Genomic DNA, 230,686 nt, shown 5'->3' with positions numbered 1-230,686 from the left:
GATGGTCGAGAGGTTGTTGACTTCCTCTCCGGTGCAGGAGCACTGAATTACGGCCACAACAATTCCGAGATCAAAGCTGTTGTTACTGAGTACCTACGGTCGGATGCCGTAGTTCACGGACTTGACATGGCGACACCCGCCAAGCGCGAGTTTATGGAGACTTTCAGCTCTGTCATACTGCGAGAGCGGGGTCTGCAATACCGCTTTCAATTCACAGGGCCAACAGGTGCGAATAGCGTCGAGGCAGCCTTAAAGCTGGCGCGCAAAGCGACAGGACGGCAAAATGTCATTTCATTTACGCACGGATTTCATGGTTTGAGTTTGGGGGCGATTGCCGCGACTAGTAAACGCGCCTTTCGTACAGCCAGTGGCATGTCCTTGTCTGGCGTAACATTCATGCCTTACGATGGGTACTTGGAACCAGCTGTTGATACGGCTGACTACATGGGAAAGCTTTTGATGGACGAGAGCAGCGGCATCGATCGTCCGGCCGCCATTCTCGTCGAAACCGTGCAGGGAGAAGGTGGTATCAATGTAGCTCGCAAGGAATGGCTGCAATCAATCCAGGCCATAGCAAAGAATGTTGGCGCGCTTTTCATAGTTGACGACATCCAAATGGGCTGTGGTCGCACGGGCGAATTCTTTAGCTTCGAGTTCGCAGGCTTGTCGCCAGATATTGTAGTATTGTCGAAATCACTGAGTGGGTATGGACTCCCTCTATCAATGTTGTTGCTCAAAGAAAGATACGACGCGTGGCGGCCAGGAGAACATACAGGCACGTTCCGAGGAAACAATCTTGCGCTTGTGGCCGCAACCGCAGCTATAAATATTTATTGGCGGAGCCGATCCTTCTCCCAAGAGGTCCAACGTATGGGAGAGATTATGCGGCTTCGACTTGAAGCGATTGCATCTGAGTACGGAAATAGATTCGCCGTTCGAGGGCGAGGCATGGCATTGGGGTTTGACTGCCAAATGGCCGAAATCGCAGAAGCGACGACGCGCAAGGCATTTGAGAAGGGATTGATCATCGAACGGTGCGGCCCTGTTGGTCAAGTCGTGAAGTTTTTGCCTGCGCTCACGATCGACTTTGAAACACTAGATCGAGGACTTCAGGTCTTCGAGGACTCTTTGGCCGAAACCTTGAAAACACTTAGGTCGTGGTAACCTGATCCAGTTCATCCGGCCATGAAGACGGGCCCTCAGCTACTCTCTGACAACGGAGTGGCGTTGGGTATCGTGGGTCTCGGCCGAACCGAATGTGAGGCGCGGTGATGCGTTAAAGCAGGTGGTGGGGGCGATTAATGAGGGCCGACTGTCCAGATCTCTTATTTGACGCTGGCCATCCTATGCCAAACAATCACAGAGTGTACCAGCCCATGCTTCGTACACGGCTGCCGCACATTGCAAATATCGGGACTCCCGCTTTATCGAGAGTGGATGCCCGGGCCGTCATCGGGGCTGACTTGTCCGCGGCTCGCATCACTGGCCAGATGTGGTGACCGTCGAGATGGATGATGTCGAAGGTCTCGCGTACCTGGCCAACCTGATCAGGTTGAGCAGCGATGTTACCAGGGTAGTTTCCCAGAAACATGATGTTTCGATCAACAAACGAGGCGAGCTACGTCGGCTCTGCGGTCGCTCTCATGCGGAGATTACGCTGCATGCGTCGGGATTTAGATTGCAATCCTGACGAAGACGAGGGCGTCCATATCATATTCCTACGGTGTTGGCCCTGGAACATCATTCGCGGCGCTGGCATGCATCGCCCAAGCGAAAATTATCCTATTGGCGCAGGCTGCCGGTGGTTTTTAAGGCATTGTCTGCAGAGACCTTCATTTGGGCAACCGCATACGGACGGTCAGAGCCTCGCTGGAGGGTGGCTGTCCTCCACGTCTGTGGCGCGGCAGTGATCGCTGTCCGTCAGAACAAGATCGTTGAATTGCAAGTTCACTCGCATTCATCTTCTAAGGTGATCGAGTTTGCCGTGATAACCATCGGCTTTTCGCTCCGCACATTTATCTTCTCGGCATTCCTTGGCGAGATGATCCAATCCTCTCATCAATCAACTTAGGTCTGGAGGGGCGTTGGTTTCAGCGCCCTTCGGACGGTCACAGGTTCTATACGGCTTTTTGCAGCTTCGCTCACCGAGAGAGTGCCCGCGTTTCAACTCACCATTCGCTCATGCGTTCTGCTGTCTGCGCTACGGTCGTGGTTGCACCAGATTCACACTCTCTCTTTGGAGTTGCGGCTTGCGCGGTTTGCTTAGGTTCAGCTCTGGTCTAAACAGTATCTTCCTGGAAAGCAGCCACTATCGAGTTCGGGTCGACGACATTTCGAACTTCGCGAAGTAGCTAAGCCTAATTGCTCGCGCGAGGTGATCCGATAGGACTGCCCAAAGTGCCGCCGCCACCGCCAGTTCAAGGTGTTCGGAAGGAGCGAGGAATAGGCTAACGGAAGGGCCGCGTCTCGGCAGACGTCGCCGGGCGTGAGACCCTCGCGGCGCACGATAATGATAAAGGCGTGGCGTGGCACTGGGCACGATGGCAACTCCTTCAACCGACCGCAGACACGTGGGGAGCAGAGGGTGGCCTCGAATCGGATAGGGGTTGAGGTCACACGCTGCAATGCTCGCCGAGCAATTTGAGATCAATGCCGTAGGCGATGCGGATCCCGGAGGGGCCCCAAAGGACGTGCTCGAGACAGTTGCGACACCAGCGTCCACCAATAACGTCTTCCCGACGTCATCCGCATTGAGCTCACGGCCATTTGGCTTGGCGCGCCGATTCGCGCAGATCGAGATAAAAGTAAAATCCACCGTGGGCGGCAGGCTGGGGGAAGACCAATTATAGCCCTGAGCGGATCGACAACCCCGAGCGCTCGGCTTGGCAACATGGCGCAATCGCAATTGAAAGGGATCAGTCCCCGGCTCTGGGCAATGAAGTAGCACGTGCTGTGCAATTACATTCGGGTCTGATGTTGTATAACTCTGTAGCGCATTGACCGCGCTGATCACCGCATTCGGGACGGCGGCATAGCCAATCCGCTAGCCGGTCAAGGCCAACGACTTCGAAGACGGAATAACGATCAAAGTACGATCGCGTGCTTCTGGTGTTACCCAGACGACCTGATGATCCCGCGGAGTTTGATGATATGAGAAGGTGGTTGCATAGCAGTCCTCCGTCATACGAGAATACTGTTGTATCGCTCGGACGCTATTTCCCCGACGTTTATGGGACTGAAGATATCGCGCCTCTGCACGGGCGAGCTCGTCGTAGTTTAACAGAAGAGCTCGTCGAGGGGCCCGATGCGGGGTTCAATGACGGCAACGCCGTCTTCGGCAATAACACGGCCGCAAACCCTCCGTTGCCGCTATTCAGGCTCATATGGAGTGGTTCGTCCAGATTGCCGTGGAGATGCCGGCACGACGACAAGCGGAAGCTGGTGTACCTCGTTGGAAGGATCACGATAGGAACTCGGTTGCCAGGCAGTAACAAACGAAAAGGATCTCATCCACTGTGCTCTTTCGCGAGTGAATGAGAATCGCCTCTGCTCCCGCATTTGGCATGAGCGTTGGGGTGCAAAATTGCTTCGTCGATTCCATGACCAGGCGATCAGCCTTCGATCTGTGCTACGAGGACCAGGTCTCCCGCGACCGTGTCCTTTGCCTGCGGACGACTGGAGAACTCGTCGATATCAGCAAGCGCGCTCGTCAACAAATGAGTTCATCGTCGGAAAACAACCGTCCTTAAGAGCAACGCCGGCGGCTCCTCGCTGACAGCGCTTTTGTACCAACAGGCGTGCATTGTTGAAGGTCCCGAAGCCGCTACGCCGTCACCAGTGCGGGGAGCTCGGTCGAGTTTACTACGCTCGACCACGTCTACGAGTTGTCCATGACGCCTCGTTGGCATCGCGGTAACCCGGAGAGCAGACAATTGAAAGCCATGAAGATTAGAGACCCTAAGACCAGCGCGCTTGGCAATTACGCCCGAGAGCGCATCATGCGCTTCCATGAAGAAGGAGAGTTCGCGGTTGTAGAAAATCTGAGCGCGAAGCATATCTGCTGGCGAACAGTGCGCCACCTAGGTGCGGTCTCTCACGAGGTTGTCCATCTGGTCTGGTGCCGTCCGGGATGTGGTTGGAATGTGGAAGTGGCGCAGCCTCCGACATCGTGAAGCTATCTGATTACGCGGCGAGGTCAATTGGCTGATCGATGGGCTTTGTGGCGAGTGTTTTCCAGCCATCGACCTTGCGCATGTTGATCTGGCCGGAGGCGAGCAAAGCCCAGAACAACATCGCCGCGGTGTCCGCTGATGGCAGCACAGTCTGCGTCTTTATCCGTCGCTTGAACTCCTCGTGCAGCCGCTCGATGGCATTCGTGGTCCGTGCGCTCTTCCACTGGCTCGGTGGCAGCCGCGTGAAGCTGAAGAGCCGGTCGCCAGCCTCCTGCAGGCTGTCGGCCACCGCACGATGCTTGAGCTGCCATTTGCGGATGAAGGCCTTGCGCCGCGCCTCGATCTCCTCGGGCGTCGCCGCGTAGATCATGTCGTTGTAGTCGGCGGTGATCTCCTCATGCAGCCGCTCGGGCGCATGCGCCAACAGGTTCCTGTGCTTGTGCACGGTGCAGCGCTGCACCGGCACGCCATCCCACACGGCGGCGATCGCGGCCTCAAGCCCGGGCGCGCCGTCGACGATGAGGAATTCGGGCCGCCGCAGCCCACGCCGGATGAGATCGTCGAGCACGGCACGCCAGGCTTCGGTGCTTTCGCTCCCCATCGCCTTGATTGCGAGCAGGATCTTCTGGCCGTCGGCCCGCACACCAATGACGACCAGCAGCGAGATGGCGGTCGCCTTGCGGTCGAGCCGCACGCGCACCACGGTGCCGTCGAGAATCAGCCGCACAATCGGTTCATTGGCCAACGAGCGGGCATTCCAGGCGTCCCAGTCGCTCTTCACCTTGCGCCATACCCGGCTCACCGTGTCCTTGCCGACCGCGCCAGCGAACAGAGCGCTGAGCGCCCGACGCACACGGCGCGTGTTGGTGCCGGCCAGATAACAGCTGGCGATCAGCGCGTCTGCGGCCAGTGTGCGGCGCTGGTAGGCCCGTAGCGACTGGTAGGCCCGTAGCGACTGGCTCTTCCACTCCGTGGTCTTGCCATCGGCCGTGTTGAGCCGCGCCCGCGGGACCGCGATCTCAATCGGCCCGAAGCTGCCGATCAGCGACCGGGGCCGGCTGCCGTGCCGATGCCCCGTCATGCCGGCTTTCCCTCATGGCCGACCTTCCTGCTACGTTCGTAGCGCGGACGGGCAAGGGCCGCATCGAGCTCACCGCGGATCAATTCTTCAATGAATTCCCGCGCTCGTTCCCGCACAGCAGTTTCAATCGGATCGAACCAATCATCGAAAAGCTGGGGAGCCGTCTCTCCTTCACACTGCGGGGCATGCGACTTCGTGATATTGCTGGTCATGGCGTGGTCACCGGTCCGGCGCTCTAACGCCGGATGATTCGAGGTTGATCACCTCGGAGACTACGCCACCTTCAATTCCTACCAACCCTGCTACGGGACCTCTGGTCTGAACCGAGGAAGCTGAGGTTGCGAAGCTTCAGTGTTCCAAGGAGAGACCAGATGAACGTGCACAAGAATGCGCCTATGACGCCCAAAGGTCGAGAGGCGATGGTGCGTAGCGTGGTGGAAGGAGGACTGAGCAGGGCCGACGCGGCCTATCAGTTCAACACGACGCCGAAGACCGTTGCCAAATGGGTCAAGCGGTTCCGCGCAGAAGGTGTGGAGGGGTTTGCGTGACCGCTCCTCCAGGCCCCATTCATCGCCAAGCCAAACCCCGCCAGCCACGTGCACGGTCATCGAAGCCTTGCGCCGGCTGCGCCACACCGGCAAGCAGATCGCAGCCGAGGTCGAGGTGTCACCGGCCACCGTCAGCCGCGTCCTTCGCCGCCTGCGATTGAACCGGATACGCGATCTGGAGCCGGCCGGGCCGGAGCGTCGCTATGAGCGCGAGAGCCCAGGCGAGATCATCCACATCGACATCAAAAAGCTCGGCCGCTTCGAGCGCGTCGGCCATCGCATCACCGGCGATCCGAGCGGCCCGAACAAGAGCCGCGGCGCCGGCTGGGATTTCGTCCACGTCTGCATTGACGACCATTCCCGCGTCGCCTTCACGGAGATCAAGCCTGGCGAGACGGCGGACAGCGCCGTTTCCTTTCTCAAATCGGCTGTGGCTTATTACAAAAGCCTTGGCGTCACCGTCACTCGCGTCATGACCGATAATGGCAGTTGCTATCAGCCCTTCGCCTTCCGCGACGCTTGCTATAGACTCTCAAACGCCGATCAGCAGGCTCGGTTTGACCAAGGACAATCTCTTGAGGCTCCACACCTAGGGGGCCGCTGACGGGAGCAGTTGTGTCTGGCGTTGCATACTGAACCGTTTGCGGGTGCGTTTGAGCAGCCTGATTATTCCGTCATCAGTGGCATGCTCCCCTACCTAGATCAATTACCGGTCTTGGTAGTGGATTCGGAGCGAAAGGTGCTGCATCTCGCTGTAGCAACTCAGCGCGCGTGACGGAGAGCCCACCGGGATCTGAACCGGCGGCTCTGCTGCATTCTGAGTGGCTTCCGGCTATAAGGGCGGCGGGGGCCAACTTGATCGCGCGTTGACTGCGTTGGCCCGCCAATATAAGTGGTTTACGACGAACCGTTCATAGTTCAATTTGAATTCCATCTCGAGTAGCTAGGTGAACCTGTTCGTCCCGATCTCGGGCCTCCTGCAATGGATTGTTGTAGGCGGCGATGGTCACGCTGGCTGACAATTGTGGCTTTGTCAGCTGCATCGACGGTCGATGGCCTATTCGAACGCTACCATCTAATCTGATAGCTGACCTAATCGACGTAGCCATGGTTTACTCGATTTGAACGAGGCAGACCGAACGAGCTGCCTGGAGAAGTTTTACAGAATGCTCCACGTCGGGCCGAAGTCGCCAAGCTGCGCATGGTGCGAACTCATGTAAGCGGTCCACGCACGCTTGGCAGATGAATGGAGAAAGAAATGAAACGGCGGAGCCACCTTGCTAATGATAGTCGGCCGACCGGATATTTTCGGAACACCGCCTATATGATCAACAAGAGCCGGTCGTATTTCGATGCAGCTCACGAGGCTGGTCTCATGGCCGTCCCCGCACGTTCCAAGAGCGGTCGGAGCGTTGCTTTGGGCACTGGTCCACTTGACAGCCGACCGGAGGTAATCGATTTCGTGCGATGCTCTTACCTGGGCCTGGACAATCATCCCTTGATCGTCGCTGGCGCGATCGATGCGATTGAGGCGCATCGCTCATTGCACTGGTCGTGCGCACGAACGCGACTCAATTGCGATCTTCTGCCAAAGCTTGAAGCAACCCTGTCGGAGATGTTCTGTGCACGCGTTATTGCGTTTTCCACTGTCATGCTCGCTAATCTGGGCGCGCTACCTCTCCTTGCTTCCGGTCAATTGACTGGCGAAAGGAAGCCGCTGGTTGTGTTCGATCGCGTTGCGCACATCTCGCTCGCTTATCACAAGCCAGTGATCGCTGACGAGGCGCAGGTAATAACGATCGAGCACAATGACGTGGACGCTCTCGAGAGCTTGTGCCGCGAGCATCCGGTGGTCGCCTATGTGTGCGATGGTGTCTATTCTATGGGCGGGAATGCACCTATAGAGGAATTGCGGCGGCTCCAGGATCGTTATGGGCTCTTTCTCTACATCGACGATGCTCACGGGATATCGGTGTTCGGACGCCAAGGCGAGGGATTTGCCCGCTCGCAGTTTGCACAAACGCTAGGTGATAGAACCGTCATAGCTGCCTCGCTCGCCAAGGGTTTTGGGGCATCGGGCGGCATGTTGATGCTTGGAACGGACCACCAGGAGTCTCTGTTTCGACGCTACTCGATTCCTTATGCGTTTTCGGTGGCGCCCAATCTGGCGGCGGTTGGGGCAGCGCTTGGCTCATGCGAAATTCACCGCTCCGTAGAACTCTGCGAACGGCAGAGGCGTTTGGCGGAGCGGATCGAAGTCTTTGACTGTCGTGTCGCAACCGCCGAGAAAGGCACTTCCCTTCCCATCAGAATGATCCCTTTTGGATCGGAGACCACGGCGATCGCAGTTGCAAGAGAGCTTCTCGATTCTGGATTCTATACGTTGGTGACATTCTTCCCGATCGTCCCGCAAGGAAGGGCAGGGATTCGGGTGTGCATTACGGCCGATCATGAGATCAGCGACATAGAGCGGCTCTGTGACTGCATCCTACAGAGGCTGCCAGACACAACGGCCAAGCCAGATGTGGCATTGGCTATTGATGGCGGCCGTTAATTGGAGGTAATTCATGGAACTAACCAGTAAGAGCAACCTGCGATCAGCTTACGCCGACAAAGTGCATGAAAGCTCGTCAAACCTCCATATGCTGGAACCAGAGAAACTCAATTTGCAAGGCGAGCGGCGCGTTGCCCTCGTTACCGGAGGAGCGCGCGGAATTGGACTTGAAATCGTGCGCCGGTTCTTGGCCGATGGGCATCTGGTCGCTTTTGTGGCGACGAGAGCGGACCATGTAGACCGGGCTCTTGAGGGTCTTAGCTATCTGGAAGAACGACTCTATGCTGAGGCAATCGACGTAACGCGACAATACGACGTGGAAGGGTTTGTTAGCCGCATCCGGGCGCGCTGGGGAAAGATTGCGATTTTGGTGAACAATGCAGGCATTTCGCCCAAGCGCGCGGACCCGGATGCAACCTGGCTTGCGCAGATGTCCGCCGTGGAATGGGCCCGGGTCATCGACGTCAATCTCAACAGCCCGTTCAATCTCATACGAATCTTGGCGCCTGAAATGATTGGGCAAAGCTATGGGCGCATTATCAATGTTGGGTCGCTCGCAGGCCGCGCCATGCCGTTGGTCGCTGGGCCGCACTATGCTGCGTCCAAGGCGGGGCTCGTCGGATTAACCCGCGCTGCGGCGCGGGATCTCGCTCCACACGGTATTACGGTCAATTGTATCGCTCCTGGTCGGATCCTCAGTGATCTGACTGGGGCAGCTGAGGCTCCGGTCAACCAGTCCGCTCTCAGCCGGATTCCGGTTGGCCGTTTTGGCACGGCCGAAGAGGTGGCGCACGTGGCAGCCTTTCTGGCCTCGCCAATGGCAAGCTTTATCACCGGCGCAACCATCGATGTCACCGGCGGCGAGTTCGCGTCCTAAGCCGAGGTTATCGCATTTTGGCACGAAAAGTCTACGTTTCGCTCGAATAGGGTGGCTGGAAAAAGGGCGTCTCGATGGGAGTGTTATCGCATCTGCGGGTGATCGAGATCGGCAGCTCGGCAGCAACGAGCTATTGCGCGCGGTTGTTTGCCGACTTTGGAGCCGATGTTCAGAAGATCGAGTCGCCCGGGGGCGATCCACTTCGCCAGAGCGCGCCACTCACGCCCAGGGGCCAGAGCGCGTGGTTCGCATTCCTGAACTTCAACAAGTCAAGCATCATCATAGATCGCGCCGAACCAGACGCTGTCACACGTCTGACGACGCTGATCGAGAAATGCGACATTTTGATCGATGGTCGCGATGTCGATTCCGCGGATTGCCCGCCCATTGATATTGCCGTGATCCGGCAGCGGCGTCCCGGGTTGGTCTACCTTGAAGCGAGCTGGTTCGGCCAAGATGGCCCCTATGCCGGGTTCGCCGCAACCGACGCCACTATCCGCGCGCTCGCCGGCCTCGTTAAACTAGTCGGACCAGTGGATGGCCCGCCGTTGCACGCACCGGATTTCCAGACGGGTATTCTTGCCGGACTTTGGGGCTTCATCGCTGCAGCGTCCTCAGCTGTTGCGCGAATGCAGGATGGGGCAGGGCGGTCGTGGTCACTGAGCATACTCGAGTCGAGTGTCGCTTTATCCGAATATCTCATGGCGGAGGCATTCGCGCGTGGCGACGTAATGCGGCGCATTGGCGTTAATCGCTTCTGGCCGGGCTTTCCGCTCGGCATTTACGAAACCAAAAACGGTTGGCTGGGGGTTACGACGGTAACGCTGGCTCAATGGCGCGCATTCTGCGATATGCTCGGCCTATCCAGGTTGCGTGATGATCCTGCTCTGGTCCTCGGTGAAGATCGTCTGCAACATGCAGAAGAGATCGAGCGGCAGTTCATGCCAAGGTTGAAGATGCGGACAGCGCAGGAGTGGTTCGCGGAGGGACTGAAGCGAAAAATACCGATCGTACCGGTGCCCGAAATGTCCGATCTGCTTCAGGACGCAGAGAAGAAGGCTCGGGGCGCAATCGTCCCAATCCTGCTTGGCGAAGAAGAAGGCCTGACCGCTGGCTCCATGCAGCGGCTGACGTTGACGCCGCCACGCCGGGGCGGAAAGGTTCCAGCTCCTGGCGAGCAGCAGGCTTTCGCGAATACGCGAAGACATCTGACCGGCACTGCGCTCGCGTCGTCGGCCTGCATCGAGGCCGGCCGGCTCCCATTGCAGGGGACTCGCGTCATCGACTTCTCGATGGGCTGGGCCGGCCCGTTATGTACGCGCACACTCGCTGATCTCGGCGCGGACGTCATCAAGATCGAGGCCATCCAGTATCCGGACTGGTGGCGCGGTGTTGACCGAAGGCAGGCTTACGTCGATGGCCAGATGTATGAAAAAACGGTGCGCTTTTGCATCATGAACCGCAACAAGCGCGGTATCACACTCGACCTGAGGCGACCCGAGGGTCTCGCTGTCGCCAAACGGCTTCTGGCGCACGCTGATATTCTCGTCAACAATTATTCAGTCGACGTACTACCGAAGCTCGGGCTTGGTTACGACGTGCTCAGAACGGTCAATCCTCGGCTTATCATGATATCTATGTCAGCCTTCGGGGCGAACAGCGTCTATCGGAATTGCCGGGCCTACGGCTCGACCCTCGAGCAGGGATCAGGGTTGCCGACCGTGATCGGAAACGCCGACGGTCCACCCGTGATGAGCCACACCGCCTTCGGGGACGCCGTCGGCGGGTTGAACGGCTGCGCCGCTATTCTGGTTGCTCTTATCTACGCGCGCACAACTGGCCAAGGGCAGTTCATCGACCTGGCGCAGATTGAATGCATGATGCCGTTCGCTGCGCCATGGATCACTGCCCACTCGATCGGCGGCATGCCGCCGAAAAGATACGGCAATCGACATCCTCAGTTCGTGCCGCACGGCTCCTTCCGGTGTGCGGGTGAGGACAACTGGATCGTGGTAGCGGTGACTGATGCCAACATGTGGAAGAGGCTTGCGCTGCTGATTGGCCGGCCTGACTGGGCGGAGGACGCATCGCTGAAATCTGCGGAAGCTCGCCGGGTTGTAGAGGATGGCATCGAGACAGGAATCACATCTTGGACGCGGACCCGCGATGCGCAGAAGGCCATGTCCGAGTTGCAAGCCGTAAACGTTGCTGCCGGAGTGGTTCGGTTGCCAATTGACCTTCTCAACGATCGGCATCTCAAGTCGCGCGCATTTCTGCAGGAAGTGGAACGCGCTTTCATAGGCTTGCACCCGCAGCCCTCGATGCCGATGCGCGAAGGTGCAAGACCCTATGCAATTCGCACAGCGGCGCCGACGCTCGGCCAGCATAACCGAGAGATTCTATCGGGACTTCTCCGCCTCTCCGACGCCGAGATCGCACGATTAGAGCGGGAGGGCATCATCGGTACGGTGATGCTCTCCGAAGGGGAGCTCGCAAGAACAAAGAAGGTGTTGTCAGAGTGATAAATCGCCACTACGAGTCAGATTGACTTCCCCTCAGGTTTGGCAGATTGGGGGCTCCCAATTAGAAATTGTGATGGCGCGGGCTCGGTCGGTCCTCGCCGGAGCAAACCGCGCATCACCACTCCGCTGCATAGAGTTAAGCGTGAAGACTGCGAATCACGGGTGTGCAGTCCGCGGCGACGCCGGCGAATTGATAAACTGGAACTGCAAGCAAATGTCCATGCTCCCTAGTGTGCCGTGCTTGTATCGAGAGGAACATCGACTGAGGCGACCCTGGCCGACCGTAGATATAGGATATGCGGCGGACCCCATTTTTGGCTCAATGAGGAAATTGTCGGATCCAAGCGTGCGTGATTACGTTAGATCGCGTAACGGTTCTTAATCGGTGAGGGCAGCGGTACGCGACTGAGATGGGTGTTGTGCCTCGATAAGTATCATACGGCGGACGCTGTCACCATGCACGTACGTTAGCCCATCGATTATTGCCGGACCGCTTTCGCGGCTCTGAGCGATCGCAGATCGCCCTCACATTGGACCCGAAAGTCTCAACTGATTGTGCGTTCAGCAAAATCGATCATTGGGTCCGGTGTCGAGCCATCCCCTCGGAGCCGCCGTCGTTCGCTTGACCAACAGCGTAGCGGGCGAGCGACGGCGGCGGAGAGAAGGCGCGCAGCATGGGCTTGAGCTCAAGCGCGATGTGGATGCCCGGACTTCTCTCTTCTGCCGCCGAGATTCTGCGTGATCACAATACCGTCGGGGCAGCGCCTAGGCAACTTCGAGGCCCTTACCATTAATCACCATGGCGCATCGATACCATCTTAGCGCGAAGCCGCCAGAAACGTCATGGTTTTCGCTAATCGCGATGCAGGCCTTCGTGATCAACCCGTGCCGCGCGGAGCCCATCTCGCGGGGGGGGGGCAGGTGAGATCTAAGAATGTTGTTGAAGTCGGTCAGACGAATGCCTTCCGTCGCCGCATGGGGAAAGATAGGCTCAAACGGTCGCGACGGCTGGCATTTGCCGGCGATCGGCACGCGGAGCGTCAAGGATATCGATCTCGACGGCCGCAAGCTCGGCTATGCCAAGCCTTGGCGGTCGGAACGTGGCCGCTCAAAGATCTCTGCTATGAGGTTTGAGGCGCGAGGGAAAATCGGCAGGGCACGAGCTTGATCCGCCAACTGGGCTTGCACTTGGAGGTGTGCGGCGGCGTCTACAGAAGAACGGAGCCGTGGTACGACGGATGGTTGCTTATCGGCGGTTTGAAGGGCTCGAGGCAGCTGCGTTGCTCGCAGTCTATCGCTCAGTGCGCCTGTTCGTGAACTTCTTCCAGCCTTCGTTCAAGCTGATCGCAAAACAGCGCGATGGCGCACGCGTCCGTAAATCTCATAGTGCGCCGACGACGCCGGATCAGCGGCTGGCAGCCGACCCACATACCTCAGATGCGGTTCGGGCCCGACTGCAGGAAATCTGCGTCAGCTTGGACCCGGTCGCGTTGCTGCGTGACATTCGGTCTGCGCAGCAACGTCTGGCCGACCTTGCCGACGTGAGGTCGGCGGGCGATTCGACTACTGCGGCCCCGCCAATCGACTTGTTCCTCGCCAGCTTGCGAACGGCTTGGAAAGAGGGCGCATCTCGACCGACGGACCGGCCGATCCTCAAAGCGAAGCGAGGTCGTCGTCGCCCTGATCCGCTCGTTCAGGCGACCCCACAGCTGCAGGAGTGGTTCAAGGCCGAGCCGTGGCGAACCGGCGCAGAGCTCCTGACAAGGCTACAAGCGGAATATCCGGGCGCGTACCCGGATAAGCTGCTGCGAACGCTGCAGCGCCGCCTCAAATCCTGGCGCAGCGAGCAGGCAAGCGCGCTGCTGTTTGGATCGGCAGATCATGCGGAGCGGTTCGACGAGACACCGGTTGCGCGGTAACAGCGCCCGCTTCTGGTACGGGGGAGGCCGGTCGTTGCGCAACCCCGGCCAGCTCCACGACCGGCCTCCCCGTACCGACCTTCCGTCTTCTTGGGAGCAAAATAAATGAGGCAATGATCGCGTCTTCGGGAACATTCATCCATGAGGCAATACGGCTCCCCACCCGGATTATCGCGCTATACCGGCACTAGCGTAGGTTGCACTATGGATACAGGAATGCAGTGGAGGGGTATGGGTTGAGGGCTGATGCGATGTCTGATCGATTTCTCGTTGTCAAACGCCATCCGGAACTGCCCCCTTTGCGTCATGAAGAACTGCCCCCACCATCGGGATTATGATCTCGGTTGAAGGTTGTTTCCGCCGGTGACGGGCCGGAGAGAGGCGGAGCCGACCGGAGGGCCGTCACCGGCGGTCGGCGTCTTGATGAGGCCGCTCGTGCGCTTGGCTCGGAGCCGGTAGCTGTCGCCGCGGATCGTCAGCACGTGGCTGTGGTGCAAGAGCCGGTCGAGGATCGCGGTGGCGACCACGGGATCGGCGAACACGGTGCCCCATTCGGCAACGCTGCGGTTCGAGGTGATCAACATGGCGCCAGTTTCATAACGCCGGCTGACCAGTTGGAAGAACAAATGTGCCGCGTCAGGTTCCAGCGGCAGGTAACCGAGCTCGTCGACGATCAACAGCTTCGGCTTCGACAGCGCGAGCAGTTTCTCGTCCAGACGCCGTTCGCCATGCGCCTTGGCAAGGCCCGCGACCAGCGTCGTCGCGGTGGTGAACTGCACCGTGTACCCGGCCAGGATTGCCTCCCGCCCCAGCGCGATCGACAAGTGCGTCTTGCCGACGCCGGGCGGCCCGAGCAGCAGCACATTCTCGCCGTTGGCGATCCAACGTGACGCGGCAAGATCGCGGATCTGCTTTGGATCGATTGACGGCTGCGCCTCGAAGTCGAAGCCAGCAAGCTCCTTCACGGCCGGGAAGTGTGCTAGCTTCAGCGCCATCTCGACGCGGCGATGGTCCTTGCGTGCGATCTCGCGCTCGCACAGCAAGATCAGCGTCTCACGCGCCGACAAGTTCGCGCGCGCCGCCTCGTCGAGCAGGCTGTCGAGCTGATCGCGGATCCCGGAGAGCTGCAATCGAGCCAGCATGGCATCCAACGGGTCGGTCGTTGCTTCCATTACCTTTTTTGCCCTCGTCATCAGAAGCTTCCTCCGACCATGGCTTCGTATTCGGCAAGAGGCCGTAACAACGACGGCGGTGAGGACGGCGCCGGCACCGCGATCTCCGCCCGGCGGACCGCCCCATTGCGACCAGCAACACCATCGAGATGGGCGGAGTCGACGATCCGCCGCCGGCGACCCTCCGATTGCTTGTGGACCGCAACCTGGTGCAATCCATGGCGGATCCGCACTTCGCCGGCCGCGATCGTCACCGCCACGCGCTCGCCAATCAGGCGCCACGGTACCGAGTAGCTGTTCGTGTCGATCTCGACGGCGCAATCATTGCCGACGATGCGGGACAGTTCACGCAAGGATCCGAACGACGGCTGCCCGCCGAGCGGCTTCAACCGATGTATCTCGTCGCGCGCGAAGCGGATGATCGGCGCCTCGCCGGTCGTGCCGTGGATACGAACGTTCGCAACCTCACGCTCCCATCTGTCGAGATGCGCCTCGAACGCTTCCCAACTTGGGAAGGAATGACCGGCGATCGCGTTCTTCTTCACGTAGCCGACGCCGTTCTCCGTCTTGCCCTTCGTGCGCGCCCGATATGGCGCGCAGGCGCGAGGGCGGAAGCCCCAATGTTTTGCGAAGGCTATCAGCTTGTCGTTGAACTGAACCGACCGGCTCACCGCGTCGTGGCGCACGACAAGCGCGCGTGGATTGTCCATCAGCACTTCCTCTGGCACGCCGCCAAAGGTCGTGAATGCGCTCTCGAGCCCGGCGAACCAATGCTCCTGCCTCTCGGCCCGGAACGCACGCACATGGAGCCGTCGCGAGTGTCCAAGCGTTGCCACGAACACGAATGCCTTGACTTTCGCCCCTCCGATCTCGACCAGGCGCTCCCCGAAGTCGATCTGCAGCTGCCGGCCCGGGGGCGTCTCAAACCGCGTCGTCGCCAGCGCCTCCGCCTTCAGCGCCTGGCGATAGGGCTGCACGGCCCGTTGCAGCGTCCGCCGGCTGACGGCCACGCCTTTCTCGGCCAGCAGGTCCTGGCGCACCACGTCGGCATTGCCGCGATGCCGAATGAGCCTCTCGCGCAGCCAACCCTCAAGGCCATCGAGGCGCTTCGGCCGCTCAGGCGACTTGAACGGCTTCACCCCGCCCGCCGCCACGTAGTCCTTCACCGTGTGATGGCTGCAGCCCAGCTGCCGCGCAATCCGCTTCACACCCCACCCGCACGCCCTCAGGCGCATCATCTCTGCCACGTCATCCGGCGTCTTCATCACCTGCCCCCGTGGATCATTCCACGGCGAGCCTTCAGTGATTCGTTCCCACTTCATTCACTCTCTCCTCAGCTATCCGAGGAGGGGGCAATTCCTCGTGACGCTGAGGGGGCAGTTTTCCATGGCGCGCGACATCTCGTCTTCGAGCTTTTCTTCAGTCAGCGCGGGCGAAGGTGGTCGTGGTCGGTCTGCACAAGGGAAGACACGCTGGTAATGACGGGTTCACGAATCAACCGATCCGCTGCCAGCTATGAAGCCAATAGGGCGCTTTTTCTATTGCTGCTGAGCGCGCGCCGTATCGCTCGCGCCTTTCGGCTCGAGAGATCCAAGATAACCAAGGGCTCGCGCGCGGCGCTCGCTTCCGCCAAAACTTTAGAGCTACGTGATGCTTCGATAAACGGCCCGCTTGTAAGCCATTCCCGTCCGGAGACGCTAGATTAGTAGTGGCTAGCGTTCGGTGCTTGCTAAGGCACCCCGATCGATGCCCGGTTTGTTCTCGGTCGAAGCGACGCAGAACCCAGCCACAGGAGAGACAATCGGCACGATTGCGGGCTCCGAAGAAACACTTCGCTTGAGGGAGCCGACGGCTCGAGGCTGCCCATCAAGACTTTCTCGGAACCCACGCGGCCTGCCGGTTGAACCAGTAGCCGCTGACGGAGGCCCACAGTGAGAGGGCTCTAGGGAGGACACGGGCATCCTTTATTTTAGCCGCATTGTGTTTCGAGTCGGAGTTAACGCGACCTAGACAGAGCGCCATTTCTGGGGATTGCGCGTCTTGGCCATCAGAAATCCAGAGCGACTTTCAGCCGAACTTTCTCTAGCCGATGCCTAAGTGCAGTGAGCCTGTTAGCGAACTCGGTCAACTCGCGAACATCGAATTCACCAAAAACGAATTCATCGAGTGCGTCCTGTTGTGCCGCGTGGCTCGCGAGATGCTTGTAAGTCTTGTCCGTTAGCGACATCTGTACGACCCTAGCATCGCTTGCGGAGGGCGTGCGCCGCAGAACACCCTTTTTCTATAGCAGCTTTGATTGGGTCGTGACGAATGAAGGGTCGACGTGCATTATTTTGACACTACGTTGACAGGAACACCGTTTTCTCTTTCCAAGTCTGCCAAGGCCATCAAGATCATCCACTGTGGGCCAGTGATGCCAAGCATATTGGCCTGGAACTGGCGAAGTTCCTCCAGACACACATTGATGGATCTGATCTCCCACATGAATTGCCGGGCCACCTCCTGACTCTCAGCAGAGCGACTACCGACCGTTCTTGCTAGGCTAGGCAAATCCGACGGCATCGTATGTCAGGGTTTCCATCCTTGGCTTGTTTCCGCTTAGCGCAAACTGAAAACAAGGACAATGCCGCCGGAGGAAAACAGATGAAATCGTTGGTACGGTTCGGACAAAAGTGACGCGTCACGAATACAAGCGAGGGAATTAAAGACGCGTTATGTGCGCTACGTACGGACCTGCTGCCTTACGAGATTGAGAATTCTCACGACCCATCGAAAGACGACCTGCTGAACGCGGAGAGAAAAGTCACTCCAGGGTCACGACGCTTCCTTTACGCCGGGTATTTCGGTCTGGCCTTGCCTGCGGTGATCCTGTCCTGGAATAAAGCGCCGGGAGCTCTCCTCGGTGTCGCGACTATCTTAGCCGTCATGGCAACGACCGTTTCCCTTCTCACTTCTGCACTGGCCAGGCGGCACTCTGTGCCGGTATTACTATCCTTGTGGGTTGTGCTGAGCACCTCAATACTCGTTGCGCTTCTATTTCTATCATCTCTTTTCCTAGGGATCCCGGAAAGAGGGGCAGTTTTCGTGGGCAGGCTGCTTGGCCACCCGCGCCTCGCTATTTCTTCAAGCAACGCCTCAGCTGTCGTCATCGAGCCGGAAAAAAGACTCTGCCAGATGTAATCCGGCACCAATGGTGGTCGTTTGATCTTCCAGACCAGTGAGCCATGTCTTTACAGTGCTTTGATTACATTCACCGCAAGGGCACAGCCGGTGGGCGCGCTTGTGGCAAGGGTGGCGTCCGGTTGGCGACGCCGGTCCAGGTGGCGACGGCGGTCTGGGTGGACACAGTGGAGGTTATGGACGGACGCCAGGCTGGTCCGCCGGGACCCGCTGGAAAGGCAGGAATCATGGTCAGGAGGGGATCACCCAGCAAGGAGGGTAGTTTTACGAAACTGCCCTTCTAAGCGTTCCACCATTTTCATCCTGGCACGCGACGGTACCGGCACGAAGCGTGCTCTGCCGCGTGCAAGCGAACTTTGCGGTCGGGTACAGAAATCGGCGCGCATGGCCAGCGAAAGGGCAGCTCAAGCTCGAAAGACAATCACCGGGTCTGCGCGCTTCAAAGGCAACCATGCGGCATTTTAATGGGTGTCTCGCAGGAGGCTTCCGCTGCGAATCCAGTTGCTCGATGGCCGAATAAGTGAATAGGCCAGCGAAATGGCGTTTGGCAAGCGTACGTGGACGTACGGATCGGCCGACCGAGTTGAAGTTTCAAGGTGACTCGATAATGGAGCGAATCGTCAGCCCCCAGCCACCTGCTGCGCTGGCCGGTACATCTGTCGACTTAGCAACAAGGGATTCCGTCGCTTCAAAGCGATGTCGTCGTCGGGAAGAAGCCAGAAATTCCCATTACTCATGGCCATAGCAGCAACGAGAGTGTGAGCCGCCGCATAAGCCTGCACTCCAAGTTTTCCGAACCAACTTGGACTTCGTTGTGTACGGCCGGCAGCTTCATAGAATAGCTCCCAGTCGCTCCTCCGGAAGCCGTGAGATTGCCTGCCGAACCTCTTCCAACGATCATGTCAGCAAGCCGCTATCGATAACATTAGAGGCCGCTCCACGCGATGGAGGCAGTTTCATTTAGCGGATCGATCGCAAAAATGCCTGTGTAATGTAGCGTCACTTTGCCTTGCTGCTGATTCCGATGATCTCGCCCCGGGTGTACCGATATGATCTCGCCCAGGATTCCGAGATGATCTCGCCCACCATTCCGATTTGATGTCGCCCGGGCGCGAGGCGTTCTGGCTGTCAGTTTTCTGGCATCGGGCAAGCCGCGGGGTCAACCTTGAAACGCGGCTTCGGGTCTTCTTCGTCTGCTGTTTCTGTGGGCATGTGGGCAACGCCCTTGCGTTGTCCAAGCGCAGCGGCATGTCCACAGCGCCACTTGCTCAGGCTTTTCGGCCGGGCTTACGGGTTCGCCGCATGCTCTCGCCGTTGAGATCGATCCGGTGGGCGTTATGGACCAGGCGGTCGAGGACGGCGTCGGCGTAGGTGGGGTCGCCAATCAGCGCGTGCCATTGATCAACGGGGAGCTGGCTGGTGACGACGGTGGAGCGGCGGCCGTAGCGGTCCTCAAGGATCTCCAGGAGGTCGTGCCGGGCCGCGGCGTCGAGCGGCTCAAGGCCCCAGTCGTCGAGGATGAGGAGATCGACGCGGCCGAGCGCACGCAGGAGCCGGGGATGGCGGCCGTCGCCGCGTCCCAGGGCGAGATCGGTGAACAGCCGCGGGACACGCTGATAGAGCACGGAGCGGTTGTCGCGGCAGGCCTTGTTGCCGAGCGCCGAGGCGATCCAGCTCTTGCCAACACCGGTCGAGCACGTGGCATACTACCCAAGAACAGCCGTTTGAAGTTGCCATTCGATATCCGCATCATCCGCTCGCCGGCGAGCGCGTCATCGTTCTGCGGCGAGTCAATCATGGCGATCGCTTGCATTTCGTGATTGAGCAGGCAGATGGCACCCGGATCTTGGTGCCGGCCTGGATGACAGAGACGTGGGCAGCGACGCTGCCGATGGTTGAAGTCCCTCGGCTTTCCTTGGATTCACTGCGCGAACTTCGCAGCCTCGCGGCGGCACTGCGCGTACCCTCGTCACCGTCGTCCGAAACGAGTCGGACGGTTGGAGGCGATGATGGAACAACAGTGGCGGCAACTTCTGGAGCTGACAACCACCGCAATCCGCGATCAACGACTCGATCCAAAGGTTCGCTCGGAAGTCACAGGTCTACTCAAGCTTCTTCTCGACGAGTGCAGCGCTGCTCTCGCAAAGACGCGGGAGGCGAACAATGAATAAGATCACACCCGATCACTTGTCACGAAGCGCCTACGTGTACGTGCGACAATCGACGTCCGATCAGCTCCTCAACAATCCCGAAAGCCGCCGCCGTCAATATGCGCTTGCCACCCGCGCTCGAGCGCTTGGCTGGGAGAATGTGATCGTTATCGATGACGATCTTGGTCGTTCGGGCGGTGGCACGGCGCGCCCCGGCTTTGAGCGCTTGTTGACCGCGATCTGTACCGGTAGCGCTGGGGTTGTGCTCGCCATTGAAGCTTCCCGGCTCGCGCGCAATGGCCGCGATTGGCACACACTTTTGGAGTTCTGTACCCTGGTGAGCAGCCTGATCATTGATGAAGACGGTATCTATGACCCAAAGCTCATGAACGACCGGCTGCTGCTTGGAATGAAAGGAACATTCAGCGAGCTCGAACTGTCGATCTTGCGGCAGCGGTCGCAGGAAGCGCTGCGCCTCAAGGCCGCGCGGGGCGACCTCCATACGTCGGTCGCTATTGGTTATGTGCGCAGCGCCGACGATCGTCTGGAGCTGGACCCGGACAAGCGCGTGCGCGAAGCGCTCCATCTGGCATTCTGCAAGTTTGCAGAGTTCGGCAGCGTCCGCCAAGTTGTGATTTGGCTGTGTGACGAAGGCATCAAGATGCCGATTGTCGTGTACGGCGAGCGAGGCCGCGTGGTGGAATGGCGGCTGCCGCGCTACAATACGATCCATCGGCTGTTGAGCAATCCAGTTTACGCCGGCGCCTATGTGTTTGGCAGAACTGGCTCGCAGGTTCGAATCGAAGTCGGCCGAAAGCTGATCGCGCGGGGGGTGCGCCGGCTCCAGAAAGATTGGGAAGTGCTGATTCGCGATCACCACGAGGGCTATATCTCCTGGCAAGACTACGAGAGCAATCAACGAATTATCAACGGGAACGCCAACATGAAGGGCGAAATGGTGCCGGGATCAGTACGCAATGGCGGCGGCTTGCTGATTGGGCTGCTGCGCTGTGGACATTGCGGACGCAAGCTCCGAGTGCTGCATAACGGGATACGGGGAATCGCGCGGTACGTGTGCAACGATGCCAACGTTAATCATGGTCGACGGACCAAGTGTATTGGCTTCGGAAACATGCGGATCGACGCGGCGGTATCCGCGGAGGTATTGTCGGTGATTGCGCCGCTCGGCCTCGACGCTGCCCTGCAGGCGATCGCGGATCGCGAGCGCGCTGGTACCGAGCGACTGCGGCAGATCGAGTTGACACTTGAGCAGGCGCGTTATGAAGCAGCGCGGGCGCACCGACAATACAATGCGGTTGATCCGGAAAACCGTCTGGTCGCCGGAGATCTCGAACGACGATGGAATGAACGGCTCGCGGAAGTGGCGCGGCTTGAAGCCGATCTGGCTGTTGCACGTGACAAGCAACCATCCGCATTGACCGACACGGAGCGCGCCGAGATCTTAGCGTTAGGAGCCGATCTGGAACAGCTGTGGAGGCATCCGGGCGCCTCGGCGGTGATCCGGAAAAGAATTTTGCGAGCGGTGCTCGAAGAGATCATCGTGACCTTAGAACCTGGTTATCTCCATCTCAAGCTGCATTGGAAGGGCGGCGACCATACTCTACTCCACGTCGTGAAGAACCGGACCGGGCAGCATCCGCTGGAAGACTGATGCCGCGACCGAACAGCTGATTTGCCAACTGGCACGCATGCTGTCCGATGGGAACATCGCATCGGTTCTGAATCGGCTGGGAGTACGGACCGCCAAGGGGAATACCTGGACGCAACAACGGGTGCGGACTTTCCGCAATGATCATGGCGTTGCCGCCTACCGAGAAGGCGAACGGGCAGAGCGCGGCGAAGTTATTTTGCACGAAGCAGCGAGCCGTTTGCAGGTTAGCAAGATGACTGTTGTACGTCTCATCAAGGACGGAGTGCTGCCGGCCAAGCAAGCTTGCCTGGGCGCGCCCTATGTTATTCGGGAGATGGACCTCGATTTGCCGGCGGTGCAATCCGCGATCAAAAGCGGGCGTGCAGTCTCACCCGACCCACGGCAGGGACTCTTGGAATATCAATGAAGTAGTGAGGTATCGGATCATGTCGCCAGCCCGGAGGGCCCGCAGATCAGCAGGTTGGCGTGGTCATCGATCCATTGGCCTTCGACCAGCATCGTCAGGAGGCTGCGGTCGAGGCCGCGCGGGGTGCGGTAGTCGATGTCCTCGACGCAGGCCTGCTGGCGAAGCTTGGCATATTGCAGCCGCTTCGACAGCCGCTTGTCGCGTCGCAGGGACGCTTCGCGTTCGAACAGAAGCGCGAGCCATTCGGCGTGGCCGAGGCTCGTGGCGTCGCCGCCGGATTCAATGTCGGCGAAGGCCTTGGCCATGCCGTGAAGGCCGAGGGCGTGGAGCTGATCGAGGGTCGGATGGCTGAGCAAGATGGGATCTCCTAATTGTAGTAGCGCGGCCCGCGGATGTTGGAATGCAGGATCGGCGCGTCATCCGCGGAGCGCCTGGGGGAAGGACGCCGATCGAGATTGTTGGCGAGGATCGATTTGACCGATCCGTAGGTGCGCGCGCCGATGTCGATCGCCCGCATGGCGGCGGCATCGAGCCGCTCTTGCCCGTAGGATCGAGCGAGCCGGATGATGCCGAGACAGGCGCGGAAGCCCTGTTCCGGATGCGCGCGCTCGTCGAGGATCAGATCGCATAACGCCGCGGTGGCCGGCCCGATCGTGGCGGCCTCCTTGCGGATGCGCTCGATGGTCCAGCCGGCATGGCGCCGATGACTGGATGCCATATGCTCCGGTACGGTCGTGTGCTTGTGGTTGCCGCTCATGCGCTGATGCGCGGCGATCCGCTCGCCCTTGTGGAAAATCTGTAAGCGCTAAGCCGATACCCTGGGTTCGCGGGTTAGATTAGATGTGCGAAGAAGCCTCCGGAATGAACGGAGGTTTGGGATGGGATTGGACGGCAAAAAGGACGTCCATTTGGACAGCTCGTCAGTTGGGGCGGTCAGCCGGCTTGAGGTGCTTGAAGGACCCTCCGGGCGTCGTGTGCCTTCGGAGGCCGAGCGGGCCCGGATCGTCGCGGAAAGTCTGCTGCCCGGTGCTCAGGTATCAGAGGTGGCGCGCAGGCACGGGGCGACGCGTTGGCAGATTTACGATTGGCGACGACGCTTTCGCCGGCGAGGCGAATTGCCGTCGTGCGAGGCTCCGCAGCCGCCGCCGTTCGCGCCGCTGGTCGTGGAGGAGCCGTTAGAGCGTCACGTTCCGGCTGTCAAACTCGAGATTGCGATTGGCGACGTCGTCGTGCGGACGGAGGCGGCCATTGACGGCGAGCAACTGTCTCGGTTGATCCGCGCGGTGCGAGCGTCACGATGATCGCGCCCGGTGCTGATCTGAAGATTTACATCGCGACGCAGCCGATTGACTTCCGCTGTGGCCATGATGGGCTGGCTGCGAAGGTACAGCAGATGCTTGGTCTGGACCCGTTTAGCGGCGCAGCCTTCGTGTTCCGATCGAAACGAGCGGACCGGATCAAGATTTTGGCCTGGGATAGAACGGGCCTGGTATTGGTGCACAAGCGCCTTGAAGGCTGCAAGTTCGTTTGGCCAACGATCGCGGACGGTGTGATGCGCGTATCCCCGGCGATGTTCGCGGCCTTGTTCGAGGGTCTGGATTGGAGGTTGGTCCGCCCGGAGGAAGCGCGGCGCCCGCAGGCGGCTGGATAACTGCGGCAGAGTGACTCGGAAGCTATTTTGAACGTGGCGCGTGCGGCGGCGATGTGCTCGAAATAGCGCATGAGCATCGCGGCGCTGCGTGACGAAAACGAACGCCTGAAGGCGCTTTTGGCGCAAACGCAGACGGCCTTGAGCGAGCATCAGGGGGCACTGGCGGCGTCGGAGGAAGCACGGCGTCGACTGGAGGTCATTCTCGGCGAATTGCGACGCGAGAAGTTCGGCGCGAAGTCCGAGAAGCTGCGACCAGATCAGTATCATTTGCCGCTCGAAGACGTGGAGATCGCGCAAGGCGTCCTGGACGCCGCGCAGGAAAAGGCGGCCGCGATCATCCAGGGCCGACCGCGCGGCGGATCGGATCAAGGTTCTCATCGCAATCGGGGCTGCTTGCCTGCTCATTTGCCGCGGGTGGAGCGGATCATCGAGCCTGCGAGCACGCTTTGTCCGTGCGGTTGCGGGGCCATGACGAAGATCGGCGAGGACGTCAGCAAACGGCTCGACGTGATCCCGGCGCAATGGCGCGTGCTGGTCACACGCCGCCCGAAATACATCTGCCGCCGCTGCTCGGGCCCTGTCGTGCAGGCGCACGCACGGGAGCATGTCGTGCCTGGTGGACTACCGACCGAAGCGGCGATTGCGCACGTGATCGTCTCCAAGTTTGGCGACCATACGCCGTTTTACCGTCAGGCCGAGATCTATGCGCCCCAGGGGATCCGGCTCGATCGGGCGACCCTGGGCAATTGGTCCGGCCGCGCCTGCTTCCATCTCCAACCCGTTGCCGACCACATGCGCCGCCATCTGTCAGCGGCCGATCGTCTGTTCATGGACGAAACCACGGCGCCGGTGCTCGATCCCGGGCGTGGTCAAACGAAGAAGGGCTACTTCTGGGCGATCGTCTCCGACGACCGCGGCCACAGCGGCCCAAGTCCGCCGATCGTGCTGTTCCGATATGCCCCCGGTCGCAGCGGCGCCTTCGCTGAGCAGTTCCTGGACGGCTTTAACGGACGCTTCCTGCAATGCGATGCCTATGACGGTTATGACCGGCTGAGCGAAGTCGCTCGACCGCAAGGGCCGTGGACGCTCGTGCATTGCTGGAGCCATTTGCGCCGGCGCTTCGTCAAATTGGCCCGCAACAGCAAATCGCCGATCGCCGAGGCCGCCGTCCGGCAGATCGCACAGCTTTACGCCATCGAAGCCATGGTACGCGGTTCACCGCCGGACATCAGGCTGGCCGCGCGCAAGGAGCACTCGCTGCCCATCGTCGAGGCGTTGAAGCCGTGGTTCGAGAAGCAGCTGTCGATGATCTCCAGCGGCTCAACGCTCTCCGAGGACATCCGTTACGCGCTCAATCATTGGCAAGGGCTGACCCGCTTCCTCGAAGACGGGCGCCTCGAGCTCGACACGAACCCGGTCGAGAACGCCATCCGGCCAGTCTGCCTGACCAGAAAAAATGCGCTCTTCGCCGGCCATGAGGTCGGGGCTGAAAATTGGGCCTTGCTTGCGTCGATCGTCGCCACCTGCAAGCTCAGCGACGTCAACCCCGCCGCCTACATCGCCGAAACACTAGCGGCGATCATCGACTGCCCCATAACAGAATCGAAGACCTCATGCCCTGGCGGTTCCGCAAAACGTCAAGCCAGCGTCAATAGGGTGGCCGCTAAGCGCTTACGAAAATCTCGACGGTGCGGGCGGTGAAGCGCACCTCGACCTCCGCGCGGACGAAGCGATGGGGGACGCTGTAGTAATGCGCCTCGACCTCGACGTGATAGTCGATGCTGACCCGGCAGATCCGCCACTCGGCGAACACATAAGGGCTATCCGGCAAGGCCTGGAGTGCCGGCCGGTCGATCTCTTCCAATAGCTTGCGACGGGTCACGCCGAGCCGCCGGATCGGCCGCTCCTCGTTGAGCCGGGTCAGCAACTCGGCGATCGCCGCGTTGACTTCGGCTAGGCTGTAGAACGTGCGGTGGCGTAGCCGCCCAAGCAGCCAGCGCTCGACCATGAGGACCGCCTGTTCGACCTTCGCTTTGTCCCGTGGCCGTCGCGGCCTCGCCGGCAGAATGGCGGTGCCGTAATGCGCCGCCATGTCGGCGTAGCTGCGGTTGATCCGCGGATCGTAGAGGCAGGCCTTGATCACCGCGACCTTGGTGTTGTCCGGCACCAGCAGCGCCGGCACGCGGCCAATCGCCTCGAAGGCGCCGACGTGGCCGCTGATCCAATCCGCGAGGCCCTGCGTCCAGGTCGCCTGCGCGTAGGGGAAGCTCGATGCGCCGAGCACTGCGACAAAAACCTGCGCGCTGCGTCGCTCGCCGGTGAGCCGGTCGATCACCACCGGCACGCCATCGCCGGCATAATCGACGAACAGCTTGTCGCCGGCCGCATGCGATTGGCGCATCGTCACCGACAGCCGGCCCTCCCAGGCGCGATAGAGTTCGCAGAAGCGGCTGGTATGTTCGCGAGCACATACCAGCCGTTATGTTGTGGCCGGATTTATGTTGCCGCTGCTGGAGTGAGCCAAGGATTTCGCCAATTTCCTTGGCTCGCTCCGCAACATAAGAGTGTGACCTTACGGCCTACAGGGCCTTCAGGAATGCCATCAACGACGGGAGAGCGGGTTGCCGAGGCGGCCGTCTCAGGCTGCTGATATCGACCCTGGCTAACGCTTCTGCTTTCATCTCCAGGTCGACTTCAGCATAGATGTGCGTGGTGTCTAATGACACGTGGCCGAGCCAAGCACGGATCGTGTTGATGTCGACGCCGGCGCGCAGCAGGTGCACGGCCGTTGTGTGCCGAACCGTATGTGGGCTCACGCGCTTCGTCGCCAACGTCGGCACCGTTTCGCCCGCCATAGCGGCATATTGGGTCACGAGACGGTGTATTCCGAAGCGCGTCAAAGGCTGGTTCGTCCTGCCGAGAAAGACCGCTTCACTTTTGTTCCGGTCGGCCACAAGACGAGTCAACGAGGTTGCCGTCGTTGACCACAATGGACAGATTCTAACCTTGTTTCCCTTGCCGTGAAGTCGCACTGACGGGGACGCACCCAGTTGGAGATTGCCGATCGTCAATCTTGCGGCCTCATCGGCGCGAGCACCGCTGTTGTATACGAAAAGCAGCAGAACATAGTCGCGCACCCCAAGACTCGTGCGTCTGTCAGGTTGGTTTAGCAACGCGTCCATCTCGGCCTTTTCGAGGTATCCGATCGCGGTCTTGGCCGTCTTCTTGAACGGCACTGCCTGTATCTCGGAACACCAGGCCAGGTGGACCGGCGAATGCGTGCCGATAAAGCGCGCCAGTGAATGGATGGTCGCCAGCCGTTGGTTGCGGGTAACCTCGCTGCATTGGCGATCGCGCTCCAGGTGGTCCAGAAACTTGCGGACGACTTCCGGCGTCAGCTCTTCCACGGTCATGCGATCGATGGCGCAGCCTCCCTGCTTGCTAGCAAACGGCAGCAACAATGTCAGCGTGTCGCGGTAGCTGGCTTGGGTGTTGTGGGAGAGATTGCGCTCGGCGACCAGATGTTCCAGCAAGAACCGCCGGATCCACGGACCGAGCAGGCTCTTATCCTTCATGGTCGGCCTCCATCGCGTACAGAGCAAAGCGCTCGCTGGCCGCCTGGAGGAGATCCGGCGTCATCTGCAAATAGCGCTGGGTTGAACGGATATCGATGTGGCCAAGGTAGGTTGCGAGTTGCGGAAGCAGTCGCTGCACTTCCTGGCCGGAGCGATACCATGCGATCACCCGGTGCACCGCGGCTGTGTGGCGAATATCGTGCAGCCGTGGAGGTCGAGGCTCGCCGACAGGGCAACTGATTCCGGCTGCTCGGCGGACATGCTGAAACCAGGAGATGACCCGCACATAGTGCCACCGCCGACTGCCGCGCGTAGTGAATTAATGGAGATTCTTGCCCGCGCGGCAGAGGAAGCCGGCGACGGCGCTCGACGTACTCGACCAGTTCCTGGTTGAGCTTTGGTCCGATTGGCACGAGGCGCGTTTTGAAGAACTTCGTGTCACGGACGGTGATGACCTGATCAGTCAGATCCACGTCTTGCAAGACCAAACGAAGCGCCTCGCCAATGCGCATGCCGCTTCCGTACAGCAACAAGAGGAGCGTACGGTACATAGCTGGCACGTGAGGGCAATGCCCAACCTTCAGGATCGAGGTCGCGTCCAACAGGCGGCGGAGCTCTTCCGTGGAATAAACATAAGGCGTTTGCTGCGGCGGCAGCTTTGGCAACATTGTCGGCAGTGGCGAGGATGCCGCGTACCCGCGACTGATGGCGAATCTATAAAGGCCGCTCAAACCCTATATCGCAGCATCCAGGTGCACTGAGCGATCCTTTGCCTTGGAGGAACTCGGCTACCGCCTCTGGGGTGACTTCGTCGACATCTCGATTGCCCATCGCTCGGCAGAACCTGCGGAGCAGAACCTCAGCGGACTCGAAACGCGCCCCCAGTGACCGCTGCTTGGCCAGATAAGCGTCGACAACATGGGTCAGCATCATTGGAGGCCTCCCAGGTCGAACGCTCCGACCTCGCGAAGCGCCTGCATGTTCACCTTGGCGTAGATGCTTGTTGACGCCGCGCGGCGATGTCCCAAATGGTCCCCGATCTCCTTTATCGACAGACCTTCGGCAAGAAGCCGGGAGGCGCAGGCGTGGCGCAACGCATGGCCACCGCGGTGGGCGGCGTCGATTCCAAGTGCAACAAATCTGCGGTTGGCGACATCATAGATGCTCCCTGCCTTCAACGGTCGACGGGGCGCGTGCATGCAGAGGAACACTTCCGGGCACGATGATAGCGGCCGCACCGTGTCGATGTAGCGGGCGAGCGCCTCAGCCGCAGAGGGAACCAGCGGGTAGATCTGCGGCTGGCGGCGCTTCAGGCGGAAAAGCCGTAGCGGCCTGCCGGCCCAGTCAATCTGATCAAGGCGCAATGCCGCCACTTCGCCGCTGCGCATCCCGTAGACCGCGAGCAACAGCAAGATCGCACGATCACGGATGTCCCGGGGGTTGTCAGTCTCGGCGTCGGCCAACATGCGCTGCACGTCGCACCAATCTGGGGCATATGGCAGCGACTCCTGACGATAGAGCCGAGGCCGGCAAATCGAGACCGCTAGATCCGTACACATTCCCCGCTTTGCCACGTAGCTCAGAAATGCCCGCAAGGCCGAGGCTGTGTTGGCCACCGAAACGCGGGACCATCGTCCCGTCGCTTGGGTGACGAAATAGGCGTCAACGTCCTCAGGCTGAAGGTCCCTAAGTTGCCGGTTTATCTGATCACACCAGCGTAGGAACCTCCCGATCATCCGACTCCACTGCTCCACCGTCGATGGCGTGAATCCGCGCTCATTGCGCATCCATGTCACATACTGGTCGCGTTGGCTCTGGTACTGGAACACGACGGTCGGTTCACGCCACCAACCGAGAAATCGAAGCCAAGGTCGTCCGATGTCGACCACTCTTCGTGCTGCGGTGACAGCCCCCGTCAGGCGCAGACGCTCGGCCGCGATCCGTTGCAGCGCCTCGATATCGATGCCCTCCGAAGCATTTGGACCGAGATATGCGGCAATCCGCAACAGCTCGTTCCGTTTGATCCTGAGAGAAGCTGCGGTCGCGCCGGCTTTTGCACAGTGGCGAAGGTACCGGTACCGCTCGTCGGTGAATGGCGCGTCATCACGGTGGGGCACGGTCACGGGGATGGAATAAATCGTCTGATCCATAGCGAGCCTCCATTTGGCAAATGGTTCGCTATCCAGACGTCGAATTATGTTGCGTGAACAATGCCGACAGCGTTCATGCTCCCCGCAATTATAGCTCCGTGCACAACATAAATTTGGCCGCAACATAACGAGAATAGCGATACCCACCAGGTTCGCTTGCGATGTATTCCTCCCACAGGATCGACAGCGTCACGTGCTTGCGCTTGAGCTCGCGGTGCACCGCCGCCCAGTCCGGCTCGGCCTGCCGGCGGTGGCCGCGCCGGGTCCCGGAACCGGCTCCTGCGCTGGCGAACAGCCGGGCCTCCAGCACCGCGTCGGTGACGTCGTCGGGCAAAGGCCAGGTCAGCCCGGCAGCCTCGAACCGGTGGATCGTCAACGCACCGTCGAAGGCGCCGCGCCGACCCGCCGGGCGATCTCGCGGATCGCCATCCCGGCCAACTTCAATCTGATCACATCGCGCACATGGCGCATCGCAAGCCTCTCCGTCGGCATCCAGGTCCCCCCTTCGCAAAGCCGAAAGGCGGGACCGTATCGGAGCCAGAAGAGGCTTCGTCACCCCGGGCGACATCATCCCGGAATAGTGGGCGAGATCATCTCTGAATGGTGGGCGACATCGAGCGGAATCAGCAGCCTTGCCTTGAGCGTCGAACAACTGCAGGTTGGCCGGCTCAACCGAAGGACGCGGGCGCCAAGCCACCTCGGCTTCAACGCGGCCACCCAGATTGCCGACCCCCAATGCCCTGGGCGCCCGAAGAGCACAGCCATCAGCGATGGACAATGCGGGCTTCGCGAGATTCGATCACACGCCGCATGGCCCGGCGATCTGTGCCACTGAGCTCGCCGGAAGTCGCGTCAGGGTGCGTATGCCAATCGCCAATGTAGACATGTGACCGATCGGATTGGCGATAGTGAAACTGGGAAGCCTCCCACACGTGGTCGTGCTGATACGAATAAGATTGATGATCTGAAGCTGGGCCGGGCCCCACGAATTGCGTTACGACCGCCGTAACGGCATCACCGCAGTACCCTATAAGAGCTCCGCCCGTTTCAAGCGGATACCGCCGATCAGCCTCCTCGATCAGCGACGCCAAAGTATGGAACGACATCCATACAATTATTTCTGGCATGAACACTGCGGATGAGGGGGCAATACGTTCTCGCGCCAGTTTGGCACGCGGATTCCATTCTCGCTTTGAAAGGCCAACGTGTACACGAAGGATGACGAGGGAAGACGCTTGCTTGCAAAAAAGCCAGCAACAACACGCATCGCCTGAAGTGAAAGCTCCTGAAGGTCAAAGAAGGTGCCGGAGAACGTGCGCTCAGCACATCCAGGTGGCTGAATTAGTTCGGCTTCGTCGAACATCCCAGGGGGAGCCGTGATGACGTTCGGTTCATCTTGCCACGCCCACTCGAGACACACTGGGCATCCCACACCAGGCGTAAATAAAGAGACCACCCCGCCAGCTACCGAGGGAGAAGCATATAGAACGACGAGAGGCAGCGACCGCGACCGCGCCTGATCATGAATCAGAGATGTTGTGCCGAATGAGGCTGTCGCGTCGACAATGAGATCAACGCCGGCGAGGGTCTCGTCCAAAGCGGAAAGATCTCCCACACCAGTTTGTGGTGCGAACGTACCCAAACAGTGACTCACGAAACTCACCTTTGTTGCGGGATATTCGCGCGCGATGAAATCAGCCAAAGCTTGAGCTTTCAGGCGCCCCCAGGCCGAAGATCCTAGAGACCAACGAATCGTGTTACCTGGTTCGACGACATCAAAGTCCATCAACCTGAGTTCGCGGATACCATTTCGCGCCAATTCGATGGCAAGAGGAGCGCCGATCGCACCGGTACCAACAAGCGCAACTGACCGCGCCGCCAGATGCGAAATCGTAGGGGCTCGATAATTTAGATCGTCCCTTCCGGCTCGCAACGTCCTTATTATGGTAGTCTCGACTTGAGATGCAGACTTCTTTCCTGGATAGAACGCGTCGCGTTTGCCCCAAGCCATAATGAACAGCCAAGACTCGCCTTCTCGTCGAAACTGGGTTTCCGTGGGGTAGAGAAAAGCAAGAAGGTGGCCTCGTTTCGACGAAGAATCGAAATTGAAACCAAAAGCAGGCTTAGCGCGCCCTTTCACGAGCTCACCCCATTGGATACTTTGGTCGCGCATCAGCGGTGTCGGTATAAGTTCTTTGTCCCATCGTTCCCAGGGGATCTCCATCTCCCGGACGTCACCTCCCCGCAGCGCGCTCGGCAGCGGGCCATTCCAAGCCGCAACTTCATTTCCGTCAGCGTCAAACACGCTTTTCACGACAGCACAGAAAACAGGGTGACCGCGATCGCCGGACTTCTTGCCTAACCGAGCGACGTACGCGAGCCTCAACCTTCCTGGAGCCTTCGCCTGCAGAAGCGACCAATCGGAGTCGATGAGGCAATACGAGTCTGGTAGGCTACCAGCATTCCACCAAACCTCTGCCGGCTCACCCTGTGGATCTTCATCGCGGCCATTCTCAAGCGCAGACTGTAGTTGTAGTCGCAAAAGCTCGGGGACAGTCCAGCTCGACAACCATTGGCGGCTGTCCCGTCCAAGAAGGCAAAGATTGCCGTCAATAGGCGAGTGATGCCGCTTCGGAAAAAATCCTGAATCCGTTATGTAGATGAGCGGGCGAAGGTGAGGGTATCCGTCGGGGTAGAGGGCCCGAAGAGGGATGCGCTTGTCGCTCAACGGCCATTCAAAGCTCAACTCGAGCCGACCGTGCGCCAATGCCTTTTGATCGACCTGCGGAGTAACCTCCGCTTCAGCAAAGGCGTCCATCTCCCACTGAAACCGACCCGGAAAACGCCGGTCCCAGTGGGGTTTCAGACTATCCTGCTGCTCTGCCGATACCTCCATCATTTAGCCCACACGGCGCGGCGGCGGTTTCGGAGGTTCTGGCGGCCCCGGAGGCTTCGGCGGTGGCTCGGGAGGGTGCCGATGGTGGTGATGATTATCATGATCGTGATGATGCCGCTCGTGCTCGTGGTGCGGTTCGTCATGATGGTGGTGCTCACGCCCACCGCTTTCCTTCCCGTGGCCCGACATTTTTCCTCCAGTAGTCCTGCCGCTAGCGAACTCGGTCAATTCGCGAACACCGAATTCAACAAAAACGAATTGATTGAATACTTGCTGCTGTGCTGCGAGGCATCGCGAGATGCTTGTAAGTCTTGTCCGTCAGCGACATCTGTACGACCGGGGCATCGCTTATGGAGGGTTTGCGCCGCAGGAAGCCGTTTTCTCCAGTATCTTCGATTGGGTCGTGACCAATGAAGAGTTCGACGCCCATCATTTTTGACACCACGTGGGCCGGGACACCGTTTTCTTTGTCCGTGTGTGCCAAGGCCATCAATATCGTGCACTGTGGCCCCGTGATGCCAAGTACATTGGCCTGGAATTGCCGAAAGCTTCCCATTGATGAATCTGATCTCCCACATGAATCGCTGGAAGCATGACTCTCGGTGGAGCGACTGCTGACCGCTGTTGCTAAGCTAGCCAAATCCGGCGAGCATCGTATGTCAGAGTTTCCATCCTTGTCCTGTTTCCTCTTAGCGCGAATTAAAAATAGGGACAATGCCCTCTGAGGAAGCAGATCAAATCTGTTGGTACGATTCGAACAAAAGCGAAGCATCACGAACACAGTGATGGAAAAAAGACGCATTCTGTACGTTCCGTGCAGACATATTCCTTGGGCTCCAGGCTCTGCTGATATCTTATCGCGGGCTCAAGATTTCGCGCGTCTTGATCAGGTAATGGCCAGTACGTGGCACCCAACGACCTGCAGAGCCGTTCGAATAAATCCATCGCCAAAATCAGAACGGTCCATCACATTAATTGAGGTCTGTCACCGGCCTATTGCTTCCCAACGATACTGGGGCGCCGCATAACGAGTTTCGGCCAAACGATAGGGGTTTGGGCATTTCCAACTAGGTGCGTTGGCGCACGGCAGGGGGTGCGCGTCCTGCTCGGCCGCGCGGCGTCGCGGTCGTGGCTATAGGTCGTAAGGTCGCGCGAGGCCGGACAGGTTGTTCGCGAAATGCGCCGTGAGGTCATTGGGAAGCACGGATATTTGTTCAAGAAGATAGAAATCGAAATGAGCCCGGTCGAAAGCATTTTTCAGGAATTCATCGATGCGATCCAAACCGCAAGCAACTTGACTGAATTCGAGCGTGTCGCAACGCGGTTAACGCAGAGGCTCGGCTTCCAGCGATTTGCTTATCTGCGGCTGACCGGCGACACGCCCACCTTGATCTCGTCCTATCCCAAGTCCTGGACCAGCCGGTACTTCCAGCTTGGATACCAGCAGCTCGATCCTGTGGTGCGCCGCGCACGTGTCGAGCACGCATTGTTCAGCTGGGGAGGCGAGGGCTCAGCCCCGGTTGGAAATCGCGAGCAGCGCCTGTTCTTCGATGAAGCGGCGACCTTCGGCATTAGATCAGGCATCACTGTGCCGATCAGGGGCGGATTTGGACGAATGGCTGCCTTCACGCTGGCGACGGACGACCGCGACGTTCACCCGGAGCGGCTCGTGGCCGACTGGAAGGATCTCGTACAGATCGCCGGGCTGCATTTTCATGTCGCCGTCAGACCTGACGTACCCTCTATCGGTAAACTTGCCGGAAGCGAACTCACTCAGCGCGAGCGTCAATGCCTTTCATGGACCGCGCAGGGAAAAACGGTCGCGGATATCGCGGTGCTGGTCCAGATTGCGCCGCGCACTGTCGTGTTTCATCTTGAGAACGCCCGCCGCAAGCTCGGTGCAGCATCTATTGCCCAGTGCATCGCCGAGGCCTTGCGACGCGGTTTGTTGTCCTAATCACCCAGACCTCCCATTGGCGCGTGATGCGGAAGAGATCTGCCGCTTGTCGCGCCGCTCATTGTGTGTTGTAGTCTGTTCGAAAGGGTCTAGCGTAACCAAGCTGAACGAGACTTACCTGTAAAAAATTGCTACTACTTTTAAGCGAAACTTGTTGTTGGGGCTCTCATCATGAAAAATTTTCTAGGACTTTTCCTGATCGCTTTGTTCTTGTCGCTTTCCGGCGAGGTCTTGGCTCAGGGACTACCCGCTCCATCATATTGGAAGAATGAGCGTGGCTCGGAGTTGTTTATATGGGCCTCCAACAACGGGAGCATAAAAGGCACTTTTACAAATCACGCTCAGGACTTCCAGTGCCAGGGCATTCCATACCCTGCCTCCGGCGCCGTTAAACCAAAAGGGCTATATTTCGTTGTAACGTTTGCTCAATGCAATTCCTTCACGCGCTGGGTTGGAAGGACCAATGGTTCTCAAATGCCAACGTCCTGGACGTTGTTTTATGTCGACGGAAATGGCCGACCGCAAAAACTGAAGGGTGCCGATACCTTTACACGGGTGTGGTAGCCTCACGAGGTTCGTTCTACGTCAGCTTATGCGCGCAACTGAGACCTGGATGGCTGCCAGGCTTCAGGTCTTCGATGCCGACCGTTTCCCGTCCTTGTTCAGCTTCCATGCGTAGTTCTCGCAAATCCGTCCGGCGTAGGCCGCAGGCGGAGCAGTCAACGCCTCAAGCAGTCGGGGGTTTTCCTTGTAGAATCTGAAAAGTCGATCAGGTCTTGGATTCCAAAATTGGTGAAGGCCTTGACGCCGATTCGCGGACACAATGGACGACCGAGATGGCACAGTTTTCGAGCGATCCACGTCATTGGCGACCTGTCGCAGCCAGTTTCATTCTTCGCTAAGGTCGGCGATGCAATTGATGGTGCTGACGTGATGAACCTTGTTGACTGTCACGCAGCTCGAGCGGAAGTGCAAAGGCCAGACGCTGGCGCTGGCTATACCCATCGAGGAAGTGCCGGGGGTATGCCAATCGCAGAGCTCCAGAGCATGAAACGTAGCGCTATCGCTCAGGCGTCTCCGCGCCAAAGATGCGCTTGACCATCATCGCCGACGCGCTGGCGAGGGCCGCGCCAACTAGGCCGACGACAATCCAAACCGTCATGTTGCTGACGCTCGGTTGGACTATTGCTAGCATGCCCAGGAAGCCAAGGGTCAGCCCGATGATTCGGAGGTAGCTTGCCGCTCCTTCAAGACGAATACGGATAATAGCAAGGACCAGATAGGGGGCGTGTAAAAGATCGCGGAAAACAGCAGCCAATGGAAGTTTTGGTACACAAAGAACGAATATTGCAGAATTCGCGTGTCCGCAGAGAGATCTAAACAAATTAGGCCTTGGTCAAGAAGAACCGCAGATTGGATGTGCCGCTTCTCGGCAGAATAAGCAAAAAAATGGAATCGACAGCACGCTACGCAGAACGGAAACCTCCAAGGGGCAGGATGCGACCGCGACGATCTTGATGATCGAAGACATGATAACGAACATCAGGCTCGAGGAGGCAAGATAGGCTATGCTCTAAGCGCCGCATCGCGCATCATCTGCACCGAGCCAGCTCAGGAGGCTAGGAGAGATCGAAAAATAACCTCGCGGAAGAAAAAGTAATGCGTGTTGTTGTTATGGCGTTCGCCGGATCCCAAAGGAATCCGAGCATTGGAACCTCACCAATTCCGCAGCTCATTCGGCACGCCGAAGACTTTCGCCCTTGCGAAGATGCGCTCCGCGATGCGCAGATCTTCGGTGCTGTCGATTTTGTACCACCTGAGTTCGTCGCAACGCGCTGTGGCGAGCTGTAGGCCGCGCCTTTCCACCAGATAGGCGAAGAGCTCCTCGGTGTATGCCTGCATAGCTCCGGAGCCGATGATATCATCAAGAGCTGGAACGATCATTGTCCTGAGGGTGATTGCCGAGAATCGTAGCAAGTTCAGCGTCTTGAACAGTCTTGGGCCGTCCGCGGTAAGCCGTGCTGAGGTGTGCTTCATGCGGAAACCTGAGATGAATCCCCTATCCGACAATAGGACCGCCGACCCTTGCATCAATGCATTAAAGGGGACCACTGCAGCCACATCGGTCGCCTCGCCGAACAGCATGTAGCGCAACGCATCCTCCTCGAAAAAAACGTCGCCCTCGAGAAGAAAGCAGTCTCCGGAAAGAAGCGCGTCGCGAGCCAGCCATAGGGAATAAGCGCTGCCCGTGCGGTCGAAGACGGTCGACTCGACATACTTGATGTCGAGCTCGCCAAAGCGGCTGCCGCAGGCATATTGAATGGCATCTTTCCGGTAGCCGACGACTATCGTTACCTCTTTCACGCCGACGGCTTCTAGATTGCGCAGAGCGTTGTGAAGGATCGGAGTGCCGTTGACCTCGATCAGCGGCTTCGGCCGCTGATCGGTCAGCGGACGCAGGCGGGAACCCAAGCCGGCGGCGAGAATGATAGCTTTCTTGGGAACGTTCGCCATTTCATACGGCTTAATCGCCACGGTATATCGAGCCTTCATTCCCGTGCGTTGACGCCTTAGTCGAGCAGCCCCGTCGTTTATGGTTGTGACGGGCAACCACCTAGTTCAACCAGTACGTGACATGCCCCTATCATCTAGATCAATCACTAGTGTTGGTAGTGGATCTGGCGACAAATTGTTGCTTATCGCTACCAGGAAGCCGCGAAAGTCGGCTAGCCCTGAAAATCATAAAATATCGAAGTTGGTGGCGGAACTTCAAATAGTGTCCCCGCTCGACACTGGAAAAGCGTCGTCGACTCAGCACCTCTTCCTCTGCTCGACATCGAGACGATCCGACATCTCGACTTGCTGAAGGCGATCCGAAATACAGTCTAGGGGCGAGTCGGGTAAGGGGGCGGCCCTCGCGACGCTGTGGCTGCTCACCTTCGTTAGGCGGAGCGCTCTGGTCGCATGAGCGGAGCAAAACGCATCGCGCTTTAGGCCGCACCCTTCTTGATCTACATCAGTTAATGTCGCGTCTGGTGCAAACGGCGGTGTCGTGTTCCTGACGTATGTCGCAATCGCTTCGACCGCTAATGCGATGCAAACGATCGCAACGGTTGTCCTCCCGCCTGATTTTCGCGAGGCCCGAAACTGGTACGAGGCTTGCTGTTCTCATCCTAGGTTCTCTGAACTTGTGGAGTACTGCATGTACGGTATCGTATGCGCCCAGCGGGTATTCGACTTCGCGCTGATCTGCGCGCGTCCCGCGGCTAACAATTACGTGCGCCAGAGGAAGGCGTACCATTTTCAACCTCTACCATCTGTCCACGCGGCGAGCCGTGCCTGTGTTAAGGGACGAGTGCGGCGGCGAGTTCACGGTCCTCGCCATGGGCTGACGGATGCCGCCGAGTCCTTTCACAAGACCGCCCGCGCCAATCGCAGCGCTGATTACCGCGTTTGGTGCGTGCCTGCCCCTGCGTTGTCGGAATCGGGCAGCGAACTGCAGGAGATTGTCGCGATCGATGTAAAACTCGATGGCATCGTGGTCGGCGTCGGATTGGCCGGCAATAGCGCCGAACTAGCTATGGCCGAGTGCGGCATGAATGTGCTGCGGCTAGGGCGGGGCCAGAGTTCGACTAGCACGACCGCGGACGATCCAGAAAAGTGGCCTCCAGTATTTGGAAAGTTAACACCTAAACAGGAAACGAAAGCGTCGAGCTCTGATCGTGCTTACCAGCCGCGAAGGCTGAAACATGAATGTCGAGCCCGTACTGTCTCTCGAGGAGGAGCCGTTCGACAGCCGCTCTCTCGTCGACGTCGATTGTCTCAATATCAGCGTGCATGCGCACAACGCTATCGTCGCAGCTGTTTCTCTCGTGAAGGCCAGCCTCGGGGCTGCTACGAGCCGAAAGACAAGTGCAAGGTGGCGATCACCCTAGACGACTGCATCCGACGCGGCATCTACCGCGCAGTCGGCTAGCCTCCCAACGACAAAAGTGAGCTGTCCGAGCGACGTTTATGGGGTGCTGTTCGAGTGTCGGTGGCCGCTGCACCTTGCGGCTGATCGGCGTACCCGCAGTTTGGGTTCACCTAATCCTCTTGCGCACACGCGAAGGTGGTCCACGAATTCGGGAAATCGCGTTTGTTATTGCACGCGAGTGTTCAGGCTACATGAAGAGCGTAGCCAAAGGCTCAGGTAAGCAGAACGGGACTAGGTTCCGGCTAAGACACGCTCAATTGAATGCAAACGTCGGCCTTTTGGGCCGGTTTCGTGAGGCGCCACATGGACCTTTTCGGCTTCATCGAATGCGCGAAGCGGACGCAATCTATCAAGGCGCTGTTCGATCTTCTTGTGAACTGTGCGAGCGAGGAGGGCTTCAGTGAAGTTGCTTACGGAGCACTCACCTGCGCAGAGCCGCCTCGTCTACCGGAGTATCTGCCGCCCGCAGTGACGGTGAACTTCCCGCCTGACTGGTGCCACCGTTATTTTGAACGCAACTACCATGTCATGGACCCGGTGGTCCGGCGGACACCAATGACGTCGGGGCCGTTTCTGTGGGACGAACTCGCCAAGCAATTTCAACTGCAATCAGGTGAGCAGCGCGTACTGGACGAGGCCAGAGAGGCGGGTCTGAAGCATGCCATGAGCGTGCCGTTATTTGGGCCCTTTGGCCAGGTCTCTGTGGTATCGTTTGCATCCCCCGCCGACGATGCCGATCCTCAGTATCGTATAAGTCATCTCTACATATTGGCTTGGCACTTTCACCTCGCATTTGCGGAGATCGCGCGGCCCTCGGAGAGCGGCTGCAACAGGAAAGTTCCGCTGTCCGATCGCGAAAAAGATTGCCTGCGGTGGGCGGCAGAAGGGAAATCATCATGGGCAATCGGGATGATACTGAAGATCAGCGAGAATACGGTCAATTTTCATTTTAAGAATGCCATGCGAAAGCTCGATACGACGAGCCGGACTCAGGCCATCGTGAAGGCGGTTCGCCTCAACCTTATTGAGTTCTCGGCGTCCCCAGGGCTGCCAACTGAATGCTAACCTAGCAGCGCGTATCTCGTTCGCTCGAACGGCTGGTACGTGGCATAGTGAACGAACCAATGCGATGGGGAGAACCCATGAATGGCACTTGCCTGGCACTTGCGCCAATCATGGCTTGTCGAACGGGCCGCGCTCACGTTCGCTTCACAAAATTCCTACGATAGATATGGATTGTGTAGAGGCCAAGAGTAGATGGCCACCCGCGTCGGCGCCGCTTCGAGTGCTCGGTGAAAGGTGCGGCAGGCGCATCCGAAGCGTACCGGTAGGTGATCAGGCCCTTCGCAGCAAGCATTTCTTTCATCGGCGATGGCGCCGAAATCAATCTGGGTATTCCGAGGGGGGACACGGTTATGACCATCGCTGCAGCCTTCTAAAGATAAAAGTGCGAGCCGGTCCGTGGCCATATTTTCTAAGTTGAGTAAGGCCAACCGCTGGCAGTAGGAGAACCTCTCGATGCCGGTCGTGTTGCGAATAGATCACGTCACGCTTGTCGTGATCCTAACAGTGAAGAACTGTTATATGTCTCTCGTCGCAACCGTCGGGCTCCTCGCATATGCCGCTTTGCATCACCAGGTCATAGGCGTCGATCTGGTCACACGGCAGAAATAGTAGCGCGGTACGGGTAATCCTGTCGTCGTCTACCACGACACGCGGTGCTGGACCACGGCGTTCGACGCTTCTACATCCTTCTGCATTGTCGCTCATCAAATCATGCGCGATAAGGCACTTGATGAGAGCGGGTGAACTTCCATGCCAGCAACTGAAGCGAGAGGCGGTATTAGGAGGTAGTCCTGGTTGCTACTTCTCAGGTATCTGACACCGCACCGCTTGTACCAGGTTCAAGGTCACTCACGTCATTCGCTGGATTGCGATTGTTTGAAGGACCAATCAGCAGCCCACACTGGTGCGGACGCTATTGGCACGGCGGTTGCTATTAAGATGCAGCAACAATGAGTCAAGACTGATTGCCAGCAGATGCACAAGCGGTCGATCCCCGCCCTTTGTTGACCATTGCGCTTTCTGAGGAGGACCGAGTGTGTGCGGATAAAGCATCCTTGCCAATCATCTGATGGAGAAAGCAACATGACCTCATTGGTGGCGGAAGGCCACGAAATCATGATCGTGGGCCGCGAGTCCAAGCGGACACCACTCGCCTGATGTTGCACGCCAAAGCACAGGGCGGCACGATCTTGAGCCTCGCTGTGATCGCTGACAGGGTCGAGAACTTGGAGATCGAAATATATGATGAAGTGTTGCTCCAGAAAATCGGGTGCGTGGAACGCGGCGGTCCAGCAGGCGTCGGCCGCGTTCTTATCGGTGTCCTGAAGCATCAATGAGAACTAGTGCCGATGAGATCTATTCTAAGAAGTCAGCGAGATGGGAGCTCCACTTTGTGCGTAAGTTGTTGATTTCGGCCGTCGCGATTCTAACCTCATCACAAGCGACCGCCGATGATGAGTTGATGAGCGCTACTAGGCAGATTTTCAAAGCGATCCCCTCGGTAATACCTGTGGTGAAGGACAACCCGGTCACTCGCGAGAAGGTCGAAATCGGCAAGATGCAATTCTTTGATCCACGCATTTCGGCCAGCGAGATCATTTTAGTTGCAACAGCTGCCACAATCTTGGGACGGTCGGAGTGATGCGGGTCGGACCTCGGTCGGTCACGGATGGCAGCAGGGGCCACGTCGGGCGCCAACCGTCTATAACGAGAATTTAGCGTAGCGCAGTTCTGGGATGGACGCGCCGTAGATCTCAAGACGCAAGCCAAGGGACCCGTGCAGGCGAGTGTCGAAATGAACGCGGCCGCAGATCATGTGATCAATACGTTGAACTCGATGAACAACTACGTCGTCAAAAGGGGACGAGGCATCGCCGGTCACCTTTGATAATTTCGCAAAGGCGATCGAGGCCTTTGAAGCGACCTTGATTACGCCGGCCGCCCCCTTCGATCAATACCTCGAAGGCAATACGAACGCCCTCGATGATGCAGAAGGCAGGATTGAAGCTATTCATGGAAAAGGGATGCTTCTCTTGTCACAACGGAATCAACGTTGGTGGCCAGGATTATTTCCCGTTCGGCGTGATCGAAAGGGCGGTCGCAAGCGTGCTTCCGACTGCTGACAAGCGCCGGTTCGCGGTCACTAAGGCGGCCAGCGACGAGTACGTTTTTCGCGCCGCGCCGTTGCGCAACGTAGCTTTGCGAGCTCCATACTTCCATTCCGGGGCAGGTTTGGAGCCTTAAGCAAGCGGTCGGCGTGATGGTTAAAATCCAGCTCGGCGCCAGCCTTAGCGACAAGGAAGAGAACAATATTGTGGCGTTTCTGAAGTCGCTGACCGGGCAGCTGCCGAAGATCGTGTATCCAATACTGCCAACGCGTACCGACGGAACGCCGGAACCCTCTTTAGGCAGATAGCACCGCTTTTCATTGTAACGGCCTTGCGCGGTGTTGAATACCGAAAGTCCAGGGAAGCATGAGAGACACAATTGAACCGCGCTGGTGTTCTTGCCGGCTGCGTGCATCACACATTGTGCCGGCGCTGTCCCGCAAGACGCGCTGTTGCCATTTTTGGCCTGTCGCGTTCGGTAGTAGTCATGTCGAACATGGTCAACCGATTGCGACTCGCCGGGCAGAGGTTTGTATAAATTAGAGGCGGTACTCCCGGAAAAGAAGGAAGGCCTGTAGGCGCCCTTGAGCTGGCAGATGAATGGCCGAAAAAAAGCCCCGGCCGATGGCCGGGGCTTTCGATCCGCCGATCTAACGCGAAGGAATCAGGGCAGGACAACCAACGGGCCGCCGAACCGGTAAGTGATCCGGGCGGTCACGACATCGATGTCCTGGCTGATGCGATCAGTCGCCAGCACTCCACCGGCCGTGGTGAAAGTCACTTTGGCAGGCTGCATGAACAGGTGGTCGTACTCGATGCCGAGCGACCAGTTCGGCGCGAAACCGACCTCGGCGCCGGCGCCAACCGCGGCGCCCCAACGGGTGTCGTCGGCGCTAAAAGACTGCCCGCCGGTGGGCTGTGTTGGTTGCCCTCCGGGTGTCGGCGTAGTCGGAGCTGCACGCGAGATTTGATAGGTGTTGCTGGTCACGGCGGCACCACCCTTGGCGTAAAGTAGCACGTTGTTGACCGCATAGCCAATCTGGCCGGCGATCAAGCCGAAGGCGTCGGTCTTGGTGCTGATGGTGTCGGTTGGAAACGCGAGGCTGACATTGGACCCTCTAAAATCAGCCACGTTGCCCTGGCCTTCGACACCAAACACCACCTGGCCCATCTGCCAGCGATAGCCGATCTGGCCACCGAGCGTGACGCCGCTCGCGTCATGGGAGCCCTCGGCCGCAACGCCTGTGGCATCCCAGGAGTTATGGCCCGAGCCCCAGCCGCCATTAAAGCCGACATAGAGACCGCTCCAGTCATAGAGCGCGGCCGCGACCCGTGGCGGTGCCGCCCTGGTGTAGACGGGCTGCTCAGCGAGATCCGCGCCGAATGCGGGCGCCGTCGCGCTAAGCGCGACGAGACTGGCAGTCACAAGCAATAAGTTCTTCATTCCATTCCATTCCGTTTTGTTAGCCCCTAGGCCACCCGCGTCTTAGCAGCGTTATCGCGAATTGCTGTAGTCACAGCGCAACACTCACTTCGACGAAATGGCTTGAATCGCGCGTTACGTCAGGTTCTAGACTCGGAAATCATACCAAACTTACACAACGCAAACATCGGTGGCATATCGGATCTAAGGGCGCGTGTTGAGTGTGCTTCGAAACGACGATCGCTGATAAAGGCGCGCATTGTTGTGAGGTCAACGGTGCAGGGCGTCGGATAGTTTAGCTGACGCATGTTCAATTCTGCGGCTAAGGCGGAGCTCGGACTGCCGCTTGGTCACAGCGGCAACGTCGACCAGTAGCTTGAGCAAGCACGTCTCTTCACAGAATGAGGCGAGCCGAAGCCGCTCTAAGCGGAGCGGGATGAATCTGGCCGAAGCATAGAGATAACTCGCACAGCTCTTTTGGCCAGCTGCTGTCACCGAGAGATCGTGTGCTCGGATAAGACCTTTGGAATTGTAACGAGTTCGTTACGAGGGGCAATAATATTGGGGTGGCGGCAATCTTGGGCACACCCACTCTTGGCCAGATAAGAGCAGAATAGACGACGCGTTTAGAGAGCATGAGATCGACAGCATTGCAGAACTCACTGGTACTCAAGAAGATCAGAACGACCAGTGATTCGCGGATTTCGGCGTTGACGAACACACGCAGGTAGGATCGAACCACGACTGCGCTAAACGGGGTGACGCCCCACCTGACGTGAGAGAATGGTGTAATATGGGCCTGGTAAGGTCTTTGGAAACAGCGGAAGTTGATGCTTTCTATGCGCTCAATGAGGCTCGTCTTGCATCTGTCACGCGCGAATTCACCGAGCATTTCTTAGGGCGCGTGCTGTATGCGGTAAAAGCCAACTCGTTGCCGCAGGTCCTTCGTGCGGTTTTCCGCGCCGGAGTGGGGGGATTCGATGTCGCGTCGCTGGCCGAGGCCCGCCTTGTCCGTTCCACTATTCCCCAGGCCCGCTCATGGTTCATGAATCCTGCGAAATCTCGCCGTGATGTCGAATGGACGTTCCGCGACTTAGGAGTTCGCAACTACGTGATCGATTGCGAAGCCGATCTGCAGAAGCTCCTCGAGGTCTTGCCCTCGCATGATCCGGAACTACGAATCTACGTCCGGTTCAACTGCGGCGCGACGTCCGCTGTCCTTGACCTCGACAGCAAGTGTGGTGCTTCGCCCGCCGAAGCGCGCCATCTGCTGGGTCTTGTCCATGCGCAATCACGCTGGACCAGCTTGTCCTTTCACACAGGTTCTCAAACGATCGTCATTGAGCCGTACCTACATGCCATTCGGGCCGCCATCGGTATTGTAGAAGGCGTTTCTCCGGGGCCCACAGCGCTCGATATCGGCGGCGGCTTTCCCGGCCACTATCTGAATATCCCGTATCACTCTCCATTGAGCATGCTATCCAACATCACTAAACTTATGCGCGGATCAGAAGCGCTAAAGAGTATCGAACTGCTTTGTGAGCCGGGACGAGCACTGGTTTCTGATAGCATGTCGTTGTTTTGCCGCGTGATCTTAAGAAAAGGCGGGGCGCTCTACTGCGGCGCGGGCATCTACAGCGGGCTCACGCCTGCACGCCAATATTTTCAGCTGCCCGCCCGTGCAGGGCGCGGAGGGCGGCCAATTGAGACTGAGGAACGGCAGGACTTCATCATCTTTGGCCCAACATGCGATAGCATGGACCGGCTTGGATTCTCTTATTCACTGCCGCGCGATTTGAGCGAAGGCGATTGGATTGAATTTCAACATGTGGGCGCCTATTCAGAAACGTTGCGATGTTCTTTCAATGGCTTTTCCGTCGACAAGATCGTGACTGTAGAAGAGGATGAACTTACTGAGTCCCGGGGCCATTCTTCTGATTGTTCATGAACGTACTTGCGACGGTGTAGATATCTTGCTGACAGCCGTGCGACTTTGTGCATCTATGCTGCTACTAATCTGTGCTAAATGCTCGTCATCGCACCGGGACGTGTTCTCTTTGGCCAGTCATGGAACCGTCGATACCGCAGCGTTTATTATCTGATTCCAGCGATAAAGAAGCTTACGTTGGAACTCGTGCCGCAACGAACTGACTGGAAGATCGCGCTGCCGATCAAAGATCTCTTGAACACCTGTCAAATGAAGCCAGGATCGAGAGATCGAGGCCACCCTCAAATTGCTGACAAGTACGCGAGGCAGCTGAGAAACGGCGCGGCGATATCTTTCGCCTTGCGCGACTAGCCGTTGGCACGCAATAGTTAGACGCCGCATGCGTATGCCACTCGTTCACTTCTTCGTTAGGGAGCCCGCTTTCAGGTGGTCGCTCGTGTCCTCTCCAACGAGAACAGCGTCGCATCGATGCGCATCTGAGCCTGACACGTGCTGTCGTGCTTCCAATCTGGCGCCAAGCCCGCACGAGCGGTTAGCATCTGTTCAGTCTCGAGCGCTCCATCGTGGTCATCTCGGGCATGTTTCGGCGCAACTCCTAGGGGCTTTCTGTCGGTACCCGCCGATCGTACGCGATATGAAGAAGCGCTGGATAGCAATTTGAATCTCCAAAGTCGGGCCGAATTCATGGTTAGCCAAGTCGAGCAATGATCTCGGATTGAATCGTGGTTGCGGCGTATAGGGAAGCATCCAGCGGCAGATCCCCAAATGCGAGTTGACAAAGGAGATAATTGGCGCCTGCTTCTTCCAGCTGATTGAGAAGAGAGTTTCGTACAGAAGATGGCGTTCCGACTACGCACAATTCACTCGCGAGGGCCGCATCGAAGGTCAGAGGCAGATTTGGTGGTGTCGGAATGGCATTGAGCTCGTAAAGGAATTTGAAGCTCTTGAGCCATCGTTCGTAAGCGGAGGCCGCGAGCGAATAGGCATCTCGCTCAGCGCGCGCAATCACGACCATGCGAAGCAATCCAACGAACGGGGCATGACCATCAGCGTCCTCGTAGCGCTCTCGACGAGCGCGGTAGGCATCAGCAACTTTGCGGACACTAGAGGAGGGACCTACGCACGCGAGATTTGCGCCATTCGCGGCTGCCCAATCTGCGGAGTCGGGTCGATTGGTGGCAATCCACGTCGGCGGCCACGGACGCTGATAAGGCCCTAGCGTCAAAGGAACGTCGCTTAGATCAAAATGGTCACCTTGATACGACAGAGTGCCGCCTTTCATCGCCTTATTAAGGATTTCGCTGGCTTCCTCATAACGGCCTGGCGCTGCGTCCGCGCTGATCCCGAAGTAGCCCCATTCGACCGGGAGAGAGCCGCGTCCGATACCCAGCTCGAGCCTCCCACCGCTCAATTGGTCGAGCATACAGATTTCTTCGAACGCGCGTAGCGGATGATAGAGGTTCAGCAGCATGACCAATGGGCCAAAACGAAGTTGCCGCGTGCGCTGTGCGACGCTCGACAAGAACAGATTCGGTGATGGGCCTCTCCCGTGGGGCGTACAGTGGTGCTCTGCCACATGATATGCATAGAAGCCGAGGCGATCGTACGCTTCCGCTAGTGTGAGGCGGTCTGCGTATTGCCGGGCGATATCACGGCCATCTTCATCCAGGTGATCGAAGATGCCGCAGGTTATTCTTGAAGGAGATACGTTCGTCATTCGATTTTCTCGCAAGTGTAAGTGGGAAGGCGGGAGGTCCGCTCGTTTCCGGACATCCGAGCGGTCAAAGTTCGTCGGCCTTTTGCGGTGGCGCTTGCCGTCTCCTGCGTTGTGGTCGTTCCTACGTTCATGCCGCTGATCACGCGGCGATTGTTCGTTCGCCACGACGTAATTGACAAGCGTCGGTCAGCAAGAGATCGGATCCGTTGCCGCTGCTCGTCGTTCAGCCACAACTGACCTCTGCCATTGGCACAAATCGCACTCATCTTCTGTGTCGTGGTACTATCGCCGACGTAACGCAAATTCAGACATTAAGGCCGCGAACCAAGCGATCGTCCAAGCCTCAAGCTGTCAAAGATGTCGCAGACCGCCGTAAGAAACGCATTCATTTGCGGTCTTGTGCCGATGCTAACGCGGATGCAATGTTCAAGACCTTCATCAGGAAAGAAGGCGACAAGTATCTTTTGCCGCTCCAAAGCTGCCTGCCACCATCTGCCGCCTTGGCCGTCCGGCGTGCGGGCTAGGAAGAAGTTTGCGTGGGAAGGTGTTATGGAGAATCCGAGCTGCGACAGAGCCGTCGTAACTCGCTCTCTTTCATGTTTTATATGTTGATGGTTCTCCTCGTAAGCGGCGCGATTTGCAAGGACGCTGATGCCGATAGCTTGCCCGATCACGTTCATGCTGAAGACGTTCTGGATATTGCGTAGCCGGCCAATGAGCTCGGGATGGCCGAGACCGAAGCCGACGCGAATGCCAGCGGCAGCATAGCTCTTCGAAAATGTCCTTAAGAGGAGAAGGTTCGAATAGCGATTGACGAGGCGCAATCCATTATCAGGTGCAAAGTCGACATAAGCCTCGTCCAAGACGATTAAGCGGTTCGAGTTTGCCAGGAGGCATTCGATATCGGCTACTGGAACGAAGGATCCGGTCGGATTGTTCGGATTAGCTAGCAAAATGAACTTGGCGTCTTTTGCGGGACCAAGAAGCAATTGCTCCATCGGCAGCGAATGAGCATCGTTCGATCTGATGTCGAGCAATTGAGCGCCCTGCAACAGGGCGAGTTTGTGGTTGAACGAAAAGCCGGGCGACAGCATTGCCACGCTGTCGCCCGGGGCTAGAAAAGCTCTGTAGATGAGCCCAAGAATTTCAGACGATCCGTTACCGGCGATCACATGATCTTTGGATAGGCCGTAAGCATCGGCGGCTGCTTTCCTCAAGCCAATATTGTCATTTTCTGGATACAAATATTGCTGCTCAAGGGCCGCAATCGCACTTTGCCATACGATTGTTGGTAGTGGAAATGGATTCTCGTTCGTGTTTAGCTTCACGTAACTAGCATCTGGCGCGGGTCGGCCGGACGGCAGGGCATCTAATTGTCTTGCGGGCTCCAAGAGAGAAGAGAGCACAGCTTGCAATTTTGCATCGGACATATCGTTCTCCTTTTGAGCCGCCGAAGGCAATGGTCAGCATGCCAGCCCGTCGCGCCGCTGAAGGTAGAGGACAGAGTTGAATGCGTGGTTGGGGTAAAGGACGGCGGTCATCCAAATCTCCCTGCGGGCAGCCGGTCGAAGTGCCTAGTTTGTTGAAAGTGGGATGAACCTGCCGCTCCGCGCCAATCCCTGCCAAGCCGAGGGACAAATCGTCGAGCGAATCGCATTTGCGCAAGCAGGCGGCTCGGCGCCGGAGTGGGTTGCCGCCATTATTGAGTTGGCGACAATATCATTCCGCATCGGTCCGGGTGCCAGGCAAAAATAGCGCAGCGGCTTCGGCTACGCCGCATGTTCCTCAGGCGCATCCAGGGCATAGGGCAGGACGGCGAGGAAAGCCGTGATCGCGAAAAACGACGCGAGTAGGATCCATTTGCGCTCTTGAGAGGTCGTTTCATGGTTTCCATCGCTGGTCGAATATGCGGAGCCGTATGGGTGGCGAACCATCAGTTCTGCTCGACGGCTTCGACGTTGCTGTCGTGCCAGCGGTAAACTACGAAGCCGGGAGCCGCGTTGTCGCCTTTAGAGTCAAATCGGACTGTGCCGATTACTGTTTCGATCGGCTGCGAACGGAGCGCGGCTGCCACCCGCAAAGCATTGAAGGAGCCGGCCCGCTTCACCGCGTCTGCCCAAGCTTGGACGGCCGCATAGGCGTAGAGCGTATAGCCGTCTGCAGACCGGTTGGAAGCCTTGAGTCTGGCCACCGCGTCCGCAGCTTGGGGATTCTTTGTGGCATCGGGCATGAAGGTGAACAGGGTGCCGTCTCCAGCCTTGCTCGTGATGGCCCAGAATTCGCGAGTCATCAACGGATCGTTCGCCATGATCGTGAGACCTGCGCCGGCTTCTGCCGCCTGGCGCACAATCAAACCGATCTCGGTGTAATAGCCGCCGATATAGGCGATCTGGATTCCGTCCCTCTTCATCCTTGAGACCAGAGCCATGTAGTCCTTTTCGCCGGCTACATAGCTTTGTCGAACGACGCTTTGGCCTGCTTGCTGGAGACGCGACTCCACGACATCGGCAATACCCTTGCCAGCGGTGCTCTTGTCGTCGAGGACGGCGATCTTGTTGTTCCGGTAGTATCGCAGGATGTATTCGGCCGCCACGGCGCCTTGTTGGTCATCGCGGCCACAGACTCGAAACACCGTCTTGAGGCCACGCTCTGTAAGCTGCGGATTAGTTGAGCCGGGCGAGATTTGAATAAGTTGCGCTTCAGCGTAAACGTCGGAAGCTGGGATCGAGGAAGAAGAACAAAAGTGACCAACGACCAATCTGACCCGATCCGCTGCCAGCCGATTCGCTACTGCGACGGCCTGCTTTGGATCGCATGCGTCGTCGGCGACGTTCAAGATGATCTTCGTATCAGGAAGTAAGCCGGAGGCATTCAAAGCATCAACGGCCGCAGCAGCACCCTCGCGCAGCTGTGCACCAATCGCAGCAGTGCTTCCGGTCATTGGTCCGGCCACTGCAATACTAATGTCCGCAGCGGGTGCAGTCGAAACCAAAGCACAAGCAAGGACGGCTGCACACGCGGCTGAACTGGCACGATAAATTGACATTTGTAGCTCCCGATGTTGGCCGCAAGGTCGCGGTCAGTCGTGCTGTGTCCCTGACCTTCTGAGGCGTCCAGGTAAGCCAACGGGCTCGTGCTGATCAGACTTATGTAACGCCATGGCTTTTATCCATTTCCGCCCTGGATGCCGAGAGCTCTCGCCCAGAATTCGAACGTAGTGCAGGGGCCAGGCGATCCTCCACAGGTTGCCGAAGTGGTCGTCAGTCGTCCTGCCAGAGATCGCTCTCTTATTTAGAGATCGTACAATTTGACGCCACGTGCGATTCAAGCCCTCTCAAGGGCCTCGGATGAAAAATGGCTAAACCCGGCGGGCCCAGAAGCAGATAGTTACGAAGCGTGATAGAATACACCCATGCCTCAAAGCATCTGGGCGCGAACCAGAAACGAGTCGTTCGCTGGCCACAATTGGAGAGTCGGTTGTTATCACGAAGGAAGTATAGGTAAGGAGTTTCCAACTCGGAACATCGACGCGACTCGTTCCGAGCCGCCCAAGTCCGCCGTCAGTTGTCGAAGGTGCTCGGGCTCACCAGTGATCACCACGGTCTCACCCCCCAGCGCCTCTGTACTCCAACTTTTCCTTTGCCATGGTAGTGCTTGGCGATCAGAGTTTTAGCTTTCCGCCTTTGCGTGCTGCGCGGGCCATCAGCAGGGATCGCTTCGGACGGCGGCCCCAAGCATCAGACTTGAGAGGCCAAAGATGCGTGCAAGCCGGCCGGCTGTGCCGCCATAGGGCACGTCCGATTGCTGCGGTAGATCAGACATTGGTCTTCGTAAGGGCCCCTCGTGGGCCCAAGCCGACGACCGGCTAATCGAGATCTAATCAGTTGCTCATGAAGAATCGACAGGCCTGTAGGCAAAAGCATCGTGCACGGATGATCGCCAAAACGTCAGCTTGGCTAATCACTTTAGAGCAGCAAGTGCGAGATCGAGATATTGTACCAGGCATAGATCTCAGCCAGCCAATCTGGGAGGCGCGCTCAATCGCGCAAGAACTTTCAGTATCGTCGAAGCTGTTGAATCCGCTCCTGCGACTTCGGTGATTAGCGAACGCGCCTGAAGCGCCCCGCGGTGACTCGTTCGCAAGGGTGCTCGCCCCGAGTCATACCATCGCGCAACTCCTCGTGGATCCGTCGCCACCGCTCCCCTCGCGTCGGGTCGGACGCGCATCTGCATCGAGGCGCTTGAGCGCGTTTCTCAACCCGCGACATTGCATTCAAAGTGGCAGGTAACTCATCTACACTGACATGTACTTCGCCATCCGTCGTCATGTTGCGTAAACGGTCTCGCAACAGGGTCGTACGTGCGACTTGAATCTCAATCCGCTCCAAATGGTTGCGCAAGAGGTCAGCAAGCGAAGTGCTTCCTGCCATTCCAAGTCCTACCAGGCGCTGAGCCGTTGCGCTTTGGCTTTTGTCTTCCCGCCACTGCGGCTCACCGTCCACTTGCAACATTCGTCCCGATCATCCCGAGTGGCGCCGGCCGTGTTTCTAGACGCTCCGACCAGCCGCGGCGGAGGACGGAGTTAGGTGATACGCGTTTCCGAGGGGATGCGTCATGGTTGATGAAACGGGAGGCATAAGTGAGGAGTTAGAAGATCGATCAAGGCCGTTGGTGAGAAAAGATTGGGATTGATCTTGCATGCCGCCTCCTTGCGGTCGCTTTGACCGGCTGGTCATTTACGGCGTGTGTCGCCCAGGTCTTGATCGAGCAAACCCTTTGGTCAATCCCGTAGTGCAACCGATAGGTGACGTGCGTCCGTCAGCTAGATCAGTTAATTGTGCTGGTAGTGGACCTGGCGACAAATTGTTACTTATCGCTACAGGAAGCCGCAGAAGTCCGGCTAACCCTTGAAAATCAAAAGATGTCGATGTTGGTGGCGTAATTTCAAATAGTGCCCCCGGTCGACAGGCGAAAAGCGTCGTCGACTCAGCACCTCTTGCTCTGCTCGATGTCGAGACGATCCAAGATCTCGACTGCTCATGGCGGTGCGAAATATTGTCCCGAGGCGAATCGGGTCAGGGGTGGCCCTCGCGACGCTTGGGCTGCTCACCTTCGTAGCGCTTTGGCCGCAGATGAGTGAGCAAAACGCATCCGCTTTAGGCCGCGCTCTTCTTGTTCTACATCAACTAATGTCGCGCGCTGCTGCAAACGGCGATATCGTGTTCCCGACGTATGTCGCAATCGCGTCGATCGCTAACGCGATACACACGATCGCAACGTTTGTCCTCCGCCAGAGTTTCGCGAGGCCAGAAACTGGTACGAGGCTTGCTGTTCTCATCCTAGGTTCTCGGAACTTGTGGAGTACTGCATGTACGGTGTCGTCTGGCGCCGAGCAGGTTTTCGACTTCGCGCTGATCTGCGCGCGCCCGGTGGCAACAACTACGTGCGCCAGGGCGAGGCGAGACCATTATGAACCCCTACTATTTGCCCACGCTGCGAGCAGTGCCAAAGCTAAGCGACAGGTTCGCCGTCGAGCTCACTGTCCTCGCCATGGGCCTCCAGATGCCGCCAAATCCTTATGCAATGGACTGACCGTCGGCCGCCCATCGCAGTGCTGACAGTCGCCCTTGGTGCGCGCCTGCCGCTGCATACCCGCGACTAGAGCGCAAGCAAGACTCGACGGCTTCTTGGTCGGCGCAGGGATGGTCGGCAATATCGCCGCAGTAACGATGGCTAAGTGCGGCATGAAGCTGCCGCGGCCGGAGCACGGCCAGTATTCGCCCACGCCTGGTACGACCGCGCACGATCCGGAAAAGTGATCGCCAAGAGTCGGAAAGTGCACACGTCAACAGGAAACTAACGCGTTGAGCTCTGATCGTGGGTCCCAGCTACGAAGACTGAACGACGAATGTCGAGCTTACTGGTCCTTGAGCAGAAGTTGTTCGACAACTGCTATCAATCGCTGTCGGTCATTCCCATCTCAGCGTGCGTGCGCACAACGTCGTCGCCGCAACTGCTTCTCTCGCGAAAGCCGGCCCCGCTCGCAGCTACGAGCCGAAGGACAAGAGCGAGGTTAGGATCACGCGCGACAGCTTCATCGAATGCGACATCTACCGCGTAGTCGGCCAGCCGTCCGAGGGGATGGCTCGGCCGGACCCCACGATCAATTTTGCTGAACTTGACGCACAGAACTAGGCAATTGGCCGGTCGTGCTCAACTTGAATCACCGACCAACGTGTTCTCTGCTTGTGTCCACATGTAAAGCCGAGGCCGATGATGAATGGGATGTTAAACCACGGCTCCAGCGGGCGCGTTCTGGGCGCCGGCGGGGCAGGTTATTCCCGCGGACACCGAGCAGGAGCAGTACCAGACTTTTATCGTCTGACAGTGCGAGTGGATTTGAAGCCCGATCCTTGCTTCGAACCGCCGATGCGCAATTGACTAGTGCGTTACTGCACGAGAAATACCTGGAAATTGAAAGTCCGCGGAACCAAAGGCGCAATTGAACGAGGTGGCGTTCGTGCCGGCTGCGTGCGTCAGCATGTGCGAGCGCAGTCGCCCAGACGCGGCCTTCCCGTTTAGCCCAGTCGTTCTAGGTAGTGGTTACCTCGACCATGGTCAACCGATTTACGGCACCCCGATTGCGGAAATCACAGGCTGCACTTGCCGAAAATACCGAAGGCGAGGCATAGCTGACGAAATAGCCCCGGCCAAAGGCCGGGGCTTCTCGATCCGCCCTTTGAAAGCTAAGAGATCAGTATCTGAGAGCCACCGGGGCGAACCTGTAATTGATCCGCGCGGTCAAGACATCGAAATCCTGGCGGACACGATAGGGCGCGAACGCGTCGGTGAAGCTCACATTGCCGTTCTGCATGAACAGGTGGTCGTACTCGAGTCCGACCGACCAGTTCGGCGTGAGGCCAACTTCCAGGCCGGCGCCAACCGCAGCGCCCCAACGGAGATTGTCGGTATTCACATGCTGGTCGGTCAGCGTCGACTTGACCTGATAGGTGCTGCCGGCCACCGCGACACCACCCTTGGCGTAAAGCAGTACGTTATTGACGGCGTAGCCGATCTGGCCGGTGATCAAGCCGAACGCATCGGTCTTGGTACGGTTGGTTAGGTCCATGAAGACGACTTGGCTGAGATTGGAGCCGCTGAAATCAGCCCAGTTGCCCTGGCCTTCGACGCCGAACACCACCTGGCCCGACTGCCAGCGATGGCCGATCTGGCCACCGACGGTCGCGCCGCTCGCGTCATGGGAGCCGTCTGGCTGGACGCCCGCATAATCCCAGGTGTTACGGCCCGAGCCCCAGCCGCCATTGATACCAAGATAGTACCCGCTCCAGTCGTAGATCGCGGCAACTACCGGCGCCGGCTGCGGCGCTTTCGTGTAGACCGGCGGCGGAGCGAGATCCGCGGCGAATGCGGGCACCGCCGCGCCAAACGCGACAATGCTTGCAGTCACAAGCAACAAGTTCTTCATTTCCAGTGTCATTCCGTTTGTTAGCCCCCAAGCTGTGCGGGTTTTAGCAGCGTCATCGCGAATTGCTATAGCTGCGCCGCAACACTCGCGTCGAACGGATGGCCAGAACCTCACGCCGCGTTAGGTTGTAGGTCTGGAAATCCTCACACGATTGGCACGACGCAAACGTCGATGGCCTATCGGATTGGAAGGAGCGCCGCGTTGAAGGGCTCAAATTGAAGCTCGCTGATAAGGGCGCGTTGAGAGGAGGGCAGCGAGAAAGACATCCATAGTTTAACCGAATCGAATTCAATTCTGCGGCTCGAAGGCGCATCTCGGATTGCCGCTTGATCAAACGGCAGCGACAACAATCAATTTCATCACGCACGCCTCTCGCCGAATGCAAGCGGGCCGAGTCGTGCCCAGGGCGTCGCCGCGCTTTGCAAAGGCGTTGAGATTTGCAACGTTTGATCGCCCCCGAGAGAGCTGGATGATCGTTTACGCGCGGCTAGGTGGACTGAATTGACGGATGTTTCCGCAAGATTGGTGTGACAGCCTGCTGCAAAGCGAGCCACAACGGCCTTCGTAGAGGAAAGCGGTTCAATCGCGAACCGTCAGGTCTTCCCCGGCGGGAGAAGATCTCCGATGACGGCGGCTGCAGCCTGTTAGGCGGAAGCGCTGTTTGCCGCCTTCGATCACCGTCCCAGGTTCGGGAAGGCGCGTGCCTTTATAACTTCCCGCGTTAGCGCAATATCCCGTTTCGGATAGCTTGGCCGGTTCTGAACATAACGTGTTTGCTTTTGGACGATAGCATCTGCGGCGCGCCTGATTTTCGGCTTCTCGGCTAAGTCGCCCGGCTCGCACGCTCTACATATTTGGCCCGGCTCTTGCTCCTTTGCTGCGGAACGGGTTTGGCGTGGCACCAAAAGGCCATGAAATGCGAGCGCTACTGATTGACCATCATGCGGTTACAAACCTCCTGGATGAGCGCTCTTGGAATGTGCAGTTTGGCCGTTTATGGCACGTAGTTTCATATCAAAACGCAGCGCGAGATTTTGCTGTAACAAAGATAAGCCGTAGCTTCGGCACCGCAAAAAAAAGGACCGCTGCTGAGGAGGCATTAGTCTCCTCAACGTCGTAAATCACGCTTTGTCAAAGTGGCTGGGAAGCCTCGCCCCTTTTGGACATGAACAGAGGCAACCCAATAGAACAGTTATGAAATATCTGAACGACGGCAACAACCTACGACAAACCGAGACGCAACGCTGTCATGTCGGTCGAAATCCGAGAAAACATGCCGGATTGGTGAATGTGCCCATCTATCGCGGCTCCACAATCCTTTCGGACACCTTGGAAGAATGGGAGGAGCGGAGACGCAATCCGATAACTAGCTACGGGCGCTTCGGCTCGCCGTTGTCTCGCGCACTTGAGACTGCCGCTTGCGAACTGGAGGGTGGCTACCGTTCCATCCTATTCCCGTCAGGCTTATCTTCTTGCACGCGCTCACTCCTTGGAGTGCTGAAGGCCGGCGATCATTTGTTGATCAGCGATAGCGTCTATCCACCTATGAGAACCTTCGCGGAACAAGTCTTCGCGAGACTTCAGATCGAAGTGCAGTATTTCCGTCCAACGCAAGGCTCTGAACTCTCTGCGAAAATCAAAGCAAATACCCGGGTGATCTATCTGGAGTCACCCGGATCCATGACCTTTGAGGTTCAGGATGTTCCGGCACTCGCTGCTATCGCGCATCAATCTGATGCGCTTGTGATCATGGATAATACGTGGGCGACGCCTCTTTATTTCAAGCCGTTTGAGCATGGTGTCGATATCTCGATCCATTCCGCGACCAAGTATATCGTTGGTCACTCTCCGCCAGATCAGTCGAAAGGACGGCCGCGGCTAGATCCTGCGAGCCAATGCCGCGTTCTATCGCTAGCTGATGTTTCCGACTTGAACTCTGACAGGTTCACTTCGGCAAGACTACGCTCGACCACGTCGCTGCAACGTCCGGCATCAACTTCGATAGCTCCAAACGCAGAAATTCATGGGCTTCTGCTATGCGCGGTCTGCCGAAAATACGAGCGACGCGTTGGTTCGAATCTTGCCCCCCGGGTTGGGACGACATGATCTGGAAGCGTGCAGCGGCCCGGCTTTCCCAATGATTCAAATCTGCTGAAGAGGCAGGTTCAAAGAAATGCAGACGGCACTCAATCCGCTGACCTATCGACATTGTTTGGGTGGAGCAGCGCGGCGCTTCAGCACGGAGGGGCTCAGATATCCGTGTGAGTGCAAGGGAGGACCGTCATGACGACCATCGCAACTGCAATCGCCGCGCGGGCGTGTCGCCCCTGGTACAAGATACTCTATGTTCAGGTGCTGATTGCCATCCTGATTGGCGTCATCGTCGGCTGGCTTTGGCCATCGGTTACGACCAATGACTGGGTCAAAGCGCTGGGCGACGGTTTCATCAGGCTAATCAAAATGTTGATCGCGCCGATCATCTTCTGCACTGTAGTGTCCGGCATTGCCCATATTGAGCATGCGAAGAAAGTCGGCAGGGTCGGCGTCAAGGCGCTTGTCTATTTCGAGATCGTCTCCACTTTCGCCGAGGTGCTTGGCCTAGTCATGGTCAATCTGTTCCAGATCGGCCGTGGCTTTGGTGCCAAGCCGGATGCCGCTGCAGTCGCCATCTATGCGAAGCAGGCGCAGGCCGCGAGAACCGTCGATTTCATCCTCAACATCATTCCCGACACCAGCGTCGGCGCGCTGGCGCGCGGCGACATCCTGCAGGTACTCTTGTTGGCGATCCTGTTCGGCTTCTCGCTGATGGCGCTGGGCGGACGCGGCGAGAAGCTTCGATGCATAATTGACGATGCAGCCCATGCGGTGTTTAGCGTGATGGCCATAGTTATGAAAGCGGCGCCGATCGGCGCGTTCGGCGCCATGGCCTTTACGATCGGCAAGTACGGACCTTCGGCGCTCGGCAATCTGATCGGTCTGATTGCGCTGTTCTATGCTACGGCTGCGCTTTTCATCGTGGTCGTGCTCGGGCTACTCGCGCGCTTTATCGGATTCTCGATCTTCAGAATTCTCACCTATATCAAGGACGAGCTCTTGATCGTGCTCGGCACCTCGTCTTCCGAGAGCGCGCTGCCGCAGTTAATGGAGAAGCTCGAGCGGCTGGGCTGCTCCAAGTCCGTGGTCGCAAGCGCGCCTATCTCACGACTGCCAATACTCCGGATCGGCCCGTTCACTGCTAGCGTCGAGATTGGAACCCATCTGCACGTAGTGTGCCGCCGAATGCGAAACAGGATCACCGCGGAGCTGATGTGATTGAGCGAAGGGCTGCAAGACAAGCCACGGCCCGGCAAGCGGCCGATCTATACGAAGACCACCGACAAGCGGATTTTGAAGCTGCTGGATCAGCCCCCCGCACGGATTTGCACGTTGCACCGGCCCTCTGCTGGCCGAGGCGCTGGGCGATGTCGACTCCAATATGCTGGCGTTTCCTGCGCAGCCACAAGAGTGATCTTACGGCTCGCAAGTCCTGGTGCGAGAGCAATGATCCGAAATTTGCAAGCCGCCGATGTTGTTGGTTCCTACGTCGGCCCGCCCGCAAAGGCCACTATACTCTGCGTCGACAAAAGGCCCTCGATCCAGGGCCTGGAGCGGGCGCATGGTTATCTGAAGCTGCCGGATGGCCACGTCCGGCCAGAGCCAGGATTACAAAGCAGCTTGGCACCACAAGATTATTTGCGGCGGTCGAAGTCGCCACCGGAAGGATCATCGCGGCTCATGCAAAACGCCGTCGCCGGGACGAGTTTCCCGAACTTCATGAAAAGTGTCACAGCGGCCTTTCCGGACCGAAAGCTTCCCGTCACCCTCGACAATCTCAACACCCATAAGAAAAACGAGCATTGGCTCAAGGCTCACCCCAACTTTAATTTTACGCCGACCAGCCAATCCTGGCTCAATCAGGTCGAGATCTGATTCTCGATCTTGCAGGCGCAGTCACTTAGCGGCACCTCCCTTCACAAGCCTCAAGCAGCTTCAGGAACACATCGATGCCTACGTCAAGGCGTACAACGATAAAGCCGAGCCCTTCGTCTGCTAAGAAAGAGGGGTCGTCAACGCCGATTCAAAGGCCGCCGTATCACTCAGCTCTGATATCGGGTACTATGCCGATGGCGCGAGGCAGCGTTCGGAGAAGAAGCTAGCCTCAATGATCCGCGCCACCCCAATGATCGTCGGCATGAACGGCACAACGAGCGAGATGGATCTGTCGATCTTTCGGCAGCGCTCGCTTGAAGCCTTGAAGCAGAAGGCGGGCGGGGGTGAGCTCTTCCTCAACGGTGCCATCGGCTATCTCAAAGTCTCCCAGATCGGATCGAGAGCGACCCTGATCGACGCATTCAGGAGGTGCTCGCACTCGCACCAAGTGTGCCGAGATGCAGCCACTTCGCCAGGCCCACTTGTCGTTACGGCAAGAACGAATCACTCTGCCCGCGTTATCAGTGAGTGAGACTTTTCTTGGAAGGCTTGCGTCGATGGCCGCTTTTGCCATCCGCCGCCGCTACGACCCTCATCCCGGTTGCCTGCATCGAGGCCTGCAAGCTGCTCGCGAAACCCGCAGGGGGTGCCTTCCATGCAAACGGCTGAGCGGGGGATCCGCTTCTTCCTATCCGCGTCCGCTTTGATCAGGCTCGCATCGAGCGAGAACGCCTCGCCGCCCTACCAGGCCGGCCCAGATGCTCGTCGCGACCGCGCTCTCGAATACCCGGTGTAAGGCATTGCTTTCTCGGAAGCGTTCGCGCCGCGCACGGCAATACGGAGTGATTGGGAATCTTGTCTTCGATTGGCGAGCTTGCAGAAACGGCGATAGGCAAGGCTGACCTGAATCTCAGCGCAAATCGGGCGCTCGGAAAGCATTGCAAACACACCTAGCCGTCAACGAGCATCCGGATCATCAGCACCAGGTCAGTCGAGGACTGTCCCCTCTGCAAGTAATAACGCGCCAACTCCCTGTACACCGAATCGAGGTGGGGCAAACCGTCGATTTGCCGAACTAGATGATAGAGTGGAACCACCATCTCGAGATCGAACCAATAGAAAAACTGTACTTAATCCTTCTTCGCGCCGCCCCATCATACGCGTCTCCCGCTGATGCGCTCTCCACCAACGCAATCATGGTTCGTGAATCGTCACGGCGGGTGCTTTGCAAAACAAGCCCAGGTAGATCAAATGTTGATTCTGCATTTGCCGTAACAACCGCTTGTGCCCTAAGCCGGCGATCGGTTATCGAGGTCCAAATAGTCGCTCATAGAGAGCCGACAGGCTCTGAAGGTGAACGGCAACTTGCGCGGTGGTTTCGCGCAAGCGTCAGCACGGCTAATCACTTCAGGGCGGCAAGTGCAAGATCGAGATACCGCACTAAGCTGAGATCCCAGCCAGCGCATTCGAGAGGTGCGCTCAATCGCGTGAGAACTTTCAGTATCGTCGACGCTGTTGGATCCGCGCCTGCGACTTCGGTAATTAGCGAGCGCGCTTGAAGCGCTACAGCAGTTACTCGTTTGCTGCGAGGATGTTCGCCCCGAGCCATACAATCGCGCAACTCCTCCTGGATCCGCCGCCACCGCTCCTCTTGCTCTGGGTCTGAGGCGCAGCTGCATCGGGGCGCTTGAGCACGTTTGTTAACACGCGACATTGCATTTAAAGTTGCAGGTAGCTCATCGACACTGACATGTACTTCGCCGCTCGTCGTCATATCGCGTAAACGATCTCGCAACAGCGTCGTACGTTCGAGTGTGAGCTCCATGCGCTCCAAATGATCACGCAAAAGGTCAGTAAGCGAGGAGCGGCCCTCCATCGCATTGCGAATCTCCTCAAGGGAGAAGCCAAGCTCACGTAGTGCGCGAATTTGGTATACTCGTTGTACACCATCGCTGTCGTATATCCGGTGACCGCCACCGGTACGCTCAGATGCACTTAATAGCCTCATGTGCTCGTAGTGATGCAGAGTGCGTACCGTTACGCCGGTATACTCTGCAAGTTCGCCGATGCGCCATCGGCGCCTTCGTGGTGTAGCTTTGGTCATGTTTCTCAATTTCCAAGCCTACAACCTGCCTTCAGGTGAGATTCAAGCTACTTCAATGATCTAGCCGAACCAGTCTTCCATGCGGGCGCAAGCAAGGTGACTCTCCTCAGATCGCCGCTTGATTAGCGGTGATGCAATGACGTCCCATCAAGTTCATTAGGGACATAAACTCGGCTCTGCTTGCTGCTGCGCGTGATCTCGGCGATTGCCGTGCCCGTGTTTGCTATTTCGCACAGACGCCGGGTAATGCCGCGAATGCTTCATCAGAATCGTTTTCAAGGCCGAGAAGCCCTCCCGCTCGCAACTCCTGCATCGATGCAACGTTCGGCCCCACTCCTGAAGGTAGAAGCCAGGCTTGTACAGCGCTGGAATGTGGTATACCTGTCCTGCGCATTCACCGTAGTGCATGCATGGTCCGCATCGGTGCGCTCCGACGCACTAAATAACACGTATGCTCCGCGATGCAGCGTGCGTACCGCTACGTAGGCAGTTTCTGCAAGTTTGGCGACGCGCCATGGACGCCTTGCTCGTGTAGTGTTGGTCATGTTTACCGATTTACAACCTGACGTCCCGTGAGGTTCAAGCGATTTCATCGGTCCAACTGAACCGACACGGTGCGGCGCAAGCAAGGTGGCTTTCCTCAGATCGCCTTCGGTCAAGCGGCGGCGGCAATGGCGTCGATCAGGCTCGCTAGGGACGCCAACTCGGTTTGGCTTGCCTCCGCACGTGCGAGAACAAGCTTGGCTATTTCCGTTCGGTTTTCCCGAGTTCGCATAGATGCGGGTAAAGCCGCGCATGCTTTGTCAAAAATCTTTCCCAACATCAAAAGGTCTTCGGGATCGTAAACACCACTGTATTGTTGCAACATTCGACTCCGTGTTTTCATCGCGCCAGGCGGGCGCACGTGGTCTGACTTTTGGCCTTGTTTAGTCAAAAGGATACAAGCCGCGGCGTACATCGACGAAATACGGTATCCTTTCAAGTGGTGCAGTTGTGCAACACAGCTCATGCTCGAAACCATGACCTCGATGTGTCGCTTGAGGGCGAGACGAGCGTGAACCATTCCTCGATCAAGGGCTTGTGCCCGGACTTGACTGCAACGTGCCCCATCGAAGCCTATCTCTCGAGTCTAAGCTGAGTTGATAGCTGTTTGTTCGAACAGAGCCGACGCACACGAGTGTCTCCTCGAATATTGTCGCGTAAGATGCGCGTTCCACATGAACAGGTGTGGCAATATAAGGAAAAGGCGTCACGAGGCCGAAGGAACGATCGGGGTCATCCGCGAGTGACAGCACTTCGCAGCTGACGCCGGCGCTTCTCGGGCGAGACGATCCGCAATCTTTCAAAGGAAGGCCGACTGCCATGAAGTCGCGAGGACGATCCTGAAGTTGAATGGGTCGCGTAAAATAATGGCGATGAATATGCACCAGAGCCCCGCGAATGTGGCGCGGCGAGCCCTTAGCACGCGTTGAGAACGTCACGTTCCGTAAACAGAGCATCGTGCAAAAAGGCGCGTAGCCGGGCGAGGGCCGCGCTCATTGCTGGCTAGCTCAGATGAATTCTGCGCGCTGCCGCTGAGGCTTCGCCTGCTATCAGAGCATCGAACGCGACTTAAGCGTTAGACGAGGCCTTTGAAGAGTATGGTGTCGGCTATTCACAGTATGGATGCGTTTTATCGAAACAATCGATTGTACCAATGGCGTGGAATAGCGGATAGCAAACCGCCGGTCGAGAGAAATAGGCACTTCAGCATGGTTATCAATCGTTGCCCTGGCTCCCGAAAACTTGCAGCTCTACGCGAAGCGCAACCGAGGCGCATGTCCACTGCGCCCGTTGTTCTGTGGCCTGCTCGAGGTGTATCACGTCGGAGTTCCGACGGCACGAACATCCTTCAGGGCGCTCAGAGCACTTAGGTACTTACTGGGAAAATCACGGCGCAGCGTTGTCCATTCCCTTTGCTCAGAAGTGAGTTAGGCGCGCCTCGACTAAGCTTCGGCTTGCGAGCGCGGAGCCGATTTAACTGCCAAATGCTTGTGCGCCGGCGAAATCGATCCCGTGTTTGCCGCAACCAAATCTGGGGAAGTGCAGGGGAACATCTCGAATGGCTTTGCGCGGAGGGCACAGGTAATCGAGTCGACTGTCGTTGTTGACGAAAATCGGTCCACGTAAAGCACTAGCTGTGAGCTTTCAGGAGGTTGTCCATTCGGCCCTGACCGAGGAAGCTGAGGTTGCTGAAGCTTCAGATTCCGAGGGGAGAACCGAATGGACACTCATAAGAATGCGCCTCTGACGCCGAAAGGTCGAGAGGCGATGGTGCGGAGCGTGATCGAAGGCGGCCTGACGAAGGCCGCAGCCGCGCTCCGGTTCAACGTTACAGCGAAGACGGTCGCCAAATGGGTCAACCGCTTCGGCGCGGAAGGTGTGGAGGGGTTGCGTGATCGTTCCTCACGGCCGCTTTCATTGCCGAACCAAACCCCGCCTGCCACGTGCGCTGCCGTCGAGGCGTTGCGCCGGCAGCGCCACACCGGCAGGCAGATCGCGGCCGAGGTCAGCGTCTCGCCGGCGACCGTGAGCCGCATCCTGCGGCGGTTGGGATTGAACCGATTGCGCAACTTGGAACCGGCGGAGCCGGTGCGGCGCTATGAGCGTGAACAGCCCGGCGAACTGATCCATATCGACATCAAAAAGCTCGGCAAGTTCAATCGGATCGGCCATCGCATCACCGGTGACCGAACCGGCCAGAGCAGCCAGCGCGCCCGCGGCGAAGGGCCGGGCTGGGAGTACGTCCACGTCTGCATCGACGATGCCTCCCGGATTGCCTTCAGCAAGGTCATGACGAGCGAGCGAAAGGGCTGCGCCGTGGCCTTCCTCAAGGTGGCGATCGCTTACTACGCAAGCCTGGGCGTCAAGGTCGAGCGGGTGATGACCGACAACGGCGCTTGCTACAAATCCGTTGCCTTCCGCAGAGCCTGCAAACGTCTCGGCCTCAAGCACATCCGTACCAAACCCTACACGCCGAAGACCAACGGCAAGGCCGAGCGCTTCATCCAGACCAGCTTGCGCGAGTGGGCCTATGCCCGCGCCTACAGCACCTCAAAAGAACGTGCCGCCGAACTGCCAAGATGGCTTCACCGCTACAATTGGCATCGCCCTCATGGCAGTATCGGCTCTATGCCACCCATCAGCAGACTCGCTCAAACCAGGAACAACCTGTTGAGGCTCCACAACTAGCGAGCATGGGGTTTTCGGGCGGGGCTACATCCAAATTTAGCGCAGATGAATTCGTGGAGGCGAACGGTCTCTTCATCACGTCCTGCTTGATCGCTGATATGCAATTGCCTGCGGGTGACCGGCTTCTATCTTTGGGCTCATCTGCTCGCATCCTTGCATCAGGAAGGGACATTCCCATCTTCCGATCACGAGGCGAGCTGGGGCGAGCGGGCTTCGAACCGGCCTTTCCCACCAGCTCAGTAAGTCAATCAGCGATCGCGAAATGCTCGCATCCATAGAGCCATGCTCAAGAGCCAAATCGTTCGCTGCGGGTACCGACAATCTTGTCGTCTCAAGATATCGTGACGTCGCCATACGCACTCAGATGCGCAGGAGGATTTGCTAGGAAATGAGCTCCTCTCGCCGACCACATCGAACTGTTCGAGTTTTATGGCTTCGGATCGCCTAGCGAGTTCGTCGAAAACTATTCGTGGGCAATCGAAGGGGCGGGTGAGAGACCTGAGTTCTATGCAATCGGCTACAACGCACGCGGCCTGAGGTCACGCCGGCTTACTGCGCCGCTTCATCCAGCGATGCATCTATCGGTAGGCGAATCAGGATTGTCCGCAGTGCGTGCTGATCGTGAGAGGATCACGACTTCTATGCTCATCCTGTGTGCGCTGATCAGCCCGTTCATCTAGCGCACCGAAGTGAGTGTCGAGACGCACATTTACTAAGTCCCAGAGCCAGTTCACGATTGGACGAAGGCCCGGAGCTAATGCAGAGCGCGCTGCGGCGAAGCGTGCTTGCGGGAATTCGAATTCGGCTGGCTGCGTGCATCGAAGCTTTCTGCTTATGTCGGAACTCGCCAAAGCTGTTGCAAACGCGACATTCAGCCCGAAAAACGCAGAGCATTCATCTACATCGTAACTGGCCCAAATACTGCTTTGCGCTCAGGGGTGAGGTAATACAGATGGAGGCGCGTTTGATTCTCGACTTGAGAAACGACGATGCAGTTGCCGGTTCGCCGTCGGCGACGGACGTGCGCTGTCCATTTCAGGACGATAGGGACCGCATTCAGCAGGGAGAGCGGAAGACCATGGTGCAGACCGGCGCGTCGCGCGGCATTGGCCACGCCACCGGAAAGCTGTTTTCGGAAGCGGGCTGGCGCGTCATTACTTGCGCGCGCCAACCGTTCGATTGAACTCAGGCGCAGACGACCATGTCCAGGTTGAACTCAATAACCATCGCCTGCTGCCGCGTGTCATCGCTGAGATCAAGTGGCGCCTCGCAGGCGCGCCGTTGCATGCATTGGTCAACAATGCCAGCATTTCACCGGAGACTTCGAATGGCGAACGAATGACGTTATTGACGCTGTCAGTCAAAACCTGGATTGGCGTGCTCCACCACAAACTGGTCGCGCCGATCCTGCTGCCGCAACGCCTTTTTCACGAGCTGAGAGCTGCGTCAGGTTCGATTGTCAATGTGACATCAATGGCAGGTTCGCCGGTGCACTCGTTTGCCGGTAGCGCCTATGGGACATCAATAGTTGCGCTCGCGTGTCTCGCGCGCGAAATGGCGCACGACTATCGCCGCATGGCCTTCGCGTCAATGCGATCGCGCCGGCGAGATCAAGATGGACATTGTGTCGCCCGACACGGAAGCGTGTCTTGTCGCAAACATCCCGCTGCGCCCGGTGGGCGCGCCCGAAGAAGTCGCAAAGGTCATCCTCTTCCTATGCGCGGCTGCAGCGAGTTATGCCACCGGCACGGATGTGCCATCAATGGTGGCCAGCAGCTGTGATCGGACGTACCCGGCAAATCACAGCGGAGTTGAGTTACATCAAGCAAAATCGCGTTTGCTCCGAAAGTGCGCGCGCCAATCGTTCTGCGGGCAATTACACCGCGTTCGAAAACGGCGTCTATACTGCCTGCGCGCAGTACAAAGACGACCCGAAGAAGTCGCCGATGTGGCAGGAAAGGGTGCGCGCATCATTCACGACCAGACCGACAAAATGCTGCATTTCGAGAACGCGCAGCTCGATTCTTCGGCGTGCCGATGGCGTATCTGCTGTATTTTTCGACGCTTGATCCGACTGTGAAGCGCAAGACGGACTTCCTGATGCCGGCCTACAGCTCCAACTCCTATAGCTGCGCGGTTGAGACCCGGTTCTACTGGGCGATCGCGGCGGCATATGACTCGACCTTCAATCCGTGCTTCACCACCAAGCTGAATACGCTATTCCAGGGCGAGTTCCGCCAGCGGCTGATCAACGGCTCTTACCAGATCCGCGCCTATGGCATTAACCAGCTCGAACTCGGCGCGTTCGCCGGGGAGCCGGCAACCGCGACTTCCACAGCGGCGTATACACCAAGGCCAGTTCGCGCTCGCTATCGGAAGACCGGAGGCGAAGCACTCCTGGGTGGGCGCGGCTCGGTCGGGCAGCCCCAAGAACCAGCGATCGAGCGCGCAATTCATTCCCGTCACAAACTGCTGCCTTGCGCGCTACTCAGCGGTTTCGGCTAGTCGCGGTGTCTCGAGGAAAGAGGGAATCATGAGCGCACATGAAAGCATGAAGCATGCGGAGCATGCCGAGCACGCGGCTGGCGAGAACAAGAAGATCGCACTGCTGATCGCCATGCTGGCGCTGTTCCTTGCAATCTCGGAGACGCTCGGCAAGAGCGCGCACACCGAAGCGAACCGTGAGCACATCAAGGCTGCCAGTGACTGGGCGTTCTTCCAGGCCAAGAAGATGCGCGGCACCGTGGTGCAGACCGCGGCCGAGCTGACCAAGCTCATCCAGCGCTCGGAAACGGATGAGGCGATCAAAGCTGCCATGCAGAAGCAGATCGAGGACTGGGAGAAGAGCGTCGCGCGCTCTGCCTCGGAGCCGGAAACCGGCGAAGGCACCGCGCAGTTCTCCGCAAGAGCCAAACATGCCGAGCACGAGCGCGACAAGGCTGCGGCAAAGTATTACCATTTCGAGCTGGCCTCGGCGGCGTTCCAGATCGGAATCGTGTTGGCGTCGACGACCGTCATAACTGGCATGCTTGCGCTCGCTTATGTGAGCGGCGTGCTAACGCTTGTCGGAATCGGGGTGACGGCGCTCGGCGTTTGGTGGCCGCACATCCTGCATCTGCACTGAGAACGGTCCGCACGTTGGTCCACTGTGGTCCCCACGCAGGCCAGCCTCATAGCGCGGGATACATCGATTGCGGATGGTAGGAGTACCGGCGCGCGAGTATTTGCCAAAACGTTCCCATGAGGGTCAGGTGGGTCTCCGGCCTGCCGGAACGCCAATCGAGGGTCGAACGTGAGCCGGAATCGGCGGCTAAGATTATCGCACGCGCTTTTGCCAAAGAGCTAGATCAGGCGCAGCGTGCGCGGACCAGCTCTCGGCCTTACCGGACCGAGGAGTGACCCGCCAGCACGCGATTATCCTCAACGAGCGCCGCGCAACAGACTGTGCGATGCCCGCGCACTTGCCAACGGTTTTTGATGGCTCTCCAAATCGACGCAGAGTATCATGAAGAACCAATACTGCTAGATTCCATAGCAACGCTGCGAACCGTTACACGCAGGAGATCCTGCACCGCAAATGGTCTCGCTTGAGGGTGGATTGAGAAAGACGATTATCTAAAACGCGTTTTTTGCAGGTGCGTGCTTATGATGAACGAGGGCTGTTCGTACTAAGCATCGAGATCTGGATTGTTGCGAAGAGTAGGCGATGAGACGCTCTGCGCGAATTGAAGTCGCGTGGACCTTCCCGTTCTCTTGTGGGGAGGAGCCATCTGGAAGGCCTCCCGCAATAGTACCTCGCGCATCCAGATGCTTTCAGGATCACTGTTGTGAAAGGCGGGCCATTGGACGGCCTCAGTGAACACTGGAAGTGGCAGCGGAAGTTCGACGATCTGCAGAGGCATCGTTTCTTCGAAATGCTTCACCAACCTTAAGGGCATTGTCGCTATACGGCCGGTGTGTAACAGCATGGGCGGTATCAAGCTAAAGCTCTGGACAACGACCTCGATGCGTCGCTTGAGAGGGGGGTCGAGCAGCAACCATTTGTCCCCCAAGAGCTTGCGCGTACGCCCAAACTTGACTGCAACGTGCCCCATCGACGCGTATCTTTCGAATGTAAGCCGAGCTGGCAGCTGCTTGTTGGAACGGCAGCCCACGCACACGAGTGTCTCCTCGAATAGTGTCGCTTTAGGATGCGCGTTTGACAGGAGCACTTCCGGCAAGATGAGAAAATCGACCTCACCGCGCCGAAGAAGCCCATCGGGGTCATCCACGAGTGGCAGCAGTTCGAAGCTAACGTCGGGAGCGTCCCGGGCGATCCGGTCCATAATCTTTCGAAAGAACACGATTGTCGTGAAGTCGGAAAGGATAATCTTGAAGCGGCGGGTCGACCTTGCCGGGTTGAACGCGTCGCGCGAAATAATGGAGCGCTGGATGTGCACCAGAGCCTCGCGAACCGGCGCGGCAAGCCCCTCCGCGCGCGGTGTTGCGACAAGTTTGCGGCCGCTCATCGTGAATAGTTCATCACGGAAATACGCCCGCAGCCGGGCGAGGGCAGCGCTCATTGCCGGCTGGCTCAGGTTGATGCTGCGTGCCGCCGCCGTGAGATTGCGCTGGGTCATCAGCGCGTCGAGCACAACGAGGAGATTTAGATCGAGGCCCTTGAAACGCAAGTATTTTTACTCCGCATTGAGCAACAACGGCTATTCCCATGGACAATCTCCGTCTCAGCCGAGAGACGATCCTTCTGGCTTCACGCGCAATCGAGAAGAATGCCCTCGTACTCGCCCGAGAGCATGTTGATGCGAACGAGCGGGCAGCCCGGCGTGGAAGACGCCTGCAGCTTGAGGCGGGCCTTGCTCGCTCCGACGATCGCTCATGCCGCTAAATTGATCCATGCGGATCGGTGCCTCGCTAGTGCCCTTACACCGGCAGCGCTGCACGCTAACGCACTATCGACCGGGTGGCGTTGCTTGGGTCGCAATTGAAATCTTACAACCTGACGCAGCGTGCGATTCAAGCGACTTCATTGAACTAGTTGAACATTGGTTTCTATTCTTCAAGATGCTCGTCTTGCAAAATGTTTTAACCAGACCTGCTAAGCCCCCGCCTTGGCGGGGCGAAACCCCGCAGTTCTACAGCTGCGGGAATGAAGTCCCTTGGGGAACCGCCAAGAACCCTCAAGGAGACCATGATGGAAGCAGAGTACAACCATCCTTATCCCGCGACTTGGGAGTGCAAGTACCACGTCGTGGTCACGCCGAATTACCGCAAGAAATTGCTGTTCGGAACATCAAGCGACACTTGGGCCAAGCATTTTACGATCTGGCGCGACGAAGGAGTGCCGGATCGAGCAGAGGCACTTGATGCCTGATCACGTTAATGAGCTGATATCGATACCTCCGAAGTATTCGGTAGTGCAGATCATCGGATGTATGAAGGGGAAGAGCTCGATATGGATCGCGCAGAATGTCGAGCGCAAGATGCGAAATTTCCTGGGCCACAAATTCTGGGTTTGCGGATATTTTGTCACGACCGTAGGCGGGATGAGGAAATGATCCGCGCCTACATCAGAAATCTGGAATTGGCTGACCAGCAGCTGGTTGAGCTAAAGATCTCAGCCGTCCCAAAATCCCAACATTCGTCCTACGTCCCTTAAAACCGCCTTTGGCGGGTTCCTCATCAAACCTCCGCTCTGCTAGAGGTTATTGGCTCGCCTCGTGGAGACGGGCTGCCGTATGTTGGCCACCGCAATCGTCGAAAACATTCCGTTGCGACGTCTGGCTAATTCTTAGAACGCGGCGGCTCTTGCCAGACGACGCGCTCAAGAGTCTATCCGCGGCTCGGAGAAGAAAGAATGGATCGCTTGATTAAACGATAGAGTAGATGGCGAGCATCAGAGTTATCTGAACGCGAAGTCGCCCCGGCTGTGGCCTCGAAATGCAGCGTTTGTTTTGCATGAAGATGGCGTATATGCCTCTCGCAGAGCATTTCGCGATACAAGTTGCAGGATAGAAAGGTCCGAGGAGACCTTTGAAGCATCTCAAGGATATATCTGGATTGACGAAGAGCAGGTGCACGCTTGAGGGTAAAGTTACGAGCGGGAGGGTCTTCGAATGGTCTCATGTAGAGAAGGCATACGGGAGGCCTCCTGGATTAATATCTCCCGCATCCAGATGCTTGCCGGATCGGTATTGTGAAGGGCGGGCCATTGGACGACCTCAGTGAATGTTGGAAGTGGCAGCGGAAGTTCGACGATCCGTAGCGGCATCGTGTTTTCCAAATGCTTAACCAGCCTTTGTGGCATCGTTCCTATACGCTTAGTGCCTACTAGCATTGGTGGGATCATGCTAAAGTTTTGCACAACCACCTCAATGCGTCTCTTTTGACGGGGTTCGAGCAGGAACCGTTCTTCGATCAAGGGCTTGCGCGTACGCCCGAACCTGACTGCAACGTGCCCCATCGACGCGTATCTTTCGAATGTAAGCTGAGCTGGCAGCTGCTTGTTGGAACGGCAGCCCACGCACACGAGTGTCTCCTCGAATAGTGTCGCTTTAGGATGCGCGTTCGACAGGAACACTTCCGGCAAGATGAGAAAATCCACCTCACCGCGCCGAAGAAGCCTGTCGGGGTCATCCGCGACTGGCAGCAGTTCGAAAGTGACGCCGGGAGCGTCCCGGGCGATCCGGTCCACAACTTTTCGAAAGAACACGACTGTCGTGAAGTCCGAAAGGATAATCTTGAAGCGGCGGGTCGACCTTGCCGGGTTGAACGCGTCGCGCGAAATAATGGAGCGCTGGATGTGCACCAGAGCCTCGCGAACCGGCGCGGCGAGCCCCTCCGCGCGCGGTGTTGCGACAAGTTCGCGGCCGCTCATCGTGAATAGTTCATCGCGGAAATACGCCCGCAGCCGGGCGAGGGCAGCGCTCATTGCCGGCTGGCTCAGGTTGATGCTGCGTGCCGCCGCCGTGAGATTGCGCTGGGTCATCAGCGCGTCGAGCACAACGAGGAGATTTAGATCGAGGCCTTTGAAACGCATGATCTTGAGTTATCCATGGTGTAGATGATTTACATCAAAACAATCGATTGTACCAATCTTACGGAATGACGGATAGCAAAACGTCGGAGAAATCGAAGTCAGGCAGGCAGGATGAATAACGATCTTTGCCCCGGCTCTGAGAGACATTCTCAAATGTATGATGAGCGTCAATCCACCGGTGTGTCCATTGCGGCGACTTTCGGCGGCTTGCGCAATCTGCATTGGCTGGAGTCGGTACGACAAGCGTCGCGTGGACGCCGACTGCTGATAAACCTTCGTATAGTATTCCCAAGCCTTCGTATATTGGCCGTTCGCGTCCGTACGGCTGAACCGGCGCTCGACTTCGGCTTAGCTGCACGAGCTGCTCGCAGTCATCAACTCCACTCACCTATGCTGGACACTGCGCGGGGGCAGCCATGAATATAATCGTCTCCAGTTCGGCGGGAGGTCTCTCCATGCGCTCTCAGGTGCAGTGGAGGGTGTGCTGGGAGAATGAATTGCAACTCGCCGACCACATCGGATTGTCCGAGTTCTTCCGAAAGACCTACGGACCGACTGGCGAGTTTAATGCAAATCCATTCGAAGGCGGTCGAAGTTGGGCCGGCGCGAGGCCAGAGCTCCGTATCATCGGCTATGACACTGGCGGCGTCGCTGCTCACATCGGCATACTGCGCCGTTTCATCAAGGTCGGAGAAGTCGACCTATTGGTGGCCGAGCTCGGATTGTACGGTGTACGCCCGGATCTTGAGGGACTCGGAATCACCCACTCAATGCGCGTGATGTATCCAGTACTCCAGCAGCTTGGCGTTCCATTCGGCTTTGGCGCTGTTAGGTACGCGCTGAAGGGACATTTTGCAAGGCTGCTCGAACGGCCGGGTCTTGCCACCGTTCTGTCGGGGGTTCGCGTGCGGTCAACCCTCCCAGATGTGTATCTCAACCTGTCGCCCACGCGCACCGAAGATGTGCTCGTTGTGGTTCTACCACTTGGAAGGCCGATCAGCGAGTGGCCGACCGGTACGATGATTGATCGGAACGGGCCAGAGCTGTGACATATCTCAACTGCTCGACCGCAATGCGTAGCGAGTGCGCTGAGGCCAACGGACATCGCAACGTCTATTTAACGTTCGACGACGGTCCTAATCCGCTTTGCACACCGGATGTCCTCGATGTGCTGGCGGAACATAGGGTCCCTGCGACGTTCTTCGTCATCGGCGCGTACGCCGTGGACCAGCCGAAGCTAATCCGACGGATGATCGCAGAAGGGCACGAAGTCGCAAATCATACGATGAATCATCCGGACCTATCCAGATGCGAATCCGCCGAAGTGCAGCATGAAATACTAACGGCGAGCAGCGCGATCAGCATGGCATGCCCCCAGGCCTCGGTGCGGCACATGCGTGCACCGTATGGTGTGTGGACCGAAGAAGCGCTCGCTATATCAGCGAAGGCTGGACTGGCGGCCCTTCACTGGTCGGTCGACCCGCGAGACTGGTCTCGTCCTGGCGTCGACGCGATCATCGACACGGTGCTAGCCTCTCTTCGGCCGGGTGCAATTGTGCTCCTGCACGACGGATGTCCTCCCGACGAGGCCGGACGAGGCACTCATGCTGGCCTGCGCGACCAGACTCTCAAGGCGCTCTCCCGCCTGATTCCAGCAATCCATGACCGTGGATTTGCAATCCGCTCGCTTCCACAATCTCACTGAACACACAGGCCCCTATGAACCTGCTTGCTACAACCAGCACTGCCGCTGTCTTGTCTTATGCGCTGCTCTCGACTGTTTATAAGAGCGTGCAGACGCTTTATGCTCTGCCGACAGACGTTTCGTTGCTGTCGGAGAACGGAGTTGATGCCGGCGCTTTGCCGAGCGTGGATGTCATCGTGCCCTGCTTCAACGAGGACCCACGCACGCTATCGGCATGCCTTGAGTCCCTCGCAAATCAAGACTACGCAGGAACTCTGCAAGTCTATGTGGTTGATGACGGTTCGGGAAATATCAACGCTGTGGCGCCCGTCCACGACACCTACGCAGACGATCAAAGGTTCAGCTTCGTTCTGCTGCCAAAGAATGTTGGAAAGCGCAAGGCGCAGATCGCCGCGATACGGCGCTCATCCGGAGAGTTGGTGCTCAATGTCGACTCGGACACGATTCTCACCCGCGATGTGATCACAAAGCTTGCGCGGAAGATGCAGAATCCAGCGATCGGCGCGGCCATGGGTCAGTTGACAGCCAGCAACCGAAGCGACACCTGGCTGACCAGGTTAATTGATATGGAATACTGGCTGGCTTGCAACGAAGAGCGCGCGGCACAGGCTCGCTTCGGTGCCGTTATGTGTTGCTGCGGCCCCTGTGCTATGTACCGCCGGACCGCGCTTCTTTTGCTGCTTGATCAGTACGAGACCCAGCTTTTTCGGGGAAAGCCAAGCGACTTCGGTGAGGATCGGCATCTTACCATCCTCATGCTGAAAGCAGGGTTTCGGACCGAGTACGTTCCGGACGCCATCGCCGCAACAGTGGTCCCGGATAGCTTAAGGCCTTATCTGCGCCAACAACTCCGCTGGGCGCGGAGCACTTTCCGGGACACGCTGCTTGCGCTGCGCCTGCTGTCAGGTCTCGATCGCTATCTCACGCTAGACGTTGTCGGGCAGAATCTCGGGCCGCTATTGCTCGCCCTTTCATTATTAACAGGGATCGCGCAGCTCGCATTTACAGCCACAGTGCCCTGGGGGACATGTCTACTGATCGCATTAATGACCATCGTCCGCTGCAGCGTGGCAGCTTTTCGTGCTCGCCAACTTCGATTTCTAGGCTTTTCTCTGCACACACTCATCAACCTCTTTCTGTTGCTACCCGTGAAAGCCTACGCGTTGTGTACATTGAGCAACAGCGATTGGCTGTCACGCAAGGCTGCCAACGCACCTAACGGGGGTGAAAAGCATGTCGTCATCCGAAGTCCGATCGCTGTACCAAGCACTACAGGAGCTTCGGAATTCTGTGGGTCGATTGGCAGGGCGGATCTTTCGCGCGACCCTTCGAGGTTGGTGACGTCTGACAGTGCTTGCAGTGGCAAGTGATCGTGCGCTTTTATCGAGGTAAACGAACGGTGAAGTTGAATAAGAACTATGAGTTGTTAGAGCGGGAGTTGACTTCCGACGATCCGTGGCGGCTCGATGGGAGCCGGTTCGAACGGGAGCGTCATACGCAAATGCTCCGGCTATCGCTGTCCCAGGGGTTCATCGCAAATGCCCTCGAGATCGGATGCGCGGCCGGCTCATTCACGGAAAAGCTAGCACCGCACTGCGAACGACTCACCGTGATCGATGTGGTGCCGCGGGCGATTGGCCGGGCGTGCCAACGAACAAAGAGATGGTCGCACATTAAATGGATAACCTCCGACATTCAGCAGTTCTCGACCGCGGAGCGATTCGATCTAATTGTTGTGGCGGAAGTTCTCTATTACGTCGATGACGTGGCCGGGATGCGAGCGGCGATCAGCAACCTCGTGGCTATGCTTGCGCCAGATGGGCTTCTGGTTTTCGGATCGGCGCGTGATGCCCTTTGCCATCGCTGGGGGCACGGTGCTGGTGCCGAGACGGTCATCAGTATGTTGAACGAAAGGTTGATCGAGATCGAGCGCCTGCAGTGCCGGGGTGAGTCGGATAACGAAGACTGCTTGCTCGCATGCTTTCGGAAGCCGAAACCCCGTTTGTGACAATTACATGGAGGCAATATGCGCATCTGCGGTATCAAGCTCACGCATGATGGGACGATAGCCCTTGTCGATAATGGGCGGCTGGTCTTTTGCGTCGAACAGGAAAAACGGGGCAACAATCCGCGTTATCAAACCATTGACAATCTAGACGCAGTTGTTGTCGCTTTGGCGGAGCACGGTCTGGATCCGCAGGATATTGATCAGTTCGTCATCGACGGGTGGGACGGGGAGGTCGAATCGCAATTCCAGATCCTCAGTGGGGCCGTGCCCATCACGCTCAAAGGAGCGCCGTATGTGGAGCGCGAACCCAAGGGTCTCCTCGCCAGGCACGAGGGCGGTAACCTCATGCTGGACGGCAGAGACTTCCCTTACAGGAGCTATCCGCACGTCACAGGACATGTCGCATCCGCATACTGCACAAGTCCTTTTGCCAAAGCCGGGCAACCCGCCTTCTGCCTGGTGTGGGACGGCGCAATCTTTCCACGCCTGTACTATGTGAAACGCCGCGGCGCCCGGTTCATCGAATATCTGTTTCCGATCATAGGCCATGCCTATGCTGCCGCTGGCCATCACTTCGGACCCTACAAGCAGCCGACCCGGACCAACTGGGACCTAGGCGTTGCCGGCAAGCTGATGGCCTACATAGGGCTTGGATCTGTTGATGAAGGCATCGTGGCGGTATTTCACGAGCTCTATGACGAGCACTTTGCGGGCTATACGGAGCTTGCCCGCCGGTATCGTGCGGACGTTAACAACACGCAGTCGTCACTTGCGGCCATGCACGACTTCTTCGAAGCTAGCGCGCTTCGGTTGCAGGACGAGGCACCCCAAGATGTGCTTGCATCATTTCATTCTTTCCTCGAGCGTCTCCTACTCTGCCAGATGGAGGCTGCTTTGCAGCGGCATCGGCGTGCTCCGGGACCGCGCAATTTGTGCATAGCCGGGGGATGCGGATTGAATATCAAATGGAACAGTGCACTACGTGCCAGCGGCCTGTTCGATGCTGTCTGGGTGCCACCGTTTCCAAATGACAGCGGCTCGGCAATCGGTGCCGCTTGCGCCGCGATGGCGGCGCAGGATGGCTTCCTGCCACTGGAATGGTCAGTCTATAGTGGTCCACGCCTACAAGGTAGCGATGTGCCGCCCGAATGGGAGGCTGCGCCTTGCAGCATGCGTGAACTCGCTACCATCCTTGCGAGTAACCAGCCTGTAATCTTCCTTGCCGGGCACGCTGAGCTTGGACCGCGGTCGTTGGGTGGCAGAGGCATTCTCGCAGCCGCGACTACGGCGCGAATGAAGGATCATCTCAACCACATCAAACGTCGGGAACAGTTCCGGCCCGTCGCGCCGATATGCCTGGAGGACCGTGCACCTGATATTTTCGACCCAGGAACACCAGATCCTTACATGCTTTTCGATCACCAGACCCGGGCTGAATGGCGGGATAAAGTCCCCGCCGTTGTGCATCTCGACGGTTCGGCGAGATTGCAAACGATTTCCAGAACCTCAAAGCACAAGGTCGCCGAGCTTCTCGTCGAATATGAAAAACTCACGGGCATTCCGCTGCTTTGCAATACGAGTGCCAACCACCATGGACGTGGGTTCTTCCCGGATGTCGCAGCGGCCTGCCAGTGGGGACGCGTTAAGCACGTGTGGTGCGACGGCTTGCTCTGGACGAAAACGGCCGCAACCGAGCCGGCTCCGGCCGAGCAGCTTCTTGCAAGCTAAGATGAACGTATGTCCACCGTAGCAATCGACCTTAACGGCGTAAAGAAGTCATATGGCGCCAAGTTCGTCGTCAACGGACTGTCGTTCGTCGTTGCGAAGGGCGAGTGCTTCGGCCTGCTGGGACCGAACGGAGCGGGCAAGAGTACGATTGCGCGTATGGTCCTCGGCATGGTACGGCCTGACGCCGGCAAGATCACGGTGCTTGGCGAGCCAATGCCGGCACGCGCTCGCTTGGCACGCATGCGCATCGGAGTGGTGCCGCAGTTCGACAACCTTGAACTCGCATTCACCGTACGCGAGAACCTACTAGTATTCGGGCGCTACTTCAGCATGAGCGCACGCGAAGTCGAAGCGATCGTGCCATCACTGCTGGAGTTCGCTCGCCTCGAGAGCAAGGCCGATGCACGCGTCGCGGAACTGTCCGGCGGCATGAAGCGGCGGCTGACGCTGGCGCGTGCGCTCATCAACGACCCGCATTTGCTGATAATGGACGAGCCGACCACCGGCCTTGATCCACACGGACGCCATCTTATCTGGGAACGCTTACGATTGCTTCTAGCCCGCGGCAAGACGATTCTTTTAACCACCCACTTCATGGAAGAGGCCGAGCGGCTGTGCGATCGGCTGTGTGTACTTGAGGATGGACGAAAGATCACCGAAGGCAAGCCTCATACGCTGATCGATGAGCAGATCGGCTGCGACGTTATCGAGATCTATGGCGGCAATCCGCATGAGTTGTCTGCGCTGATCAAACCATACGCGCGGCGCATCGAGGTGAGTGGCGAGACACTCTTTTGCTATGCGCCAGACCCAGAGCCGGTTCGCGTGCGGCTGCGTGGGCATGCCGGTCTACGCCTTCTGCAGCGCCCTGCGAACCTTGAGGATGTCTTTTTGCGACTAACAGGGCGCGAGATGGAGAAATGAATGATGGGGGAAGGCTATGTGGCGGTCATGCCCGCGAACGCATACAACTGGATAGCGGTATGGCGTCGCAATTGTCTGGCATGGAGGAAAGTCGCGCCTGCATCGCTTCTAGGTAATCTTGCGGATCCCATGACGAATCTTTTTGGTCTTGGCTTTGGACTCGGAATAATCGTGGGACGCGTTGACGGCGCTTCATATATTGCGTTTCTTGCGGCCGGCATGGTCGCAACCAGCGCGATGACGTCCGCGACCTTTGAAGCGATGTATGCAGCCTTCGCTCGCATGGAGGCTAACCGCACCTGGGAAGCAATCCTATGCACACAGCTCACGCTAGGCGACATCGTTCTCGGTGAATTGGCGTGGGCAGCCACCAAGGCCGTTCTGGCCGGAACGACAATAGCGATTGTTGCGGCCACGCTGGGCTATGCGAGGTGGCCCTCCATTCTTTATGCGATGCCAGTAATTGCCCTCACTGGCGTTGTCTTCGCGAGCCTTGCGATGGTCGTCATATCGCTTGCGCCCACTTACGACTACTTCGTGTTTTACCAGACGCTTGTCATCACGCCGATGGTCTTCCTCTGCGGCGCAGTGTTCCCAGTAACCCAGTTGCCCAGCGCATTTCAGCACGTCACCGGCCTGTTACCTCTGGCACATTCGGTTGAACTCCTTCGCCCAGTGATGCTTGAGCGCCCGGCAGACGGCGTCGCCCTGCATATCGGTGCGCTTTGCATGTACGCGGTCCTGCCGTTCTTCCTGTCGATGGCGCTGTTTCGTCGGCGCCTGATGCGTTGACGCGACGTTCCCGAGAAAAACGGAGATACACGATGCAATATCGCGAAGTGGGCCGCAGCGGCTTAAGACGGCGCAGCATGCAACAGTCGCACCTAGGGCGCTTTATTCGAAAGATGACCCCTTTAGCGCAGGGGGCGCGATCTTTCATCAACAGTTGGCGATTCGTTGCAAGTACCCATGCCGCGTCTGGACTGCGACTGAAGCACGATACCGCAAGCAGGGAAGCCAGTCTGTCGCGAAAGGGAGTCCAGTCAATCTATAAGCACTACGGAGCGCCGGCACTACGATCGGATGAGCTCATGTCGTTGAGCCGCGCGGACCTTGCGCAAGGTTTCCTGGAGGCTGGTGACGTCTGACTGGCGTTCGCAGCGGCGGGCGACAGTTCCGCCGAATTAGCTGGAATCTTCTGAAATCAGGCCAATAGGGCCACCTTGTCACGAGTTATGGAGGGTTAAGATGCTGTGTTTGGGAGTAAGCGGGGGGCTAGACAAAGTTTATGAAAATCCACTCGAACTTGCGAACACATTTCTGCATGATGGCGCTGCGGTGCTCGTCCGGGACGGACGCGTGATTGCGGCGGTTGAAGAAGAGCGCCTCAATCGAATCAAGCACTCCAACAAGTTCCCGGTGAGTTCGATTCAATACTGCCTTTCGGCAGCGGGAGTGCAGCTCAGCGACATCGACCGTATCGCGTTCTACGCTACCGAGGCCTATTCCAATGCCATGCTCGAACGCCTGTCGGTTTCCCAACCGGACATCTCCACTCCGTTGGACGCCAAACTGTTGCTGCGGATGTTACTAGCGCAGGAGTTCGGTACTGAGGTTGATGCATCGCGTGTCTCATTCGTAGCTCATCACATGGCGCATGCCGTCAGCGCGTTTGCAATGTCGGGACTCGAGGAAAGTTTGATCTTCGCCATCGATGGCGGTGGTGATTTCCTCTCAGGTCTCTTGGCGCGAGGTTCTGGAACCGATGTGACGCAACTCGAAACGTTTACGGAGAATAATTCTCTAGGGCTGTTTTATCTCGAGACGATTCGATATCTCGGTTATGGATTATTCGACGAATATAAGGTCATGGGGCTTGCCCCTTACGGGGATCCCGCTCCGCATCGGGAGCTCTTCAAACAGTTCTACGAACTCACCGATAATGGTGGCTATCGCGTCTACCTGGATCGCATCGGTCCGACGTTACTCCGCAACATCCAGGTTCGGCGAAAGGGAATGCCATTCACGCAGCAACATCGAGACGTGAGTGCCTCATTGCAGGAAGCGCTGGAGCAAATTGTGTTTCACATCCTCAGGCATCATCGCGACGCCACCGGTATGAAGCGGTTGTGCCTAGCAGGAGGGGTAGCCCACAACTGCACCATGAATGGTAAGCTGCTGTATTCAGGGCTCTTCGAAGACATCTTTGTGCAACCCGCGGCGCACGACGCTGGCTGCGCGTTAGGAGCTGCACTGATGATGTCTAACGAGCTCGGACGGCCCGCGCCGCGTGAGCGATTGCAGGAGGTCTATTGGGGTCCTGATCTCGGGAGCGACCGCGTCGTAGAGCAGGAGCTGAATGCATGGGTCGGGCATCTCGACGTTGAACGGAGCGACGACGTGGCAAGGAGTGCAGCCGACTGGATGGCTAGTGGCGCGGTGATCGGCTGGGTGCAAGGTCGTTCCGAGTTCGGGCCACGCGCGCTTGGCAACCGCAGCATTCTTGCCGACCCTCGGCCTGCCGCAAACAAGGACCGGATCAATGCAATGGTCAAGAAGCGCGAGGGCTATCGACCGTTCGCGCCATCAGTGCTTGAGGAGGATGCGCGCGAATTTTTCGACCTCCCGGATGGCAAGCGCGAATTCCCTTTTATGAACTTCGTAGTTCGCGTGCGCGACGCCAAGCGCGACTTGCTAGGCGCCATTACGCACGTTGACGGTACGGCGCGGCTTCAAACAGTATCGCGCAAGACAAATCCTGCCTACTGGGAGCTTATTAACGAGTTCAAGAAGCGGACGGGCATACCAGTTCTGTTAAATACCTCGTTTAACAACAATGCCGAGCCGATCGTGGATTCGGTTGCAGATGCGATTGCCACATTTCTGACAACAGAGCTGGATGGACTTGTGGTCGGGTCTTTCCTTGTCAAAAAGCGGGCTGCAACGACAGCGGACTGGACCGCGCTCGCGGTTTCGTTGCCGGCTTATACATCCCTTTATCGATTCCGCGCTTACACCGGCAGAGATCGCCAGGAGACAGTCTCCGAGATTCGTACCAGCTTCTCCAGCCGTGCCAGTATGCGCATTTCCCATGATTTGTTCGATCTGCTGATGCGGATAGAGGGTGAAGCCGTGCTCGGGGATCTGCTCGATGCAATTACGTTCGATCAGGCTAGGCGTGAAGCTCTCGTCAAGGAACTCCGGGGGGTGTGGGAGCAGCGCCGGGTCCGACTACATCCCGCACACTCCTCGCGGGTGCATCAAGACATGCAATCAAATGCCGAACGAAGCATAAGAGGCACGCATGAATATGGCCGTGTCCAAATCTCAGTATGAGGGGAGCCGTGAGACGGGTATTCGGCGGCTGAGCTCTTGGTTGTAGCTTCGAGCCCAGCAGGAGCTCGGCAGAGCCAAGGCCCTTACACCGCTTCTGTGCGACGTGGTCCATGCGTAAAAAAAAGGTCGAAAGGCCGCTAAGGAGCGGAGTGCCATCCCGCTGTAGTCAAGTACGTCAACAGCAACATTTCTGCTGGGCAAAGTAAGGCCGGAAAGCATCCAGCCCATCGTCTCCACGGGAGCTGTGCTGCGAACGAACTCCCAGCCCGATTAGCTAGCATCTTTATCGCTGACAACAGCGAAGCCACAACTAGAGTTTCGATAATGTCCCTATCCATGCGGTATCCCTGAGCGGTGCAACGCAAATGCTTGTTGGAGGCTCGATGAAGGATCGGTTCGTTATTTCTCGACGACGCACTGGTTTCGGTGATTGCCTGTGGTCGCTTGCAGCAGCTTGGCGTTATGCGCAGCGGACGGGGCGGACCCTAGCCATCGATTGGCGCGGCTCCTGTTATCTTGATGAACCATTCACGAACGCCTTTCCGGTGTTTTTCGAACCAGTTCAAGACATTGGCGGCGTACGCACTATCTGCGATGACCAGATCAATCAGTTCTCATTCCCGAGTCCATTTTTCCCAGGCTGGTGGAATAGGTCGCCGATCGACTGCGTTTACCGGCCAGATGAACAAATTTTCCGAGAACGTGACGAGCTTAGTCATCTATTCGAAACCCAACAGGATACTGCAGCTAACACCGTGGTTTGTGATGCTTGTTTGATGTGGCGCTGCGATGAAAACGCGGAACGACAGATATTTCAGAGCATCAAACCGCGGTCTGACATCCAAGCTCGAATTGATTCGGTTTATCAGGAACACTTCAAGGGACACTCCATTGTTGGAGTTCATGTTCGACACGGCAACGGCGAAGATATTATGGGGCATACGCCCTACTGGGCCGATCCGGAGCTCGCTTTACAGCAGGTATGTACTGCCATTCATAAGGCCAAAGCGCTACCGCATCCAAGACCTGTAAGGGTGTTCTTGTGTACGGACAGCGCGCAGGTTCTTGATCGGCTATCGGGTGTGTTTCCCGATCTTTTCACTATCCCAAAACGTTTCCTAGCGCCTCAGGCCGGGCCATTACATAGCGCAGACCTCGGGGCCGATGGCGGCTTTTCCGCTCTCATCGAGATGTATCTTCTTGGGCGATGCGATACCGTGATTCGTTTTCCGCCGACTAGCGCCTTCACGCGCTATGCGCGCCTTTTCGTGCCCCAAGTCATTGAGTTCGACTTGAATGACCCCAATCGTTTGATCTTGATTGAAGAATCGTCCGCAGATCTGTCGGCTGTATGAGTGCCATAACGAGCAGTCCTCGTTGATGTATCGCCCGTTTCCATTGCGCGGCAAAGCCATTAGTCCTCTCGGCGATGCTGTTTCATCTCTTTCTCGAGAGCTCGCAAAACTGGGTCAGGAGGGTCGACGACGTTTCCACGCCCGTCGTACCCCTTCGCACCGACCAACAGGCTTGTGATCGAGAGTACGTGGGACGTGCTGGGAGGTCCGGCGTTTTCAGCTTCTCGTCCCGCCAGCATTCAGATGGGAGAAGCTGGGACCGTTGACCAGGCGGTGTAGGGAGTCTGATGAAAGTGGTGCCGCTTTGCAGACGAACCTCACGTAGGGCGTAGGTCACGTCAGTTTTCTAGCCCGAGCCATGTAAGCAGCACGGCAGCTGTCGTACTTTGCGACTGGATTCTTGATCTGGGAAGAGGCGCCCCACTTGTTCATCGGCTCGCTTCATGAGACAAACAGACCCCAGTCGATCGAGAGAGGATGAATTGAAATGGCATCGACGGCAGGCTGGTTCTCAAGACGCGCTGAGCGCCAAAGCAACAGCGCGTCCTCCTTCGCGCATCGAATGGATGAGATCGTACCAAGTAACTTGCTAGCGGTTCGGTCTTGGCTCAACCTAGATCGCGGACCTCACGTGACTGCATCAGCAGCACACAACCAGCGACAACCGCCAACGCCGGACTGTGCCCGCTTGGTGAATAAGCCGGGTCTATGGAAAGCGCCGTGGGCCGGGATGCTTGCGGGCACTCGAATTCGACTTGGTGCGCGCAAGGCGTTGCTGCTGTCCGAAAGCAAACGTGCCTGTATGTCGAACGCGCCAAGCTGTTGTGGACACGACATTCGGTCGCAAACCGCTGAGCGTAAGTCCGCATTGGAACTGGCTCGAATCCTGCAGGGTGCATATGGGCGAGGTAAGAGAATTGGAGGCGCGTTTGAGTCTCGAGCTAAGAAACGACGATGCCGTTGCTGTTCCGTCGTCGGCGACAAAGGCGTGCTGTCCATCTCACGCCGATAGAGTCCGCATCCAGCACGCAGAGCAGAAGACCGTGCTGCTGACTGGGGCGTCGCGCGGAATTGGTCACGCTACCGGAAAGCTGTTTGCGGAAGCAGGCTGGCGCATCATTTCTTGCGCGCGCCAGACGTTCGATGGCGGGCGGTGCCCATGGAAGTCCGGCGCAGCCGACCATGTCCAGGTCGACCTTAGCAACCATCGGATGCTGCCGCGTACCATTGCCGAGATCAAGGAGCGCCTCGCAGGCGCACCGTTGCACGCATTGATCAACAATGCTGGCGTTTCACCGAAGACGTCGAACGGCAAACGACTGACGTCGTTGGCGACGTCACTCGAAACCTGGATGAGCGTGTTCCACGTCAATTTGGTGGCGCCGATTCTGTTCGCGCAAGGCCTATTTCACGAACTCAGCGCTGCGTCGGGATCGATTGTCAACGTGACTTCAATCGCGGGTTCTCGGGTGCACCCGTTTGCCGGCAGCGCCTATGCAACATCAAAAGCTGCACTCGCGTGTCTCACGCGCGAAATGGCGTACGACTATGCGCCGCATGGCATTCGCGTGAATGCGATCGCACCCGGCGAGATCAAGACGGACATTCTGTCGCCTGACACGGAATCGCGGCTTGTGCCAAACATCCCGCTGCGTCGGGTGGGAACACCCGACGAGGTCGCAAAGGTCATTTTCTTCCTATGCTCCGATGCGGCGAGTTATGTGACGGGCACCGAGGTGCCAATCAATGGTGGCCAACACCTGTGATCGACTGCACCGGAATGGTCAGATCGCAGCTGATCAGATCTGGTCAATGGAACTCGCGTCCGCCGGGAAAATTCGCGCAGCGATCTCAAGAACAGAGCAAATCAAGGCGCTATAATGTTACTATCGTATTTATTGTCGTGCCATGAAGTTGCGTTATCTCTTGCGGTCATCCTGTGAAATGTGGCGCGAGATCGAGGATGACAGTGCAATACGATACCCGCAAATCCGAACAAGGTGAAAGGGAAGACGGCAATCACAACGGAGACGTCGTCATGCTGCATATCGCTTCCGTACGCGAAATGCCTAACTCAAGGGCCGAAACCGACCTCGAGGTCACGATTGTGCCATCGCACGAGGAGGCGCTAACCGGAATCTTCGAAATATCAAAGGTTCTTACAGCTCCGTGCCGCCTCGAAGTCACGCTGGCCAATGTCGTCGATCTTCTACAAAAGTTTGTGCAGGTGCGGCATGGCATCATCTCGCTGTTCGAGGATGACGGCGTACCGGACATTACCGTTGGCGCCGGTTTAGGGGAACATAGCGACGAGCGCTACCGGATGCGTCCGCCGCAGAAAGCAATCGACCAGATCGTGGCGACGGAGAGTCCACTTGTCGCCGAGAACGTCACGGTGCATTCGGCCTTCAATGCGTCCGACCTAGACGCGCTCGGGGCCTCTGACAACATTCCGGTGTCGTTCATCGGCGTTCCTATTCGTATCGATGCGAAAGTCGTAGGTACGCTGACTATCGACCGCATCTTGGATAGCAGATCGAGTGCGCGGCTGGATTGCGACGTCCGGCTGCTTACTATGATCGCCGACCTAGTGGGCCAGACGGTGAAGCTGCATCGTTTGTTCGCGTGTGACCGCGAGCGACTTATGGCGGAGAAAGATCGGCTGGCGAAGCAGGTCTCCGAGATCAAGCCCCCGGCGCGGGAAGGGAAGAAGGTTAACGTCGAGGGGATCATTGGCGAAAGTCCGGCGCTGCGCGCGATGCTTGAGAAGATCGCGGTGATAGCCAGATCGAACAGCACCGTTTTGCTACGCGGGGAATCCGGTACCGGGAAGGAACTGGTCGCCAAGGCCATTCACGAGCGGTCAGCGCGTGCCAAGCGGCCGTTCATCAAAGTCAATTGCGCAGCGCTCCCTGAGACGGTACTCGAATCCGAATTGTTCGGTCACGAGAAGGGTGCGTTTACCAGCGCGTTCAATGCGCGTAAAGGTCGATTCGAGCTCGCCGATAAGGGGACGCTGTTTCTAGACGAGATTGGGGAGATCTCGGCCTCGTTTCAGGCAAAGCTGCTGCGCGTGCTGCAAGAGCAGGAGTTCGAGCGCGTCGGCGGCAACCAGACCATTAAAGTCGATGTTCGCGTGATTGCCGCCACCAATAAGAACCTGGAAGACGCTGTGGCAAAGAATGAGTTTCGTGCCGACCTCTATTATCGCATTAACGTGGTTCCCTTGCTGCTGCCGCCCTTGCGCGAAAGGCGTAGTGATATTCCGCTCCTTGCCGCTCAGTTTCTCAAAAAGTTCAACAGCGAAAATGGCCGTACGCTGACCTTCGATGCGAGTGCAATTGAAGTACTGATGAACTGCGGCTTTCCCGGCAATGTTCGCGAGCTCGAAAATTGCGTGCAGCGGACAGCCACGCTCGCCCCTGGACCATCGATTGTCAGAGACGACTTTGCCTGCTGCCACGGCCAGTGCCTTTCCGCGAGTCTAAGGAAGGGCGCATCGGATGAGATGGCGCTGCACCCAGGCCCGATTTTACCTGCACCCACGAAGCCGGCCATACTCCAGGCTGGTCCGTCGGCCGCAGTTGCGGTATCGCCCATCGGCAGAGAGCAGGCTCCTCTAGCGCCTGCCGGCGCACCTCTCGTCAGCGGTGCGAACATGGTCGATCGCGAGCGTGTTATCGCAGCCATGGAGAGGTCCGGCTGGGTGCAGGCAAAGGCGGCTCGCCTGCTTGGAGTGACGCCGCGCCAGATTGGCTACGCCCTGAGGAAATACGGTATCGAGATCAAGCGGTTCTGAAAATTCTGTCGGACCGGATATAAAAGCCACGCGCGATCTGAACAACGGTCTGCTATGACTACGAACTAGCACGAGCTCATGGAGAGCCGACTTCGAAAGAGACGTTCACCCGGTGCGGACGGAGGGGGCAGTTTGCTCGTGTTGTTGAGAAGCATCGTCGAGTACCGGTCGGCCAGGCGATCACAGTCTTTAGTGTGCGCTGCGAGCTCTGCCATAGGGCGCGGGCATCCACGTGTGCATTGAGACGAATAAAAACACATCCAGTGTCAGGTGCAGCTCTTGCTCATCAACTAAGCGGCGTTAACGCGCTGTCGCATTCGCGACGAATGTCGCAAGCCTGGCGCGGGCGAACGCTAGCTGACAGTGTCGTGACACTCGCATAAAGCTTTGTGTTGCTGCCTATTTCCGAGATCGCTGCAATGGTACGACCCTTGCTGTTCGCTTGGTCGGCCCACGCAACGTCTGGAGAATCACATGCACAATGTCGTCTGCATCAAGCAGGTCCCCGACTCAGCCCAGATCCGTGTGCACCCCGTGACCAACACAATCATGCGCCAAGGGGTGCCGACCATCGTCAATCCTTACGATCTGTTTGCCTTGGAAGCTGCGCTGGAGCTGCGCGACAAACTTGGCGGCGAGGTAACCGTCCTTACAATGGGGCCGCCCTCGGCCGAGGACTCCTTACGCAAGGCACTGACCTTTGGCGCCGATCGCGCCATTCTGCTCACCGACCGCTGCTTCGCAGGCGCCGATACCTTGGCAACGACTTATGCACTGGCGACTGCTATCCGCAAAATCGGCAAGGAATACGGCCAGCCCGATCTTATCTTTACCGGCAAGCAGACTATCGATGGCGATACCGCGCAGGTAGGCCCCGGCATCGCGAAGCGGCTTCAAGTGCTACCGCTTACCTACGTCTCCAAGATCAGAGCCATCGATCTCACCGAACGCACCATCGAAGCGGAGCGGCGCTCCGAAGGAGGCGTCCAGGTGCTGCGCACGAAACTGCCCTGTCTCATCACCATGCTAGAGGCGACTAACCAGATGCGCCGCGGCGCCATGGCGGATGCGTTGCGTGCCGCCCGAGCTCCGATCGTGAAATGGAGCGCGCAAAGCGCGGACGTCGAAGACATCTCGAAATGCGGTCTCAAAGGCTCACCGACCATCGTCAAGCGCGTCTTCGCGCCATCTGCGCGCGCTGAGAAAGCTGTATTGGTAGAGCATGCCGAGCAGCCGGCGGAAGCGTTGATTGACGCTATCTTCAAGCGCCAACCAAGACTTGAAGCCGACCTAGCAGCCTTGGCCGGCGATCTCTGATCTGAAGCAGTCTTACCGATGAGCACTGCAACAAAAGCGCCCACGTTGACTAGCCAAGGGCGCGCCGCCGCCAAGAAGAAGCTGGCGAAGCATTTCAAGGCCGCCAACCATGCTGTCTTCAACGAGGAGGTGCCTGGCGGGGTGCATCTCGTGTCCTTCAAGCTAATGGGCGACGACGGCAAACTCGCGGACAAGCTGAAGGTCGTTGGCGCCATCGTCGTGTTCGGCCCCGAGGACGAGGCGATGCGCGATGCCGCGCTCGCATTCTCTTACGGCGAGGACGCGGTCAATAGTGTACTGCCGGAGCATCGCAGTGAGTTCTACATTAAGGCGCGGACCGAGGCCGTCAACTCCCACAGGTCGAAGATCCTACTGTTGCGGGCGAGGATGTCCGGTTGTGATCTGACCGGCTCCGTGGCGACCACCTTGCTTACCGGCGGCGGCTCGTCGCTCTGCACGATCTACCAAATGAACTACGGATCACACATGGGCGCAGCAAGCCCGCGCGTGATGGCAATGTCCGAGCGCGTCACCCGGGATTCTGGCTCTGTTATCGTCCAGTCGCTGGGTTTGCTCAACGCCGGCTTCGTCGCCAAGGTGCTATCATCTGTGCGGGACCGCGAATCCGCTAGGTCCACTCTCGCCTACGCCGACGTCTTCGTTCTCGTCGGTTTGGGGTTAGGGCATTCGGAGAATTTTCAACCGGGTCGGCAGCTCGGCGCCGAATGCCGCGCTCGCGTCCGTCAGTACAAAAGTGCCGCCGCACATCCGACCAGCAGATGGGGCAGACCATCAAGACCATCCAGCCGATGCTGTATATCGCCATCGGCGTTTTCACACGTGACCCAGCATTCGGTCGACTGCCACCGACTTGTTCATCGGCAATAATGCGCCGACCTTCGAATTCGCGCGGTATCGGTATCATCACCGAGGCTATCCGGTAGCGGGCGATCATCGCCTCATTACGTACGCCATTGCCTCATTGACGGGATCGGATCGCAAAAAGGCAACTTTCATAGGTGCGCCACAAAGGAGGAGGTCCATGATCGACGAGAGGTTCGATGCCATCGTGGTCGGCGCCGGAATGGCGGGTAACGCGGCGGCGCTGACCATGGCCAAGCGCGGCATGAAGGTGCTGCAGCTAGAGCGCGGCGAATATTCCGGATCGAAGAACGTCCAGAGTGCAATTCTGCATGCCAACATGCTGGCCGAGCTGATCCCGGATTTCCGCAAGGACGCGCCGCTCGAGCGTCATCTAGCCGAGCAGCAGTTCTGGATGCTGGATGACTGCTCGCGTCTGGGGCTGCGCTATCGCCTCGACGATTTCAACCACGAGCGTTCGAACCGCTACACCATTATCCGTCCCCACTTCGACAAATGGTTCTCCTCCAAGATAAGGGAGGCGGGTGCTACCGTACTGTGCCAAACCACCGTTACGGAGCTAGCAAAGAATCGCCGTGGCCGCGTCATTGGTGTACGTACCGACCGTCAGGATGGCATAATTCACGCCGATGTGGTCGTGCTTGCGGAGGGCGTCAATGGTTTACTTGGCACGCGTTCCGGCTTGCGCGAGAGGCCCGAACCCAACCACGTTGCGCTGAGGGTAGAGGAAATGCACTGCTTACCTCGCGAGGCCATCGAAGCCCGTTTCAATCTCAAGGACGATAAAGGCGTCGTGATCGACGCCGCCGGCAATATCTCGCGCGGCATGACAGCCATCGGTTTCATCTACGCGAACAGGGAGAGCGTCTCGCTCGGCATCGGCTGCCTCGTCTCCGAGTTCCAGCGCACCGGCCAAACACCTTACGAGCTACTCGATCGCTTCAAGCGTCACCCGTCGGTTGGACGGCTAATTGATGGCTCGGAGTTTAGGGAATATTCCGCACATCTTATTCCCAAAGGCGGCTACAACACCATACCGAGGCTCTATGGCAAGGGCTGGGTGGTTGTCGGGGATGCCGCCCAGCTCAATAACACCATCGATCACGAAGGCGCGAACGCTTCGATGACCTCAGGGAGAATTGCGGCGGAAGCGATCTTCCGGGTGAAGTCGCGTGGCGATCTCATGAGGTCCGATAGCCTTTCATTATACAAGAGGATGCTGGATGGGTCCTTCAAACATTCGAGGAAATATGACATGCTGGCGCTGCTGCATACCCAGCCTCAAAACTTTTGTCTCACTTATCAGCAGCTCGTATCGAAGGCGGTTCAGAACTTCGTTCGCGTCAACAGCGCGCCGGAGGCGGAGAAGTCGACTTCAGCGCGGCGGCCATGGTGGACATCAGGATAGACGCGAGGCGCTAAGTGTTGCGAGGCAGATCGCCTCGCTGGTCGAGAGACCATCGTTGCGTTCGGCATAAGCTCGAAGTCAATCATCTTCATCGCGTTCCGACGATGCCAATCGATAAGGAAAGAGCAGGTCGTGTCCGCCGGCATCAGCTCCGCAGTGCGCCGATACTGGCCTAGGGCGGAATGAAGACAATGGTGATCGGGTGGGTGAATGCCATAGAGTACCTAAGCACCGTGACTCGATCGCTGGGCGCGTTCGAGCACCCATTCATGAGCCCGTAGAGCGTGAACATGGGCGCCGGCGGTGGATTGGCAGCTGCGTGACGTGGCTTGCCAGCTTTAAGGTTTGTTAAGTCGCTCGCGCCGCGGCAGGCTTGGCAACTTTCGATGGCTTGGCGGTCCCGGGATAGACGGTGAGTGCCGCGATGATGCCGAGCACTGCTGCGAACATCAGCCAGAAGCCGGGGGAAGCCCTGTCATCGGTCCGGTTGATCAGCCAAGTCGACGCCAATGGCGTAAAGGTGCCAAACAAGGCGGCCGCCAGTGAGAAGGCCAGAGAGAAGCAGGTGGTGCGCACATGTTTCGGCACGATCTCGACAAGGGCGCCCAGCATGGCACCGCTATAGGTGCCGAAGTAGAACGAGAACATCATCGCCACCGCCAGCATCTTGCCGACAGTAGGGGCGCTTACTAACCAGTACAATGCCGGATAGGTGGTCACTAACGCAAGCCCGGCAATGGTTAGCAGGACCGGTTTGCGCCCGATCCGATCAGAGACGGCGCCGCCGATAGGATTCCAGATGAAGTTGGTCACGGCGACCAAAAGCGTCACCAAGAGCGCGTCCTGGGTGGACAGCCCCAGCACGTTCTTGCCGAACGTGGGCGTGTAAACGGTGACGAAATAGAAGGTCGTTGTTGTCAGGATCGCGATTATCATGCCGAGGCTGACGATGCGCCAGTTGGCGAGTGCCGAGGCAAAGACCTCACGGGCCGTGGGATGTTCCTTCATGGCCAGAAATTCTGGCGTTTCCTCCAGCGTCCGGCGCAGGAAGAAGATAAGCGGTATGATGAGGCAGCCCAGAAAGAACGGGATCCGCCAGCCCCAGGCGTCTACCGTTTCGACCGGCATCGCTTCGTTCATCACATAGCCCACGACCGCCGCGACAAAGATTGCGACCTGCTGGCTGGAGGACTGGAACGAGGTGTAGAAACCGCGCTTGCCCGGGGTGGCGATCTCCGACAGGTACACCGAGACGCCGCCGACTTCTACCCCGGCGGAAAAGCCCTGCAGCAACCGTCCGAACAGCACGATGATCGGTGCGGCAATTCCGATCGTCGCATGACTGGGGCAGAAGGCGATGATCACGGTACCCATCGCCATGATCCACAGTGTCACGATCAAGCCTCGCCGACGGCCGATTTTGTCGATATAGGCGCCGAGCACGATCGCGCCGACCGGGCGCATCAAGGCGCCCAGCCAGAACACTCCGAAGGTGTTGAGCAGCGAAGCGGTTTCGCTGTCGGACGGGAAGAACGCCTTCCCAATCGCGCTGGCGTAAAAGCCGAATAGGAAAAAGTCGAACTGCTCGAGGAAATTGCCGCTAGTTGCACACAAAATCGCGCGGATGCGCGATTTAACCGTTGGAGCGTAGGGAATGGACGTCTGTGACACCGCGAGTTTTCCTCTTCGTGTAAAATGGCCGGTTGCGGAGAAACCTCACGACAGCCCAACTGCAGCTACGGCCGGAAAAATCTCCATCATAGAGACTACCGATCGGCGCGAAAGCGCCTCATCTTTTAGGCATAGTTTTGGCGCATGCCGCGGGTTGCACATATTTTTTGGAATTTGTTCTGCACCTTTTTTCGAAGAATTCCGCAACCTCTGCCGCGGCATCGGCTGGCTTACATCTTTTCGCCTGAGTGATGCCGGTGTCGAGCTGCATTTAGGACAAACGTGTGCTTGAATGCGGACCATCAGCCTTACGGGCGTGACGCTGAGCTAGGACGAGGAGTTTTTGGAAAACCCATGATTCTGAACGCGCCGTAGGCGAGGAGAACGCCCTCGCGACGCGCCAATTACGGGGCGCAGCATAGTTGACCGCCGCGAAAGGATCGCCATAGCCAAATTCGAAGTGTATTCCTTCCACTACTCGGTGGCCGAGCGACCGACGCGCCAGGCTGGGCAGGTTGCTGACGGTGGTCAGTTCTCCCGCAAGCGACGGGTCCGTAAGAACAACAGTTCAACTCTGAGGGAAGACTGCGCCTCTGCGAAGTGTCCCCGCATTGGGATCATGCTCGGCCGATTGTGCGGTTTGAAATGATTTTTATGGAAAATGCGCGACAGGATCATTCGAGCAAGCACGTCCACGCGTCCGTAACTGGGAGGCGAACAAAACGGCATGCAAGAAAGCTACCCCGAAGCCGCAGATACTAAATGCATCGACAATATCGAGAGCCGTCGCTACCGCCTCATGTCTCTTGCATGGAAAGGATCCTTCGTGTGCTCTCGTCTCCTCTTGATCTTAAATGATCGGCACTTTCTCAGGTCGCAATGGCATCGATCGGTGTTAGATCGGACCACTTTCTACGTGCGCGTTTCATTTCTGACTAATGCGTATAAGATTTGACTAAAGGGGACTTCTTGGCGTTGAGACACAAGATCGCGCGCTAGTGGCAAAGGGACTGCTGCCAGCACCCCAATTTCGCTCAGTCGCTGCCTTCTTGTTGGCTTGATCGCGTATCGAGGTCTTTGAGCAGGAAATGCTGGATCTTGCCCAAGGCCGTTCGCGGCAATTCTTCTGTAAAAATGATTTCGCGTGGCGTTTTGAAGCGGGCAAGCTGCGACTGCACATACGCCGTCAGCGCCTCCGCTTCAATTCTAGCCTCCGATCGCCTTACCACGTAGGCGACCGGCACTTCATCCCAGCGCGGATCGGGCCGACCGACGACGGCGCATTCCGCGACATCGGGGTGCTCCATAAGTACACGTTCGACTTCCGCCGGATAGATGTTTTCTCCGCCGGAAATGATCAGGTTCTTCTTGCGATCATGGACCCAAAAATATCCATCGGTATCGCGGCGGCCGATGTCACCAGTATGATACCAGCCGTAATGCAGCGCCTCGCGTGTTGCTTCTTGATTGCCCCAATATTCGGAGAAGATACTGGGACCACGCACTACGATCTCGCCTGGGATGCCTGGCGCCACCTTCTTGCCGTTATCATCGATGATTGCCGCTTCGCAGAACAGGCCGGGCAGGCCGGTCGAACCCTGACGCGAGACATCGCCACCAAGCCTTGTATAAATGGCAATGGGGCAGGTCTCCGTCGAACCATAAACCTGCAGTACCGGTACCCCGCGTGCGATAAAGCGTTCGATCAAGCATTGAGGCACCATAGTGGAGCCAGTGGAAATAGCCTTCACCGAAGATAAGTCCGTCGTCGGCCACCCAGGATGCTCGGTCAGGGCTTGTATCGTGGCAGGCACCAAAACGACTAGCGTAGGGCGGTCTCGCTCGAACGCAGCAAGGGTCGCCTCTGGCGTAAAACGCCTGTGCATGGTAATCGTCGCACCGTGATGCAACGCCGGCGTGGTCTGGATATTGAGGCCACCGACGTGGAAGAGCGGCAACACTGCCAAGACATGATCGGCCGAGGTGAGGCCATGCATGTGCTGACTCATAACTCCATTCCATACCAAGGCTTCCTGGCGCAGCACAGCGCCTTTCGGCCGCCCTGTGGTGCCCGAAGTATAGACGATCAGAAGCGGGCAGGACAGGTCCGTGTCCGGATTGCGTCCATCGCTGCGGGCTTGGTCTAACAGGCCATCCCACTTGCTTCCGCTGAGGGGAACAAAATCGAAACCGACGACGAAGGTATCGGGCAATTGCTCCGCCAACGCGGGCAGGAGAGCCTCGAAGGCGTGTTCAAGCACCAGCACCTTGGCAGCGGCGTCGGACAGGATGAAAAGCTGCTCGGCAACCGCAAGCCGCCAGTTCAATGGCACGAGCAGTGCGCCGAGCCGCGCGCAGGCATAGAGCAACACCAGATAGTCAGGTCGATTGAGGCTAAGGATCGCGACGCGATCGCCTCTTTCGACACCGAGCTGACTTTTTAGGGCGCTCGCGACCTGCTCGATCCGTTGATTGAAGCGGGCGTAGCTTAAAGTCTCACCTTCGAAATGAATCGCGGCCTTGTCGGGAGCAAACGCCGCGTTGCGCTCAATCAGCGTGCTGAGGTCCACCATCAATCGTCCATTTCGTCTTGTACAGTACCTCTCTGCCAACGCCGTCAAGGCAGAGCGCCCCAATTCTTTTGGAAGATCTGGACTAGGGTATTACTGCGTCGATTCGTTTGCAGGTTCGGGCGATTACTAGGCCGCCACTATCGATCACACCGAAGACTCCGCTCGCCGCTTTGGGTGCTCGCCGCCGAACACGCCAGCTGGGAGGGCGCTAGTAATAATTGTGTGCGCTCGCTCGCGTTCTGCGGAGTGGCGATCGGCATATTCGCCGTACAGAGTTCAGGCGAGCGTCGGCGGAGGGGTACAGGGATGACGCGATGCCGTTTGGCGGTCGGCATTGACGTCGCATTTTTGAGGCTTGCATGGGCGGGGTCCTATTATGTCAGGGGGGAAGGGCGGTCGAAGACATGCTGCGCTCGCCAGGTGCTGGCGCCGCCTGTTCGATAGCACCGTGCTCGTCACTTTGCCTTGTTCTTTATCCACGAGCGACGCGTCCAATAACCTTGTAGTACCGGCCAGAAGCATCGCAGCTTGCGCGGTCTCCCAAACAGCGTGAGAAGCTGACGGGCCACGCGCGATGGAGGCCTGCGACGCAATTGTCTTTACGTCAATGGTCGACCCAAGTTCACTCCAGGCGGCTCAAGCGCGTTGGCTGGGCACCCAGCGATTTGACCTCAGCGCGTTCCGCTTGCTCGGGAAGACGAATCGGGAATGGGATCTTGCTCACGTACTGCTCGACAGGAGATGCGTGCATCTGACCATGGTGATAAGGGCACCACGACGACATTTTCGAGCGCTGCCTTCGCAATACTGGCTCGCCGCACATATAGGGGACTGTGGGATCACCATTCTCGAAGCCAACAATGGCCCGACATTGGCCTTCAGTGTGATTGACTAGCAAGATCTTCTTGGAGCCGTCGGGTTTTTTCACGTTGCCGCTCCGAGGTACCGGGCATCTCTTCTCGCGCCGATCGTGGCGAGTGACATCTGTCGCCAAGGCTCGTTGAGTACTTCTGCGGCCCGAACGATCGTTGTGCGTTGACGTGATTTGCCGCCATAAGAGCTTCCAGTGATCGTGCGGGCAGAACTTCTTTAGGACCTCTCACACAAGAAAACCGGCACGACCTACTTCCGCACCATGCAATTTGACGCTACGTACGATTCAAGCCCTTTTCGGGTTCCTCGTGTGAATATGTCCAAATTCGTCGGCTCCCAGGAACAGCGACCATACGAAAATTGAAAAGCAACGGCATTCCTCAAAGCATATGGCCGAGCCGGATCTTGGCGCCCGTGCAAAAGACACGAACTCGCGGAATGCGACCTGCCTCATAGTGAGATCGGCTTTTCTGGTAAGAACTTTCTCTTGATGTGTGCGCGAATCGCATTTGCTTTGGCGTCAATCCAGCCGCACTTGCGGGCGCTTGCGATCATCTTCGTGTTAGGCTGCGTCGCAAGTGTGGGCGTCCTTGGGGCGGCGAGGCAAGGTCGGTACTAGATCAATAAGGACAATGTTCAAGAAGAGTGATCCATCTCAACGTTGGAAAATTAGCGGTAACGGCGCATTTCAAGAAGAGGTTGATCATATAAGAATCGAGAGCTCCGCAAGGTGAACGCCGCTTCCTGGCGAGTTATATGATCATTACAAACACCAAATTCGTGGCCTGGAAGATGAGGCGAGCCGCAGTTCGTTCCAAATTACTGCATGGCGAGGAAACGACATTCAGCTGTGCGGGTACGTTCGAAGCTCGCCCCGGAAGTTAATGATTGACCTGGTCGCGTCGCGGCAACGCAACCGATAAAGATTCCGTGGGTGCCGACGACCTGGTAGCGATACAAGACGCATTCGAGAACGCAGACTGCACTTTGCAGAACCGGCAGATCAGGACGCCCTGATCCCACGGCGCTGTATCAAAGCGGTGGACACCCTTGGCACCATCCCGGCCAGCGAAACGCAGCGCGAGGTCCCGCTGATCTCCGCCGAAAAGACTGACGCCAAAGTGGCCGCAGCCGAGTATCGCATCGTGGGTCTCAGAACAAGCATTAATACCGACCAGCAAGCAGGGCGGCTCCATGCAGATTGAGGTAACAGAGTTTGCCGTCCCAGCCACGCCGTCCCGGGCCGTTTCCGGCCGCTACAATAGCGACACCACTCGCCAGAATCCCCATGGCCTGGCGAAACTCGATCGGATCGATGGACTGAATTGTGTTCATGTTGCGAGGCGAATGGTAGCTTGTAGCCCACTTACGGACTGGTTTTGATTTCAAGCGCTTGCCGCTATGAGGACGTTGCGCGGCTGGCGATCGGCGTTGCCGTTATTGCTCGCCGACAGTCTTTAGAAGGCGCTCTTTCGCGGAGAGAAGATGCTCATCAACCGTCGTATGCAGCTCACCCCGCAGCTCGGGCGGAATCGAATTGTCTGTATCGATCACCTCCCGAAGCTTCCCAAGCATGCGCTCGATGCTTTGGAGCGATCCGAGTACTGAGATCATTCGCCAGGACATCAATGCTTGTCTCCTTTGCTGCGGCAGCGCGCAAGTGATCCCAGCTGGCACGTCGACGATCTCGGGCGGACGTGTCGCGCCGGCTCCCGCGGCCCGAGCAGCGATCTGCTGTCGCGTGGCGCTCTGGCCGCAATCAGCTCGGCAAGCGTGCTGCTCCGAGGCCCGTACCGCCTCGCTCTGACAAAGCTCCGCGTCGATCTGTGAATCATCTTCATGATGTGACTTTGCCGTCTCAGGTTGATGAACGGTCACTCCGTGGAAACTATTCATGCCGCACACCGCCGCCGGACCGTGCTTCTCACCAGTAGCTTGCCGAGTGAAATGCAAAATCGCGTTCCTCGGTGCGGATGTGAGTCTCGCGGTTCCCTGAATGCCGATGTAAGTCGTCGCCGAGGTCCGCCCACCTGAGAGGTTCTAGCTTTGCCGGACATGACTTTTCCTCGCGGGCCAGCCTGGCGCCAGCGGTGAACCCTGCCAATGATCAATTTGATGTCCTTCATCCCGTTCTTTCGAACAGTGCTCAGTTACTGCTTGCTGGAGCTGATGCTGGTTGGCGCGGGGCGAAGGCGGCTTTGTTGTACGATGAGACAATATCCCTTTCAGCATAATGATGGAAACCGCGAGTAGTTGTCGCTCACGCCGTGTTGCGGGCTCTCGTGCAGCTTCGTCGTATCGTCGGATGCGAAGTTGACCGGCAGCACGGTGATGCCGCGTACGGCCCACGTAATGACGTTGCTTTCCGCGTGTCCGATACCATCCTTGCGATGCGGCAGACCACTGCGATCCCGGCAGCGGGGCAGGTCGAGGTCGTCGGCCGAGAGTAAATTTCCTCATTGTTCCGCTTCAGTCGTGCGCCGCAAAACATGCGCGGTGCCTATTAAGTCCTACAAGTGCTCGCGTCCTTTCGCCTTCATCAGCGATGAGGTCGAGTCGAACAGCTTTCAAATGCATCAGCATTCGTGCGCAGGGCACCTGGTTTGCGCTGTAGCCGATACTCCATTTTGAGGAGAGCGTCGCAGAGCTTCGAGCTTTGTCGATTTCTAAGCCTGCAAACTAACGGTTGCCTACGGAGGCAAGCAGCTCTCGCTAAATCTTGTGTCTTGCGTCAGAAAGTCGCATTCAGAGACCAGTTTAGGCACAAAGAGAAGCTGCCACTCTATGTACCAAGCCGCGACTATAACCACCACGAGGACAGAGATCATGATAAGAGTTTCCCAATTTACGAAGAAGCCAAAAGAACAGGACTGCGATCGTGGCGGCGGGTTGTCATTCGTGGGCACGGGAACCCGATTACCGCCACAGCCTACGCTCCATCGTGGGTTGTTTGCTGCAGACTCGGTCATTGTCGGGCAAGCCTACAACCTGACGCCAGGTAAGATTCAAGTCATTTTGAATGGTCTTGCTGAACCTTATTTCACTGGGGCGTATCTCGATTGTCGAAATCGTCATCGCGGCTTGCAGGCACCACCGTCACGCGCTGCAGGAGTTGCGGCGTGGGATGACGCGACTCGCGCGGCGCCGGACGCTCAGACGGATCTCGGACTATTTTCGACTGCAGCTCGACGAGATCGGTGAAAGCGTCGGCCTGCCGGCGTAGTTCGTCGGCGATCAGCGGCGACTCGGTTGAGATGGTCGAGATTACCGTGACTCGCACACCGCGGCGCTGCACCGCCGCTACGAGGGAGCGGAAGTCGCCGTCGCCGGACAACAGCACCATCTGGTCGATATGCTCCGCGAGCTCCATGGCATCGACCGCGAGCTCGACATCCATGTTGCCCTTGAGCTTGCGGCGGCCGGAGGAGTCGATGAACTCTTTGGTCGGCTTGGTAACCACGGTGTAGCCGTTGTAATCGAGCCAGTCGATCAAGGGGCGAATCGACGAGTATTCCTGATCCTCATGCATCGCGGTGTAGTAGAAGGCGCGCAGCAGCGTGCCACGGCTCTGGAACTCGTTGAGTAGGCGCTTGTAATCAATATCGAAGCCGAGCGTCTTAGCGGTCGCGTAAAGATTGGCGCCATCGATAAAGAGCGCGATCTTGTTTGAGGAGGATGACATCATTGGTTACTCGCTTGAGTTGGTATGCGTGTTTAGCGCGGCGGCAACGAACGCATTTTCAAAATGCACTTTCTCGCGTCCTGAGATCATCTTACGCAGGAGGACACAAGCTACCAAATGCAGGTTGCCATTGACGAACCATCTGCTGTCTCGCGCGGGCAATTGAGAACAGGGCGAGGGGAGGAAAGGTGGATCGGAAAACGTGCAGCGACCTTCGCCGGCTAGAGGACACGAAGCAACCATGGCTTATCGGGAGTTTATCTCAATATTTGGGCGGGCCACTTGAAGCGTCGCGATGAACAAGGCGGAGAGGACGAGCGCGACGTTCCGATGACGCGGTGAGCAGGAACCTGTTGCTACTCCGTAAATGATCGGGGATGTGCAGTTACCCCGCTCCGTTTCTGGCTCTGCTGGTCGCCTCAATGAGACACTTTCGCGCTTCCCCTCTTCATCGCCGCGCCCCGGTTCGCGGTGATCACTCCTTTCTTCGACCCGTCCAAGGGCGTACGCAGTGCTCGGATCGCACCGCCGTCGCCGTGAAGGGGGCCGACGTGTGACGGCGCGCCCTGGTTGGACATTTGTTTGGGCTGCGGCGCCTGATTTGTGCGGGCGGATGCGGTGCATGATGACGTTGATCGAGCGGATACCGGCAAGGAAGTTGGCGGTGGCTTCGGGGTCGGGGCGGGCGTGAGCCGCGCTCGTGACCACGAACAGCGCTGCGGCAAAGGTACTGCGTCTCACTTATCTTTCCTATCCGACGGTTTGGAGGTAGTAGACCCAGCCGCTGAAAGCCAGCCAGACCAAAGGATTTGCATGATCAGCACGGCGCGCTATGCGCCTGCTCCGGGTCGCTACATTCTGAAAACGCCGTAATGTGGCGCCTCGATGGGAGTATTGAGTGAAGCGCTCAGGACGATTGCGAGCGCGTTTCTGGTGTCGACGGGATCAAGAATACCGTCGTCCCAGATTTCGGAGGTTGCATAATAGGCGCTCGATCGTTCCTGATACTCTTCGACAATCGGCTTTCGAATCTCTACCAACTCCTGCTCCGGCAGGCGCCCACCCTCGCGGGCCAACTGTCTTGCCTTGATATGAGTGAGCACGCCGGCCGCTTGCTCCGCACCCAGCGCAGAAATCTGGGATTGCGGCCACGTGAACATAAAGCGCGAATCGAAAGCCCGTCCCGCCATCGCGTACGTTCCCGCTCCGTGGGAACCGTTGCAGACGACGGTGAATTTGGGCACCGATGCCCCAGAGACAGCCATGATCAGCTTGGCGCCATCTTTCGTGATGCCACGCCGTTCGTATTCGCGGCCGACCATGAAGCCGGTGATATTCTGCAGGAAGAGCAAGGGAGTCCGGCTCTTGTCGCACAATTGGATAAAGTGAGCGCCTTTAAGAGCACTTTCGTTGACCAGCACACCATTGTTTGCAAGAATCCCGATCTGATATCCATGAAGCCACGCGAAGCCGCACACCAGAGATTGGCCATAGCGGGGCTGGTATTCGTGAAATCGGCTGCCATCGACTAGACGGGCGATGATTTCCCGTATGTCGAACTGCACTCGAGGATCCTTTGGAATGATGCCGTACAGTTCGGACGCATCGTAGGCGGGCGGCTCCGGAGCGGTTCGATCGATAGACATTTTCGCGGGACGATGGAAGCGAGCGACGATGTCACGGGCAATCGCAATCGCATGCATTTCAGAGCTTGCAAAATAATCGCTCGTCCCCGACACGGTGGTATGCATGTGCGCGCCGCCGAGTTCTTCGACAGAGACGCTCTCGCCCGTAGCAGCTTTCACCACTGGAGGGCCGCCGAGAAAAATCGCTCCCGTGCCCTCAACGATAATGTTGTAGTCGCTAAGCGCCGGGACGTAAGCTCCTCCTGCGGTGCAATGGCCCATAGCGATGGCGACCTGCGGCACCCCCATTTTCGAGAGTATTGATTGATTGCGGAAGATGCGACCCGCGTGGTAGCGATCAGCGAAGAACTCGGCCTGTAAGGGCAGGAATCCGCCGGCACAGTCGCACAGATGAACCACAGGTAGACGATTCTCGATCGCTATGTCCAACGCACGCACGATCTTCTTGACAGAGAGTGGATACCATGCCCCGCCCTTCACGCTGGCATCATCCGCGTGAATAATCACCTCGCGACCCGCTACGATGCCGATACCGACGACCTGCGCCGCGCCAGGCACTTCGCCGTCGTAAGCCTTGTTCGCGGCCAGCGTCGAGAGCTCGAGGAACGGTGTGTCTGGATCGAGCAAGGCCTCGATCCGATCACGAACAAACAGCTTGTTTTGTCGCCGCAGCCGCTCAAGATCCCGTTCGGGACGGTTGAATCTGGCGGCACGCTGCCGTTCCTTCAATTCGGCAGCAAGTCGCCTGTTGTGGAGTTCGTTGAGCCGAAACTCTGGCGATTTCACATCCGCCAAGGAAGTAATCCGTTGCATTTCAGCACCCTTCCTCGCAGAGCGTAACCAGTACTGCGTCTCGCTCGAAACTGTCGCCTTCCTTAAAGTGAATTAGCTGGACTACGCCGTCCCGTGGAGAGCGGATGATGGTCTCCAACTTCATGCTCTCAATTGTCATCAGCGCCAGGCCTGCTGAAACCGTTTGACCAGGCGAGACCTTGGTCGTAACGACGACGCCCGGCATCGGCGCCCGGGCTGCAAGCTGACCCGCCTCATGGTTTGTGGAAGCGAGCGTCCGCAATGGGTCGCAGTAGCGCAGAATGTGCGTGCTGCCACGGATATACACGTGAAGCATCTCGCCATCGATTGCATACCTGACCGGTTCGCAATCGCCCGCAATGGTAAGTACGCCGCAACCATCGGCGTGATGTGTGAACGCAATTGGAGCGATCACCTTATCATGCAAATGAAGACGATAACCCTGCTCGCAGGGTGAAAGCCATAATTGAAAATCGACGCCATCAACTTCGAAGGAGTGATACACGTCAGTTCCTCCAGCTACCCAGCGTCGAGTGAAGTGCGGGTATAGCGTCTGCAGAGTTGCGGATTGGTCTCGTCAAGAGAGCGGCTGTTGCCAGGAACGCCGACAAGTCGGACGCAGAACTGCCGGCGGCAATGTGCGGATTCTCGTCGAGATACCCGGTATGGATCTGTCCACTCAGAAATGCATCGTCCGCAAGGATACGCGAGAGAAAGCTCGCGTTTGTCTCGCAGCCGAGAAGCACTAGTTCCCTAACCGCGCGCTCGGCCTTCAGCGCAGCCTCGATGCGCGTGGGCGAGTGCACAATAATCTTTGCTAGCGTGGGATCGAACGCTGCGGTGATCTGCTGACCTTGCAAGATGCCACTGTCGATCCGCAGGCCGTCGCCGCGCGGGTACTCCAGCACAAGTATCTTGCCGGTCGTCGGAGCGTATCCACGTTCCGGGGCTTCTGCACAAATCCTGAGCTCGATCGCGTGTCCTTTCGACATGATATCGGACTGCGAAAATCCAAGTTCGCGGCCCGCGGCGAGATAGAGCTGTTCGGCAACAAGATCGATACCGGTGATCATCTCGGTCACGGAATGCTCGACCTGCAGGCGCGTATTCATCTCCAGGAAATAGAACTCTCCACCGCCAAAGATGAATTCGACGGTGCCAGCGTTTCGATAGTTGGCGACACGGGTGATGGCGGCAGCAGTTTCGCAGATATGTTTCCGCAATCCGGGCGACAGCGCAGGCGAGGGCGTCTCCTCAATGATCTTCTGAAATCGACGCTGCACCGAGCACTCCCGCTCGAAAACGTGGACAACGTTTCCGAATGCGTCGCCGAGCACCTGCACTTCGATATGCCGCGGATTCTCAATATATCGTTCGACGTAAAGCCTGCCATCGCCAAAGTACCGCAGGCCCTCACTGCGCGCCTGCGTAATCGCGTCATCTAGGGTATCAACATCCCGCACAATCCGCATGCCCTTGCCGCCACCGCCGGCCGAAGGTTTCACCAGCAAAGGGGCTCCGATGGCCCGCGCTCTGCAAACGAACGTAGCTGGATCATCCTCTTCAATCGCCGACGGCGCGACCGGGAAGCCGTGCCGTTTGACAAAGTTGCGGGCCCGGATCTTGTCGCCCATCAGTTCAATGCTTTCCGGAGCAGGCCCGATGAACGTAATGCCAGCCTTCATCACGGCCCTAGCGAACTCCGCATTCTCCGATAGAAATCCATAACCCGGATGGAGCGCGCCGGCGCTCGCGTTGCGGGCGGCGGCGATGATTTGCGCGCTATCGAGATAGGCCGCTATTGGCGTGCGACCGCTGATGGCGATCGCCGTGTCCGCCATGGAGACGGCCGGCGTCCGTGCATCGACATCGTGGTAGACAATTGCGGAGCGAAGTCCCAGCTTGCGCAATGTCTTGATGATACGGACGGCGATCTCGCCCCTATTAGCGATCAGGACAGTGTCAAAGGCTAATTTGCGCATTCGCACCTATTCGTCCAAACATTGCATGAGGTCGTGAGTCCCGTCATTTATAATCGCTTGAGGCCTGAATCTGCGCGCGCCCGTTCACGTGTCCCTACGCGATATGCGGCCCTATCGCAGGGCAGATGGGGCCGGAGATGAGTCCGGACAGTGGCCGATCGAAGCTACCGGCCTGTTGGCGGTGCCTCATTTTGCGCTTGCCTTTCCTTTGGCAGCATCTCGAACTGACATCACGTAGCGACATCGGTCACTTAAGCTCGAGGACCTGGCTTTCAGACAGGCCGTGATGGCGTCCGCATCCGGTATGTGGCTGCTGCAAAGGCGAAATACGTCCGGAGTGCAAGCCTGGCGCTCCTCCGCTGTCGCCGACCGATCTTGCGCACCCGCCCGTTCGGCGCATAGAGCTGTTGTCGTCACGAGAACAACAATGAGGACTGCTACATATTGGTGTGCTCTGTGGATCCAAGACCCACGCGTGCGCTGCATTTTATTCACCATCTCCTCGCTCTTGGTGGAACATCTTGCGGTACTGCCTTTTCCGTGTGCTGCAAAATATGACCTGCCCATCAAGAACAGACCGAAACCGGTCAAAGCATCGATGATCGAGCAGCGCTGTTGCCGGTCGACGCATCCATCGCCGCGCTGGTTGCGGCGCTCGGTCCACCACCGCAATATCAGCGTCGGCAACGCTCGCAACCGAAACCAAGGGCCAAAAGAAGGTCGGCTCGGTTGCAGCCGAACGGTTAGATAAATTGACATTTTGAGCTTCCGAGTTGCCTGAAGTCCACAATCAGTTTTGATGACTGACAGAGGGCCGATGAGACCCCAAGCCATGAACGCGGGGGGGGGAGAACCGTTGCGGCGCGGCTTAGAGACCTGCGTTGAGATTGCCCGTATGAGACACGCCGACCCCGATCAACAAAGGGGCCCTACGCTGCGACCCATCTGGCAAGAGAAACCGTCGGCAGGTCCGTTTCGCACTGGCGCTTCGTAGTGTTTGAGACATTCGAATTTCTTATTACCTGTCAGGACGATTTTGGACGATCAGGCGCCGTCGCCACTTAGTTATAGATCGTACAATCTGACGCTACGTGCGATTCAAGTCCCCTCGAGAAAATATGTCCAGACGCGTACAGTTCCAGAAGCTTGTGGGACAAACCAGACAGAGGCTGAACTGGCGCTGCAATCGCAACTCACCTCACGTTAGCGGAGGGCGTGACAGGCGCATTCATCCGTGCACAGGCGGTCATTCGGGGAGGAGGACGCTGCACCAATCACAGCAGCTTGCGTCGGCAGACGGTTAGGACGTTTATTTAGGGCGAAGGCATTGCCGTGAGCGTTGGCTGCCGGAAGGCGGATATCCGACCCATTGAAATGGGTGCCGCTTTCTTCTGCTCTATCGAAAATAGGATTGGAGAAAGTCGGCCCATCGCTCCTGAGCAACAAAACCGATAACATCAGTGGTTCGCTTTAAGTATCCTTGTTTGTAAAAATCAGTGTCGAAGTCGTATTTGCTTGCGGGAAAATATATGGCCACTCCCTTCGAGCCGGTGTTCAATGAACTATATCTAGAAGCGTAGTTAGTCAGCACCATTCGTTTTGTGGCATCGAGTGCGGTTTTCGCGTAGGTGCGCGTCGTTCGGTTCGATGTGGCTTCAATATAGCGTTCCAGGAAGGACGGCAGATCAATCGAAATGAGAGGTCCCATTCCTGCGGCATAGGGAACTAAGTTCGATCGGGCTGTCTCTATGCTGATGCGCTCCGATGTTAGTACGTTGCTGATCACGTCTGCGAAGGCGCTCAAAGCCGTTGCAGCGGTCTGGACTTTGGACAAGTCAATCACAGAAAGCGTTGTCATCTGAAGATCGCCGTACCGGTTCTTGTACGCGGCCACGAGTTGGTTCGAGAGCTCAAGAGGTGACATCGCTGGGTTAGCGGTCAATAGTGTGAACGGCCGAGTATAGTCCCAGCCCTCGGCCGGCTCCAATTCCTCACTTCCGATCATAAGCGTCGAGCAATCGCGGAAAGCGTAGGCGGTTTCGATCATCGACGTAAGGCCCGCATCGAAGCCAACTACGTCGAGTTTTCTGTTCAATTTTTGAGAGGCCGCCTCGACGGTCTGCTGTACGTCGCTGATGCACAACAAAGAATTCGTATCTTCGTCAAAGGATATGGCAAAATATCCTCCGACTTGCGGGACCGCCTCTGCAGCAGCTGCTAGAGCATCGATGCTCGATCGATTAAGTGGGCGGGTTGTGGCGATCTGCCTGATCGAGGCGTCAGCCGCCATCTGGAAGCGCCAGCCCCGACCATGATTCCAGATTACTAACATGTATCTTGTTGCCGGATATCGATCGATAGACCAGTTGACGAAATCATTGAGTGCCACGAGCGACCCCAAGTCCGACACATCCGGGGCGTTCCGCAAGTCCGCAACTGCAGCCGAAGGAACTGGTGTCTGTCCCTTCTTCACGAGAAATCTCAGAACTCCAGACCATCCTTCGGCCTCGCTCGTGTAGTGGTGCCTGGGTCTGCCCATCTCGACAACTAAGTTTACCCTCGATGTGGTGCCGACGTTTGCGATCTCCCGGAAATTGGCGATAGCGTCAGCCTCGAGATTATTCTTTGCATTCATGAAGACCATGATCGTCCAGTCAGCCGTATGGCCGCTGGTTGTGGCAGCCTCAGCAGGGCAGGCCAGTAGGAAGCCGGCCAGCAGTAACAGAGCGGAGAAGCATTCTTTTGGGATCTTGGACTTAAGCATATGCGGTATGTTAATTGGGGTTTTTGCGTAATGGCTATCACCCAGGAGTTTGCAACGATCGTGCCAGCGTTACGGCCCAGACGGATTCACGTTTGAAGTGCAACGTTTTGGTTTGAGTAGAGAGAATGCCTCGGCTGGGCTTTTGAAGTCGAGGCATTTTCGCGGCGCATCATTGTAAGTGTGGATGATGCTGACGATTTGGCGTCTGGAGAGGCTTGGGAGGTTGGTCCTTTCGAGGCAACCGTCGACTAAGGCGGCCGATGGCCTTTTCGACGCCGCCCTTCTGCCAGGGCGAGTGGGGATCGCAGAAGTAGGTCTGCAAGGCAAGTTGTTCGGTCAGCCGATAGTGGAGCGCAAACTCCGTTCCATTGTCGACGGCAAGAGTTTTGCGCAGCGGCGGCTGGATCGGTTCGAGCAGCTTGGCAAGATGCTTGGCGGTGCGCTCGGCTTTACGATCGGGTGGATTGTCGAGGATGGTGTAGCGCGACTGCCGCTCATGGGCGATGAGCAAACCTCTGGCGTACCTGGCGAACAGCATGAGTCGGCTTCCCGATGGCCTGGTGTAGCACGATCGGCAACATCGACGGCTCGTTCGCTGATGGAGCGGCGGAACTTGATGGCGCTGGCAGCGCTGCCGCCGCGTTTGCCAAGGCGTCCGCGCCGGTATTTGCCGTAAGGCACCAGGCGATGCCAACAGCCCTTTTGCGCCGAGCGATGATAGGCGAAACGATAGATTGACTCGTGGCTGATCACAGTGTGACCGGGCTCGAGCGTCAGCCGGCCAGCGATCTGCTCGGGAAAGTGTCCCATCGCAAAGCGGTCTTTCACCAGATTTTGCAGGTCCGGCTGGCGCGCCAACTTGAACCGACTATCCCAGCGCCTCCGGCGCTCAGCCAGTTTTTGGGCCGCCCGGCCACACTTTGGTGGCCAAGCCGTTCCGCGCGAGCTCCCGGCTGATTGCCGACACATCCCGTTTGAGGCGCGAGCAATCAATCGCATCGATTCACCGGCTGCACGTAGACGATAAATCTCGATCCGATCTTCAAGGTAGAGCTGGTCATAACAATGTCCCATCGCAACAACACCATTGCGGGTGTTGCACTTGTTCTGTGAACCGACGAAATAACAAATGGTCGCACGTGGAGGTAGATCGGCTGCATGCAAGGCGTCAGAGCGCTGCCGCCAACCCAGCATCATTGTTGCGGTTCAATCAACTCCCCCAGGATGACAAGTATCGCATTCGGTTGACCACCTTCTTATTTTGAAAGCTGATCGGCCATAAAAAACGGATACCATAATGGCTGGCGGCCGAGGAAACCTAGGCCGGCGGAGGCCGAACGAAGACGTGCAGAGCAAGGTGTTTGACGCCAGCAACCTGTTGGCGGTCGACAAGTTCTCCGGCTACGACCGTGAAGGCGGCGGCCGCACCAATGTCGGCATCCAGGGGGCCAAACGCGGCTCGGTGGCAGCTGCGTAAACGTACTGTTCGGCCAGTGTTCGGGTGAAACCGCTCGCGGGGCGGACGCGACTAATACCGCGTTCAATTCCGGCCTGCAGAATACCCCCCTTCGGCTATGTCGCTCGCGCCAGGGATTCGCTGAACCCGCCTATACGTTCAGCGTGCGCTCGCGCATTGATGAGCGGGCCTTGAGCGGCAATCGATTCGTAGTCGACGGACGCGCCCCGTTCGAGACCGCTGGTCGGTCAGCATGTTGTTCGGCAACTATCGTCCAGCCGGAATTCGGCAGCCTAGCCCGGCGCAAAAACCTGCTCGACATCGCATCGATCAAGCTGGCCTCGAACTGGCTGGTGTCACCGCGTTGCGATCTTTAAGCCAAGAAGCTGAACCAGTACATCATCGGCGCCGGATATGTGGACTATTGCTTCGTGATGGCCGCAAATTACGTCACGTTCTACGGCGACCAGGCCGGGACGACGCCGCTGGTGCGCCGTCACGCTTTCATGCTGCAGAACGACCTGCCGACGATTGGCCGTTATTCGTACGGTACTTCGCATACGTAGACTGTCTTTCTCTCTGCAGATGCCGCGCTGTTCGGAACGCGATCCTGCTTTCTTGGCCTAGCGATTGCATGTCCATCTATATGAAGCCGAAAACCCCATTGTACGGTTCGAAGCATTGGCGTCAGCGGGCGGAAGCAACGCGGACCAAAGCGGTGTCGCTCGACTGTCTCAAATCCAGAGACAGGCTACTTAAGATCGCCTGGGAATATGAGCGGCTAGCCCGGCGCGCAGAAGATTGGCAGACGTTAAGAGAGTATCGGGATGCTGACTCCAATCGATCTTAATGCTTCGGTACTTCTCGACCACTCCCAGGTGGCTCAGGCTCGGAGCGGCCGGCGGGTTTTATCAGCCAATCTGCCCGCATGTCGCGCGCCGCTAGCAGAAAGGAATTTGTCCTCGAAGTCAAAGTCCCAGATATTCTAAGGGACCGACTTCAAACCGTCCTGTGGAAAAGCGGCCCACAGTGTCAGGAGAGGATAGTCTAGAGAATCCCTGTTAGGACACTTGGACCCGGAGCGGGGAGGGAGACAGATAGAGAAACTATACCCGGAGCAGATCGCCCGTATGCAAGCGCGCCTTCAAATAAACGCCCGCGCCTTGAGGAGCTAAACGTTTGTTCATCGCTAGCTTCTAGGCGGCACGTCATTTGCTAGCCGTGATTTTGGGGGACCCGGTATTGAGCCTTGCCGATGCCCTCCGGCCCGACGCACCTCGTACCCGGCAGGCGTGCGTCGGGCTTTTGCTTTTCAGCATAGGATATGGACGCTCAGTTCCCATCACCGAGTCTGATCCTCTATAGCCGTATGTTGGATGACCGACACAGCGGCGCGATCTCTACTTGCATTGCGAGATTTGGGACACTGTCGCACGGAAAGCCAGTTTTTGTGGTTCTGGAATACGAAGGTGGCGGTAAAACTCCCGGCGTATAGAACATTGCAGTCGGGTGCCAACTTCATCCGAAAATCCCGGGAAAGATTCCGATCCAGACTTGAGTGGGTGCGCAGCGCCTGCCGCCGACGGAACTCCTGATGACTCATGCAATGCGTGGCGGAAATTCTCAGTGCATCGGAACGCTGTCGTGGTGCTACATGCGGAGCAGGGGCATCCAATTGCGCCAATTTTTGATCACGGAAGGCTTTGTGCGCGGCAAGCTACGAAGCTCGTCCACGTCTGCATGCGTCGCGACGAGCGCCAGTGGCGATCCAGTCCCCGCAAGTGGATCGAGTCCGCCGACGCGCCGGAGAAGGGATTGGGGGCCGGCAGCGAGCTAACCGGCGCTCTTGATCGTCCTTTAGCTCTCCGCGCCTTTGACGATGCACGAGCTGTGAAACTGAATGCTTGCGCCGGCGCGCCAGTACGTCCCACAGCGTGTCAGGATCCCTGGGCCCTCAGCGGATCCGTGCCCTTAATCTTCCGGCGTGTGGGGATCAGCATGTTGGCCTATTCGGTTGATAAACGTGAATAGAGCCGCGCACTACGGACTGATCAAGATGGGAAGTCCCACCGGCCTCGGGGTGACGCGTGTCCACCCTCGAGCACGTGTCAGTGTTTCTCCGAATAATCGACCGTTCTCGCAGCGGGCCCGCCGACCTGGCGCGGAAAACGACGGCGCTCTCGATTTTTGGCGACTGCGAGCGCGCGAATGCCTGGCGGTTTCGAGCGTCGAGCCGCATGATACGCGAGAGGCTGAAAATAGACGGATCTGGCTCGTCCGTTCGACGACATGTTTGTTCGATGCCCGACAGGTCTGTTGGTGGCCGCGAGTCCCTTGGTAATGTGCAAAAGGGGCGCACTATTCTCAATTGTGCAATATCGGTCGGCGGCTGGCGGCCTGGACGCATACTATCGCCAGCTTTGAAGCGGCACATCATTTGCAGTGATCATCTTGGGCATGTGATCCCCCCCATGCCCCAACCAACCCGGGTTGTGGCCCGACGCATCTTTCATCTCCTGCAGGTGCGTCGGGCTATTTCCTGCTGTTTTGGCAGCTCACAAATTGATGGTCAAATCGCACTAGAGGCTCAAGTCACTGTCCTACGCACGGCGTGCCATTGCGAAATCTCGCATACGAAAGCGGCGGGAGCCGAGAGGTAATCCGGGTGCTCCATCGCAAAGAGTCATCGGGGACACACGCTTGAGTGAAGGCGGTGTTAAAAGCGCGAGTCTGCTGTCATGGTTGAGTCATTATCGCGTTGCTCGGGCCGTGCTGTGGGTCTAGACTACGTGGCTCAGTCAATCGAGCTCCCGGTCCAGATGGAGCAATGCAAGAGGCACGCGGACCCCACCGCCACGCACTCGCGCAATGCTAGCGCCGATTGAACGATCCGCATCAGAACGCGTTCTCGCCAGCATCAATGTTCTTGGTATCAACACCCTGGAAGGTTTCTCCAGTTGGGAATTCGGGGATACGTGTCGGCTAAGACAAGCCGCTGGCGCTCAGATGCCCGAGTCTTGAGCCAAGCGGAGCTATGTGGCGGCGGTGACACCGCCAGTTTCCACCAGCAGCACGCTGCGGTTCGATGCCATCCAAACACAACGGCCGGACCAGCGGGCTGAAGGAACGATATTGTTCGATGAAGGGCACACAACTCGCCGCAGGCATCTTCGTGAGCGCGGCAAGTTCACGAGCTTTGTGCAGCACGTTCAGAACTGCTGGCCAGCGCCATCTCGCTCATAAGAACGCCCGGACCAGCTTGAAGATGCCGACCCAGAGCAGCGCATTGAGGAGGATCGCCACAATAGGCCAAAAATTCCATTTTTGCGGTGGCGAATCATCAGGACGCGATGTGCTATCGGCTCTACCGCCTTCGATCACGTGCAGTCTTTGTTTGCGGCAGTTCGTCATTCGTACCATATTGCATTGGACCTCGTTGATCAGGGCCACGGCTCGTATCACAGCAAAGAGAGCCACCGATCGAAGCGAATAGCTCCCGAAGCCGGTCGAGACACGATTCTGAGGCTGCTAAGTGTGATTGTGGCGCGCCTGGCGAGATGCGGCTGTTGTGCGCATCCGCGCCAAACCTCAAGGCTGTCGCATGACCGCGGTCGCCCGCCTGATGATCGCGGCGATCTCCTTAGTCGATTCGGTGAAGTTGGTGACGACCGCTACATCGATATCTGCCGGTTGTGCAATTACGACAAGCTTCAATGCCGACTAGGGTCGATAGACCAAATCTCATGATTTACTCCTAGGACGGGGGCCAGTGCGCGCCCTTTTGGCTGCAGCGATTGTCATCTCAGCAATCGGCGTGCCGAACGACAAAGTGCTGTGAGCATCGTTGAAGAGAGAAGAACAACGTGTTTGCCGCGGCACCGGCGAAGTGATTTAGCTGCCGTAGGCGGGTTCCCTACACCGACGTCGTCAATCGGACACGCCTCCGTACAACCAAGATAGAGGCAAATGCTGCTGATCACCTCTCGTGCTGCCAAGCGGTCAGCACCTCGGGCGGCTTGCAGTGTTTGCTTTGCGTATTGGGCGCATCGTGGCCGGCTCTATTGAGGCTGACCTCTTGGCCGACTCGTCGAGAGCGCTCGCTAAGGGGGGCGGGCCAGAGGGCGAATCTCGCTGCTCCTGTCCACGCGTTAGCGAACCGTTGATATTATACCCGGTTTATCCGGCGTGCGAATGATCTCTGAGGGCGCTCACGACTTGGTCTAACCGTAAAACCGCGAAGCTCCGCCACTCGGAAAAACGAATGAGTCGGCCCTTTAGCATCAAGCGTCCTCACGGATGTTATTCGAAATTGCGGCCGACCCTCCCACTCGGAAGGCACCTCCGCATCCGAAACTCTCTTTCCGCCCGGTACAACGGCCTGGTGCCCGCATCCGCGTGGTGCAGCGTCGAGTGCGATCTATTCGGGCTCTCGACGCAAATTTGAAGTCTCGCCACATAGATGACGCATTGGCACTGTTTCAGGCTCGGCGAGCAGCGAAACGCTAAGAATGAGCAGTACTACATCAAGATGCAGCATCAGATCGGCATAATCGGGGCCTTCGCGCCTATGACTTGCGAGCTCCCAAGCACTCCGTCAGCCATGACGAAGAGCAGGGATCGAAGATCCTCAACCCGATTACATTGAAGATAGCGAGTCCAGAGCAACCTTTGACGATGTCAAATGGCGTAAGCTCAATGCATCATTTACCCTTCGAACCGGCCCGCCTCGCGCGGAATCCCGGCATCTCGCACCAGAGATGCTGCATCCCCGAAGACCATGGCTATCGATGAACGACATGACGGTAACATAGGCAGCGCCCTGGAAGACCTGCGCCGTGATCGAGGTGATATGGCTCACTCAAATTGAGGCTCGGAGCCCTGCTCTTGAACTAGTTGGGGTCTTTGCCGTCGCCAGGCAGAACGCAACCGCATTGTGGCAACGTCGCCGCGCGTAACCGGAAAAGAAGTTGATGCTGAAACCAAAGGCCTGCCTGAGAGAACCCTTCGTGACCAGATCGAACAGATACGTGAGGAAGCTGACGGTGCCGTCATTGAGACAAAGCTGAGGGGACGGGCTGTCGCGTATCGGCGATATGCGGGGAGCTGGCTCATCGAAAACAGGCGCTTGGGCGCGTGTGCTTACAGGCGGTTGGTAGGAGAAAGCGAAATGATCTACATCTACGGTTTGCTCAAAATGTTGCTCGAGCTCGATAAGGTGACGCTAGCGAAAGGACGGTGCGGGGACATTGCGCAGCAGCGCTTGCTGGAGGCGATAAAGGTGTCGGATGGAAACGTGGTCTACGTCAATTTCAAAGGAATCCGCCAGGCGGAGGAGGGCGCGTGAGAGCCCAAGTGCGGGAAAAACTTGAGGCTGGCCGCGTGCGATATGGCCAGTTCGCCAGCGCGCCGGGTTCAGGTCCTGGTGGTTACTTCTTTGTGCAAGGGCCTTGCGGCTGCAAACTCAAGATCATCGGGATTGTCCGCCCCGGGTGGGAGCATGTCTCCGTCTCGACACCGCGGCGTTGTCCGAATTGGGAAGAAATGTGCTTCGTCAAAGACCTGTTTTGGGATGAAGAGGAATGTGTGATGCAACTCCATCCGCCTCAGTCGCAATACGTGAATAACAGCAGGTATTGCCTCCATCTCTGGAAACCGACTAACCAGGACATTCCAACACCGCCGGCAAGCTTCGTAGGCGTTGTTGCGCTTGGACCATCCGAAGCCGCGACATTGTTTACGCGGATCGGAGCGCTATCGTGACGGACTGATCAGCGACATTGACCTCGTCCAATCACGCTGAGAGCCGTGGAAGCATGACGGACTTGCTCCATCGCCGCCACGTGAGTTGCACCGCGACTTGACGACTAAGAAGATGATGACGACGCCGTTAAGCAATGGGACTCAAAGCGCGGCAGACGGGGGCAGCACCTATCGCCGCGCGGCTGACCTGTTCGATTTACCATCCTCGAGATCGCAAGGTCAGGTGGCCAGGTACCCCAGTCTGTTTCGTCGTCGTCGCGGAAATATCTTGACGAGCGGGCGCCGCAGGCAGGCATATGGCTGCAAGCCATCGTAAGTCCTCAAGAAGCACTCGTGCTAAGGGCTAATCCACACATTCCGGCTGCTCAAGCCGACCGCTGCAGGATCGAGCTCGACTCGAGATCCCGGAAGATGGTGTAGTTCCAACAGATCCACTGATACAGCGATACAGCTCGCTGAAAGAACCCTTCTCGTGACGCAGATAGCCGGCGAAAGAAAAAATCGCTCGGCTAATATAGATCTTCAGAAACATAGGCGGTGCGGTGAACCGGACGCGGAGCCCCGACGATGAATCGGATGACCGGGACGGCGCGCCGCCTCCTTCATAAAACCGATCTCTTCGCACATCTTGAAGAACTCGAAGGCGTGGAATTCGAGATCGATCACCTCGGCGAGCCCATCATTTAGGATCACTCGGTCCATCAGCGGCATCTTGCCATAGGTGTCGATCACGTCTCGGTCACTATTAGTGTTCCTCCACGTCAGGGTTGCAAAAACCGGAAGAGAAGTGCGGCGACGGCGCTCGGTGATGATCACTGCGATCACCATCGGCGGCACATTTCCGTTGTGGTTGTGGATTAAGTAGCTTTGATCTCACGTAGCGTCAGGTTGTAGCTTGGAAGCTCGAAGACCAAAGCTAGGCGACTCAAGTGTCTATCTCATTGGCAAATCAGTGTCGAACGGCATGATTGACAGATTATCAAGCTTCTCACTTGCGGGTGATGTCCGATCATCGACAGCGGCGAGTTTACGCTCGTGGGCCGTGAAGACGTTGCTTTTAGAACTTATGCCACTCGGGAATATAGCCTTCATTCTGCATCTCGAACGATCTCAGTTCTGTATGCCTTCACTTGTGAGGTAGGTGCGGTTATAGTGGTGGTCGTGACGTCGCGGCCGATCCAGCGCTCCAACGCCAAGTCATTCGAGGGTGATCACCGTACGCTGCCTTAATCAACCAATCCTGCGACGGGAACCTTTGGGAGGACTTTGGCGATGTCGCCATCGCGGTCTGCAAGTGCTGAGCCATCCTCGGCCTTCGGCGATCACGAGCGACCTGCGCCTCCCGGGTTAAGCGCCGCTTCGAGCCTCTTGCCATCCCAGTTGTCAAACCCCGCAGTTGACATGCAGGCCGTCGTGCCGGCGGAAGACTTCACACATGCGGAGGATTTCACGCATAGTGTCGGCTTGGGATGGGAGCATGGTTGCCAATCGGCGCCTGATGCTCTGATCGGTTTACTGGACAGAAAGGGCGTCCTGCCGGCGACACCGCTCCAATCTCAGACACATTATTACGTCCATGGTCGGCCTTACACAACGAAGGCTCGGGCAAGGGACAAAACAGGCTACCCTGAACAATCCGCGAGGACTTGGCGTTGCGCTGATTCCTGGACATGGACCTCAATCTCACGAGCCCGTAGGAGCGCGCATCGAAGGCTTTCCGAAATATGTGGGAGGGACATCGTCAACGGACGGCAAATGCTGTGGACTGTGGTCGTGTTTTAAGTCAGGGCTTGGCAAAGCCCTCGAGGGGAGTGGTCGCGAAAAGTCGTCCGGCCGTCTGGATCAACCGGTTGGACAGGCCTCCGGATCGGGCACCCCATTGCAGCGTGCGCTGGTGCTCGGCGACAGGGAATGGTGGGTGACGAGCATATCACGGCGGATTACACGCTTCTCGAGCGGGAGTTGCACAGGGACAATCCTGATCTGGCCGCGCGGATGCGGTTTGCGCGGCCTGCTGTAGCCCAGCTGCTGCGCTCGACCGAGTGCGAGACCGATTTTACGACAGCGTTCCTGACAATGGTCGATGACCAGCACAAGAACGATACCGCCTACTTTCTGTTCGTGCCAGTAAACGATGGCCATGGCGAGTGGCGGCGGTAGGCATTGGTCGCTACAGCTTGTTGATCGCTCACGCCCGAACGAATCGCATATCACTACGACCCCGCCCGGGGATTTAACCGCGCCATCGCAGAACGGTTCGCAGAAAGGTTGGGTGCCAGCCTACAGCAAGCCCACATGGCTCAGCAGCGGAATCGTTATGATTGCGGCGTCTTTGTGCTGGAGGCCACGCGGGCGCTGGTTGGACGATTGGCGCAAGCAGAGCGGACCGATGACGAACTGCTGCACGTCGACAATCTCGTCGCCGATCGGAAGGCACTCCGGGACCGACTCAGGGCTCATGCGGCTTTGCAGCCCCGAACTCTGTGACAACTCGGGCTTGTGGAGCTGACTGGAGCGGTTCTTGCCGGCACCAAAGTCGGCCAGAATAGCCGCCAGCCGCTGATCGTGCAGCTTCACCAACTCGCACTCGGACGACTGGCCGGGTACGAGGATATGAACGTGTCGGATTAGCAACATGCTGTCGGGGCCACGACACGTCTGATTGAGCAAACAGCTTTTACAATCAAGCTATTGCAATTGGCATAAAGCTTGAAAGAGAGCTGTCATCAGCAGTGCTTGCTCAAGGAGTGGCAGTGGTGGCTTACAAGATTGTCGCCTCTCAGTTTATTTTGTGCGACGGGCACGAAGTCGACTGTTCCAATGCAGCGATCCGTCGCAATGCGCGTTCCGCTATGGCTTTGTCATCGTGATCGACTACTGGATCGCGGCTCGCGCCAAAATCGATGCGCGCTCGCACCAGGGCGCGGCGCCTGTGCCTGGCTCCGTACCTGCCGGCACCAATATTCGTGAGGCGGCAGAATTCGAACGGCTCGAAGCCGAGGTGCGACGCATGGATGCTCATGGGCCAGTTGCGGTTGATTGGCGGAAAGTCAACGCGCTGTCGCTCAACATCCTGTCGAACCAGTCAAAAGACATTCTTGTCGCCTGTTGGGCGACATACGGCCTGTTTCGCACCGAAGGATATCAGGGTCTTGCCGTCGGGTTGGGAATTTTGCGCGGCATGGTGGACGCGCATTGGGACGGGCTCTTTCCGCCGATCAAGCGGGAACGCGCGCGGGTCGGCGCGGTCGATTGGCTCGTTGATCGCGTTGGGGTGGCGGTGGCCGAGAATGCGCCGACCGAAGCCGATTATCCGGCAGTGCTTGCCGCCTACGATGCGCTTGATGATCTTGCTCGCCAGCTCAGCCAAAAGCTGGTCGACGAGCAGGCCGCTTTGGAGAATTTGTTCAGGGCATTGAAATCGTATTACGAACAGGCCAAGCGCGCGCTCGCCGCGGCGGCCGAACATGCTGCTGAGGCGGCCCGAGCTGCCGAGCAGGTCGCCGCCGCACCGGCGGAATCCACTCCGCCGGCTGAGGCTTCTCAACTGGCAACACCGGATATAATAGTCTCATCCGGCACCGATGGCGACTGGGTCGGCTTTATGGACCGCTTGCCTGATCTGCTGCGGCAAGCTGCGGCCAGCCGGCGCGTCACCTCGCCCGCAGACCCGAAGGTCTATCTGCTCAATCGCCTTGGCTCGTGGATGCGCTTTGACGCGCTGCCGCCCGACGCAGATGGCCGCACGACGATATTTCCGCCCGCCGATAACATCTCTGCGTTAGAAGCAAAGGTGGCGGCTGGTCAGCACGCCGATGTCGTGAATTTGGCCGAAGAGATCGTCTGGACGGGGCCGTTCTGGCTCGACGCTCACCGGCATGCCGCAAACGCGCTGGAGCAAATTGGGCCGTTATTTGAGCCGGCGGCCGCGGTGGTGCGTGCGGCGATAGCCCTGCTGGTCAGACGCTACCCGCGGATCTTGGAGTTTCAGTTCAACGACGGTCGGCCGTTCGCTGACGAGGAAACGCGTGCTTGGGCCGCCGTGGGTGGAGCAGACGTGTCGATGGCCCGTGATCCTGTCGACGAAACGGTTGCTGAGGCGCACACGCTCATCGGCGGTGGGCAGCAGCAGGCCGCACTCGAGAAGCTGTCGCGTGCGCTGGATGGGGCGACCTGCGAACGTGGGCGTTTCGTCGGCCATCTTGCGCAAGCACGTTTCTGCATCGAGACCGGCTTCGTCACCACCGCCGTTCCGCTGCTGGAGCACATGGATGAGGTTGTCGCCGAGCGCAACCTCGAAAGCTGGGAGCCCGCGCTTGCGCTCGATGCTGCCGAACTGCGCTATCGCGCGATGACCCATTCCGATGCGCAACAGATCTTTGACGAGCCTCGTCGTCGCGCCGCGCTTGAGCAGATCCGAACGCGGGTCGCACGCATCAATATCGCTCGCGCGACCCAACTCGGTCGCAGCTGATTTTATCGGGAACAAGTCGGGCAAGCTCATATGGTAAAGGAAAGCTCAGTTGCTCCAAAGGAGCGCATCAATATCCGCTTCAAGCCCGCAACCGGCAACCTCAAGGAGGATGTCGAGTTGCCGCTCAAGTTGTTGGTTTTGGGGGACTTCACCGGGCGAGCCGATGACCGGCCGATTGAGCAGCGGGAGCTCGTCAATATCGACAAGGACAACTTTGAAGAGGTTGTGAAAAGCCAGGAACTGAGCCTGGATATCTCCGCTGAGAACACGCTCGACGAATCGCCAGAGGCCGGCAAGCTGTCTGTGTCGCTGAAGTTTGAGAGTTTGAAGGACTTCGATCCCGAGCGTGTCGCACAACAAATCCCGCAAGTGCGTAAGTTGACTGAATTGCGATTAGCCCTGATCGCTCTGAAGAGCCCGCTCGGAAACGTGCCTAGTTTCCGCAAAGCGATCCAGAGTTTGCTCGAAAACCACGGCGCGCGGCCGCGGCTCTTGAACGAGCTTACCAGCGAGCCCGAGTGAGCGGATCAACGAGCTTTTGCAGGAGCCAGAGCGCTATGAACGATACAAGCGCGCAGCCATCGGCCGAAGTCGTCACCACGACTACGGACATTTCGCTGCTGGACCAGATCCTCGTCGAAACGAAGATCACCCCGCGCGATGAGGGCTACGACTTGGCCCGCCGCGGCGTCGCAGCTTTCGTCGCCGAGCTGATCAAGCCGTGCCGGGCCGACGAGCAGGTCAACAACGCACTCGTCGATCGGATAATCGCGGAGATCGATCGCAAGATCTCGGCTCAACTCGACGCCGTGCTCCACACGGACGAGTTCCAACAGCTCGAATCGGCCTGGCGCGGGCTTAAGTTCATGATCGACCGCACCGATTTCCGTCAGAATATTAAGGTGGAAATTCTCAGCGTCAGAAAGGACGAGCTGCTCACCGATTTCGAGGATAGCCCGGAGATCGTCAAGTCCGGCCTATACAAACACGTCTACACCGCAGAGTACGGCCAGTTCGGCGGCGAGCCCGTCGCAGCCATGATATCGGCCTACGAATTTGGCAGTGGCAGTCAGGACGTTAAGCTCATGCGGTACATGAGCGCGATAGCCGCCATGGCGCATGCGCCAGTCATTTCCTCCGCCGCGCCGGAAATGTTCGGCGTCGAACGCCATCAGGAGATCGCGGGCCTCAAGGACCTGCAATCGATTTTCGAGGGGCCAAAATACGCCAAATGGAATTCGTTTCGGGAAAGCGAGGACGCTCGCTACTTCGGCCTCACGTTACCGCGTTTCCTGCTGCGCTTGCCCTATGGGCCGGAGACGGTTCCGGTCAAGTCTTTCAATTACCAGGAAGCCTCGGATGGTGAAACCGACAACTATCTGTGGGGCAACGCCGCCCTTGCCTTCGCGACGCGCTTAACCGAAAGCTTCGCCAAATATCGCTGGTGCCCGAACATCGTCGGCCCGCAGTCCGGCGGGGCGGTTGAGAACCTCAATCTGCACACCTATGAGGCGATGGGGCAGTTGCAAAGCAAGGTCCCGACGGAGGTTCTCATCTCGGACCGGCGCGAATTCGAGCTTGCCGAACAGGGCTTCATTGCTCTGACCATGCGCAAGGGCTCTGACAACGCCGCTTTCTTCTCGGCAAATTCTGTTCAGAAACCGAAGTATTTCGGAAACACCCAAGAAGGAAAGATGGCCGAGCTCAACTACAAGCTCGGCACCCAGCTGCCTTACATGTTCATGATCAATCGGTTCGCGCACTATATCAAGGTGCTGCAGCGCGAGAATATCGGCTCGTGGAAGAGCAGGGAAGAGCTGCAGAGCGAACTCAACGACTGGATCCGCCAGTATGTCGCCGATCAGGAGAATCCATCGGCGGAAGTGCGCTCCCGGCGGCCCTTGCGCAAGGCGGAGATCACCGTCGAGGACGTCGAAGGTGAACCTGGCTGGTATCGCGTCAGTCTGTCCCTCGTTCCACACTTGAAGTACATGGGCGCGGACTTCGCCTTATCGTTGAAGGGTAAACTCGACAAGCAATAATGGGTAAGCGATGTTTGACCGCAGTCTTATGGAGCGCTTGGAAGAAGCAACGGCGACCATGGTACCGTCGCAGAACTCGTTCGATCGCTTCCGGGCGAGCGTCCTGGAAAACCTGCGCCGGGTTCTGAACTCGCGCCAGGGCTGCTGCGAAATACGGCCGGATTTTGGTATGCCCGATCTCAACGATGCGATCGGGCAGGGGGCCGACGCGGTGCGCGCCGTCGCACGTTCGCTCAAGCAGCAGATCGAGATGTTTGAGCCGCGCTTGGGGAATGTTTCGATCCGCTTTCATGCCGACCGCCACGTCCCGCTGCAGCTGACGTTTCACGTCAACGCGACGCTCAACCATAACGACCGGGTGGAGCCCGTGTCTTTCGACGCGATCTTCGACCAGCGCGTTCGGGTGAAGGGCTGAGGCGGTGGCCCTTAATCCCTATTACGAGGATGAGCTGTCCTATTTGCGCGAGCTCGGCCGTGACTTCGCTTTAGCTAATCCGAAGCTTGCGCCCTTTCTCGGGCGTGATGCCACTGATCCCGACGTGGAGCGGTTGTTGGAAGGTTTCGCCTTCCTTGTAGCGCGCCTGCGCCAGAAGCTCGACGACGAGTTTCCCGAGTTTGTCCATGGCTTGTTACGGATGGTATGGCCGCACTATCTTCAACCCGTGCCGCCAATCACAACATTGGCCTTTGCTCTGAGTCAATCGGCAAGCGCGGTGAGCCTGAGCGTGCCGGCCGGCACAAGCGTCCGCTCGCGTCCGATTGAGGGAACGAACTGCACGTTCGTCACCTGCTATTCAGTTGATGTGCTGCCGCTGGAGATCAATGACGTTCAGCTCGAGAACCGGACGAGTTCGGCTCGCCTGACCTTGGGTATTAAGGCAACCGGCCAGCAAAGCCTCTCATGTCTTCAGAACGGCCGACTCCGCCTCTTTTTTTCGACGGAACGAGAGCCACAGATCGGGCGCTATCTGTTGACTTGGCTGTGCCGTCACGTCAGGCAGGCGACCGTCACAGTGGCAGATCGACAGGTCGCAGCAATCGGGTCAGCACAGATCGCGCCAATCGGATTGAGGGATGACGAGGCGGTTTTGCCCTGGCCGCATAATGGGTTCGCTGGATTCCGGATCATTCAGGAGTATCTGAGTTATCCGTCGAAATTTCTCTACGTGGAACTGTCTGGTCTCGAGCCGGTCGGGACCCACACGGAGACGGAGTGCAGGCTCAGCCTCGAGTTTCAGCGTCCGTTCCCCGCGCAATTGCGGGTGAGCAAAGGCCAAATTCGCTTGAACTGCACGCCAGCCATCAATGTCTTCAGCCACGATGCCTCACCGATCCGTCTAGAGCGGACAAAGACCGAATACCGCGTGCTTGCCTCCGGAGGGCCGAACTTCAGCATCCGTTCTGTCGACGGTGTCACCGGCTATGTCCAAGGGCGTCCCGAACGCATCGAGTTCGAACCATTCGACCTGTTACGCCACGATCTGCCCGGCGCCGAGCGCAACCGCGCCTACTTTCGCGAGCGCATCCGGCCGGCTGTAGTCAGTCGGGGCGTCGACCACTATGTGAGTTTCGTCGACCGGCTCGACATCGGCCAGCATCCGCCGATCGATGTCGCATCCCTGCAATTGTCCTGCTCCAACGGACCCATCGCCGACCGGTTGCCAATCGGTGCAGTCGATCTGCCGACCTCCGACACGCCTCGCTCGGTCACCTTCTCCAACATCACGGCGGTCGTTGCAGAGGTGCCGCCTCCGATCAATGATGGCCTGTTGCGGCGGCTGACGGCCAATCTGGCGCGCAATTATGGCGGCATAGTCAACATAGACACGCTGCGGACCGTTGTTGCCAGCTACGATTTCCGCGCCGTCTACGACGTTCAAGCGCGCCGCCGCCTAGAGTTGTTGCTCGAAGGCCTCGAACAGTTCGTGACCACCGACACCGATCATGTGGTGCGCGGCGCCCCGATCCGGATGCGCAACATCGAATTGGCCGTGGTCGATAGCAAGATCGGCGGGGAGGGCGAATTGTTCCTGTTGGGCTCGGTGTTCGACGCCTTCTTTGCGACCTTCGCAGGGATTAATATGCTGCATCGGTTTTCCGTTCGCGGCACGGAAAGTAACGCGCACTACGCATGGCCAGCGAGAGCCGGATCGATCACTCCGTTCTGACCGCGCCCGAGAATCTCAAAGAGCTAGCAACCTACGGGTTCTTCTCACTCGCCGCGCTCCTCGAACGGCATTTCAGCAACGCTCCCCCAATCGGATCCACCGACGATCCCGAGCGCGAGGCAGTTCGCTTCCGCGCGGCACCGATGCTTGGCTTTCCTGCCGAGGAGATCGCGGAAATCAGACAGGTCAAGGCCGCACGCGAGCGGATGGAGGTATACGTCAATTTCCTCGGGCTGCACGGCCCCTCCTCGCCGCTGCCGCCCTTCTACACCGAATGTGTCATGCACGCGGACGGCACCGGATCGCTCGGCGATTTTTTCGATTTTTTCAATCACCGGCTGATCAGCCTGCTGCTGCAAATTTGGCGGTACTATCGCCACCATTTACGGTTTGAGGAGGGCACAACCGACGCGATTTCAGTGCTGGTCGGTGCTCTCTTTGGGCTCACACCCGGCGAAAATACAGCCGACGAACGGGAATGGCGGGCGTGGCTGCTACCTCATGCCGGTGTCCTTGCATTGTGCAGCCGGTCGGCGCGGCTCGTGGCCGGCGTGATTTCCAGCCATCTTAATATTCCGGCCCGGGTCGAGGAATTCATCTGGCGCGAGATCAATATTCCACCCGAAGCTCAGTGGCGCCTGGGCTTTGACCTTCAGCTTGGCATTGACACCTTTGCTGGCGAAATCATGCCGGATGTGGTGGGCAAATTCCGCCTTTGCCTTGGCCCCGTCAACCAGCAGCAGTTTCGGTCGCTGCTGCCCGGTCGCGAGGCCCACGCCATCCTTTGCCGTCTTATTAATGTTATTTTGCGGGAGCCTTTGGCATGGGATCTCCAGCTAGAACTGGCGCCCGGGGAGACACCGGAATGGACTCTGGGCGAAGGAGAATTGGGCTGGACCACATCGATCGAGCCGCCCGAGGGAACCGGGAGCTCAGTTCTATTGTGATTGTCATCGAGTTGTTCGCGTACGGCCCGATGTTGAGGGCACTCGATCTAGTCGGGCACCCCATCGGCGGGCGAGCCAAATGACGACGTTTCGTGAGTCCGCTCCAATCCTTGGCCCGCTCATGTCCTTCATTTTCAGCAAGGAGAAGTTTGCACCCTGGGCAGAAACCGCGTTGCCACAGCGCAGGTCGAAGCAAGACTTACGTCGACCTGCAGCTTTTCGCCTGTCGCTATGAAGGGGACCTCCCGTCGTGCGTCTAGGTGTTTAGTCCCGCGCTTTGATGGTGCATTCTTATCGCCACGTTTTGAAGGATGAGCTATGGATAAGTTTTGCACGGCTGCGCCACTCCGACAGAGGCGGTCCGTCGAGCAATACAAAAAGTCGGCCGTTAAGAAGCCGAGTTGAGCGTGGGAAGGGCGGAGATCGCGCGCCAAGACCAAGATGACGCGCAGCGGAGGCTTGATCCAGGCGAGGAGAGGCGGAGATTGTAGCCGACCGCGGTGAGGATGGCGTTGGCGGCGTCGCCTGCGCACCCCTTCAGGTAGCCGCGATCGAGGTGGCCATCGGCTTTCGTGTGGCCGATGACGGCCGCGATGGCGGAAGCGTCTGAACTCACGTTTGATCGCACCGAGGACACCGCGTTTCTGGCCGGAGATGAAGACGCGGCGCGCGTTTGTCGTCTGGTGGCCGCGATAGCCCTTGTCGACATAAGCGCGTTCGATCGAACAGCCGGTGAGCTTCTCAAGTGGCACCGATGACGTCGCAAACCGTATGGCCGTCATAGGGATTACAGCGTTTTGGCCTGCAGCACGACCGCCCCGGAGCGCGGGCATTGGTGGGTGATGATCAAGGCCTTGACGCCAATCTACGGACCACGCCTGCGTTGCAAGAGGAAACGATAAAGGTCCGCGCCAATCTATCCGACTTCGATTTGAGGCTGTCGCCTCGAGCCATTATAGATATCCGCTCACTTCCATCCTTAATAACTCTCCGACCTCAACAGGGGCCCGTCGGGCTTCAGAGGTGTCGGTGCAACCGTTCCTCCATTCCGTCCTTGCGTCTCGCAAAACCTCGGCGGAATATTGTGCCCCTTCGGATACGATCGTGGTTCCTTCCTTCGGTCGCGTAGTTATGCAGTGTGGCCCAAGAAATTGGCATCGTAGTCACGGTTCTTTGCGAGCACGATCCAGGCCATGCGCGCGATTGTTGCGGCAGGGGCAACAACCAGTACATTCGAGCGGAGCCGCTTCGACGCTGCTTCCAACCAGGCTCCGAAGCCGTGCCTGGGCCAGGTTTGGCGTCTCAGAAGTACAGCCCTGGCTCCTTGAATGAACAGGGTTCTCAGGTAACGGTTGCCGCGCCTCGATATGCGGCCGACATTGGTTCGATCGCTCGTCGGAGAGATTTGTTTCGGCAGTAGCAGTCGACTACTCAGTCCCTAGATCTGCAAGCGCGCAATTCAGCCGCCTTTAAGTCGGGGGATCAGAATAATGCTCATGCCTAGCAGATTGTTTGGGGGCCCTTCGGCTATCCCTGTCTGCAACTGGGCTGTGTAGGGCTGACCGTGGATGTACAAGTTTATCCCCGGCTGGAGCAGTGTCGGCAAAACGCGTCTTTTGTTGAGTGCAGCGATGAGGAGGGCTGGGGCCAGTTGGGGCCCGTGTTTCCAATCCAGGCCAACGATATGTCCGAAATCCTCTGGAACCTCAGCCCATGCCTGGTGCATTTTGGGCGATGTGACTTCATTAAAATCCGAGCTGCCGCCGCGCAACCGTTTACACGACCGTGGTATTTCTGATGGCGGCGATTCATCATCCAACTGCTGCTCTGGGTTCGCCGCGAACTTCTGCAGCTCCTCGGCCGGTGGCGGCGATTCCCCGAATAGTTCCGTGAAGAGCGACTGTAGCGAGCTGTTCTGGTGAGTGTTTTCGCTGGCGGCGGCCGCTGGCTCATCATCCAGCTGCTGCTCCAGTTCCCTCGCGAACTCCTGCAGCTCGATCTCGTGCTCCCGAAGCATCCGGACGCCGGAGTCGACGCTGTACGAACGATAAAAATGATAGAAATTCTGGATATCTTCTGTCAGCGAGTCGTCGTTGAGGCGGTCGGCTATGGGGCTTTTTCCCTCCCTTCGGAGCCACTCGCTAAACATTCTAAGATGCCTAGTTGCTTGATCGACCCTTTTCCGGCGGCCGAGGAAGAGCGAAGGCCTTCCCGCCGCAATGGCCTCGTTAGCCGTGTTGGCGGCCGCCTCGATCATCGCGGCGTCTTCGGGATAAGGAACCAGCTGAGATGTTCGCCGGTGTGCTTGATTGCCGCGGTCGGGCACGTCAAGATGCCTCCGAAGCAGTTTCAAATCTCCCGCGACTGCCAAGGGCCTTTCGCAGGAAAGTTTGAACCTCCGGATATCTTCATGGAGCGAGGCGTCAGCGAGGCGGCCGGCTATCGCGCCTCTATGCTCTGTTCGGAGCCATTCGCTAAACTTCCGGAGGCGATAGGTCGCATTCGACACCCGTTGCCGGCTCTCAAAGTCCTCCCAAGGGCGCCCCTGCGCAAAGGCCGTCTTGGCCGCGTTGGCCGCCGCCGCGATCAGCGCCTCGTCTTCGAGATAAGGCACCAGCATAGTCCATCTCCGATTTTGACTCAGTCCTAATGTCTCGTTAGCAAAAGCCGCGCCAACAGCGTCCGCCAACTAGATCGTGAGTGTCGGCGTTAGCGTCCCATTTCGGAAGATTGATTCATCGGTAAAAGCAGATGACTGCTCAGCATCAGATCCTTCGATTGATCGGACTTCATTGCATAGAACAGAGTCCCATCCGTTCGAATCGACGATGGATCTGCTCACGGCGGCTTAGACGTCATGGTGTTGCCCGCATCGCCACCACCTCGCGCGACCGGCTGTTCAGTGCGTTGCTCATCAAACCTCCACGGCACCGACTATTACGCGGCTCTCGCCGGACGGTTGCCCTTATTAGGTGGTCCCATCTTGATCCAAGCCAATGTGTTGCTCGACGCGATCACGCGGTTGGCTGATGTGGATTTTTCGCCATCCACCACGTGCCGGTGTCTGAGGCCAAGTCAGCGCCCCTAGCTTGACCTTCGGAGGGGACAATGGTGCCGCGCTGGCATGGCAAAACGGCGACGGCACAAAAGTAACAGCGGAGTCACCATTTATCCTCACCGCTGGTACTGCCAGGAATGTGCTCCCATTTCACTTCTTTGTAGGTGAACGCCCACTCTTCCATGTTCTGGAAGAAGTTGTTCTCCGGATTAATCGTCAGCGGCACATAGGCCTTACCTTCGATTAGCGTCGCGTTCTTCCAGGTCATTTTGAAGAAGTTCTGTGGCTGCGGCATGCCCCCCGGATCCGTGCGATAGAACTCGCAGACCACCTGTTCGAGCACTTCGTTGGTGGCCAGTGCCTGCCATAGCAGCGGCGAAGCGCGATCGAAGAACTTGGTGAAGAGCACTGGCTTGTGGTTACGAGCGCCCGTGGCGACGCCGCTCGTCATGTCGCGCGGAACGACAATGCCGGTTTCGAAGGCGGTGACCGTGATCTTCGCTTGGTTACCCGAGTCACCCTTGGCGACCTGCCCGATGCTGTCCGGCTTGGAGGCATCTTTGGAGATTTCGCCCTGCTTCTTCCCCTTGATTGTCATGTAGGCTTCAAGTGACACTTTTCGTCTCCCAGTTTCCGGCATACGCCGGCACAAACCGGCACGATCTATATCGCAATAGTCGTGCCAAACAGCCGGTGCAGCCGATGCTGATTTGCGGGACCTTCCGGATCTTATGGTCGTCAACAGCGCGCAGATTTTGCCGCCCCGATAACATCAAGCGACGACGTCGTCACGGTCGCAGCGATCTGTCAGGGCATTACAGGACCGACTGACTCCAATCGAAACTCGACATCGAGAAAGGCACGCGAGGCAACGTCGAGCAAAGCCTGCCCCGTCACACTGTAACCCATGCAGTTGTCGACAATGGCATTGCCCTGCAGTGCGTAGACGAGCACCGTGCAAAACCCTCGTTGTCCTCGCTCCAAGTACTGCGTGGATAATTTGAGGCGCAATTCTCGTCCGTCACGAAGCCGTTGCGAACGAATGCCGTCGGCCGAGGGCAATGGTATGTTGATTGACGCTGACGGAAGGATGGTCGCCCGCGCGGCATTGGCGACCGCCTCCAGTAGCGGGTCGATCTCGTGAGTCGCGGGCCTCCAGATAGTCATGAGGCGTCATGAGAGAAGGAAGTCACGCCGGCCCATCGTAAATCTCGATGAAGGCGCCAGATTGCGCTTTGATGCGATTGAACAAGCGCGTGTCCGAGGTCACTCCTCCCTTCATCTCAGGATTGTGGACCGCTCCAATCACCACGGGCCGGTCAATGTCGCCGTTCATGTAGCCGACCAGAACTTCCGTTCCGGGAACTAACGGGCAATGCAAACCGGTTTGATTCGGCCCTACGTAAGGCTCGAGCTTCCGCACGTAGTCGCTGCCACGGCCCTTCGCCAGTTCGTCGGCGAATGAAAACTGCAGCTTATAGCGGCCCTGGTCGTCGATTTCGGCTCGCCCGTTCCACGCTTCTCCATCGACCTTGGCGGTGTGGAGGCCGACGCCCAGAGGCACAGGCGTCATAGCGACCGGACGGTAAGGCACGTCCGACCGGATGCAGTGGACCATATTTTGGTAGGCTCGCCCATTCTGCGCAAACGCGCGGAACCCGGTCGGTGCGGGGCGGTAAGCCGAGTGATCCGCGGCGACGACGAGATATTCACCATTAAAACGCGGATGGCCCTGCAACTTGAAAATGACGCCAGCGCGAAGCTCCGGCGCGTCGCTGTGGGCGATGTACATCGTCTGGCCGGCGCAGACCTGCTCGGCACGGATCCGGGCCAGCGTAGTCGCTTCTGCTTCACTAGCAAAATGCCCGCCAAATCGCGAGGCCTTGCCCAGGAAGCCGCTGCCTTGTCCAACCTGTTTATCGACGGATATGACGCAAGGCACCATTTCGTTGTAATCGCGGAGCGCAATTGTCTTTGTCGAGAGAACCCGCCGCTGCCGGAATGACAGAACGGCGCTTTCGTGGACGCCCCGCGGTACGTTGCGGTCGCGCTGGTGCGCGTAAAGAATAACCGGGTTGGCGCCGAACTCGACCTTAGGAAAGGCCAGATTCTTGTCTCCAAACACGACGGTCTCCCCGCCGTCTTCTTGCTTGAAGAAATAGAAAATTCCGTTCCCTTCGCAAAGGCGCGAAATGAAGGTCAAATCACTTTCATTGTATTGCACGACATAGTTTCGTTTGGGATAGCGATCAAGATTGTATTCGGTGGGAATGCTGATGCTCGCCTTGTTCAGCTGCTGCTTAATGATGTCATCGATGCCCATCGGTTGGCTAGGGCCATAAATGCGGCTCGCGACGGAGAGCTCGGTGACTGCAAAGCGCGGGCGCAGAACGAACTGAAGCACCCGCAGTTCAGTTACCGTTGGGTCCAGTTCCTCGAGCTGGACACAGAGGCCCGAGGTCATCCATCGCCCGCATGCGGTTGTGACAGTCAGCTTGGCCCGCTCGCCTATCAAAGAGCCGGTATCGACATCGCTCGATGTCGTGGCGTAAATCAAATAACTGAACGGTAGCGAAATGCACTCTGTGCCCTCGAACCCTTGCACGTCGAGCTCAACGTTGGGCTTGCTGGGAATTTCCAGGGTAATCTTGAGATTGGAGTCATCGGTCATCGGTGCACCAAGTCAACTTTGGCAGTGCTAACAGCATTTGCCACAAGTGCGGCCGAAAGAGGGGTAACCGCGAACCGGCCGGTACCGAAGCACTGAATGCTCACACGATATCTTACCTCCTTACTCGTTTTACGACAGCAGCATGCGCTGGCCGCAGAACCGGTAAAACCAGGACGGGCGAGGGAGGCGCTGGCCGAACCCACCGACAGTCTCGAAGCGGTCGCGGCGATTGAGGGCGAGGCCTGAAGCGAGCACCCGTCATTATGCTGGTGAAATGGTCGGGGGCGGCGTCGGTGCCAGATTCCCGTTCTTATGTATGGTGTATCGTCATCGGCTAATGGCGGCCTGGATGCCGCGTCCCAACGGCGCGTCCATAGTGTTGATGTAGACGCCATTGGTGTCGGTGGTCGTGAAACCGACACTGTTGAATGCGACGAGAGCGTGGCGCGCCGGTGGCGTATTGGTTTGGTCTGGAAGCTGCGACTGGCAACTAAGCCCGCGGCCCAGGGAGACACCTTTCCGCAGCGAACGCCCGTCTTGTGGTGCAGCCCGAGGGTCTTCAGCGTTCTCTCCGACGACTCCGAGTATGAGATGCATCTCGCAAGTTCAGCCTTGCTCACCAGCACGGGTCGATATCCGAGCATCGCATTAGAGTTGGGTGCAGCGGTAGCATTGCTGTCAGTCCTGCACCATTGTTGTGAAGCCGACCGACTGGCTCGCGCGCCTGTTGCGCAGGAAGAAGAGAAAGCGTTTCGTGCGCTCTCAGGTTCGCTGGGTTTCTCTCCCAAAATCGAGGTACGCGGGTTCACGAAGGACTTCTACGTGCACTCGGCCAATTAGTGTTGCTGCATCTCAGTAGCAATGGTCGTGCCAATGGCGTCTCCTCATCTAAGTTATTAATTTGACTTTGAAAAAGTCAGGCTCGGCAAATGACGGCAGGTGTTCTCAACCTGACAGAGACGGTGCGGCTGTCAAACACCAGACAAGCGTCAAGCCAGTCGACCCAAGACAGCAGGTGTTTTCGTTTCATCACTGATCGACCATCCTTGCTGAGTCCAATAACCACCGCCACTTGACGACCGCTGGATTCTACCGCTTGCCAAAGGGAGCTGACCCGAAATATTGCGATCGATCTTTGCGATCATCTAATGCGCAATTGTTGATCTGAAGGCCCTCGGCTTGGTGAGCTCGATGAAGAGAGCTGCGACGCCCCGGCGGGCGAGATGTTAGCTCTCGTCGCGCGGGGTGATCTTCGAAGACGATCTGATCGAACAGCGAAATTTAACTGGCCGCTGGCGAGTTCGGCCGACCAGGTGCCCCCTTTTACTAGGGGCAGTTTGCTTGAAGCATTGCCAAGTTCATGTCGCCAGCAGGTTAGCCATTTGAGCCTACCATCAGAACGATCGCCCAAGATGATCAGCAAGTGCCTGCAGCGCAGTGGCTTCCGAAGATAGGCTTTCGACGGCTGATTGCGTTCCGTCGGATCGCTGCAGCATTGGAAATAGTGTCCCGATTCCCAGACCGCCCAGCCAACAAGACATGTCGACTATCGGACAAAAGTGTTTGTGACAAAACAAACGGGCCAGGTTCGTCTATTTCATTTTTGGCATCGTGCTCAAATTGAACGCGATCTATTCTCCTAACCACCTAAGGATCTCAGAGAAGCCCGACGCACCTTGCTTGGTCAGAGGGGGCGCGTTATGACCACTTCAGGCCAGACTGCGGCACCGAAGACTTTGGCTTCTGTTTCCGAACCTTCTTGGATCCGATGCAGAGGCCTCCGGAAGGCGCAGATGAGCCGGCGATTTGGACTCTAACAGCCCCCATCCAGGATCATACGGCCGACGTCTACTAGTTGTCCCTGCAGTGGAGTTGCCTTATGAGCAAACGCGAGAACGTCTCTCGACGAGCTAAGATGGTCAACGTCATCACGTTCCTCATGGTCATCGCAGCAGGCGCTGCCGACTTACGAACTCTGGGCTGTTGGAGGATTGATCGCGAACCGGCTGGAGCAGAGGCGGATCGAGCGGCCGGATTTCAATCGAAACGTACTGGCCGCAAGCGAGCTCTCGCGACCTGCGCGCTGCAGATCAAGCGAGCGCGCCTTAACCCTGCAATTGGATTTCTCAGCGGAGGTTCGCGTGAGTGATAGCAGCAGCGGCTCCAATCCGGGGCCCGGCCCCTATGAGGTGGATAGGCAGCTTTATGAGGACTTCTGGAATTTTCTTAGTGAGAAGCTCCCGCACCGCCGCTCCGGCGGCGCCGATAATGCCGCAGGCGATATGTACGATTTCCTCGAGTGGCTCCGCGAGACCCAGAGGCTCCCAATGGCCGGCAGGATTGCGCTGCTGTCGTTGGATATCGATGTGCAAGCCTATGCAGCCGACTATATTGGGCGCGACGTACCCGCGATTGGTGGGTTTCGTAGCCGTCTCCTGAACTTGCGACACATGCTTCGGGATCTCCATTTCGAGTACGTGGCCCGACAGGCGCGTGTGGTGCTTCAGCGCTTCGATGAAGCCGGGCCATCGTCGTTACCACTGGATTGGAGGGGCGGCAGCAGCGGCAGCAGTAGCAGCAGCGGCCGCTCCAATCAGGGGCCCGGCCCCTATGGGGTGGATAGGCAGCTTTATGAGGACTTCTCGAATTGGCTTAGTGAGAAGCTCTCGGACCGCCGCTCCCGCGGCGCCGAGATTGCCGCAGGGGATATGTACGATTTCCTCGAGTGGATCCGCGAGACCAACAGGCCCCCAATGGTCGACCGGATTGCGCGGCCATCCTTGGATACCGATGTGCAAGCCTATGCAGCCGAATATATAGGGCGCCACGTACTCGCCATTGACGGGTTTCGTAACCGTCTCCTGAACTTACGAGATATGCTTCGGGATTTCCACCATGGCGAGTTCAAGAACTGGGCCCGCGCGAGCGGTGCGATGTTTCAGGGCTTCGAAGAAGCCCGGCCATCGTTACTACCACTCGCGCCCACAATGCCGTCGGATCGCGGGACCTCTGCAGCCGGCGCAGAGGCTGTGCTGGCAGAGCGTGATTTCGGAGCGTACGTCCCGTCAGATTGGAGGGGCGGCCCGGCCCCGGACACACTGATTGCTGAATTGCGCAAAAGCGGCCTCCTGCCGGCGCCATTGCGGCCGCGAAATGTGCTTGTCAATGGTATGCGCTATGCCGCGGTATTTTGGCCAGGGCGAGGGCCCGCGACCCCGAACAATCCGGAAGGTGAAAATTTTATCCTAACCCCTGCATACAGGGAGTTAGGGGTGCAGCCGCAGCTTCGAGTTGAGCAAATGAATGAAGTGAGGCCATCGTCGTCTGCCAGGCCTGGGGAAATACTACCCGCGGTAAGCGGTTCAGGGACACATTACCAGCTTCAGGATTTGGCCGATATCGGAGCGAGAGTCGGCGTTGGCTGGATCCATGGCCCCCGAGTGGCCGACCCCGCGCTGATCGGCATACTGCGAGAGTTCGGGCTTCTGCCGACCCAGGAGGTCCCAATGCCATGCTTTTACATACATGGTGAACCCTACACGGCCGAATGGGGACCAGGAGGGATCGTTCTTTTGAGGCATCGACCTCAAGCTCGCTGAACAACCCGTTGGGCTGCAGCCTCCTCGAGTCGAGCAGATGGATGAAGCCGGCTCACCATCGCATGCTAACGCGTGAAGATTAAATGCGTGGCACACATCCTCGGATGTGAGAGGTTGTCGGTGTGCAAACCCGACGCGGCGAGACCATATTGGCCCGGATAACCATGCCGACGCATGCACGGATCGACCTGGCCACGGCTGACGCCGTGCCTGCGCTCGCAGCGCGGCATGGACCGGCGGGCAGCCATAGCGCCGGCCACTGTCCTGACGAATTGGCGGATCGCCGCCAGAAGCCGTGTATTGGCGCTCGTGCGTGCTCTCACTGGGCGCCATCGCCAGGCCTGGTAGCCGGCCGGCGAGATCTCGAGAACGGCACACATCAGGCGCACCGGAGAGACGTCACGATGATCCTCGATGAAGCGAAAGCTCATATCCGAGATCCGGCGAAGATCGCGACTTTTTTAGAATGTCGCGTTTAGAATGTCCCGTCCATGAGCGGCCGCTCATTCTCCTGCCGCAGCGGTGCGATATCGAAGGCCCGGTCCGCCGATGTCGGCATCGCCTGCATGTTGGCACACTACGCCAGCGTCGCAGCTTACCGTCGATGTCGAACTCGGCGCCCCGGAAACCTGTTCTCAATTCGGGGATATATCCCTATCACTCAATCCAAATCATCCCTCTCAAATCGCCCAGCAGCCGGGAAGGGGACACAAAAGCTCTGATCCGGGCATGGCCGAGCTACTGTGCGAACGTCGTTACCGAAACAACGACCTGATGCCTGCAAACAGTAGGATGGTCGCAAGGACATACCGGGCAGCCCAATCCGACATCTAGCGCAGCCCAATGAAGGTCCCTCGCATAGCTCCAAAAAACTGCAGTTGATTAGCGCATACGCGGCGGAAAGACCCACGCAACTCGAAGCGTAGTCGAGCACGCTGCGATGCGGCTAGTTGCTTTACGACAGCAGCATGCGCTAGCCCAACAACCGGTAGAACCAGGGCGGGCGGCCAAGGCGCTGGACGAACTCACCGACGGTCTCGATACGGTCGTGGCGGTTGAGGGCAAGGCCTGAAGCGAGCACTCGCCATTGCGCTGGCGAAATAGTCGGCGGCCGTGCCGGTGTGAGATTTGCCTTACGTGCCTCGTCGGCTGACCACTGCGCATATGGGTGCGTGCCAGTGAGGGCCAGATAGGCCACCACCGCGAGAGAATAGACGTCGTCGGTTTCCGCCCGTGGCTCACCCATCAGCATCTCTGGCGAAGCATAAGCGGGTGTCAGCAAGCCGATCTCATCGAGCAGGGTCGTGGCCGTGTCGTGTTGCGGCGGAACATCGAGCATCAGAACTGTCCCAAAGTCCAGAACTTTGATTTCGCCCGTCGAGGTCATGAAGATGTTTCCCGGTTTGACGTCGCCATGGACGACACCTAGGCTGTGCATGTGCGCGAGCCCCTGGCCGGCCGCGCGGACGATATGAAAGGAAACAGAGGGTGACAGCGGCTGTCCCTGACGATCAGCTAGGATCTGCGCTAGCGAGCGGCCCCTTAAGAGCTCCATGACCAGGTAATGGTACTTGCCGTCGTAATCGGAGTCGTAGATCCGCACCAAATTTCCGTGTACGAGGTCACGCAAAAGGCGCGCTTCGTGGTGCAGCAACTGGACTAATTTCTTGCGCATCGTCGAACGTGGTTGAATAATCTTCACTGCCACTTCTGGATTTTGTTCATGCGCCCATAAGCCGATTCGATCGATCGCACGATAGACCGTACTGGTGCCACCCTCGCGGATTACCTCTACCAGGTCGAAACGACCGCCGACCACGTACCCCAAGGGCGCGATACACGTTTTGAAAGATGCACTCACAGGGTGGCCTCGCCTAAGCGCTCGACGATCGCGCTGATATCGTCGTTTGCCCCTTGCGCGAGAGAAGGCAGAACCCAGGGCGTCAGAGCGTTGACGTGCTCGGCCAGCAATCCATTGAGCTTTGGATACGAGATCACCTTTTCGACGCCGTTCAGCACATCAGAAACGCGTCGCACAGCTCGAACGCCGTCACTAGCCGATGGAGTGCCAAGGTCACGGACGAAACGACCTCTCGGCTCTGGATGCAGCCGACAGCATTCTTCGGCTTCCTCCAGAAACCACAAAAGGAACTTTAACGACCCCTATCATAGGTTATCCGGGCATCGGAACGAACGAAGGACACTCAAGCTGAACGGATTGCTCACACTTTGCGCACGCAGTTCGTAGATCACGTTGGGCCGGTCCGGTCTGCCGATCGTGAGGGTGAAGCGATCGGAACTGCCCCGCGAGGACAGCCGCGAAGTATCGACGAGTCGGAACAGTGCCCAAGGGCCAGAGCGCTCAATCTTGTCCTCAGTTCCATCCACGGCGGCCAGGGTGACGGAGACCGAGCTTGCATCGGTTCGAGCCGGCCATTCGAGGTCATGGGCGCGCGGCGCTTCGTGACGATAGACGATCTCTGTCCCATCCATCACAAACGTCGCGCGCAGCAGTTTGGAGGCGAGATACACAGGTTTAATGCTGAACTTCACGGCGGGTGCTGAGCCCGAGCCGCTGAAGAAAGCCTTGCGGACTTCCTGCGCGCGACGAAACTGAGCTAGGACATTCGCAGCGATCGGTGCAGCCGCACCATCGATGGTCGCCAGCGCAAGGCCGGTCCGGCCCTCGACGACCAGCGGCGACAGGTACTTCTGAAAGAAGTCGTCGAGAATGCCGCGGGGTCGGAAGAAATCACTGAAGTCCTTCAGTGTTATGTCCTCGGTCGCTGCCGCGAACAATGGATAGCGCTGGAAGATGACAGCCTCGCAGACCGGGACCACTTCGCGCATCCAAACTGCATTGACATGGTCGTGCGCCTGTTTGAGTAGAACGCTCCATGTCGAGTGCGCGATGTCGTTCATGATGGTGCGGACCAGCTCCGGCCGGAGGGCCGAGTCGGCGCGCAAGGCGCCGAAGGCATCGTTGTTTGGATCTTTGACGCGCCGCTGAACGAGCTGAAAGGCGGCCTGGCCAGGATCCGGCGCTGTTGCGATGTTGGCCATCGTTGCGTAGAGGCCGCCGAAAAGATCGCGGATGCGATCCATGCTGGCCGGCTGTCCCGACGCGCCGCCCACAGCCAGTTGGGCCAGAGGCCGGAACGCTTCAGTGATACGCGCTCCCGGCCACGGCGTGTCGCCAAATGCCGCCGAGAACACGGCGACCGCGGCCCCCCCGGCCTTCGCTGCGGCCTGCTCTCCGGGCCGCGGCAGGTTAGTATTGTCGTGCACCAAGGAGATGATCTGCTGCAGCGTGCTTTCCGAGCCGGCGAGCCCGCGCAGGATCGCTGATCCGCGCTGCATATCGTCGAACTCGACAACGCGGATGCTCTTCAGGGCGCCTGTCCAAACGCGAATGTAGTCGGTAACATACCGGTCCATGACCTTGAGCGCGACTTGCTGCGTATCCGCTGCGTCGAACGAGCGACCGCCAAGGATCCAGTCGCCGCTTTGCTCTTCTCGAACGATGAGTGGCAGGCGCGGCAGCAGGAAATCAAGGAAGCCATCGCGCGTGAAGATGCCCGGGATCATCGCAGTCGAATTAGGTGACTCTTGCTGGCCGATGGTAGGGAAGGCCATCTGGGAGCTACGCATCACAAGCTGGCCGGACCCCAGCAGACTAACCAGGTCAATTGGCCGCAGCCGCGTGTTCTCAGCTCCTTCCCGTAAGAGGCGCACGTACACCTGCTCGACCAGCGGGCGTTCCATCAGCCGCGAGCCCACCGCAAGCACGAATTTCTGGTCGCCCGTGATGGGCTTCGGCAGCAACTCGATGAGGCGCGAAAAATGCTCCTTCAGTTCGCCCGCTGATGTCGTATCGAGTGCGAACGCGAGCGCCACTTCAGTGCGCGCGGCCTGCTCGACGCTGCCGCGATCGAAATGCCTCGGATCGCTTAGCATCAAATACGTGCGGAACACTTCCTTGGCCTGATCCAGGAAAGTGTCGTTGCCAGCACGCAATAGGGCATCGATGCGGTTGGCAAGTTTGCTGGTGAAAGCAGGCAGCAGCAGGTCGAGCAGAATGTGATCGTAAACATCTTGCGCAGCCGGCGCGAGCATCGGGGTCGCCGACATGCCGAGCCCTTCAAGCCACGCATGCCAACTGTCCTGGCCGGCAGCTAGACGGAGCCGGCGCGCGGCATTCAGGGTCGGCAAGAGCTTCTTCAGGTCCAGCGGTTCGCGTGTTTCCTGGAGGCGCGCCTGCATTGTCTGTGCAGCCATTCTGGTTTCAGCGATGCGTACCTCGCTTCGGGTAAACGCGCCATACCACTGCGTCAATGCGGCTACCGCCAGTGTGACGGCTGCAATATAGCCGCCGCCGTGCAACAGCGCGAGTTTGCGCTCGAGTTTGGAATTGCGACCGACCAGTCCCTGCTCGGTGAAGATCACGCCGGTCAGAAACTGCTTAATGAAGAATGGCTTCCCCGGCCCGATTGAGGATGTGGGCAGGGCCGAGTGCAGACCGAAATTCCGGCCGATCGCGCCGCTCACCCGGCCGACCGGCGTCCCTTCCTGCGTACCGCTGGTAAAGTAGACTCCTCGCAGCATCGGCCGCACCTCGAAGCGGCTCGTCCGGAACACCTCGCTAACGAATCCGGTGATTGCTGTCCGAATGTTCCAGAATTCCTTGGGAAATGCATACATGATTGCACGGCGGCTGAGATTGCGTTCCTCCTGCATGCGAAATGCCAGTTTGGTCTCGAGCCGCTTGGCAAGCTCCTGGATCTCAAGGGTTACCATCTCACCAACGTGATCGCCCGCCCCCTCAAGGGGAAAGGTCTTGCCCCAAACCTGTGTACGGCCTTCTTGATCGAGATTGTCGAAGTATTCAGTGAAGCCAGACAGCAGATCGCATTTGGTCACCAAAACATAGATCGGAATGCGCATGCCAAACTTCTTCAGTAGCTCCTGTATCCGCGAACGAATTGAGCCGACGAGCCGCCGCCGGTCGTTATCGCACAGCAGGAGATCGGACACGCTGATCGCGACCACGACGCCGTTGATCGGCCGCTGGCACCGATGCGTCGCGAGAAGATCGAGAAAGCCGTGCCAAGCCGCGCGATCGACCTCGGCATCCGTGTCCTGCGTCGTATAACGGCTTGCCGTGTCGATAAAGACCGCTTCGTCGGTGAACCACCAGTCGCAGTTTCGCGTGCCGCCGACGCCAGCGACCGCGTCGACACCGAGCCGTTCGGCCAGCGGAAACTCTAGGCCCGAATTGCGCAGAATCGTCGTCTTGCCGGCGCCCGGTGGACCAATGATGATGTACCAGGGCAGCTCGAACAGATAGCTTGGTCGGCGCTTGCCGGCGAACACCGTATCGCGCAGGACCTTCAGCGCGTCCTCGAAGCGCCTACGGATCAGTTCGACCTCCTCGCGCCTGCGATCGTTGGAGGCCGTGACGAAGCCTTCGCTCTCCATCAGCGACTTGATCACTCGCCGATTGGCGCGGCGCGCCAGCCAGTATCGGACAAAGATGACGAGCACAACCGCCAAGAAGAGGCCAGCGATGGTGCCGGCGCGAATAGTCACCGAATGAAGCGGATATCGACCGAACAGGTCGAGATAAGGACCGCCGAACCAGATGAGCACGCCGATCGCCAACAAGCCGACCAGCGTAATGATGCCTCGAGCCGAGAAGAGTGCCGCGAATTGAGCGCCGAACACCTGCACCTCCCGTTTAGTGCGGCCTAGAGCGGCCAATCAAATCGAGCAACTGCTCGATGGGTGCTAGTTCGACCGAAAGCCGCCACCGAAAGAAACCGTAGCCGACGAGCACCATAACGGCGGCGGCGACGAAGACGATCCACAACGGCATGTAACTACGCACGCCCATGCGCACGCTGATGCCGCGCCATTGGCTCGATAGTTCGGTGGGCGGTGCGGTCGTCTGTTCTCGCAACAGACGGTGAATCTCGGAGCGCAGATCTTCAAGCTGCCCGCGGCCGCCTTCCAACACGCGATATTTGCCTTCGAAGCCCAGCAGCAAGCAGATATTGATGAGCTTAAGCAACGCGAGGTATTTGGCTGGCTCCGCCTGGATGCGCTCGAGTATTTGAAAGACCTTCTCGCCGCCCCATGTTTCGTTATGGAACTGGTTGAGCAGGCTATTGTCACTCCAGGCGCTCTCACTGCCCCAGCGCGTGGTCATCACTGCCTCGTCGATTAGCGCGCACATCACGTAACGGGCGGCTAACACATCGCCCACCTGATCTTTAACAGCACGTTCCTCGAAGCGACGGAGTTGCTCAACAATCCCTCGATGTAGCGCGCCTATATCGGCGTTGTTGGCAAAGCGAAGCTGCGCGACGACCAAAAGGAGCGGTGCCGCGGCCGCGACCAAGCTGTCCTCCACTGCCTTTGGCTCGAAAAGTCCGTGCGCCACGATTTCGGTATGGTTGACGGCTAGAACTTCGCCGCGTTCAGATGCAGGCGATGGCGCATAAGGGACCGTCGGGGCAGCGAGCTTCGGTGGAACGCGAGCGGTAGATTGCCCGCCTTGAGTGTTACGGGTTGGACCGACTGGTCTGCGTCCAATGAGTGTCGGCTCCTCCATCTGTTTCGACCCCGTCACGTACGTTTCCCGCGGATGGCCCAGAATTCGAGATGCAGATCCGAGTAGTCACCGCTGACGTGGAAAGCAAAGGCTGCCGCGCGCGGCAGGATGCGCCACAGCTCAACCGCCTGGTCCAGCTCGAAATAGACGGCATTCTGAATGTAGGGCAACTCGCGAGGTGCCACGGCCAGGGCGCGAATAGGGACCCCCGGAAGCTGAAGATTGACGAGATCGCGAATCTGCTCGACCGAGCCTACTTTTATCTGCGCCGGAAGCTGTTTTCGTAACGTCTCAGTCGGTACGCTTGCCACGGCAACGAGAACGAATCGAGAGTCCTGAAATAAAGTGCGATCGGTAATCACGCCGATCCTGATGCCGTACCCTCGATCCTGCAACGGGAGCGATACTGCGGCGCTCTGCATCACGACGGACAACATCGTGCGCAGGATATCGGCCAGCGGCGTGAAGCTGCTCTCAAGATCCTCATGCCGATAAGGGGGCGTATCTTGCGGTTTGCGGCGATCGCCGACGAAGCTCGACAGCCGTCCTGCGAGGCCAAGCAGTGCGCGGAAGAGCGTTTCAGGATGATGTCCATGTGTTGTTGCGAAGTGGTCAAAAACAGCTTCGGCGCTGTTCACGATTGACAACGTGACAAGATCAACCAGTCCCGCTCCGTCTGCCAGCGAGCGCGACGGATCCGCGCGCGCGGCAAGCGCCTCAGCGCGCGTCCGCAACAGCGATCTGACCTCGTTCAACAGCGCGATTAGCGCTTGGATCGCGTGGATGTCGATGACCGGTGGGATGTAGGTCTCGGACAATTTGATAGCGCCGGCCGAATCGACGTTTTGGATGCGGCCAATAGGTAGCGTGATTAGATCGCTCTGCTCCTCGCCGTCGAAAACGAGATGTGGTGCCAGCGCCGCAACACTAATATCGACGGGAGATTTCTCCGGCGCGGTCGCATTCCGAACCTGCAGGGCTTCCTGAGCGTAGCGTCGCACAGGTGCATCCCCGGAACAGAGGTCGCTACCGGTATGCCGGCGTGTGCCCACGGCGATCTTGACCAGTAGGTTCTTCGCCGCCGGCGGTGGGATTCGTCCGACCGGGAGCCGGGCATATTCCGGCAAGCGAAGCGCCGTGCCGTCGGGCAGAATGGCCTCAAGTTCGGTAACGACGAGTTGTCCAAGCGCCAGAAGATCACGATCAAAGGCACATTTTCGAACGCCCCAGCCGTAGCCGATCAAGCCGGCAACGCGGTTCTCGACCAATTGCTCGATCCAGCGGTCGTGTTGCTGCAAGTGCTGCGGCCGCACCAACATGCCTTCCGACCAGATCGGTTTGCTTGCAACGGACATTGTTTCGGTCGCCTGTTCGTTGATTTCCAAGGATGCATCTGCCCCGACGGGCCGCCACGATCGCAACAGCCGTCGTCAGAAGATCTTCCACCAGTTACGGCTGGTCTCCTTCTCAATGTTGATCGCCTGCTCCGTAAGTGTCACCAGAACTGTGTTGTCGCGGTCGGGTTTGATTTCGGCAATCGAGCGCCATTGCGCATTGTCGCCCAAGCGGAAACCAGCGATCACGCCGATATTTCGAGTCTCGACCGGCGTGTTGCGCTCGAAATCGACTTTCTCGCCAGGCGTCAGCTCGATCTCGCGCTTAGCCACCAGGTCAGGGCCGAGGCGTGTGGCGTCATTGTCAAACAGTTCGAACAACTGCGCCTGGGTGAAATTGGTCGTCGACTTCAGCTCATAGATACGAACGACAACCGGCGACGGCTTGCCGCGCGCATTTGGATTGACCAGGTGATCGGCCTGGATCACCAATCTGATTGGCGTCGTCTTTAGGCTCTTATCAGTCGAACAACTTACCGCGGCGGTGACCACCAGAAGCGCGCCGCTAACGACGGACAACCGATGACGTTTGTTCGGCGGCACCATCAGTCGTCTTTCCTTCATCCTGGTCAATCGCCGAGAGCTGCGACACGTAGCTTCGGGTAAATTCTTCTGCGATATAGGTCCGTGCTGTCCGATCGATGTCATTGACCATCGATGCGTGCAGTTCGACAAATCGGTCCCATAGCGTGGCCTTGTCGACGCGGGCGCCGAAACGCCGGCTATTTACGCCGTCGCTCTCGATCCGCTGGGGACTCATATGCGTTAGCACATTGCTGACCGCCCCGCGCATCGCCGCTATGGCCGCGACCTCATGCGCCTTGATGTCATTAAAGCCTTCGCGCACCGACCGGGAAAGCAGAAGGAATCCGTGATCCTTCGCGAGCGCTTCGCGCAGTGCGTCATGATTGCCCTTCGTGAACTTGAATGCATTATCGTTGTCAGCGCGTAGCAGCGTCGACCCGATGTGGCATTCATTCTTGACCATGGTCCACGCCGCCAGTATCGAATGCAGGCCGTTCGCCATTTCGGCGAGCGCGCGACCGAGTTCGGCAAAGAACTCCCGGCGCTGCGCTGGTGGCACAAGGTCCGCATTGAACCCGAGCGCGTTCCAGAACTCCTGCAGTTCGTCTGCGTCGGACGGAGAGGCCGCCGGCAAAGGCGGAGCCGTGATGGCTGTCGTATTGCGAAGCTCCGGAGAGCCGACCGGTCGCCGCGCAACCTCCTTTGGGCTCGCCGACCGATCAAGCTCGCGCTCATCGCGCCGGGGCGACGATGTGCCGGCACCGCGCAGTCTCCCAAGATCATTCGTCAGAGGAGGACCGAGCGGCTTGCGCGCGACCTGGAGCGCTTCGTTCGGCGCATCGAGGCGCGCATTCGTTCGCTGCGCTGGCACAGGTGGCATCCCGCGCGAAGGCGCTCCCGGCAGCAGATCGCTAAGGTCGAGGTCCTCAAGAATGATTGGCGCAGGATGGCCGTTCGACGAGGCACCACCGCCATCCGAGAGTGCCAACGGAGGCGGCTGCGATGGCTCGAGAAGTGGGGCTTCCACCGACGACAACGGAATTGATCGGCTTTTTTCCAGCAGTGCATGTGAGAACTGCATCTCCGTCCCGGCCGCGCTCGATAGTCGCTGAGGAAGATCCGCCAGCAGATCCGGATCGACAGAGCCCATGTCGGTGCTGGGCGCCTGGTCCGCAAGCATCCGCAACGGATGGGTTGCCTGCGGCTCCCTCTGTGCAGCTGAATAGGAGGACCGGCGCTGGCCAATCACCATTAACGGATCTAGTGAGAGACTCGCGCCGCTGCCCAACAACCCGGCAGTCGGAAGAGGTGCACTCGGGGACCCTTGGGCAAATGACGGCGACGGCAACGTCCGGGGTGTACCGCTGAGGCGCGCCGCGTTCGAGCCCGTCAACTCGAGCCGATGACGTTCTTCGGCAGGACCGTTCTCGATCATGACTGAGATGATGTAACTCGCCATGTAGAGTGTATCGCCATCGGTTAACGGCGCTGTATTGCCGCGCCCAAGCGGCGCGTCCACGGTGTTGATGTAGACCCCATTGGTGCTGGTATCGGTGATCGTGAAGCCGATGCCATTGAATGCGATCAGCGCGTGGCGCCCTGACAGCGTATTAGTCGGATCTGGAAGCCGCCAGTTGCAGCCGCCCCCGCGTCCCAGGGAGCCCCCTTCCGGTCCAAACGCCTGCCTTGCGTTGCGGCCTAAGGGTCCCGCGTTCTCTCCGATGACTCCGAGTATGAGATGCATCCCACCTTCAGGCTTGCTCACCAGCACGGGTCGATATCCGAGCGTCGCATTAGAATTTTCTGCAGCACCAGCATTGCTGCCGTCCGCAGCACTGTTGTGAAACCGATCGACTGGTTCATGCGCCTGGTGTGCAGGAAGAAAAAGAACGTCTCTTCCTGCGCTCTCAGGTACATCGGAGAATGCGCTGGCTCTCTCATGAACAAGGCATGCGAGCTCAAGCAGAGGAGAGCATTGCTCGTCTTACGCATTTACGTGCACTCAGCCAATCAGTGTTGCTGCATCTCAATAGCAACTGTCGTGCCAATGGTGTCTCTTGATTTAAGCCATTGATTAGGTTCGAAAAAGTGAGGTTCGGCAAATGACGGCAGATGTTCTCAACCTGACAGAGGCGGTGCAGCTGTCAGACACAGGACAGGTGTCGACTTGGTTCATATGATTGGCTACATCCATTGTCTGTCCTGTTCTTGACGTAACTGACAAGCGCCACTTCCACCGCTGGGTGAGCGCGGTCCGGCAATGGACGCACCGAGTCCGGCGCGATCGCCGGCACGCTCGCCCCTGGTGCAAACGCTTCTAACACATCCGGCGTACTAAGCCGACGCCACGCTACGCAGACCGTGGCTTCCAGATTTGGCCCTGGGAGGGCAGCGCTCAATCTGGTGCACGCAGCAGTGTCTCGAGCCGGCGCCGACCCTCGTCGATCGCGCCGGACCAATCGCCGAGCCGTTCCTGCACGACGACTTCGAATGACGGGTACCACAGGGGCTGTCCGTCGGGCTGGGCCCAGTACCAAGGATAGCCGCGCGGCACGAAGACCACGCCGGGAACGCCGAGCGCCCCGGCGATATGGATGGCGAAGCTGTCCGGCCCAACAACCGCATCGAGATTGGCGATCGCTGCGATCAATTCCGCTGGGCACTTGATATGCACTCCAGCATCGATCGGGCGACACCATCGCTTCATGTCATGCCGTTGCGCGTCGGCCATCAAACTGACCGGCGTCACGGAGTGAGGAACCACGGCGGCGATCTGCTCCATCGATATACCGAGAGCGCCGCCCTCCCACACGATGCCCACCAGAGGCCTTGCTAAGGCGGCCAGGGCATCCCGCCATTTGGCGAAGAGCTCGCCCTCGGGGCGCAGGTAGGGAATGCCATCGGCAATGTTCCTGGCGTCGGTCGACAGAATGCGCAATAAAGATTGCAACGGCGTGGCTGAGAGCGCGGGCCTCGGCTCATCAGGAATGACCCGTTCGGTTAGGCTGGTAAGAAGAGCCTGATAACGTGGCTCCGCGATTACGTGCACATCTTGCTGGCTCGTCAGCCGACGCAAGAGACGGACGAGCGCTACGAATTCGAGGGCGCCCGTCGTCGGTGGCACAACTATCCGCGTCACAAGCGCCAAGTCGACCGGCTCCGGCGTCGGGAAACGACCGAGCGTCAGTTCAAGTGTGGTCTCCAGAGTTTTGGCCGATTCGTCATCAGGCCGCGTGTGCACGACATGGCTGGCAAGCGTGAGGGCCTCATCAAAGCGGCCGACGAATTGCAGAATGCTTGCCAGAGCAAGCGCAGCAGAAGGGTGCGAGTTGCGCGCGCGTACGAAACGTGTGAGCTCCGCAATTCCCCGATCCTCCTCGCCATTGGCAATCATGACGCGGGCCAGGATTTCGCGCGCGCCGAGATGGATCGGTGCATAGGCGAGCAACCTCCTGCAGGTGGTCTCCGCTTCCGCCCAAAGTCCCGTCGCGGCACGGCAATAAGCCAGATGCCAGAGGCCGGCTATGTCGAGCGGCGAACGCAGATGCGCGCGTTCCGCAACGTTGAGCGCCTCGTCGAAGCGGCCGCACTCAAGCAAGAGCACGGATAAGTTGCGCAGCGTATCTGGATCGTCCGGAGCAAGCTCGAGGGCACGAAGCAGGGCGCTCTCGGCCGACGAGTAATCCTGTAAGGCGAGATCGATGGTGCCGAGTTGAAGGAGGGCGCGGGCATTTCCTGCCTCCCCTTGGACAATCGCCTCTGTAATCGCGCGAGCTTCCGCAACATCGCCACGGCTCTCCAGGGCATGAGCCAGCGCGAGTTTGATGTCTTGGTTGCGTGGGGCGAGCGCCGCTGCGCGTTTGAGGCAAATAACCGCCTCGTCAAAGCGGCCGAGCATTTCGTGGGCGATACCGAGGTTAGTAGCAAGGCCTGCGTGATCGGGGTGGTTGGTCGCCCCTTCCGCCAGCTGCTCGAACGCTAATTCAGTGCGCTGCCGCGCGAGCGCTAGTGTCGCCTTTGCATTAAGCGTATCGGGATCCGTTGTGGCGACGAGCTCCTCCAGCAGCGCCTCCGCTTCCTCGAGACGGCCGGCCGCAATAAACTCCTGCGCCGCTCTAAGCCGGTCTAGCCGGGTCGGAGCCGGCATACCAGTGGTCAACATGCGCGTTATGCAACCGTCACGCGTTTGCCGTCGAGGCGAAGATCCTCGCTCACCGCAATGACTTTGCTGTGGGCCATCTCGGAGGCGATGCCGGTGACTTTAATGGCTTGGGTTTCGGTCTGCAACGAGTCGATGCGTTCGATCACTGCGATACGCTCGACCGCCTTTACTGTAAGCGAATCAGCGCTCGATTCCTGAATGCGCGCCGAGCACCGGAAGCGATCCGCGATCAAAGTGTAGAGCTTGCCGATCCAAGTGCTCTTGTTCGCGAGCACGGCGAACAGCTTAGCTTGTAGATCGATACTATCGGCGCGCAGGGATATGCGCTGGCGCGCGGCGATAGTGATGATCTCGCCCTCGATCGACATCTTGCGATCCCCGGGGAGGCCAACCATGCCCCAACTCGAAGCCGTCCGCTCGAGCACGGTCACGACGAAGGTTTGCTCCGCCTCACTGAAGAGCAGCACCACGTCCTGTTGAATAGGCCGGACCAGGCAGCCGACAGCCACCCTCGCCGTGTGACGAGCGCCAGCGTCTTCGACTTCCACCAGCGTGCCATCGTCGCTGACTGACGCGACACGGGCGGTGTGATGTCCGGGTTCAAGCAAGCGCTCGGATATCGCCAACACGTCGTTTGTGGCGCGGAACGTCATCGTCATTTTTGCTCTCCAGCCGGCTACATGAAAATTATTGAGTTCTTTTGTATGACTTCCCTATTGCCGGTGCTGGACATTATCTCCGCTACTCGGCTCACAAGGTCCTGCTGTTCGGTGCTCGACTTTGCCTTTCTCAAATCTTCTTGTGCTACGGACACGCTGGTCTTGCAGATCTTACTTTCGCGGCCGACCGACTTGAGATCGTCAACGGGGGCGAGCTTAAAATCGCTTCTCCTGAGAATCTTGGTATCGCTATCAGCGGACTTGTAGTCGGGTCCAAAGACAGACTTAGCCGAATTTCCGATCACTTGCTTGATGTCGTTTCCTTTGACAACATCGAGTTTGTTGCCGAATGTTACTGAGTGCATATCACTGAGATTGATTGAACGTTCGCCGGAGACCTTGAACGTGAACGATTCTCCGAAGAACATGCGTACGTTGCGGGCCATGGTCAGCGTGGTTGCCGCGCCTCTCATGCAGGTGAATTTGGTCCCTTGGAAGAACTCCTTGGTGTTTCCCATCGTCTGCTTTTCCGAGTCGCCACCGTTGGTTTCCGACTTGTGGCCTTTGCTGATTAAATTGACGCGGTTCGAAGCCGTCAGGGTGATATCGGCGAACGTCCCGTTGGCGCCAGCAATGATTGATAGGCCACTCTCGGCGCAGATCTCATAGGTGCCTTTCGAGACGATATGTTGGGAGTTGCCGTTCGTGACCTCCATGGTCTGACCACGACCGATTTTCATCAGTGCAGCGCCTTCGATATTTGCCTGAAAGTCTTTATTGGTGAAGGCAAGTATGCCGTCGTTGTCGCTTACATGCTTACTGGTGACGGCCGGGGTTTCATCAACAGTCGTCGTGAGTCCAGTGACAATGTGTGCCTCTTCGCCCGAATAAGAGCCGAGGCGCAGATAGGTAGACCTCGTCAGCGGAGAGGCCAGTGTTTCTGGAACGACTAGTCGCGTATAGGCGTTTGGCATAGTAGGCTCCCTACGTATGATTCTGTAGGCGCCCTAGCGTAGCGCCATCAAGCGGGTTTGAGAGGGCGATATCGAAACTCCGAACGCGTTCGGGCTGGCACCGTTTTGCTTGGTCGGCATCCCCATTTTGGTCGCCGGGGATCCGCCGATGAACAAATTGTCCGATCCGGCCTTGGCGCGCCCCGGACCCATGACAAGGCCAGACATGACGCCGAGGGCCACACCCGCGTTGTCACCCATCGATATCGCGCGCTCGGTCGTCATGTTGTGTGCAGGCATACACATGATAAGGCAACGATATTGCGTCGGAATAGCCGTCGTGTTCATTGCGGTGTTAGGATAGGGGGCTGGCACGATGGCGGGACCGGATGGTGTTTTGCAGACGTCGGGAAAGCCGTGATCCTCCGCCAGCATCGGGCCATTTGCATTGACAAAAGGCATCGTTCAGCACGCTCCGTTGAACGGGATGACGCGACTTACATCGTAGAGTTCGGCGATGGCGCGTTCAGGTACAGTTTGCAGGGCGCTACCATGCTGGGCCACGAACAGACTGCCTTCGGTCGACGCGCAATGAAAGTCAGTGCGCAAAAAGCGCGAGCCGGAAAAGTCGCTGCCATTGGTATTGGCATGGTGCATCAGCGCATAGGACATGTCGGCACCGGCAAACGAGGCGGACCTGGCCGATGCACGGGTGAAGACGGCCATCTCCAGGTTTGTGCCCGAAAAATCGCAGCCGTCGAGGCGCGCCTCTACGAAGACGCACTGCGTCAAATTGGCATTGCGCAGCCTTGCGGCTCGCAGGTCAGCCCTCACAAACAGTGTGTTCGGGGCGGTCGCGCTCGAGAGGTCGGCCCCCGTGAGGCTCGCGTCCGTCAAAACCGAGCCAGATAGATCGACGCCGGACAGGTTTGTGCGGTTCAGTTTGGCACCGGTCAGGTTCGCTCGGGCAAGCCTCAGGCCCGTGAGGTCGCGCTCCGACAGATCGCATTCCGAGAGAAGGATTGTCTCGCAGCGCATTCCCGCGAACTGCGCACTACGCAAATCGGCCTGCGTGATGGCGGCGTTCGTAAGCGTGGCGCCATCGAGCACGATATCGGCAAGCTCGCAATCCATAATGGCGCTTTGAGATAGGGTGGCGCCGCGCAGGATGGCGTGGGCCAAGACGCAGCGCATCGCTGTCGTCTGGACGAACCGCGTCTCGCTGAAGTCGCTATGGCCAAAATCCGTTGACATGAACGTCGACTGCACGAAGCGTGCCCGTCGCCAGTCGGATGCGCCAGCGCGGCAACTGACGAACATGCATTTTTCAAAGCGAGCGTCGGTGAAGGAAGCGCTGCTGAAGTCGCAGTCCTGAAACATCATGCCGGTTAGGAAGGCACGAGTGAAGTTGCTGTTGCGAAAAGAAGAGGTCAGCACAACACCATCGTTCAGGCGAAGTCCAGATAGCATCTGGCCATCGAGGTTGGCTTCGCGTACCGGAAAACTATGGGCGATCGACTGTAATAGCTGATCAATTGACATGGCGCGTGACCATCAGGACCGTGCGGTCGATATTGGCGTTGCTCAAATCGGCGGCGACCAAGGCAGAATCCATCAGGTCGGCACCATAGAGATTTGCATGGCGCAGACTGGCGCCGGTCAGGTCGGTCTGATTGAGATGTGCCTCGAGCAGATTGGCGGCATAGAAGTCGGTGCCGCGCAGATCGTTGCCAGTGAAGACCGCACGTTTCAGCGATGTCATTCGAAAGGTAGCGTGCGACAAAGCCGATTTGCCGAAATAGACGCCGTCGAGCCGTGCCATGGAGAAATCGGCGTCGCTGAGGTCGGCCGCCTGAAAGGAGAGGGCCTCGGCGCTGCTTCGGCAAAAGCGGGCTTCGCGCAGATCGATGTCGCCGATGAAGCCGACTTGGTCGAATTGCGAGCTGCTGAGGTCGAGTTGCGGCGCTGCCACCTTGAGAAAGCAGGTTTGCTCCAGTCGCGCGCCGGCAAAGCCCGCGCCGGACAGCGATAGATCCATGAATTGCGTCCGCTGGACAATGGCGTTCTCCCAAACGCTATTATCAAGGGCGCTTTGGATGAAACAGCATTGATGTAGCTGTGCAGAGCGGAAGGTTGCCCCGATCATCGGCACCTGCAAAACTTGCAGCTCGATAAGGCGCGCTTGGTCGAAGGATGTGCCCGCCATGCGCGCGCCGAGAAGATTGTTACGCACGAGCAGGCTGCCGGAGAAACGCGTTCCACGGCAGTCGGCTTCACCTAGATTGGCTTCGGTGAGGTCGGTCGCGCTTAAATCAGCGTTGACGAGCGCCGCGCCGGTCAGTGCGGCTTTCATTAGCTTTGCGCCGGCCAGATTAGTCCCATTCAACTTTGCGCGTTCAAGAAAGACGCCGGAGAAGTCCGCGTTCGCAAATCGCCGCCCGGAGAGATCGGCGCCGGCCAGATCGCGACCCGCAACCGTGCCGCCGCGCCGGAATTCTTCTTCCATCACATCCCCCAGTGCGCGCGCGACAGCTGGCGCCAGCATTGTTTCAGGTCTGAGCGGCTTGGGTGAGGCGAGCCTTGCCGCGGCCATGCCGGCTGCCAACTGCCCTTCCGCTTTGCCGATCTCGGTCTGCAAGATAGTCAATGCTTCCTGAGATTCGCTTTTGGCAGTGGCCATCACTGCTTCAGGCTCTCCAGTGATCGCAGTTTGATGAGGTGCGCTCAAGGCCTCGAACGGCGCGCCGTCATCGCTGGTTAGCGAGGGGTAGGTCTTGCTGAGCGCCGCTTCAGCTTCGGCGAAGACCGTACGTAGACGTTCTGCGGCGTCAGGCGCTGTACCGGGGCTCTCGATCTGCGCCAATAGCTCGTCCATGGTCAGGCGCGGGGGTGCTTCTGGCGCGACGCTCTGCGCTTCTTCCGGCAGTACAAGCGCCGGAATGTCGGGATGTGAAAAGGCGTCGTCCGATATCGCCTTGCGTATCGGCTCGAGCGGTCGTCCAGCCGCCAGGTTGAAGAATCGAGCATGTGCAAGTTCGAATTGCTTTTGCTCGTCGAGCGATTGCGCTGCCGTGCGAGGGATTTCGGCACGCCAGTTCTTCGCCTGCGCCAGCCTGTCTTCAAAATCGCGCATGAGGGCCGGATCAGTGTCCGGCGGCAGCGCAGAGAATGGCGGAGCTTGCTCAAAGCTTGCATCGATCGACTGCGCCGCGTCCATGTTGCCGATCGCGGCGAGCAAGGCATCGATATCGCTCGAGGCTGCGTTTCCGCGGGCGATCTTTTCATAGGCTGCGCATACGGGTTCGTATTGAGTAGCGAGTTTGACGACGTCGGATTCCGCCTTGGCCTGGGCCGTCTCTAGGGCATCGAGAATCTCGGCCAAGTCGATCTCGCCGCTCTCAAGTTCCTCCGGCAATAGTTCCGGAATGCTTGACGATTCGATCGACGGTATCTCGATTGTGGGGCGCAGCGAAGGCGGAAGGTCAATGCGCGCGAATTCCTGATCGAGCGCCCAGCGCATGGAGGCCAGTTGCCGTGCTGCGCGCTCATCGGCCAATTCGCGTCGCCGCGCTGTACGACGCTCGCGTTCAGCGGCCGAGAGCTCAGGGGCAAGTTGATATTCCGAAAAGGCATTGCGTGCGGCCGTCGTCGGGTCGAGCCGCAGTTGCCGGACGTTGAGGTAATGATCTAACGGTCGCGCTGGCTCGCTCTGTCGCTCGTAAGCGACCATAATGTCGCTGACGTCGCTGCCATCCAATTCCTGCACGGCGATCGCGGTACGATAGATCATGACGCCGCGGCGGGCGCCGGCAAAAAGCCACAGCGTATCGATGCGCGTCTGCAGTTCTGTGACTCCACGCGACTCATCGCTCCAGCCGATGAAGCAGCGCACTCGAAAAGCCGGCAGGCGACCTTTGATTAATGGATGCTCCGCGGAGAAATTCTGGAGCGCGTAGTGTTCTCCGCCAGAGAGAAAGCCGGCCATGCGCTGGTCCGGCGGCGCAAACATGAAAAGCCGGGGATCGGCATCGGTCGCCAGAGCGGGGGCGAGCGATTTCAGCCACGCGGTGTCATACGTTCCCGCGTATTGCAGGCGCTTCCTGTCATCGAGCGCTATTGGTCCGAAACTTGCTGGCGGCGCGATTTCGTCGATGAACTGAATCGCGTGCTCGGGGCTTTCCACGTTGGGCAGGGCCACCAGCTCGCCGGCCATGGTGCGGTGAAGGGCCCCGTAGCCAGCGCCGACGGGGTTCGCGGCGTAGCCGGGCCCGCCGAACGCGCGTTGCCGAGTTAGCGGCATTTGCCGGAAAGGTTGAACGGCTGTCGGTCGCCAGCCGGAGGCTGTCATCTGCCAATAACGGTCGCCCGTCACTAGAAGGTGCTTCTGCATCGGTCCGAGCGTCCAGCCCAACACCATGCGCTCGGTTGGCCGCCCCTGAGGCGCCGCGGCATGTCCACCGATGAGCACTTCCGCTTGCGGCTTGGGCATTCCGATGTCGAGAGGGTTGCCAGGCGGAAGCTCCTTCGCGGCCATAACCCAAAGGTCCTGCTCGCCTTCCAGACGGTCCGCGGCCGGGTTGGCGAGGTCGAACATCGCGAAAGCGGAAATGATGAGGCTCGCCCCAGGAGGACAACGCTCGCATTTGGACAACAGACCCAGTGTGCGTGGCTTTACAAGAGTTGGCATGGGACCCGCTGAGAAAATTTTCGTTTCTTAGCCATATGTCTCGAGCGTGACGGCCTTGCGACCGCCTAGGCGGACGTGTCGTTGTGTCACATACCAGATTAGGTGGGTATGAAGATCAGTCAGCGGGCGTACATGGTCGATTTGAGCTGGAAGACTTAGTTGACCGTATCGTCGAGAATCGCGACTTACGGCGCTTTATCAGAGTCCACTGCAGCGACCGAAAAGAAAGGGTAGGGTGCTTGTGGGCGCTTGCCGAAAAATACAAGCCGTTCCAAAACCGATGCTTCGGTGTTCTTCCGCAGGCTGGCGTTGGGAATATGGATATGCCGAGCTCTCTCTACGCAGGCTTCGGAGTGACCATATTCAGCTTTGGAGGTCAGCGAGGACGTGTGAGCCGGGCCGCCATTCAAATCGATGGTAGCAGCCGATGAAACTTATGCATGAAATTGCTTATCCCATTCGAGCACGAGTCGAAGATCACCGGTCGCTAGATCAAGCGTTCTAGCCTGGCCACCACGCGAGTGAGCTAGGTCTGAAAAGGTCCGCGTTACGAAAGCATCCGTGCAAGAATTCGTTCAAGCGAGAGAACTGAGTTCCGCTGCGCGCATCCGATTTTGGTTCGCTTCGTTGGCATGAAACAATCATCATTGATGCAAGGAAGCGCGCGGAGAGGGTGATCTGTGAACCTCGTCGTTGTTTCGAACCGTGTTGCCCGCGGCAAACCCAATGAACCAATGACAGGTGGCCTTGCTGCGGCCCTTCTCCCCGTAGTGGAGCAGTCTGGAGCAATCTGGGTAGGATCCTCGGGCCAACTGAGGCACGGCGCTCAAAAGGAGCCTTCGGTCGAGACGCTTGGCAGCGGCAAGCTTGTCATGTTGGATCTGCCGGCCGAGTATTATAGCGGCTACTACAATGGCTTTGCTAATTCAGCACTGTGGCCGACCTTACATTCGCGCACTGACTTGATCGACATCTCGGACCTCGACTATTTCAGCTATTGTCAGATCAACGCGATTATGGCTGGAGTGCTGCTCCAATTCAGGAAGCAAGCCGCGTTCTGGGTGCATGATTATCATTTCCTTACGCTCGGCGCGGAGCTGCGCAAGCTCGAAATCGAGCAGAAGGTCGATATCAAGCACACCGTCGGCTTTTTCCTGCACACGCCATGGCCAGAGCCCGCGACGATCCGCTGTCTGCCATATCATCGCGAACTGATCAGCGCGATGCTCGCTTATGACCTGATCGGCTTCCAGACTGATGAGGATCGACAAAATTTCCTCGACTATGTCGGCCCTTATCTTAGAGTGGTGATCGAGAACACTGACGTAATTTCGGGCTACGGAAGGACGCGATGCCGGGTATTTCCGATCAGCATCGATGCGGATAAGTTCGCGCAGTATAGCGAGCAGGCGGTCTCTCATCCCGTTGTCTCGTCGCTACGGCGCAGCCTCAATGGCGGGGCACTTGCGATCGGCGTCGATCGGATCGACTACTCCAAGGGCCTCGACAAGCGTGTCGAGGCCTTCGATCATTTGTGGACTGAAAAGCCACGCAGCATTTCGCTTCTGCAGATCGCGAACCCGTCGCGCAGCAGCATCAAAGCCTATCACCATCTGCAGAAATTCGTCGCCGGGCGTGTTCGCGAAGTTAACCGGTGCCGTGGCACCGACAACTGGAAGCCGATTCGCTACCTCAACGCAAGCTTCAGCCAATCCGTGCTCGCGGGGCTCTACCGCACCGCGCAGGTTGGCGTGGTGACGCCGTTGCGTGATGGCATGAATCTCGTGGCGAAAGAATACGTCGCCGCGCAAGATCCGAAGAATCCAGGCGTGCTGATTTTATCGAAATTTGCAGGCGCTGCAAAACAGCTAGACGGGGCCCTTTTTGTCGATCCGTATGATATCGAGGATATGGCGGGTGTGATTTCGAAGGCAGTATCGATGCCGCTCGACGAGCGCTGCCGCCGCTGGGAAGCAATGATGCAAAGACTTCGCGGCTACACCATCCAGCAATGGTTCACAGAATTCGTTGCGGAGCTGAAGAACATCCAGGCCGAGAAAGCCGCTCGGAAGTCCATTCCGCGAGACATCAGGGCGTCGAGTGGATCAAAACGGAAATTCGAGGACGACTCAGCCGGGACTTCGAGCCACTCGCACCTGCCGCGGCAGTTGTCATATCCGATAAGCGACGTGCGGGCTGGGATGCCAATCGAAGATTTGACGTCTATCGCAGGCCCTGGTTGGATTCACGGTCCACAACCGGCTCCGCAGGTCCTGGTCGATGCACTGAAGCGAATCGATGCCCTCCCGAGGCCATTCCAACGGACGCCACATTTCTACATCCACGGTTATCCTTACACGGCTGGTTATGGCGGGACAACGAAGCCGATTCCAAACAATCCGCTAGGCATTGTGGTTTATATCACCCCTCGGCTTAACGGTGGCTGAACGAGAGCCTTGGATGGCGACCCGACCCAAAAAGATCGCTAGGATTCGGAAATCCGGCCAGGCGACCAGTAAGGCAAGAGCAAGAGCTGTCTCCCTCGTGGACCAAACTCTTCGCGCAACGGGAAATTATCACAAGCCTTCAGTGATGGGTATCGTCGCGCTCGCCTTCGATAAAGAATGGTAGTGATATCGGCCGCCTGGGTAGCAGGATAGCAGAGCAATCCAGTAGGGATATCCCGCAGAAGGCCGCGAGCGCAAGCTATACATCGGCCTATGTGCGGCAAGCACAACAGGAAATCCAGCGGCTGCTAATACGCGGCTTAAATTGAGACGATGCGCGTTCGCATGCCTGAAGTCGCAACGCGACCAATTAATGTAAGCTTGGTACGTCCCCCCATACGAGATGACGGTAGCCACGCTCGCTCAGCCACATGGCAGGGTCAAGATGACTTTCATAAGCCATTCTCGCGCGATCCGGTTCGCCCTCGGGATCGATGTGTAGGACAATCTGCGCGACTTGATCTCGGTGATATTGTCGCGGGTATTATCGGTTTCTTGCAGTGCTATTTTCGCAACTGGCGATTGCGCTATTTCTGCTTGTCGCTTACCGCTAAGACGCAACCGCAATTAAGACAATCACCCAGTGGCCGCGTGCGCCGGCCAGGCGCTGCCTGAGAAAGACGAATCGTCGGCTTCTCGCGATTGACGCTGTCGACGACCAGCTTGACGCGGCTGGCAAGGCCGCGCGTATTTCCGGTGTCGATCCGATGACGCGGAAAATGGCCGTCGAAATCGAACCCACCTGATGTAAGAAGCGGGCAGATGCTGGAAACACGTCGAACTCAATCCTTGTGTTTTGGCTTCCGATGGGTTTTAAGCCCGTCACTTCATGATCTCGGCGTGAACGAGAAGCGATTCGTGCGGTTTTGCCGTGCTCGGACAAGAGTAACGGAGCCGGCGTAGTTCACGCATTTGAATCGCACTGCGCCGCTAAAAGGAACCCATCATGGCCAAGATGACCAAGAACCAGCTAATTGATGCAATTGCTGAAGGAACGCAGATTTCCAAGGCTGACGTAAAGGCCGTCATCGAGCAGATGGCGACTGTAGGCTACAAGGAGTTGAACGAGGCCGGCGAGTTCGTCATTCCCGGATTTGTCAAAATGTCGGTCGTGAACAAACCCGCTACTGAAGCTCGCAGCGGAGTTAATCCATTTACGAAGGAGCCGATGCAATTCGCGGCCAAGCCGGCCAGCAAATCGGTTAAAGCGTCACCGCTCAAGGTTGCCAAAGACGCAGTCGCTACGATGTGTCCGTTCTCTGTGGATACATTGCAACCGGGCTAGACGGCGTGGGTGGTCGGCACACCATCGCAAACTGCTGCTCCAAACTTATCATCGGCGTGCGAACGCACCTCCATCGCCATGTCTTTCGCTCTTCTCCGGCCCGAGGCGGTCAGCCTACCAGTGCATCAGGCGCGCGGCGGGCCGGATGCTCGGCACCCTCCTGATCGCGCTCAGGCTCTAGCTGCCTTCGATGCGTGCAAAATTGGACTACCGGCTGCGCGTTGCGCTGTCGGGGTACGCCAACTCCTGATCGGACGTTCGCGGTGCTGTACGTGCTGGTCATCGATCGGCCGCTGACCGGAAGCGCTCGATCAAGCTTGAAGCGTCATCGCGAGTGCCGACCCAAAGATCGTGCAGGCCTTCGTCGAGCAGGTGAAGCAGTCGGTATGGCGCCGAGAAAGCCGCGCCAATGACGACTTCGTCCGTTGGCGATTCGGCTGCTCCACCGCCAGGTTGGCGCGAAAGCAATTTATTGCAAGCCTTGCGGATCGAGGCCGGCCTAAATAGCGCGGCAACGACGAAGCGGGACGAACATGCAACCCATTCAGGTTGAACTGGTCGAGTGGGATCGTAGGTCTTTCCCAGTGGTTCGTTTCGCGTGCTTCCGTCTCGGCATCGCCCCTCTCAAACTTAGCTTGAGAAGGAACATTGCCCGAACGGCGCTCCCGAAAACCAACCCGCACAACTGTCCGCGATTTAGCGGAATGCTGTCCCGGAATTACTGAAATTGCTGTCCGGGAATTACCGAAATCGGTGTCCGGAATTGCAGAAACACGCAGCGTACTGGTCAATGGCGGCGACGATGATGGCTTGAACGTGCTGATAGCACCCACCGCTGAAGAGCGGCGTGACGGCGGGTCTCTCGCCAGCGATTTTATCCAGGGACTGTTTCTGCCTTGTCGTCATCATAGTTCGGCTCGTCTACCATTTGCGGCCTCCGAGAACCCTGGGCTTGGGCTTCGGGCTGCTCAGCCTTGAACCGGTCCCGCTCGGCACAAAGTCCATCGATCCCTTGGGCCGAAGAGTAGAGAGTATCCGCCAAACCAGCGTGTCGGGCGTAGAAGTCGTACAGATGCTTACGCAAAGCGCCGGCGAGGATGTGCCCTATATCGACATTTAGGAGTTTCGGAAGCAAATCGGAAGAAAGGCCATCTTAGGCCAAGGGCGAAATGACACCCCGGGCCTAAGACTCATTGACTATGCGTGTCCTTAGAACTTCACATTGAAGTTGGCGTTGAGGCCGTTCTTTGTGACGCCTGAGCCGAACTGGCCCTGATAAGCGATGCCAAGGGCGGTGTTGCTGGAGAGCTGGAAGTCTAGACCCGCTTCAATGAGCGCCAGGTCCTTGCCAATGGATGCGCCCGAAGCTGCAAAGGCGCTGGAGCCGGCAGCAAAGCTGGCTGTCGACAGCGGCATGCAGTCACCAAAGGCACGACGCCAGCCAAGATCGGTTCGTGCTGTCGTGGCTACGTGGCCAACCTCAAGAAGGGTGGTGGCGCGGATGCCGAGCGTGGAGAGCGTCGTGTCCATCGTACCGGAGTGAATATCAAGTGTCGCTCCGTTCAATCCCTTCTCGCTCAAACCATCCGTCTTGATACGAACATAGGCGAGATTGGCATAGGGCTCGATCAAAGAATGGTCGCTGATGTGAGCCCTGTAGCCCAGTTCTCCGAAGATCTGGAAGGTGCCCGCATCGTAATCCGAGGTCAGCTTGTCGCTGAAGCCCGGGAACGCAACGCTGCGGCTCATCTCCAGATCGTGCCAAGTGTAGGCAAGGCCTGAGCGGAAAGCGATAGCCCCTTTTGGCATAGCCCACTCAGTGCCGGCGTAGGTACCGAAAGTGTAGTTGTCGCTGCTGCCTGATGACGAAAGGGCATTAACCTTGAAAGTGGAGCGGCTATAACCTGCCAGAACACCAGCACGCCAGTCGTCATAGACGGTCGCATCGATACCGGTCATCAAGCCGCCAATGGTGGATTTGGTCTTTGCGGCATTGCTCTCACTTGATTGCGTCATCCAGCCGCCAAAACCGGAGTCCCATGCTGCGTAACGCTGCAAGTCGTCGGACGGGACACCAGTGGACGCTGGGGCGACCGTACCGATGGCAGAGGCGGATTTGCCGCTTGCCTTCTCAGAACCATAAGCTATCACCGCGATCGGTGAGGACGGAGTGCCGCCAAAGGCCTGTTCCAAGCGGTTGTGGACTGCCGAACGGGCATAGAAGCTGTCATTGACCAAATTGCCTTTGGCGGATGCATAGGCGGACGGCGAAAGCTGACGCAGCGCAGATGTGACCTCTGTACCGTCCGACGCGGAGAAATCGAGTGCTCCGATGAGGGAGTGCAACCCCACAGCAGCGTTCCCAGCTATTTGATCGAGGGCCGCGCCCACCTGGCGGCTGTTGGCATCGGCTCCATAACGTGAGTAGGCATCGGTTGCGCGGGAGAATGTAACTGCGTACGTGTTGTTGCCCTGAGCGGTAGCGCTTGTCATCAGGGTAGGCGATTCCAGAGACGTCGTCACCTTCGTGAAGGAACCTGTGAGAACTGTGGTGTTCAACCACTGATTGGACGTGACGCTGAAGCCGCTGCCATACCAGCCACGCTGCGGCGCAATCGTGAGCGCACCGTTAAGCGCCGCATTGCCGTTCACCACGAGCCGGCTGATCGCACCATTATTGTTCAGCGCGACTTGCAAGCGACCTGTAGGAGTCTGTAGATAGTCGCCATCCACCGTTATACTGTTGTTATGATGATCGAGTAGCGGCGCCAGAGTGCCGCTATTGGTGAAACGGCCATCGGTATTGAGCAGGTAACTGCCGTTACCCGTCAGCGTTGCGCCTTGCGCGACATTCACGTCGTGCACTTCATGAGCGCCGGTAAACAATGAGGTGCCACCAACCAATTGCAGTGACAAGTTGTTGCGTCCGACGATGTTGCCATCGTAGCGCTGTGCAAAACTTGCGTCGGGCTGTCCTGTTGAGTGACCATTCGCGTCGGGTGCCATGCCGAACGTCAATTTGGTTAGGCGCGACGCGCCGTTCTCGTCAACCTGGGCGTAATCGGACCGGATGTCCCCTGACAGCACCGCCCCACGCATCACGTTGATCTGGCTCACATAACCATTTTCTGACATGTGCATCGCGGCATAACTGCCAGCTAGACGCCCGGTCAAGTCGAACGTGCTGACGAGGGGACCGTCGATTTCGTCGAGCATCGGGGCCGGTTCGTCGGCCATCGTGCGGATATACGAGCCACGATATTCCCTGCTATTGCCCAACATGTTATTGCCGAAGTCGAAGCTTGCGGCAATGCCATGCTCGCCGAGAGCCTGGACGTCGCCTCGCTGGGTGAATGTGTGATCCTTCCCGTAGGCGAACATGACGCCGCGCGCATAGGTGCCATCCGCATAGACGCGGGTCCCGGGCAGAATTGTTATCGAATTGTTTTCCCCATCGACACGGATGCCGGCGCCTCCGGCTCCGCCCGAAAGCAGGTCGGCGCGCTGAACCACGGTGTTGCTGCTGCCATAGACGTGCAATCCCAGTCCGAGCGGAGCCACGTTGTAGGAATTCGGCAAATAGGCCGTGCCTTCGGCGTTGCGGGCGAAGAAGGCGTTATTGTTGACCAGAGTCTGACCGTCGCCGTAGATGGAGTAACCGAAGAGATTGCGTCGATCGATGGTGTAGCCAAGATCCTGCAGCGCGGCGAACTCCGCCTCCATCAGATTGACGTAATTCCTGTATGCCTGATGGCTCATCAAACTGTTCTTGAGCTCGATATGCGACAGGAACGGCTTATCCGGAAAATAGTTGGTCATCATTCGCACCGGAATACCGGGCATGGCACCGGCCAGCACCTCGCTCACATGCTTGCCACTGAAATAGCCTTGATCGCGTCGCAGGTCAAAAACATCGTCAGCTGGCGCGTTCACGCAGGCGGAACAATAAATCGCCTGTCCCGGCTTAGCCTGTTTGCCATTGGCATCGTACAAATGGGTCGTCCAGGCATTTAGCGTTTGAGGAAAATACGGCGAGTCTAGTGAGTTTTGCGAATAGCCGGAAATAGTACTCCCGATGCCCAACGCATGTGCGACCTCGTGTATCACAACGGATGTCAGATTGACCTGCGGTGTCATCGACAATTGCGACGGGATATATGCCTGGGATGAAAAATCCATCCGGCCGATTCCGATCACACCGTGCGCCCCGCGGAGAAGTTCTCCCGGATCCTGGCCTGTGAGTGCGGCCTGCACCTTGGTGCCGGCACCCTGCATAACGCTGGAGAGAGGGCTAAACGCCCATGCGTTGTTAACGAGAACCCCGCCAATATTGACAATGGCTGGCGATTGACCAGGTATGACCTTGATGATTTTAGCCCAATGCTGAATTGCTGCCAGTGATTGATCTACTTCCCATCGCGAGAGATTCCTCTCTGAGAACTGCGGCTTATTTTCAGCGTCCTCGTCATCGAAGTAAGGGCCGTCATCGGTGTTGAATATCTGCGCCCGCATGAACGGCATACCGTTCGAATCCCTGATATCATGAGTTTCAATCGCCTGGCCGGGCGTGGCGAGCAGGGCGTGAGCAGCCGCAACAGCTGCAGCCGTCGTTGAAAGTTTCTTCGTTCTCATTCCTATAACCTCCAGTTTGGGGGACTAATGGATGCGCGAAGCTGATGCGTTCAGGATTCGGAGTTGCGCTTCGATCTCGTCACGCACCCCAGATTGAGCTTGCGCCCGGCGCGGCCGCTACACCGCAGGCGGTGCAGAGGATTACGGCAGGCTGCCGCCATCGGCGGCCTTCTCCATCAGCAAAGCCGACACATCGTTGTGGGCGCGCGCCACGGATGTTGGAGCCGAGCCAAATGTCACAGAACGGCGAGATTGACTGTTTGGCCTTGACGACCAGGACACCGTTCGGCTGCATCTCGGACAACCAATTCAGACCACCGCTCCACGATTCAGCATGCGTGCGCGTTTCTTTTCTCGAATCGAGTCCTCGAGCGCGGAGCGGTTAGCATGGAGCTGGGTTCAGTCGAGCTTGTCGACGTCGATACCCTTGATGGTGTTGTGCTCGTCAATATCAAGTGCGGGAGCCTGCTCCGCCTCGGCAGTTGGCCCGGGCGGAATGACCTGCACAGGCGCCGCCATTGTGGACGCAAAAATGGACACGACCGCCGAGAGCGTCAGCTTGGCCCAGCCAAACACTTCATGATCACACTCCTGCCGACGCCGCCGGATTTTACAAAATACGTAGCAAGGAACGTTTTGCATTTTGAATGCTCTCCTAACTGGTGTCGTGCGTCCTACAACCTGACGTAGCGGTCGAATCAAGCCTTTCAGTGTGGCGCTTTCCATTGTTCACGGACGCAACGATCAACGCCCGAGCAACGTTAGCCGAGGCTGGATATGTTCATCGCCGGAAACACGTGGTCTGCTGGGCAAATGTCCAGTGTAGAAGCTCATGACCAAATCAATGGCTCTCCGCCGCCATCGTTATAGCCATTGTCATCGCCTTTGCCGGTGCATTGGCGCTGTTGCGCATTCAAATAGCGGATTGCCGTTTTCGGCGTGTGCATCGCCACTTTGGCGCTGGTGCTGCTCGCGGCCAAAGCACCCTTCGAAGTAGTGGAAGCAATAGGTCGCACTAGCAGGCGTCGGTGCCGCGACATAGAAGCGTCGTTTGAGCCCACGGCTTTAAGGGATTGAGTGCAGTAGGCCCAGGGCAGTAGCTGGTCGATGTCGCGATTTGGATGTCCGCTGACGATCTTGGTCATTACGTGAGTGAGATAGGCAAGCGGTCACACGGGCGCCACCGTTGTAGAGGAACAGCAGGAGTGTGCAGTCGCGCCATACATCGCCAGTCGCCGGTGCCGCTTGGCATATCGCGCGCGACATCGTCGGCTTCGAGGTAGGTTGCCGGTCGCTGCTGGGCCTTCTTCGACGGGATCGACAGCACCTTCGTGTACTGCATCGAGCAGGCTAAGTCGTTGCGCACCAGATGCTTGACGAAGCTGGCGATTGCGGCGCTGCGGCAGTTGCGAGGTGGCGGCCGAGCTTGGATTCGATGTGATCAAGGAAGCACGCGACGGCCTTGGCATCCAGGTTGCAAAACTCCAGCACGGCAACGCCGCGTCCCTGACGCTGCGCGACGAACTCGAACAGAAGTTTCAGCGTATCCCGGTAGGCGTCGATGCCGGAAGCGAGTAGAGGCGATCTCCACAGGAACAAGGCCGGCACGGCATCCCCGCTCAATCGGCCTTAGCGCGCCAACCGGCGCCACGTGAACAATTGGCTCGCGGACACCAAGCATGGCCCGCCACAGCTATCTGCAACGATCTGCTGCTTTTCTTCCAATGTCCAACGGCGTCGAGCGCCCGTCGAGACGACTTCCAGTCGGGAAATCGGGTACGGCATGCCCGACGTGCTCGGCAGGGACCGCGAGCGGTATGCCGGCAAGACCGTCGCCGTGCTCGGGGGCGGGCACTCGGCCATCGGCACCCTGACCGACCTGGTCACCCTCGCGCAGCAGGAACCGGGCACGCAGCCGATTTGGCTGCTCCGCAGCGGCAATCCCGAAAAGAGCTTCGGCGGCGGGGCAAACGACAAGTTGTCGGCTCGAGGCGAGCTTGGTGCACGCTTCGCGTCGCTCGTCGCGTCTGGACAGGTCCAGGTCGAAGCCTGCCGCCATCACGCAAGCGGATGGCCGTCTTAGGGTCGCGACTTCGTCCGCCTACTGCGGACGCAGCATCGTCGTCGACGAGCTGGTCGTCGCGACCGGATTCCGCCCCGGCTTCAGCTTCTTGAGCGAGATCCGGCTGCGGCTCGATCCTGCGATCGACGCGCCCGTCGCGCTGGCTCCCCTGATCGACCCCAACGAGCATAGCTGCGGCATCGTGCGGCCCCACGGGGCCCGTGAACTGGAGCAGGACGACCGCGGCTTCTACCTTGCCGGCATGAAAGCCTACGGGCGCGCGCCGACCTTCCTGATGCTGACGGGTTACGAACAGGTCCGCTCCATCGCGGCCGACATCGCCGGCGACAGAGAGGCCGCCGAGCGCGTCGAGCTCGAGTTGCCGGAGACCGGCGTCTGCACGCGCGGAGGGGTCGAGGCCGGCGCCGGCGCATCCGGATGCTGCGGCGGTCCGCCCAAGCAGGACGCATCCGCCTGCTGCGCGGCTGATGAGAGCGCGAAGAAGGCCGGCGCCGCCGGATGCGGATCTTCGTAGTCGGCGGGGCGGGAAGATGAGTGGCCGAAGCGGCGGCCTGGAAGGCCGATCCCTGATCGTCGCAATGTGCCTCGGTCAGATCGGGAATCTGCTGCCGCACGTCGCTCTCTCCGCCAATCTCGCCCAGCACCTCATGCCAGCGTGGGGACTGAGCGGGCGGAGGGCGGCCTCATGGCGAGCGGCTATGCGTTCGGTTACATGCTCGCCGTGCCGGTGCTGACGACGCTCACCGATAGGATCGATGCGCGATTGGTGCTGCTGTGTGGCTCGATCGTCAGCGGCCTCGCAACCATCGTTTTCGGCCTCTTCGCGCAAGGCTTCTGAACCGCGACCGTCATCTGGGCTCTGGCGGGGCTTGGCTTTGCCGGCGCCTACATGCCGGTCTGAAGGCGCTCACCGACCGGTTGCTGGCCGGCGACACGTCGCGCGCGGTCACGCTGTACACCTCCAGCTTTTCGCTTGGAGTGGGCCTCTCCTTCCTGATTGCACAGATCATCGCAGACGCGTGGGGCTGGCGCTGGGCCTTCGTTCTGACGGGCTCGGGCCCCGTGGCGATGGTCATCGCGTGCCTCTGATGGACGCCCGCCAGCCTGGGCCTAAGCAGGGGCGCCTCCTGGATTTCAAGCCGGTTTTCGCGAACCGGGAGGCGCTCGGTTACATTCTCGGATACGGCGCCCATTGCTTCGAACTCTACGGCATCCGGACCTGGCTCGTCGGATTCTGGACCTTCGTGATCGGGCATCAGGGTGCCCCGACATGGCTATCGCCGGTCGCGGTCAGCTTCGTCTTCGCCATTCTCTCCATGCCCGCCAGCATTTTGGGCAATGAGACGGCGCTGAAGTTCGGCCGCCACCGCGCCATCACGATCGTGATGATCGCGTCGGCGGCGGAAGCTCTCATCCTCGGTGCGAGCGTGAGCGCGCCGGCTTGGGCTCTCGCGCTCCTGCTCCTCGCCTACGGACTGACAGTGCCTGCGGATTCAGGCGCACTGACCGCCGGAATGTCGGCGGCCGCCGCGCGCGATCATCGCGGCGCCACGCTTGCGCTTCATCATTCCACCGTCGGCTTCGGACTATCGGCCGCGGGGGCTTGGGGAACAGGCTTGGCGCTCGATCACGCCGGTGGGCCGCAAAGCGCGACCAGGTGGCTGCTAGTCTTCATGGTGCTCGCCGTCGGGATTTCCATCGGACCGCTTGCACTCCTCTGGGCTCGCGCAGGTGAACGCAACGCAGGCGCGCTCGCCAGGTAGCGCTCGCGGAAAGAGGGAATGCACGGGGATCGCGGCCGACTAGGTGTCATCGTATCGCTGGGCACAGTCCAGACGCTCGCTTGGGGATCGAGCTACTACCTGCCTGCCATCCTCGCCGACCCTATCGCTCGCGATCTCGGATCTCCAGCAACTGGTTCTTCGCGGCGTTCTCGGCGTCGATGGGCATCTCCGGACTGCTCGGGCCTCGCGTGGGTCGCCAGATCGACCGGGTCGGGGGCCCCAGGTGCTCTGTGCGTCGAACGTCGTTCTCGCCGCAGGGCTCGCTCTTCTCGGCGCGTCGAATTCAGTCTGGACCATGTCGATGGCCTGGCTGCTGCTCGCGTCGGCATGGGGCTCGGCCTCTACGACGCCGCGTTTGGCACGCTCGGACGCATCTACGGCAGCGACGCGCGCAGTTCGATCACCGGTCTCACTCTGATCGCCGGATTCGCCAGCACGGTCGGGTGGCCGCTCAGTTCTCTAGGTCTCGAGACCATCGGCTGGCGGGAGACCTGCTTCGCGTGGGCCGTGGCGCACATCGTGCTCGGGTTGCCCTTGAACCTGATTGTACCCATTCCGCAAACCCGTCATTTGTGGTACAGCATGGACCTTCTCGGTACAGCATTGCTGTACCGAGGGCCTAAAAACAAGCGAAAAACAGCAAAAATGGGACCTGATCAGTACAGCAGGAAATCAACGAAAGTGACTGAAAAAAATAATAAAACTAGTAAAATCAGTAGTTTCATATTTTCTGTTGCCCCTATGATGGATTGGACGAACTGAACGAGAAAAGCGAAGCGTGATCAGCAGTTAAGTGTAGTCGCTCTTAGGCATGCTGGACGAAATGCTGTACCGCCACTCTCGCAAGCCTTGATGAAGAGTCGGTTTCGCGTTCGTGCGTTCGTATGGCGGCAGGAGCGCAACGCAGCGTAAGATTCAGCCCCCCGTGAAAGGCTGCTTAGTCGCCGATTGCAAGGTAAAGTCTCCCCTTGGCGCCGAAGAGGATCGGTTGCACGAGGATCGAAGCTCACGGGCAATGTGGCTCGGACACGAGGTCCGTCGGCGTCGCCACGCACCACCCCAACTAACTTCGCGCACCTGCCGCGATAGTTCCCGTTGCGCTGCACATGGCTAAGAATTCGGAATAGCTTTGCGCGACCTTTGGCATTTTGAACTCGATCGGATCTTTGCCCGTCGGAACGATTGTTGTGTCGTTGTTCATCATGAACATCTGACCGCTCCGGCAGACTAAGATGTGGACGTGTGGGCTTATGCCCCCCACTGGATCATCGCTAACCACTTGGCGGATGCCGCGCGCGAGCATCTTTGGCCACATGCCAAAAGCAGCCGTTTCGGCTTGCAGTGTGCCGGACATTGGATCGAAGTAGTGTTTCATCAGATCGACGTATTTGTCGACGAATGCGCCGCTGCCGATATGCTCGACGGATAAGGGCCTGTTCGTGACGAGGGGCTTAAATTCGGGTGACATCATGCGGATGATCACGGCGCGCGGCCGTTGGATAACGTTCGGCGCTTTGACCGCATCAGGAGTGAGGTCTTCGTGACTGATGCCGACCATAAGGATGTGCGACTGCAAGGCTTGCTCGCCTGGTTCAGCGTTGGCGAATATAGCTTTGGCAATTGGCTGCCATTCATGTGCGACGCCAACCGGCTCCCACGTCCAAATCGAAACCGGCGGCCCTGCGGAAGCGGGAGGCGCCATGCCGTATTGGAGCGAGTGCAGAAGTTCGAAACCGATCTTCACCGAGCCTGCAAAACCGCCGATGATGTAGGGGCCGAGCGGATAGGCCTTTTGCAGCATGTCTCGTTCGTCGCCGTTCGAAAACGTGATGCGGACGTCGGCCATGATCGCGCCGTAGCCGAAGATTGAGGAGGCGCCGATAACCCAGGTCATTTGTTTCCTTCTAGAATCCCCGCATGACCTCGGCAAGCCGAGTATCAGTGAGTGGCTCTTGCAACAATGCGGCCGCCTCACGCATCCAGATGTTTACGTTCGTCGGGCGTCGTCAGGATCACGGACATCGCCTTGGCGTGGACGGGGGCGCGACGAGGACGTTCGCGGGCAACGCCTGACAAGGTCGTGCTTGCCGGTGATTGGCTGCAGATCGTTGATGTCGGCGCGAGCGCATCGAGCATGGCTGCGCACAAGGCGTAAGCGCGGCCGCGACGTTCGCCATCACAAGAGCAGGGAAGGCAAGATGCAAGACTCACTATTCCGGTTCATCTTCGTTCTGGACGCGCACAGGAATCTCGACTGGCGGGACGAGAGCTTCGAGCTGCCCACGGTAGCGCCGAACTATGCGTTCGTAGAGATCCGTCACGCGCCGCGCCGTCACGGACACGACAAGCGCATATTTCAGCTCCCGCGACTGGCGGATGCCATGCCCCTCGGCGCGCGCGTTGTAATGAATGTCGAAGAGGGGGGCGATCGGCCCCGGAAATTACCTTCGCCATGCAGGCAGTTCTCCCATTTCCACGCGTCACGGCGCAACTCTTCTTCGGTGACTTGCGGTCGGCTTTTGCCGAAGAACGGCTTGCTGGCAGCGTGCGCGGCATCGTCGTCCTTGAACACGGTCTTGTTCGGTCGGAAGACGACGTCGAGTCCGGCGCGCGTGTAGTTGCTTGGGTGATGTGGATCAACTTCCGTCGTGTAACAGAGCGTCGCCTTGACCTTAACCATGCCCTTCAGCTCTTCGTCTGGCATCGGGATCGCCGCGCGAATGTACTTTGAGGCAGTGACGGTGCCCTGGTAGACGACGCGCACGGTGTCATCGTTGCAGATCACGATGTCGTCGAGATGGTTGGGGAGGCGGCCCCAGCCGATCTCGGCGTGCGGAATATCTGCAGTCTCAACGCAGTGGACCAGGAGCGCGCGGATGGCGAGCGGGTTGAGAAGCGGACCGAGATGCGCGCGAACGCCCGAGCCCATGCGCAGCACGGAGGGGGCCGCAAAGCTAGTGCCGCCCGTCGGCTCGATCTTCGGCGCATCCTTGGTGCGCAAGACCAGAAACGGTCGCGCCGTCGATCCACCGAATGCCACAAGATCGGGCTTGATGAGGCCTGGACTGCGCCCGGGGCCAACGGAACTATAGCCAGCACGAACCATCCTGCATCGGGGCGATCCGCCGCGCCGACGGCCAACGCGTTGACGCAATCGGCAGGGACCTGAACCCGGTTGGCGCCGATTATTTCATCCCCTTCGCCGCCATTGCCAGCCGCCACCACCGCGAGGCACTCGCCCTTAGACAGGAAGTCATCAAACACCGCCGTCCAGGCGTGGACTTCGTTGTCGTCGATGGGGAGCTCGGGCCCGAGGCTGAGGTTGATAAAGTCGTACTTGGTGCTCGCCAACACGTTCTTGATCCGGTCAAGCACCTCATAGAGCTCGTACGGGTTCTGGCCAGGCGTCGTATCGACGACCCGGTAGTGATGCACAGGTGCGAACGGCCGCGGCGCCGGCTTGTTGGGCTGAAGGTGGCCGAATAGGAACGCGGAGGTGACCCCGACGCCGTGGCGAAGAAGACTATCCTCTGGTGCGCCAACGCCCGGCGCATCAATGGGCGTAGCCCATTTCGTCAAGGGGTGTTTCGCCGGCAGCCCGCCATCGAAGATCGCGGCGCGTATCTTTGGATCGACCGGGCCTTCCTTCGGCAAGATAACAGAATCGGATCCTACGCCGGCGGTGCGGATGGTCGGCCGCAACATCCGCAGTGGCGGCATCGGGCGGACGGCGCGCACAAGGCGGAACGCGGCAACGTCCTTCATCTTGTTGCGCGGCGCCTCGAGTCTTCGTGGCGGTCGCAGACTCGGGCGCGTTTGCCCGTGCAGCTGAAGCGCTCAACATCGACCAGTCGGCACTGAGCCACCATGATTCGGAAATCGAGACTGAACTTGGCGCCAGTCTGCTGGATCGGCGACCGCGAGGAACTGTGCTGACCTCGGCAGGGCGCAGGCTCTACGAACATGCCGGCGCCATCCTTTCTGCCATGACCAAGGCAGAAATCGACGTCAAGATGTTCACGGAGGTCGCTACCGGACCGGTTGCGATCGATTTCAGCCATACCGCAGGCGCCGTCAGCGCCTTGCCTATCATGCGCAGTGTGGGAGAGGGCCTGTCCCAACGTGCATTTGACATAAGCGAGGGGCTCAGCCCGCATTTGACCGGTTAGGTGCTGTCCGGAGTACTCGATTTCGCTCTTGTGTTCAATCATCGAATGATACGCGAAAGCAGCGCGAATCCCTCTTGAGAAAGGTACTCTTTCTGATCGGCATATCCGAGATCATCGGGCGCTCGAATTCGCCCATCGCATTTGCCGACATACCGCAGGGCGCCGTGCTCGGGCTCACGTCGCCGACCTCGCGTGCAATTATCCAGGCGCAGATTCTCCGCAACCAGATCAAGCCCAGTCCAAAGCTGGAAATCGATTCGCTGAACATCATGCGCACGGCGCTCGGAGCGGGCTTGGGATGCGGTATCCTGCCCAGGTCAACCGTGGGAAGCGAATTGTTGAAGAGCGAGATTCATGCGCGCCGCATCGTCGAGCCCAACCTGACGCGTGAATTCAGTCTCGTTTCGCTCGCCGAGCACCGCCTCGAGCTGCTCCAGCACCTTGAGCGTCGCCTTGGCACCCATGTTGACGTGATTGACCGCAGCCTGCCACGCCGCCTGCGGCTTCCTGGCAATGATGGCGTCGATGATCGCCTTGATCTCGATCGCATTCTCCTTCAGCCGTTCGGGTTGCGACAGCACGATCGGATGGAGATAGCTGAGCCACGCCCGGGTTACGGTCACGAAGCCCTTGACGACGCTGTTGCCCGCCGCACCCTTGGTCTCGGCGTCGGAAATCTTCTCCGCGACGATCCTGGCGGTGAGGCCCTCCGGCGTCAACCTGAGGTCGTAGTGCTGGCGCGCCTCGTCCGGGTACGAGCTACGACCGGCCCCTGGTTGGGAATGTTGTCGACGATGCCTTCCGCCTCGAGCTGCCGCAGAGCCTCGCGTCGAAGCGCCGCGCGCTTTGCGGATTGATAGCGCAACGAGCCTTGGTCTAGCAGTCTCTGCCCCGCTAACTTCGCCGAGGTCCGGCTCCCGCCGCACCTGTATTCGGAACCGTCAATCGCGTCTCTTGAAACAGCGGTTTGGAGCGGCCGCCCATCGCGGGCCTCAAAGTGGATGCGAGTTGAATGGCACCTGTCTCGCAGACCCGCCTCGCCCCCCGGGGGAGGGGGGCGAATAAGCCCTTGGGATACTTTCGAAACTTCGCCGGAGCGTGCCGGACGGGGCCTGGCTTCATTGAGGTTCGAGACCTGCGAGAACGTTCGAGCAGGCCAACATGGAGCCGTTAAAGCTGAATTGCCCAAACAGTAATTCGACCGTCACCGCATTGTCGCTAATCCTACGAAATCCTGAATGTGGAGGAGCGGATGCGTTTAGGCGCCGATATTGGGGGGACATTCACAGATATCGTCCTCGTCGACGATACGACCGGATTGTTTCGCCTTGGCAAGGTCTTAACGACGCCTCGTCAGCCCGACAACGGCGTCATCAATGGCATCAAGCAGGTGATCAACGGCGACGCGGGATCAGTGTCGCATGTTGTCCACGGCACTACGCTGTTTACTAATGCGCTGATCGAGCGGAAGGGCGCTCTCACCGCGCTCGTCACGACCCGCGGATTCCGCGACGCTGTCGAGATTGCCCGCGAACACCGCTACGACATGTATGACCTCCGGCTTCGCCGCCCTGCACCAATTGCGCGTCGCCGCCACCGCTTCGAGGTCTCCGAGCGAATTCTGTCCGATGGCACAATCCGCCAGGCACCGAACGAGGAGGAGATAGCCAAGATCGCCGAGGAAATGCGCAGCATCGGCATTGAGGCGGTTGCGGTCAGCCTCATCAACTCCTACGTCCGTCCTGATCATGAACGCATTGTTGGCCGCATCCTGCAGGGAAAGCTGCCTGGCGTCGCGATCACACTGTCCAGCGATATTTCGCCGGAGATCAGGGAGTTCGAGCGCTCGACGACGGCGCTCTGCAACGTCTACGTCAAAAGCATTGCCGAGAAGTACCTGACGCGGCTTGAAAAGCGCACGCGGGACGAGCTGAGCGAGGCGGCAGGTCTCTACGTCATGCAGTCAAACGGCGGTCTTCTGACCGCCAGCCAAGCCATCGAGGCGCCCATCCGGCTCGTTGAATCAGGCCCGGCTGCCGGGGCTCTTGCCGCCGCGCATTATGCAAACTCGCTCGGCCTCTCCGATGTTCTGTCCTTTGATATGGGCGGCACCACCGCCAAGGCCTGCCTCATCGTCGATGGCGAGCCTCTCCTGGCCCCCGAATTCGAGGTCGATCGCCAGTATCAGTTCAAGAAAGGCAGCGGCCTTCCGGTGAAGGTGCCCGTGATCGAAATGATCGAGATTGGCACTGGGGGCGGTTCGATTGCCCAGATCGACGCACTCGGCCGTCTCAAGGTCGGGCCCCATAGCGCAGGCTCGGTGCCAGGGCCCGCTTGCTATGGAGCAGGCGGAGAACTGCCAACGGTTACGGATGCAGATCTCCTCCTTGGTTACCTCAATGCGGGCTTCTTCCTCGGCGGAGATATGAAGCTCGACAAGGCCGCCGCTGAACGTGCAATTATCCAAGAAGTCGGCGAGCCCCTTGAGCTCGACGCCATCCAGGCGGCCTGGGGCATCCATCAGCTCGCAAACGAAGCGATGGCCTCGGCTGCCCGCATCCACGCCATCGAGCGTGGCCGCATGATCTCCCAGTTTCCGATGTTCGCCTTCGGTGGGGCAGGTCCAGTGCACGCCTATGGCGTCGCTCGCGTCCTGAAGCTGCCGAAGATCATCTATCCCTTCGGCGCGGGCGTCATGTCGGCAGTCGGCTTCCTGACGGCCCCGCTCGCCTTCGACTTCGTTAGATCGAGCCCGGCAAAGCTCGAGCAAATGGAGTGGCAAGAGGTCAATCGCGCTCTCAAGGAGATGGAGGACGAGGGACGCACGCGTCTCGCCCTATCAATGAGCGATGAGGACGTTTCATTCCGCCGCTGGGCCGATATGCGGTACCGCAAGCAGGGGTTCGACATTCGCGTTCCGATCCCGGCTGGCGAATTGGGGGCGCACAGTATCGCTGAGATTGTGGCCTCGTTTGAGCGCGTCTACACCGAGCTCTACGGGCACACCGTGCCTAATACGCCGATCGACGTGATGTCCTGGCGCGTCGTAGCCGCAGGTCCGAAGCCCGATTTCAAGCTGCCGATTACCACCTCCAAGTCCGACAATCCCCGCAAGGGATTCCGGAAGATCTACGTCCCCGACGCAGGCCTGATCGATGTCCCGGTTTACGATCGTTACCGGCTCGGAGCCGGCGACCACCTGCAGGGCCCTGCCATCATCGAAGAGCGTGAATCGACCGTGGTGATCAACGGCCCCGGCGAAATCAGCGTCGATCAGAACCGCAATCTCATTGTCGATATCGAGGTAGCCTAATGAGCGCCAAGGAACTTGACCCCATCACGCTCGATATCATGTGGGGGCGGCTGATTGCTGCTGTGAACGAGCAGGCGGCAGCACTGATGCGCTCGTCATTCACCTCCATTGTGCGCGACGCGGAAGACCTGTCTGCCTGCGTGTTCGATCGGCGCGGCCGCATGGTGGCCCAATCGGTCACCGGCTCACCGGGCCACATCAATTCCATGGCCACCGGGATGGAGCACATCCTGAAGACGTTCCCGATCGATAGGCTTCAGCCCGGCGACGTCATCATCACCAATGATCCATGGATCACTGTCTCCCAGCTTCACGACATAACAATTGCCACCCCCGTGTTCTATAACGGACGGGTTGTGGCACTCTTTGCGAACTGCTGCCATGCGCTCGATATCGGAGGCAGAGGCCTGTCCTGCGATGCCCGATCCGTCTTTGAAGAAGGTCTCTTCATTCCGATCATGAAGCTGCATTCGCAAGGCGAGCCGGTCGACGCCGTCTATCGGCTGATCGCTGCCAATGTGCGGACGCCCGACGAGGTGATCGGCGACATCCACGCGCAGATCACCGCGAATGAAGTCGGCGCGAAACAGCTCAAGTCCTTCCTTCACGAGTTCGGTCTCGCAGACATCGAAGAGGTCGCCGATGCCATTATCTTGCGGACCGAGAGGGCGATGAGAGCGGCTATCGCCGCCCTGCCCAATGGCTCTCATCCCTTCGAGATCACGATCGATGGGTTCGATACGCCGATCGAGCTCCATACCAGGGTCACCATCAAGGACGATGAGGTGATTGTGGACTATGAAGGGTCCTCGTCAACGGTTGATCTCGGCATCAACGTCGGCTTCAACTATACGGTCGCTTACACCACGTATGGCGTGAAATGTGCAATCGCGCCGGATGTGCCCAACAACGCCGGCTCGTTCATCCCCATACGCACCATCGCCGCCAAGGGATCGATCCTCAACGCCCAGCACCCCGCGCCCGTTGCTGGTCGTCATACGGTCGGGCACTTCCTGCCGTCGGCCATCATGGGCGCGTTGTCGGGAATCCTGCCCGACAAGGTAATGGCGCCCGGGGCTGACAGCCTCTGGAATACGCATATCAGCGGCTTCGATAAACGTGACGGTCGCTTCTTCTCATACACGTGGTTCTCGACGGGCGGTACCGGCGCGCTCAAAGGGCTCGACGGACTTTCGGCGACGTCCTATCCAAGCGGCGTCGCAGGTGTCCCGGTCGAAATTATCGAGGCGCTGACGCCTCTGGTCGTCCATCAAAGAGCACTTCGCCCTGACTCCGGTGGCGCCGGCGAACACCGTGGCGGCCTCGGCCAGATTATGGAAATCGAGGTGCTGACCGAGAAGCCCTATTTGTTCTCGGGTATGTACGATCGTTGCAAGCATCCGGCACCCGGACTTTACGAAGGAAAGGCCGGCGCGACGGGTGCCATCACGAGCTCAAACGGTGAGGACGTCCAACCAAAGCTCAGCCGCATGTTGCCGCCCGATACGATCGTAACCATCTCGCTGCCGGGCGGCGGTGGCTTCGGTCCCGTCACACGCCGTAGCCGTGACGCCATTCTCGATGACGTTCTGGACGGATATGTCACGCCTGAAGCGGCGGAACGCGACTACGGCCTCCAATTCAATCTCCCACAAAAGCAGCGTCGGAGTGCCTGATGCCGATCGATTCCCGATTTGTCCTGATCGCTTCAATGGACGTTGATCCTGCCCATGAAACCCTGTTCAACGAAGTGTACGATGGCGAACACGTGCCGCATCTTCTGACGGTGCCAGGCGTTCGCAGCGTCACGCGTGTGAAGGGCGTTCCCTTCGCGTTCGCCATCGCGGACGGCATCAAGAATATGCCGCCACCGGAGCCTGTTTATACGGCCATCTATGAGATCGATCATCCTGACGTCCTGAAGAGCGACGAATGGGCGAGGGCTGTTGAAGCAGGACGATGGGCAAGCGAGGTGCGTCCGCACACGCGCAATAGGCACCACGCGGTCTATGAGAGACAATCGACCAGCCCGTAACGCTCACCAAAGTCAACAAACGTCGTGATGCTTGCCGGGGTGTCAACGACGACGATCACATCAATGATAACCCGCAGGAGATGAGGATGACGACAAGCGTAGAGACGACGATGACGCCACAGCTTGAGGCTGTTGGTCCGAGCAAAGCAGGAAAGATGGGCCGCCTCGCACTCGCCAGCATGGTCGGCACGTCGCTGGAGTGGTACGAGTTCGTTATTTACAATTCGATGGCGGCGCTAGTCTTCAACAAGCTGTTTTTCCCTTCGTTTGATCCGATTGTCGGCACCATTCTTGCCTTCTCGACTTATGCAGTCGGCTACGTGTCGCGACCGATCGGCGGCATCATTTTTGGCCGTCTCGGCGACAAAGTCGGTCGGCGCGCCGTTCTCGTCTATACACTTGCACTCATGGGCTTCACGACGCTCGCAATGGGTCTGATCCCGACCTATGCCAGTATCGGAATAGCCGCTCCGCTGCTCCTTGTCTCGCTTCGGACCCTTCAAGGCATCGCACTTGGCGGCGAATGGGCTGGAGCGATCCTGCTTTCGGTCGAGCACGGCAATCCGAAGAATCGCGGCCTCAACGCGTCCTGGACGCAAATGGGTCCCTCGGCAGGAACGCTTTTGGCTGCTGGCGCCATCGCTATCACCACCACCGTCCTGAACGATGCGGATTTCCTGCTCTGGGGTTGGCGGCTTCCGTTCTTCGCAAGCGCGATCCTCGTGATTTTCGGCTTCTGGATCCGCTGGAGCGTCGAGGAAAGCCCCCATTTCAGCCAGCTTCAGGCCGGCCATGCGACGACGAAGGCGCCGATCGCGGAAGTTCTGGGCTCGTATTGGCGCAACCTCCTGATAGCCGGCAGCGTCCGCATCGGCTCCGACGTAGTGTACGGGTTGCTCGCGGTTTTCACGCTGACCTATGTGACCCAGAAACTCGGCCTTTCGCGGACATTGGCCCTGACTGCCGTCTTGCTCGGAGCCGGAGTGCATGCAATCTCAATCCCGTTGCTTGCAGCGCTCTCGGATCGCATCGGACGACGCGTGGTCTACGGAGCCGGTGCTCTCGGCTCGATTGTCGGCAGCTTCCTCCTGTTCGGGCTCCTCGACACGAAGTCACCAGCCATCATCATCGTCTCGATCTGCATCGGCATGATCTTCCAGGCCGCGATGTTCGGGCCCCAGGGTGCATTTGTGACCGAGCAGTTTCCCACGCGGGTCCGCTATACTGGTTCCTCGTTGGCTTACACCTTTGCCGGTGTTCTCGGCGGCGGCTTCGCGCCCTTGATCTTCGCGACGCTATTGCGCGAATATCCCAACACATACGCGATCCCCGCTTACGTGACCGGCGCGCTTGCCATCACCCTCGTCGCATTATTCGCGGCAACGGAAAAGGCCGGCCGCGACATCGATTAAGCTTTGCGTGAGACTTCGTGCCGCGTATCGCCAATGCGCGGCACAAGATCTTTGAATTCGAAGAGTTTGACAACCCATGACCATCACGACTGCGCTCGCGAGCGTCCCCAAGCCGACGGCCGCTCTCATCGAAGCTTTCAGGTCTGCACCGACCTCGGTGATCAGCGACAATCTCGACCGGCTGGCAGGCGCTGTGGGATTGCGGCCGTTCCATCGTTCTGGGCGAATGGTCGGGACCGCGTTCACGGTGCGGACACGACCGGGAGACAATCTCGCCATCCATAGAGCGCTCGAACTGATCGGCCCCGGCGACGTCATCGTCGTGGACGGAGGTGGTGATGAGACGCGGGCGCTGGTTGGCGAGATCATGAAGAATATCGCAGAGAAAAGGGGGGCGGCGGGTTACGTCATCGACGGAGCGATCCGTGACGTCGTGGCCTTCGCCGGCGCGGATTTCCCCTGTTTTGCCCGCGCTGTGATCCATCGCGGTCCCTATAAGAGCGGCCCAGGCACGATCAATGTCCCCGTGTCGATTGGCGGGTCGGTGATCGCACCAGGCGACATCGTCGTCGGCGACGAGGATGGCGTCGTGTCCTTTCCAGCTGCGATCGCAGACTCACTTATCAAGGCAGTCCAGACCCAGATCGCCCGTGAAGACGAGACGCTCAAGGCGATCCGCGAGGGCCGGTACGAGGGATCCTATGGACGGCATTAACCTGTAATGGAGGATCACATGACGAACCAAAAGCGCGAATTTCACAATCTGGATGCTCCCGATGACGGCTTGCTTCGCGAGCTGGCGTCCGGACTGACCACGCGCATCTTTTCGGGCGAGCAGGCGATGCTCTCGGTTGTCCACTTCGAGCCGCACGCCGAAGGAACGCTGCACCACCATCCAGAGGAGCAGTGGGGAGTACTCCTGGATGGCTCTGCGATCAGAGTGCAAGGCGGAGAAGAGATTCCCGTCAAGAAGGGCGACTTCTGGCGCACGCCGGGCAACGTCCCTCACACGATGCGAGCCGGTCCCGACGGAGCGCGCGTACTCGATATCTTCAGCCCGCCACGGCCGGAGTACAAGAAGCCGGGTTCGGGGTTCGGCCAGTCTTAGCCGATCCTTGTGCGTCTTGCTCGGACGCGAGAACAGCACTCTGGCAGACGCCTTAGGGGAACAGTCGTGCAGGAATCTCGTGAATTGGCCCTGACTCGCCTGCCGCTGCGAGTAGATGGGGTCGAGTTGAACGTGTCGGCAATTCATCGCAACGAAACGCTGGCGCCGATTGTTTTCCTGCACGGCTTTGGGTCTACCAAGGAAGATTACGCCGACATCGTCCGGCATGAGGCACTCGCGGCCCATTCGTTCCTGGCGTATGACGCTCCCGGCTGCGGCGAGACACATTGCGCAGATCTGTCAGCGGTCTCGATACCCTTCCTTTTGAAGACCGCACGAACCGTTATCGAGCACTTCAAGCTCGATCGGTTTCATCTGGTCGGCCATTCGATGGGAGGCCTTACGGCGCTGCTATTGGCGCACCAGTATCCTGAACAAGTGCTCAGTTTCGTCGACATTGAGGGAAACCTCGCACCGGAAGATTGCTTTCTCAGCCGGCAGATCGTGCAATACCCGGAGCAGAATGCAGAGCGATTTTTCGCGGCGTTCATCGAACGTACCAGGCATATGCCGGCCTATGCCAGTGCTCTCTACGCCTCTGCTCTTCACTACAAGGTGCGGGCCGGAGCGGTGCCAGGGATATTTCGTTCCATGGTCGAGATGTCGGACAGTGACGAACTGATAGAGAAGTTCAACAGCCTGAGCTGCCCGAGGATGTTCATGTACGGCGAGCAAAACGCAACCCTGTCATATCTCAATCTCATCCGTGCGAAGGGCGCGCGACTGGCAGAGATACCTGCGTGCGGTCATTTCCCAATGTATTCCAACCCGATCGCAATGTGGACGCAGATTGCGCAGTTTGTGAATGACACGGACAGCAATCGCTGAACTATGCTCAGGGAAGTCGTCACTTCCGCAACTTGCGTATGACGCATTAGGGGCGCTTGCTAGCCGGGCTCAGCCGCCAGCAGGAGGGCTAACAGGATCGGCAGCGTGATCGCTGACAGGAGCGTCCCCAAAGTCACCGCAGCCGACGTCGAGTTTACCAGCAGCCTGTACTGTGTGGCGAACAGGTACGCGTTCGCACCTGCTGGCATGGCCGCAAACAGAACTACAACATTTCCGGCCAAGGGCGGCAGATGAAAAAGCGGGAAAGCCAGCATCCAGGCCAAAAGGGGCATGATAACCAACTTGAGAACGCACATGATGACGAGGCTTGGCACTTCTTCTCCGCGAAGCCCGAACCGTACTAGACCTAGACCGAGGGCGATTAGGGCTGCCGGAGAACCAGCCTGAGCGAGTTGCTCGCAGATGCGATCAAGCAGCGGGTGCAGGCCCAGTCCGATCAAACGCACGAGAAAGCCGGCCGCGATCGCAGCGATCATGGGGTTGCGCACGAGGTCGAGCGTAAGGCGAAGCAAGAGCGCTGACGTCGAGGCGCTGTCTTTTCTCTCGATCCAGGCGATCTGAACCGTTCCGCTGAGCCATAGCAAGGGTGTGTTAACCGCAAGGATCAGGGCCATCGGCCCCGCCGCGTTCGGGCCGAATACTGTCAGCACGAGAGGAATGCCAAGCATCGCAATGTTGCCATACACCGCGGCAGTGGCTGCGACGACCCCGGCCGTAGGCGGCAACCGAAGCAGGCGCGCCGACACAGCGACAGTGACAATCCAGACAAAAACAACAGCCCCATAATATGTGCCCCAAACCAGCAGGGGACTTACGGCCGGGAATTGGGAGATGACGACGGTCCGGAAAAGCAAAATCGGTATCGCAATCGAGAAGGCAAACTCGGAAACGCCCTTCTGTGCTGCTTCGGAAATCAGTCCTGTGACGCCTGCCAAGTATCCGACAGTGATCAGTCCGAAAGTGGGGGTAACAATTTCAAGTACATTCATGGCTGAGTTAGAGACGAAATCAATCAGTGACGCCGACAGTTAGTCCAGGCGAATGCCGTAGTCCACTTGAAAAATTAAGTTGGGCGTATCGCGTAGAACCCGGACGAATGGTTCGGAGAAAGCTCCTGATCGCGCGTTGTCAGGTGGAAGGCATCGTGGATTAAATCCGGTGCCGCATTGGACGATTCACAGGCTTGGCGATGCTGCGCTGATGGTGGTGAGCGCTATGGCACCGAGTGTCGGCGGGTGGCCTTCAAGTAGCCGCAGGACAAGCCGTGTGGTGTCCAAAGCACTTCTATCCGGTCATCATCGGCGTCCTGATAATCCGGCGCCTGACATGGCAAGAGGCGTGCTCCCTTCCATGTGGGAGAAACTTAGAAAGGTGCAGGCAGAGCAAACCGCAAGGTGGGAGAATAAAACGTGCGGCCCCGCACCGGTATTATGGATAGACTCGGCCCCCGGAATGTATAAACTTAGTTTTTAAGGACGATCGAGGATGTAGGGGGGTACCCATATAGGGGGCCTGTCGATGGTGATCCGTCGCAAGATGCGAGTTGAGCGCGAACGAGGGCCCGGCAGCGAACATCGGCTTATTGGCCCCTGCTCCTGCCGTGGATCGCTCCGCTTCTAACGTCATGGATTTGCGTCAGCTCCGGTATTACGTATTCGTCGCGGATTTGAAGAGCATCGCGCGCGCGTCGGCTCATCTTGGTGTTGCGGGCCCTGCCATTAGCAGATCAATCGCCGCTCTCGAAGACGAACTGCAGACCCCGCTGTTCGAGAGAGACGGGCGAGGGATGCAAATGACAGACGCGGGCATCATGCTCTACGGCAGTGCATCGAAGATCCTTCGCGATGTGGAGCTTGTTCGTCAGCAAGTCATGGCGGAAGGCAAACATCTGGTAGGAGACGTGATCGTTGGGGCCACGCCATCAGTCATTGCGATGGCTGGGGCCGGTCTGATTAAAACCTGCCGTGAGCGTATACCTCGCGTTCGCCCGCGCTTATTGGAGGGATATAGCGCTTACTTGCAAAATTGGGTGCTGACTGGCTCTCTCGACGTGGCTCTGGTAAACGGACTGCGGCCTGATAGTCCGAGGTTGATTAGCGAATGCCTCGCGGTGGAACGCCTGTTCGCAATCGGACCGCCGGGAATGTTCGATGGCGGTCCTGTCGGCCTTGCAGACTTGCTCCAAAAAGCTCTTCTTCTTCCCTCACTGCAAAATCCGATCAGGAGCTTGCTCGATGCAGGGGCGGCGAGCCTCAATTTGTCAGTTTCGGCTGAGCTGGAAATTGATTCCGTCACACTTCTGAAGGACCTTGTGCGACACGGGATGGCGCCAGCCGTGCTTCCATTTGGGGCCGTCAAGTACGAGCTGGAGACGGGAGCGTTGAGTGCCGGCCCGATCGTCGATCCGGAAATCACAAGTGATCTGTACTTGATCTACCTTGCCGACCGGCCGCCGTCGCGCGTTGCCTCTGAAGTCATCCAGTTGCTTCTCGAAGTGCTGCGCCAAGTCGTTGCGGGAAAGGAGAAGCATGGATTCGTCGAAATTCGGCAGCGGTCAGCTGGCCGCCGAAGATGAGAAGCGTAAAGCTGCATGCCCGAGCGGGTGATCCGTTGTGCTCGAATGGCGCGCTCGCGACCTAGCGCATTGCGGATTGAGGTCGCAGATGTATTGGGACTGACCTGCGGGGACGGTGGCCTGTCTGCCTGGCACCGATGGAGGCCCACCACCGAAAGTGCGGCCTTGCGCAACGCGGTGTCGCTTTCAGCGCACGGACGGCTGTACGATCTGCACCACTTCAGCCAGTGCATGCCCAGGACCGAGGTCGAGCACGCGGATGACGCCCAACTCTGCGATCGCGCCCAGCGTTGCTAGGCAGTCGATTCGATTGGCGACCTGATCTGCCAGCTTCGTCGTGGCGCCAGCGACTGAAAAGATGCGCTCGCCGCTGCCGCCGGCAAGGAGAACGCGCTGGCCCAGCCAGAAAGAACGTCTCGCTCAAATGGGGGCTACCGCTGAGTGGACATGACCTGCCGAATTCACAAAGCTTCTGCAAACAGAGGTGGCGAACGGTAAGCTAACCGTGCGTGAATCTGGTGCAAAGCTCCAGTGACATTGACGCATTAGCCGCTCGATCCGGTGCAGGCCGCTAGATGAGAGGAGGGTAGCGCTTGGACAACAGCTGAAGAAAAGTTTCCAGCGCCGGATTTTCGTTGTCATTCAGCCAATAGGCAGAATAACCCAACACGCTCGGCCCTCCTCCGTCGCGGAGTCCTCGGTAAACCAAGCCGGAAAAATTTGCTCCAACGTCGGGCTCGAGAACAAGACTGACGCCAATGTTCATTGTAACCAAGCTCTTTACCACCCCCCGGCTGACGTCGTGCCGTTCGATCCTAGGACGGGCGTCCGCCAAAACTAGCTTCGAAATCAGCAGATCTTCAATCTCTCGCTCAGGATCATACTAACTTAAGATCAAAGTTTGACCCTGCAAATCGGTCCAATAGACGACTTCTCTTGTCACCAGAGGGTGTTCTTCCGACATAACCACCAACACACGTTCACTCCAAAGAAGCTTTGTGTTGCTGTTGGACGATGGCACGTTTCCAGTTACGACTAAAATGTCTACCGTGCCGTTACGGAGCGCAGTCTCAAGATGAGCGCGAGGTCGCTCCACCGTGGCGAGTTCGACGTGCGGGAATTTCTGCCGAAATTCCATGAGCGAAGCTCTCAAATTGCCGGCGGTAAGAGATGTACAAAAGCCCACGGCCAGCCGACCTGCCTCACCAGGGCCACTTGCACTTGTAATGCTGGCAAGGCCGTTTAGCTGCTCCACTATCGAGCGGGCGTCCGCAAGAATGTCCGGCCAGTCGGTGTTGCCCGTACTCCGCCGGCCGATCGCTCGAATATGACAGTTCCGAAACTGTCTTCGAGCAACCGAATTGAACGGCTGAGAGTTGATTGCTTAATTGATAGGACTACGGCGGCCTGTCGAAAGCTGCCGTAGTCTGCCGCTGCTATGGCGTGCTGAAGTTGATTAAACGCAAAATTGCGGCTTTGAGAACGTCCAACTTTCATGACTCTAACACCCGTGACCAACCAGTGATAGGCACAGCGGCGCCCAACGCGAAGGCATCACTCAGCTCCTTCACTTCATCCTGCGTTAGCTTAACATCGAGAGCAAAAACGTTTTCCTCCAACCATTTGATCCGCCGTGTACCCGGGATAGGAACAGTGAAGTCGCCCTGCGCTAAAATCCACGCGATTGCGATTTGCGATGCTGTACCGCCCCTGCGGGCTGCGACATCCGCGATTTTGGCAACCAGCGCTCGGTTCATTCTATAGTTTTCTCCAGTGAACCGCGGCATATTGCGACGACTGTCGCCTTGCTTCAGCTCCTCCGGTTTGATCGTGCCGGTAAGGAAACCTCGTCCCAGCGCAGCATATGATACGAGCCCAATGCCAAGCGCGCGTAGCGTTGGCAATATTTCCGCCTCGATATCACGGCTCCACAGCGAATATTCGGTTTGAAGCGCCGTGATCGGATGTATCTTTTGTGCTCGGCGAACGGTCGCAGCGGCGGCCTCCGACAGGCCGATAAACCGCGCCTTGCCTTCTTTTACCAATCCACCCATCGCCCCGACAGTTTCTTCGATTGGGGTATTTGGGTCGACCCGGTGCTGATAGTAAAGGTCGATGGTGTCGATCTTCAGCCGCCGCAAGCTTGCCTCGCAAGCGGACCGGACATACTCTGGTCGTCCGCTAACGCCGATCCGCTCGCCAGTCGGAGCGCGCACGATACCGAATTTCGTCGCGATGATCAGTGTGTCACGCCGGCCGACGGCGGCGCGGCCGAGGAGCTCCTCGTTCTTGAACGGACCATATGCATCCGATGTATCGAACAGGGTACTACCCAATTCGATGGCTCGATGAATGACTCTAATCGACTCGTTCTCGTCAGCCCCGCCATAAAAATCGGACATTCGCATGCACCCGAAACCCAGCGAAGAGACCACCAATTGTTGACGACCGAGCACTCGTGACAGCATGAGAATGGACCTACTTTTTGCCTATAAAGCCGTAGACACGATCAATGACGAGGAGGCTTGTTCTCCGAACGAGCTACGGTGCTACGGAAAGCTCATGGGCTTTTCGAGAACTTGGTCGATTGCATCAGAGAATGGTGATAGATGCCAACAGCGGACCGTCTCGTTCTGTTTCGGCCTGCACTTCCGCCCACTCTTTGTCTGCTTGGAAAGCGCTCCACTTTTGTTCTCGGTCAGCGAGCGACTACCAACGCAGCATGTAGCTCAGATCGCTGCTGGATGGGCCGACCAGATTCGTCCAGAACCCCACATAATCGATGCCATGGCGCTTCCATATGTTGATTGTCCACATTTCGAAGCGAGCCATCACAAGAGGAAGCTTACCTGGCAAGCAGTGATACACGCGCAACTCGTAGAGCATTTGGGTGTGTCCTTGAGGCAAGACGACCCTTCAGTCTTGCGGATCTGGCGCATCACTTCACTTGAGGCCGATGCCGAAAATCGTATACAGATACATCAGTATCGGATAAACTACCAGCAATTGTAAGCTGGAAGGTTCAACCCGGGAATGCAACCTGACTGTGGTCAGCCTTGGTCAAAGAAGTGATCCATATGGGCAATGTTGCGCCTCGAGCTCTTCCTGAGTTGATGAGCCAGCAGGAACTTTCTGCGTCTGCATCCGATGCGATTGGCCGCGCTGGCGGTACACTGATGTAGAGCAGTTCACTCCACTGCCTTTCGTGGCCTGCTTCTGGATTTTCTCCACATGACGCGGTTCGCTGAGGGACTCGAGCCTCGGCTCAATGCACCTCGGCAAAAAGTTGCATGAGGCGGACAACCGTTCACATGGCTGATCTAAAGGACGAAGAACATGGAATCGAAGGTAAGCCGTCGTCTCTCTGAAGCAATCGGGGATGAGATCTGCAAGCACCTATACGGTCCCAGACTTGAGCGCGACTTCAAGAGTCCGTTCACGTACATGACAGATTTGAATCAGGCTCACGTTCTGATGCTCAAGCAGACGGGTCTAGTGTCGGCAGACGCGGCGCGAGAGATTGCCGAGGGACTCATCCGCATGGAAGAGCAGGGGCCTGAGGCGGTTTGTCTGGATCCGAGACGAGAGGATGCGTACTTCAACTACGAGGCTCGTCTCATTGAAATTGCTGGCCTAGAGGCGGGAGGCCGACTTCATATCGCTCGGAGCAGAAACGATCTGTCCGCCGCAATCGATCGCCTTAAGACGCGCGATCTGCTGCTGGATCTAATGTTTTTGATCGTCCCCATCCAGAAGAATGCTCTAGAGAATGCACATAACGACGTTCTTGTAGGCAAGTGACGGCACAAACTAGTTTGTATCCAAAAGCAGTCAAGTGTATATTCAACAAGATCAGCCGCGACGACCTGCCATCTCTCCGAGATTGGTGAGGCTTGCCGCTTCGTGCGTCGGGCCGCGGTGACCGCCGCCGATTCGGTTAGTTCTTGGGAAACGAGTTATGACTGTTTACGTGAGCGCAGAATTGGTTGCTGAAACCGAAGTCAAAATTCGATTGTTGGTCGAGGCTTTGACCGGCGATTCGCTCTCCGAGACCGCAGTCCTAGGCGGGAGGCTGGATAGGCGCCGGTGCGTCGGCGCTCTCGGCGGGCAGCTGAGCATCACTGAGTCCTCCCATGGGACCGACCGTCAGTCGATTGCGCTAGATCTATCTTGAGGTCTTGCGAACGGCGACTTGTGGTGGCCGGCGCGCAAGATAGTCGCCAAAAGATCGAGACATTTGCTCCAGATCGAGCCGAAACCACACGGAAGCGTTAGATCAAAGCAACAACTTGGATAGTGATGAGGACCATGCCAATCACCCGTATTTCCTTTGCTAATCTCGTAGATCTCATTGCGCACGTGTTTGCCGCACATGGAATGACCTCATCAAATGCTGCCATTGTGGCGCAGGTCGTGGCGGGTGCGGAGCGGGACGGAACGTTAAGCCACGGTCTTTTGAGAGTCCCAGGTTACGTTTCGACCCTGAAGAGCGGATGGGTCGACGGCCGCGCCGTTCCACGAGTAGTGGGCTCGCAGCCGGGCATGGTTGTCGTGGACGCCTGCAATGGCTTTGCCCAGGTGGCGCTCGTGGCCGGCCGCAACGAGCTGATCTCGAAGTCACGCATTTGCGGTGTGGCTGCTCTTGCAATTCGAAACTCCCATCACTTTGCCTCCGTATATCCAGATGTGGAGCCTTTGGCTGAGCAGGGTTTAGTTGCTCTGGCGTTCCTCAATTCGCGTAGCCGCCTCGTTCCGAGTGGTGGTACCTCAAAGCTCTTCGGCAGCAATCCAATGGCATTCGCTTGTCCGCGCGCGGATGGACCCGCGCTGGTGTTTGATCAAGCCTCGAGCATTATGGCTCAGGGCGAAGTCCTGTTGGCAGCGCAGCACGAGCGAACCCTGCCCGAGGGCGTAGGTGTTGATTCTGCCGGCCGAGCGACGACAGATCCGAAAGCAATATTGGAAGGGGGCGCCCTTCTGCCGTTCGGGGGGCACAAGGGCTCCAGCATAGCGCTTATGGTCGAGCTTCTCGCCGCCGCTGTCACCGGAGGGGAGTTCGGCTTCGAAGATGCGTCCGGCGCTTTCCCTGGTGCCCAAAGCTCTCGCGCCGGTCAACTGATCATCGCCATCGATCCAGATAAGGGCGCGGGCGCAAGGTTTCGCCATCGGGTTGAGGAGTTGCTCATTCGCATTTGTGGAAACGGGAGCGCACGTCTTCCGGGAGAACGACGTCTGAAGGCCCGAGAAGAAGCGAATCGCCTCGGCGTTCCAGTGGAGCAAGATGCCTTAGACCGGGTTCGTGCCCTGCTTCCGGCTGCTTAGAAGCTCCGTCGAGCAAGGAAGTTTACTCTGGGCCATTAACAACCTGGCTCGAATTGAATAAAAGTTACACAATATTGTAGCCAAGTATATACAGATAGGATAATAAACTCTTCGAGTTTCAGGCTGGCAGGAATGACGAGTAGCAAACACCCGAAAGATCGTGTTCTGGGCACCGCCACGCGAGACGAGTTGCGCAGGGGTAACCCCGCCGACAATTCTCCAGGCGCCCCGTCGCACCAGGATGAACTAATCGCGCCCCGCGGCATAGGCATATCCCGGTGTTAGTTCAGGACCGTGGGTCAACTGGAGGCCGATGAAGCCTTCAGGCATTCTCGCAACACGGCAAAATCATCCTGAGTTGATCGCTCTATGAAAGGATCGAACTGTTGGTCACCGTTGCGCGGGGAGTCTGTGAAGTCAAATCGAAGAGAAGGATTCTTCGAGACCGTACAAGCTCGGCAATGAGTTCCCTTCAGGTTCAGAGGCTTCACAGGAGTAATAGTTAGCCATGAAGACCGACGTACTCATAATCGGCGGCGGAGCAATTGGGTCGGCCGTCGCTTATTTCCTCAAGGCGGCGCAGCCGGCATGTCGAGTAATCGTGACCGAGCGCGACCCAACATACGGTAAGGCCTCTACTCCACGCGCCTCCGGCGGGGTCCGCAGGCTCTTCTCGCTCCCGGAAAACATTGAGCTTTCGAACTTCAGTATACCGTTCTTCGAATCGTTCCCGGAAAGAATGGCCGTAGACGGGGAAAGAGCCGAGATAGGCTTTAAGAAGGGCGGCTACCTATTCATCGTGCCGCCGTCGGCCTGCGACATGCTGAAAATGAATTTCGAGACGGAGCAGGAGCTGGGCGTCAACGTCGCGTGGCTTGAGCCAGACGCTCTGAAAGAGCGATTCCCATCGATGAACGTCTCTGATCTCGGCGCCGCGGTTCATTCTCCGGACGACGGCTGGCTCGACCCCTACAGCGTGCTTCAGGGTTTTCGCAAGAAGGCCAAATCGCTGGGAGTTGAGTATGTGGCGGACGAAGTCATCGGTTTCGAGCGTACGGCGACGAGCGTGAGCAAGGTGCGGCTAGCTTCCGGCAGCGAAGTTCAAGCGGAATGGTTCGTCAATTCAGCAGGAGCATGGGCAAAGGAAATTTGTGCGATGCTCGACATTGTTGTTCCGATCGAACCGCTGCGTCGTTACGAACATTACTTCGAATGCGAGAGCAAGATCGAACCGCTCCCATACATCAAGGACGTCGCGCGGCTGGCATTTCGACCCGAAGGAAGAGGCTATTCGGGCGGGGTGCCTACACTTGATGAACCGAGGGGATATAACTTCGACGCCGATCACGATTATTTCGAAAACGTAGTCTGGCCAGCCCTTGCCCACCGGTTTCCGGCTTTTGAAAGGACTAAGGTCAAAAATACGCTCCCCGGCCTCTATGATCAAAATGACTTCGACGGAAATCTCATCATAGGGCCTGGAGCCGGCGGACTGGAAAATTTTCACATGCTCGCAGGGTTTTCAGGTCACGGCCTCATGCACGCGCCGGGATGTGGGCGTGCGATGTCGGAACTTATCCTGACTGGCCGCTATCAAACGATCGACCTGACACGACTTGGATGGCAGCGCATCCGGGATGGCAAGCCGCTCCCGGAGCGTGGAATCATTTGATCTCGCTCGGCCGACGAGCAACCAAACAATCGCAAATCTCGGCGAGTACTCGCCAAGTACGTAATCTCCTCAACTACTGAAATGCTCGGAATCGTTGGTGTTTGCTCCACGCGAACTCCGTCCGTCATCATCCAATTCAAGAAGAGACAGCACATGAGCATCTACACCGGCCTAGTATTTGGAATGGCTCGAGAACAGTTCCTTCTTGTGGCAGATCATCTTGAGATCGAAGACCAGGATCGAGATCGTCTTCTTTATCCCAAACGAGCCATTGTAGTCTCGATACCCCTCCACACGGATGACGGACAGACACAGGTCTTCCAGGGCTATCGTGTTCAGCATCATCTGACGCTCGGGCCAACCAAGGGAGGAACCCGGTTTGCCCCGCAGCTTGACGTCGGTGAAGTCGCAGCTCTCGCGATTTGGATGAGCTGGAAATGCGCGTTAGCCGGACTGCCTTACGGCGGTGCGAAAGGAGGAGTTGCCTGCGATCCGCAAAAGCTTTCTCCGCGTGAGCTGGAGGCGGTTAGTCGCCGGTATATGCAGGAGATGATTCCATTCGTAGGCCCAAACACCGACATCATGGCTCCTGATATGGGAACGAATGAGCAGGTCATGGCCTGGTTCATGGATACCTATTCCATGTATAAGGGACATGCCATCTCGGAGGTGGTCACCGGAAAGCCAGTCTCGATCGGCGGGACAGCGGGAAGACGAGAGGCGACCGGGCGCGGTGTTGCGCACCTTATCAAGCTTGCTCTCGAAGCGTTGAAACTGCGGCCCTCGGCTTGCACAGCAATCGTTCAGGGCTTCGGAAATGTGGGCAGCGTTTCAGCGTATATTCTCGCACGAGAGATGGGCGTAAAGATCGTCGGCTTAAGCGACCACACTGCAGCATATTACGACCGGGCAGGCCTTCCGCTGGACTCGATCGAACAGCATGTGAAAGGAAAGGGGCACCTGGCAGGATGGTCGAGCGAATCTAGCGTGGATCCGGCCCATCTGTTGACTTTGAAGTGCGACATTCTCGTGCCTGCAGCGACCGAACGGGTCATTACAGCAGCGAATGCTCCTCATCTCGCATGCCGCATTCTTGCGGAGGGAGCGAACGGTCCGACAACGCCAGATGCCGATCAAATTATCGAGGAGCGGGGGGATATCTTCGTCCTGCCTGACATTCTCTGTAACTCAGGAGGAGTGATTGTCTCATACTTCGAATGGGTTCAGGACCTCCAACGCCTCTTTTGGACAGAAAGGGAGGTAAACGAGCGCCTAAAAGACATTCTGGATGTGACCTTTGGACGAGTCGTTCAGCGCGCAGAAAAGGATCGAATTTCTCATCGCTTGGCCGCGATGACGATCGGCGTCGAGAAAGTACGCGAGGGTAAGAAGCTCCGCGGATTGTTTCCGTGATTCTTCGGGGCTAATCGAAGGAGCTCTAGCACCACGTCAGCAAGGAGCGGAGATGTCGGTGGCCGCTTTAACTTAGCCAGAAAGCTGGACGAGCCACATGGAGTGCTCGGCGACGGGCACCAGCGCAGAAATGGTTGGAAAAGCCAAATCGCGAGGTTAGTGTCGAATCAACTTCAAGCGATCTTCCTGCCGGTAAATCGATTGGCGGCTATTACAGTCTTTTGCGTGTGAAGCAGGTGATTTCTCAAGAGGGCCACGCCACTGTCGACGTCGCCTCTTCGGCAGGCCTCAAGGATGGCGTAGTGCTCCTTTTGAGGCCTCTCTTTGCCAGTGGTTGAGGACACCTGGGTTCGGGTATATTGACCTATGTGGTCAAAGTTATTCTGAATCAGCTCGAGAAGTCTGGGTTTGTTGCATGGGGCATACAGCGCGAGATGAAACGACCGATTCATCTCTCCCCAGTCCGATGCCTTCGGTTTCTTGTCGTATGCGGCAAGTAACTTCGCGCAGGCTTCGAAGTCCGCTTCAACCATATTGGATACCGCAAGTTCCAGCGCCCTGCATTCGAGCCCGATGCGGATGTCGAGCATTTCAAGGACGTCGCTGAGTTTGAGAGTTGTTACCGTCGCTCCGACATTTGCCTCAATCGCGACCAGACCCTCCGCCGCCAATTGCCGGAGAGCTTCCCGAACAGGAATTCGGCTGGTACCGAAGCGCTCGGCCAGTTCTTCCTGCCGAAGTTGGAATCCCGGAGGAAACTCGCCAGTCAGTATCGCCTTTCTTAAGCCGTTGCGAACTACGTCTGGTGCAGAAGTCGCTTTAGCCATTCTTCCTGCCTTTTATCCAATTGCCGGTATTATAATACACGAACTTTCACGCAAACGCCATATCAGTCGTCGCGGCTGACGCCGCCCGGCAGCCTCAACAAGCTCACGCCCCCATGTTGGCAACTAAATTGCTAAACTACACGATTCTCGTAGAGGTCCATATCGCAGGCGCTTCGCCTGACAAATTCTTTCTGCTGGCCATCGAACCGGGTCTAAGCAGCGTCCGCCAAGGCGCCGGAAATGACACTACGCTGTCTCACGAGGGGGAAATTGAAGCCCATTTGCTGCGCGAGGCAACGAGTCAACGGCTTCACAGTGCAAAAAGTCCGCCTCTGGAGCGCGCGGGTTGTCGACAATCCCCCAGCCGGACAGGAAAAATGCCGAAGGGTCTGCGCATTAGAGGCCTTTGTTGACGGGCTGCCGAAACCTATGATGGGACGCGAACTTAGGGGGTTAACCAAAGCTCGAGATCTGTAGGGGGCTGCCAATAAGAGTACGAAAAGCGCTCGGTTGGCTTCATACCTCCCAGGCCAGCGGCTCCTTTCCGCCGACCGTGACAGTCTCTCCTTCCGCGGTGGAGACGCGCCATTCCCATTTGCGGCCGCGTCTACTTCAAACACGGCAGATCGATCCGTAGACATCATTTGCGACTTTCTTGGACGGCCCACGACCCAAGTACCCCTTACATTATCCATTTGACCGAGGTATGTATCCATGAAATTTGAGTCCTCAATGCTGAGGATTCAGCATAGCCACCAGCGAGGCGATCAGTTGGTACTAGCCACAGATCCGCGTCGGATGAGATTGATTGATGTCGCCGTTCCATGAGCTCTTTCGATGCCCGTCCGCTGGCGCGAATTACGCGTCGGACTTCGGCTCTCGGGGCCAGCAAACCGAGCCGGGATGCCATTTGAGGCCCGGCGCCGCAGAATTCTCATCTAAGTTGAAGCCATGGATATAGGTCGCATCAAGTCGCTAATGGATCTTCTGGCAGGCTGCTCGCTCAGCGAGATTGAGATCGAGGAGGGCGGCGTGCGGGTGCGAATCGTTAAACAACGGGCGGCGCCGAACTCCAGGAGCCATGATCTGCCGCTCGCAAATTTGTCCGCCGAAAGGACCGCTGAGGAAGATTCGGAGAGCACGACCGATGAGACAACGATCGTTTCTCCGATGTACGCAACTTTCTATCGCGCTTCCTCTCCCGCCGATGCGCCATTCGTCCAGATTGGCGACGCCGTCACGGCAGGACAAACTCTTGCAATGCTTGAAGCGATGAAGACCTTGACACCGTTGTTGTGCGAGCTTGAGGGCGTAGTGACGGCCATAAGGGCCCAGGACGGCCATCTTGTCGATGAGGGGCAGCCCCTTTTTGACTTGAGACGGCTCGATCATGTTTGACAAGCTGCTAATCGCGAACCGAGGTGAGATTGCGCTACGCATCCAAAGAGCTTGCAAAGCGTTAGGTATCGGCTGCGTACAGGCGTATTCAGAAGCTGATACCGGAGCGGACTACGTTCGAACTGCCGAACAGGCCATCTGCGTGGGTGCAGCTCCTTCCTCGAGGAGTTATCTCGACAAGGCCGCTATGTTACTTGCTGCGGAAGTGACCGGAGCGCAAGCTATTCACCCTGGCTACGGCTTCCTATCTGAGAATGCTGAATTTGCGCGATGGGTCGAAGAAGCAGGTTTGATTTTTGTTGGACCACTGTCTGGCGTGATCCGCCGCATGGGAGACAAGATCTGCGCCAAACGCGCGATGATCGAAGCCGGCGTGCCTTGCGTTCCCGGCTTCGTGGGCGAGTTAACTGCCACACGAGATGCGCTCGAAATCATTCGGTCAATAGGCTTTCCCGTCATCATCAAGGCTGCGGGTGGTGGCGGCGGCCGAGGTATGCGCGTGGTGCGAGAGGAGAAAGATCTCATGGCCGCAATCGCGGCCACTCAGCAGGAAGCCGAAAAGGCGTTTGCAAATGGGACGGTCTACGTCGAGCGATATCTCGACAATCCCAGGCATGTGGAAATCCAGATCCTCGCAGATAAGTACGGCAACTGCGTGTGGCTTGGGGCTCGTGATTGTTCGGTTCAACGACGGCACCAAAAGGTGATTGAGGAGGCGCCACCAGTTGACGTGCCGCAGCGATTGTTGGCGGACGTCGGCTCTCGATGCGTCGCTGCCTGCAAAGCGCTAGGCTACGTAGGCTTGGGCACCTTCGAATTTCTGTTCGAAGACAACCAACTATTTTTTATAGAAATGAATACGCGTCTGCAGGTTGAGCATACAGTGACCGAAATGATCACCGGGCTGGACTTGGTCCAATATCAGTTGCGCGTGGCCCGAGGCGAGAGGCTCGATATCGAACAGAAAGATATCTCATTCGTTGGACACTCGATTGAGTGCCGCATCAATGCTGAGGATCCGCTCGATTTCCGTCCGTCTCCGGGTCGTGTCGACTTCTGGCAGCCGCCTGGCGGGCCTGGGTTGCGGGTCGATACGCATGTGAGCTCTGGTTACGTCGTGCCCGCCTTCTACGATTCAATGATCGCGAAGCTGATTTCGTTCGGGCGTACGCGTGAGGAGGCGATCGCGCGCATGCAAGGCGGATTGCGTCAGTTCGTGGTCGAGGGCATCAAAACCAATATCCCACTGCATCTGTCGATTCTCGAACAGGACAAATTCCGAAAGGGTGCCGTGAGCATTCATTTCCTCGAGAAATGGTTGGCGTCCAAATGAACTCGTTAGTCAGCGACTGTGCCGATCTCAATTTCAGCCGAATGGGCGAGTCGGCCATACTCTGCCAAGTTTCCTCACCCTTAAGTGAGTCTACGCAACGTCGAATTTGGCAGCTTACGCGCCTGGCTTCTGAATGGCCGTTCGTTCAAGAAGCTATAAGCGGCATGAACAACCTCATGGTTATTTATGACGCTGCCCGAATCAGACATGAGCATCTCGAGCTACAGCTGAAGGAGCTTTGGCCGGAAGTCGCTAACGCTACGTTCGATGGAAAAGACTTCGAAATTCCAGTGGTCTACGGAGGAGAATTTGGCCCGGACTTGCCTCAGGTAGCATTGCGTTGTGGGCTGAAAATCCAAGAGGTGATCGAACGTCACAGCAGGGCCCATTATACAGTATTCGCGATTGGAGCTGATCCGGGATTTGCATATCTTGCAGGTCTTGACCCCGGATTGTACTTGCCCCGCCTCGATACGCCGAGGCTGCAGATACCTGCCGGGTCCATCATCATTGCGGGCCAGCAGGCAGGAATTCAACCGATCTCGGCGCCTTGCGGGTGGCATGTGATCGGTAGGACCGATGCCAAGGTTTTTGACATTGCGCGCGAAAGACCAGCGCTGCTGCGGGCAGGCGACCACGTCGTCTTTTCCATCAAGGATATCGCTCGATGATCGAAGTGCTCAAGTCGAGCCCCTTCGTAACGCTTCAGGATCTCGGTCGCGTTGGATGGCGCAACATCGGGATCGGTACGGCCGGCGCAATGGATTGGTTCGCGCTGCGCACGGGGAACGCTATCCTGGGGAATAGTCCAAACGCTGCTGGGATTGAGATCACGGCCTCAAGATTTCACCTAAGGTTCGAGCGGGATACAGCGATTGCTGTCACCGGTGCCGATGGTAGGGCAAAACTGTCGGGATTGGATTTGCCGCCATTATGGGCGACCAATGTCAAGGCGGGTGATGAACTCGTTACTCATCCCCCTCGTACCGGTGGCATGCGCACTTATCTTTGTATTGCAGGCGGCATCGATACTCCGTCGGTTCTTGGCTCACGTAGCACGGATATCAAGTCAGGCTTTGGTGGCTACCACGGCCGCAGTCTACTCGCCGGCGACAGGCTCCCATTAGGGGAGGGTAATCCTGTTCGCCTGCCGGATGGCGGGTTTGGAGCAAAGCCGTTTCTTTCGACAGAGACCGCGGAGGGCGTCACGATCTTCAACGTTATTCCTGCAGCCGAAGCCGGTTTGCTGACCAAGCAGGCGATACAGACGTTTTGGAGCACCGACTGGACGGTCAGTCCTGATAATAATCGAATGGGGCTACGGTTGACCGGACCACAACTGGCATTTTCCGAGAAGCTCGAGCTCCTATCGCACCCCATACTGCCAGGGGTCATTCAGGTTCCTCCATCCGGTCAGCCAATCATCCAAGCTGCGGACGCGAACACCTGTGGAGGCTATCCCAAAGCCGGCGTTATCGTTGGAGCGCACGTTTGGCAACTAGGTCAACTCCGGACGGGCGCCAGGCTGCGTTTCCGTCAGACAACGCAAGAGGCCGCCGTTGCGTTGACACGCGAGATAGAGAGATATCTGGAGCGACTGGCGCGATATGCTGCCATGGTTTGCGGCAAGCTCCCGGCAAATTCTACCCGGAGTGACTCATGAACTTTTCTCCAGCTGATCTTGAGATTCTTGCCGCCCACATGCAGGCGACGCAAATCGACGTTGTCGAAATTGCCTCGGGCGGGCGAACGCTGAAGTTGACCGGCATGGGCGTTTCATCGCGCGGCCACCCTGAACCAAGTTCGCCTACAATTTCTCCAGCCCAGGTCAGCGCGGAGCGCCCCGGAGTTTTCCTGCGCCGTCATCCCGTGCGTCCCGCCTCGGAAATATGTGCTGGAGCCGATGTGAAGGCGGGAGAGGTGCTCGGTTATATTGCAGCGGCCGCTTTGCTTTTTGTCGTACGAGCTCCCAAGTGCGGCTTGATCGGCCGGATTCTTGCAAATGACGGCGACATCGTGGGGTACGGGAACTTGCTTTTCGAAATTGTTTGATCGATTCAAAACGTCGAACTGCGTCGGTCCTTCGTAGGCGGTCGATCTTTCGCAGATGAGCGACGAAAGCTATCGGGCAGGCCTCTTGGTTTGCCGCCCCTCAAAGCGCAGGGAAGATATCCTGTAAGAGCGACGCCGAGAATTAAAGAGCTCGGACACGGCTGATGTCGCCGACCTTCGAAGCTGAAGAATACGAAAACTGCGCCAGCGAGGCCCGCGCGAACCGCGGATCACCCCGGAGCATTCGTAAGCCCCCGGTGAGGGCCGCCTTCCCGGATTGTGCTCGGGCGTGAGATGATTTGCTCATTAATTTGCAAACAAATGAGCAAACGTGACGAGGGTTACGGTTCTGTCCGGTCCAGAGCGGCGACGGCGGTGGACCACTGCCGAGAAGCTTCGGATCGTGGAGGAGAGTCTGGCGCCTGGGGCCAGTGTTGTCGAGGTTGCTCGACGACATGATGTTCACCGCAATCTGGTCACGGCTTGGCGGCGGCAGGCGCGCACTGGCGTGCTCGCTTTCGAGCCCGGGCCGATGCAGCGTCAAGCTGACGAAGTCCGTTTTGCGGCAGTCTCCATTGCGCCAGAACGGCAACCGTTGACGGCACCCTCTGGGACCTGCGGTGCGATCGAGATCGAGTTCGCGGCCGGGGCTCGGATGCGGATCACGGGCGCGGTTGACGCGGCGACGCTGAGCGCAGTCGTGGCGGCGCTGACTGACGGACGGCCACGATGATCCCGTTGCCGGCCGGCGTGCGGGTATGGCTCGCGACCGGCTATACCGATATGCGGAAGGGCTTTCCGTCGCTGGCCTTGCAGGTTCAGGAGATCTTGCATCGCGACCCGTTGGGTGGCCACCTGTTTTGCTTCCGCGGTCGTCGCGGCAATCTCTTGAAGGTGATCTGGCATGACGGCCAGGGCGCCTGCCTGTTCACGAAGCGCCTGGAGCGGGGCCGCTTCATCTGGCCGAGCCCGGCCGAGGGCGTGGTGACGATCTCATCGGCGCAGCTCGGTTATCTCTTGTCCGGGATCGACTGGAGGCACCCACAAGAGACCTGGCGGCCGACCTCGGTCGGATGAGGCTTTGCGCTTCCCGGATCGTGATGGATGTGATTCCATCGCTTCGTGACCACATCTGAATCGCTTCCCACCGATCTTGCCGCCGCGCATGCGATGATCCGCGCGGAGCGCGCCGCGCGCCTTCAGGCGGAAGCGGTCGCGGCGAGCGCCAAAGCGGAAGCTGCCAACGCGAAGGCGACCGAGGCCCTGATCGGTTACCTCAAGCTCGAGATCGAGAAGCTGCGTCGCCAGATTTACGGCAGCCGCTCGGAGCGCAAGGCACGGCTCCTGGAGCAGATGGAGCTTCAGCTTGAAGAGCTGGAAGCAACCGCAACCGAAGCCGAGCTGGCGGCTGAGAGGGCGGCGGCTCGGACGCAGACCGTCAAGTCCTTCCAGCGCAAGCGCCCGTCGCGCAAACCGTTCCCCGATCATCTGCCGCGCGAGCGGGTCGTCGTCGCCGCACCGGAGAGCTGTCCCTGCTGCGGCTCATCGAAGCTATCAAAGCTGGGCGAAGATATTACCGAGACGCTGGAGGTCGTTCCCCGGCGGTGGAAGGTGATCCAGACGGTGCGCGAGAAGTTCTCGTGCCGGGACTGCGAGACGATCACCCAGCCGCCGGCGCCCTTCCACGTGACTCCACGCGGCTTCGCCGGCCCCAACCTCCTGGCCATGATCCTGTTCGAGAAGTTCGGCCAACATCAGCCCCTGAACCGGCAGAGCGAGCGCTACGCCCGGGAAGGCATCGATCTGAGCCTGTCGACACTGGCCGACCAGGTCGGCGCCTGTGCGACCGTCCTGCAGCCGCTTTATCGGCTCATCGAGCGCCATGTCCTCGCCGCCGAGCGGCTGCACGGCGATGACACCACGGTGCCGATCCTGGCCAAGAGCCAGACGGTCAAGGGACATATCTGGACCTACGTTCGCGACGACCGGCCGTTTGCTGGCCGGGCGCCGCCGGCCGCGCTCTATTACGCCTCGCGCGATCGACGGCAGGAGCATCCCACGCGGCATCTCCAAAGCTTCACCGGCATCCTGCAGGCCGACGCCTATAGCGGCTATAACGAGCTGTATGACGCCTCGCGCGCGCAGGGACCGGTCACGCCCGCACTCTGTTGGGCGCATGCCAGGCGGCAGTTCTTTGAGCTGGCGGACATCGCCGCCAATGCGAGACGCGGCAAGAACGCCACGGCGATCTCGCCGATCGCGCTGGAGGCGGTCAAGCGCATCGACGTGCTGTTCGATATTGAGCGCGGCATCAACGGCCAAAGCGTCGAAGAGCGGCTGCGGGTGCGCAAAGAACGAAGTGCCCTGCTTTTAACGGCATTGGAAGCGTGGCTGCGCGAGCAACGCGCTCGGCTGTCGAACTCGTCCGCGGTCGCCAAGCCGATCGACTACATGCTGCGCCGCTGGGACCGGTTCGCTCGCTTTATCGATGACGGGAGGATCTGCCTGACAAACAATGCGGCGGAGCGCGCGCTCCGCGGCTTTGCCCTCGGCCGCAAGTCCTGGCTCTTCGCCGGCTCCGAACGTGGTGCCGACCGCGCCGCTATCATGGCGACGCTAATCATGACGGCAAAGCTCAACGACATCGACCCGCAGGCCTGGTTGGCGGACATCTTGGCCCGCATCGCCAGCACCCCGCAAGGTCGGCTCGATGAACTGCTGCCTTGGGAATGGAAGAATACCCCTGTTCAGTCCGCTGCTTGATCGGACCATCGCGCCACGCGACTACCCGTGCGGCCCTCACCGGACGGTTACGAGCATTCTTCGGCCGCGGCCCATGCGGTCATCTTGGCCAACGTCGGCCCATTGCTGTCGAGCGCATTTCAGGGAGTTCCTCGACGCAGTTTTTGCAGCCTAAGCTTTGATGCGAACGATCGACATTTACATTTAGTCCAACTATCTGCGATCAGCGCTGCCTCGGCCGTGAAAGAGGGAACGCGAAATCATTGAAGCGCGTTCGCGCTCGATCAATGACGCTTGCTTCGCTGCCCATTGAAGAGCGCGACAAGCGTCGGCTCCGTGCCTCAGCCAGCCAATTTCCAAAATTTCCATGATCGCAAGGGTCCGCCAGTAAGTGGCCGAACGGCTCGTCTGCCGCCCCTGCAAGTGGTGCAAATTGGCAACAAATTGGATGCAATAAGCTCAGATTACATAAGATGTGTCGATATTGGCTTGTATCGCCCATGCTATTATGCAATCTTACGGTTATGGATAATTCGATGCAAATCGATGTGAATGGCGAGACCGTGATCATGTTCGCTTCTGGCAGGGGCCTTTCCCCGATGACGTTTTGCTCGGCTGGGCGCTCTGCTGACCGCGCCGAAAGCGGCCGCCACTTCGGAAAATCGACTGTGCTGAACAATCGGGGGGCGCTGCCAACGAGCCTCGAGGAACTCTCAACCGAAATCTCGAGTTCGCGAGTTGGTTTTCCGATTGCGCTTCGTGCTGTCGATGCTCTGTGCGCCGAACAAGATCGGCAACTGCGCTTCGCAAAAACGTCTGTCGACAATCTAGGAGATGTCGATTCTTCGCAGCGTCGGTCTGTCCAGAGTGGGGACACCAGGACCGCAGCATTTCATCTGAATCAAACTTGGAGGGGTTATATGAGGAGAATTAAGGCTATAGGGCTCGGCACGGCGGCGAGCTTCATGACGTTCGCTACGGCACAAGCGGCCGATCTTCCGGTCAAGGCAAAGCCGGTGGAATATGTGAAGGTCTGCTCGCTTTATGGCGCGGGTTTCTGGTACATCCCGGGCACCGACACCTGCATCCAGCTCAGCGGCTATCTGCGTGTCGACACCACGTTCAATGGCGGGCTTCATGGCAACCCATATTGGACCGGCAACGGCGGCCAAGGGAACCGCTATGCTGACTACTTCCAGTCTCGCTCCCGCTTCGGTCTCAACGTCGACCTTCGCACCGCGACGGAATACGGCGTGGTTCGCACCTTCGCTCAGCAATACTTCCAGTTGCAATCGCCTGATGGCACGTCGCCTTTCAGCGGCTTCCCGTCACCAACTGGTTCGCAAATCGGCGTCAACTACCTTTTCATCCAGTTCGCCGGGTTCACCTTCGGTCATTCGTCTTCCGTTTATGACACGCCGTGGAATGCTTACCCGAACAACCTCACCACGTACCTGTATGGTGGCCCGGATTCGTGTTGCGGCGTGAACAACATCCAGTACACAGCGGAATTTGGCGGTGGTTTCAGCGCCTCGATTGGTCTCGAGGACCCACTGCACAACAATCGTACCAACGTCTTCAACACGGGGTCTGCCGGCATTGGTGTGCTAGGCGTTAGCCCTAGCGCCTACGCCAACGCGCACGCGCCTGATATCGCCGCGCGCTTCCGCGTTGACCAGGCCTGGGGCCTATTCCAGATTTCAGCGATGGCGCATGAAGTCTCAGGTTCCTACAATACCCTGACCGCGGGAACGGCTGCGCCAACCGCCTTGTCGGAAATTTCCGGTCACCCTGATAGCAAGTGGGGCGGTTCAGGAACGGTTGGATTGCAGATCAAGAATCTCCCGACCGGTCCGGGCGACGACATCAAGCTCGATGCGACTTACGCAGTCGGCATCACGAAAAACGTAATCTCCGGTGGTTTTGCTTCTTCGCCAAACCTTGCCATGTTCGGTGGGACAAATGTACCTGGCGCGTACCAGAGCATCGGCCTCGGCGCGACATCCGATGCGGTGTACCTGCCAACGGCGTTTGCCGCAGCTAGTGACGGCCAGCTCAAGTTGACAAAAGCTTGGGGCTTCCGCGGCGCCTATGGCCACAATTGGGATCCCTACTGGTCGACCGCTCTTTTCGGGGCCTATTCCTCCGTCCGCTACGACGGCGCGGTAGGCGACCTGAACAGCGCCAAAGGCGCGTACTGCTCGGCGTTTGCTGCCAGCCATCCCGGTCAGGGCGTAACCTACACCTGTGATCCGAACTGGAATCTTGCTCAGATCGGTCTGGTCACGCGCTGGACTCCGGTCAAGGGCCTCACGTTCGCGGCCGAAGTGATGTACAGCCGGCTTGATCAGAAGATGTCTGGCACCTCCGCGTTCTCGCCAGGCGCTCCAAAGCCTGCTGCTACCTACGCCTTCAAGGACCAAGATACGGTTGAGCTCGAGCTTCGCGTTCAACGCAATTTTTAAGAGCCAATACATGACCTAGATCAGCTAGAGGAGACAACACCCACTTCATTCGTGAACCTCCAGAGAGCCTTCGGCGATGCCCCGCCGGGGGCTCTTTCACGTCTAGCGAGTGTCAGAGCAATCCATTCTATGCGTCGGAGTCCAACGTGCCAGTTCGCTGTAGGAATACGTTCTAGTGCGACGAGCAATGTGTGAATCTTGCCCTAGAATTGCTCATGCTTCGGCCGATGGTGGATTGGCAGCTGCGGCAATCTCAACACGATTGACAACTCCTCCTTGGAGTTTAGTTCGCTGTCCGTCGACCACATCCTCGCGCAATCAGCCATGAGTCCATCTCGCATTTTCGCTCGGTTTTGCCTCAGCCATCGGGCTTCACGATGAGAAGCTCACAACACTTGCACTCAAGATCAGAAGAATGTGAACGCTCACGCTTTATGCTGAGTGGTTCACAATTGGAACGTCCTATAATGTGAGTAGCTGCGCTTGATCGGCGATCAAAACGATGACTCTGATATGGAGAAAATCGCCGGAGAAGCTAGGTTCTAGGCTCAATCCAGGGGTAGCGTTTTTTCATGGCTCGCGTTTTGCGCGATTCCTCGAATCTGCTTATAAAAGCTCCATACCTCGCACATCGATTCGTCATCTGCGCGTGCGAATAGCTTGTCCGGTCCAAACCTTCTATCGAGGCCAATCATGAACGTCGTGAAGAGAAGATCGGCACCGGACGAAGTGCGCGAGCGGCTTCGGAATGCAATTCTGAGCGGAGAATTTTCGGCTGGCGAACAGTTGCGCCAGACGGAGTTGGCGGAGCGATTTGGAACGAGTCGAATTCCGGTCCGAGAAGCGTTGCGTCAGTTAGAGGCCGAAGGCTTGATTTCGCTTCTACCAAACAAAGGTGCAATGGTTTCCTCTCCTTCACTACCAGATATCAACGAACTGCTCGAGGTGCGTATCGCACTTGAATGTCACGCCCTAAGACTGGCAATCCCCAATATGTTCGCCGATGATTTCGATCAGGCTGAAGCCATTCTTCGCGCCTGCGATGCGCATGACTACCAGCAGGCCTGGAGCGAATTGAACTGGCAGTTCCATGAAGCGCTCTATGCTCCATGCAATCTGGGGAGGCTGCTCGCCATGATCGAGGCTAATTATGAGCACGTGCGCCTCTTCATGGCTCAAGTGTCGATCACTTCCGCGATAACTGAGCTGCAGAAAGAGCATTATGCGATTTTGAATGCGTGCAAGACACGCGACACAGTGCAGGCCGTGCGGATCCTTGAAGGACATATTGTCCATACACAGAAATTGTTGCTGGCGGCCTCGCGTCGGGTGCGGCTGGTCCGCAGCAGCGACAGCACGTCTGCCACGTCCACTGCAGTCGAAAGCTCCAGAATGTAAGCCGACTGGCGCCGATCGGTACTCGGCTAGACCCAATCGAGTTCACAATCGCGCTACTAGGTCGTCTCGTGGGGACTTTGCCCGCGAGCGCGGATCTGCTTTGCTTTCGCGAACGACGTTTCGCGAAAGACAAAACGTTTCATCCGCACATTGGCTCAGGCATTCTCGCTATTTAAGCATCTCGAGGCCGCTTTCTATCTAACTCTGAGCGTCGCCCGCGCTATCGGCCACGGTTCTGGCTTTCGAAGTCTCCCCTGCAAAACCGAGTTCCTGTCCGGAAGGTGTGCCAGGAGCAATCTCGTATTGCATGCGAAAAGGCGAGATAGTATCCATTTGTCGTGCCCTCTCTTAGGCAGATCCGGGGCAGCCGCTTCTGTGCTGCCAACGTGCGCGATGGGAGAAGATCATGTTGACCGATCGAAGGACGCTCCTGAGAGCAGGGTTGGCTGCCGGCGGGATTGTCATGGCTACCCGTTCCTTAGCGCAGGGTCAGAACGCCACTTTGCGCGTTGGCGTTGACAAGTTTCCGGCGACGCTCGTGCCGAGCAGGGCCACCGACCAGACGGGCAGTTCGATGATGCTGCAGATGCATAGTCGCCTGCTGAAACTATCAGTTAAAGGAGAGCTCGTCCCAGGCTTGGCCGAATCGTGGAAACCAGATGGCGACACGGCGTGGCTGTTTGCCTTGCGCGACGCTAAATTCAGTGACGGCTCGCGAGTCACGGCAGAGGATGTGAGATGGAGCTTCGAGCGGCTCGCCAACGCCAGTGTGGGGTCAAATCTGCGTCCGTTCTTCCAGCAGATCGAGGCAGTCGAACCGATCGATGCCAGGACCGTCAGGGTGAAGACCAACGGCACAGATGCTAGCCTTCCCTATCTCGCGGCGACGCAGGGCGCGCTCATTCTGAAGAGAAGTGATGATCCGGCTCAGGAGATCGGAATCGGAGCCGGACCGTTCATTCTGAAAAGCCAGGAGCAGGGTGTCGCGCTGAATTTCGTAAGGAACCCTCACTACTACGAAGCAGGGTTTCCGAAGTTTGAGAACCTGCGGATTACCGTAGTCAACGATGAAAATCTGAGAGTGACCGCGCTGCTTAGCGGTGACGTTGATTTCATAAACTTTATCCCGTGGCAGTCGATGAGCGAGATAGAGAGAAATCCCCGCGTCACGCTTCTCGAAAGTCCGACGGGGGCCTTCAATTATCTGACGTTCAGCGGAAAGGGCCCGTTTGCCGACGTGCGTCTTAGAAAGGCGGTGGCATTCGGGCTCCGCCGCGAGGAGTTTGTCAAAGCGGTATTCTATGGCCGCGGCAAACCGTTGGAAGGACCGCCCCGGGTGATAGGGTCGCCATACTATCACGAAGATGCGGCCAATCACTTTCGCTACAATCCGGGGCTGTCAAAATCTTTGATGCGTGAGGCAGGTGTTGCCGACGGTTTTAACTGCACGCTGCTAGCTGCCTCCGACTACGCCATGCACAGAGACTCCGGAGTGCTGGTGAAGACCCAACTTGCCGAACTGGGCATCAGGGTAAATTTGGTTCTGAACGATTTCACCACGCGCCAGGCGATGGGCAATAAGGGTGTTGGGGACATGGGTATCAACGGCACGGGAATCGAAACACCGGATCCCGGCGGCATTCAGCGCGTAGTCGATCCATCGCTCGGCGTTGCCACAATGCGTAGCCATAGCTTCGAAGTTCCTGGACTCGCCGAACTCTATGCGCGCGCAAAGGCTGAGCTGGATCCGGCCATCGCTGTAGAAATTTACCGAAAAGCCGACGGGCTCACCAACGAATATGCCTCGTTCTGCGGCCTGTGCTATCGTTCGAACGGCTTCGCATTTCGGAATGAGCTCAAGGGATTTGAACTTCTTCCAGCGGGTGCATCGGTAACCTCCATGTGCAATCTCTACAAGGTGAGCATGTAGGTGAGCTCACCGCCGATTGGCTCTCTATGCGCTCGATGGCAGTTGCATTCTACGCCGTGCTGGTCGGACTGGAGGCAACCATGTGGTTGTGGCCAGCTGTTGCTATCAGGAAAAGGTAGGACGGCGGCCGGAGCGATGGCTCTAGAGAGATGAGCAAGCTAGCACTGACTGACGTGGGTCCAACTACAACGTTTGCACCGCTCAAAAATGCAACGTTTCGATCCATTTGGTTGGCCAACCAGGTTTCCAGCCTCGGCACCCTGATGCAGAGCGTTGCCGTGGGCTGGCTCATGGCTACGATCGCAACATCTGATCTTATGGTTGCGTTGGTGCAGGCAGCGTCTGCGCTACCTGCGGCCATTCTTTCCGTTATCGCAGGCGCTGTAGCAGATAATTTCAATCGCCGGAGAGTCATGCTTGCCGCGCAGTGGCTGATGATGATTGCGTCTGCGCTCCTGACGGGCTTGACCGCGCTTGGCATCATCCATCCCTGGCTTATTCTCGGCTTCAGTTTCCTGATCGGTTGCGGCTCCGCCTTGAACAATCCTGCTTGGCAAGCCTCAGTCGGAGACATCGTGAGCAGACGTAATCTTCCGTCCGCCGTCACTCTGATCTCGGTAGGGTTCAATACGGTGCGCAGCGTTGGCCCAGCGCTGGGTGGCATTGTCGTTGCTTCATTCGGACCACTTATCGCCTTTGTACTAAATACGGTTAGCTACCTGGTCCCGCTATGGGTCATATCCTGTCGTGGGTGGAAGATCCGGTCATCGTCTCTTCCCCGCGAGTCGATGCTCACTGCGGTCTATGATGGCATCCGTTTCACCGCGATCTCGTCAGACATCAAGACAGTGCTTGCTCGCGGATGTCTGTTCGGTCTGACGAGTACCTCGATCCTTTCATTGCTCCCGCTGTTTGTCCGCGACCAGCTTGGGGCAGGGCCCCTTGCATACGGCACCTTGATGGCTGGTTTTGGGACGGGAGCATTCATCGGAGGTATATCGAACGGTGTTCTTAGGCGGCTAATATCCCAGAATGGGCTCATACAGCTCGCCTGCATCGCCTGTGCCGTGTGTACCTCCTCACTCGCTATGAGCCCACCGCTCGCATTCGCGGCTGTCGCGCTGGCTCTTGGAGGCAGCGGTTGGGTCGTCGCTTGGTCAGGGCTCAATGTGAGCGTGCAACTGGCGAGTCCACGCTGGATCGTTGGACGCACCATCTCGATCTATCACGCCTTCACTTTCGGGGGCATTGCAGCGGGGAGTTGGTTGTGGGGCTCTATAGCTCAACATTACTCCCTTACTTGGTCATTGGGGATTGCCGGGAGCGCCCTACTTTTGGCCGCGGCAGCCGGGTACATTCTGCCGATCAAGCAACAAAGAATGACGAATCTGGATCCACTGGATCAGTTCGAAGCACCCGCGCTTGCTCTCGATTTGAAGCCGAGAAGTGGTCCCATCGTCGTGAAAGTCGAATACATCATCGCAGATGAAAACGTTAACACGTTCCTGAAGCTTATGAGCGAGCGCCGGCGCGTGCAAAGCCGTGCCGGAGCTCGACATTGGACCCTCCTGCGCAACATTCAACGACCGTCGCAATGGACGGAGACGTATCGTACTCCGACCTGGACGGACTATCTTCGTCAGAATCATCGGCTCACGGCTGCCGATAAGGATTTGGAGGAGCGGATACGAGCGCTGCATGCTGGAGGGGTGCCACCGCGGTTCGAGCTTCTAATAGAACGATCCGCAGGTGCGGCTCACAAGTCAGATCCTTCGACCTCGACCCTGTCCCCGCACTAATGCAGTGCTGGTGCGCATGCATGTAAATACAAAAACTAATGATAATATCCACTAGACGATAGATTGTATCCCAGATATAACTTTGGCCGCTATTGGCATTCGCTATGGTCACAAGAGGAGAATGGCAGGATGGGTTGGCGGATCGGCGTCGATTCAGGGGGCACCTTCACGGATGTCTGCTTGTTCGAAGAAAGCAGCGGGAGGTTGGACGTTTGGAAGGTGCCCTCGACACCGGCCGATCCTTCGATTGCGATCGTGCAGGGACTTCAGGAAGGTGTGGCGGAAGTCGGCGCAAAGCTCTCGGACGTGGCCTATTTCGGCCACGGCACCACGGTCTCGACGAACGCTCTGATTCAGGGCCGGGGAGTAAAAACCGGCCTGATCACTACCGACGGATTCCGTGATCTCCTTGAAATCGCCCGCCAGAGGCGGCCCGACCTGTATGATCTGCAAGCTGACAAGCCAGAAGCGCTGGTTTCTCGCGATCTTCGCATCGAAGTTCCGGAACGTGTCCTCCACACCGGGAGCGTTGAGACGCCTCTTGACGAGGCGGCGCTGCGGGCGGCGGTGCGCAAGCTGAAGGAAGCAAAGGTCGAGGCGGTCGCTGTGTGCTTCCTGTACAGCTTTATTGAATCGCGCCACGAGGAAATCGCTGCGCGCGTCCTCAAGGAAGAGTTTCCGGAAGCCTTTTCCTCAGTCTCGCACAAGGTCGCGCCGGAGTTCCGTGAGTACGAACGGATGTCGACAGCCGTGGTCAATGGTTATCTCGGCCCGGTAATGCAGGGCTATGTCAAAAGACTCGTTTCGCGGCTCGACGATCTGAAGGTCCCTGCCAGCCCCCACCTGACGCAGTCGAATGGCGGCGTCATTGGACCGGACACCGCCGCCGAGCTGCCAGTCCGTACCGTGCTGTCTGGCCCAAGCACCGGTGTCGTTGCGGCACAAGCTCTCGGAGAGATGACCGGAATCAAGAATCTGATTACTTTCGACATGGGCGGCACCAGCACCGACGTCGCCTTGCTCACCAACGGCCTATGCCGGTTGGTGAACGAAGCCGTCGTTCATGGCTATCCGATCAAGGCTCCAATGTTGGATATTCACACGGTCGGTGCCGGTGGCGGTTCGATTGCGTATGTCGATACGGGCGGGTTGCTGAAGGTTGGCCCGCGAAGTGCCGGCGCATTCCCGGGGCCATCTTGCTACGGCAACGGCAATCAGGAGCCTGCGGTGACCGACGCAAACGTCCTGCTGCAGACCCTTAATCCGACGCATCTCCTCAATGGTCGTATGAAGATCGATCAGGAGCTGTCTCGGAAGGCGATCCAGGCGATTGCCGACAAGCTCGGACTCGACGTGCTCGAGACCGCGAATGGCATCTTGCAGATCGTCACGGCCAACATGTCCAAGGCCATTCGCGTCATCAGTGTCCAGCGCGGCTATGATCCTCGTGACTACACCATGGTCGCTTTCGGTGGCGCTGGACCGGTTCATGCCGCTCGGCTTGCCGAGGAACTGGGGATCGGCCGCATCCTGGTCCCCCTGACACCCGGCATTCTCTGCGCCATGGGACTCTTAATGACAGACCTTCGCACTGACTTTGCGATCACGAAACTGCGGGTTCTGGATACCGTGTCCACTGACGAGATCCAGGATATCTATGACACTCTCGAATCCCGCGCCAAGCAGTGGTTCGATGCCGAGCACATTCGACCCGAACGTCGCTCGGTCCACCGCACCGTCGACGTCCGCTATCTTGGCCAGAACTACGAAATCGCGGTGCCGGTTTCGCTCGGCGAGATCACCAAAGATACGTTCGATAAAGTTCGCGAAAGCTTCCTTGCCCAGCACAAGCAGTTCTACGGCTTTGTGGCTGAAGGAGAGCCGGTGCAACTCGTCACGTTCCGGTTGGAAGCCATTGGTGTCGTCGATAAAGCTCAGCTGAAAGGCTACAAGCCGGCCGGCGAGGACTCTTCGAAGGCCGTCGCTGGCGCTCGGAAGGTGTGGGATTTCAAGACCCAGCGTTTCCTAGAAACGAAACTCTACGACCGTGGTCGCCTGCAGGCTGGAAACATCATCAAAGGCCCCGCGATCATCGACCAGATGGACTCTACCACTGTGGTCCCTTCGCACATGCTGGCGCGGGTCGACAACCACCTGAACTTGATCCTGGAGGCACAATGAGCTCGATCGCGACATCGGCCATTCCCGACTTCATCAGTAACACGGGCCTCAATCCCATCACCGTCGAGGTCATCGGCAGTGCTCTGTTTTCCATCGTTGAAGAGATGGGGGAAAATCTCGTTCGTTCCGCATATTCCACGAACATCAAGGAGCGCAGAGACTGCTCCACGGCCATGTTTGACGCTGAAGGCAATACGCTCTGCCAAGCATCGCACATTCCTGGTCACCTTGGCAGCTTCATCGATTTTGTTCCGCTCGTTCTCGAGCGCAATCCGCTCAAGACGATTAAGCCTGGTGACGTCTTTATCGGAAACGATGCGTACGAAGGCGGTGTGACTCACCTCCCGGACATCGTGCTTTGCGAACCAGTCTTTAACCAGGACCAGCTTGTGGCATGGGCCATCAATACAGCTCACCATACGGACTTCATCGACCGGGGTAGTGCCCATATTTTCCAAGAAGGCCTGCGAATCCCGCCCATCAAGCTGTATCAGGCCGGAGTACTTCAAAAGGACATCCAGGACCTGATCCTGCTCAACTGTCAGGTCCCGCGCGAGCGTCTCTCTGACCTTAGAGCGCAGATGGCCGCCAACCGGCTTGGGGTTACCCGCATGCAGGCGCTCTGCGAGAAATATGGCATTGAGACAGTCCGCAGGGCAGGTGTTGAATTGATGGATTACAGCGAACGCCGCACCCGGGCTGGCATCGCGGAGATCCCGAATGGCACCTACGAATTCAAGGACATCTTTGATACCCACGCCTACCGTGAGGACATGGATTTCAGTGTGAAAATCACCGTCCGCGGTGACGAGATGGATGTGGAGTTCCAAAGCCCGCCGCAGGTGCGCGCTGCAATTAACGTGATCTACTCGGCACTTCGAGCGACGGTTTACCACGCCATCAAGAGCCTCGTTGATCCGACGGTGCCGCCCAATGCCGGCCTTACCCGGCCGATCCATGTCATCGCGAAAGAAGGCACAGTGCTCCGTTGTTCGGCACCCGCTGCAGTCTATGGACGTACTTCGGCCATGCAGCGCGTTGTGGACATGATTTTTGGCGCAATGGCACAAATTGTACCTGAGCGCGTAATTGCAGCCGGCAACGGCGCCTGTACGAGCATTTATTTCGTGGGCGTCAAGCCGGACAACTCACCCTGGACGTATCTTGAAACAATCGGCGGTGGTAGCGGTGCCCGTTTCACCAAAGACGGCCTCGACGGTGTTCACGTGCATATGACGAATACCTCGAACCTGCCGGTTGAGGCAGCTGAGGGCGAATATCCGCTTACCATTTTGCGCTATGAGCTCGTCGACGAGTCCGGTGGTCCGGGTAAGTTCCGAGGGGGCATGGGCGTGCGTCGTGTCTATCGTTTCGAAGACACCTGCCGCATTGGTGTGAACAGCGCCCGTGTTCGCAGTCATCCATGGGGACTCCACGGCGGACAGCCGGGCGCTGTCGCGTATTTCTCCAGTTCCGCCGGAGAGGTGCCCGCCGGCGTCAGCGCCGAGTACAGGAAGGGTGATCGGATCGAGATTGTAACGGCCGGGGCAGGTGGCTCCGGAAATCCCGCCGAACGCTCCAGCGCGGACGTCGAACGCGATCTTCGCGAAGGGCGCATCCAGCGCGAAACAGCCAGGAGATTCTACCCGCAGGTCCAAACGTCGACTCTCTCTCATGTTGGCTGACGCAAGCCGTCGTGAGCAACCAATTGGGGACGAAATTGATGCAAATTGAACGCTTTGATTCAACGCCGCGGCGGAGCCGATTTACGGTTGTCGGGAATCTGATTTACCTGGCCGGCAACACCGCCTCCAAGCGGCCAGCTGCCATTGATCACCAAACGCGGGAGGTACTGGCCAAAATCGATACGGAGCTCGCGCAGGCAGGTTCAGACAAGCGGCGCATCCTATTTGTCCAGATCTTCCTGGCGAATATTGAGCGCGACTTCGACGCGATGAATTCAGTTTGGGATGCGTGGACTGATCCCGCAGCTGCGCCTCCCCGTGCGTGCGTGGAAGCAAAGATGGCAAAGCCGGATATTTTGGTGGAAATGGTCGTTACGGCCACGAGGTGAGGGGAGGGAGCTACCCGTTCGGAAACTACCTGGTCTTGAGAGCTTGCATTCAGGCGACTCTCGAGCCGCAGAGTTCGCATCTCAGAGCGGCATGCGCACCTCTGGCCGACCGAATTGGGTCACTGCGCGGTGCTCTTTTCGGGCCATCGAGGCAAAGAAGCCGAACCCTTACGAAAATATAGTCGCACCGCAATGCAGCCCTATCTGAACACAAATATCGCTTCCGCCCCGCCGTCGGCCACCTTTCGAGTGATGGACAAGGTCGCGGCCCGGATTGCAGCAGGACAAGAGGTCATTGATCTCGGTTCAGGCGAATCAGACTTCGACACACCCGAGCACGTACGAGCGGCCGCTATTGCCGCGATCGAGGCAGGACATACGCGCTATACGCAAGTAGCCGGATTGCGGAAGCTGCGTCAGGCGATCGTGGAAAAGTTCAATCGCGAGAACGGTCTTTCCGTTACGCCTGATGACGTCATCGTGGGCAATGGAGGCAAGCAGATTATTTTTAATGCGCTTGCCGTCACTCTCAACAAGGGCGACGAAGTGATCATACCGGCACCTTACTGGGTGAGCTATCCCGGCATGGTGCAGTTGTGCGGGGGAAAGGCCATCGAGGTCCAATGCGGCGCGAATACACGCTATAAGCTTACATCCGCTGCGCTCGAACAAGCAATCACACCCAACACGCGTTGGCTGATCATCAATTCCCCGTCAAACCCGAGCGGAGCCGTCTATTCGAGAGAAGAACTACGCTGCTTGGCCGAGGTCCTTCTGCGGCATCCGAACGTTATGGTGCTTTCTGACGACATATACGAGCACCTGTTGTACGACGATGCTGCATTTGCGACGATCGCTGCCGTGGAACCCAGGCTCGCCGCACGTACCCTGACAATGAATGGTGTTTCAAAATCCTACGCCATGACCGGGTGGCGCATCGGCTACGGTGTCGGTCCGTCCTGGCTGATCTCGGCAATGTCGAAACTGCAGGGACAGCAGACTTCTGGCGCCTGTACTATCTCGCAACATGCTGCAATCGCGGCCCTGGCCGGGCCTCAGGAATTTGTCGCCCATTGCCGCAGCGTTTTTCAGCAGCGACGCGACCGCATGGTGCGTTTCATCAACAATACTCCCGGCCTATCCTGTATCGCTCCGGACGGAGCCTTCTACGTCTTCGCATCTTGCGCTGGGCTGCTCGGACGCGTTAGCCGCGCGGGAACCCAGCTGTCCACCGACGAAGATGTGGCAGCTGCGCTGCTGGACGAGGCCGGTGTGGCCACCGTGCATGGTAGCGCCTTTGGGCTGCCAAGCCATATCCGCTTCGGTTTCTCATACGGAGACGAGACGCTTGCTCGCGCGTGCTCATCAATCGAAAAATTCTGCCACTCTGTACGTTGAAAACGGATTCATGAGGAAAAAGGGTACGCAGATGGTCCAACCGACGAACGACAGCCGGTCGCTTAGCAACGAACCCGTCCTCGCCTACGCGCCTGGGTCGCCGGAGCGCGCGGAGCTTGAGGCTGAGCTCGTAAGGCAGTCGCAAGTCCCTATCGAAGTCCCGCTAGTCATAGGTGGCTCGGAGAAGTCCACAGAACGGCGGGTCTCGATCACTGCGCCACATGCGCATGAGAGGATACTAGGGAAGGTCTCCATGGCGGGAGAGGCCGACGTGGTATCGGCCATCAACGCAGCGATGGCGGCAAGACATCGATGGGCGGCAACCCCTCTGGCCGAACGCGCGCGTGTTTTTCTTCGCGCTGCGGACCTTCTCGCCGGGCCCTGGCGCCAGCGGCTCAACGCCGCGACCATGCTTGGGCAGAGCAAGACGGTCCATCAAGCCGAAATCGATTCCGCTTGCGAGCTGATCGACTTCTTACGATTCAACGTGAAATTTGCATTGGATCTGGAAGCGCAACAGCCGCTTAGCGTCGACGGCGTCAGCAATTCGCTGGACTACCGCTCTCTTGACGGCTTCGTGTACGCCGTCACGCCATTCAATTTCACCGCAATCGGCGGCAACCTCGCTACGGCTCCAGCGATCATGGGAAACGTCGTCGTATGGAAGCCTGCTTCGACGGCGGTCATCAGCAACTACCTGTTTATGCGCCTCCTCAAGGAGGCAGGTCTGCCTGACGGGGTCATAAACTTCGTTCCCGGCGACGCTGCCCTCATAAGCGAGACCCTTCTGAGCCATCCGGATCTTGCGGGCGTACACTTCACTGGATCGACCAGCGTTTTCGACGCGCTATGGCAGACGGTTGCCCGGAATCTTTCGAGGTACCGGTCCTATCCTCGCTTGGTTGGTGAAACCGGTGGCAAGGATTTCGTTGTCGCTCATGCATCTGCCAACGTCCATGAACTGCTGGTGGGACTCATTCGGGGCGCTTTCGAGTATCAGGGCCAGAAGTGTAGCGCGGCTTCGCGCGCATACATTCCTCAGTCGATCTGGCCAGACTTGCGCGATAAGCTCGTGTCGGCCACCGACCTTCTGACCTACGGTGATATTGCCGATTTGAAGAATTTCATGGGCGCGGTCATAGACCGCAAGGCCTACGCGAAGCTTGCTCAGGTCATAGCCGACGCAGAATCCGATTCTTCCGTATCGATCCTTACCAAGAGGCGCCCGGACGATTCGGCGGGCTATTTCATCCCGCCAACCCTTGCCGAGGTCCGGGATCCAAATCACCGGCTGATGTCAGAAGAACTATTCGGCCCGATTCTGGCAATGCACATCTATCCCGATGCGCAGTGGCCGAACATCCTCAAGACTATTGATAGCACGAGCCCCTACGCTCTGACTGGGGCCGTTTTCGCCAAAGATGAGAACGCAATAGCGCAGGCAGAGTCCGCTCTTCGATTTTCCGCCGGCAACTTCTACATCAATGACAAGCCCACAGGGGCCGTCGTGGGCCAACAACCCTTTGGTGGCTCGCGTCGCAGCGGAACCAATGACAAAGCTGGCTCGCCGATCAACCTGCTGCGTTGGGTATCCGCACGCACATTGAAGCGAACATCAAATCCGCCGACAGACTACCGCTACCCTCATATGGCCTAGCTGGTTGTCGATCCAGTGTGGTCTTCGCCAAACAGTCAGTTAGATCATCTGGCAGGGCCTACTCCTACTTGCCCGAAATAATAAGTACCCGGTGATGAGCGACTCGTAGAATTTACTAATGTCCGCATTCAGGAAAAGGCGTCTGCTAGCACCCATTTGGTAGTGGCACAGCTGTTCATTGCATTGGACACAGATCGCTGGCCAAAACGTACGATTCAAGCGGGAAGGTGAGTACTATGAATTTGCAGGAGCTTTTGGGTTCGCGTGTAGCTTTGCCTGCCGAACAGCAGCTGATCCCAGTCGCCAGACTAATCGTCAACAGCGGTGAGATTCAGCGGGCCGACATATTTGTTTGCACGCGCGATCTCGATAATGCAACGATGATAGACATCAATCGCGCCGCCGCATCAGGAGCGGCGGCGATCCTGGCTGACTGCACCTGGTCAACTTCAATTCCCGTTGTTGTGCTTCCCGACCGCGAAACGTTGAATCGGGCGGCGGCCCGCGTTCAACCCGGCCAGCCCGAGACTGTGGCCGTAGTGACGGCACGAGCGGAAAGACCTCGGTGGCGGTCATTGCGCGTCAAATTCTAGCGCGCCAGGGCCGGGCTGCGGCGAGCAACGGGACTGTCGGTCTCGTAACGCCGGAAGGTGCTTCCTATGGCGGGGTCTCGGTCACGACACCCAATCCACTCGCGCTTCATGAATTGATGGCGCGGCTGAAGGCCCAGGGCATCACGCATTTGATGATGGAGGCGTCATCTCACGACTTGACCGGCGCAGTCTGGTTGCAACGAGAATTGAAATCGGTGCCTTCACGAACCTATCCCACGATCACATGAACTACCATCCAACCTTTGAACATTATCGCGACACCAAGTTGCGGCTGTTTCGCGAGCTCGTGACGGAGAGGGGAGTCAGTAATAGGCGCCGACAGTTCTTATTCCGAATTGATGATTGATGCCGCGCGAGAACGAAATCTGAGGATCTATCCGATCGGCCGCCAAGCAGACGGGAAGAGTGATGGGGTCCGCCTTCTCGACGTTAAGATCGATTGCAACGGTCTTTCCTCGAGTACCGATAGCGCCAAGAGCACCGGTGTGGATGCCTAGCTGTGGAGCCTCAACAGGTTGTTCCTGGTTTGAGCGAGTCTGCTGATGGGTGGCATAGAGCCGATACTGCCATGAGGGCGATGCCAATTGTAGCGGTGAAGCCATCTTGGCAGTTCGGCGGCACGTTCTTTTGAGGTGCTGTAGGCGCGGGCATAGGCCCACTCGCGCAAGCTGGTCTGGATGAAGCGCTCGGCCTTGCCGTTGGTCTTCGGCGTGTAGGGTTTGGTACGGATGTGCTTGAGGCCGAGACGTTTGCAGGCTCTGCGGAAGGCAACGGATTTGTAGCAAGCGCCGTTGTCGGTCATCACCCGCTCGACCTTGACGCCCAGGCTTGCGTAGTAAGCGATCGCCACCTTGAGGAAGGCCACGGCGCAGCCCTTTCGCTCGCTCGTCATGACCTTGCTGAAGGCAATCCGGGAGGCATCGTCGATGCAGACGTGGACGTACTCCCAGCCCGGCCCTTCGCCGCGGGCGCGCTGGCTGCTCTGGCCGGTTCGGTCACCGGTGATGCGATGGCCGATCCGATTGAACTTGCCGAGCTTTTTGATGTCGATATGGATCAGTTCGCCGGGCTGTTCACGCTCATAGCGCCGCACCGGCTCCGCCGGTTCCAAGTTGCGCAATCGGTTCAATCCCAACCGCCGCAGGATGCGGCTCACGGTCGCCGGCGAGACGCTGACCTCGGCCGCGATCTGCCTGCCGGTGTGGCGCTGCCGGCGCAACGCCTCGACGGCAGCGCACGTGGCAGGCGGGGTTTGGTTCGGCAATGAAAGCGGCCGTGAGGAACGATCACGCAACCCCTCCACACCTTCCGCGCCGAAGCGGTTGACCCATTTGGCGACCGTCTTCGCTGTAACGTTGAACCGGAGCGCGGCTGCGGCCTTCGTCAGGCCGCCTTCGATCACGCTCCGCACCATCGCCTCTCGACCTTTCGGCGTCAGAGGCGCATTCTTATGAGTGTCCATTCGGTTCTCCCCTCGGAATCTGAAGCTTCAGCAACCTCAGCTTCCTCGGTCAGGGCCGAATGGACAACCTCCTGAAAGCTCACACCTAGCTCATGATCACCGAGGCTGCTCCGTCGGACCATGAAATATTGTGTCGACTAAGGCTTCCTGGTCCAACGGCAGTGCCACCACTTGTGCGTCAGGCTATGGCCAGCCCCATGATTGCGCACCGGGGACCGGACTTCAGGCTCCTCATGAAGCGAGCTCAGTCGCTGCTGCAGCCGATTATCGGTACCCGAAACGACATCTTTTTTTGCAGGTTCGGGAACGGGAGTCATGGAGGCGTCAGTCGTCAACACTATCGTCCCGGGAGACCGTGTTCTCGCCGCCGACAATGGCCTTTGGGGACGACGCTTCGCTGCGATCGCCCGCGCATTTGCTGCAACAGTCGACATGGTGGAGTTTCCCCCCGGAGAAGCCGTGGATCCCGATGTTATTGCATCCAAACTGAGGGGAGCCGCCTGTACCTATAAGGCCGTTTTCGTTACGCACAATGAAAGCTCCACGGGTCGGTAGCGGACCTTTCCGCGATCGGTTCGGTCGTGAAAGAGACCGACGCGCTCCTCGTTGTGGACTCCGTCAGTGGTGTCGGCGGACTTGAAATGGGGCAGGATGAATGGGGCGTAGATGTTGTCGTGACGGCGAGCCAAAAGGCCCTGATGTGTCCACCTGGATTGGGCATTGTGAGCGTCAGCGAAAAGGCTTTCTCCGTGATCCGCCGAAACTCATCATCCCAGCGCTTCTATTGGGACTTTGATCGTGCGAGCAACATGATGAAAGAAGGCGAGACACCGTTTACCACCCCAGTGCCCTTGGTGAAGGCTCTTGTGATGGCTCTGCAATTGATGCACGCCGAAGACCTGCAGCTTGTGTTGAAGCGCCATCGTGTGCTGTTTGATGCCCTGCGGGTGGGCTGCGCGGCACTCGGTCTTGGGGATGCTACCCAAGCTTCACAAAAGTCTCCTACAGTGGTCGTTTCCGAACTTCCCGCGTCGTTACTCGGCGCGCAATTCGTGAAGTCCCTCTATGAGAATTTCGGCACTGTCATCGCGGCATCGGTCGGTGAGGCCAACGCCCACAAGATCAGGATCAAAACCATGGGGGCGATAACGTACGACGACATAGCCTTGGATCTCAATCAGATCGAAGCCGTTCTTAACACTAACGGTCGCAACATTGAGGCAGGGATGGGCGAAAAGGCGGCTCGCGCATACGTGCGTCGCTGCGGTATGTTCGACACCCTTGGACTATCTTCTGGAGGTCGCCAATAGCGAACCGTTTCTGCATGGGTTGTTGGCCGCGCTCAAGGGGCGAATGCTTCAACGACAAAGCCCTTTGCGAGCAAGCCATCCTTAAGCGCGCGCGCCATGGCGACGGCGTGAGGTGTGTCCCCGTGTACGCAGATCGTGTCGATCGGTGTTGTTAGCAGGTTCTGTTTCTGGGTGATGATCCCACCCGCTTCGAGCATATGGAGAGTTCGTGCAAGTGCCAGCTCGGGGTCGGTGACAATGGAACCCGGCAGCGAGCGGGGGAGTAGCTGTCCATCCTCGGCGTAGGTGCGATCCGCAAAGATCTCGTGAACGACCCGTAGCGAGTGATCCTCGCCGGCCTTGACCAGGCATCCAAGTGCAGTCGCGACGAGGATGAGATGTGGATTAACGGCCCGGATCGCACGCGCCACCACCGTGGCAACTTCAGGGTTGCCATCTGCCAGATTGCCCAATGCTCCGTGAGGCTTCACAAACGTAATCCGGTGACCTGAGAGGTTCGCCAGCGCGAGCGCGGCACCAATCTGATAAGCGGTGATCTGTTCCACTTCCGCCAAGGTATGAGGCAATACCCTCCGGCCAAACCCCCACAGATCTCGATACCCCGGATGCGCACCAATGGCGACGCTCTTGGCTTTCGCAAGGGCGAAGATATTGGCCATGATGTGTGGATCGCCAGCATGAAAGCCACAGGCAACGTTCGCCGAACTGACGATGTCCAGCATGGCCTCGTCGTCCGCAGAGGTATAAGTGCCGAAGCCCTCGCCCAAGTCTGAATTAAGATCAACTGCGGGCATGGTAGGCGTCACAGCCAAGCTCGAGGACCCTTATCCCAACGTTACCCAGCCGCGGTGCACCGGATGGCGCTTGCGACCGTAGCAGGGCAACAAACTCTATACCATCCGCCAATGGATGCAACTCTTGAGTTTTGTATAAAAACTCCAACCATGACGACAGCGCAAACTGAACATTGCCCATGGGGCAAAATGTCCTGTGGAGGAGGTAAGAATATTCGATATCTAAGGATTGAATACGATTCGATAGTAGTTTATACATCGAAGTGAAGCGAGAACCGCCATGATTATGAAACGACGTTCCCTCCTCAAGGGTCTGACCGCGTTCGGCATTACTTTTCCCATGCTGGGCCGAAGAGCCTTTGCACAAGATGCAGGCACGCTGCGTTTGGGCTTGCTGGACTATCCGTTATCGCTGATCCCTGGAAAGAATAACCACATCTCTACCCAGGGCGTGATACTGCTCATGCACCGGGGCCTGCTCACTTACAACTTCGAGGGTAAAATCGAGGGCGATTTGGCCGAAAGTGTTGAGCGAGACGGTGAAGCCTCTTGGCTTGTTAAGCTTCGGCCTGACGTCCTTTTCAGCGATGGTACGCCCGTTACCGCTGCGGACGTCAAATACAGCATTGAGCGCATGGCGAGCAAAGAACTCGGGTCGGTGCTGCGCGCGAACTTTGCTACCATCGCGCCCGAAGTGGTCGACGGTACGTCGGTCCGCCTCGTAACGAAGACGCCAGATGCGACAATTCCCTCCCTGCTGGCGAACCAGCAGACGCTCATCATCAAGGCAAACTCAGACCATGGTAGCGAGCTCGGCATCGGTGCCGGTCCGTTTGTGCTTCACCGTTTCGAGCAGGGATCCTACGTCGAGCTGGTGCGGTCCAAGCACTATTTCAGGACCGATCTTCCCCATGTCAGCCGCGTTCGCGTTGTTGGATATATCGATGAGGCGTCCCGGGTAAGCGCGCTCACTGCAGGTGACGTCGATTTCATCGACTACGTGCCTTACAACTCAATGGACAAGCTGGAGGCCACAGCTGGCGTCAAGCTCAGGTTTGAGCAGCATGGCGGTCTTCTCTTTCTTGTGTTTAGCGGGAAGGGCATTTTTGCGGACCCTCGTCTGCGCAAGGCCGCCGCGTTCGCGATACGACGCGAGGAGATCGTCAAGGGCGCGCTCTATGGGCGGGGAGCTCCGCTCAACGGTACGCCGAGACCCGACGGGACCCCTTACTTTCTTAAGGAGAATGTGGAGTATTGGCGTTACGATCCAGGATATGCTCGTTCGCTTCTCGCTGAAGCGGGCCATCGCGACGGGTTCAAATGCAAGATGCTTGCAGCATCTGATCTTGCCCAGCACCGAGATGCTGCAATTTTAGTACAAACTCATCTCGCGGAAATCGGCATCAAGGTCGATCTGCTGTTCGCCGACTATGCCACAAGGCAAGCCGCCTGGAATCGCGGCGAAGGCGATTTTGGCGTAAATGGCACTGGCATGGACAGCTTGGACCCGTCTGCGTTCGACCGAATACAGGATCCGAGCCAGCCGATTGCTGCCGTGCGCAGCCACGACATTGCCGCTCCTGGATTGACTGAACTTCTCGCCAAAGGAAAGCAAGAGTTCGACGCTGCCAAGCGAGCTCAGATCTATCGTCAAGCCGATGCCATCTCGCTTGAACATACGACGCTCTGCGGCTTGGCTTATCGCGGCACCGGTTTCGCACATGCAGAGCGGCTAAAAGGTTTTCAGGTGTACCCAGGACTCCTGTCCCCATACTCGATGCGGAGCTTGAATGGGGTATCCGTCTCCAAGTAGCTGTCGCGAAGCCTGCTGAAGGATCCCGACTCTGCGCGCTTCACTTCGTGGCGCTGTTGTTCTCGCTATCAAAAGGGTGCTGTACCAATGGTCTGGTTCGTGAGACGCGTGGGCATTAGTCTGATGCTCCTGCTGGTGGTCACGAGCCTGGTGTTCATGTCCATAAGGATGGTACCAGGCGATCCAGTTGAGCTGCTGCTGTCTTCGGAAGGCAATGCGCCCGACCCTGAGTCGGTGGCAGCAATGCGCGAGCGTCTTGGGTTGGATCGTCCAATCTACGAGCAATATGCCGATACGATGCTGAGATTCGTCCGCTTTGATTTCGGCAAATCGCTCATCAGCGGATCCCCGATCGGGAGGGATATCGCGCTGAGGTTTCCACGCACGCTCGAGCTCGTCGCTCTCGGCTCCCTCGTCAGTCTCCTTATTGGTGTGCCGGCCGGCGTAGCGGCAGCGCTGCGCCGTGGGGGGATATTTGATCGAGTGGCCTTTGCGATCACGGCATTCGTGCAGTCCATTCCGGTCTTTGTCAAAGGTACGATATTCGTGTTGGTGTTCTCACAGATTTTGCGCCTGGTTCCGGCTGGGGGTTACGTGGAGTTTTCCAACGATCCCATAAGACACTTGATGCTGGTGTTGATGCCGTCGTTGACTATTGGCATCGGTTTTGCCGGCACTCTGTTTCGGATAACGCGCGCATCTACACTTGAAGTCATACCGCTGGACTACGTTAGAACTGCCCGTGCGAAAGGGGTGACCCAGCAACGAATCATAGTCCGGCACATTCTCCGCAACTCGCTAATGCCTGTTATCACGGTATTCGCGCTTCATGTCGGCTCGCTGCTGAGCGGCACAGTCTTAACGGAGGCAGTGTTCAATTATCCTGGTCTTTCCGGTATGCTCGTTACAGCCGTGAACTCGCGCGACTATCCGGCTGTCACCGCCATTCTCGCGGTAACTTCCGCCAGCTTCATATTGATCAACCTCGTTGTTGATATGCTCTATGGGCTGCTTGATCCCAGAGTGCGTCGATGAAGCGGAAAAAGGCGGGACTGTTGCCGTTTGTTATGCTGGGGATAATTGCGGTCTTGTGCCTGCTCGCTCCCCTCCTGCCGCTTCCAAATCCGGAGGCGATGAACATCACGAAGCGTTTTGCTTTACCCACGCTTCAGGAACCGTTTGGAATGGACGAGTTTGGCCGCAGTGTGATGTCGCGACTCATCTGGGGAACACGAATCTCGCTTGTGATAGCGGTGACCTCCGCTCTTGCGGCTGCGGCCATCGGCACAGCCTTTGGAGTGCTTGCCGGCTATTTGAGGGGGCTTACTGAAACTCTCGTCATGCGGTCGGTGGACGTGCTGCTCTGTCTCCCCACTCTTCTTATGGCGATGCTGTTCGTCACGCTTTATGGTCCGGGTACCGCGACGGTGATCCCCGTTCTTGCCGTGGTTTACGCGCCGACCTTCACAAGGGTCGCCTACGCATGTGTACTGTCGGTCCGATCGATGGAGTATGTCGAGGCGACCGAGACACTGGGTGCTTCAAGATTGCGGATCATGGTGAGGACAATCCTTCCAAATATCAGTGGGCCGATGCTAGTCCAACTCAGTCTCGCGGCCGCATCCGCGGTGGTTCTGGAATCCGGACTGTCATTCTTGGGGCTTGGGGTCGTTCCTCCGAGTCCGTCACTGGGCGGAATGATAGGTGCTGCGCGTTCCACGATGGCTCACTCGGTCGGACTCCTGGTCTGGCCTTGCATTGTGCTTAGCATCGTTACGTTGACCATGTACGGCACGTGCGACGTGCTTCGGGACTGGCTGGATCCGCGGGGCGGCAGGGCAACTGAGGTCTTGCGTTAATGCAAAGGTTACACCTTAAACGTGGGCGAGTGAGAAGTTGAGCAACCCAATTCTTTCTGTTCGAAATCTAACGACGTCATTCAACCGTGACGGAGTGTGGGTGCCGGTTGTGAAAGATGTCTCCTTTGAGGTCGGATCAGGCGAAACCGTAGCAATCGTCGGAGAGTCAGGCTCGGGTAAGAGCGTCACGTCGCTCTCCGTCATGCGTCTCATTTCTAGCGACCGCGGACGTATCAGCGGCAACATCCAGCTGGCCGGACGCGAGATTCTGTCCCTCTCGGAAGAAGAGATGAGAAAGATCCGAGGCCAATACGCCTCCATGATCTTTCAAGAGCCAATGACCAGTTTGAACCCGGTCATGCGCGTCGGTGACCAGATCGCTGAGGCGCTCATATCGCACGCAAGAATCGGCAGCGCTGAAGCTCGAGCCGAGGCCGTTCGGCTGATCGACCGGGTCCGGATTCCTGGTGCGAAAGCACGATACAGCTATTTTCCACACGAATTTTCAGGCGGCATGAGACAACGCGCGATGATTGCGATGGCTATCGCGTGCAAACCAAGCTTGTTGATAGCCGATGAGCCGACCACCGCTTTGGACGTCACGATTCAGGGCCAGATATTGGAGCTCATCAGAGAGCTGCAGGACGAGGAGGATATGGCAGTTCTCTTCATTACGCATGACCTCGGCGTTGTGGCCGAGATCGCCAATCGCACTCTCGTAATGAACAACGGTGTCATTGTCGAGCAGCGACCAACGTCCGCCATCTTCGAAGGTGCCGAGCATCCTTATACAAGGGCACTGCTTGCTGCAGTCCCGCGATTGGGCTCAATGTCCGGATGCGACAATCCAACGAAATTTGACACCGTGGATACCAAGACCGGCGCCGTTACTCGGTCGTTTCCGGGGCGAAATTCGGTCCGGGCCGAAAGGATTGTGCTTGAGGTTAAGAATCTTACGAAGCATTTCCCGATCACCGGCGGTCTGCTCGGTCGGCCCAAGGCTACGGTTCATGCGCTCGAAGGCGTTTCGTTCGAGGTCCGTGAGGGCGAGACCTTGTCTCTAGTTGGCGAGTCTGGATGCGGAAAGTCCACTGTTGCGCGGTCCATTCTTGGTCTCAATCGTCCGACGGCCGGCGAAATTCGTGCTGAAGGCAAGGATGTCACCGGTTTGCACGGGAGTCGATTGCGCGAGTATCGGCAGCGCGTTCAGATGATTTTTCAGGATCCGTTCGCGAGTCTGAATCCTCGACTTCGCGTGGGGGATGCCATCGCGGAACCGCTAGTTATTCATCGCAGAGCCTCTGGTAGCGAAGCCCAGAAAATTGTTTATGACTTGCTTCAACAGGTCGGACTCGATCCTTCAGTTGCCAACCGTTTCCCGCATGAGTTCTCCGGAGGACAGCGCCAGCGAATCTGTATCGCCAGAGCGTTGACGCTGCAGCCCAAGATGATTGTCGCTGATGAGGCCGTTTCCGCGTTGGATGTGACCGTCAAGGCTCAAGTCATTAATCTGATGCTCGATCTCCAGACGAGCCTCGGACTGTCGTATCTATTCATCTCCCACGATATGGCGGTGGTCGAGCGCGTGAGTCATCGAGTGGCGGTCATGTACCTGGGCGAGATCGTTGAGATTGGCTCACGCAAAGCGATCTTCGGGAATCCGCAGCATCCGTATACCCGAAAACTCATCGAGGCCGTTCCCATACCTGATCCAAAGGTGAGGCGTCAGCGTACGCGCGGACCCGTCCAGGATCTGCCTTCTCCCGTTAGGTCATTGGATTTCAAGCCACCGAAACGCACTTACCGTACTGTGTCTGAGGGACATCTCGTGGTGGCCACGTAGACCGAAGCACCTTCAAATCTAAAATCGCAAGGTACTGCGCGATCCGTGCTTCTAGATGGTCGAGGCACGCTGCGCTAGGGTAGGGAGAAAGCGATGCGACTTAGTAGGTCTGGAGAATTTTTTAGCTGATTTGGGACAGAATCGTACAAGTTGAAACGAGCAAAGCTGAGAACAGCGGAACATGCGCGCTTTGCCGGGCGCGAGAGGAGTTTGGTGTGACAGATTCCGTCTCCAGAACGTTGGATGATTTGCCAGTCTCCTTGGGGTTTTCGGCTGCCAGTGACCATCCTCAGCAGGTGCGCTCGTTTTGGGCAGAGGCGCTGGGGGTCTGCGGGCCACGCTGGATGATCTTGGTGGCGTTGGCTGACCTCGATCGAGGCGATGGCGTTCCGGTTAATGTGGTGTCCGAGAAGCTCCAGGTTGATCCTTCCTTTGTCACAGCGCAATCGAGGCTTCTCGAGAGCAGGGGCTTCCTCCGGAGGAAGCCCCTGAATGGAAAGCCTTGGATTTTGGAGTTGTCGCTAACCGAGAAAACCTACAAGCACCTTACCGCTTTTGAGGTCCTCAAGGACCTCTCCTTCGGGAAGCCGAGCGATTAAGCAGCTTGAGGAGCAAAACCGCCGGTTGCCGGCCCAACTGGGCGGACGTCGACTATGGGGTGCCTTTGGCCTCCACGCGCGCCGGAGCAAATCGGCTCGTGGCGGTCAAGAGCCGGTAGTCGAGTGGCTGACCGGCGATGGCGACGTCGAATGAGGCCATGTCGGTGAAGTCCGACAGACCGAGCCTGCCGGGTTCGTGCGCCTGGCGGAAGATGATCTCCTGCTCCTCACCGTGGATGGCACGCCAGCCTCGGATGCGCCGCTCCAGCGTCCGGCGCACGCCCTCGCCCAACCCGGGATGACGCCGCCTCATCTCCTCGAAAATGGCCACGGGCCGGATGCGGGGCGCTGCCCGCAGCAGCGGCACGACTTCAGCGTCGAAAATGTCGGCGAGTGGATCGGGACGCCGTCGTCCGCGCGGCTCCTTCTTCTGCGAGGGTAGGATTGGATCCTTCTCTATCCTCTGCGAGGGTAGGATTGGATCCTTCTCTATCCGGTAGGCCGCTGACAAGTGATCGACGCCTTCGCCGCGGCGACAGGTGTCGGATGGGTCTTCCTGAGCTTCACGTAGAGCCTCAATTGATGGTCGGTTATGTGGCGGCCGGGCACAAAAGTGATTCCTCCGAATCGGAAAAACCACCGGAATACCGGCCGACCGCGACCACCAGAGAACGGCCTCGAAAAGGCCGCCGCCGCTGGACGGAAACTCCGGTCGGGCTACGCCCTCCCTACGTTCCCGTCCAGCGGCGGCATTCTCATCTTGATTGACGCTGCACTCTCACTTTGATCGCCGCGCCGCAGGAGCCACTGTCCGATGACATTTGGCGCGAGATCGGCTGGGATCGGCGTGAGCTCTTGGGCGCTGCCGCTCACATGTATTCTTATTCCCAGCGCACAAGAGAAGGGCGCATCGCGTTTGACGACCGGGGCGTTCCCTATTGGTGTGGATCACGAACCGATAACAATGGACGGACGCAGAGGGTAACGATCCGCGAACTTCAAGCCACGCTCGTCAATCTGCTGCCGCAGGTGGCGAATGCCAATTCGATCATGCATGGTGTGGCGTGCTCGGTGTCCCGCGGCATTGGTGTGCGAACGTCGGCTTCGATCGCCGTAATGGTCATGCGTGGCAGGCGGCTATGTCGGCTCGGGCGTTGCCACGTCGAATCTGGCGGGCCGTACACTGGCCGATCTGATTACAGGACACATATGAACCTCGCTCATCTTTCCTGGGTCAATCGGCAGGTTGCGCGGTGGGAGTCCGAGCCTCTGCGCTGGCTCGGAATGCGCACGATGTATCATCGTTATCGCCTCGCGGATCGCTACGAAAAACGTGGGCTGCCAACGACGGCTCCCGCGGCGAAATTGGCGGATGCGATTGTCGAGCCCGATTAGTTCAGGCGAAGCAAAAATCCAGCGTTCCGCAAGATCTGATCCGCGATCTCCTGACACATCGATTAGTTCAGCCGAAGTCGATCGAACGCTGTTAGAGGAGTTCAGTCAGATACGTTATCTGGCGTGTGCCCGCTGCGGGTCCAGCTAGGAGAGCCCAGACAGCAAGGCAAGGCTAGCTTTGGCGATCTAACGGTTGGTCACTGACGTGGTTCTGCGGTTGAACGTGTTTCTGACAAAATCGATGAAGCCCCGGGTCTTTACGGCCATATGCCGGTCTCTTTGGAAGAGAGCGTAAATCCCGCTGGCGGACCTTGATCGAGGCGGCGGCGTCTTGACTAACATGATCTGCGAGACACTCCACGTTGATTCTACGTTTTGTAACGATCCAATCGAGGCGTCTCGAAAGGAAAGGCTTCTTGCGACGGATGGTCTCTGAGTCAGACAGTTCAGCCGTGAGGTTGCGCGCAACTAACAAAACCTACGAACCCCTCTCTATGCTTCGTACACTGCCGTGAGCAAGGTGAAATGTAGTCATAACGATAGCGAACTCCGTTCGTTGTTAGGCATGCGATCGTGGAAGCGGGGCTGTCGTCTTGGAAATGGCAGAAGGGGATGCTGGCGCAGAGTCGTTCCAATTTGGTCGATCGCAGCATACTTCAGCGAAGTTGAACCTGCGACACCTCCGGATAGCTGACCTTGTTGCTCAAGGAAGCAGCGTGCAACAAGCCGAGTTCCAGATAGGCGTATCACAATCTGCGGCTACTCAGGCGATATAGCGCTTGGAAATGTCTTTTGGGGATCGACCTCATCCGCGGCCTGCAGCCGAAAGTAATTGACTTGCACTCATGACGACCTCAAGAGTCGCATTCGAAAAACGGAGCGGGGTGCTAACAGAACTGAACGCCTCGGTGCCTGGTGAGCTATCCAAGATGTCTCTCGTCATCCGAAATGATTGACGGCCCACTCTAGCGCAGCAGCAATTCGTCCAGGCCGCTAGGAAGACATGCGCAGCTTTTATGGTTTCGCCACGAAAACCGGCTCACTCGGCTTAACGCAAGCGCATGACCGGCTGGATCAATGAAGAGTCAGTCGTGACCCATCCACGCAAGTAGTTTCAGGAACGCATCTGTACAGTCGGCTCATCCGGGAGCGACTTCATCAAGTGCTCGCATAGAGAAAGCCGATAGGAGTCCGGGATACGTCCAGAATCCCTTGATGCTTTTACGTAGCCCAAATCCCGCGCCGCGATAGGCGATCCCACAGAACGTGGTATAGTCAAGGCAAACCTTGTCCGCCTGCCAATAGAGTTTCGTGCGCTTCTCGGGGGCAAATTCCCGTTTCCCTTTTGCAAGCAACTCGCTGAGCTGCGGAACCTCAATGTTGCTGCTGCGAGTGACGGAGGGTGGAAGGGAGGGGTTCGGATCTTGGATACTCGAAAAGGCGTCTGGGTCAGAGCTGAGCAAGCTGGCGCCATTGATGCCCATGTCACCCTCTCCGCGAAGGCCGGCCGCCAGTCGTGACGAGTAGTCGCTAAGCTGGAAATTCACCTTTATACCGACCTCTGCTAGTTGGCTTTGTATGAAAACAGCGGAATCCCGATGCTGCGCAAGATCGGAAGCAGCCAGCATCGTGCACTTGAATCCCTTTGGTTTTCCTGCTTCGGCGAGAAGGGATCGGACAAGCTCCGGGTCGTAGCGCCAGTAGTTTGCAGTCTCGTCAGAGTAATAGGGGCTGCCTTTGGTGCGTGGTACACCATTGAGGGGTGCCCCTCTGCCGTACAGGACGCCAGTGACGATCTCTTCCCGGCGAAGCGCAAAGGCAACAGCTTTGCGGAGCCGCGCGTCGGCAAAGATGCCCTTGCCGTTAAACGTCAGAAGGAGCAGGCCCCCCTGCGGGTCGTAGTTCAGGGCGAGGTTTGGGTTCTTTTCGACCCCGTCCATCGCGTTGTAGGGAACATAGTCAATGAAATTGACGTCGCCGGCAACCAAGGCGCTGACGCGGGCCGCCTCATCTTGGAAACTGACGATCCGAACACGATCGTATTTGGGTAGACCAGGCTTGAAGTAGTGCTCCGAGCGGACCATTTCGACAAAGGCTCCATCTTCGTGCCGGTCCAGCACGTAAGGCCCAGCACCAATCCCGAACGCTCCGTTTTTGTCGGAGTCCTTTGCAATGATCATGACCTGCTGATTGGCGAGCAGGGCGGGAATAGTCACAACCGGCTCCGGTGTGGTGATCCTGATCGTGCTCTTGTCCACCGTACTGACGCTTAAGCCGGCGAAGTATGGCCTTAACGACGATCCGACCTGATCGCTGGCCATACGCTCGATGCTATATTTCGCATCGTCTGCGGTAATTGCCTTGCCGTTGGAGAACGATGCCTCACGCAGTCTGACCAGCCAGCCTTTTTCGCCATCCTGGCTCCAGCTCTCCGCGAGTTCACCCCGCAGTTCACCTCGGTGGTCATAGGTCAAAAGCCCGCGATGCATGAGAAGAATAGTTCCCATGGTGGTAATGCCGTCGCTTCGTCCCGGCACGAATGTTGCTGGGAACCACTGCAAGCCCAACCGGAGCGTGTTGTCGGCTTGCTGGGCGCTGGCGATACTGCGAAGCATTGGCAGAGAGGCACCTGCCGCAACCAACGATTTCAAGAAATGACGGCGGTTTGCTTCCATTCTTCTCTCCCAAGGCCGGAACGCGAAAATACCTTTGATGCTAGGTAATGTATACATTGTAACTAAATTGCATGCAATAGGCAGGGCGGATATGTTAAAATGGTCAGCAGAAGGTAAAGGCCTCGAAGCCTCCACAGATCCTCGTCCAAGACATCATCCGTTTCGCCGCGGTTGTCCCCATGAGCATGCCGCGGCAACGGTTGGATCGAGGGTAGGGAGATCAAGCCGGGTACCGAGGTGCGCGCGTTCGTCAAGGACGCCGAAATCACCGCGGATCTCAAGCGCCTCGGCATTGACCCGGTCAATCCGGCCATCGTTCACGCCCGCCGCTTTGACGGCTATGACAACCTCGCCAGCGCCAGGCTCCGAAATGGGGAGCTCCTCCACGCGAAGGACGTCCGGACCGCCAAAGGCGTGAATGCGGCAGGTTCTGTTTGTCGTGCTGTTCTACTCGCGTTGCTATTCTGGAGAATGACGGGCGCCGCGCCGGCGCCCGCTCAGGCTTTGGCGTCGATCGGCCTGAAGAAGTTGATCGGGTTGCCGTCGGGATCGCGGAACAGCATCGAGCGATTGCCCCAAGGCATATCCTTTGGCTGTTGCAGCCAATCGGTCACGAAGGCGTCGATGCGGTCACGCTCGACGTCGACATCGTCTACCTCGAACTCAGGGATCGCGGAACGATTGGCACTGGCGACCAACTCCCGCCGTGCATGAACTCGGTCGCCTTCCGCGTGACGATGGCGAGACTGGCACCTTTCCGGGTGCAGCTCGACATAGGGCTTGCTTTTCAAGCAGGAAAGGTGGCTATGGGCAGAGCCCACTCAGATCGCGGAGAAGAGGGTCGAGCGCTCGAAGGCGAAGGTGCTCGCGAAACCTACCGGCAGTTGGCGCAAAGCGGCATCAACGGGGTGAGCATCGTCGAGGTCTCCCGCACCTCCGGTATCTCGAACACGACGATCTCCGGCACCGGGCCGTCGCGTTCGCCGCTACTGATCGATGCGTGTTCCCGCCTCGGAAGCGTGCCAGAAGCGCCCGACACCGGAAGCATCCAGGCAGATCTGTCGGCTCTGTTGGAGAGACTTTCTGACCAGTTGCAGACAGTGAATTGGAGCTCTGTCTATCACTCGATCATCGATGCGGCGGAGCGCGATCCTGAGATCGAGGCCATGCAGGCGAACCTGCACAAAAGTTTCATGGCGCCCTTCGAAGCTGTCATAGAACGCGCCAAGTCCAAGGGCGAGATTTCGTCCGACCGAATCACAAGCGATCTCGTCGCTGCCTTGATCGGGCCAATGTTTTTTCGCCGCTGGTTTTCCAAGGAGACGATAGGCAAGCTCTTCATTCGGACCATCATCGAGAACTCGATCCGCTAGCGCTCGGGGCGCCGCCGGCTGGGCTTCCCGCCCCAGCACGCTGCAACCGCCCCCACGCCTTCTGCCAAGCTGCTTACACAGTGCTTACGTTTTTTTGGGATTTGAAATGTAAGCGCGAAAAGTAAAGGACCGACTTGCGACGCCCCATCATAATGCGCCGATTTCCTTGAACTCAGGTTGAGCGTGGCTCCCATCGTGCCCGCAATCGAGTCAAGCGTTCTTCACGCAAATGTCGTCGAGTGGGGACGCGTTATGACAGGCTTGCCGGCAACTACCCCGTGTCCGTCCAACCCGCTTGATTTAGGTTAGGTGGCGTCGACGCCGGCAAGCCTTGTGCGGACCGTATAAATCAGCTTGTACCCTATCGCGCGAATGGGCTCGGACGGCATCTTGTTGGCGCAGCCGTAGACCTTCTCAACTTCCTGCCAGTTGCCATGGTTCAAGATCCTCTCGGCAAGGCGCTTACCTAAAATCGTGCCCTTGGTGATACCAAGCCCGTTATACCCCACAGACGCGAACAATCCGTCGTCGAGCTGCCCCCAATAAGGATTGCCGTTACGCGTCATATCGGTCATGCAACCCCAGAAATGCTCAACTTTCACATGCGACAGCTTGGGAAACCGACGGTGAAACTTCTCAGTTATGCCCTGGCGGACCTTGGCAGGATCCATCTCCCTTTCATAGGAATACAAGCTCCGTACCATGAAACGGTTCTCGCCCACGCGCCGCAGAGTGGAACCGCCGGCGCGGACCGCTGCCGTCAGACCCCAAACAGGCTCGCTTCCAAGCTTCTTTGCGTCCTCGGCCGACATTGCTTCGGTGATGCCGGCGTAAGTATAGAGTGACATGATCTTGTCGCCGAGCCAGCCAAGAGTTTTGACAAACGCATTGTTGGCTAGAACGACCACATCGGCAGTAACTTCGGCTTCAGCGGTTTTTAATACCCATTTTCCAGCCCTCCTCAGCTCGGATACCAGTGAACGTTCGAACAATTGAACATTCGATGGCAGTGTATCCGCAAGCCCTCGAATGAGCTTCGCCGGATCCAACAGAAAATTTGTGTCGTAGACGAGCGCACGGCAATAATGCGTCATGCCAGTACGTGCCTCGAGTTCGTCGCGCCCGATCAATGGATAATCATTACCCGCTTTGAGAGCGACCGCTTGCTGTTGCAGAAGGAGCTTTTCGCCTTCGGCGGTAGCCGTGGCACGAAAGGTCACCGACTTCTTCAGATCACATTCGAAATTGTGCTGCGCCATCAGCTCGTGAAGCCAACTCAGGCCGTGGCCATTGTACTCTGAGACTGACTGGCTAACCCCAATGGAATCAACGTTCATATCTTTCGGGCCCGTAAACAACTTCGCAAGGTTGGCGCCGCCTGTAAATCCCGAATTGCGCGCAGATGATCCCTCTCCGACAACGCTGCTTTCGAGCACGATGATATCGGCCGACGGATCGAGTTCAGCGAGCCGTCGTGCCGCTGCGAGCCCGGTATAGCCTGCTCCAACAACAGCGTATTTTGCGGCGATTTTGCCTTTTGCCGAGGAGGCGGGGGGCCTCTCTGGAAGCAGCTTATTCCAACCGCTTGGAAAATTATACGAACGGTATTTGTTACGCACGAATATATTCCCTTCTTGATGTAGGCCAGACCAGCTCCCGCGTGCTCGCGGCTCGATAGCGGAAGATCACACGCCGGCTGCCTGGCTTGATCGCTGCCGCCTACCTCGGATAATTGTAAATCTGTTTGGCGTCGGCCGCCGAAATGACGCCTTCCCGGATGTCGCGAGCGATTGCCGCGGCCTCGCGCTCGTTAGGTGGCCCATAGCCGCCCGCGCCCGCGGTCACGAGCTCAAGCACATCGCCTTTGTGATATTCAGCAGGGTTTGGAGCGTTGTGAGTAACCTCGCTCTGTTGCCCATCCTTCTTTACTGAGAAACTGCCGGCTGCGCCGTTCCTGCCCCCTTGGAAACCCCAAGGTTGAGTGCGCATCCGTGAACCGCCGACGTTCGCCCTGCAGGTGTCTTCCACGCGGTAGACGCGGCGCAGTGCCATCCCCCCGCGATGGCGGCCGGGACCCGCCGAGCCGTCAACCAACTCGTAGCGCAGCACGCTGATTGGATATTCGGTCTCAAGCGCCTCGATCGGAAGATTCGACGTGTTGGTCAGATGCACGTGCACACCATCCAACCCGTCTTTGGTCGCGCGGGCGCCCGAACCACCGCCCACGGTCTCGGCGTAGGCCCACATCTTGTTGTGCTTCACGCCACTAAAACTGAAGAAACCCGCCCCATTGCTTCCTGCAATGATGCGCTCGGGCACGGCCTCCGCGAAGGCCCCGAACACCAGCTCGACAACGCGCTGCGATGCGGCCATACGCCCGCTAACTGCAGCAGGCAGTTCGCAATTCAGTACAGTTCCCTTCGCGGCCGTGACATTGATCGCCCGATCCATGCCCGAGTTCGGAGGAATGCCAGCATCGATCATTGCTCTCACGGCAAAATAGACCGCACCCAACAGTGCTGTATAGACTACATTTATTCCCGCCCGTACCTGCGGCGGGCTGTCAAAATGGAAGTCCAGACTATCGTCGTGGACGGTCATGGTCAGGCTGAAGTCCATAAATTCCGGATAATTGCTGCGCTCAAAATTATCGCCGAAATGGTAAACTCCATTCGGAATGTTTCGGATGCCGGCGCGAACTCGACGCTCGGCATAGTCTTGAAGCTCGTTTGACACCGAACGCACGATCTCCACGCCGTATTTCTCGCAAAGAGAACGAAGCCGAGCTTCGCCGAGCCTGTTTGCGGCGATCTGGGCGCGAAAATCAGCGGCCCGTTCTTCGGGAACTTGGCAATTCAGCAAGATCAGTGATTGCACATCCTCTTGAAGCGCGCCTTCGCGATAGAATCGCACCGGCGGAATACGCAAGCCCTCTTGAAAGATATGAGCTCCGCCGCGATCGGCGAAGTCGCAATGATGACCGCAGTTCATGACCCATGCAAAGAGGGTCTCGCCAATGAAAACAGGGGAAGCAAAGGTGATGTCGTTAAGATGAGTGACGCCGCCCTCGTAGGCATCATTCCCGACAAAGACGTCGCCTGGTCGAATTTTGTTTCTTGGGAAGAATTTGTAAATCGCGGGAATGAACTCGAGAAAGCAGCCAAAGTGACCGGGAATATGTGCTGCCTGGCACATCGCGTTACCGTCTGCATCGAAAATGACCGTGGAGCAGTCGCGCCGCTCTTTGATGTTTGGCGAATAGCTGGATCGAACCAGCATCTCGCCCATTTCCTCAACAATGGAGGTCAATGCGCTTCCGATGACCTCGACATCGATGGGGTTTAAGAGAGGGAGGGAAGCAAGGGATGTGGATCGGAACAAAGCTTCAGGGCGCATGTGTGCGAGATCCGTAGTGACGGGTGGGTAGCCGCTATGAGACTTGAGCTGCGTATGGATTAAGCACCCCGAGCTTTGTCTCAATGCAGCATCTAATGGTGCGCAGCATGGAGTTGAGCTTTGTCGGGGGAAGCTCAGCGCGCCGAATCGGCTTGAGTTGGCCAAGGGCGCGCACAGCCAATGGCTGACAGCGACCTTCAGATCCCAGCGCGCCTCCCATTTCTTTGTTCTCCGATTTGGCTCGATCGCAGTCTACAATAGGATACAATATGCCGTCTAGTGGATAAATTTATGTGATTTGGTATTTCGGATCGGCGCTGCGTCGAAGATCACATATTGGTGCACCACACATCCTCGTGGCAGCCAAAGGTAGCTCTGGAACTTTCTCCATCACGGGCTGTCAGGCTGGACGCTGATGAGCCTTTGTTGCATACATTGCTTGTATACATTACAGCAGCTTTTTATCCGAACTGCGAGCCGCTGGGGGCTGGGAATGGTCGATGGCGAGGCGGACTCCAAGAAGGTGCTGGTCGCCGACCAGATTCGCGAGCAACTCCGACGTGAGATTTTGGATGGCCAATACGAGGCTGGAGAGCAGCTTCGGCAGGAAGAGCTGGCCGACAAATTTGGAACTAGCAGGATACCGGTTCGTGAGGCGCTTCGGCAACTTGAGGCGGAGGGGCTTATCGCGCTGCACCCCAATCGCGGTGCGGTTGTAGCTTCGCTGTCGTGGGAAGACATCAATGAACTAATGGAAATAAGGATTGCGCTGGAGTGTCGAGCGCTGCGGCTTGCAGTCCCCAACATGATCGAAAACGACTTCGAGGTCGCCGAACGGCTTCTGCGCTCCTATGACGAGCAGAAAGATCCTAAGAAATGGGGGCTGATGAATTGGCAGTTCCATGAGAGTCTTTATGCTCCATGCAATTTCCCAAAGCTGCTCTCTATGGTTGAGCTAAATTACGGACATGTGTCTCTGTTTGTGCGAACGCAGGTTTCGCTCGCCACTGGCAAGGAGCAACCCCAGAAGGAGCACTATGCGATACTGGAAGCCTGCCGTAATGACGACGTCGATCGCGCTGTGAAGCTTCTGGAAGACCATATTGTGCGCACCAAAAGGACGCTTTCAGCTGCGGCCCGCCGTACTCGGCTCTACTTTCAGAATAAGTAGATCCCAGCTTCAGGCTGATGCAGCTGGGCTTCAGAGGCGCTTTCGCTCGCAAGCTGCCGCTGGGCGGCTGCAATCGATACGGCCTTCCACCGTCCCCCGCGCGGGAATGCTGGGAGTCCTCGTGCCTTGACGCACTGCTTTTCGGCTTCGTTCGAGCACAACCATATTGATATGGTATCCAAAAAGATATATATTGGATAATAAGCTGCCGTGGCGAGGGTGCCCAAGTGCAGTATGGCTTCCGCACGGATTCCGTGCGGTCCTTTTGGGACTCGACGTGATTGTCGAAATCACAATCTCCTTGACGCTTTACCTCGCGGATGGCCTCGCGCCTGGCGCGTGGGAGTGCCTGCAGTGAGTACCATCTCAGTCTTGGCTCGCCTTGGCTTTGGCGTGGCTCTCATTCATCAGAAAGATTCCGTGTGACAGATAGGCGGATTCGTGAGGATCGGCACGGTATCGTCCCAGAACATTCGATTGCTCGGGCGGAATTTGCTGAGTTTGATGCGAGCGAGCGTCCGCAGGACAAGCTGCGCGCAGAGATTACCCGCGCCTATCGCCTAGCCGAACCCGATTGCGTCGCGCGTCTCATAGATCTTGCGAAGCTTCCCGACGAGGCATCGAAGCAAGCCAGCGCGTTGACACGATATCTCGTCGTGCAACTCCGCCGTAAAACGCGCTCGAGTGGCATCGAAGGCCTGATGCATGAGTATTCACTTTCGAGTCAGGA

Annotated in this window: 162 protein-coding genes and 25 pseudogenes (2 of these 187 only partly in view); 103 read left to right on the top strand and 84 right to left on the bottom strand. The window is 58.1% G+C overall.

Annotation, left to right across the window (positions count from 1 at the left end; genetic code table 11):
- A protein-coding gene (ectB, locus tag RX331_RS24730) for a diaminobutyrate--2-oxoglutarate transaminase (protein WP_317258235.1) crosses the window boundary here: on the top strand, positions 1-1,164 show its 3' portion. The gene continues 99 nt to the left of window position 1, outside the view; only the last 1,164 of its 1,263 coding nucleotides appear in the window; the start codon falls outside the window, past its left edge; the stop codon is at positions 1,162-1,164.
- Positions 1,165-4,182: 3,018 nt separating this feature from the next.
- Here the strand turns inward: ectB and RX331_RS24725 are convergent.
- Positions 4,183-5,465: pseudogene (locus RX331_RS24725) on the bottom strand (IS256 family transposase).
- 159 nt (positions 5,466-5,624) lie between these two features.
- Between RX331_RS24725 and RX331_RS24715 the strand changes: the two are divergent.
- The 4 genes and pseudogenes from RX331_RS24715 to RX331_RS24700 all read left to right on the top strand — a co-directional run.
- Positions 5,625-6,324, top strand: a pseudogene (locus RX331_RS24715) (helix-turn-helix domain-containing protein); the annotation flags it as partial.
- Positions 6,325-7,059: 735 nt separating this feature from the next.
- Positions 7,060-8,355, top strand: coding sequence for an aminotransferase class I/II-fold pyridoxal phosphate-dependent enzyme (locus tag RX331_RS24710; RefSeq protein ID WP_317252466.1), 1,296 nt, complete (start codon positions 7,060-7,062; stop codon positions 8,353-8,355).
- 13 nt (positions 8,356-8,368) lie between these two features.
- On the top strand, positions 8,369-9,232 hold the full coding sequence (locus RX331_RS24705) for an SDR family NAD(P)-dependent oxidoreductase (RefSeq protein WP_317252465.1): 864 nt from the start codon (positions 8,369-8,371) through the stop codon (positions 9,230-9,232).
- Positions 9,233-9,306: 74 nt separating this feature from the next.
- The gene (locus RX331_RS24700) at positions 9,307-11,754 is read left to right on the top strand and encodes a CoA transferase (RefSeq protein ID WP_317252464.1); all 2,448 of its coding nucleotides are present in this window, start codon (positions 9,307-9,309) and stop codon (positions 11,752-11,754) included.
- Between the two features lie 765 nt (positions 11,755-12,519).
- Here RX331_RS24700 and RX331_RS24695 read toward each other — a convergent pair.
- Positions 12,520-12,798, bottom strand: coding sequence for a hypothetical protein (locus tag RX331_RS24695; protein ID WP_317252463.1), 279 nt, complete (start codon positions 12,796-12,798; stop codon positions 12,520-12,522).
- A gap of 167 nt (positions 12,799-12,965) precedes the next feature.
- On the opposite strand from RX331_RS24695, the pseudogene RX331_RS24690 reads away from it, so the two are divergent.
- Positions 12,966-13,673 (top strand): annotated as a pseudogene (locus tag RX331_RS24690) (ISNCY family transposase); the annotation flags it as partial.
- A gap of 332 nt (positions 13,674-14,005) precedes the next feature.
- Here RX331_RS24690 and istB read toward each other — a convergent pair.
- The 3 genes and pseudogenes from istB to RX331_RS24670 form a co-directional block, all read right to left on the bottom strand.
- The gene (gene istB, locus RX331_RS24685; RefSeq protein ID WP_317252462.1) at positions 14,006-14,866 is read right to left on the bottom strand and encodes an IS21-like element helper ATPase IstB; all 861 of its coding nucleotides are present in this window, start codon (positions 14,864-14,866) and stop codon (positions 14,006-14,008) included.
- On the bottom strand, positions 14,866-16,167 hold the full coding sequence (gene istA, locus RX331_RS24680; RefSeq protein WP_317252461.1) for an IS21 family transposase: 1,302 nt from the start codon (positions 16,165-16,167) through the stop codon (positions 14,866-14,868). The genes istB and istA (RX331_RS24680) overlap by 1 nt, the downstream gene beginning before the upstream one ends.
- 3,126 nt (positions 16,168-19,293) lie before the next feature.
- Positions 19,294-19,716: pseudogene (locus tag RX331_RS24670) on the bottom strand (ATP-binding protein); the annotation flags it as partial.
- 472 nt (positions 19,717-20,188) lie between these two features.
- On the opposite strand from RX331_RS24670, the gene RX331_RS24665 reads away from it, so the two are divergent.
- Positions 20,189-21,847 (top strand): recombinase family protein, encoded by a 1,659-nt coding sequence (locus RX331_RS24665; RefSeq protein ID WP_317252460.1) that lies wholly within the window; start codon positions 20,189-20,191, stop codon positions 21,845-21,847.
- Positions 21,848-21,884: 37 nt separating this feature from the next.
- A complete protein-coding gene (locus tag RX331_RS24660) occupies positions 21,885-22,253 on the top strand; it encodes a helix-turn-helix domain-containing protein (protein WP_317252459.1) in 369 nt (122 codons plus the stop codon).
- A gap of 17 nt (positions 22,254-22,270) precedes the next feature.
- Here RX331_RS24660 and RX331_RS24655 read toward each other — a convergent pair whose 3' ends face one another.
- A complete protein-coding gene (locus tag RX331_RS24655) occupies positions 22,271-22,609 on the bottom strand; it encodes an ATP-binding protein (protein ID WP_317252458.1) in 339 nt (112 codons plus the stop codon).
- 11 nt (positions 22,610-22,620) lie between these two features.
- Positions 22,621-23,055 (bottom strand): annotated as a pseudogene (locus tag RX331_RS24650) (IS21 family transposase); the annotation flags it as partial.
- 76 nt (positions 23,056-23,131) lie between these two features.
- Between RX331_RS24650 and tnpA (RX331_RS24645) the strand changes: the two are divergent.
- The 3 genes and pseudogenes from tnpA (RX331_RS24645) to tnpC (RX331_RS24635) all read left to right on the top strand — a co-directional run bounded on the left by tnpA (RX331_RS24645) (position 23,132) and on the right by tnpC (RX331_RS24635) (position 25,559).
- Positions 23,132-23,554, top strand: a complete 423-nt coding sequence (tnpA, locus tag RX331_RS24645) for an IS66-like element accessory protein TnpA (RefSeq protein WP_317252457.1) — start codon at positions 23,132-23,134, stop codon at positions 23,552-23,554.
- Positions 23,551-23,904 (top strand): IS66 family insertion sequence element accessory protein TnpB, encoded by a 354-nt coding sequence (gene tnpB / locus RX331_RS24640; RefSeq protein ID WP_317252456.1) that lies wholly within the window; start codon positions 23,551-23,553, stop codon positions 23,902-23,904. Before tnpA (RX331_RS24645) ends, tnpB (RX331_RS24640) begins: the two co-directional genes overlap by 4 nt.
- 69 nt (positions 23,905-23,973) lie before the next feature.
- A pseudogene (gene tnpC / locus RX331_RS24635) lies at positions 23,974-25,559 on the top strand (IS66 family transposase).
- A gap of 20 nt (positions 25,560-25,579) precedes the next feature.
- Here the strand turns inward: tnpC (RX331_RS24635) and istA (RX331_RS24630) are convergent.
- From istA (RX331_RS24630) to RX331_RS24595, 10 genes and pseudogenes are all read right to left on the bottom strand, one after another.
- Positions 25,580-26,356, bottom strand: a pseudogene (gene istA / locus RX331_RS24630) (IS21 family transposase); the annotation flags it as partial.
- 127 nt (positions 26,357-26,483) lie between these two features.
- Entirely contained in the window at positions 26,484-27,479 is a 996-nt protein-coding gene (locus RX331_RS24625) for a tyrosine-type recombinase/integrase (RefSeq protein WP_317252455.1), read from the bottom strand.
- Entirely contained in the window at positions 27,469-27,765 is a 297-nt protein-coding gene (locus RX331_RS24620; protein WP_317252454.1) for a hypothetical protein, read from the bottom strand. The genes RX331_RS24625 and RX331_RS24620 overlap by 11 nt, the downstream gene beginning before the upstream one ends.
- 133 nt (positions 27,766-27,898) lie before the next feature.
- A pseudogene (locus RX331_RS38960) lies at positions 27,899-28,147 on the bottom strand (tyrosine-type recombinase/integrase); the annotation flags it as partial.
- A 261-nt stretch (positions 28,148-28,408) separates the two neighbouring features.
- Positions 28,409-29,629 carry a tyrosine-type recombinase/integrase gene (locus RX331_RS24615; protein ID WP_317252453.1) on the bottom strand — a complete coding sequence of 407 codons (1,221 nt, stop codon included), beginning with the start codon at positions 29,627-29,629 and terminating at the stop codon, positions 28,409-28,411.
- Between the two features lie 124 nt (positions 29,630-29,753).
- Positions 29,754-30,100 (bottom strand): annotated as a pseudogene (locus RX331_RS24610) (helix-turn-helix domain-containing protein); the annotation flags it as partial.
- 293 nt (positions 30,101-30,393) lie between these two features.
- Positions 30,394-30,735 (bottom strand): Mov34/MPN/PAD-1 family protein, encoded by a 342-nt coding sequence (locus RX331_RS38955; RefSeq protein ID WP_410708008.1) that lies wholly within the window; start codon positions 30,733-30,735, stop codon positions 30,394-30,396.
- 8 nt (positions 30,736-30,743) lie between these two features.
- The gene (locus RX331_RS24605; protein ID WP_317252452.1) at positions 30,744-32,528 is read right to left on the bottom strand and encodes a ThiF family adenylyltransferase; all 1,785 of its coding nucleotides are present in this window, start codon (positions 32,526-32,528) and stop codon (positions 30,744-30,746) included.
- Positions 32,525-32,683, bottom strand: a complete 159-nt coding sequence (locus RX331_RS24600) for a hypothetical protein (RefSeq protein WP_317252451.1) — start codon at positions 32,681-32,683, stop codon at positions 32,525-32,527. The genes RX331_RS24605 and RX331_RS24600 overlap by 4 nt, the downstream gene beginning before the upstream one ends.
- An 86-nt stretch (positions 32,684-32,769) precedes the next feature.
- Positions 32,770-33,081 carry a hypothetical protein gene (locus tag RX331_RS24595; protein WP_317252450.1) on the bottom strand — a complete coding sequence of 104 codons (312 nt, stop codon included), beginning with the start codon at positions 33,079-33,081 and terminating at the stop codon, positions 32,770-32,772.
- Positions 33,082-33,702: 621 nt separating this feature from the next.
- Here RX331_RS24595 and RX331_RS24590 point away from each other — a divergent pair.
- Together RX331_RS24590 and RX331_RS24585 are read left to right on the top strand one after the other, a co-directional pair.
- Positions 33,703-34,482 carry an autoinducer binding domain-containing protein gene (locus RX331_RS24590; RefSeq protein ID WP_317252449.1) on the top strand — a complete coding sequence of 260 codons (780 nt, stop codon included), beginning with the start codon at positions 33,703-33,705 and terminating at the stop codon, positions 34,480-34,482.
- A gap of 171 nt (positions 34,483-34,653) precedes the next feature.
- The gene (locus RX331_RS24585; RefSeq protein WP_317252448.1) at positions 34,654-35,046 is read left to right on the top strand and encodes an avidin/streptavidin family protein; all 393 of its coding nucleotides are present in this window, start codon (positions 34,654-34,656) and stop codon (positions 35,044-35,046) included.
- A gap of 496 nt (positions 35,047-35,542) precedes the next feature.
- Here the strand turns inward: RX331_RS24585 and RX331_RS24580 are convergent, their stop codons facing one another.
- Both RX331_RS24580 and RX331_RS24575 read right to left on the bottom strand, forming a co-directional pair.
- Entirely contained in the window at positions 35,543-35,800 is a 258-nt protein-coding gene (locus RX331_RS24580; protein ID WP_317252447.1) for a hypothetical protein, read from the bottom strand.
- Between the two features lie 398 nt (positions 35,801-36,198).
- Positions 36,199-36,996 carry a phosphocholine cytidylyltransferase family protein gene (locus RX331_RS24575; protein WP_317258234.1) on the bottom strand — a complete coding sequence of 266 codons (798 nt, stop codon included), beginning with the start codon at positions 36,994-36,996 and terminating at the stop codon, positions 36,199-36,201.
- Positions 36,997-38,761: 1,765 nt separating this feature from the next.
- Between RX331_RS24575 and RX331_RS24570 the strand changes: the two genes are divergently transcribed.
- The 3 genes and pseudogenes from RX331_RS24570 (at position 38,762) to RX331_RS24565 (ending at position 41,939) form a co-directional block, all read left to right on the top strand.
- Positions 38,762-39,523 (top strand): LuxR family transcriptional regulator, encoded by a 762-nt coding sequence (locus RX331_RS24570; protein ID WP_317252446.1) that lies wholly within the window; start codon positions 38,762-38,764, stop codon positions 39,521-39,523.
- A 1,157-nt stretch (positions 39,524-40,680) separates the two neighbouring features.
- Complete coding sequence (locus RX331_RS38950; protein ID WP_410708007.1) at positions 40,681-40,860, top strand: hypothetical protein; 180 nt, start codon at positions 40,681-40,683, stop codon at positions 40,858-40,860.
- A pseudogene (locus tag RX331_RS24565) lies at positions 40,857-41,939 on the top strand (cytochrome-c peroxidase). The gene RX331_RS38950 and the pseudogene RX331_RS24565 overlap by 4 nt, the downstream one beginning before the upstream one ends.
- A 356-nt stretch (positions 41,940-42,295) precedes the next feature.
- Here the strand turns inward: RX331_RS24565 and RX331_RS24560 are convergent.
- The gene (locus RX331_RS24560; protein WP_317252445.1) at positions 42,296-43,075 is read right to left on the bottom strand and encodes an outer membrane protein; all 780 of its coding nucleotides are present in this window, start codon (positions 43,073-43,075) and stop codon (positions 42,296-42,298) included.
- 790 nt (positions 43,076-43,865) lie between these two features.
- Here RX331_RS24560 and RX331_RS24555 point away from each other — a divergent pair.
- Positions 43,866-45,002, top strand: a complete 1,137-nt coding sequence (locus RX331_RS24555; RefSeq protein ID WP_317252444.1) for an alanine racemase — start codon at positions 43,866-43,868, stop codon at positions 45,000-45,002.
- 688 nt (positions 45,003-45,690) lie between these two features.
- Here RX331_RS24555 and RX331_RS24550 read toward each other — a convergent pair.
- From RX331_RS24550 to RX331_RS24535, 4 genes are all read right to left on the bottom strand, one after another.
- Complete coding sequence (locus RX331_RS24550; RefSeq protein WP_317252443.1) at positions 45,691-46,719, bottom strand: LLM class flavin-dependent oxidoreductase; 1,029 nt, start codon at positions 46,717-46,719, stop codon at positions 45,691-45,693.
- Positions 46,720-47,030: 311 nt separating this feature from the next.
- Positions 47,031-48,149 carry a histidinol-phosphate transaminase gene (hisC, locus tag RX331_RS24545; RefSeq protein ID WP_317252442.1) on the bottom strand — a complete coding sequence of 373 codons (1,119 nt, stop codon included), beginning with the start codon at positions 48,147-48,149 and terminating at the stop codon, positions 47,031-47,033.
- 503 nt (positions 48,150-48,652) lie between these two features.
- Positions 48,653-49,765: a branched-chain amino acid ABC transporter substrate-binding protein gene (locus tag RX331_RS24540; protein WP_317252441.1), complete on the bottom strand. Its 1,113-nt coding sequence runs from the start codon at positions 49,763-49,765 to the stop codon at positions 48,653-48,655.
- 3,708 nt (positions 49,766-53,473) lie between these two features.
- Entirely contained in the window at positions 53,474-54,205 is a 732-nt protein-coding gene (locus RX331_RS24535) for an outer membrane protein (RefSeq protein ID WP_317252440.1), read from the bottom strand.
- Positions 54,206-55,399: 1,194 nt separating this feature from the next.
- Between RX331_RS24535 and RX331_RS24530 the strand changes: the two genes are divergently transcribed.
- From RX331_RS24530 to RX331_RS24515, 4 genes and pseudogenes are all read left to right on the top strand, one after another.
- On the top strand, positions 55,400-56,311 hold the full coding sequence (locus RX331_RS24530) for a trans-sulfuration enzyme family protein (RefSeq protein ID WP_317252439.1): 912 nt from the start codon (positions 55,400-55,402) through the stop codon (positions 56,309-56,311).
- A gap of 177 nt (positions 56,312-56,488) precedes the next feature.
- Positions 56,489-57,388, top strand: a pseudogene (locus tag RX331_RS24525) (cation:dicarboxylate symporter family transporter); the annotation flags it as partial.
- Positions 57,389-57,523: 135 nt separating this feature from the next.
- Positions 57,524-58,351, top strand: a pseudogene (locus tag RX331_RS24520) (IS630 family transposase); the annotation flags it as partial.
- Between the two features lie 55 nt (positions 58,352-58,406).
- Positions 58,407-58,706: a hypothetical protein gene (locus RX331_RS24515; protein WP_317252438.1), complete on the top strand. Its 300-nt coding sequence runs from the start codon at positions 58,407-58,409 to the stop codon at positions 58,704-58,706.
- 870 nt (positions 58,707-59,576) lie between these two features.
- Here RX331_RS24515 and RX331_RS24510 read toward each other — a convergent pair.
- Both RX331_RS24510 and RX331_RS24505 read right to left on the bottom strand, forming a co-directional pair.
- Positions 59,577-60,278 carry a MerR family transcriptional regulator gene (locus RX331_RS24510; protein ID WP_317252437.1) on the bottom strand — a complete coding sequence of 234 codons (702 nt, stop codon included), beginning with the start codon at positions 60,276-60,278 and terminating at the stop codon, positions 59,577-59,579.
- Positions 60,279-60,933: 655 nt separating this feature from the next.
- Entirely contained in the window at positions 60,934-61,341 is a 408-nt protein-coding gene (locus tag RX331_RS24505) for a hypothetical protein (RefSeq protein ID WP_317252436.1), read from the bottom strand.
- Between the two features lie 1,199 nt (positions 61,342-62,540).
- Between RX331_RS24505 and RX331_RS24500 the strand changes: the two genes are divergently transcribed.
- The 5 genes and pseudogenes from RX331_RS24500 (at position 62,541) to RX331_RS24485 (ending at position 66,633) form a co-directional block, all read left to right on the top strand.
- Entirely contained in the window at positions 62,541-63,509 is a 969-nt protein-coding gene (locus tag RX331_RS24500; protein WP_317252435.1) for an IS481 family transposase, read from the top strand.
- A 410-nt stretch (positions 63,510-63,919) separates the two neighbouring features.
- Positions 63,920-64,189, top strand: a complete 270-nt coding sequence (locus tag RX331_RS38945; protein ID WP_410708316.1) for a hypothetical protein — start codon at positions 63,920-63,922, stop codon at positions 64,187-64,189.
- Between the two features lie 272 nt (positions 64,190-64,461).
- A pseudogene (locus RX331_RS24495) lies at positions 64,462-65,291 on the top strand (SDR family oxidoreductase).
- A 65-nt stretch (positions 65,292-65,356) separates the two neighbouring features.
- Positions 65,357-65,828: pseudogene (locus RX331_RS24490) on the top strand (LPS-assembly protein LptD); the annotation flags it as partial.
- A 214-nt stretch (positions 65,829-66,042) separates the two neighbouring features.
- The gene (locus RX331_RS24485; protein WP_317252434.1) at positions 66,043-66,633 is read left to right on the top strand and encodes a DUF4337 domain-containing protein; all 591 of its coding nucleotides are present in this window, start codon (positions 66,043-66,045) and stop codon (positions 66,631-66,633) included.
- A 544-nt stretch (positions 66,634-67,177) separates the two neighbouring features.
- Here RX331_RS24485 and RX331_RS24480 read toward each other — a convergent pair.
- Positions 67,178-68,179, bottom strand: a complete 1,002-nt coding sequence (locus RX331_RS24480) for a LysR family transcriptional regulator (protein ID WP_317252433.1) — start codon at positions 68,177-68,179, stop codon at positions 67,178-67,180.
- Positions 68,180-68,700: 521 nt separating this feature from the next.
- Between RX331_RS24480 and tnpA (RX331_RS24475) the strand changes: the two are divergent.
- Positions 68,701-69,165: pseudogene (tnpA, locus tag RX331_RS24475) on the top strand (IS200/IS605 family transposase).
- A gap of 435 nt (positions 69,166-69,600) precedes the next feature.
- Here the strand turns inward: tnpA (RX331_RS24475) and RX331_RS24470 are convergent.
- A complete protein-coding gene (locus RX331_RS24470) occupies positions 69,601-70,545 on the bottom strand; it encodes a LysR family transcriptional regulator (RefSeq protein ID WP_317252432.1) in 945 nt (314 codons plus the stop codon).
- 416 nt (positions 70,546-70,961) lie between these two features.
- On the opposite strand from RX331_RS24470, the gene RX331_RS24465 reads away from it, so the two are divergent.
- The 14 genes and pseudogenes from RX331_RS24465 to RX331_RS24400 all read left to right on the top strand — a co-directional run.
- Complete coding sequence (locus tag RX331_RS24465; RefSeq protein WP_317252431.1) at positions 70,962-71,594, top strand: NodA family N-acyltransferase; 633 nt, start codon at positions 70,962-70,964, stop codon at positions 71,592-71,594.
- A gap of 23 nt (positions 71,595-71,617) precedes the next feature.
- Entirely contained in the window at positions 71,618-72,250 is a 633-nt protein-coding gene (nodB, locus tag RX331_RS24460) for a chitooligosaccharide deacetylase NodB (protein ID WP_317258233.1), read from the top strand.
- A 14-nt stretch (positions 72,251-72,264) separates the two neighbouring features.
- A complete protein-coding gene (gene nodC / locus RX331_RS24455) occupies positions 72,265-73,620 on the top strand; it encodes a chitooligosaccharide synthase NodC (protein WP_317252430.1) in 1,356 nt (451 codons plus the stop codon).
- Between the two features lie 29 nt (positions 73,621-73,649).
- Positions 73,650-74,258, top strand: a complete 609-nt coding sequence (gene nodS, locus RX331_RS24450; RefSeq protein ID WP_317258232.1) for a nodulation methyltransferase NodS — start codon at positions 73,650-73,652, stop codon at positions 74,256-74,258.
- 18 nt (positions 74,259-74,276) lie between these two features.
- The gene (gene nodU / locus RX331_RS24445) at positions 74,277-75,986 is read left to right on the top strand and encodes a nodulation protein NodU (protein ID WP_317252429.1); all 1,710 of its coding nucleotides are present in this window, start codon (positions 74,277-74,279) and stop codon (positions 75,984-75,986) included.
- Positions 75,987-75,995: 9 nt separating this feature from the next.
- Entirely contained in the window at positions 75,996-76,910 is a 915-nt protein-coding gene (gene nodI, locus RX331_RS24440) for a nodulation factor ABC transporter ATP-binding protein NodI (RefSeq protein WP_317252428.1), read from the top strand.
- A gap of 3 nt (positions 76,911-76,913) precedes the next feature.
- Positions 76,914-77,702: an ABC transporter permease gene (locus RX331_RS24435; protein ID WP_317258231.1), complete on the top strand. Its 789-nt coding sequence runs from the start codon at positions 76,914-76,916 to the stop codon at positions 77,700-77,702.
- Between the two features lie 456 nt (positions 77,703-78,158).
- A complete protein-coding gene (locus RX331_RS24430; protein ID WP_317252427.1) occupies positions 78,159-80,246 on the top strand; it encodes a carbamoyltransferase in 2,088 nt (695 codons plus the stop codon).
- Positions 80,247-80,611: 365 nt separating this feature from the next.
- A complete protein-coding gene (locus RX331_RS24425) occupies positions 80,612-81,601 on the top strand; it encodes a nodulation protein NodZ (protein ID WP_317252426.1) in 990 nt (329 codons plus the stop codon).
- 929 nt (positions 81,602-82,530) lie between these two features.
- Positions 82,531-83,367: an SDR family oxidoreductase gene (locus RX331_RS24420; RefSeq protein WP_317252425.1), complete on the top strand. Its 837-nt coding sequence runs from the start codon at positions 82,531-82,533 to the stop codon at positions 83,365-83,367.
- A gap of 272 nt (positions 83,368-83,639) precedes the next feature.
- Entirely contained in the window at positions 83,640-85,400 is a 1,761-nt protein-coding gene (gene nifA, locus RX331_RS24415) for a nif-specific transcriptional activator NifA (protein WP_317258230.1), read from the top strand.
- A 474-nt stretch (positions 85,401-85,874) separates the two neighbouring features.
- Complete coding sequence (locus RX331_RS24410) at positions 85,875-86,717, top strand: electron transfer flavoprotein subunit beta/FixA family protein (protein ID WP_317252424.1); 843 nt, start codon at positions 85,875-85,877, stop codon at positions 86,715-86,717.
- Positions 86,718-86,735: 18 nt separating this feature from the next.
- Positions 86,736-87,605 (top strand): electron transfer flavoprotein subunit alpha, encoded by an 870-nt coding sequence (locus RX331_RS24405; RefSeq protein WP_317252423.1) that lies wholly within the window; start codon positions 86,736-86,738, stop codon positions 87,603-87,605.
- Positions 87,606-87,759: 154 nt separating this feature from the next.
- Positions 87,760-88,980, top strand: a pseudogene (locus RX331_RS24400) (FAD-dependent oxidoreductase); the annotation flags it as partial.
- 375 nt (positions 88,981-89,355) lie between these two features.
- On the opposite strand, the gene RX331_RS24395 reads toward RX331_RS24400, so the two are convergent.
- Positions 89,356-90,678 (bottom strand): MFS transporter, encoded by a 1,323-nt coding sequence (locus RX331_RS24395; RefSeq protein WP_317252422.1) that lies wholly within the window; start codon positions 90,676-90,678, stop codon positions 89,356-89,358.
- Between RX331_RS24395 and RX331_RS24390 the strand changes: the two genes are divergently transcribed.
- The gene (locus RX331_RS24390) at positions 90,662-90,970 is read left to right on the top strand and encodes a hypothetical protein (protein ID WP_317252421.1); all 309 of its coding nucleotides are present in this window, start codon (positions 90,662-90,664) and stop codon (positions 90,968-90,970) included. The two genes, RX331_RS24395 and RX331_RS24390, sit on opposite strands and share 17 nt — an antisense overlap.
- 742 nt (positions 90,971-91,712) lie before the next feature.
- On the opposite strand, the gene RX331_RS24385 is transcribed toward RX331_RS24390, so the two are convergent.
- From RX331_RS24385 to RX331_RS24340, 10 genes are all read right to left on the bottom strand, one after another.
- A complete protein-coding gene (locus RX331_RS24385) occupies positions 91,713-93,248 on the bottom strand; it encodes a long-chain fatty acid--CoA ligase (protein WP_317258229.1) in 1,536 nt (511 codons plus the stop codon).
- Positions 93,249-93,873: 625 nt separating this feature from the next.
- On the bottom strand, positions 93,874-94,179 hold the full coding sequence (locus tag RX331_RS24380; RefSeq protein ID WP_317252420.1) for a hypothetical protein: 306 nt from the start codon (positions 94,177-94,179) through the stop codon (positions 93,874-93,876).
- Positions 94,180-95,005: 826 nt separating this feature from the next.
- Entirely contained in the window at positions 95,006-95,320 is a 315-nt protein-coding gene (locus tag RX331_RS24375) for a flavin reductase family protein (RefSeq protein ID WP_317258228.1), read from the bottom strand.
- A 241-nt stretch (positions 95,321-95,561) separates the two neighbouring features.
- Positions 95,562-96,020 carry a hypothetical protein gene (locus RX331_RS24370; RefSeq protein WP_317252419.1) on the bottom strand — a complete coding sequence of 153 codons (459 nt, stop codon included), beginning with the start codon at positions 96,018-96,020 and terminating at the stop codon, positions 95,562-95,564.
- Between the two features lie 1,144 nt (positions 96,021-97,164).
- Positions 97,165-97,809: an NYN domain-containing protein gene (locus RX331_RS24365; RefSeq protein ID WP_317252418.1), complete on the bottom strand. Its 645-nt coding sequence runs from the start codon at positions 97,807-97,809 to the stop codon at positions 97,165-97,167.
- An 848-nt stretch (positions 97,810-98,657) separates the two neighbouring features.
- Positions 98,658-100,265, bottom strand: a complete 1,608-nt coding sequence (locus tag RX331_RS24360; RefSeq protein ID WP_317252417.1) for an acyl-CoA carboxylase subunit beta — start codon at positions 100,263-100,265, stop codon at positions 98,658-98,660.
- 1 nt (position 100,266) lies between these two features.
- Positions 100,267-100,770 carry an acetyl-CoA carboxylase biotin carboxyl carrier protein subunit gene (locus RX331_RS24355; RefSeq protein WP_317252416.1) on the bottom strand — a complete coding sequence of 168 codons (504 nt, stop codon included), beginning with the start codon at positions 100,768-100,770 and terminating at the stop codon, positions 100,267-100,269.
- 1 nt (position 100,771) lies between these two features.
- Positions 100,772-102,247: an acetyl/propionyl/methylcrotonyl-CoA carboxylase subunit alpha gene (locus RX331_RS24350; RefSeq protein ID WP_317252415.1), complete on the bottom strand. Its 1,476-nt coding sequence runs from the start codon at positions 102,245-102,247 to the stop codon at positions 100,772-100,774.
- 1,396 nt (positions 102,248-103,643) lie between these two features.
- Positions 103,644-105,011, bottom strand: coding sequence for a clostripain-related cysteine peptidase (locus RX331_RS24345; RefSeq protein WP_317252414.1), 1,368 nt, complete (start codon positions 105,009-105,011; stop codon positions 103,644-103,646).
- Between the two features lie 169 nt (positions 105,012-105,180).
- Positions 105,181-105,549 carry an IS30 family transposase gene (locus tag RX331_RS24340; RefSeq protein WP_317252413.1) on the bottom strand — a complete coding sequence of 123 codons (369 nt, stop codon included), beginning with the start codon at positions 105,547-105,549 and terminating at the stop codon, positions 105,181-105,183.
- A 759-nt stretch (positions 105,550-106,308) separates the two neighbouring features.
- On the opposite strand from RX331_RS24340, the gene lptD reads away from it, so the two are divergent.
- Positions 106,309-106,488 (top strand): LPS assembly protein LptD, encoded by a 180-nt coding sequence (gene lptD / locus RX331_RS24335; protein ID WP_317252412.1) that lies wholly within the window; start codon positions 106,309-106,311, stop codon positions 106,486-106,488.
- A 410-nt stretch (positions 106,489-106,898) separates the two neighbouring features.
- The gene (locus RX331_RS24330) at positions 106,899-107,033 is read left to right on the top strand and encodes a hypothetical protein (protein ID WP_317252411.1); all 135 of its coding nucleotides are present in this window, start codon (positions 106,899-106,901) and stop codon (positions 107,031-107,033) included.
- 2,671 nt (positions 107,034-109,704) lie between these two features.
- On the opposite strand, the gene RX331_RS24325 is transcribed toward RX331_RS24330, so the two are convergent.
- Positions 109,705-109,917, bottom strand: a complete 213-nt coding sequence (locus tag RX331_RS24325) for a hypothetical protein (RefSeq protein ID WP_317252410.1) — start codon at positions 109,915-109,917, stop codon at positions 109,705-109,707.
- A 1,717-nt stretch (positions 109,918-111,634) separates the two neighbouring features.
- Here RX331_RS24325 and RX331_RS24320 point away from each other — a divergent pair.
- Entirely contained in the window at positions 111,635-111,811 is a 177-nt protein-coding gene (locus RX331_RS24320; protein WP_317252409.1) for a hypothetical protein, read from the top strand.
- Positions 111,812-112,749: 938 nt separating this feature from the next.
- Here the strand turns inward: RX331_RS24320 and RX331_RS24315 are convergent.
- Positions 112,750-113,055 carry a hypothetical protein gene (locus tag RX331_RS24315; RefSeq protein ID WP_317252408.1) on the bottom strand — a complete coding sequence of 102 codons (306 nt, stop codon included), beginning with the start codon at positions 113,053-113,055 and terminating at the stop codon, positions 112,750-112,752.
- A 1,083-nt stretch (positions 113,056-114,138) separates the two neighbouring features.
- Between RX331_RS24315 and RX331_RS24310 the strand changes: the two genes are divergently transcribed.
- A complete protein-coding gene (locus tag RX331_RS24310) occupies positions 114,139-114,387 on the top strand; it encodes a hypothetical protein (RefSeq protein ID WP_317252407.1) in 249 nt (82 codons plus the stop codon).
- A 120-nt stretch (positions 114,388-114,507) separates the two neighbouring features.
- On the opposite strand, the gene RX331_RS24305 is transcribed toward RX331_RS24310, so the two are convergent.
- Positions 114,508-114,804 (bottom strand): hypothetical protein, encoded by a 297-nt coding sequence (locus RX331_RS24305; protein WP_317252406.1) that lies wholly within the window; start codon positions 114,802-114,804, stop codon positions 114,508-114,510.
- Between the two features lie 289 nt (positions 114,805-115,093).
- On the opposite strand from RX331_RS24305, the gene tssA reads away from it, so the two are divergent.
- From tssA to tssG, 6 genes are read left to right on the top strand one after another with little or no spacing between them, the layout of a single operon-like run.
- Positions 115,094-116,701, top strand: coding sequence for a type VI secretion system protein TssA (gene tssA, locus RX331_RS24300; RefSeq protein WP_317252405.1), 1,608 nt, complete (start codon positions 115,094-115,096; stop codon positions 116,699-116,701).
- A 30-nt stretch (positions 116,702-116,731) separates the two neighbouring features.
- Positions 116,732-117,223 carry a type VI secretion system contractile sheath small subunit gene (gene tssB / locus RX331_RS24295; RefSeq protein ID WP_317252404.1) on the top strand — a complete coding sequence of 164 codons (492 nt, stop codon included), beginning with the start codon at positions 116,732-116,734 and terminating at the stop codon, positions 117,221-117,223.
- Positions 117,224-117,258: 35 nt separating this feature from the next.
- A complete protein-coding gene (tssC, locus tag RX331_RS24290; protein ID WP_410708006.1) occupies positions 117,259-118,743 on the top strand; it encodes a type VI secretion system contractile sheath large subunit in 1,485 nt (494 codons plus the stop codon).
- A gap of 10 nt (positions 118,744-118,753) precedes the next feature.
- Positions 118,754-119,158 carry a type VI secretion system baseplate subunit TssE gene (gene tssE, locus RX331_RS24285; protein ID WP_317252402.1) on the top strand — a complete coding sequence of 135 codons (405 nt, stop codon included), beginning with the start codon at positions 118,754-118,756 and terminating at the stop codon, positions 119,156-119,158.
- Between the two features lie 4 nt (positions 119,159-119,162).
- A complete protein-coding gene (gene tssF / locus RX331_RS24280; RefSeq protein WP_317252401.1) occupies positions 119,163-120,911 on the top strand; it encodes a type VI secretion system baseplate subunit TssF in 1,749 nt (582 codons plus the stop codon).
- Complete coding sequence (gene tssG / locus RX331_RS24275) at positions 120,875-121,858, top strand: type VI secretion system baseplate subunit TssG (RefSeq protein ID WP_317252400.1); 984 nt, start codon at positions 120,875-120,877, stop codon at positions 121,856-121,858. The genes tssF and tssG overlap by 37 nt, the downstream gene beginning before the upstream one ends.
- A 434-nt stretch (positions 121,859-122,292) precedes the next feature.
- Here the strand turns inward: tssG and RX331_RS24270 are convergent.
- From RX331_RS24270 to RX331_RS24245, 6 genes and pseudogenes are all read right to left on the bottom strand, one after another.
- A pseudogene (locus tag RX331_RS24270) lies at positions 122,293-122,717 on the bottom strand (IS5/IS1182 family transposase); the annotation flags it as partial.
- Between the two features lie 270 nt (positions 122,718-122,987).
- Positions 122,988-123,203, bottom strand: coding sequence for a hypothetical protein (locus RX331_RS24265; protein ID WP_317258227.1), 216 nt, complete (start codon positions 123,201-123,203; stop codon positions 122,988-122,990).
- Positions 123,204-123,317: 114 nt separating this feature from the next.
- Positions 123,318-124,478: a hypothetical protein gene (locus RX331_RS24260; protein WP_317252399.1), complete on the bottom strand. Its 1,161-nt coding sequence runs from the start codon at positions 124,476-124,478 to the stop codon at positions 123,318-123,320.
- 541 nt (positions 124,479-125,019) lie between these two features.
- Positions 125,020-125,532, bottom strand: coding sequence for an Hcp family type VI secretion system effector (locus RX331_RS24255; RefSeq protein ID WP_317252398.1), 513 nt, complete (start codon positions 125,530-125,532; stop codon positions 125,020-125,022).
- Positions 125,533-125,723: 191 nt separating this feature from the next.
- Positions 125,724-126,083, bottom strand: coding sequence for a hypothetical protein (locus tag RX331_RS24250; RefSeq protein WP_317252397.1), 360 nt, complete (start codon positions 126,081-126,083; stop codon positions 125,724-125,726).
- A 22-nt stretch (positions 126,084-126,105) separates the two neighbouring features.
- Complete coding sequence (locus tag RX331_RS24245) at positions 126,106-127,587, bottom strand: type VI secretion system Vgr family protein (RefSeq protein WP_317252396.1); 1,482 nt, start codon at positions 127,585-127,587, stop codon at positions 126,106-126,108.
- A 2,141-nt stretch (positions 127,588-129,728) separates the two neighbouring features.
- Here RX331_RS24245 and RX331_RS24240 point away from each other — a divergent pair.
- Positions 129,729-131,186 carry a hypothetical protein gene (locus RX331_RS24240; protein ID WP_317252395.1) on the top strand — a complete coding sequence of 486 codons (1,458 nt, stop codon included), beginning with the start codon at positions 129,729-129,731 and terminating at the stop codon, positions 131,184-131,186.
- A 65-nt stretch (positions 131,187-131,251) separates the two neighbouring features.
- Here RX331_RS24240 and RX331_RS24235 read toward each other — a convergent pair whose 3' ends face one another.
- From RX331_RS24235 to RX331_RS24165, 15 genes are all read right to left on the bottom strand, one after another.
- The gene (locus RX331_RS24235) at positions 131,252-131,617 is read right to left on the bottom strand and encodes a hypothetical protein (RefSeq protein ID WP_317252394.1); all 366 of its coding nucleotides are present in this window, start codon (positions 131,615-131,617) and stop codon (positions 131,252-131,254) included.
- A 542-nt stretch (positions 131,618-132,159) separates the two neighbouring features.
- Positions 132,160-133,047, bottom strand: a complete 888-nt coding sequence (locus RX331_RS24230) for a serine/threonine-protein kinase (RefSeq protein ID WP_317252393.1) — start codon at positions 133,045-133,047, stop codon at positions 132,160-132,162.
- The gene (locus RX331_RS24225) at positions 133,044-133,223 is read right to left on the bottom strand and encodes a hypothetical protein (protein ID WP_317252392.1); all 180 of its coding nucleotides are present in this window, start codon (positions 133,221-133,223) and stop codon (positions 133,044-133,046) included. The genes RX331_RS24230 and RX331_RS24225 overlap by 4 nt, the downstream gene beginning before the upstream one ends.
- A 129-nt stretch (positions 133,224-133,352) precedes the next feature.
- Complete coding sequence (gene tssM / locus RX331_RS24220; protein ID WP_317252391.1) at positions 133,353-136,910, bottom strand: type VI secretion system membrane subunit TssM; 3,558 nt, start codon at positions 136,908-136,910, stop codon at positions 133,353-133,355.
- A 13-nt stretch (positions 136,911-136,923) separates the two neighbouring features.
- Positions 136,924-137,799, bottom strand: coding sequence for a type IVB secretion system protein IcmH/DotU (icmH, locus tag RX331_RS24215; RefSeq protein WP_317258226.1), 876 nt, complete (start codon positions 137,797-137,799; stop codon positions 136,924-136,926).
- A gap of 14 nt (positions 137,800-137,813) precedes the next feature.
- The gene (tssK, locus tag RX331_RS24210; protein ID WP_317252390.1) at positions 137,814-139,184 is read right to left on the bottom strand and encodes a type VI secretion system baseplate subunit TssK; all 1,371 of its coding nucleotides are present in this window, start codon (positions 139,182-139,184) and stop codon (positions 137,814-137,816) included.
- Between the two features lie 45 nt (positions 139,185-139,229).
- Positions 139,230-139,739, bottom strand: a complete 510-nt coding sequence (gene tssJ / locus RX331_RS24205; RefSeq protein ID WP_317252389.1) for a type VI secretion system lipoprotein TssJ — start codon at positions 139,737-139,739, stop codon at positions 139,230-139,232.
- Positions 139,699-141,489, bottom strand: coding sequence for a type VI secretion system-associated FHA domain protein TagH (tagH, locus tag RX331_RS24200; protein WP_317252388.1), 1,791 nt, complete (start codon positions 141,487-141,489; stop codon positions 139,699-139,701). The genes tssJ and tagH overlap by 41 nt, the downstream gene beginning before the upstream one ends.
- Positions 141,480-141,710, bottom strand: a complete 231-nt coding sequence (locus RX331_RS24195; RefSeq protein ID WP_317252387.1) for a hypothetical protein — start codon at positions 141,708-141,710, stop codon at positions 141,480-141,482. Before RX331_RS24195 ends, tagH begins: the two co-directional genes overlap by 10 nt.
- 403 nt (positions 141,711-142,113) lie before the next feature.
- Positions 142,114-143,880 (bottom strand): tetratricopeptide repeat protein, encoded by a 1,767-nt coding sequence (locus RX331_RS24190; RefSeq protein ID WP_317252386.1) that lies wholly within the window; start codon positions 143,878-143,880, stop codon positions 142,114-142,116.
- Positions 143,881-143,885: 5 nt separating this feature from the next.
- A complete protein-coding gene (locus RX331_RS24185; RefSeq protein ID WP_317252385.1) occupies positions 143,886-144,539 on the bottom strand; it encodes a DUF3540 domain-containing protein in 654 nt (217 codons plus the stop codon).
- A 17-nt stretch (positions 144,540-144,556) separates the two neighbouring features.
- Positions 144,557-145,513: a hypothetical protein gene (locus RX331_RS24180; RefSeq protein WP_317252384.1), complete on the bottom strand. Its 957-nt coding sequence runs from the start codon at positions 145,511-145,513 to the stop codon at positions 144,557-144,559.
- 33 nt (positions 145,514-145,546) lie between these two features.
- On the bottom strand, positions 145,547-145,954 hold the full coding sequence (locus RX331_RS24175) for a DUF4150 domain-containing protein (RefSeq protein WP_317252383.1): 408 nt from the start codon (positions 145,952-145,954) through the stop codon (positions 145,547-145,549).
- 3 nt (positions 145,955-145,957) lie between these two features.
- Positions 145,958-147,034, bottom strand: a complete 1,077-nt coding sequence (locus RX331_RS24170; protein WP_317252382.1) for a pentapeptide repeat-containing protein — start codon at positions 147,032-147,034, stop codon at positions 145,958-145,960.
- Positions 147,024-150,086 (bottom strand): DUF2169 domain-containing protein, encoded by a 3,063-nt coding sequence (locus RX331_RS24165; RefSeq protein WP_317252381.1) that lies wholly within the window; start codon positions 150,084-150,086, stop codon positions 147,024-147,026. The genes RX331_RS24170 and RX331_RS24165 overlap by 11 nt, the downstream gene beginning before the upstream one ends.
- A 773-nt stretch (positions 150,087-150,859) precedes the next feature.
- Here RX331_RS24165 and RX331_RS24160 point away from each other — a divergent pair.
- Together RX331_RS24160 and RX331_RS24150 are read left to right on the top strand one after the other, a co-directional pair.
- Positions 150,860-152,245, top strand: a pseudogene (locus RX331_RS24160) (trehalose-6-phosphate synthase); the annotation flags it as partial.
- Positions 152,246-153,632: 1,387 nt separating this feature from the next.
- Positions 153,633-153,971 (top strand): HU family DNA-binding protein, encoded by a 339-nt coding sequence (locus RX331_RS24150; protein WP_317252380.1) that lies wholly within the window; start codon positions 153,633-153,635, stop codon positions 153,969-153,971.
- Positions 153,972-155,180: 1,209 nt separating this feature from the next.
- On the opposite strand, the gene RX331_RS24145 is transcribed toward RX331_RS24150, so the two are convergent.
- From RX331_RS24145 to RX331_RS38940, 3 genes are all read right to left on the bottom strand, one after another.
- Positions 155,181-158,603, bottom strand: a complete 3,423-nt coding sequence (locus tag RX331_RS24145; protein WP_317252379.1) for an autotransporter domain-containing protein — start codon at positions 158,601-158,603, stop codon at positions 155,181-155,183.
- A gap of 399 nt (positions 158,604-159,002) precedes the next feature.
- Positions 159,003-159,245, bottom strand: a complete 243-nt coding sequence (locus RX331_RS24140; RefSeq protein WP_317252378.1) for a hypothetical protein — start codon at positions 159,243-159,245, stop codon at positions 159,003-159,005.
- Positions 159,246-159,433: 188 nt separating this feature from the next.
- The gene (locus tag RX331_RS38940) at positions 159,434-159,748 is read right to left on the bottom strand and encodes a hypothetical protein (protein WP_410708005.1); all 315 of its coding nucleotides are present in this window, start codon (positions 159,746-159,748) and stop codon (positions 159,434-159,436) included.
- Between the two features lie 268 nt (positions 159,749-160,016).
- On the opposite strand from RX331_RS38940, the gene RX331_RS24130 reads away from it, so the two are divergent.
- From RX331_RS24130 to RX331_RS24110, 4 genes and pseudogenes are all read left to right on the top strand, one after another.
- Positions 160,017-160,181, top strand: a complete 165-nt coding sequence (locus tag RX331_RS24130) for a hypothetical protein (protein ID WP_317252377.1) — start codon at positions 160,017-160,019, stop codon at positions 160,179-160,181.
- Between the two features lie 193 nt (positions 160,182-160,374).
- Positions 160,375-161,200, top strand: a pseudogene (locus RX331_RS24125) (FAD-dependent oxidoreductase); the annotation flags it as partial.
- A 64-nt stretch (positions 161,201-161,264) separates the two neighbouring features.
- Positions 161,265-162,449: pseudogene (locus RX331_RS38935) on the top strand (MFS transporter).
- A gap of 18 nt (positions 162,450-162,467) precedes the next feature.
- A pseudogene (locus RX331_RS24110) lies at positions 162,468-163,022 on the top strand (MFS transporter); the annotation flags it as partial.
- Between the two features lie 511 nt (positions 163,023-163,533).
- On the opposite strand, the gene RX331_RS24105 reads toward RX331_RS24110, so the two are convergent.
- From RX331_RS24105 to RX331_RS38930, 4 genes and pseudogenes are all read right to left on the bottom strand, one after another.
- A complete protein-coding gene (locus RX331_RS24105; protein ID WP_317252374.1) occupies positions 163,534-164,364 on the bottom strand; it encodes a hypothetical protein in 831 nt (276 codons plus the stop codon).
- Between the two features lie 77 nt (positions 164,365-164,441).
- Positions 164,442-164,606, bottom strand: a complete 165-nt coding sequence (locus tag RX331_RS24100) for a hypothetical protein (protein WP_317252373.1) — start codon at positions 164,604-164,606, stop codon at positions 164,442-164,444.
- A gap of 220 nt (positions 164,607-164,826) precedes the next feature.
- Positions 164,827-165,576 carry a S8 family serine peptidase gene (locus RX331_RS24095; protein WP_410708004.1) on the bottom strand — a complete coding sequence of 250 codons (750 nt, stop codon included), beginning with the start codon at positions 165,574-165,576 and terminating at the stop codon, positions 164,827-164,829.
- A gap of 51 nt (positions 165,577-165,627) precedes the next feature.
- Positions 165,628-166,175, bottom strand: a pseudogene (locus tag RX331_RS38930) (S8 family serine peptidase); the annotation flags it as partial.
- Positions 166,176-166,261: 86 nt separating this feature from the next.
- Between RX331_RS38930 and RX331_RS24090 the strand changes: the two are divergent.
- Positions 166,262-166,639, top strand: a complete 378-nt coding sequence (locus tag RX331_RS24090) for a LysR family transcriptional regulator (protein ID WP_317252371.1) — start codon at positions 166,262-166,264, stop codon at positions 166,637-166,639.
- A gap of 34 nt (positions 166,640-166,673) precedes the next feature.
- On the opposite strand, the gene RX331_RS24085 is transcribed toward RX331_RS24090, so the two are convergent.
- A complete protein-coding gene (locus RX331_RS24085) occupies positions 166,674-166,910 on the bottom strand; it encodes a hypothetical protein (RefSeq protein WP_317252370.1) in 237 nt (78 codons plus the stop codon).
- Here RX331_RS24085 and RX331_RS38925 point away from each other — a divergent pair.
- The 8 genes from RX331_RS38925 to RX331_RS24045 all read left to right on the top strand — a co-directional run bounded on the left by RX331_RS38925 (position 166,804) and on the right by RX331_RS24045 (position 175,395).
- The gene (locus RX331_RS38925) at positions 166,804-167,496 is read left to right on the top strand and encodes a LysR substrate-binding domain-containing protein (protein ID WP_410708315.1); all 693 of its coding nucleotides are present in this window, start codon (positions 166,804-166,806) and stop codon (positions 167,494-167,496) included. The two genes, RX331_RS24085 and RX331_RS38925, sit on opposite strands and share 107 nt — an antisense overlap.
- Before the next feature lie 383 nt (positions 167,497-167,879).
- Positions 167,880-169,952: a hydantoinase/oxoprolinase family protein gene (locus tag RX331_RS24075; RefSeq protein WP_317252368.1), complete on the top strand. Its 2,073-nt coding sequence runs from the start codon at positions 167,880-167,882 to the stop codon at positions 169,950-169,952.
- Positions 169,952-171,628 (top strand): hydantoinase B/oxoprolinase family protein, encoded by a 1,677-nt coding sequence (locus tag RX331_RS24070; protein ID WP_317252367.1) that lies wholly within the window; start codon positions 169,952-169,954, stop codon positions 171,626-171,628. The genes RX331_RS24075 and RX331_RS24070 overlap by 1 nt, the downstream gene beginning before the upstream one ends.
- Positions 171,628-171,987 carry a hypothetical protein gene (locus tag RX331_RS24065; RefSeq protein WP_317252366.1) on the top strand — a complete coding sequence of 120 codons (360 nt, stop codon included), beginning with the start codon at positions 171,628-171,630 and terminating at the stop codon, positions 171,985-171,987. Before RX331_RS24070 ends, RX331_RS24065 begins: the two co-directional genes overlap by 1 nt.
- Positions 171,988-172,073: 86 nt before the next feature.
- Positions 172,074-173,399 carry an MFS transporter gene (locus RX331_RS24060; RefSeq protein ID WP_317252365.1) on the top strand — a complete coding sequence of 442 codons (1,326 nt, stop codon included), beginning with the start codon at positions 172,074-172,076 and terminating at the stop codon, positions 173,397-173,399.
- A gap of 76 nt (positions 173,400-173,475) precedes the next feature.
- Complete coding sequence (locus RX331_RS24055) at positions 173,476-174,114, top strand: RraA family protein (protein WP_317252364.1); 639 nt, start codon at positions 173,476-173,478, stop codon at positions 174,112-174,114.
- 18 nt (positions 174,115-174,132) lie between these two features.
- The gene (locus RX331_RS24050; protein ID WP_317252363.1) at positions 174,133-174,507 is read left to right on the top strand and encodes a cupin domain-containing protein; all 375 of its coding nucleotides are present in this window, start codon (positions 174,133-174,135) and stop codon (positions 174,505-174,507) included.
- A gap of 66 nt (positions 174,508-174,573) precedes the next feature.
- On the top strand, positions 174,574-175,395 hold the full coding sequence (locus RX331_RS24045; protein WP_317252362.1) for an alpha/beta hydrolase: 822 nt from the start codon (positions 174,574-174,576) through the stop codon (positions 175,393-175,395).
- 59 nt (positions 175,396-175,454) lie between these two features.
- Here the strand turns inward: RX331_RS24045 and RX331_RS24040 are convergent, their stop codons facing one another.
- Entirely contained in the window at positions 175,455-176,405 is a 951-nt protein-coding gene (locus RX331_RS24040) for an AEC family transporter (protein ID WP_317252361.1), read from the bottom strand.
- 554 nt (positions 176,406-176,959) lie between these two features.
- Between RX331_RS24040 and RX331_RS24035 the strand changes: the two genes are divergently transcribed.
- Complete coding sequence (locus RX331_RS24035) at positions 176,960-177,991, top strand: LysR family transcriptional regulator (RefSeq protein ID WP_317252360.1); 1,032 nt, start codon at positions 176,960-176,962, stop codon at positions 177,989-177,991.
- Between the two features lie 883 nt (positions 177,992-178,874).
- Here RX331_RS24035 and RX331_RS24030 read toward each other — a convergent pair.
- From RX331_RS24030 to RX331_RS24015, 4 genes are all read right to left on the bottom strand, one after another.
- Positions 178,875-179,177: a LysR substrate-binding domain-containing protein gene (locus RX331_RS24030; RefSeq protein WP_317258225.1), complete on the bottom strand. Its 303-nt coding sequence runs from the start codon at positions 179,175-179,177 to the stop codon at positions 178,875-178,877.
- 68 nt (positions 179,178-179,245) lie between these two features.
- A complete protein-coding gene (locus RX331_RS24025) occupies positions 179,246-179,488 on the bottom strand; it encodes a LysR family transcriptional regulator (RefSeq protein WP_317252359.1) in 243 nt (80 codons plus the stop codon).
- Complete coding sequence (locus RX331_RS24020; RefSeq protein WP_317252358.1) at positions 179,485-180,459, bottom strand: aldo/keto reductase; 975 nt, start codon at positions 180,457-180,459, stop codon at positions 179,485-179,487. The genes RX331_RS24025 and RX331_RS24020 overlap by 4 nt, the downstream gene beginning before the upstream one ends.
- A gap of 241 nt (positions 180,460-180,700) precedes the next feature.
- On the bottom strand, positions 180,701-180,877 hold the full coding sequence (locus RX331_RS24015) for an NIPSNAP family protein (RefSeq protein ID WP_317252357.1): 177 nt from the start codon (positions 180,875-180,877) through the stop codon (positions 180,701-180,703).
- Positions 180,878-181,327: 450 nt separating this feature from the next.
- On the opposite strand from RX331_RS24015, the gene RX331_RS24010 reads away from it, so the two are divergent.
- From RX331_RS24010 to RX331_RS23995, 4 genes are all read left to right on the top strand, one after another.
- Positions 181,328-181,792 (top strand): hypothetical protein, encoded by a 465-nt coding sequence (locus RX331_RS24010; protein ID WP_317252356.1) that lies wholly within the window; start codon positions 181,328-181,330, stop codon positions 181,790-181,792.
- 507 nt (positions 181,793-182,299) lie between these two features.
- Positions 182,300-183,313, top strand: coding sequence for an Ldh family oxidoreductase (locus RX331_RS24005; protein WP_317252355.1), 1,014 nt, complete (start codon positions 182,300-182,302; stop codon positions 183,311-183,313).
- 508 nt (positions 183,314-183,821) lie between these two features.
- A complete protein-coding gene (locus RX331_RS24000; protein ID WP_317252354.1) occupies positions 183,822-184,985 on the top strand; it encodes an FAD-dependent oxidoreductase in 1,164 nt (387 codons plus the stop codon).
- A gap of 153 nt (positions 184,986-185,138) precedes the next feature.
- Complete coding sequence (locus RX331_RS23995) at positions 185,139-186,398, top strand: Glu/Leu/Phe/Val dehydrogenase (protein ID WP_317252353.1); 1,260 nt, start codon at positions 185,139-185,141, stop codon at positions 186,396-186,398.
- A 173-nt stretch (positions 186,399-186,571) separates the two neighbouring features.
- Here the strand turns inward: RX331_RS23995 and RX331_RS23990 are convergent, their stop codons facing one another.
- Positions 186,572-187,225, bottom strand: coding sequence for a GntR family transcriptional regulator (locus RX331_RS23990; protein WP_317252352.1), 654 nt, complete (start codon positions 187,223-187,225; stop codon positions 186,572-186,574).
- A gap of 978 nt (positions 187,226-188,203) precedes the next feature.
- On the opposite strand from RX331_RS23990, the gene RX331_RS23985 reads away from it, so the two are divergent.
- From RX331_RS23985 to RX331_RS23895, 19 genes and pseudogenes are all read left to right on the top strand, one after another.
- On the top strand, positions 188,204-188,623 hold the full coding sequence (locus tag RX331_RS23985) for an acetyl-CoA carboxylase biotin carboxyl carrier protein subunit (RefSeq protein ID WP_317252351.1): 420 nt from the start codon (positions 188,204-188,206) through the stop codon (positions 188,621-188,623).
- Positions 188,616-189,956: an acetyl-CoA carboxylase biotin carboxylase subunit gene (gene accC, locus RX331_RS23980; RefSeq protein WP_317252350.1), complete on the top strand. Its 1,341-nt coding sequence runs from the start codon at positions 188,616-188,618 to the stop codon at positions 189,954-189,956. Before RX331_RS23985 ends, accC begins: the two co-directional genes overlap by 8 nt.
- Complete coding sequence (gene pxpB / locus RX331_RS23975) at positions 189,938-190,627, top strand: 5-oxoprolinase subunit PxpB (RefSeq protein ID WP_317252349.1); 690 nt, start codon at positions 189,938-189,940, stop codon at positions 190,625-190,627. The genes accC and pxpB overlap by 19 nt, the downstream gene beginning before the upstream one ends.
- Complete coding sequence (locus RX331_RS23970; protein WP_317252348.1) at positions 190,624-191,619, top strand: biotin-dependent carboxyltransferase family protein; 996 nt, start codon at positions 190,624-190,626, stop codon at positions 191,617-191,619. The genes pxpB and RX331_RS23970 overlap by 4 nt, the downstream gene beginning before the upstream one ends.
- The gene (locus RX331_RS23965; RefSeq protein WP_317252347.1) at positions 191,616-192,008 is read left to right on the top strand and encodes a biotin/lipoyl-containing protein; all 393 of its coding nucleotides are present in this window, start codon (positions 191,616-191,618) and stop codon (positions 192,006-192,008) included. The genes RX331_RS23970 and RX331_RS23965 overlap by 4 nt, the downstream gene beginning before the upstream one ends.
- A gap of 331 nt (positions 192,009-192,339) precedes the next feature.
- Positions 192,340-192,741: an IS66-like element accessory protein TnpA gene (tnpA, locus tag RX331_RS23960; protein ID WP_317252346.1), complete on the top strand. Its 402-nt coding sequence runs from the start codon at positions 192,340-192,342 to the stop codon at positions 192,739-192,741.
- Entirely contained in the window at positions 192,738-193,085 is a 348-nt protein-coding gene (gene tnpB / locus RX331_RS23955; RefSeq protein WP_135176416.1) for an IS66 family insertion sequence element accessory protein TnpB, read from the top strand. Before tnpA (RX331_RS23960) ends, tnpB (RX331_RS23955) begins: the two co-directional genes overlap by 4 nt.
- A 93-nt stretch (positions 193,086-193,178) precedes the next feature.
- Entirely contained in the window at positions 193,179-194,771 is a 1,593-nt protein-coding gene (gene tnpC / locus RX331_RS23950; protein WP_317258116.1) for an IS66 family transposase, read from the top strand.
- A gap of 515 nt (positions 194,772-195,286) precedes the next feature.
- Positions 195,287-197,215: a porin gene (locus RX331_RS23945; RefSeq protein WP_317252345.1), complete on the top strand. Its 1,929-nt coding sequence runs from the start codon at positions 195,287-195,289 to the stop codon at positions 197,213-197,215.
- Positions 197,216-197,908: 693 nt separating this feature from the next.
- Entirely contained in the window at positions 197,909-198,613 is a 705-nt protein-coding gene (locus RX331_RS23940; RefSeq protein WP_317252344.1) for a GntR family transcriptional regulator, read from the top strand.
- Between the two features lie 406 nt (positions 198,614-199,019).
- The gene (locus RX331_RS23935) at positions 199,020-200,543 is read left to right on the top strand and encodes an ABC transporter substrate-binding protein (protein WP_317252343.1); all 1,524 of its coding nucleotides are present in this window, start codon (positions 199,020-199,022) and stop codon (positions 200,541-200,543) included.
- 149 nt (positions 200,544-200,692) lie between these two features.
- Positions 200,693-202,342, top strand: coding sequence for an MFS transporter (locus RX331_RS23930; RefSeq protein WP_317252342.1), 1,650 nt, complete (start codon positions 200,693-200,695; stop codon positions 202,340-202,342).
- A 129-nt stretch (positions 202,343-202,471) separates the two neighbouring features.
- A complete protein-coding gene (locus RX331_RS23925) occupies positions 202,472-204,523 on the top strand; it encodes a hydantoinase/oxoprolinase family protein (protein ID WP_317252341.1) in 2,052 nt (683 codons plus the stop codon).
- The gene (locus tag RX331_RS23920; protein ID WP_317252340.1) at positions 204,520-206,208 is read left to right on the top strand and encodes a hydantoinase B/oxoprolinase family protein; all 1,689 of its coding nucleotides are present in this window, start codon (positions 204,520-204,522) and stop codon (positions 206,206-206,208) included. The genes RX331_RS23925 and RX331_RS23920 overlap by 4 nt, the downstream gene beginning before the upstream one ends.
- 38 nt (positions 206,209-206,246) lie before the next feature.
- On the top strand, positions 206,247-206,597 hold the full coding sequence (locus tag RX331_RS23915) for a RidA family protein (protein ID WP_317252339.1): 351 nt from the start codon (positions 206,247-206,249) through the stop codon (positions 206,595-206,597).
- A 192-nt stretch (positions 206,598-206,789) separates the two neighbouring features.
- Complete coding sequence (locus RX331_RS23910) at positions 206,790-207,995, top strand: pyridoxal phosphate-dependent aminotransferase (protein ID WP_317252338.1); 1,206 nt, start codon at positions 206,790-206,792, stop codon at positions 207,993-207,995.
- 10 nt (positions 207,996-208,005) lie between these two features.
- Entirely contained in the window at positions 208,006-209,652 is a 1,647-nt protein-coding gene (gene pruA, locus RX331_RS23905) for an L-glutamate gamma-semialdehyde dehydrogenase (RefSeq protein WP_410708314.1), read from the top strand.
- 236 nt (positions 209,653-209,888) lie between these two features.
- Positions 209,889-210,245, top strand: coding sequence for a hypothetical protein (locus RX331_RS23900; protein WP_317252336.1), 357 nt, complete (start codon positions 209,889-209,891; stop codon positions 210,243-210,245).
- Positions 210,218-210,612 (top strand): annotated as a pseudogene (locus RX331_RS23895) (Mur ligase family protein). Before RX331_RS23900 ends, RX331_RS23895 begins: the two are co-directional and overlap by 28 nt.
- 147 nt (positions 210,613-210,759) lie before the next feature.
- Here RX331_RS23895 and RX331_RS23890 read toward each other — a convergent pair.
- Positions 210,760-211,728, bottom strand: a complete 969-nt coding sequence (locus tag RX331_RS23890) for an IS481 family transposase (RefSeq protein WP_317252334.1) — start codon at positions 211,726-211,728, stop codon at positions 210,760-210,762.
- A gap of 581 nt (positions 211,729-212,309) precedes the next feature.
- Here RX331_RS23890 and RX331_RS23885 point away from each other — a divergent pair.
- Positions 212,310-213,038 (top strand): pyridoxal-phosphate-dependent aminotransferase family protein, encoded by a 729-nt coding sequence (locus tag RX331_RS23885; protein ID WP_317252333.1) that lies wholly within the window; start codon positions 212,310-212,312, stop codon positions 213,036-213,038.
- Between the two features lie 32 nt (positions 213,039-213,070).
- Here the strand turns inward: RX331_RS23885 and RX331_RS23880 are convergent, their stop codons facing one another.
- Positions 213,071-213,832 (bottom strand): 5-oxoprolinase subunit PxpA, encoded by a 762-nt coding sequence (locus tag RX331_RS23880; protein WP_317252332.1) that lies wholly within the window; start codon positions 213,830-213,832, stop codon positions 213,071-213,073.
- A 280-nt stretch (positions 213,833-214,112) separates the two neighbouring features.
- On the opposite strand from RX331_RS23880, the gene RX331_RS23875 reads away from it, so the two are divergent.
- The 5 genes from RX331_RS23875 to RX331_RS23855 all read left to right on the top strand — a co-directional run bounded on the left by RX331_RS23875 (position 214,113) and on the right by RX331_RS23855 (position 219,946).
- The gene (locus tag RX331_RS23875; RefSeq protein WP_317252331.1) at positions 214,113-215,645 is read left to right on the top strand and encodes an ABC transporter substrate-binding protein; all 1,533 of its coding nucleotides are present in this window, start codon (positions 214,113-214,115) and stop codon (positions 215,643-215,645) included.
- An 87-nt stretch (positions 215,646-215,732) separates the two neighbouring features.
- Positions 215,733-216,680, top strand: coding sequence for an ABC transporter permease (locus tag RX331_RS23870; protein WP_317252330.1), 948 nt, complete (start codon positions 215,733-215,735; stop codon positions 216,678-216,680).
- The gene (locus tag RX331_RS23865) at positions 216,677-217,504 is read left to right on the top strand and encodes an ABC transporter permease (RefSeq protein WP_317252329.1); all 828 of its coding nucleotides are present in this window, start codon (positions 216,677-216,679) and stop codon (positions 217,502-217,504) included. The genes RX331_RS23870 and RX331_RS23865 overlap by 4 nt, the downstream gene beginning before the upstream one ends.
- 37 nt (positions 217,505-217,541) lie before the next feature.
- Positions 217,542-219,347 (top strand): ABC transporter ATP-binding protein, encoded by a 1,806-nt coding sequence (locus RX331_RS23860; protein WP_317252328.1) that lies wholly within the window; start codon positions 217,542-217,544, stop codon positions 219,345-219,347.
- A 215-nt stretch (positions 219,348-219,562) separates the two neighbouring features.
- Entirely contained in the window at positions 219,563-219,946 is a 384-nt protein-coding gene (locus tag RX331_RS23855; protein WP_317252327.1) for a hypothetical protein, read from the top strand.
- A 109-nt stretch (positions 219,947-220,055) separates the two neighbouring features.
- On the opposite strand, the pseudogene RX331_RS23850 reads toward RX331_RS23855, so the two are convergent.
- Positions 220,056-220,525, bottom strand: a pseudogene (locus RX331_RS23850) (IS21 family transposase); the annotation flags it as partial.
- Positions 220,526-220,729: 204 nt separating this feature from the next.
- Between RX331_RS23850 and RX331_RS23845 the strand changes: the two are divergent.
- Positions 220,730-221,341 carry a hypothetical protein gene (locus tag RX331_RS23845; protein ID WP_317252326.1) on the top strand — a complete coding sequence of 204 codons (612 nt, stop codon included), beginning with the start codon at positions 220,730-220,732 and terminating at the stop codon, positions 221,339-221,341.
- 1,139 nt (positions 221,342-222,480) lie between these two features.
- Here RX331_RS23845 and RX331_RS23840 read toward each other — a convergent pair.
- Positions 222,481-224,016: an ABC transporter substrate-binding protein gene (locus RX331_RS23840; protein ID WP_317252325.1), complete on the bottom strand. Its 1,536-nt coding sequence runs from the start codon at positions 224,014-224,016 to the stop codon at positions 222,481-222,483.
- 497 nt (positions 224,017-224,513) lie between these two features.
- Positions 224,514-224,630, bottom strand: coding sequence for a VOC family protein (locus RX331_RS38920; protein WP_410708313.1), 117 nt, complete (start codon positions 224,628-224,630; stop codon positions 224,514-224,516).
- 96 nt (positions 224,631-224,726) lie between these two features.
- On the opposite strand from RX331_RS38920, the gene RX331_RS23830 reads away from it, so the two are divergent.
- Together RX331_RS23830 and RX331_RS23825 are read left to right on the top strand one after the other, a co-directional pair.
- Positions 224,727-225,389: a TetR-like C-terminal domain-containing protein gene (locus RX331_RS23830; RefSeq protein ID WP_317252323.1), complete on the top strand. Its 663-nt coding sequence runs from the start codon at positions 224,727-224,729 to the stop codon at positions 225,387-225,389.
- Positions 225,390-225,580: 191 nt separating this feature from the next.
- Positions 225,581-225,688: pseudogene (locus RX331_RS23825) on the top strand (IS5/IS1182 family transposase); the annotation flags it as partial.
- 6 nt (positions 225,689-225,694) lie between these two features.
- On the opposite strand, the gene RX331_RS23820 reads toward RX331_RS23825, so the two are convergent.
- Both RX331_RS23820 and RX331_RS23815 read right to left on the bottom strand, forming a co-directional pair.
- Entirely contained in the window at positions 225,695-227,008 is a 1,314-nt protein-coding gene (locus RX331_RS23820; protein WP_317252322.1) for an FAD-binding oxidoreductase, read from the bottom strand.
- 100 nt (positions 227,009-227,108) lie between these two features.
- Positions 227,109-228,698 (bottom strand): hydantoinase B/oxoprolinase family protein, encoded by a 1,590-nt coding sequence (locus tag RX331_RS23815; RefSeq protein ID WP_317252321.1) that lies wholly within the window; start codon positions 228,696-228,698, stop codon positions 227,109-227,111.
- Between the two features lie 580 nt (positions 228,699-229,278).
- Between RX331_RS23815 and RX331_RS23810 the strand changes: the two genes are divergently transcribed.
- Complete coding sequence (locus RX331_RS23810) at positions 229,279-229,956, top strand: GntR family transcriptional regulator (RefSeq protein WP_317252320.1); 678 nt, start codon at positions 229,279-229,281, stop codon at positions 229,954-229,956.
- A gap of 458 nt (positions 229,957-230,414) precedes the next feature.
- Positions 230,415-230,686 carry the start of a trifunctional transcriptional regulator/proline dehydrogenase/L-glutamate gamma-semialdehyde dehydrogenase gene (putA, locus tag RX331_RS23805; RefSeq protein WP_410708312.1) on the top strand. The gene runs 3,400 nt beyond the window's last position, so the window shows 272 of its 3,672 coding nt (coding positions 1-272); its start codon is at positions 230,415-230,417; its stop codon lies beyond the right edge, outside the window.

The sequence above is a fragment of the Bradyrhizobium sp. BWA-3-5 genome (assembly GCF_032917985.1).
In the GTDB taxonomy this organism is placed as follows: Bacteria; Pseudomonadota; Alphaproteobacteria; order Rhizobiales; family Xanthobacteraceae; genus Bradyrhizobium.
The sequence above is the reverse complement of the archived record's forward strand: the minus strand, read 5'-3'. Positions and strand labels throughout refer to the sequence as shown.

Excerpts from the sequence above, each read along its gene's own strand:
- RX331_RS24710 (WP_317252466.1), top strand. The coding sequence starts at position 7,060 with ATGAAACGGCGGAGCCACCTTGCTAATGATAGTCGGCCGACCGGATAT.
- RX331_RS24705 (WP_317252465.1), top strand. The coding sequence starts at position 8,369 with ATGGAACTAACCAGTAAGAGCAACCTGCGATCAGCTTACGCCGACAAA.
- RX331_RS24700 (WP_317252464.1), top strand. The coding sequence starts at position 9,307 with ATGGGAGTGTTATCGCATCTGCGGGTGATCGAGATCGGCAGCTCGGCA.
- istB (WP_317252462.1), bottom strand. The coding sequence starts at position 14,866 with ATGACGAGGGCAAAAAAGGTAATGGAAGCAACGACCGACCCGTTGGAT.
- istA (WP_317252461.1), bottom strand. The coding sequence starts at position 16,167 with ATGAAGTGGGAACGAATCACTGAAGGCTCGCCGTGGAATGATCCACGG.
- RX331_RS24665 (WP_317252460.1), top strand. The coding sequence starts at position 20,189 with ATGAATAAGATCACACCCGATCACTTGTCACGAAGCGCCTACGTGTAC.
- RX331_RS24660 (WP_317252459.1), top strand. The coding sequence starts at position 21,885 with ATGCTGTCCGATGGGAACATCGCATCGGTTCTGAATCGGCTGGGAGTA.
- tnpA (WP_317252457.1), top strand. The coding sequence starts at position 23,132 with ATGGGATTGGACGGCAAAAAGGACGTCCATTTGGACAGCTCGTCAGTT.
- tnpB (WP_317252456.1), top strand. The coding sequence starts at position 23,551 with ATGATCGCGCCCGGTGCTGATCTGAAGATTTACATCGCGACGCAGCCG.
- RX331_RS24625 (WP_317252455.1), bottom strand. The coding sequence starts at position 27,479 with ATGAAGGATAAGAGCCTGCTCGGTCCGTGGATCCGGCGGTTCTTGCTG.
- RX331_RS24615 (WP_317252453.1), bottom strand. The coding sequence starts at position 29,629 with ATGGATCAGACGATTTATTCCATCCCCGTGACCGTGCCCCACCGTGAT.
- RX331_RS38955 (WP_410708008.1), bottom strand. The coding sequence starts at position 30,735 with ATGTCGTTCCATACTTTGGCGTCGCTGATCGAGGAGGCTGATCGGCGG.
- RX331_RS24605 (WP_317252452.1), bottom strand. The coding sequence starts at position 32,528 with ATGATGGAGGTATCGGCAGAGCAGCAGGATAGTCTGAAACCCCACTGG.
- RX331_RS24595 (WP_317252450.1), bottom strand. The coding sequence starts at position 33,081 with ATGGGAAGCTTTCGGCAATTCCAGGCCAATGTACTTGGCATCACGGGG.
- RX331_RS24590 (WP_317252449.1), top strand. The coding sequence starts at position 33,703 with ATGCGCCGTGAGGTCATTGGGAAGCACGGATATTTGTTCAAGAAGATA.
- RX331_RS24585 (WP_317252448.1), top strand. The coding sequence starts at position 34,654 with ATGAAAAATTTTCTAGGACTTTTCCTGATCGCTTTGTTCTTGTCGCTT.
- RX331_RS24575 (WP_317258234.1), bottom strand. The coding sequence starts at position 36,996 with ATGGCGAACGTTCCCAAGAAAGCTATCATTCTCGCCGCCGGCTTGGGT.
- RX331_RS24570 (WP_317252446.1), top strand. The coding sequence starts at position 38,762 with ATGGACCTTTTCGGCTTCATCGAATGCGCGAAGCGGACGCAATCTATC.
- RX331_RS38950 (WP_410708007.1), top strand. The coding sequence starts at position 40,681 with ATGTTGCACGCCAAAGCACAGGGCGGCACGATCTTGAGCCTCGCTGTG.
- RX331_RS24560 (WP_317252445.1), bottom strand. The coding sequence starts at position 43,075 with ATGAAGAACTTATTGCTTGTGACTGCCAGTCTCGTCGCGCTTAGCGCG.
- RX331_RS24550 (WP_317252443.1), bottom strand. The coding sequence starts at position 46,719 with ATGACGAACGTATCTCCTTCAAGAATAACCTGCGGCATCTTCGATCAC.
- hisC (WP_317252442.1), bottom strand. The coding sequence starts at position 48,149 with ATGTCCGATGCAAAATTGCAAGCTGTGCTCTCTTCTCTCTTGGAGCCC.
- RX331_RS24540 (WP_317252441.1), bottom strand. The coding sequence starts at position 49,765 with ATGTCAATTTATCGTGCCAGTTCAGCCGCGTGTGCAGCCGTCCTTGCT.
- RX331_RS24535 (WP_317252440.1), bottom strand. The coding sequence starts at position 54,205 with ATGAAGAACTTGTTGCTTGTGACTGCAAGCATTGTCGCGTTTGGCGCG.
- RX331_RS24530 (WP_317252439.1), top strand. The coding sequence starts at position 55,400 with ATGAAATATCTGAACGACGGCAACAACCTACGACAAACCGAGACGCAA.
- RX331_RS24515 (WP_317252438.1), top strand. The coding sequence starts at position 58,407 with ATGATCCGCGCCACCCCAATGATCGTCGGCATGAACGGCACAACGAGC.
- RX331_RS24510 (WP_317252437.1), bottom strand. The coding sequence starts at position 60,278 with ATGACCAAAGCTACACCACGAAGGCGCCGATGGCGCATCGGCGAACTT.
- RX331_RS24505 (WP_317252436.1), bottom strand. The coding sequence starts at position 61,341 with ATGGTTCACGCTCGTCTCGCCCTCAAGCGACACATCGAGGTCATGGTT.
- RX331_RS24500 (WP_317252435.1), top strand. The coding sequence starts at position 62,541 with ATGGACACTCATAAGAATGCGCCTCTGACGCCGAAAGGTCGAGAGGCG.
- RX331_RS24485 (WP_317252434.1), top strand. The coding sequence starts at position 66,043 with ATGAGCGCACATGAAAGCATGAAGCATGCGGAGCATGCCGAGCACGCG.
- RX331_RS24470 (WP_317252432.1), bottom strand. The coding sequence starts at position 70,545 with ATGCGTTTCAAAGGCCTCGATCTAAATCTCCTCGTTGTGCTCGACGCG.
- RX331_RS24465 (WP_317252431.1), top strand. The coding sequence starts at position 70,962 with ATGAATATAATCGTCTCCAGTTCGGCGGGAGGTCTCTCCATGCGCTCT.
- nodB (WP_317258233.1), top strand. The coding sequence starts at position 71,618 with ATGCGTAGCGAGTGCGCTGAGGCCAACGGACATCGCAACGTCTATTTA.
- nodC (WP_317252430.1), top strand. The coding sequence starts at position 72,265 with ATGAACCTGCTTGCTACAACCAGCACTGCCGCTGTCTTGTCTTATGCG.
- nodU (WP_317252429.1), top strand. The coding sequence starts at position 74,277 with ATGCGCATCTGCGGTATCAAGCTCACGCATGATGGGACGATAGCCCTT.
- nodI (WP_317252428.1), top strand. The coding sequence starts at position 75,996 with ATGTCCACCGTAGCAATCGACCTTAACGGCGTAAAGAAGTCATATGGC.
- RX331_RS24435 (WP_317258231.1), top strand. The coding sequence starts at position 76,914 with ATGGGGGAAGGCTATGTGGCGGTCATGCCCGCGAACGCATACAACTGG.
- RX331_RS24430 (WP_317252427.1), top strand. The coding sequence starts at position 78,159 with ATGCTGTGTTTGGGAGTAAGCGGGGGGCTAGACAAAGTTTATGAAAAT.
- RX331_RS24425 (WP_317252426.1), top strand. The coding sequence starts at position 80,612 with ATGCTTGTTGGAGGCTCGATGAAGGATCGGTTCGTTATTTCTCGACGA.
- nifA (WP_317258230.1), top strand. The coding sequence starts at position 83,640 with ATGCTGCATATCGCTTCCGTACGCGAAATGCCTAACTCAAGGGCCGAA.
- RX331_RS24410 (WP_317252424.1), top strand. The coding sequence starts at position 85,875 with ATGCACAATGTCGTCTGCATCAAGCAGGTCCCCGACTCAGCCCAGATC.
- RX331_RS24405 (WP_317252423.1), top strand. The coding sequence starts at position 86,736 with ATGAGCACTGCAACAAAAGCGCCCACGTTGACTAGCCAAGGGCGCGCC.
- RX331_RS24390 (WP_317252421.1), top strand. The coding sequence starts at position 90,662 with ATGGACGTCTGTGACACCGCGAGTTTTCCTCTTCGTGTAAAATGGCCG.
- RX331_RS24375 (WP_317258228.1), bottom strand. The coding sequence starts at position 95,320 with ATGGAGCCGCCCTGCTTGCTGGTCGGTATTAATGCTTGTTCTGAGACC.
- RX331_RS24370 (WP_317252419.1), bottom strand. The coding sequence starts at position 96,020 with ATGAATAGTTTCCACGGAGTGACCGTTCATCAACCTGAGACGGCAAAG.
- RX331_RS24365 (WP_317252418.1), bottom strand. The coding sequence starts at position 97,809 with ATGATGTCATCCTCCTCAAACAAGATCGCGCTCTTTATCGATGGCGCC.
- RX331_RS24360 (WP_317252417.1), bottom strand. The coding sequence starts at position 100,265 with ATGCAACGGATTACTTCCTTGGCGGATGTGAAATCGCCAGAGTTTCGG.
- RX331_RS24350 (WP_317252415.1), bottom strand. The coding sequence starts at position 102,247 with ATGCGCAAATTAGCCTTTGACACTGTCCTGATCGCTAATAGGGGCGAG.
- RX331_RS24345 (WP_317252414.1), bottom strand. The coding sequence starts at position 105,011 with ATGCTTAAGTCCAAGATCCCAAAAGAATGCTTCTCCGCTCTGTTACTG.
- RX331_RS24340 (WP_317252413.1), bottom strand. The coding sequence starts at position 105,549 with ATGCTGTTCGCCAGGTACGCCAGAGGTTTGCTCATCGCCCATGAGCGG.
- lptD (WP_317252412.1), top strand. The coding sequence starts at position 106,309 with ATGGCTGGCGGCCGAGGAAACCTAGGCCGGCGGAGGCCGAACGAAGAC.
- RX331_RS24320 (WP_317252409.1), top strand. The coding sequence starts at position 111,635 with ATGATCTACATCTACGGTTTGCTCAAAATGTTGCTCGAGCTCGATAAG.
- RX331_RS24315 (WP_317252408.1), bottom strand. The coding sequence starts at position 113,055 with ATGGTGATCGCAGTGATCATCACCGAGCGCCGTCGCCGCACTTCTCTT.
- RX331_RS24310 (WP_317252407.1), top strand. The coding sequence starts at position 114,139 with ATGGTGGGTGACGAGCATATCACGGCGGATTACACGCTTCTCGAGCGG.
- tssB (WP_317252404.1), top strand. The coding sequence starts at position 116,732 with ATGGTAAAGGAAAGCTCAGTTGCTCCAAAGGAGCGCATCAATATCCGC.
- tssC (WP_410708006.1), top strand. The coding sequence starts at position 117,259 with ATGAACGATACAAGCGCGCAGCCATCGGCCGAAGTCGTCACCACGACT.
- tssE (WP_317252402.1), top strand. The coding sequence starts at position 118,754 with ATGTTTGACCGCAGTCTTATGGAGCGCTTGGAAGAAGCAACGGCGACC.
- tssG (WP_317252400.1), top strand. The coding sequence starts at position 120,875 with ATGGCCAGCGAGAGCCGGATCGATCACTCCGTTCTGACCGCGCCCGAG.
- RX331_RS24260 (WP_317252399.1), bottom strand. The coding sequence starts at position 124,478 with ATGCTGGTGCCTTATCTCGAAGACGAGGCGCTGATCGCGGCGGCGGCC.
- RX331_RS24250 (WP_317252397.1), bottom strand. The coding sequence starts at position 126,083 with ATGACTATCTGGAGGCCCGCGACTCACGAGATCGACCCGCTACTGGAG.
- RX331_RS24245 (WP_317252396.1), bottom strand. The coding sequence starts at position 127,587 with ATGACCGATGACTCCAATCTCAAGATTACCCTGGAAATTCCCAGCAAG.
- RX331_RS24235 (WP_317252394.1), bottom strand. The coding sequence starts at position 131,617 with ATGAGCTTTCGCTTCATCGAGGATCATCGTGACGTCTCTCCGGTGCGC.
- icmH (WP_317258226.1), bottom strand. The coding sequence starts at position 137,799 with ATGGAGGAGCCGACACTCATTGGACGCAGACCAGTCGGTCCAACCCGT.
- tssJ (WP_317252389.1), bottom strand. The coding sequence starts at position 139,739 with ATGGTGCCGCCGAACAAACGTCATCGGTTGTCCGTCGTTAGCGGCGCG.
- RX331_RS24195 (WP_317252387.1), bottom strand. The coding sequence starts at position 141,710 with ATGCGTAAGACGAGCAATGCTCTCCTCTGCTTGAGCTCGCATGCCTTG.
- RX331_RS24190 (WP_317252386.1), bottom strand. The coding sequence starts at position 143,880 with ATGTTGACCACTGGTATGCCGGCTCCGACCCGGCTAGACCGGCTTAGA.
- RX331_RS24185 (WP_317252385.1), bottom strand. The coding sequence starts at position 144,539 with ATGACGATGACGTTCCGCGCCACAAACGACGTGTTGGCGATATCCGAG.
- RX331_RS24180 (WP_317252384.1), bottom strand. The coding sequence starts at position 145,513 with ATGCCAAACGCCTATACGCGACTAGTCGTTCCAGAAACACTGGCCTCT.
- RX331_RS24175 (WP_317252383.1), bottom strand. The coding sequence starts at position 145,954 with ATGCCTTTTGTCAATGCAAATGGCCCGATGCTGGCGGAGGATCACGGC.
- RX331_RS24170 (WP_317252382.1), bottom strand. The coding sequence starts at position 147,034 with ATGTCAATTGATCAGCTATTACAGTCGATCGCCCATAGTTTTCCGGTA.
- RX331_RS24165 (WP_317252381.1), bottom strand. The coding sequence starts at position 150,086 with ATGTTCGACCTCGCCAACCCGGCCGCGGACCGTCTGGAAGGCGAGCAG.
- RX331_RS24150 (WP_317252380.1), top strand. The coding sequence starts at position 153,633 with ATGGCCAAGATGACCAAGAACCAGCTAATTGATGCAATTGCTGAAGGA.
- RX331_RS24145 (WP_317252379.1), bottom strand. The coding sequence starts at position 158,603 with ATGAGAACGAAGAAACTTTCAACGACGGCTGCAGCTGTTGCGGCTGCT.
- RX331_RS24140 (WP_317252378.1), bottom strand. The coding sequence starts at position 159,245 with ATGCAAAACGTTCCTTGCTACGTATTTTGTAAAATCCGGCGGCGTCGG.
- RX331_RS38940 (WP_410708005.1), bottom strand. The coding sequence starts at position 159,748 with ATGACCAAGATCGTCAGCGGACATCCAAATCGCGACATCGACCAGCTA.
- RX331_RS24105 (WP_317252374.1), bottom strand. The coding sequence starts at position 164,364 with ATGACCTGGGTTATCGGCGCCTCCTCAATCTTCGGCTACGGCGCGATC.
- RX331_RS24100 (WP_317252373.1), bottom strand. The coding sequence starts at position 164,606 with ATGCTCGATGCGCTCGCGCCGACATCAACGATCTGCAGCCAATCACCG.
- RX331_RS24095 (WP_410708004.1), bottom strand. The coding sequence starts at position 165,576 with ATGGTTCGTGCTGGCTATAGTTCCGTTGGCCCCGGGCGCAGTCCAGGC.
- RX331_RS24085 (WP_317252370.1), bottom strand. The coding sequence starts at position 166,910 with ATGATGTTCAGCGAATCGATTTCCAGCTTTGGACTGGGCTTGATCTGG.
- RX331_RS24070 (WP_317252367.1), top strand. The coding sequence starts at position 169,952 with ATGAGCGCCAAGGAACTTGACCCCATCACGCTCGATATCATGTGGGGG.
- RX331_RS24065 (WP_317252366.1), top strand. The coding sequence starts at position 171,628 with ATGCCGATCGATTCCCGATTTGTCCTGATCGCTTCAATGGACGTTGAT.
- RX331_RS24060 (WP_317252365.1), top strand. The coding sequence starts at position 172,074 with ATGACGACAAGCGTAGAGACGACGATGACGCCACAGCTTGAGGCTGTT.
- RX331_RS24055 (WP_317252364.1), top strand. The coding sequence starts at position 173,476 with ATGACCATCACGACTGCGCTCGCGAGCGTCCCCAAGCCGACGGCCGCT.
- RX331_RS24050 (WP_317252363.1), top strand. The coding sequence starts at position 174,133 with ATGACGAACCAAAAGCGCGAATTTCACAATCTGGATGCTCCCGATGAC.
- RX331_RS24040 (WP_317252361.1), bottom strand. The coding sequence starts at position 176,405 with ATGAATGTACTTGAAATTGTTACCCCCACTTTCGGACTGATCACTGTC.
- RX331_RS24025 (WP_317252359.1), bottom strand. The coding sequence starts at position 179,488 with ATGAAAGTTGGACGTTCTCAAAGCCGCAATTTTGCGTTTAATCAACTT.
- RX331_RS24020 (WP_317252358.1), bottom strand. The coding sequence starts at position 180,459 with ATGCTGTCACGAGTGCTCGGTCGTCAACAATTGGTGGTCTCTTCGCTG.
- RX331_RS24015 (WP_317252357.1), bottom strand. The coding sequence starts at position 180,877 with ATGCTCTACGAGTTGCGCGTGTATCACTGCTTGCCAGGTAAGCTTCCT.
- RX331_RS24010 (WP_317252356.1), top strand. The coding sequence starts at position 181,328 with ATGGAATCGAAGGTAAGCCGTCGTCTCTCTGAAGCAATCGGGGATGAG.
- RX331_RS24005 (WP_317252355.1), top strand. The coding sequence starts at position 182,300 with ATGCCAATCACCCGTATTTCCTTTGCTAATCTCGTAGATCTCATTGCG.
- RX331_RS24000 (WP_317252354.1), top strand. The coding sequence starts at position 183,822 with ATGAAGACCGACGTACTCATAATCGGCGGCGGAGCAATTGGGTCGGCC.
- RX331_RS23995 (WP_317252353.1), top strand. The coding sequence starts at position 185,139 with ATGAGCATCTACACCGGCCTAGTATTTGGAATGGCTCGAGAACAGTTC.
- RX331_RS23990 (WP_317252352.1), bottom strand. The coding sequence starts at position 187,225 with ATGGCTAAAGCGACTTCTGCACCAGACGTAGTTCGCAACGGCTTAAGA.
- RX331_RS23985 (WP_317252351.1), top strand. The coding sequence starts at position 188,204 with ATGGATCTTCTGGCAGGCTGCTCGCTCAGCGAGATTGAGATCGAGGAG.
- accC (WP_317252350.1), top strand. The coding sequence starts at position 188,616 with ATGTTTGACAAGCTGCTAATCGCGAACCGAGGTGAGATTGCGCTACGC.
- pxpB (WP_317252349.1), top strand. The coding sequence starts at position 189,938 with ATGGTTGGCGTCCAAATGAACTCGTTAGTCAGCGACTGTGCCGATCTC.
- RX331_RS23970 (WP_317252348.1), top strand. The coding sequence starts at position 190,624 with ATGATCGAAGTGCTCAAGTCGAGCCCCTTCGTAACGCTTCAGGATCTC.
- RX331_RS23965 (WP_317252347.1), top strand. The coding sequence starts at position 191,616 with ATGAACTTTTCTCCAGCTGATCTTGAGATTCTTGCCGCCCACATGCAG.
- tnpB (WP_135176416.1), top strand. The coding sequence starts at position 192,738 with ATGATCCCGTTGCCGGCCGGCGTGCGGGTATGGCTCGCGACCGGCTAT.
- tnpC (WP_317258116.1), top strand. The coding sequence starts at position 193,179 with ATGATCCGCGCGGAGCGCGCCGCGCGCCTTCAGGCGGAAGCGGTCGCG.
- RX331_RS23945 (WP_317252345.1), top strand. The coding sequence starts at position 195,287 with ATGCAAATCGATGTGAATGGCGAGACCGTGATCATGTTCGCTTCTGGC.
- RX331_RS23940 (WP_317252344.1), top strand. The coding sequence starts at position 197,909 with ATGAACGTCGTGAAGAGAAGATCGGCACCGGACGAAGTGCGCGAGCGG.
- RX331_RS23935 (WP_317252343.1), top strand. The coding sequence starts at position 199,020 with ATGTTGACCGATCGAAGGACGCTCCTGAGAGCAGGGTTGGCTGCCGGC.
- RX331_RS23930 (WP_317252342.1), top strand. The coding sequence starts at position 200,693 with ATGAGCAAGCTAGCACTGACTGACGTGGGTCCAACTACAACGTTTGCA.
- RX331_RS23925 (WP_317252341.1), top strand. The coding sequence starts at position 202,472 with ATGGGTTGGCGGATCGGCGTCGATTCAGGGGGCACCTTCACGGATGTC.
- RX331_RS23920 (WP_317252340.1), top strand. The coding sequence starts at position 204,520 with ATGAGCTCGATCGCGACATCGGCCATTCCCGACTTCATCAGTAACACG.
- RX331_RS23915 (WP_317252339.1), top strand. The coding sequence starts at position 206,247 with ATGCAAATTGAACGCTTTGATTCAACGCCGCGGCGGAGCCGATTTACG.
- RX331_RS23910 (WP_317252338.1), top strand. The coding sequence starts at position 206,790 with ATGCAGCCCTATCTGAACACAAATATCGCTTCCGCCCCGCCGTCGGCC.
- pruA (WP_410708314.1), top strand. The coding sequence starts at position 208,006 with ATGAGGAAAAAGGGTACGCAGATGGTCCAACCGACGAACGACAGCCGG.
- RX331_RS23900 (WP_317252336.1), top strand. The coding sequence starts at position 209,889 with ATGAATTTGCAGGAGCTTTTGGGTTCGCGTGTAGCTTTGCCTGCCGAA.
- RX331_RS23890 (WP_317252334.1), bottom strand. The coding sequence starts at position 211,728 with ATGGACACTCATAAGAATGCGCCTCTGACGCCGAAAGGTCGAGAGGCG.
- RX331_RS23880 (WP_317252332.1), bottom strand. The coding sequence starts at position 213,832 with ATGCCCGCAGTTGATCTTAATTCAGACTTGGGCGAGGGCTTCGGCACT.
- RX331_RS23875 (WP_317252331.1), top strand. The coding sequence starts at position 214,113 with ATGATTATGAAACGACGTTCCCTCCTCAAGGGTCTGACCGCGTTCGGC.
- RX331_RS23870 (WP_317252330.1), top strand. The coding sequence starts at position 215,733 with ATGGTCTGGTTCGTGAGACGCGTGGGCATTAGTCTGATGCTCCTGCTG.
- RX331_RS23865 (WP_317252329.1), top strand. The coding sequence starts at position 216,677 with ATGAAGCGGAAAAAGGCGGGACTGTTGCCGTTTGTTATGCTGGGGATA.
- RX331_RS23840 (WP_317252325.1), bottom strand. The coding sequence starts at position 224,016 with ATGGAAGCAAACCGCCGTCATTTCTTGAAATCGTTGGTTGCGGCAGGT.
- RX331_RS23830 (WP_317252323.1), top strand. The coding sequence starts at position 224,727 with ATGAACTCGGTCGCCTTCCGCGTGACGATGGCGAGACTGGCACCTTTC.
- RX331_RS23810 (WP_317252320.1), top strand. The coding sequence starts at position 229,279 with ATGGTCGATGGCGAGGCGGACTCCAAGAAGGTGCTGGTCGCCGACCAG.